Origin of the sequence: Ensifer sp. LC384 (genome assembly GCF_001695865.1) — a bacterium.
Classification (GTDB): domain Bacteria; phylum Pseudomonadota; class Alphaproteobacteria; order Rhizobiales; family Rhizobiaceae; genus Ensifer.
The window spans coordinates 1-225,865 of record NZ_MBST01000034.1 but is presented as its reverse complement, the minus strand read 5'-3'; the positions used below and the strand labels follow the sequence as shown (position 1 = coordinate 225,865).

General features: G+C 61.8%; 218 protein-coding genes, 2 tRNA genes and 4 pseudogenes (1 of these 224 cut by a window edge). 107 read left to right on the top strand and 117 right to left on the bottom strand.

Features of this window, described 5'->3' with window-relative positions; translation table 11 throughout:
- Both BC363_RS23090 and BC363_RS23085 read right to left on the bottom strand, forming a co-directional pair.
- On the bottom strand, positions 1-880 hold the 5' portion of the coding sequence (locus tag BC363_RS23090) for a phospholipase D family protein (RefSeq protein ID WP_065787150.1). 680 nt of this gene lie to the left of the window's left edge; only the first 880 of its 1,560 coding nucleotides appear in the window; its start codon is at positions 878-880; the stop codon falls past the left edge of the window.
- 22 nt (positions 881-902) lie between these two features.
- Positions 903-1,760: an endonuclease/exonuclease/phosphatase family protein gene (locus BC363_RS23085; RefSeq protein WP_065787151.1), complete on the bottom strand. Its 858-nt coding sequence runs from the start codon at positions 1,758-1,760 to the stop codon at positions 903-905.
- Positions 1,761-2,213: 453 nt separating this feature from the next.
- Here BC363_RS23085 and BC363_RS23080 point away from each other — a divergent pair, with 453 nt between their 5' ends.
- Positions 2,214-3,461 (top strand): cytochrome P450, encoded by a 1,248-nt coding sequence (locus BC363_RS23080; protein WP_065787152.1) that lies wholly within the window; start codon positions 2,214-2,216, stop codon positions 3,459-3,461.
- 95 nt (positions 3,462-3,556) lie between these two features.
- On the opposite strand, the gene BC363_RS23075 is transcribed toward BC363_RS23080, so the two are convergent.
- Entirely contained in the window at positions 3,557-4,375 is an 819-nt protein-coding gene (locus BC363_RS23075; protein WP_065787153.1) for an SDR family oxidoreductase, read from the bottom strand.
- A gap of 126 nt (positions 4,376-4,501) precedes the next feature.
- Between BC363_RS23075 and BC363_RS23070 the strand changes: the two genes are divergently transcribed.
- Positions 4,502-4,990 carry a MarR family winged helix-turn-helix transcriptional regulator gene (locus tag BC363_RS23070; protein WP_065787154.1) on the top strand — a complete coding sequence of 163 codons (489 nt, stop codon included), beginning with the start codon at positions 4,502-4,504 and terminating at the stop codon, positions 4,988-4,990.
- An 8-nt stretch (positions 4,991-4,998) separates the two neighbouring features.
- On the opposite strand, the gene BC363_RS23065 is transcribed toward BC363_RS23070, so the two are convergent.
- Entirely contained in the window at positions 4,999-5,343 is a 345-nt protein-coding gene (locus tag BC363_RS23065; protein ID WP_065787155.1) for a cupin domain-containing protein, read from the bottom strand.
- Positions 5,344-5,697: 354 nt separating this feature from the next.
- Between BC363_RS23065 and BC363_RS23060 the strand changes: the two genes are divergently transcribed.
- Positions 5,698-6,168, top strand: a complete 471-nt coding sequence (locus BC363_RS23060) for a hypothetical protein (protein ID WP_065787156.1) — start codon at positions 5,698-5,700, stop codon at positions 6,166-6,168.
- Between the two features lie 96 nt (positions 6,169-6,264).
- Positions 6,265-7,386: an AI-2E family transporter gene (locus BC363_RS23055; protein ID WP_065787157.1), complete on the top strand. Its 1,122-nt coding sequence runs from the start codon at positions 6,265-6,267 to the stop codon at positions 7,384-7,386.
- Between the two features lie 54 nt (positions 7,387-7,440).
- Here BC363_RS23055 and ppk2 read toward each other — a convergent pair whose 3' ends face one another.
- The 3 genes from ppk2 to BC363_RS23040 all read right to left on the bottom strand — a co-directional run bounded on the left by ppk2 (position 7,441) and on the right by BC363_RS23040 (position 12,043).
- Positions 7,441-8,250: a polyphosphate kinase 2 gene (gene ppk2 / locus BC363_RS23050; RefSeq protein WP_244519936.1), complete on the bottom strand. Its 810-nt coding sequence runs from the start codon at positions 8,248-8,250 to the stop codon at positions 7,441-7,443.
- 26 nt (positions 8,251-8,276) lie between these two features.
- The gene (locus BC363_RS23045) at positions 8,277-10,025 is read right to left on the bottom strand and encodes a SulP family inorganic anion transporter (RefSeq protein WP_065787159.1); all 1,749 of its coding nucleotides are present in this window, start codon (positions 10,023-10,025) and stop codon (positions 8,277-8,279) included.
- A gap of 260 nt (positions 10,026-10,285) precedes the next feature.
- Entirely contained in the window at positions 10,286-12,043 is a 1,758-nt protein-coding gene (locus BC363_RS23040) for a hypothetical protein (RefSeq protein ID WP_065787160.1), read from the bottom strand.
- A 177-nt stretch (positions 12,044-12,220) separates the two neighbouring features.
- On the opposite strand from BC363_RS23040, the gene BC363_RS23035 reads away from it, so the two are divergent.
- Genes BC363_RS23035 through BC363_RS23025 form a run of 3 tightly spaced genes read left to right on the top strand, consistent with a single transcriptional unit; the run spans position 12,221 to position 13,769 of the window.
- Entirely contained in the window at positions 12,221-12,442 is a 222-nt protein-coding gene (locus tag BC363_RS23035) for a hypothetical protein (RefSeq protein WP_065787333.1), read from the top strand.
- Positions 12,443-12,489: 47 nt separating this feature from the next.
- Entirely contained in the window at positions 12,490-12,882 is a 393-nt protein-coding gene (locus tag BC363_RS23030) for a hypothetical protein (RefSeq protein ID WP_065787161.1), read from the top strand.
- A 29-nt stretch (positions 12,883-12,911) separates the two neighbouring features.
- Positions 12,912-13,769 (top strand): universal stress protein, encoded by an 858-nt coding sequence (locus BC363_RS23025; RefSeq protein WP_244519934.1) that lies wholly within the window; start codon positions 12,912-12,914, stop codon positions 13,767-13,769.
- A gap of 211 nt (positions 13,770-13,980) precedes the next feature.
- Here BC363_RS23025 and BC363_RS23020 read toward each other — a convergent pair whose 3' ends face one another.
- Positions 13,981-15,264, bottom strand: coding sequence for an O-acetylhomoserine aminocarboxypropyltransferase (locus BC363_RS23020; protein ID WP_065787162.1), 1,284 nt, complete (start codon positions 15,262-15,264; stop codon positions 13,981-13,983).
- A 215-nt stretch (positions 15,265-15,479) separates the two neighbouring features.
- Positions 15,480-15,908 (bottom strand): CoA-binding protein, encoded by a 429-nt coding sequence (locus BC363_RS23015; protein WP_065787163.1) that lies wholly within the window; start codon positions 15,906-15,908, stop codon positions 15,480-15,482.
- A gap of 188 nt (positions 15,909-16,096) precedes the next feature.
- Here BC363_RS23015 and BC363_RS23010 point away from each other — a divergent pair, with 188 nt between their 5' ends.
- Entirely contained in the window at positions 16,097-16,933 is an 837-nt protein-coding gene (locus BC363_RS23010) for an EamA family transporter (protein ID WP_065787335.1), read from the top strand.
- 3 nt (positions 16,934-16,936) lie between these two features.
- On the opposite strand, the gene BC363_RS23005 is transcribed toward BC363_RS23010, so the two are convergent.
- Positions 16,937-17,758 (bottom strand): enoyl-CoA hydratase, encoded by an 822-nt coding sequence (locus BC363_RS23005; protein ID WP_065787164.1) that lies wholly within the window; start codon positions 17,756-17,758, stop codon positions 16,937-16,939.
- A gap of 171 nt (positions 17,759-17,929) precedes the next feature.
- Here BC363_RS23005 and BC363_RS23000 point away from each other — a divergent pair, with 171 nt between their 5' ends.
- From BC363_RS23000 to rpsI, 3 genes are all read left to right on the top strand, one after another.
- A complete protein-coding gene (locus BC363_RS23000) occupies positions 17,930-18,361 on the top strand; it encodes a PaaI family thioesterase (protein WP_065787165.1) in 432 nt (143 codons plus the stop codon).
- Between the two features lie 225 nt (positions 18,362-18,586).
- The gene (gene rplM / locus BC363_RS22995; protein WP_025426557.1) at positions 18,587-19,051 is read left to right on the top strand and encodes a 50S ribosomal protein L13; all 465 of its coding nucleotides are present in this window, start codon (positions 18,587-18,589) and stop codon (positions 19,049-19,051) included.
- The gene (gene rpsI / locus BC363_RS22990) at positions 19,051-19,518 is read left to right on the top strand and encodes a 30S ribosomal protein S9 (RefSeq protein WP_065787166.1); all 468 of its coding nucleotides are present in this window, start codon (positions 19,051-19,053) and stop codon (positions 19,516-19,518) included. The genes rplM and rpsI overlap by 1 nt, the downstream gene beginning before the upstream one ends.
- 55 nt (positions 19,519-19,573) lie before the next feature.
- Here rpsI and BC363_RS22985 read toward each other — a convergent pair whose 3' ends face one another.
- On the bottom strand, positions 19,574-20,047 hold the full coding sequence (locus BC363_RS22985) for an Lrp/AsnC family transcriptional regulator (protein ID WP_065787167.1): 474 nt from the start codon (positions 20,045-20,047) through the stop codon (positions 19,574-19,576).
- Positions 20,048-20,159: 112 nt separating this feature from the next.
- On the opposite strand from BC363_RS22985, the gene BC363_RS22980 reads away from it, so the two are divergent.
- The 3 genes from BC363_RS22980 (at position 20,160) to argC (ending at position 23,450) form a co-directional block, all read left to right on the top strand.
- Positions 20,160-20,951, top strand: coding sequence for a phenylalanine 4-monooxygenase (locus BC363_RS22980; RefSeq protein WP_065787168.1), 792 nt, complete (start codon positions 20,160-20,162; stop codon positions 20,949-20,951).
- A gap of 79 nt (positions 20,952-21,030) precedes the next feature.
- On the top strand, positions 21,031-21,993 hold the full coding sequence (speB, locus tag BC363_RS22975) for an agmatinase (protein ID WP_065787169.1): 963 nt from the start codon (positions 21,031-21,033) through the stop codon (positions 21,991-21,993).
- A 524-nt stretch (positions 21,994-22,517) separates the two neighbouring features.
- Positions 22,518-23,450: an N-acetyl-gamma-glutamyl-phosphate reductase gene (gene argC, locus BC363_RS22970; RefSeq protein WP_065787170.1), complete on the top strand. Its 933-nt coding sequence runs from the start codon at positions 22,518-22,520 to the stop codon at positions 23,448-23,450.
- A gap of 77 nt (positions 23,451-23,527) precedes the next feature.
- Here the strand turns inward: argC and BC363_RS22965 are convergent, their stop codons facing one another.
- Entirely contained in the window at positions 23,528-24,631 is a 1,104-nt protein-coding gene (locus BC363_RS22965) for a COX15/CtaA family protein (protein ID WP_065787171.1), read from the bottom strand.
- A 178-nt stretch (positions 24,632-24,809) separates the two neighbouring features.
- Here BC363_RS22965 and BC363_RS22960 point away from each other — a divergent pair, with 178 nt between their 5' ends.
- The 3 genes from BC363_RS22960 to BC363_RS22950 all read left to right on the top strand — a co-directional run bounded on the left by BC363_RS22960 (position 24,810) and on the right by BC363_RS22950 (position 27,169).
- The gene (locus tag BC363_RS22960; protein WP_065787336.1) at positions 24,810-25,022 is read left to right on the top strand and encodes a DUF2842 domain-containing protein; all 213 of its coding nucleotides are present in this window, start codon (positions 24,810-24,812) and stop codon (positions 25,020-25,022) included.
- A 17-nt stretch (positions 25,023-25,039) separates the two neighbouring features.
- Positions 25,040-25,783: a metallophosphoesterase family protein gene (locus BC363_RS22955; RefSeq protein ID WP_065787172.1), complete on the top strand. Its 744-nt coding sequence runs from the start codon at positions 25,040-25,042 to the stop codon at positions 25,781-25,783.
- A 246-nt stretch (positions 25,784-26,029) separates the two neighbouring features.
- Positions 26,030-27,169, top strand: a complete 1,140-nt coding sequence (locus BC363_RS22950) for a GNAT family N-acetyltransferase (protein WP_244519935.1) — start codon at positions 26,030-26,032, stop codon at positions 27,167-27,169.
- A gap of 53 nt (positions 27,170-27,222) precedes the next feature.
- Here the strand turns inward: BC363_RS22950 and BC363_RS22945 are convergent, their stop codons facing one another.
- On the bottom strand, positions 27,223-29,403 hold the full coding sequence (locus tag BC363_RS22945; protein ID WP_065787173.1) for an exopolysaccharide transport family protein: 2,181 nt from the start codon (positions 29,401-29,403) through the stop codon (positions 27,223-27,225).
- A 207-nt stretch (positions 29,404-29,610) separates the two neighbouring features.
- Between BC363_RS22945 and BC363_RS22940 the strand changes: the two genes are divergently transcribed.
- Genes BC363_RS22940 through BC363_RS22920 form a run of 5 tightly spaced genes read left to right on the top strand, consistent with a single transcriptional unit; the run spans position 29,611 to position 35,413 of the window.
- Complete coding sequence (locus BC363_RS22940) at positions 29,611-30,186, top strand: polysaccharide biosynthesis/export family protein (protein ID WP_065787174.1); 576 nt, start codon at positions 29,611-29,613, stop codon at positions 30,184-30,186.
- A 5-nt stretch (positions 30,187-30,191) separates the two neighbouring features.
- Positions 30,192-31,364, top strand: a complete 1,173-nt coding sequence (locus BC363_RS22935) for a glycosyltransferase family 4 protein (RefSeq protein ID WP_065787175.1) — start codon at positions 30,192-30,194, stop codon at positions 31,362-31,364.
- A gap of 58 nt (positions 31,365-31,422) precedes the next feature.
- Positions 31,423-32,985, top strand: coding sequence for an undecaprenyl-phosphate glucose phosphotransferase (locus tag BC363_RS22930; RefSeq protein ID WP_065787176.1), 1,563 nt, complete (start codon positions 31,423-31,425; stop codon positions 32,983-32,985).
- Complete coding sequence (locus BC363_RS22925; protein WP_065787177.1) at positions 32,982-34,226, top strand: O-antigen ligase family protein; 1,245 nt, start codon at positions 32,982-32,984, stop codon at positions 34,224-34,226. Before BC363_RS22930 ends, BC363_RS22925 begins: the two co-directional genes overlap by 4 nt.
- Entirely contained in the window at positions 34,223-35,413 is a 1,191-nt protein-coding gene (locus BC363_RS22920) for a glycosyltransferase (protein WP_139109989.1), read from the top strand. Before BC363_RS22925 ends, BC363_RS22920 begins: the two co-directional genes overlap by 4 nt.
- Before the next feature lie 579 nt (positions 35,414-35,992).
- Here BC363_RS22920 and BC363_RS22915 read toward each other — a convergent pair.
- Positions 35,993-36,069 (bottom strand) — tRNA-Pro (locus BC363_RS22915).
- 356 nt (positions 36,070-36,425) lie between these two features.
- Here BC363_RS22915 and BC363_RS22910 point away from each other — a divergent pair.
- Complete coding sequence (locus BC363_RS22910; protein WP_065787179.1) at positions 36,426-36,659, top strand: hypothetical protein; 234 nt, start codon at positions 36,426-36,428, stop codon at positions 36,657-36,659.
- Between the two features lie 406 nt (positions 36,660-37,065).
- Here BC363_RS22910 and BC363_RS22905 read toward each other — a convergent pair whose 3' ends face one another.
- The 6 genes from BC363_RS22905 to BC363_RS22880 form a co-directional block, all read right to left on the bottom strand.
- Positions 37,066-37,602, bottom strand: coding sequence for a MerR family transcriptional regulator (locus BC363_RS22905; protein WP_053247628.1), 537 nt, complete (start codon positions 37,600-37,602; stop codon positions 37,066-37,068).
- A 139-nt stretch (positions 37,603-37,741) separates the two neighbouring features.
- A complete protein-coding gene (locus BC363_RS22900; RefSeq protein ID WP_065787180.1) occupies positions 37,742-38,080 on the bottom strand; it encodes an integration host factor subunit alpha in 339 nt (112 codons plus the stop codon).
- Between the two features lie 92 nt (positions 38,081-38,172).
- Positions 38,173-39,144: a beta-ketoacyl-ACP synthase III gene (locus tag BC363_RS22895; protein WP_065787181.1), complete on the bottom strand. Its 972-nt coding sequence runs from the start codon at positions 39,142-39,144 to the stop codon at positions 38,173-38,175.
- Between the two features lie 4 nt (positions 39,145-39,148).
- Complete coding sequence (gene plsX / locus BC363_RS22890; RefSeq protein ID WP_065787182.1) at positions 39,149-40,207, bottom strand: phosphate acyltransferase PlsX; 1,059 nt, start codon at positions 40,205-40,207, stop codon at positions 39,149-39,151.
- A gap of 201 nt (positions 40,208-40,408) precedes the next feature.
- Positions 40,409-40,960: a DUF177 domain-containing protein gene (locus BC363_RS22885; RefSeq protein ID WP_065787338.1), complete on the bottom strand. Its 552-nt coding sequence runs from the start codon at positions 40,958-40,960 to the stop codon at positions 40,409-40,411.
- Positions 40,961-41,056: 96 nt separating this feature from the next.
- Entirely contained in the window at positions 41,057-41,596 is a 540-nt protein-coding gene (locus tag BC363_RS22880; RefSeq protein WP_065787183.1) for a ubiquinol-cytochrome C chaperone family protein, read from the bottom strand.
- 138 nt (positions 41,597-41,734) lie between these two features.
- On the opposite strand from BC363_RS22880, the gene BC363_RS22875 reads away from it, so the two are divergent.
- Positions 41,735-42,241 carry an outer membrane protein assembly factor BamE gene (locus BC363_RS22875; RefSeq protein WP_083223764.1) on the top strand — a complete coding sequence of 169 codons (507 nt, stop codon included), beginning with the start codon at positions 41,735-41,737 and terminating at the stop codon, positions 42,239-42,241.
- Between the two features lie 70 nt (positions 42,242-42,311).
- On the opposite strand, the gene BC363_RS22870 is transcribed toward BC363_RS22875, so the two are convergent.
- The 4 genes from BC363_RS22870 to ribH all read right to left on the bottom strand — a co-directional run bounded on the left by BC363_RS22870 (position 42,312) and on the right by ribH (position 46,823).
- Positions 42,312-44,447 (bottom strand): sodium-translocating pyrophosphatase, encoded by a 2,136-nt coding sequence (locus tag BC363_RS22870; RefSeq protein WP_065787184.1) that lies wholly within the window; start codon positions 44,445-44,447, stop codon positions 42,312-42,314.
- Between the two features lie 198 nt (positions 44,448-44,645).
- Positions 44,646-45,851, bottom strand: a complete 1,206-nt coding sequence (locus tag BC363_RS22865) for an MFS transporter (protein ID WP_065787340.1) — start codon at positions 45,849-45,851, stop codon at positions 44,646-44,648.
- Positions 45,852-45,882: 31 nt separating this feature from the next.
- Positions 45,883-46,365: a transcription antitermination factor NusB gene (gene nusB, locus BC363_RS22860; RefSeq protein WP_053246993.1), complete on the bottom strand. Its 483-nt coding sequence runs from the start codon at positions 46,363-46,365 to the stop codon at positions 45,883-45,885.
- Positions 46,362-46,823, bottom strand: a complete 462-nt coding sequence (ribH, locus tag BC363_RS22855) for a 6,7-dimethyl-8-ribityllumazine synthase (protein ID WP_053246992.1) — start codon at positions 46,821-46,823, stop codon at positions 46,362-46,364. The genes nusB and ribH overlap by 4 nt, the downstream gene beginning before the upstream one ends.
- A gap of 278 nt (positions 46,824-47,101) precedes the next feature.
- On the opposite strand from ribH, the gene BC363_RS22850 reads away from it, so the two are divergent.
- The 4 genes from BC363_RS22850 to BC363_RS22835 all read left to right on the top strand — a co-directional run bounded on the left by BC363_RS22850 (position 47,102) and on the right by BC363_RS22835 (position 49,740).
- Positions 47,102-47,815 carry an HAD family phosphatase gene (locus tag BC363_RS22850; RefSeq protein ID WP_244519933.1) on the top strand — a complete coding sequence of 238 codons (714 nt, stop codon included), beginning with the start codon at positions 47,102-47,104 and terminating at the stop codon, positions 47,813-47,815.
- A 172-nt stretch (positions 47,816-47,987) separates the two neighbouring features.
- The gene (locus BC363_RS22845; RefSeq protein WP_065787185.1) at positions 47,988-48,488 is read left to right on the top strand and encodes a cupin domain-containing protein; all 501 of its coding nucleotides are present in this window, start codon (positions 47,988-47,990) and stop codon (positions 48,486-48,488) included.
- 37 nt (positions 48,489-48,525) lie between these two features.
- Entirely contained in the window at positions 48,526-49,107 is a 582-nt protein-coding gene (locus tag BC363_RS22840; protein WP_065787186.1) for a GNAT family N-acetyltransferase, read from the top strand.
- A gap of 282 nt (positions 49,108-49,389) precedes the next feature.
- Positions 49,390-49,740 (top strand): hypothetical protein, encoded by a 351-nt coding sequence (locus tag BC363_RS22835; protein WP_065787187.1) that lies wholly within the window; start codon positions 49,390-49,392, stop codon positions 49,738-49,740.
- A gap of 187 nt (positions 49,741-49,927) precedes the next feature.
- Here BC363_RS22835 and BC363_RS22830 read toward each other — a convergent pair whose 3' ends face one another.
- The 7 genes from BC363_RS22830 to BC363_RS22800 form a co-directional block, all read right to left on the bottom strand.
- Entirely contained in the window at positions 49,928-50,548 is a 621-nt protein-coding gene (locus BC363_RS22830) for a riboflavin synthase (RefSeq protein WP_065787188.1), read from the bottom strand.
- The gene (gene ribD, locus BC363_RS22825) at positions 50,548-51,657 is read right to left on the bottom strand and encodes a bifunctional diaminohydroxyphosphoribosylaminopyrimidine deaminase/5-amino-6-(5-phosphoribosylamino)uracil reductase RibD (RefSeq protein ID WP_065787189.1); all 1,110 of its coding nucleotides are present in this window, start codon (positions 51,655-51,657) and stop codon (positions 50,548-50,550) included. The genes BC363_RS22830 and ribD overlap by 1 nt, the downstream gene beginning before the upstream one ends.
- Positions 51,658-51,675: 18 nt before the next feature.
- Positions 51,676-52,149: a transcriptional regulator NrdR gene (gene nrdR / locus BC363_RS22820; protein WP_003529310.1), complete on the bottom strand. Its 474-nt coding sequence runs from the start codon at positions 52,147-52,149 to the stop codon at positions 51,676-51,678.
- A 10-nt stretch (positions 52,150-52,159) separates the two neighbouring features.
- Complete coding sequence (gene glyA, locus BC363_RS22815) at positions 52,160-53,455, bottom strand: serine hydroxymethyltransferase (RefSeq protein ID WP_065787190.1); 1,296 nt, start codon at positions 53,453-53,455, stop codon at positions 52,160-52,162.
- A gap of 184 nt (positions 53,456-53,639) precedes the next feature.
- Positions 53,640-54,965 carry a murein L,D-transpeptidase gene (locus BC363_RS22810; RefSeq protein WP_065787191.1) on the bottom strand — a complete coding sequence of 442 codons (1,326 nt, stop codon included), beginning with the start codon at positions 54,963-54,965 and terminating at the stop codon, positions 53,640-53,642.
- Positions 54,966-55,356: 391 nt separating this feature from the next.
- Positions 55,357-55,869, bottom strand: a complete 513-nt coding sequence (locus BC363_RS22805; RefSeq protein ID WP_065787193.1) for a MarR family winged helix-turn-helix transcriptional regulator — start codon at positions 55,867-55,869, stop codon at positions 55,357-55,359.
- A gap of 130 nt (positions 55,870-55,999) precedes the next feature.
- Positions 56,000-56,437, bottom strand: coding sequence for a DUF6163 family protein (locus BC363_RS22800; protein WP_065787342.1), 438 nt, complete (start codon positions 56,435-56,437; stop codon positions 56,000-56,002).
- Between the two features lie 181 nt (positions 56,438-56,618).
- On the opposite strand from BC363_RS22800, the gene hemB reads away from it, so the two are divergent.
- The 4 genes from hemB to BC363_RS22780 all read left to right on the top strand — a co-directional run bounded on the left by hemB (position 56,619) and on the right by BC363_RS22780 (position 60,026).
- Complete coding sequence (hemB, locus tag BC363_RS22795) at positions 56,619-57,635, top strand: porphobilinogen synthase (RefSeq protein WP_065787194.1); 1,017 nt, start codon at positions 56,619-56,621, stop codon at positions 57,633-57,635.
- A gap of 102 nt (positions 57,636-57,737) precedes the next feature.
- Positions 57,738-58,202: an RDD family protein gene (locus BC363_RS22790; RefSeq protein ID WP_065787195.1), complete on the top strand. Its 465-nt coding sequence runs from the start codon at positions 57,738-57,740 to the stop codon at positions 58,200-58,202.
- A 135-nt stretch (positions 58,203-58,337) separates the two neighbouring features.
- The gene (locus BC363_RS22785; protein ID WP_065787196.1) at positions 58,338-59,126 is read left to right on the top strand and encodes an arginyltransferase; all 789 of its coding nucleotides are present in this window, start codon (positions 58,338-58,340) and stop codon (positions 59,124-59,126) included.
- Positions 59,127-59,129: 3 nt separating this feature from the next.
- On the top strand, positions 59,130-60,026 hold the full coding sequence (locus BC363_RS22780) for a DMT family transporter (protein ID WP_065787197.1): 897 nt from the start codon (positions 59,130-59,132) through the stop codon (positions 60,024-60,026).
- Positions 60,027-60,072: 46 nt separating this feature from the next.
- Here BC363_RS22780 and BC363_RS22775 read toward each other — a convergent pair whose 3' ends face one another.
- Together BC363_RS22775 and parC are read right to left on the bottom strand one after the other, a co-directional pair.
- The gene (locus BC363_RS22775) at positions 60,073-60,411 is read right to left on the bottom strand and encodes a helix-turn-helix domain-containing protein (RefSeq protein ID WP_065787198.1); all 339 of its coding nucleotides are present in this window, start codon (positions 60,409-60,411) and stop codon (positions 60,073-60,075) included.
- Positions 60,412-60,549: 138 nt separating this feature from the next.
- The gene (gene parC, locus BC363_RS22770) at positions 60,550-62,826 is read right to left on the bottom strand and encodes a DNA topoisomerase IV subunit A (protein ID WP_065787199.1); all 2,277 of its coding nucleotides are present in this window, start codon (positions 62,824-62,826) and stop codon (positions 60,550-60,552) included.
- A 452-nt stretch (positions 62,827-63,278) separates the two neighbouring features.
- Here parC and BC363_RS22765 point away from each other — a divergent pair, with 452 nt between their 5' ends.
- From BC363_RS22765 to groL, 3 genes are all read left to right on the top strand, one after another.
- Positions 63,279-64,472, top strand: a complete 1,194-nt coding sequence (locus tag BC363_RS22765) for a hypothetical protein (RefSeq protein WP_065787200.1) — start codon at positions 63,279-63,281, stop codon at positions 64,470-64,472.
- A 609-nt stretch (positions 64,473-65,081) separates the two neighbouring features.
- Positions 65,082-65,300 carry a hypothetical protein gene (locus BC363_RS22760; RefSeq protein ID WP_065787201.1) on the top strand — a complete coding sequence of 73 codons (219 nt, stop codon included), beginning with the start codon at positions 65,082-65,084 and terminating at the stop codon, positions 65,298-65,300.
- A 114-nt stretch (positions 65,301-65,414) separates the two neighbouring features.
- On the top strand, positions 65,415-67,043 hold the full coding sequence (gene groL / locus BC363_RS22755) for a chaperonin GroEL (RefSeq protein WP_065787202.1): 1,629 nt from the start codon (positions 65,415-65,417) through the stop codon (positions 67,041-67,043).
- A gap of 282 nt (positions 67,044-67,325) precedes the next feature.
- On the opposite strand, the gene BC363_RS22750 is transcribed toward groL, so the two are convergent.
- Positions 67,326-67,976: a TetR/AcrR family transcriptional regulator gene (locus BC363_RS22750; protein ID WP_065787203.1), complete on the bottom strand. Its 651-nt coding sequence runs from the start codon at positions 67,974-67,976 to the stop codon at positions 67,326-67,328.
- A gap of 66 nt (positions 67,977-68,042) precedes the next feature.
- Here BC363_RS22750 and BC363_RS22745 point away from each other — a divergent pair, with 66 nt between their 5' ends.
- Positions 68,043-69,248, top strand: coding sequence for a serine hydrolase domain-containing protein (locus BC363_RS22745; RefSeq protein ID WP_083223765.1), 1,206 nt, complete (start codon positions 68,043-68,045; stop codon positions 69,246-69,248).
- 75 nt (positions 69,249-69,323) lie between these two features.
- Here BC363_RS22745 and aspS read toward each other — a convergent pair whose 3' ends face one another.
- Entirely contained in the window at positions 69,324-71,111 is a 1,788-nt protein-coding gene (aspS, locus tag BC363_RS22740) for an aspartate--tRNA ligase (protein WP_065787204.1), read from the bottom strand.
- 314 nt (positions 71,112-71,425) lie between these two features.
- On the opposite strand from aspS, the gene BC363_RS22735 reads away from it, so the two are divergent.
- The 4 genes from BC363_RS22735 to BC363_RS22720 all read left to right on the top strand — a co-directional run bounded on the left by BC363_RS22735 (position 71,426) and on the right by BC363_RS22720 (position 76,612).
- Positions 71,426-72,664, top strand: a complete 1,239-nt coding sequence (locus BC363_RS22735; RefSeq protein ID WP_065787205.1) for an MFS transporter — start codon at positions 71,426-71,428, stop codon at positions 72,662-72,664.
- A gap of 101 nt (positions 72,665-72,765) precedes the next feature.
- Positions 72,766-74,166 carry a multicopper oxidase family protein gene (locus BC363_RS22730; RefSeq protein WP_065787206.1) on the top strand — a complete coding sequence of 467 codons (1,401 nt, stop codon included), beginning with the start codon at positions 72,766-72,768 and terminating at the stop codon, positions 74,164-74,166.
- 78 nt (positions 74,167-74,244) lie between these two features.
- Entirely contained in the window at positions 74,245-75,396 is a 1,152-nt protein-coding gene (rnd, locus tag BC363_RS22725; protein WP_065787207.1) for a ribonuclease D, read from the top strand.
- Between the two features lie 172 nt (positions 75,397-75,568).
- The gene (locus BC363_RS22720) at positions 75,569-76,612 is read left to right on the top strand and encodes an adenylate/guanylate cyclase domain-containing protein (RefSeq protein ID WP_065787208.1); all 1,044 of its coding nucleotides are present in this window, start codon (positions 75,569-75,571) and stop codon (positions 76,610-76,612) included.
- Positions 76,613-76,615: 3 nt separating this feature from the next.
- Here the strand turns inward: BC363_RS22720 and BC363_RS22715 are convergent, their stop codons facing one another.
- Complete coding sequence (locus BC363_RS22715) at positions 76,616-77,023, bottom strand: DUF2000 family protein (RefSeq protein WP_065787209.1); 408 nt, start codon at positions 77,021-77,023, stop codon at positions 76,616-76,618.
- On the opposite strand from BC363_RS22715, the gene BC363_RS22710 reads away from it, so the two are divergent.
- A complete protein-coding gene (locus BC363_RS22710) occupies positions 77,022-77,918 on the top strand; it encodes an AraC family transcriptional regulator (protein WP_083223766.1) in 897 nt (298 codons plus the stop codon). The two genes, BC363_RS22715 and BC363_RS22710, sit on opposite strands and share 2 nt — an antisense overlap.
- A 114-nt stretch (positions 77,919-78,032) precedes the next feature.
- A complete protein-coding gene (locus BC363_RS22705; protein ID WP_065787345.1) occupies positions 78,033-79,391 on the top strand; it encodes an esterase-like activity of phytase family protein in 1,359 nt (452 codons plus the stop codon).
- A gap of 57 nt (positions 79,392-79,448) precedes the next feature.
- Here BC363_RS22705 and ppx read toward each other — a convergent pair whose 3' ends face one another.
- From ppx to BC363_RS22685, 4 genes are all read right to left on the bottom strand, one after another.
- Positions 79,449-80,972 carry an exopolyphosphatase gene (gene ppx / locus BC363_RS22700; protein ID WP_065787210.1) on the bottom strand — a complete coding sequence of 508 codons (1,524 nt, stop codon included), beginning with the start codon at positions 80,970-80,972 and terminating at the stop codon, positions 79,449-79,451.
- A gap of 11 nt (positions 80,973-80,983) precedes the next feature.
- Complete coding sequence (locus tag BC363_RS22695) at positions 80,984-83,170, bottom strand: RNA degradosome polyphosphate kinase (protein WP_065787211.1); 2,187 nt, start codon at positions 83,168-83,170, stop codon at positions 80,984-80,986.
- A gap of 65 nt (positions 83,171-83,235) precedes the next feature.
- Complete coding sequence (gene hdaA, locus BC363_RS22690) at positions 83,236-83,925, bottom strand: DnaA regulatory inactivator HdaA (RefSeq protein WP_065787212.1); 690 nt, start codon at positions 83,923-83,925, stop codon at positions 83,236-83,238.
- A gap of 27 nt (positions 83,926-83,952) precedes the next feature.
- Positions 83,953-85,074, bottom strand: coding sequence for an AI-2E family transporter (locus tag BC363_RS22685; protein WP_065787213.1), 1,122 nt, complete (start codon positions 85,072-85,074; stop codon positions 83,953-83,955).
- Between the two features lie 260 nt (positions 85,075-85,334).
- Between BC363_RS22685 and purM the strand changes: the two genes are divergently transcribed.
- Positions 85,335-86,405, top strand: a complete 1,071-nt coding sequence (gene purM, locus BC363_RS22680; protein ID WP_065787214.1) for a phosphoribosylformylglycinamidine cyclo-ligase — start codon at positions 85,335-85,337, stop codon at positions 86,403-86,405.
- Entirely contained in the window at positions 86,405-87,076 is a 672-nt protein-coding gene (purN, locus tag BC363_RS22675; protein ID WP_065787346.1) for a phosphoribosylglycinamide formyltransferase, read from the top strand. Before purM ends, purN begins: the two co-directional genes overlap by 1 nt.
- An 11-nt stretch (positions 87,077-87,087) precedes the next feature.
- Here purN and BC363_RS22670 read toward each other — a convergent pair whose 3' ends face one another.
- The 5 genes from BC363_RS22670 to BC363_RS22650 all read right to left on the bottom strand — a co-directional run bounded on the left by BC363_RS22670 (position 87,088) and on the right by BC363_RS22650 (position 94,872).
- Positions 87,088-88,473 carry an AcvB/VirJ family lysyl-phosphatidylglycerol hydrolase gene (locus tag BC363_RS22670; protein WP_083223767.1) on the bottom strand — a complete coding sequence of 462 codons (1,386 nt, stop codon included), beginning with the start codon at positions 88,471-88,473 and terminating at the stop codon, positions 87,088-87,090.
- Positions 88,470-91,079 (bottom strand): bifunctional lysylphosphatidylglycerol flippase/synthetase MprF, encoded by a 2,610-nt coding sequence (gene mprF, locus BC363_RS22665; RefSeq protein ID WP_065787215.1) that lies wholly within the window; start codon positions 91,077-91,079, stop codon positions 88,470-88,472. The genes BC363_RS22670 and mprF overlap by 4 nt, the downstream gene beginning before the upstream one ends.
- A 103-nt stretch (positions 91,080-91,182) precedes the next feature.
- Entirely contained in the window at positions 91,183-91,779 is a 597-nt protein-coding gene (locus tag BC363_RS22660; protein WP_065787216.1) for an NUDIX domain-containing protein, read from the bottom strand.
- 48 nt (positions 91,780-91,827) lie between these two features.
- A complete protein-coding gene (locus tag BC363_RS22655) occupies positions 91,828-92,721 on the bottom strand; it encodes a cation diffusion facilitator family transporter (protein ID WP_065787217.1) in 894 nt (297 codons plus the stop codon).
- 15 nt (positions 92,722-92,736) lie between these two features.
- Positions 92,737-94,872, bottom strand: a complete 2,136-nt coding sequence (locus BC363_RS22650) for a molybdopterin oxidoreductase family protein (protein WP_065787218.1) — start codon at positions 94,870-94,872, stop codon at positions 92,737-92,739.
- Positions 94,873-94,941: 69 nt separating this feature from the next.
- Between BC363_RS22650 and BC363_RS22645 the strand changes: the two genes are divergently transcribed.
- The 4 genes from BC363_RS22645 to BC363_RS22630 all read left to right on the top strand — a co-directional run bounded on the left by BC363_RS22645 (position 94,942) and on the right by BC363_RS22630 (position 97,719).
- Entirely contained in the window at positions 94,942-95,814 is an 873-nt protein-coding gene (locus BC363_RS22645; RefSeq protein ID WP_065787219.1) for a 23S rRNA (adenine(2030)-N(6))-methyltransferase RlmJ, read from the top strand.
- Between the two features lie 47 nt (positions 95,815-95,861).
- Positions 95,862-96,308: a hypothetical protein gene (locus BC363_RS22640; RefSeq protein ID WP_065787220.1), complete on the top strand. Its 447-nt coding sequence runs from the start codon at positions 95,862-95,864 to the stop codon at positions 96,306-96,308.
- A gap of 2 nt (positions 96,309-96,310) precedes the next feature.
- On the top strand, positions 96,311-97,027 hold the full coding sequence (locus BC363_RS22635; protein WP_083223768.1) for a ribonuclease T(2): 717 nt from the start codon (positions 96,311-96,313) through the stop codon (positions 97,025-97,027).
- A gap of 101 nt (positions 97,028-97,128) precedes the next feature.
- Positions 97,129-97,719 (top strand): glutathione S-transferase, encoded by a 591-nt coding sequence (locus tag BC363_RS22630; protein WP_053246953.1) that lies wholly within the window; start codon positions 97,129-97,131, stop codon positions 97,717-97,719.
- Between the two features lie 49 nt (positions 97,720-97,768).
- On the opposite strand, the gene BC363_RS22625 is transcribed toward BC363_RS22630, so the two are convergent.
- Complete coding sequence (locus tag BC363_RS22625; protein WP_065787221.1) at positions 97,769-98,407, bottom strand: outer membrane protein; 639 nt, start codon at positions 98,405-98,407, stop codon at positions 97,769-97,771.
- 365 nt (positions 98,408-98,772) lie between these two features.
- Between BC363_RS22625 and BC363_RS22620 the strand changes: the two genes are divergently transcribed.
- The 5 genes from BC363_RS22620 to BC363_RS22600 all read left to right on the top strand — a co-directional run bounded on the left by BC363_RS22620 (position 98,773) and on the right by BC363_RS22600 (position 103,102).
- The gene (locus BC363_RS22620; protein ID WP_065787222.1) at positions 98,773-99,537 is read left to right on the top strand and encodes an SDR family oxidoreductase; all 765 of its coding nucleotides are present in this window, start codon (positions 98,773-98,775) and stop codon (positions 99,535-99,537) included.
- Positions 99,534-101,558 carry an excinuclease ABC subunit UvrC gene (gene uvrC, locus BC363_RS22615; RefSeq protein ID WP_065787223.1) on the top strand — a complete coding sequence of 675 codons (2,025 nt, stop codon included), beginning with the start codon at positions 99,534-99,536 and terminating at the stop codon, positions 101,556-101,558. Before BC363_RS22620 ends, uvrC begins: the two co-directional genes overlap by 4 nt.
- A gap of 230 nt (positions 101,559-101,788) precedes the next feature.
- Positions 101,789-102,376 (top strand): CDP-diacylglycerol--glycerol-3-phosphate 3-phosphatidyltransferase, encoded by a 588-nt coding sequence (gene pgsA / locus BC363_RS22610; protein ID WP_065787224.1) that lies wholly within the window; start codon positions 101,789-101,791, stop codon positions 102,374-102,376.
- On the top strand, positions 102,373-102,633 hold the full coding sequence (moaD, locus tag BC363_RS22605; RefSeq protein ID WP_065787225.1) for a molybdopterin converting factor subunit 1: 261 nt from the start codon (positions 102,373-102,375) through the stop codon (positions 102,631-102,633). Before pgsA ends, moaD begins: the two co-directional genes overlap by 4 nt.
- Positions 102,634-102,637: 4 nt before the next feature.
- Complete coding sequence (locus BC363_RS22600; RefSeq protein WP_065787226.1) at positions 102,638-103,102, top strand: molybdenum cofactor biosynthesis protein MoaE; 465 nt, start codon at positions 102,638-102,640, stop codon at positions 103,100-103,102.
- Between the two features lie 28 nt (positions 103,103-103,130).
- Here the strand turns inward: BC363_RS22600 and BC363_RS22595 are convergent, their stop codons facing one another.
- Positions 103,131-104,027: a branched-chain amino acid ABC transporter permease gene (locus BC363_RS22595; protein WP_065787227.1), complete on the bottom strand. Its 897-nt coding sequence runs from the start codon at positions 104,025-104,027 to the stop codon at positions 103,131-103,133.
- 67 nt (positions 104,028-104,094) lie between these two features.
- Here BC363_RS22595 and BC363_RS22590 point away from each other — a divergent pair, with 67 nt between their 5' ends.
- Together BC363_RS22590 and BC363_RS22585 are read left to right on the top strand one after the other, a co-directional pair.
- The gene (locus BC363_RS22590) at positions 104,095-104,655 is read left to right on the top strand and encodes a CGNR zinc finger domain-containing protein (protein WP_065787228.1); all 561 of its coding nucleotides are present in this window, start codon (positions 104,095-104,097) and stop codon (positions 104,653-104,655) included.
- Positions 104,652-105,161 (top strand): hypothetical protein, encoded by a 510-nt coding sequence (locus BC363_RS22585; protein ID WP_065787229.1) that lies wholly within the window; start codon positions 104,652-104,654, stop codon positions 105,159-105,161. Before BC363_RS22590 ends, BC363_RS22585 begins: the two co-directional genes overlap by 4 nt.
- Positions 105,162-105,235: 74 nt before the next feature.
- Here BC363_RS22585 and ndk read toward each other — a convergent pair whose 3' ends face one another.
- Together ndk and BC363_RS22575 are read right to left on the bottom strand one after the other, a co-directional pair.
- The gene (ndk, locus tag BC363_RS22580) at positions 105,236-105,658 is read right to left on the bottom strand and encodes a nucleoside-diphosphate kinase (RefSeq protein ID WP_065787230.1); all 423 of its coding nucleotides are present in this window, start codon (positions 105,656-105,658) and stop codon (positions 105,236-105,238) included.
- 103 nt (positions 105,659-105,761) lie between these two features.
- The gene (locus tag BC363_RS22575) at positions 105,762-106,451 is read right to left on the bottom strand and encodes a glutathione S-transferase family protein (RefSeq protein ID WP_065787231.1); all 690 of its coding nucleotides are present in this window, start codon (positions 106,449-106,451) and stop codon (positions 105,762-105,764) included.
- Between the two features lie 141 nt (positions 106,452-106,592).
- On the opposite strand from BC363_RS22575, the gene BC363_RS22570 reads away from it, so the two are divergent.
- Entirely contained in the window at positions 106,593-107,105 is a 513-nt protein-coding gene (locus BC363_RS22570; protein ID WP_065787232.1) for a DinB family protein, read from the top strand.
- On the opposite strand, the gene BC363_RS22565 is transcribed toward BC363_RS22570, so the two are convergent.
- Positions 107,046-109,712, bottom strand: a complete 2,667-nt coding sequence (locus BC363_RS22565; RefSeq protein ID WP_065787233.1) for an AMP-binding protein — start codon at positions 109,710-109,712, stop codon at positions 107,046-107,048. The two genes, BC363_RS22570 and BC363_RS22565, sit on opposite strands and share 60 nt — an antisense overlap.
- Positions 109,713-109,961: 249 nt before the next feature.
- Between BC363_RS22565 and BC363_RS22560 the strand changes: the two genes are divergently transcribed.
- Entirely contained in the window at positions 109,962-111,047 is a 1,086-nt protein-coding gene (locus BC363_RS22560) for a GGDEF domain-containing protein (RefSeq protein WP_065787234.1), read from the top strand.
- Between the two features lie 97 nt (positions 111,048-111,144).
- Here BC363_RS22560 and BC363_RS22555 read toward each other — a convergent pair whose 3' ends face one another.
- From BC363_RS22555 to BC363_RS22545, 3 genes are all read right to left on the bottom strand, one after another.
- On the bottom strand, positions 111,145-111,615 hold the full coding sequence (locus tag BC363_RS22555) for a MarR family transcriptional regulator (RefSeq protein ID WP_065787235.1): 471 nt from the start codon (positions 111,613-111,615) through the stop codon (positions 111,145-111,147).
- A gap of 88 nt (positions 111,616-111,703) precedes the next feature.
- Entirely contained in the window at positions 111,704-111,982 is a 279-nt protein-coding gene (locus BC363_RS22550) for a hypothetical protein (RefSeq protein ID WP_065787236.1), read from the bottom strand.
- A 69-nt stretch (positions 111,983-112,051) separates the two neighbouring features.
- Positions 112,052-112,339, bottom strand: coding sequence for a hypothetical protein (locus BC363_RS22545; RefSeq protein ID WP_065787237.1), 288 nt, complete (start codon positions 112,337-112,339; stop codon positions 112,052-112,054).
- Between the two features lie 325 nt (positions 112,340-112,664).
- Here BC363_RS22545 and BC363_RS22540 point away from each other — a divergent pair, with 325 nt between their 5' ends.
- Complete coding sequence (locus tag BC363_RS22540; protein WP_065787238.1) at positions 112,665-114,554, top strand: ABC-F family ATP-binding cassette domain-containing protein; 1,890 nt, start codon at positions 112,665-112,667, stop codon at positions 114,552-114,554.
- A gap of 42 nt (positions 114,555-114,596) precedes the next feature.
- Here BC363_RS22540 and BC363_RS22535 read toward each other — a convergent pair whose 3' ends face one another.
- Positions 114,597-115,439, bottom strand: a complete 843-nt coding sequence (locus BC363_RS22535) for a GNAT family N-acetyltransferase (protein ID WP_065787239.1) — start codon at positions 115,437-115,439, stop codon at positions 114,597-114,599.
- Between the two features lie 227 nt (positions 115,440-115,666).
- Between BC363_RS22535 and BC363_RS22530 the strand changes: the two genes are divergently transcribed.
- On the top strand, positions 115,667-116,593 hold the full coding sequence (locus BC363_RS22530) for a Gfo/Idh/MocA family oxidoreductase (RefSeq protein ID WP_065787240.1): 927 nt from the start codon (positions 115,667-115,669) through the stop codon (positions 116,591-116,593).
- 284 nt (positions 116,594-116,877) lie between these two features.
- On the opposite strand, the gene BC363_RS22525 is transcribed toward BC363_RS22530, so the two are convergent.
- Positions 116,878-117,327, bottom strand: a complete 450-nt coding sequence (locus tag BC363_RS22525) for a DNA polymerase III subunit chi (RefSeq protein ID WP_053246931.1) — start codon at positions 117,325-117,327, stop codon at positions 116,878-116,880.
- Positions 117,328-117,368: 41 nt separating this feature from the next.
- On the bottom strand, positions 117,369-118,859 hold the full coding sequence (locus BC363_RS22520) for a leucyl aminopeptidase (protein WP_065787241.1): 1,491 nt from the start codon (positions 118,857-118,859) through the stop codon (positions 117,369-117,371).
- Between the two features lie 325 nt (positions 118,860-119,184).
- Between BC363_RS22520 and lptF the strand changes: the two genes are divergently transcribed.
- The 6 genes from lptF to rsmA all read left to right on the top strand — a co-directional run bounded on the left by lptF (position 119,185) and on the right by rsmA (position 126,778).
- On the top strand, positions 119,185-120,354 hold the full coding sequence (gene lptF, locus BC363_RS22515) for an LPS export ABC transporter permease LptF (protein WP_065787242.1): 1,170 nt from the start codon (positions 119,185-119,187) through the stop codon (positions 120,352-120,354).
- Complete coding sequence (gene lptG, locus BC363_RS22510) at positions 120,351-121,433, top strand: LPS export ABC transporter permease LptG (protein WP_065787243.1); 1,083 nt, start codon at positions 120,351-120,353, stop codon at positions 121,431-121,433. Before lptF ends, lptG begins: the two co-directional genes overlap by 4 nt.
- The gene (locus tag BC363_RS22505; protein WP_065787244.1) at positions 121,433-123,781 is read left to right on the top strand and encodes an LPS-assembly protein LptD; all 2,349 of its coding nucleotides are present in this window, start codon (positions 121,433-121,435) and stop codon (positions 123,779-123,781) included. The genes lptG and BC363_RS22505 overlap by 1 nt, the downstream gene beginning before the upstream one ends.
- 184 nt (positions 123,782-123,965) lie before the next feature.
- Entirely contained in the window at positions 123,966-124,907 is a 942-nt protein-coding gene (locus BC363_RS22500) for a peptidylprolyl isomerase (protein WP_065787245.1), read from the top strand.
- A 15-nt stretch (positions 124,908-124,922) separates the two neighbouring features.
- Positions 124,923-125,951 (top strand): 4-hydroxythreonine-4-phosphate dehydrogenase PdxA, encoded by a 1,029-nt coding sequence (pdxA, locus tag BC363_RS22495; protein ID WP_065787246.1) that lies wholly within the window; start codon positions 124,923-124,925, stop codon positions 125,949-125,951.
- A complete protein-coding gene (gene rsmA / locus BC363_RS22490; protein ID WP_065787247.1) occupies positions 125,951-126,778 on the top strand; it encodes a 16S rRNA (adenine(1518)-N(6)/adenine(1519)-N(6))-dimethyltransferase RsmA in 828 nt (275 codons plus the stop codon). The genes pdxA and rsmA overlap by 1 nt, the downstream gene beginning before the upstream one ends.
- Positions 126,779-127,082: 304 nt before the next feature.
- On the opposite strand, the gene gmk is transcribed toward rsmA, so the two are convergent.
- The 7 genes from gmk to fabD all read right to left on the bottom strand — a co-directional run bounded on the left by gmk (position 127,083) and on the right by fabD (position 134,061).
- Complete coding sequence (gene gmk / locus BC363_RS22485) at positions 127,083-127,742, bottom strand: guanylate kinase (protein ID WP_065787248.1); 660 nt, start codon at positions 127,740-127,742, stop codon at positions 127,083-127,085.
- Positions 127,743-127,745: 3 nt separating this feature from the next.
- Positions 127,746-128,633, bottom strand: a complete 888-nt coding sequence (locus BC363_RS22480) for a YicC/YloC family endoribonuclease (RefSeq protein ID WP_065787249.1) — start codon at positions 128,631-128,633, stop codon at positions 127,746-127,748.
- 104 nt (positions 128,634-128,737) lie between these two features.
- Positions 128,738-129,925: an endolytic transglycosylase MltG gene (mltG, locus tag BC363_RS22475; protein WP_065787250.1), complete on the bottom strand. Its 1,188-nt coding sequence runs from the start codon at positions 129,923-129,925 to the stop codon at positions 128,738-128,740.
- A gap of 366 nt (positions 129,926-130,291) precedes the next feature.
- Positions 130,292-131,557 carry a beta-ketoacyl-ACP synthase II gene (gene fabF / locus BC363_RS22470; RefSeq protein ID WP_065787251.1) on the bottom strand — a complete coding sequence of 422 codons (1,266 nt, stop codon included), beginning with the start codon at positions 131,555-131,557 and terminating at the stop codon, positions 130,292-130,294.
- Positions 131,558-131,778: 221 nt separating this feature from the next.
- Positions 131,779-132,015: an acyl carrier protein gene (locus tag BC363_RS22465; RefSeq protein WP_003531676.1), complete on the bottom strand. Its 237-nt coding sequence runs from the start codon at positions 132,013-132,015 to the stop codon at positions 131,779-131,781.
- A gap of 336 nt (positions 132,016-132,351) precedes the next feature.
- Positions 132,352-133,089: a 3-oxoacyl-[acyl-carrier-protein] reductase gene (gene fabG, locus BC363_RS22460; RefSeq protein WP_065787252.1), complete on the bottom strand. Its 738-nt coding sequence runs from the start codon at positions 133,087-133,089 to the stop codon at positions 132,352-132,354.
- A 27-nt stretch (positions 133,090-133,116) separates the two neighbouring features.
- Positions 133,117-134,061, bottom strand: a complete 945-nt coding sequence (fabD, locus tag BC363_RS22455; protein ID WP_065787253.1) for an ACP S-malonyltransferase — start codon at positions 134,059-134,061, stop codon at positions 133,117-133,119.
- Positions 134,062-134,310: 249 nt separating this feature from the next.
- Here fabD and BC363_RS22450 point away from each other — a divergent pair, with 249 nt between their 5' ends.
- The 6 genes from BC363_RS22450 (at position 134,311) to rplI (ending at position 138,644) form a co-directional block, all read left to right on the top strand.
- On the top strand, positions 134,311-135,354 hold the full coding sequence (locus tag BC363_RS22450; protein ID WP_065787254.1) for an aldo/keto reductase: 1,044 nt from the start codon (positions 134,311-134,313) through the stop codon (positions 135,352-135,354).
- A gap of 14 nt (positions 135,355-135,368) precedes the next feature.
- Positions 135,369-135,881 (top strand): ClbS/DfsB family four-helix bundle protein, encoded by a 513-nt coding sequence (locus BC363_RS22445; protein ID WP_065787255.1) that lies wholly within the window; start codon positions 135,369-135,371, stop codon positions 135,879-135,881.
- Positions 135,882-136,165: 284 nt separating this feature from the next.
- Positions 136,166-136,612 carry a 30S ribosomal protein S6 gene (gene rpsF, locus BC363_RS22440; RefSeq protein WP_025426449.1) on the top strand — a complete coding sequence of 149 codons (447 nt, stop codon included), beginning with the start codon at positions 136,166-136,168 and terminating at the stop codon, positions 136,610-136,612.
- Between the two features lie 27 nt (positions 136,613-136,639).
- Positions 136,640-136,888, top strand: a complete 249-nt coding sequence (gene rpsR / locus BC363_RS22435) for a 30S ribosomal protein S18 (protein WP_025426448.1) — start codon at positions 136,640-136,642, stop codon at positions 136,886-136,888.
- A 193-nt stretch (positions 136,889-137,081) separates the two neighbouring features.
- Positions 137,082-138,035, top strand: coding sequence for a DUF2232 domain-containing protein (locus BC363_RS22430; RefSeq protein ID WP_065787256.1), 954 nt, complete (start codon positions 137,082-137,084; stop codon positions 138,033-138,035).
- Positions 138,036-138,068: 33 nt separating this feature from the next.
- Entirely contained in the window at positions 138,069-138,644 is a 576-nt protein-coding gene (gene rplI, locus BC363_RS22425; RefSeq protein WP_065787257.1) for a 50S ribosomal protein L9, read from the top strand.
- A gap of 73 nt (positions 138,645-138,717) precedes the next feature.
- On the opposite strand, the gene BC363_RS22420 is transcribed toward rplI, so the two are convergent.
- The 3 genes from BC363_RS22420 to BC363_RS22410 form a co-directional block, all read right to left on the bottom strand.
- Complete coding sequence (locus tag BC363_RS22420; RefSeq protein WP_065787349.1) at positions 138,718-139,782, bottom strand: HlyD family secretion protein; 1,065 nt, start codon at positions 139,780-139,782, stop codon at positions 138,718-138,720.
- 18 nt (positions 139,783-139,800) lie between these two features.
- Positions 139,801-141,369 (bottom strand): MFS transporter, encoded by a 1,569-nt coding sequence (locus BC363_RS22415; protein ID WP_141690406.1) that lies wholly within the window; start codon positions 141,367-141,369, stop codon positions 139,801-139,803.
- 128 nt (positions 141,370-141,497) lie between these two features.
- A complete protein-coding gene (locus tag BC363_RS22410; protein WP_065787258.1) occupies positions 141,498-141,941 on the bottom strand; it encodes a MarR family transcriptional regulator in 444 nt (147 codons plus the stop codon).
- A gap of 330 nt (positions 141,942-142,271) precedes the next feature.
- On the opposite strand from BC363_RS22410, the gene BC363_RS22405 reads away from it, so the two are divergent.
- Positions 142,272-143,774: a replicative DNA helicase gene (locus BC363_RS22405; protein WP_025426442.1), complete on the top strand. Its 1,503-nt coding sequence runs from the start codon at positions 142,272-142,274 to the stop codon at positions 143,772-143,774.
- Between the two features lie 18 nt (positions 143,775-143,792).
- Here the strand turns inward: BC363_RS22405 and BC363_RS22400 are convergent, their stop codons facing one another.
- From BC363_RS22400 to BC363_RS22390, 3 genes are all read right to left on the bottom strand, one after another.
- Positions 143,793-144,098: an AzlD domain-containing protein gene (locus BC363_RS22400; RefSeq protein ID WP_065787259.1), complete on the bottom strand. Its 306-nt coding sequence runs from the start codon at positions 144,096-144,098 to the stop codon at positions 143,793-143,795.
- Entirely contained in the window at positions 144,095-144,748 is a 654-nt protein-coding gene (locus BC363_RS22395; RefSeq protein ID WP_065787351.1) for an AzlC family ABC transporter permease, read from the bottom strand. The genes BC363_RS22400 and BC363_RS22395 overlap by 4 nt, the downstream gene beginning before the upstream one ends.
- A 123-nt stretch (positions 144,749-144,871) precedes the next feature.
- Positions 144,872-145,729: an AraC family transcriptional regulator gene (locus BC363_RS22390; protein WP_065787260.1), complete on the bottom strand. Its 858-nt coding sequence runs from the start codon at positions 145,727-145,729 to the stop codon at positions 144,872-144,874.
- A 154-nt stretch (positions 145,730-145,883) separates the two neighbouring features.
- On the opposite strand from BC363_RS22390, the gene alr reads away from it, so the two are divergent.
- From alr to BC363_RS22365, 5 genes are all read left to right on the top strand, one after another.
- On the top strand, positions 145,884-147,023 hold the full coding sequence (gene alr, locus BC363_RS22385; RefSeq protein WP_065787261.1) for an alanine racemase: 1,140 nt from the start codon (positions 145,884-145,886) through the stop codon (positions 147,021-147,023).
- Between the two features lie 157 nt (positions 147,024-147,180).
- Complete coding sequence (gene radA, locus BC363_RS22380) at positions 147,181-148,584, top strand: DNA repair protein RadA (RefSeq protein ID WP_065787262.1); 1,404 nt, start codon at positions 147,181-147,183, stop codon at positions 148,582-148,584.
- Positions 148,585-148,718: 134 nt separating this feature from the next.
- On the top strand, positions 148,719-149,342 hold the full coding sequence (locus BC363_RS22375) for a CvpA family protein (RefSeq protein ID WP_065787263.1): 624 nt from the start codon (positions 148,719-148,721) through the stop codon (positions 149,340-149,342).
- Between the two features lie 144 nt (positions 149,343-149,486).
- Positions 149,487-150,977 carry an amidophosphoribosyltransferase gene (gene purF, locus BC363_RS22370; RefSeq protein WP_065787264.1) on the top strand — a complete coding sequence of 497 codons (1,491 nt, stop codon included), beginning with the start codon at positions 149,487-149,489 and terminating at the stop codon, positions 150,975-150,977.
- Between the two features lie 12 nt (positions 150,978-150,989).
- Complete coding sequence (locus BC363_RS22365) at positions 150,990-151,730, top strand: SDR family NAD(P)-dependent oxidoreductase (protein ID WP_065787265.1); 741 nt, start codon at positions 150,990-150,992, stop codon at positions 151,728-151,730.
- Between the two features lie 179 nt (positions 151,731-151,909).
- Here the strand turns inward: BC363_RS22365 and pssA are convergent, their stop codons facing one another.
- The 4 genes from pssA to BC363_RS22345 form a co-directional block, all read right to left on the bottom strand.
- Positions 151,910-152,785, bottom strand: coding sequence for a CDP-diacylglycerol--serine O-phosphatidyltransferase (pssA, locus tag BC363_RS22360; RefSeq protein WP_065787266.1), 876 nt, complete (start codon positions 152,783-152,785; stop codon positions 151,910-151,912).
- A 9-nt stretch (positions 152,786-152,794) separates the two neighbouring features.
- The gene (locus BC363_RS22355; protein WP_065787267.1) at positions 152,795-153,493 is read right to left on the bottom strand and encodes a phosphatidylserine decarboxylase; all 699 of its coding nucleotides are present in this window, start codon (positions 153,491-153,493) and stop codon (positions 152,795-152,797) included.
- 113 nt (positions 153,494-153,606) lie between these two features.
- Positions 153,607-155,499, bottom strand: coding sequence for an ABC transporter ATP-binding protein/permease (locus BC363_RS22350; protein ID WP_065787352.1), 1,893 nt, complete (start codon positions 155,497-155,499; stop codon positions 153,607-153,609).
- Between the two features lie 215 nt (positions 155,500-155,714).
- A complete protein-coding gene (locus tag BC363_RS22345; protein ID WP_065787268.1) occupies positions 155,715-157,460 on the bottom strand; it encodes a LysM peptidoglycan-binding domain-containing protein in 1,746 nt (581 codons plus the stop codon).
- Between the two features lie 243 nt (positions 157,461-157,703).
- On the opposite strand from BC363_RS22345, the gene BC363_RS22340 reads away from it, so the two are divergent.
- Positions 157,704-158,324 carry a TIGR00730 family Rossman fold protein gene (locus BC363_RS22340; RefSeq protein WP_065787269.1) on the top strand — a complete coding sequence of 207 codons (621 nt, stop codon included), beginning with the start codon at positions 157,704-157,706 and terminating at the stop codon, positions 158,322-158,324.
- A 74-nt stretch (positions 158,325-158,398) separates the two neighbouring features.
- Here BC363_RS22340 and rarD read toward each other — a convergent pair whose 3' ends face one another.
- From rarD to cysS, 8 genes are all read right to left on the bottom strand, one after another.
- Positions 158,399-159,337: an EamA family transporter RarD gene (gene rarD, locus BC363_RS22335; protein WP_065787270.1), complete on the bottom strand. Its 939-nt coding sequence runs from the start codon at positions 159,335-159,337 to the stop codon at positions 158,399-158,401.
- Positions 159,338-159,769: 432 nt separating this feature from the next.
- Positions 159,770-161,386 carry a citramalate synthase gene (gene cimA, locus BC363_RS22330; RefSeq protein WP_065787271.1) on the bottom strand — a complete coding sequence of 539 codons (1,617 nt, stop codon included), beginning with the start codon at positions 161,384-161,386 and terminating at the stop codon, positions 159,770-159,772.
- Between the two features lie 26 nt (positions 161,387-161,412).
- The gene (gene pip, locus BC363_RS22325) at positions 161,413-162,375 is read right to left on the bottom strand and encodes a prolyl aminopeptidase (protein ID WP_065787272.1); all 963 of its coding nucleotides are present in this window, start codon (positions 162,373-162,375) and stop codon (positions 161,413-161,415) included.
- The gene (locus BC363_RS22320) at positions 162,375-162,875 is read right to left on the bottom strand and encodes a GFA family protein (protein WP_065787273.1); all 501 of its coding nucleotides are present in this window, start codon (positions 162,873-162,875) and stop codon (positions 162,375-162,377) included. The genes pip and BC363_RS22320 overlap by 1 nt, the downstream gene beginning before the upstream one ends.
- Positions 162,872-163,348, bottom strand: coding sequence for a GFA family protein (locus BC363_RS22315; RefSeq protein ID WP_065787274.1), 477 nt, complete (start codon positions 163,346-163,348; stop codon positions 162,872-162,874). The genes BC363_RS22320 and BC363_RS22315 overlap by 4 nt, the downstream gene beginning before the upstream one ends.
- Positions 163,345-163,836 (bottom strand): GFA family protein, encoded by a 492-nt coding sequence (locus BC363_RS22310; RefSeq protein WP_065787275.1) that lies wholly within the window; start codon positions 163,834-163,836, stop codon positions 163,345-163,347. Before BC363_RS22310 ends, BC363_RS22315 begins: the two co-directional genes overlap by 4 nt.
- Positions 163,837-163,848: 12 nt before the next feature.
- Positions 163,849-164,229 carry a VOC family protein gene (locus BC363_RS22305; protein WP_065787276.1) on the bottom strand — a complete coding sequence of 127 codons (381 nt, stop codon included), beginning with the start codon at positions 164,227-164,229 and terminating at the stop codon, positions 163,849-163,851.
- Positions 164,230-164,337: 108 nt separating this feature from the next.
- Positions 164,338-165,729, bottom strand: coding sequence for a cysteine--tRNA ligase (cysS, locus tag BC363_RS22300; RefSeq protein WP_065787277.1), 1,392 nt, complete (start codon positions 165,727-165,729; stop codon positions 164,338-164,340).
- Positions 165,730-166,143: 414 nt separating this feature from the next.
- Here cysS and BC363_RS35580 point away from each other — a divergent pair, with 414 nt between their 5' ends.
- Positions 166,144-166,296, top strand: a complete 153-nt coding sequence (locus BC363_RS35580; RefSeq protein ID WP_167590824.1) for a hypothetical protein — start codon at positions 166,144-166,146, stop codon at positions 166,294-166,296.
- A 13-nt stretch (positions 166,297-166,309) separates the two neighbouring features.
- Here the strand turns inward: BC363_RS35580 and BC363_RS22295 are convergent, their stop codons facing one another.
- Positions 166,310-167,089, bottom strand: a complete 780-nt coding sequence (locus BC363_RS22295; RefSeq protein ID WP_065787353.1) for an SOS response-associated peptidase — start codon at positions 167,087-167,089, stop codon at positions 166,310-166,312.
- 61 nt (positions 167,090-167,150) lie between these two features.
- On the opposite strand from BC363_RS22295, the gene BC363_RS22290 reads away from it, so the two are divergent.
- The 9 genes from BC363_RS22290 (at position 167,151) to BC363_RS22250 (ending at position 172,825) form a co-directional block, all read left to right on the top strand.
- Entirely contained in the window at positions 167,151-167,618 is a 468-nt protein-coding gene (locus tag BC363_RS22290) for an NUDIX domain-containing protein (RefSeq protein WP_065787278.1), read from the top strand.
- Positions 167,618-168,070, top strand: coding sequence for a TIGR02301 family protein (locus BC363_RS22285; protein ID WP_065787354.1), 453 nt, complete (start codon positions 167,618-167,620; stop codon positions 168,068-168,070). The genes BC363_RS22290 and BC363_RS22285 overlap by 1 nt, the downstream gene beginning before the upstream one ends.
- A 159-nt stretch (positions 168,071-168,229) precedes the next feature.
- A complete protein-coding gene (locus tag BC363_RS22280) occupies positions 168,230-168,499 on the top strand; it encodes a hypothetical protein (protein ID WP_115420638.1) in 270 nt (89 codons plus the stop codon).
- Between the two features lie 16 nt (positions 168,500-168,515).
- On the top strand, positions 168,516-169,286 hold the full coding sequence (locus tag BC363_RS22275) for a hypothetical protein (protein ID WP_065787279.1): 771 nt from the start codon (positions 168,516-168,518) through the stop codon (positions 169,284-169,286).
- 71 nt (positions 169,287-169,357) lie between these two features.
- Positions 169,358-170,203 (top strand): folate-binding protein YgfZ, encoded by an 846-nt coding sequence (locus BC363_RS22270; RefSeq protein WP_065787280.1) that lies wholly within the window; start codon positions 169,358-169,360, stop codon positions 170,201-170,203.
- Positions 170,200-170,808 carry an HD family hydrolase gene (locus BC363_RS22265; protein ID WP_065787281.1) on the top strand — a complete coding sequence of 203 codons (609 nt, stop codon included), beginning with the start codon at positions 170,200-170,202 and terminating at the stop codon, positions 170,806-170,808. Before BC363_RS22270 ends, BC363_RS22265 begins: the two co-directional genes overlap by 4 nt.
- Before the next feature lies 1 nt (position 170,809).
- Positions 170,810-171,349, top strand: a complete 540-nt coding sequence (locus BC363_RS22260) for a tyrosine phosphatase family protein (protein ID WP_065787282.1) — start codon at positions 170,810-170,812, stop codon at positions 171,347-171,349.
- Positions 171,336-172,331 carry an NAD regulator gene (locus BC363_RS22255; RefSeq protein ID WP_065787283.1) on the top strand — a complete coding sequence of 332 codons (996 nt, stop codon included), beginning with the start codon at positions 171,336-171,338 and terminating at the stop codon, positions 172,329-172,331. Before BC363_RS22260 ends, BC363_RS22255 begins: the two co-directional genes overlap by 14 nt.
- A gap of 245 nt (positions 172,332-172,576) precedes the next feature.
- Positions 172,577-172,825: a hypothetical protein gene (locus BC363_RS22250; protein WP_065787284.1), complete on the top strand. Its 249-nt coding sequence runs from the start codon at positions 172,577-172,579 to the stop codon at positions 172,823-172,825.
- 97 nt (positions 172,826-172,922) lie between these two features.
- Here BC363_RS22250 and nadC read toward each other — a convergent pair whose 3' ends face one another.
- The 4 genes from nadC to BC363_RS22230 all read right to left on the bottom strand — a co-directional run bounded on the left by nadC (position 172,923) and on the right by BC363_RS22230 (position 178,029).
- The gene (gene nadC, locus BC363_RS22245; protein WP_065787355.1) at positions 172,923-173,831 is read right to left on the bottom strand and encodes a carboxylating nicotinate-nucleotide diphosphorylase; all 909 of its coding nucleotides are present in this window, start codon (positions 173,829-173,831) and stop codon (positions 172,923-172,925) included.
- Between the two features lie 55 nt (positions 173,832-173,886).
- The gene (locus tag BC363_RS22240) at positions 173,887-175,485 is read right to left on the bottom strand and encodes an L-aspartate oxidase (protein WP_065787285.1); all 1,599 of its coding nucleotides are present in this window, start codon (positions 175,483-175,485) and stop codon (positions 173,887-173,889) included.
- Between the two features lie 55 nt (positions 175,486-175,540).
- Positions 175,541-176,620, bottom strand: coding sequence for a quinolinate synthase NadA (nadA, locus tag BC363_RS22235; RefSeq protein WP_065787286.1), 1,080 nt, complete (start codon positions 176,618-176,620; stop codon positions 175,541-175,543).
- A 170-nt stretch (positions 176,621-176,790) separates the two neighbouring features.
- Complete coding sequence (locus tag BC363_RS22230) at positions 176,791-178,029, bottom strand: MFS transporter (RefSeq protein ID WP_065787287.1); 1,239 nt, start codon at positions 178,027-178,029, stop codon at positions 176,791-176,793.
- Between the two features lie 195 nt (positions 178,030-178,224).
- Between BC363_RS22230 and BC363_RS34650 the strand changes: the two are divergent.
- Positions 178,225-178,374 (top strand): annotated as a pseudogene (locus BC363_RS34650) (phytanoyl-CoA dioxygenase); the annotation flags it as partial.
- Between the two features lie 29 nt (positions 178,375-178,403).
- Here BC363_RS34650 and BC363_RS22225 read toward each other — a convergent pair.
- The 5 genes from BC363_RS22225 to recO form a co-directional block, all read right to left on the bottom strand.
- Positions 178,404-179,255, bottom strand: coding sequence for an MOSC domain-containing protein (locus BC363_RS22225; RefSeq protein WP_065787288.1), 852 nt, complete (start codon positions 179,253-179,255; stop codon positions 178,404-178,406).
- A 99-nt stretch (positions 179,256-179,354) separates the two neighbouring features.
- Positions 179,355-180,011, bottom strand: a complete 657-nt coding sequence (locus BC363_RS22220) for an HD domain-containing protein (protein ID WP_065787289.1) — start codon at positions 180,009-180,011, stop codon at positions 179,355-179,357.
- Positions 180,012-180,020: 9 nt separating this feature from the next.
- Positions 180,021-182,840 carry a DUF2339 domain-containing protein gene (locus tag BC363_RS22215; protein WP_065787290.1) on the bottom strand — a complete coding sequence of 940 codons (2,820 nt, stop codon included), beginning with the start codon at positions 182,838-182,840 and terminating at the stop codon, positions 180,021-180,023.
- A gap of 204 nt (positions 182,841-183,044) precedes the next feature.
- Positions 183,045-183,554: a PaaI family thioesterase gene (locus tag BC363_RS22210; protein WP_065787291.1), complete on the bottom strand. Its 510-nt coding sequence runs from the start codon at positions 183,552-183,554 to the stop codon at positions 183,045-183,047.
- Between the two features lie 64 nt (positions 183,555-183,618).
- Positions 183,619-184,365, bottom strand: coding sequence for a DNA repair protein RecO (recO, locus tag BC363_RS22205; RefSeq protein WP_065787356.1), 747 nt, complete (start codon positions 184,363-184,365; stop codon positions 183,619-183,621).
- Positions 184,366-184,601: 236 nt separating this feature from the next.
- Between recO and BC363_RS22200 the strand changes: the two genes are divergently transcribed.
- Positions 184,602-185,339, top strand: coding sequence for a L,D-transpeptidase (locus BC363_RS22200; protein ID WP_065787292.1), 738 nt, complete (start codon positions 184,602-184,604; stop codon positions 185,337-185,339).
- 15 nt (positions 185,340-185,354) lie between these two features.
- Here the strand turns inward: BC363_RS22200 and BC363_RS22195 are convergent, their stop codons facing one another.
- Both BC363_RS22195 and BC363_RS22190 read right to left on the bottom strand, forming a co-directional pair.
- Positions 185,355-185,711 carry a glyoxalase/bleomycin resistance/dioxygenase family protein gene (locus tag BC363_RS22195; RefSeq protein ID WP_065787293.1) on the bottom strand — a complete coding sequence of 119 codons (357 nt, stop codon included), beginning with the start codon at positions 185,709-185,711 and terminating at the stop codon, positions 185,355-185,357.
- Positions 185,712-185,724: 13 nt separating this feature from the next.
- On the bottom strand, positions 185,725-186,207 hold the full coding sequence (locus tag BC363_RS22190) for an SRPBCC domain-containing protein (protein ID WP_065787294.1): 483 nt from the start codon (positions 186,205-186,207) through the stop codon (positions 185,725-185,727).
- Between the two features lie 49 nt (positions 186,208-186,256).
- Between BC363_RS22190 and BC363_RS22185 the strand changes: the two genes are divergently transcribed.
- The 3 genes from BC363_RS22185 (at position 186,257) to rkpK (ending at position 189,095) form a co-directional block, all read left to right on the top strand.
- Positions 186,257-186,589 carry a metalloregulator ArsR/SmtB family transcription factor gene (locus tag BC363_RS22185; protein WP_065787295.1) on the top strand — a complete coding sequence of 111 codons (333 nt, stop codon included), beginning with the start codon at positions 186,257-186,259 and terminating at the stop codon, positions 186,587-186,589.
- A gap of 69 nt (positions 186,590-186,658) precedes the next feature.
- Entirely contained in the window at positions 186,659-187,702 is a 1,044-nt protein-coding gene (locus BC363_RS22180) for an NAD-dependent epimerase (RefSeq protein ID WP_065787296.1), read from the top strand.
- Between the two features lie 79 nt (positions 187,703-187,781).
- Positions 187,782-189,095 carry a UDP-glucose 6-dehydrogenase gene (rkpK, locus tag BC363_RS22175; RefSeq protein WP_065787297.1) on the top strand — a complete coding sequence of 438 codons (1,314 nt, stop codon included), beginning with the start codon at positions 187,782-187,784 and terminating at the stop codon, positions 189,093-189,095.
- 91 nt (positions 189,096-189,186) lie between these two features.
- Here the strand turns inward: rkpK and BC363_RS22170 are convergent, their stop codons facing one another.
- The 4 genes from BC363_RS22170 to BC363_RS22155 all read right to left on the bottom strand — a co-directional run bounded on the left by BC363_RS22170 (position 189,187) and on the right by BC363_RS22155 (position 194,794).
- Complete coding sequence (locus BC363_RS22170) at positions 189,187-189,504, bottom strand: hypothetical protein (RefSeq protein ID WP_065787298.1); 318 nt, start codon at positions 189,502-189,504, stop codon at positions 189,187-189,189.
- A gap of 209 nt (positions 189,505-189,713) precedes the next feature.
- Positions 189,714-192,020, bottom strand: a complete 2,307-nt coding sequence (locus BC363_RS22165) for a Tex family protein (RefSeq protein WP_065787299.1) — start codon at positions 192,018-192,020, stop codon at positions 189,714-189,716.
- A 172-nt stretch (positions 192,021-192,192) separates the two neighbouring features.
- Positions 192,193-193,449 (bottom strand): cyclopropane-fatty-acyl-phospholipid synthase family protein, encoded by a 1,257-nt coding sequence (locus BC363_RS22160; protein WP_065787300.1) that lies wholly within the window; start codon positions 193,447-193,449, stop codon positions 192,193-192,195.
- Positions 193,450-193,747: 298 nt separating this feature from the next.
- Positions 193,748-194,794 carry a glutathione S-transferase family protein gene (locus BC363_RS22155; RefSeq protein WP_065787301.1) on the bottom strand — a complete coding sequence of 349 codons (1,047 nt, stop codon included), beginning with the start codon at positions 194,792-194,794 and terminating at the stop codon, positions 193,748-193,750.
- Between the two features lie 157 nt (positions 194,795-194,951).
- On the opposite strand from BC363_RS22155, the pseudogene BC363_RS34645 reads away from it, so the two are divergent.
- Positions 194,952-195,104, top strand: a pseudogene (locus BC363_RS34645) (glycerophosphodiester phosphodiesterase); the annotation flags it as partial.
- A 186-nt stretch (positions 195,105-195,290) separates the two neighbouring features.
- Here the strand turns inward: BC363_RS34645 and era are convergent.
- From era to rpoZ, 8 genes and pseudogenes are all read right to left on the bottom strand, one after another.
- A complete protein-coding gene (era, locus tag BC363_RS22150; RefSeq protein WP_065787358.1) occupies positions 195,291-196,220 on the bottom strand; it encodes a GTPase Era in 930 nt (309 codons plus the stop codon).
- Between the two features lie 8 nt (positions 196,221-196,228).
- A complete protein-coding gene (gene rnc, locus BC363_RS22145; protein ID WP_139110025.1) occupies positions 196,229-196,945 on the bottom strand; it encodes a ribonuclease III in 717 nt (238 codons plus the stop codon).
- A complete protein-coding gene (gene lepB / locus BC363_RS22140; RefSeq protein WP_065787357.1) occupies positions 196,945-197,688 on the bottom strand; it encodes a signal peptidase I in 744 nt (247 codons plus the stop codon). Before lepB ends, rnc begins: the two co-directional genes overlap by 1 nt.
- A gap of 165 nt (positions 197,689-197,853) precedes the next feature.
- On the bottom strand, positions 197,854-198,273 hold the full coding sequence (gene acpS / locus BC363_RS22135) for a holo-ACP synthase (protein ID WP_065787303.1): 420 nt from the start codon (positions 198,271-198,273) through the stop codon (positions 197,854-197,856).
- Positions 198,270-198,912, bottom strand: a pseudogene (locus BC363_RS22130) (DUF2062 domain-containing protein). Before BC363_RS22130 ends, acpS begins: the two are co-directional and overlap by 4 nt.
- Positions 198,913-199,018: 106 nt before the next feature.
- Positions 199,019-199,171, bottom strand: coding sequence for a DUF3563 family protein (locus BC363_RS22125; RefSeq protein WP_065787305.1), 153 nt, complete (start codon positions 199,169-199,171; stop codon positions 199,019-199,021).
- Between the two features lie 357 nt (positions 199,172-199,528).
- Positions 199,529-201,754 carry a bifunctional (p)ppGpp synthetase/guanosine-3',5'-bis(diphosphate) 3'-pyrophosphohydrolase gene (locus tag BC363_RS22120; protein WP_065787306.1) on the bottom strand — a complete coding sequence of 742 codons (2,226 nt, stop codon included), beginning with the start codon at positions 201,752-201,754 and terminating at the stop codon, positions 199,529-199,531.
- A 103-nt stretch (positions 201,755-201,857) separates the two neighbouring features.
- Positions 201,858-202,265 carry a DNA-directed RNA polymerase subunit omega gene (rpoZ, locus tag BC363_RS22115; RefSeq protein ID WP_065787307.1) on the bottom strand — a complete coding sequence of 136 codons (408 nt, stop codon included), beginning with the start codon at positions 202,263-202,265 and terminating at the stop codon, positions 201,858-201,860.
- Between the two features lie 470 nt (positions 202,266-202,735).
- Here rpoZ and BC363_RS22110 point away from each other — a divergent pair, with 470 nt between their 5' ends.
- Positions 202,736-203,317, top strand: coding sequence for an NYN domain-containing protein (locus BC363_RS22110; RefSeq protein WP_053246865.1), 582 nt, complete (start codon positions 202,736-202,738; stop codon positions 203,315-203,317).
- Positions 203,318-203,500: 183 nt separating this feature from the next.
- On the opposite strand, the gene smpB is transcribed toward BC363_RS22110, so the two are convergent.
- The gene (gene smpB, locus BC363_RS22105; protein WP_065787308.1) at positions 203,501-203,980 is read right to left on the bottom strand and encodes an SsrA-binding protein SmpB; all 480 of its coding nucleotides are present in this window, start codon (positions 203,978-203,980) and stop codon (positions 203,501-203,503) included.
- Positions 203,980-204,864: a 4-hydroxy-tetrahydrodipicolinate synthase gene (gene dapA / locus BC363_RS22100; RefSeq protein WP_065787309.1), complete on the bottom strand. Its 885-nt coding sequence runs from the start codon at positions 204,862-204,864 to the stop codon at positions 203,980-203,982. The genes smpB and dapA overlap by 1 nt, the downstream gene beginning before the upstream one ends.
- A gap of 295 nt (positions 204,865-205,159) precedes the next feature.
- Between dapA and BC363_RS22095 the strand changes: the two genes are divergently transcribed.
- The 3 genes from BC363_RS22095 (at position 205,160) to BC363_RS22090 (ending at position 209,070) form a co-directional block, all read left to right on the top strand.
- Positions 205,160-207,232, top strand: coding sequence for a lytic transglycosylase domain-containing protein (locus BC363_RS22095; protein WP_065787310.1), 2,073 nt, complete (start codon positions 205,160-205,162; stop codon positions 207,230-207,232).
- A 226-nt stretch (positions 207,233-207,458) separates the two neighbouring features.
- Positions 207,459-207,944 (top strand): BA14K family protein, encoded by a 486-nt coding sequence (locus BC363_RS33750; RefSeq protein ID WP_083222512.1) that lies wholly within the window; start codon positions 207,459-207,461, stop codon positions 207,942-207,944.
- Positions 207,945-208,176: 232 nt separating this feature from the next.
- Entirely contained in the window at positions 208,177-209,070 is an 894-nt protein-coding gene (locus BC363_RS22090; RefSeq protein ID WP_065787311.1) for an alpha/beta hydrolase, read from the top strand.
- 117 nt (positions 209,071-209,187) lie between these two features.
- Here the strand turns inward: BC363_RS22090 and BC363_RS22085 are convergent, their stop codons facing one another.
- The 3 genes from BC363_RS22085 to BC363_RS22075 form a co-directional block, all read right to left on the bottom strand.
- Positions 209,188-210,255 (bottom strand): porin, encoded by a 1,068-nt coding sequence (locus BC363_RS22085; protein WP_065787312.1) that lies wholly within the window; start codon positions 210,253-210,255, stop codon positions 209,188-209,190.
- 660 nt (positions 210,256-210,915) lie between these two features.
- Positions 210,916-211,005, bottom strand: a tRNA-Ser gene (locus BC363_RS22080).
- A gap of 203 nt (positions 211,006-211,208) precedes the next feature.
- Complete coding sequence (locus BC363_RS22075; RefSeq protein ID WP_065787313.1) at positions 211,209-213,428, bottom strand: caspase family protein; 2,220 nt, start codon at positions 213,426-213,428, stop codon at positions 211,209-211,211.
- A 320-nt stretch (positions 213,429-213,748) separates the two neighbouring features.
- Between BC363_RS22075 and BC363_RS22070 the strand changes: the two genes are divergently transcribed.
- From BC363_RS22070 to BC363_RS22060, 3 genes are all read left to right on the top strand, one after another.
- Positions 213,749-214,105, top strand: a complete 357-nt coding sequence (locus tag BC363_RS22070; protein WP_065787359.1) for a hypothetical protein — start codon at positions 213,749-213,751, stop codon at positions 214,103-214,105.
- 203 nt (positions 214,106-214,308) lie between these two features.
- Positions 214,309-214,683: a PilZ domain-containing protein gene (locus BC363_RS22065; protein WP_065787314.1), complete on the top strand. Its 375-nt coding sequence runs from the start codon at positions 214,309-214,311 to the stop codon at positions 214,681-214,683.
- A 238-nt stretch (positions 214,684-214,921) separates the two neighbouring features.
- On the top strand, positions 214,922-216,046 hold the full coding sequence (locus tag BC363_RS22060) for a pyridoxal phosphate-dependent aminotransferase (protein ID WP_065787315.1): 1,125 nt from the start codon (positions 214,922-214,924) through the stop codon (positions 216,044-216,046).
- Positions 216,047-216,113: 67 nt separating this feature from the next.
- Here BC363_RS22060 and BC363_RS22055 read toward each other — a convergent pair whose 3' ends face one another.
- Entirely contained in the window at positions 216,114-216,380 is a 267-nt protein-coding gene (locus BC363_RS22055) for a sel1 repeat family protein (protein ID WP_065787316.1), read from the bottom strand.
- Positions 216,381-216,974: 594 nt separating this feature from the next.
- On the opposite strand from BC363_RS22055, the gene BC363_RS22050 reads away from it, so the two are divergent.
- The 5 genes from BC363_RS22050 (at position 216,975) to BC363_RS22040 (ending at position 220,235) form a co-directional block, all read left to right on the top strand.
- A complete protein-coding gene (locus BC363_RS22050) occupies positions 216,975-217,316 on the top strand; it encodes a DUF2147 domain-containing protein (protein WP_065787317.1) in 342 nt (113 codons plus the stop codon).
- A gap of 448 nt (positions 217,317-217,764) precedes the next feature.
- Entirely contained in the window at positions 217,765-217,938 is a 174-nt protein-coding gene (locus BC363_RS35575) for a hypothetical protein (protein WP_025426369.1), read from the top strand.
- A 13-nt stretch (positions 217,939-217,951) separates the two neighbouring features.
- The gene (locus tag BC363_RS35570; protein ID WP_167590821.1) at positions 217,952-218,128 is read left to right on the top strand and encodes a hypothetical protein; all 177 of its coding nucleotides are present in this window, start codon (positions 217,952-217,954) and stop codon (positions 218,126-218,128) included.
- Between the two features lie 92 nt (positions 218,129-218,220).
- Positions 218,221-218,541, top strand: a complete 321-nt coding sequence (locus BC363_RS22045) for a YnfA family protein (protein WP_065787318.1) — start codon at positions 218,221-218,223, stop codon at positions 218,539-218,541.
- 191 nt (positions 218,542-218,732) lie between these two features.
- Positions 218,733-220,235 (top strand): AMP nucleosidase, encoded by a 1,503-nt coding sequence (locus BC363_RS22040; RefSeq protein ID WP_065787319.1) that lies wholly within the window; start codon positions 218,733-218,735, stop codon positions 220,233-220,235.
- A 21-nt stretch (positions 220,236-220,256) separates the two neighbouring features.
- Here BC363_RS22040 and BC363_RS22035 read toward each other — a convergent pair.
- The 3 genes and pseudogenes from BC363_RS22035 to BC363_RS22025 all read right to left on the bottom strand — a co-directional run.
- Positions 220,257-220,491 (bottom strand): annotated as a pseudogene (locus BC363_RS22035) (UPF0104 family protein); the annotation flags it as partial.
- 62 nt (positions 220,492-220,553) lie between these two features.
- Complete coding sequence (locus BC363_RS22030; protein ID WP_065787321.1) at positions 220,554-221,465, bottom strand: diacylglycerol kinase family protein; 912 nt, start codon at positions 221,463-221,465, stop codon at positions 220,554-220,556.
- A 183-nt stretch (positions 221,466-221,648) separates the two neighbouring features.
- Positions 221,649-222,116 carry an Lrp/AsnC family transcriptional regulator gene (locus BC363_RS22025; RefSeq protein WP_065787322.1) on the bottom strand — a complete coding sequence of 156 codons (468 nt, stop codon included), beginning with the start codon at positions 222,114-222,116 and terminating at the stop codon, positions 221,649-221,651.
- 151 nt (positions 222,117-222,267) lie between these two features.
- On the opposite strand from BC363_RS22025, the gene BC363_RS22020 reads away from it, so the two are divergent.
- Positions 222,268-223,179 carry a DMT family transporter gene (locus BC363_RS22020; RefSeq protein ID WP_065787323.1) on the top strand — a complete coding sequence of 304 codons (912 nt, stop codon included), beginning with the start codon at positions 222,268-222,270 and terminating at the stop codon, positions 223,177-223,179.
- Positions 223,180-223,239: 60 nt separating this feature from the next.
- Here the strand turns inward: BC363_RS22020 and BC363_RS22015 are convergent, their stop codons facing one another.
- The 3 genes from BC363_RS22015 to BC363_RS33745 all read right to left on the bottom strand — a co-directional run.
- On the bottom strand, positions 223,240-224,127 hold the full coding sequence (locus BC363_RS22015; RefSeq protein WP_065787324.1) for a proline/glycine betaine ABC transporter permease: 888 nt from the start codon (positions 224,125-224,127) through the stop codon (positions 223,240-223,242).
- 123 nt (positions 224,128-224,250) lie between these two features.
- Positions 224,251-225,249, bottom strand: coding sequence for an ABC transporter substrate-binding protein (locus tag BC363_RS22010; protein WP_065787325.1), 999 nt, complete (start codon positions 225,247-225,249; stop codon positions 224,251-224,253).
- Positions 225,250-225,706: 457 nt separating this feature from the next.
- Positions 225,707-225,865, bottom strand: a 159-nt coding sequence (locus tag BC363_RS33745) for a 4Fe-4S dicluster domain-containing protein (RefSeq protein ID WP_141690345.1), incomplete at its 5' end; no start/stop codon positions are given.

Sequence of the window (225,865 nt, the reverse complement as noted above, 5' to 3'; positions counted from 1 at the left end):
CGTTGATCCAGTACAGTTTTCTCGATCCGCTATAGAACGTTTCTTCGCCCATCGCGTCAGCCACTCGCTCCAGATAGAAACGGGCGGCAGGCGTGCGCGCATGGGCGTCGAGTGCCTCCCTCAGCGCCGGCAGATATTGCTTGCGGGGGGTGCGCAGCTTGGCGATCGGCAGCACGGACGTGCTGTTCCAATAACGATCGAACATTGCCGTCGCCTGATCGACCACCGGCCCGATCATCCAGACATCGAGGTCACGAAAGTTCGAAAGCTCCGCGGCGTCGAAATAGGCATCGCCGATATTGCGCCCACCGGCGATGGCCAGGCGCGCATCGGAAACCCACAGTTTATTGTGCATGCGGCGCGTGGCGCTGAAGGCGCGGATAGCCATCTCGAAACCGCGGCGGATACGATCGGTGCGGGCACGACTTGGATTGAAGAGCCTGACCTCAATGTTCGCATGGGCATCGAGCGCGATACACATCCGGTCGTGGATGCCGGCATTGATATCGTCGAGCAGCAGGCGCACGTGGACGCCGCGGTCCGCTGCCGACAGGATTTCGCGCGTGAGCAAGAGACCGGTCAGGTCATCTTTCCAGTAATAGTACTGCAGGTCGAGGCTGCGGCCGGCCCTGCGGGCCGCATGCGCCCTGACGACGAAAGCTTCGATGTTGTCAGAGATCAGCGATATGCCATTCTTTCCGGAGCGGGTGCGCAGCAGAGGACCTACGGCCCGATCGAGTTCGGTATCGGCGTCGGCGACAGGGAGTGCGGCTGACGGGTCTCCGTGGGGACGCCGACCGAAGCGACCATAGACATAGAAGATCGCTGCGCCGAACGCACCGCCGATGGCGACAACGGCAACAATGACAAAGGACAACATCACCTGCCCGCCAGAAAGTGTCTCAGGCCGATCCGGCCCGGCTCACTTCAATCCGTTCCTTGTTATGGCCTTCCCGCTTGCCAACCTTCAGATCGATCGATGCCTTGACCGGCAAATGATCGGAAGCGACGCGGGCCAAAGGGGAATCGTGCACGGCCACCGACGTGACCAGGCTGTGCGGATTGCCGAGAACGCGGTCGAGCGGCAACAGCGGAAAGCGGGAGGGAAAGCTCGCGACGGTCGCATGCGACGGATCGAAGATCGGGCTGAGGAAGGACAGGGACGATCGTTTGCCCATGCGCCATTCGTTGAGATCGCCGATTAGCAAAGTCGGCCTTCCGCCCGCGTCGGATGCCGCCTCGATGATCGCCTCGGCCTGCTGGGCGCGGGAATGGCGCAGCAGCCCCAGATGGGCCGCGATTACCCGCAACGGCCCCATCTTGAGGTCCAGATCGACAACAAGCGCGCCGCGCGGCTCGACGCCCGGCAGCCTCAGTTGCTGGACATCAGAAACGGCCCCCTCGCGCAGAAGGAGAACATTGCCGTGCCAGCCATGGCCCTTGGTGGAGAAGCCCGAGATCGGGACGGATACGAGATGCGCTTCACGCCGCAGGTGTTCCAGGTCAAGGAGCCCTGCCCGCTCGCCGAACCGCTGGTCGGCCTCCTGAAGGGCGACGATATCGGCGCCGAGCTCGCCGATCACCTGGGCTGTACGGCCTGGATCGAAGCGGCCATCGGTGCCGACGCATTTGTGGATGTTGTAGGAAGCGATGACGATATCGCCGCGGCTGACCGCCGCCTCCCGGCTGACGACTGTGGGTCGGCGCTTGCGGATTGCCGCCACGATGCCCGCCGATAGACTGCTCTGGTTTTTTGCCATGCCGCTCCCTGCTTGCTGCCGCATCATGCGCAAATAGGTCGCCGGACGCCACTGAAAAAGGTTTCGGACAGAAAGTTGTTCCGCTTGAAATGACGGGAGCGGCATTTCTTGAGGCTCGACACGGGCACTTTTGCGCTCGGGCTTCGTGTGGCCAGCGCCGCTCCAAGACGAGCCAACCGCCGCGAATTTCCAACTGTTTCAGGCTAGCACGCGATGGCGGGATCAAGGACGATGAAGTTCCGTGCACCCCACGGCTCGGTGCGCAAGGGGTCAGGACATTGACTCGCGGAGAGCCATGTTGTCAACGCGCTGACACGCAAGCAGAACGCCTGTTGCGACAACCGGATGGCCGGGCTGTTGATCGGCCAGCCCCGCACGACTTGCGCCCTTGCGGGCGGAAGCCCGACGCCCTTAGAAATAGCTGTCTTAACCGCTTTGCGAAGAGCCAGCACCATGCCGCCCAAGCCCGCCATCACCATCGACAGTGCCGAGCGGCGCGTTTCGATCGACGCGCACAACCCGGATTTCTATCGTTCGCCATCGTCGGCCTACGCAGAGATTCACGCTCACTGCCCGGCATTTTACTGGAGCGAGCGCGAGCAATGGTATTTTGCGGGCTATGATCAGGTGAATGCGTTGCTGCGCGACCGGCGTTTTGGCCGGCAGATCCTGCACGTGGCGACCCGCGAAGAACTCGGCATGCCGGCACCGAAGCCGCATCTGAAGGATTTTGACGCACTCGAGGAGCATTCGCTGCTGGAGCTCGAACCGCCGGCCCACACCAGGCTTCGCACCCTCGTCAACCGCGCCTTCGTCTCAAGGCAGATCGAACAGTTGCGGCCGGACATCGAACGTCTGTCGCACACAGTGATCGACGGTTTCGAGCGCAATGGTGAAGTCGAATTGCTGAAAACCTATGCCGAAACGATCCCAGTCACCATCATCGCCCGCATGCTCGGCATTCCCGTCGAAGCCGCGCCGGACCTTCTCGACTGGTCGCATCGCATGGTGCGAATGTACGTCTTCAATCCAAGCCACGAGACCGAACTCGACGCCAACCAGGCATCCGTCGACTTCGCCGACTACCTGAAGACGATCATCGCCGAGAAGCGCCTTAGGCCGGCTGACGATCTGCTGACGCACATGATCACGTCGGAGAAGGACGGAGAGCGATTGTCAGAGGCAGAGCTTGCCTCCACGGCCGCCCTGCTTCTCAACGCCGGCCACGAGGCGACCGTGCATCAGATCGGCAATGCGGTGCGAACGATCCTGCAGTCGGGCCACGCGCCTGGAGATCTGTTCGCAACCGAGGCGACGACCGAGCTTGCGATCGAGGAATGTCTGAGATTTGCGGCACCGCTGCATATCTTTCAGCGGTACGCGCTGTCGGATATAGAGCTCGAGGAAGGGATCACGCTTCGCAAGGGCGACAAGATCGGCTTGCTCCTTGGCGCTGCCAATGTCGATCCCCGAAAGTTCAGCGACCCTTACCGCTTCAAGCCCGCGCGCGACGAAGGCGCCAACGTCTCGTTCGGTGCTGGCCTGCACTTCTGCATCGGAGCGCCGCTCGCCCGGCTCGAACTCAAGCTGTCGCTGCCGATCCTGTTTCAGCGCCTGCCCGGCATGCGGCTGAAACAACAGCCGGAGGTCAAGGACAGTTTCCATTTCCATGGACTGGAGCGGCTAGACCTCGTTTGGTGACGGCGCGCTCTGCCCGGTTTGCGCAAAGCAAAACGGCTTCGACGCCACCGCCGAAGCCGCTTGATCCCAGTTGTGGAGGAGCGCGCGCCTGAGCCTCAGACGGCGGCCGCCGCCCGTTCGATACCGTAGCGAGCCGCCGGTCTGTCATGCGAAAGATTGGGCGCCAGCACGAGGCGCGCCGTGGTGAAGGCTTCCCAGTCGGCAGCGTCGGGCAGTGATGGGATGGTGACCAGTTCTCCCCCGTCGAAACCGGCAAGCGCGGCGTCGACGAGATCGGTGGCGTCCATCACCATCGACGGATCGAGCCGGTCGATCGAGCCGCCGGCCCGATCGAAGATTTCGGTGCGGGTCAGCCCGGGCAGCACCGCCTGGACCTTGACGCCCTTGCCCGCCGCTTCCGCGTTGATCGACTGGGTCAGGTTGAGCACGAACGCCTTGGTGGCGTTGTATGTGCCGTGGAACCGCTCGGGCACCAGCGCCACGACAGAGGCGATGTTGATGATCGATCCCTTACCGCGGGCTGCGAATGTCTGGGCGGCGGCGATCGCCAGCCGGTTCACCGCGACGACGTTAAGATCGATCATGGCTTCGAGGTAATCCAGGTCATCGGCGAGCAGCGGCCCCTTCGGGCCGATCCCGGCATTGTTGACGAGGAGTTCAATCGCCGCGTCTTCACGCAGGCGCTTCTCAACGCTCCTAACGTCATCCCGCAGCGTCAAGTCCGCCTTCAGCACATCGACGGCGACGTCATATTGCGCCGACAGCTTGGCAGCGAGGTCGGAAAGACGCTTTTCGTCGCGCGCCACTAGAACCAGGTCATGGCCGCGTTGCGCCAACCGGTCCGCATAGGTCGCGCCGATGCCCGAAGAAGCGCCCGTCACCAGCGCCTTACCCTTTTTCTCCACTGCACTCATTGTCGGTTTCCTTGTTCCGATTTCAATTTAGTGGTATATGCCACTAAATATACAGCAAACTGGACGCTGCGCAAGAGTGGCGCTACCAAAGTCGAAAACGGGTGCCGCAGCCCGACGGAGGAAACGATGGACGACACACCGAAGGGCATCTGGGACTTCTGCACCAACAGCGCGCTGAAACGCGCCTCGCGCCAATTGGGACAGCTCTATGAGGATGTGCTCGCGCCGAGCGGATTGCGCGGAACGCAGTACTCATTGCTGAGTCAGATCGCCCACAGCAAAAATGCGTCGCTGCGTACACTCGCGGATCTGCTGGTTATGGATCTATCGGCACTGGGCCACACGCTGAAACCGCTGATCCGCGACGGTTACGTCGAGCTCGTGCCCGACGCGTCTGACCGGCGGGTGAAGCGCGTTCAGCTGACGCCGTTCGGCGTCAAGAAACAGCAGGAGACGACGGATCTTTGGCGCAAGGCGCAGGCGCGCTTCGAAAATGCCCTCGGCAAACAGGAAGCCGAAGCGCTGCGGCGGGCGCTGAACGGGATCTCGGAAGCCGCGTTCGCCGAAGCGTTCACACGGGCGCCGGACGGCAGCGAGCCGGGCGCAACCGGATAACGGGTCGATCAGAGACGGATGACGTAATCCTTGCGGGTTGTTTCGATGACCTCCCACGTTCCCTTGAAGCCGGGCCTGATGACCATGCTGTCGCCGGCGCGCAGATGCACCGCTGCGCCGCCGTCTTCAGTGACGACCGAGTAGCCGGACAGAATATGGAAGTACTCCCATTCGTCATAGACGATCCGCCATTTGCCCGGCGTGGATTCCCAGACGCCGGCATAAAGCCCGCCATCGGCCTCCTCGACGTTCCAGGTGCGGAACCGGGGCGTGCCCGCGATCAGCCGATCGACCGCGGGTTCGCCGAGTTCGGGCTCGAACGCCGACAGGTCGAATTTCTGCATCTTCACCATAGGTCACAGCTCCGAAGGGGACGGGATTAAGTACCCATCATTTGGATGTCCTAACTACGTGTATTACTTTGGCAGGCCAAGTTGGCACCGACCCGTTTTCGGCGGCCTGGACCTTCTGATCGAGGATCGCTTTCCCAGATGAACACGGTCGCGACACGGCAGACAATGTGATAGCTTGATAAACCTCTTCGTCCGTCATCACATTCCGGTTCGGCTTGAATTGATGGAGCGTCGCTTCTGGCGGCTTCCGAAAGGCGATCTTCTCCATCTCTCAGTAAACTACGGTATTTTACTCTGGCTGCGCCGATACCGGTACTATCCTCGGGGCGGTCGTTTTCGCAAGGGAGTGGAGACATGAGCGAAATAAAACAGCCAGGCCCCAACACCCCGGTTCCAAGTGCTGCAGATTTGCGAAAAGCCCTGTTAGAAAAGCAATTGGCCTCGATGGATCGTGAAGACGCGATCAGGTCGCGGCAGCGGGAGGAGCGCGCCAAGTTCGCCGATGAATTCTTCAAGTCGCACGTCAGCGACGAAGAGCGGGCAATTATCCGCAAGGTCGTGATGAGAGCGGTTTCCGACGGGAAGATGGAGGCGCTTGTATACAGTTTCCCATCGGATTTCTGCACAGATAGCGGGCGCGCGATCAACAACAGCCAACCGGATTGGCCCGAGACGCTGCAAGGCAAGGCCAAGGAGCTTTACGACCGCTTCAAACTGGTGGCGCAGCCACAGGGCTACCGACTGAAAGCGATGGTTATCAGTTTTCCCGGCGGCGTACCGGGTGATATCGGCTTCATCCTGAACTGGGAGCAGCCGATCGCCTAGCGCAACGCACAGTGATGGCAGCTGCAGCGCGCAGTCCGACCATCAGCGCTGCGGTCGATTTCTGTTCGTGCATGAAAAGCCGCTGGGAGCGCGAGCATGGACGAGAACCGAACTCGCAATGACGAGGGCATCGATACTGCGAAAGGTACACTCCCAGCGATCGAGACGCGGATCACCGATTTTGTCAGGCTGGGCATCGTTGGGTTGTTTGCCTATTGGTCGCTCACGCTCGTAGCGCCGTTTGCCATTATAGCAATCTGGGCCGCCATTCTAACTGTCGCACTCTATCCCGCCTATGCGCGGCTCCGTCTCATGTTGGGCGGTCGCGGCCGGCTTGCAGCGCTCACTATTACCCTGTTCAATCTCGGCATAATCATCGGCCCGTTGGCCGCCATTATCTTCGGCTCGGCGGAAGCGGCACAGGCGCTTTTCACGAAGTTCAAAGACGGCGGCATCGCCGTCCCGCTTCCTGCCGAAAGCGTGCGCCACTGGCCGCTGGTTGGCGAACGTCTCTACGCAAACTGGGTGCTTGCCTCCAGCAACCTCGACGCCCTGATCAAACAACTCGAGCCGTCCCTTCTGCATGTCGGCAGTTCTGCGGTCGGCATCATTGCCAGCATAGGTGTCGGGCTGCTGGGCTTCGTGGCGTCGGTGATCGTAGCCGGTTTTCTGTTTAGGCCTGGGCCCCGCATCGCCAATGTTATCATGACGTTTGCAGACCGGATCGCCGGCCAAAGGGGTCTCGGCTTCATCAAGATGACAACCTCGACAATCCGAAACGTGGCGAGAGGCGTCATCGGCGTTGCTCTAATTCAAACATTTCTCTGCGCAATCGTGCTTCACATATTCGCCGTGCCGTTGCCCGGCCTGATCGCCTTTGCAGTCCTCATCCTCTGTATCGTTCAAATCGGTCCGGCGCCCGTATTGCTGCCGCTGGCGATTTGGGGTTGGTCTACGCTTGACGTGGGCACCGCGCTCGCGTTTACGCTTTTGCTCGTCCCCATCGGATTGATCGACAACATCATGAAGCCAATTCTGGTCGCCCGTGGTCTCTCGACACCGATGCTCGTTATCCTCATCGGCGTGCTTGGCGGCACACTGTCATATGGCCTCATAGGCCTGTTCCTGGGCCCGATCGTACTGAGTGTCTTCTACGATCTGCTACTCGTCTGGTTGCGAGCCGGAAGCGAGACGCAGCAACAAGGGCCCACGGCCTGATCCCGCGCGCTCCTTCAGAGGTGGCGCGGACGGGAAGTCCCACCCCCCAAGGGCTCACTGGCGCGTGTCAAATACGTCGGGGACGTAATTGCGTGGCGTCGTGTCGTCGACCCATCCGTCAGGTCTTTTCTGCCGTTTCCCCAGATCGGGTTTCTGGAATTTGACCTTCTCGTAGGGAATCGACTTCAGAATATGGGTGATGCAGTTGATCCGCGCGCTCTTCTTGTTGTCCGACGGAACCATCCACCAGGGCGCGTGCTGGCTATCCGTCATTCGGATCATGTCATCGTATGCCCGCGTGTAGTCCCACCACCGCTGATAGGATTCAACATCCATCGGGCTCAGTTTCCATTGACGCAACGGGTCTTCAATCCGGCGGCGAAAACGACGCTCCTGCTCGTCCTCGCTAACGGTCAGAAAATACTTGAGTAAGGTCACGCCACTTTCGACAATCGCGGCCTCGAAACGCGAGGCGAGCTCGAGGAACCGGCGCGCTTGCTTGTCGGTGCAAAACCCCATGACGCGCTCGACGCCCGGCCTGTTGTACCAGCTGCGATCCAGGATGAGGACTTCACCCGCAGCCGGCAGCAGTGTGATATAGCGCTGGATGTATATCTGGGTCTTCTCGCGATCTGTCGGGGCCGGCAATGCGACGACGCGAAAGACGCGGGGACTGAGGCGCTCGGTGAGACGCCTGATGACGCCACCCTTGCCGGCCGCATCGCGTCCCTCGAAGATGATCACCACCCGCGCGCCCGACTTTTTTACCCAGGCTTGCAGATGCGCGAGCTCGACCTGCAGCCGCTGCATTTCCTTTTCATAGCGCGCCGTATTCTGTTTCTTGCTTTCACCATTTTGGTTCATCGCCTTATCGGCCTTCTTATCCATTTTCATTCCTCCTGATGCTGGCCCCGCACGCCTGCCGCGGCGGTCGCCTCCTGTGGGAAATTCTTCGGATCAAATGCCTGGAAAGCGCGAAAAGCGTCGTCGAGATCAGCGAACACAAATGCCTCGCCGATCTGTTGCAGCACGCCGGCTCGTTCCAGCAATTCCTTGACTTCGGCGTGGAGTTCTGCAAGCGCCAGCGTCGTGCCGCGTTTGGCGAGATCATCGCGAACCCCGGCCAGCATCACGGCGGCAGTGCTATCGATCTGAACGATTGCGCTGGCGTCGAGGACAAGCCAACGGGTGTCCGCAGGCAGTTCCTCAAAAATTGTCCGGATGCGTGATTGCACGTAGTCGGCATTGAAAAAGAGAAGGCTGCCTTGGATAAGGCAGACCGCGAAGCCCGGCACGGGGCGCGCGTCGGGCGTGCGATGAAGCTTGTAGAATCCATCGCGCCCGGCAAGCCGGCCAAGCAGCGCATCGCGCGGAAACATCATCTTCAGCAGGAGGTAGATGAGGGTCGCGGCGATCGCGATGACAACCCCGTTCAGAACGCCGAGGCTGATTGCACCCCACATGGTGACAAGTGCGAATGCGAATTCCACACGACTTACGCGCCAGATTTGTCGAAGTTCTCCGACATCGATGAGACTGATGGCCGCTGCCGCCAGAATTGCGCCGAGGGTTGGCGTTGGCAATATGTTCAGGGCGCCGCCCAGATAAAGCAGGGTGATCACGAGTGCGGCGGCCGACACCAGGCCGGCCAGTTGTGACTTGCCGCCCGCCGACAAATTGATGGCGGTCCTGGAGTCGGACATGCTGACCGGGAATGCGCCGAACGCTCCCGCCGCTACGTTGGCAGCACCGATGCCCACAAGTTCCTTGTCTGCGTCCACGTGTTCGCCGGTTCGTGTTGCAAAGCTGCGCGCCGCCACGATGCCTGATCCGAAACTGACAAGGAAAATCGCCCCGGCACCGAGCAGCACCTTGTCCAAGGGAAAGGCCCAAATCGGAGGCAGTGAAAGGCTGGGGATGGAAGAGGGTATATCGCCGACCACCGCAACCCCCATCCCCTTAAGGTCGAGCACAGCCGACAATGCCACCGAAATGACAATTGCGATGACAGGACCTGGGACAGGAAGTCGTAGCGCCGTCGCAGTCTGCAAAAGCACGAACATCGAGCCTGCGAGTATCAGTGACGGCCAATGGATGTCACCGCTCTTTTGCAGAAGCTCGAAGAGCGGCGCGAAAAGCCCGTTCGCCTCGATGGAGAGGCCGGTAAAGCGGCCGATCTGACCGACAAGTATAGAAAGGGAAATCCCGGCGAAGAAGCCGACCAGAATGGGTCGGGAAAGAAATGTCGCCAGCACGCCGAGATGCAAGAGACGCGCGGCAATACAAAATCCGCCAACGGCCACGGCCAACACGGCCGCGATGGCGACACGGTCGTGCGAGGCAGCCGCCGGCATTGCCGCAATGATCGACGCAATCGCCGCCGCGAGCACCGTCATGCTGGCAGCATCCGGTCCGACGATCATTCGATGCGACGGACCAAAGACAGCATAAGCGGCCGGGGCCGCAATACTGGCATAGAGCCCAACCTCGGGAGGAAGACCGGCAATCGCCGGATAGGCAATGGCACTTGGCAGCCCGACCGCCGCTATCGCCAACCCTGCCGAGATATCGTTAGGAAGCCACGCGGCGCGAAAACCACCAAAACCGGAGAAGACCGGCAGGTGAAAGCGATCACTCATTGCGCACTCCCTAACCGGTCAAACGACTTCTGTTCGGTCTTTTGCGCACTCCCCTCCACGCGCCCGTGCACGTTCCTGGCCAAGGAGGTCTCTCCGGTCGATGAAGTCGGCAACACTTTGGGAAGCGTCGTGTCGAACCTTCGCCAAGACCGAGGAGTTTCGCCAACCGGTCAAATATATCGCTCAAACAATAAAAGGGCTTGTAGCATCGTGTAGTATCGGGTGCTCCTGGCCGCATCCTTATCGCAACTTTCGCAGACCTACTCTTCGGGTACTGCCAGCCCTGCCTGGCGTATGCCGTCTATAAATTTCGCCTGGTCGATCGGGCGGGAAACGCGCATCGCAACTTCACGACGGATGTTGCGTACGAGTTCGGGCGCATTGGTGCGAAGCCATTGCAACTCCTGCGCAGCCTCCTCGGCCTGCCCGGAGCGGCCGAGGATCGCGAGCAGTATCAGATGGTAGATCGGATTCGTCTGCATATCGGCCAGCCGGGCCCACCGTTCCGCCGTCCGATAATCGCCCGAGATGTAGGAACAGATCGCCAGGGCCGTTTCGAAGTAGCCAAGCGGTCCGGGGTTCCGCTCGACAGCGCCGCTCACCAGCTTGCAGCCTTCCGGCCAATGACCCGACAAGGCAAGTCGGAACCCATACTCACCCGCGAGTTCGGTATCGTTCGGGTTGATCGCCATGGCGCGGGCGCCAACCTTCAACGCCGTATCGATTTCCCCACGAAAGAAGAACCCGAGCATTTCCGCCTGGAGCGCCCGAACATTCTGCGGATCCAGTTCAACAGCACGCGCTGCGGTCTCGACGGCACGGTCCAGAGAGACCGGCGACGCTTCGTCGAAACGATAACGAAAGCGAAGCTCATCGATATAGGTCAGGGAAAGGAGCGCCCACGCGGTGGCGTAGTTCGGGAATCTCGCGACTGCTTTCTGCAGGCAAGTCTGTACCGAGGCGTGCGTTTGGGGATCGAGGTCAGCCCGATAGCCATAGTAGGCAAGCGTGCATGCGTATGCCTCCCAATCCTGGGGCGCTGATTGCGTTAGGTTTGTGGCATCGGTCCGAAAAATGATCCCGTAAGGTTGAGCCAACGCCGTCGCAACCGCTCTCGCCACTTCCGCCTCAACTGTGAGGAGGTTGCGAACATCAAGCACCTCGTCGTAGTTGCTCGCCCATATGATGGACTGATCCGATCTTTGGACCAGGCGGACGCTCAGTCTCAATTTGGTGCTGTCGACGCGGACAGTTCCTTGCAACGCATAGAGCGGCGGTTTGGAGCCAAACGCCTTTGCAGTTGGCAGGTCGGAGGCACGCCCCGCCACCACCGCTATCTCTTTGAATTTGACGATTTGGCTGATCACCTCTTCCGTCAGCCCACGGGCGATTGTGGACGAGAGCTGACCATTCGACAGGTCCTCAAAGGGCTCTACCAATATTCGCGGAATATCCGGCTGGGCTTCGTTCTGCTTTGTAGGCGCATTTCCGTGTCCCGCAGGCAACTCGGTCAGTTGGGGCAACATGGTTACGATGAAGACGACCAACGCCGATGCGGCGATGCCGAGCGCCAGCCAGCGCCAGCCAGGCCGCAGCGGTCGTTGCGCGTCATCAATCGCGTTATGGCCATTCGCCTCGGCCGGCATACGGCGCGTAAATGTAGGAACATATCCGCCTTTCGGCATCGCTATGATGATCGGATCCTCACGCCCAGCGACCAGGTAGTAGCGTTCGAGGGCGCGGCGCACCCGCCCGGCCTCAATGCGCACGGCCGGATCGGCTTGGGCGTCGAAGGACGTTTCTCTGCCGAAGACTTCCGTCGCGATCGTGTATGCCTTTATTCGCCCGGACCTGCCCGCGATCGCTTCCTCTATGACATAGCCTAGAAACTTGCGCGCACGTTCAGGCGTGTCGAACTCGGGACTGGACCGGATCCGGTCGAGTTGCGCGCGTATCTCGTGTTCGCTTGGGAGCGTTGTCGGTTCGTCAACGGCACTCGCTCTTATGGCAAGAGTCATGTCCTCCCCCTATGTCCCGATGGGCGCGCAAACGCCAGCGGTCACGTATGCTCCCGTAAATTACGTGCCCCATCGCAAGATAACACAATATAAGATTGCACGCATATATCGTGTCGCCGCTTCGGCCGGAGGACCGAGATGGACAAGAATTTCCGCGAAACAGAGGAGAGGCAGGGCATGGTGGCGGCAACACGCCGCTTTCCGATGCAGTCGCTGGAAATCAGAAGACGGGTACTTAGAGACGAGAATTTCAGAGGAATCTGTGCAGACCTCGCTGCCGCTGAAAGCGCCTTGGCTTCCGTGGACAGCTTCCCGGCCCACCTGCGTGACGAGCGTCGGGCCGAGTTTGAAGGCATGATCGAAAGCTTGGCGTTGGAGATCGCGCAAAGCTTGAAATAGCCGGAAGCTGTCAAACGGACCAGCCGAGATGAAGGTGAGGACCGCAAATGATCGGCAGGAACGGCATTTTCGCCGATGCGGGTCCATACTGGACGCTGCCGCTGCCCATCAACAAGCTTGAGCTTCACCCCGCTCTGCGTCAGGAAATCGAAGGGCGCAAGCATCGCCGTGCATTCGAGGCCTACCTGCTGATGATCTTCGACGAGACGTCGGCTCCGCCCTCGGGGATTTTGGAAATTGCTCTGAATCGGCGGGAAAAATGCGCCTGCGCCATATATGAAGCCAGACGCGTGAGCCGCCCGCTTTCACGCCGTTTCGAATGCAGCCACGAAACCATTGTGGATCAAGGCAAGAACCGCTCAGCATGTGGCGAACATTTTCTACCGGGCAATTGTCAACCAGGCACACGATACTTGATCGCCAGCCTTCGACACCGCTAGCCCTGGTGGCGCTGCCGCTGCGAGACCACATGAAAGGGCTGAATATGTCGCTTAAAACGATTCTCGTGTTCGTTGACTTTTCGCCATCAGGCGAAGCGCGCACGCGTTACGCGGTAAACTTGTGCCTTCGACACGGCGCTCATCTGATCGGCGTATATGTCGCACCGGCTGGATGGCGGGGGGACCGGGCGGGATGTTATGTCCGGGGGCAAGATGCCATCCGACAACTGATCAATCAGCATAAGGCCGAGGAGGCGATTGCGTCTGAGGCAGCGCTGGAGTGTTTCAAGGCGGTAACCAGGCGCGAGGACATAAACTTCGACTTCCGAATTATTCGAGAGAGCGACGCGAACGAGCACGCAAAGCTGCATTCGTTGCACGCCGATCTCATCATCGTAGGCTTCCCGGGACCCGGAGGCCTGCCTGGCAACTGGTCACCGGAAGATATGCTCCTGGCGACAGGAGTGCCGTTGCTCATCGTCCCCGATACATGGAATCCAGATTCGATCGCGGAGCGCATACTTCTTGGCTGGAACGCCAGTCGCGAGGCACGCCGGGCGATAACGGATTCGCTTCCACTGTTGGCCACGGCACAATCGGTTTCTGTCGTCGTGGTGGATTCCGAAAACAACCCGCGTCACGGTGAAGAGCCTGGCGCTGACGTCGCGCTGTATCTCAGCAGGCATGGCGCAAAGGTTACCGTGGAACACGCACGATCGGCAGGACATTCAACTGCCGAGGTGCTTCAGATGGCCGCGAAGCGAAATAACAGCGATTTGCTCGTCGTCGGCGCGTACAGCCATTCCCGTTCCAGACAGGCGATCTTTGGTGGGGTGACGCGCGCCCTGCTTGCAAATGTCACAATTCCCCTGCTCATTGCCCACTGAAATCGTCTTCGACCGGGCGATATCATCTTCGCTGTCTTGGAGAAGGGTCGCCATGCTTCGAATGCGGTCAATGTGGCCGCGGTGCAACCTGACGCAGGAGCCAGGCGCGACCTCGCCTGGCTCCTGTCATGACCGCAGGACATTTATGCAAGGTCGATCGCCTCCGGGCCAATCGTTCGCAGACGTCCGGCGGCGGCCTTTATGAAACGCATCAGATCTTTGCGAGCGACTGCTCGAGATCGGCGATGATGTCGGAAACGTCCTCGATGCCGACCGACAGACGCACGACGTCGGGGCCCGCTCCCGCAGCAACCTGTTGCTCCGGCGTCAACTGGCGATGGGTGGTCGAGGCAGGATGGATGACGAGCGAACGGGTGTCGCCGATATTGGCGAGGTGGGAGAACATCTCGAGCCCTTCGACGAAACGCTTTCCTGCCTCGTAACCGTCCTTGAGACCGAAGGTGAAGACGGCGCCGGCACCCTTCGGGGCATAGCGCTTTTGCAGCCCATTGTTCGGATCGTCCTCAAGTCCGGCATAGTTGACCCAGGACACCTTGTCGTGGCCCTTCAGCCACTTGGCGACGGCAAGCGCATTGTCGCAATGGCGCTGCATGCGCAGCGGCAGCGTCTCGACGCCGGTCAGTATCATGAAGGCGTTGAAGGGCGAAATCGCCGGTCCGAAATCGCGAAGACCCAGGACGCGAGCAGCAATCACAAAGGCGAAATTGCCGAACACCTGATGCAGCACGACACCGGCATATTCCGGACGCGGCTCAGACAGCATCGGATACTTGCCTGACTTCGACCAGTCGAAGGTACCGCCGTCGACAATAACGCCGCCCATCGAATTGCCGTGGCCGCCGATGAATTTGGTGAGCGAATGCACGACGATATCGGCACCGTGCTCCAGCGGACGCAGCAGGTAGGGTGTCGCCATCGTGTTGTCGACGATCAGCGGCAGACCATGCTTGCGTGCGACCTCGGCAATTGCGGCGATATCAACGAACGTGCCGCCCGGGTTGGCCAGGCTTTCGATGAAGATCGCCTTGGTGCGCGCGTCGATCTTGGCCTCAAAGCTCGAAGGATCGCCCGGATCCGCCCAGCGAACCTGCCAATCGAAGGACTTGAAGGCATGGCCGAACTGGTTGACCGAACCGCCGTAAAGCCGGTTGGCGGCGACGAAGTTGTCGCCCGGGCTCATGATCGTGTGGAAGACGAGAAGCTGGGCCGCATGCCCGGAAGCAACCGCAAGTGCAGCCGTGCCGCCTTCCAGTGCTGCGAGGCGCTCTTCCAGCACCGCCTGTGTCGGGTTCATGATGCGGGTGTAGATATTACCGAACTGCTGCAGGCCGAAGAGTGCTGCCGCATGGTCGGTATCGTTGAAGACGAAGCTGGTCGTCTGGTAGATCGGCGTCGCCCGGGCGCCCGTCGTCGGATCTGGTTGCGCTCCGGCGTGGATTGCGAGCGTGCTGAAACCAGGATTGTCTTTCGTCATTCATCCCTCCCATGACCAGAGCGCCGCACCTCCCGTGGAGGCGCCAAGGGCACCCTATCGCTTTGATTCCAGGCATCTTGCGCGTCGAAGGTCAGCTTCGATTTCGGCCTCATGCGCTGGAGCGGCGGCACTATTCCAGAGCCGCCACGCATGGTCAAAGAAAGATTTTTTCAAAACTGACGGTTGAGCGGAACATCGCTCGCCCTGATACTGTCTCAACCGATCAGGCGTGGATATTCCATCGCCGGACAGCGATCCATGACGACCTTGATGCCGGCTGCCTCCGCCTTGGCGGCGGCCGCGTCATGCCTTACCGAAAGCTGACCCCAGATCACTTTCGGCAAGGCCTCGAGTGTCAGGATCTCGTCGACGAGCGCCGGCAGCGCAGCGGCCGCGCGAAAGACGTCGACCATGTCGATCGGCTCCTTGATGTCGGCGAGCCGGCCCACGACAGGCTGATCGAGGATCGTCTTGCCGACATGACCCGGATTGATGGGGATGACGCGGTAGCCCTTGCGCAGAAGGAAGGCCATGACCCGATGGCTTGGCCGCTCTGCGTTCGGCGATGCGCCGACGAGGGCGATCGTCTTTGTCGAACGCAGGATGTCCGCAAGATAATAATCCGGGTAGGCGTCGTGGTTCATGGTCTGATCCGAACTCATCTGTTAAACACGCGTATAATTTGCGCGGCGGCCGCGTGTGTCAATCGAACGCCCGATCTCGGCAGCGACCCTGCATGGGGCATCATCCGGCCAGTTTCCGGTTGCATTTCCCGCACAGTGGCGCGACAACGCTGGCAACGGCCCGCCCCATCGTCCACCGAGGTTTCATCTTGCCCCTTGATGTCATTGCGCTCGTCCTTTTCGGGGCGCTGTTGCACGCGACCTGGAATGCCCTGGTCAAGGCGGGTTCGGAGAAATCGCTCGATGCGGCAATGATTGCGCTCGGCGCGGCCGCCGTTGCCATACCCTTCCTGCCGTTCCTGCCATTGCCGCAGCCGGAAGCCTGGCCGTTCATTCTGGTTTCGGCACTTTTCCAGTTCGCCTATTTCCAGTTGGTCGCGGCCTCCTACCGTGCCGGCGATATCGGCCTCGTCTATCCCCTGATGCGCGGCGTCGCTCCACTGATCGTCGCATCCACCAGCAGCGTCATCATCGGCGAACAGCTGACAACCGGTGCAATGGCGGGCGTGCTGACGATCAGCGTCGGTGTACTGACGCTCGCATTCGAATCGCGCAAAGGCGGCAAACACGCGATCATCCTTGCGCTGCTCAACGCCTGTGTGATCGCATGCTATACCTTTGTCGACGGCATCGGCGCCCGCGTTTCGGGCAATGCCATCTCCTACACCCTGTGGATGGCGCTGCTTCCGCCGGTGTTGCTGTTTACCTGGGCCTTTGCCCGGCGGGGCATCAAGCCGGTCGCCCGCCACGTCTACAAGCACTGGTGGCGCGGTCTCATCGGTGGCGCCGGCTCGATTGGCGCCTATGGCCTGGCACTATGGGCGATGACGAAGGCGCCGGTCGCGAGTGTTGCAGCGCTGCGCGAGACCTCGATCCTGTTCGCCGTCGTCATCTCCGTGGTGTTTCTGAAAGAGCGCGTCAGCGTCTGGCGCATTGCCGCCGCTTGCGTGATCGCGCTCGGCGCCCTTCTCCTGAAACTGGCCTGACCGCTATTCCTCTGTCCACTCCGGCATGCGCTTGTCGAGGAACGCGCCGATGCCGTTTTCGGCGTCGCCCGCCAGCATGTTTTCGACCATCACGCCGACCGCATAATCGTAAGCCTCGGGAAGGCTCATTTCCGCCTGGCGATAGAAGGCTTCCTTGCCGATCTTTAGCGCTTGCGGCGATTTCGAAGCGATGACGGCCGCATATTTGTCGACGACCTGGCGAAGATATTGCTGCGGTACGATGCGATTGACCAGGCCGAAATCCTTGGCGGTCGATGCATCGATGGTCTCGCCGGTCAAAAGCATTTCCATCGCCTGCTTGCGGTGTGCTGCGCGCGACAGCGCCACCATCGGCGTCGCGCAGAACAGGCCGATATTAACGCCCGGCGTGCAGAACGTAGAGCTGTCGGTGCAGATCGCCAGATCGCAGCTGGCGACAAGCTGGCAACCGGCCGCCGTCGCAAGACCGTCGATCTCGGCGATGACCGCCTGCGGCAGTCGCGTGATTTTCATCATCAGGTCCGCAGCAAGGCGGATCGTCGTTTCGAAGAACGCCCTGCCCCCATCGGCATCGGCCCGATGCGCCGTCATTTCCTTGAGGTCATGGCCCGCAGAAAACAGCTTGCCGGATGCCGCCAGCACCACAACCCTGATATCCCTCGAATGGGCAACGGCGTCGAGCGCAGTGTGCAATGCCTCCATCAGCTCGATCGACAGCACGTTGGCCGGCGGATTGTTGAGCGTCAGCCGGAGCACCGGCCCCGAAAGCTCGCGCACAAGCAATCCACTCGGCTCCTCCTTCCGAAATGAAACAACGTCCGCCATGCTTTTCTCCTGCTGTCTTGTCTATCCCAGTAAATGGGCATCCGTGGTACGCCGCCTCTTGCGACCTTTCAAGTCGGCGGTGGGCGCAGCGACTAAGACCTTTTTCCGCCTTGCGCAAAGCACATGTCGACTTCACTAAGTGCCAAAGCTCGCGCAAAGGAAAACCGGCCGATGAAAATCCAACCCATCATGACGGTCGAGGAACTGAACCGGTTTCTCGACACGGACTTCCCCCAGGTCCACACGGACGGCAAGGTGTTCCACGTCACAGCCACCGGCCCTGGATTTGCGACGATGCGGCTCGACCCAAACGAGCGTCATATCCGGCCGGGCGGCACCGTATCGGGCCCGACGCTTTTCGCGCTTGCAGATGTTTCGGCCTATATCGCACTGATCGCCCATATCGGCCCGGTGGCGCTCGCCGTCACCACCAATCTCAACATCAATTTCCTGCGCAAGCCGGAGCCGCAGCCGCTCGAATGCACCTGCCGCATCCTCAAGCTCGGCAAGCGATTGGCCGTTCTCGACGCCTCGGTTGCCATGGTCGGCAGCGACGATCTCGTGGCGCATGCGACGGCGACCTATTCGATTCCGCCGCGCTGAGTTGTGGTATCAAAATACCACGTAAGTAACATATTGTTTTTGCATTGTTTTATTTCACATCGATGAAATTCACGTTGTTGACGCCGGTTTAGCGCTTGCGTATAAGCACCCTCAGATCGCGGTCCCTCTCGGGCCGCTTTCTTCTTTTGGCTGAATTTCAGCCAAAACCAAGCAACAAGAAACGCCCAACGGTTCGCCGTTCGGGTCCAAAGAAAGAGTTTTGTTATGGCAACCTTCGTTCAGAAGCCTGCAGAGGTGGAGAAGAAGTGGATCATCATCGATGCCGAAGGCCTCGTTGTTGGTCGCCTCGCTTCCATCATCGCGAACCGCCTGCGCGGCAAGCACAAAGCCACCTTCACGCCGCATGTTGACGATGGCGACAACGTCATCGTGATCAACGCCGAGAAGGCTGTGCTCACGGGCAAGAAGTACACCGACAAGAAGTACTACTGGCACACCGGCTACCCCGGCGGCATCAAGGAGCGCACCGCGCGCCAGATCATCGAAGGCCGCTTCCCGGAGCGCGTCATCGAGAAGGCCGTCGAGCGCATGGTTCCCCGCGGCCCGCTCGGCCGTCGCCAGATGAAGAACCTGCGCGTTTACGCAGGCACGAACCATCCGCATGAAGCACAGCAGCCGGCCGTCCTCGACGTCGCCAAGCTGAACAGCAAGAACACAAGGAGCGCCTAATGGCCGACCTTTCCGCTCTCAAGGAAATCGCCACGACTGCGGAACCGGCAGCTCCGGTTCACGTCAAGAAGGTCGATGCACAGGGCCGCTCCTACGCGACCGGCAAGCGTAAGAACGCTGTCGCCCGCGTATGGGTCAAGCCCGGCTCGGGCAAGATCACCGTCAACGGCAAGCCGTACCTCGACTACTTCGCTCGTCCGGTTCTGCAGATGATCCTGCAGCAGCCGATCGTCGCAGCTGCCCGTGATGGCCAGTTCGACATCGACGCGACGGTCGCTGGTGGCGGTCTCTCCGGCCAGGCCGGTGCCGTTCGTCACGGCATTTCCAAGGCGCTCACCTACTTCGAACCGGGCCTGCGCTCGGTCCTGAAGAAGGGCGGCTTCCTGACCCGCGACAGCCGTGTCGTTGAACGTAAGAAGTACGGCAAGGCCAAGGCCCGTCGTTCGTTCCAGTTCTCCAAGCGTTAATCGCTGGCAGACACTGCATTTTGGAAGGCCGGGTTCGCCCGGCCTTTTTTTTGTGTCAGATCGGCAGCTCCGTCGTCGATTTCAACTCGCGCAGCACGAAGCTCGAAACCACCGTGCGCACATGCGGATTGCGCATGAGATAACGCGTCATGAAGGCATCATAGCTGTCGACGTCATTCGCCCGGATCTTCAGCATGTAGTCGAAGGTTCCCGACAGCGCATAGCACTCCATGATCTCCGGTCGGTCACGGACGACCGCCGAGAAGGCCGCGATCGCCTCGTCGTGATGATCCTCCAGCGTCACATGGGCGATGATGCACAGCTTCAGATCCAGCTTCGACGGATCGAGCAGCGCCACCCGCTTGCGGATCACGCCGTCGGCCTCCAACTCCTGCAGGCGGCGCCAGGCCGAGCTTTGCGACATGCCCGCCCTTTCCGCGAGCTCCGACAACGACTGACCGCTATCGGCCTGGATCAACCGCAGCAGCTTGCGCAATGGCTGGGAAGTTTCCTTCAAATCCGACGACATTCCGAAATTTCCTCCCGCAACAGAGCCTTCCACCGGCAACTGTGAAACAAATACTCGCTCCATTCGCGATACAATTGCAACAACTGGATGTTTTGACGAATGAGGAGACGTCATGCCCATGGAAAGCAGCTACACCGCGAAACTGCCCGAGCCGGATGGCAGCTATCACTACACGCCCGAGGAGGACGCGATCTGGGGTGAGCTTTACCAGCGGCAGATGAAACTGCTCGCGGACAAGGCCTGCGACGAGTATCTGGAGGGTGCGCGCAAACTCGGCCTTGGCCCTAACCGCGTGCCGCAGTTGCAGGACGTCAACCGCCGCCTGCAGGAAACCACCGGCTTCGGTGTCGAAGGCGTACCGGCACTGATCCCGCCGTCACGGTTCTACGAACTTCTGTCTGAGGGCAAGTTTCCGCTCGCAACCTTCATGCGCCGGCGTGAACATATCGACTATATCGAAGAGCCCGACATCTTCCACGAGGTTTTCGGCCACTGCCCGCTCCTGACCAACCAGAGCTACGCCAACTTCGTCCGCCGCTTCGGCGAAAAGGCCGTCGCGCTTGGCAAGGGCTATTCCTGGCATATGTTCCGGATCTTCTGGTTCACCGTCGAGTTCGGGCTGATCAATACGCCGCAAGGGCGGCGCTGCTACGGTGCCGGCATCGTGTCGTCGCCGAACGAGACCCGCACGGCGATGGAACCGTCGGCCAGCGAGTTTCGCCCCTTCGACCTGATGACGGTGCTGCGCACGCCCTATCGCATCGATATCGTCCAGCCGATCTACTACGTCATCGACAGCTTCGCGCAGCTCGAGGCCATCATCGAAGAAGACATCGGCGCGCGCATTACCGAGGCCAAGGCGCTCGGCGACTTCGCGCCGACCTTCGAAGCCAAGGCGTCCTGACAGCATTGGAATTCGCCGGCAGGGACTTGCCTTGCCGGCGACGATTGTCCAACGTTCCGCTATACACGGGAGACGGGATATGGCGAACAGGACGATCGATCACGCGCTGACGGCGCGCTCACTCACATCGGCGGCATCGGACCCGACGCATGCCGGTATCCTTTCCTTCATGCGGCGCAAATACTCCAAGCAGCTGAAGGACGTCGATGCCGTTGTCTGGGGCATCCCCTTTGATGCCGCAACGTCCAATCGCCCCGGCGCCCGCTTCGGACCGCAGGCGATCCGCCGCGCGTCGGCGATCTTCGACAACGATCCGCAATACCCGTTCGAGCGCGACCTCTTTGCCGAAATGGCAACGATCGACTACGGCGACTGCCTGCTCGACTACGGCAACCACTCGAAAACGCCGGCGACGATCGAGCGCGAAGCGGCAAAGATCCTGAAGAGCGGCGCCTATCTGCAGACGCTTGGCGGCGATCATTTCGTCACCTATCCGATCCTCAAGGCGCACGCCGCGATCCACGGCGCCCTCGCCCTCGTCCAGTTCGACGCGCATCAGGACACCTGGCCCGATGAACGCGGCCGCATCGACCATGGCTCCTTTGTCGGCCGTGCGGCGCGCGCTGGCCTGATCGACACCGACCGATCGATCCAGATCGGCATCCGCACCCATGCGCCGGAGGACTGCGGCATCCGCATTCTCTATGGCTACGATGTCGAGGAAATGAGCGTCACGGACATTGCAGACGCCATCATCCAGCAGGTCGGGGAGCGCAAGGCCTACCTGACCTTCGACATCGATTGCCTCGATCCGGCCTATGCACCCGGCACCGGCACTCCCGTTGCCGGCGGCCCCTCCAGCGCCAAGATACTTTCCGTCCTGCGCAAGCTTGGAGCCCTGACGGTCGTCGGCAGCGATGTCGTCGAAGTCGCGCCTGCCTATGACCACGCCGACGTCACCGCCATCGCCGGCGCGACTGTCGCCATGTACATGCTGGGGCTGCATGCCGAAAAGCTGGCGGAGCGTTCGACGCTCCGCTGATCACTTGCTCCGTCAATCGAGATTGAGCAGACTCGCGTCCTTGGCTGCAACCGCGAAAGCAGGAACAGCAGTGCGGCGATCGCAAGCGTCACGGCGACGAGAAAGGGCACGAACCGCCAGCACGTATCGAAATAGTGCAAGGCCTGAAGCAACGCCAGGAACGCCAGCGAGATAGGCAGCGGATGCCTGAGCACGCGCCCAGCCTTCTCGATCACGTTCTTCACCCTCTGCTCCCATATGACAGTTTTGTGGCAGAGCCTCTGATGCGGAATTGCCGGCAACAAGGCAACCTCTGGGTTGTAAATCGCAAGTCATGGTTTAGCGTGCCAAGCGCGCCGCGGTGTCGCCGAAACGTTGCTGGCGCGGGCTGCCCGGTTGCGGGCTGCGGCCGCTGCTTATATATGAACACGACCGCGCCACCGGGCGGGCACTGCACGCGCGAACGGGGCGTTGAGAAACTGAATCAAATCTGTGCCAGATTGATTCCGGAATGACTCGTAACCTTCTGGAAGAACGGGAAAATCATGAAACCGAAGATCTTCATCGATGGCGAACACGGCACCACCGGGCTGCAGATCCGCACCCGCATGGCCGGCCGAACCGATCTCGAACTCCTGTCGATACCGGAAGCCGAGCGACGCAACGCCGCGATGCGCGAAGACCTTCTGAACAATGCCGACATCGCAATCCTCTGCCTGCCGGACGACGCATCGCGCGAAGCTGTCTCCATGGTCGCCGGCAACAACCGGGTGCGCATCATCGACACCTCGACCGCGCACCGGATCGCTCCGGACTGGGCCTACGGTTTTGCGGAAATGGACAAGGCACAACCCGCCAAGATCCGCGATGCCCGCCATGTCGCCAATCCCGGCTGCTATCCGACGGGCGCGATCGGCGTCATCCGTCCACTGCGTCAGGCCGGCATCCTGCCCGATGGATACCCGGTCACGGTCAACGCCGTTTCCGGCTACACCGGTGGCGGCAAGCAGATGATCGCGCAGATGGAGGACGAGGCAAACCCGGATCACATCAGTGCGCCGCATTTCCTCTACGGGCTGACACTCAAGCACAAGCATGTGCCCGAAATGAAGATGCACGGCCTTCTCGACCGCGCGCCCGTGTTTGCGCCTTCGGTCGGCAAGTTCCCGCAGGGCATGATCGTCCAGGTACCGCTCTATCTCGACGATCTCGCCTCCGGCGCGACGGTCGAGAGCATTCATGCGGCGCTCGTCGAACATTATGCCGGCCAGTCGATCGTCGAAGTGGTCCCGCTTGCCGCCAGCGAAAAGCTCGGCCGCATCGATGCCACGGAACTCGCCGGTGAAGATACGATGAGACTGTTCGTGTTCGGCACGCCAGGCGGAACTCATGTGAACCTCGTCGCCCTGCTCGACAATCTTGGCAAGGGTGCCTCGGGCGCCGCCGTCCAGAACATGGATTTGATGCTGTCGGCCTGATCGATAGCAGCCACCCGAAAGAAAAGACCCTGGAGAGATGCTCGCCGGGGTCTTTCTTGTTTATCCTCTTGCCGAATTTAGCTGCGCAACTCGATTGCGGTCGGCTTTGGATACTCGCCGACGAAGCCGCGCCAATGCGCGATTGCGAAGCCGAGTACCACCAGCGCGCCACCCTGATGCAGGACGCCCCAGCCGACCGGCACCTGCAGCAAGAGCGTGGTGATACCAATGACCGCCTGAATGCTGACGAGCGCAAACAGCAACACCGAGCGGCGCGCATGCGTGGATTCCGGCGCCGCCCTGACCGAGGCGATCACGTGCATCAGCGCCAGCGCGAAGAGCACGTAGGCACCGATCCGGTGGATGAACTGCACGGTCTTCGGGTTCTCGAAGACATTGATCCACCAGGGGTGCTGCAGGAAAAGATCGGACGGGATCCATGCGCCATCCATCAGCGGCCAGGTATTGTAGCTGAAACCCGCATCGAGCCCGGCAACCAGCGCGCCGAGATAAATCTGGAACAGGCTCATGATGGCGATGATGGCCGCCATCCTGCGCGAGCGATCCGTCGGCGCCGCATCGTCGGAATGCAGACAAAGGCCGCGCTGGATCCACATGCAGGCTGCAAAGATCAGGCAAGCGATGACGAGGTGGGTCGCCAGCCTGTATTGACTGACATCGGTCCGCTCCGCCAGACCGGAGGAAACCATCCACCAGCCGATAAAGCCCTGGAATCCCCCGAGCGCCAGAATGCCGAGAAGCGGCCAGCGAAGCCGGCGTTCGACCCGACCCGTCAGCCAGAACAAGGCGAGCGGCACCGCGAAGATCACGCCGATGGTGCGGGCCAGCAGCCGGTGGGCCCATTCCCACCAGAAGATCGTCTTGAACTCACCGACCGTCATGCCCTTGTTGATCTGCTGGTATTGCGGGATGCGCTGATAGAGCTGAAACTCTTCTTCCCATTCCTCGGCCGTGAGAGGTGGGATGACGCCGTGGATCGGCTTCCACTCGGTGATCGACAGGCCGGATTCCGTCAGGCGCGTCGCACCACCGACAAGCACCAGCGCGAAAAGCGTGAAGAGAACGACGACGAGCCAGCCGCGGATCTGCCGGCGGTTGCGATCGGTCCTGTCGATCTCGCTTCGGAGCATCTGTTCTGTCGCCAATTCGACGCCTGCCATAGCTTTCCCTCTGGTATCGCGGGGTTGGCGGCAGGGGGATCGAGCGGTTCATCGCCGCGCCTGCCGGAAAGCCGTTGATTTGCACCAGAGCGGCATGCAAAACAAGGCCGAACCCTTTGCGGCATGCCGTCGCGGCCGGATCCAGGGTCAGGACCTGGCGCCATTTGAAAGAAATGAAATGCCCGTACGTCTCAGAAAGCTGATCGGCACGATCCTGATCATCATCCTTGTCATCGTTTATGCGCTTGCCGCCGTTACCTTCGCATCGTTGCTGCTGGGCGCCGCGCCCTGGTGGGTGCATCTGATGTACTTCTTCCTTACCGGCCTGCTCTGGGTGCTGCCGGCCATGCTGATCATCAAGTGGATGGAAAAGCCGGCGAAGGACCGCTGAACTCAAAGGGGACGCCGATGAAGGTTGCGATCATTTCCGATATCCATGGCAACGACCTTGCGCTAGAGGCGGTGCTTGCCGATATCGACGCGCTGGGGATCACCGACATTGTCAATCTCGGCGACCATGTCAGCGGTCCGCTCAATGCTGCGCGCACCGCCGATATCCTGATGGCGCGCAACATCCCGTCGATATCAGGCAATCATGACCGATACCTGCTGACGATCGATCCGGCCGACATGGGACTGTCCGACCGCGCGGCCCATGGGGAATTGCAACCCCGACATCTCGATTGGCTCGCGACACTACCGACCACCCTCGTCTATCGTGATGCGCTCTTTCTTTGCCACGGCACACCTGCAAGCGACGAAACCTACTGGCTCGAAGCGTTGACCGCCGACGGCGTGGTCCATCTGGCAGCGCGCAGCGCCATCGAGGCCTTCGCGACAGGCATCGAACAACCGGTCATTCTCTGCGGACACGCGCACATTCCCCGAGCGATCCGCCTGGCGGACGGCCGGCTCGTGGTCAATCCCGGCAGCGTCGGTTGCCCTGGCTATGACGACGACCGCCCGGTCGCGCACAAGGTGGAAGTCGGTTCGCCGGATGCGCGCTACGCCATCGTCGAATGTGCCGGCAAGGGCTGGAGCGTCACGTTCCGCACGATCCCCTACGACCATAAGGCGATGTCGAGGCTGGCTGCGGAGCGAAACCGCGTGCAGTGGGCAGAAGCTCTTGCAACAGGTTTTCTCAGCGCGTAGCTGTGCGAGCTTCACGCTTTGCTAACTGCATTCGCCGGTTGTTGCCCGGAGGCCGCCGTCGTATTTCACGAATTAAGCGGATTGTAGCGGAGTTGCCGTTCAATGGCAGCCGCAACCAGCATCCGGACGGCCTTGCCGATGATGAATACAGATCTGACCATCGGCCGATCGGGCCATCGAGACGCACAAGCTGCGTCCCGGTCCGATGCTGCCGCGAGCCGGTTCGAGATCTCCATCCATGACACGATGGCGCCGCTGGAGCAGGAATGGCGATCGCTGGAAGCGCTGCCTTTCAACTCGTTGCACAATGGCTACGACTGGTGCGCGGCATGGGCGCAGACCCATGGCAGCGAGTTGCTGATCGTTCGCGGCACCCTTGATGGCGAATTGCAGTTCATCCTGCCCCTCGAATTCGTGCCTGGCCGCCTGTTCAACACGGCCCGGTTTATCGGTGCGCCCCACAGCAATCTCAATACCGGACTGTTTGCAGCGGATGCGCGGCCCCTTCCCCATACCGATGTTTCTGACCTGCTGGCGCGCGAGCTCAATCACAGTCCGGGCCACAGGGTCGATCTCGTCACGCTCGAAAAGACCCCGCATCACTGGCACGGAACCGCAAGCCCGTTGACGGGTCTGCCCGGCATCAAGAACCAGAATGCCTCGTTTCAACTGCCCCTGTTCGCGAGCTTCGAACGCACGCTGGCGCAGGTCAATGCAAAGCGGCGGCGCAAGAAGATGCGTATCTCCGAGCGGAGGCTTGAGGCTCTCGGGGGCTACGACTACGCCACTGCGCAAAGCCCCGCGGAAGCGCAGGCATTGCTCGACGTCTTCTTGCGACAGAAGGCAATCCGTTTTGCAGCTCTTGGTCTTCCCGACGTTTTCCATGAGGCGCCGACGCGGGCGTTCTTTCACGCGCTCGCCGGTCGTTGCGGCGAGGCTGGAAATCCGTTGCTCGAACTCAATGCCATCCGTCTGAAAGGTGAACATGGCGGACGGGTCGTCGCTGTCGCCGGTCTTTCGCGAAAGGCCGACCATGTCATCTGCCAGTTCGGGTCTATCGACGAGGAGCTGGCAGGCGATGCCAGTCCCGGCGAGCTCTTGTTCTACAGGATGATCGAGAGGCTCTGTGGCGAAGGTGCGGCGCTGTTTGACTTCGGTGTCGGCGACCAGCCCTACAAGCGCTCGTGGTGCACGATCGAGACACCGCTGAGAGACATTGTCGTGCCGCTAACGGTGCGCGGCCGGTTCGCGGCTGCCTATCACCGGGCACTGGTGCGGGCGAAAGTGGTGATCAAGGCGAACAAGGCCGCCTACGCCTTCTTTCAGCGTGCACGCAGTCGCAAGAAAAACGCCGGTAGAAAGACCGGCGACAGAGACGTCGAATAAGTACCCTCGCGCAGGCAGCGCTTCGCGCGGCATGCTGACGGTATTGCCTCCGCTCATGCCGCGTGACGGTCGGGATAATCCGGGCCGGGTTCACCGCGGCCAGTCATCAGCACGATATCGCGGTAGCCGGCCTCACCGAAGCCGGTCAGGACCTCAACGATTCTTTCGTCGCTGACTGCCGGTGCCGACAGGATGATCTCCGTGCCGTCGCGACGGGCGATCTTGCCGACAGCTCCCTCGTCTGCCGGTCCGCATTCGACCAGCACCAGATCATAGGCATTGGTCAAGGCGTCAATGATCATCTGCAGCCGCTCGATGCCGCGCATCGCGAGCCTCGGATCGGCATCCCCCTGCGGAATGACATGCGCATCGGAAAAACGATCGGCGTGAATGGTTTCGGTGAATGCCACCTCGCCTGCCAGCAGGTTGGTAATACCGGGCAGTTGCGCCGAGCGCGCCATCAGGCGGGTCGGGCAGGCAGAGCCCGTCAGGTCGATCAGCACGACCTTGCGACCCTCCTCGGCGATCAGGCGCGCCAGCATGACCGTCGCGGTCGATCCCTCGTCGCCACCGGGTGAAACCGAGATTGCGATCCGCACACCACTTTGGCGCAGGTGATCGGCAACCGCCTCGATCGAGAAATCCGGTTCGGGCGCCTCGCCGCTCGGGTCGTCGCGAACATCGTCCGCTTCGGCTGCTGCCAGCGGCGGCAGGTCGATGGCGTCGTTCAATGCGGGCGATATCTCGAGCTTTTCGTCGGGAACATCCACAGCCGCAACGGCGGCGATTGCCGACCGCGAACGGACCGGCGGCCGCTCGGCACCAACTGACACCGGCCTCAACGCGCGACCGCTGAACAACTCCCCGAGCATGATGATGATGCAGGTCAGAAGGAAGGTCGCAAGTGCCGCGACGATGGTAATCGGCATCACTTTGGGGAAGCTGGCGCCCGTCGGGACGACCGCGCTGGAAATGACACGGGCATCGGCGGGGGTTGCATTCTCGACCGTGCGCGACGTCGCTTCGCGGTAGCGCGCCAGATAGGTCTCGAGCAGTTGCCGTTGGGCGGTCGCTTCACGCTCGAGCGCGCGCAGGCCCACCTCTTCTTCGCCCGCCTGGGCCGATTTGGCCTTGAGCGCATTGAGTTGCTGTGTCAGCTGCTGCTCGCGCAATTCGCCGACTTTTGCCTCGTTTTCGAGGCTGCTGAGGATCTTGCGGGTTTCGGAGCGGATCTGCGCCCTGATGCCTTCGAGCTGCGATTTCAGGGCCTTCAGCCGCGGGTGGCCGTCAAGCAGCGTGGTCGAAAGGTCTGCCACCTGCCCTTGCAGATTTGCCTCCGTCTCCTTGAGGCGCTGAATCATCGGCGAACCGACGACGTCGGCGATGGTGTCTGCCTCGCGGCCGCTGGCCAGCGCCGCGCGCACGCCCTCGGCGCGTGCCTCCGCATTGGCCCGCTCGCCACGCACGCGCGCCAGCTCGCTCGATATATCGGTGAGTTGCCGCGTTGCGAAGTTCGTGGTCTCGCCAGTCGGCAGCAAATCGGATGACGAACGGTAGGCCGCCACCTTGGCTTCGGCATCCCTCACCTTCTCGCGCAGATTGGCGATCTCCGGCTCCAGCCAACGGCTCGCCTCGGAATTGGTGTCGAGCTTCGCGCCGCTTTGCAGCGAAAGGAAAACCTTTGCCATTTCGTTCGGGATCGCCGCCGCCAGCTGCCGATCCTTCGAGGTAAAGGCGATCGCGATCACGCGCGACTTCTCGACCTGATAGACCTGCAGCTTCGAAGTGAACTCCTTCAGCACGCGCTCTTCGGGCGGCATCTCCAACGGGTTCTTCTTCAGGCCCAGCATGACCATCAGATCGGAAACCGCCGAAGGATCCGCCGAAGGATCGAACTCCTTCAGTTCATATAGCTTCATGTTGCGCGCGACCTGCTTGATCAGGTCGGCCGAGCGCAGCACCTGAACCTGGCTCAGGATGCCGGATTCGTCGAAAACCCGGTCGGACCCGGTCGGCGCATTCTGGTTGGAGCTGCTGAATTCAGGTTCCCGCGATTCGATGAGAACGCGCGTCTCGCTCTGATAATCCGGCGCGATCATCTTCGCGGCGCCGAAAGCAAGCGCTGCAACGGACGCAGTGGCGAGCAATACCTTGACGCGTCGATCCCACACGGCGCGGAACAGCCCGCCGAGATCGATATCCACATCCTGTTGTCCGCTGCCGTTTCCCGACATGCTTCTGGCTCCGAACCCTAAAATCTCGCTGGAGGGTAAATGAACATGGTAACGCAAGGGTTAATGTCAACTCAACCTCTGCGCGACTTCGCCCCTTCCTGCGCTGCAGGCACCCCGTTGAAAATTCTACCGCGAGTTTACCAGCTATTAACCCTAACGGATCGATAACGACGAAAGAGGTGGTCGTTTCCGGAGCCTAAGAGCAGCATGTCAACCGCAGGTATGAAGACGGGTCTCGCTATTACGGTGGCAGCACTGTCGATTTTGCTCGGCGGCTGCACAAGCTATCAGCCGGCACCCAAGGCCTTCAGTGAAGCAACGATCCAGCCCTACCGGCTGGATAGCGGTGACCGGCTGCGCATCAACGTGTTCGAGCAGGCCGGCCTGAGCGGCACCTATACGGTCGACCAGGCAGGCTACGTTGCCTTCCCGCTGATCGGCACCGTCGCCTCGCGCGGCCACACGCTGCCCGAACTCGAGGGCATGATCGCCGCAAAATTGAAACAGGGCTATCTGCGCGATCCGGACGTCACTATCGAAGTCGACCGCTATCGCTCGGTCTTCATCATGGGCGAAGTCGGCCAGGCAGGGCAATATGCCTATGTACCGGGAATGACAATTCAGAACGCGATCGCGGTTGCTGGCGGATTCTCGCCGCGCGCCAATCAGGCCAGCGCCGACGTCACGCGCAAAATCAACGGCCGGATCATCACCGGTCGCGTGCCGATCACCGACGCCGTACTGGCTGGAGATACGATTTACATTCGCGAACGGCTGTTCTGATCTCGATGCAGCCGCAGCGTCCCTTGCGCATCATTCATTGCTTCAGATCGCCGGTCGGCGGCATTTTCCGCCATGTGCGCGATCTGGCGGAAGCGCACGCGGCGGCTGGCCACCAGGTCGGCATTCTCTGCGACAGTACAACCGGCGGATCCTATGAGGATTCGCTCTTTGACGAAATCCGGCCCTATCTGGCATTGGGTCTCGTGCGCATGCCGATCCATCGCTCGATCGGCCCAAGGGATGTTGCCGCGCTGTGGCGCGGTTACAAGGAAATCAGAAGTTTGCGACCGGATGTGTTGCATGGGCACGGCGCCAAAGGTGGCGCCATCGCCCGCCTCATCGGTTCAGCCTTGCGGGTCAACAGGTATTGCGTAGCCCGCCTCTATTCCCCCCACGGTGGCAGTCTCCACTACAGCCCGAAGTCGGTTGTCGGGCGGGTCGTCTTTCCCTTGGAGCGGTTTCAGGAGCGCCTGACCGACGCGCTCGTCTTCGTCTGCGATTTCGAACGCCAGACCTATTTTTCCAAGGTCGGCGAGCCGCGCGAGCGTTACGAGCTGATCTACAACGGCATCGACGATCGCGAGTTCGAGGCCGTGGAGGCGCGGCCGGATGCGGTCGACTTCCTCTATATCGGCATGATGCGGGACCTGAAGGGTCCCGATCTGTTTGTGGACGCCTTTGCCCGCGCCGAACGGCTCGTCGGGCGGCCGCTTTCGGCGCTGATGGTCGGCGATGGCCCGCAGCAGCAGGAATACCGCGACTTCACGCTCGAGCAGGGCCTCGGACGACGGATCACCATGCGTCCGGCCATGAATGCTCGCGAGGCCTTTGCGCTGGCGCGAAACATCGTCATTCCGTCCCGAGCGGAATCCATGCCCTACATCGTTCTCGAAGCCCTGGCGGCGCAAAAGCCGGTGATCGCCAGTCGGGTCGGCGGCATACCCGAAATCCTCGGCAAGCATAACGCCGCCCTTGCCGACCCGGCAGACGCGCAGTCACTTGCCACGATCATGGCCTCGGCAATCGTCGAGAAGGACTGGGCCACCCGCGTCATGCCGGACCCGAAGACATTCAAGTCCCGATTTGCCGCCCCGGTCATGACGGCCGAGGTGCTGCGGCTCTATCGTGATTTGTGTCGAAACCACTCGGCTCCTGCGGGGCCGCAGGCTGCAACGTAAGCGTTTCTTAGTGGCTTTCTGCTATCCCGGCTGAGGACTTCAGTGCCGGAAGGAAGCCATGAACGAGTTTAAGCGGTCGGAAGCCTTCGACACCGAAGCGCTTCGCAAGAAGATTTCGGAGATCCGTACCCGTGCGCCGGACGAAAAGGCCGGCGGCGAAGCGTCGACGGGGCTCAACCCCCTCGCCCGACAAATTGCCGAACAATTCCGCGCCGACACCTATTCGCCCGCCATGATCATGGGCCTGATGCGCCTGTTCGAATTCTGTACCCTTTTCGCCATCGGCTATGCCATCAATGCGCTCTATGTGCAGCCGGGTTTCGATCAGCTGCCGCTTTACCTCGCGATCCTCATCGGCGGCTCTGCGCTCGCGGTTGCCGCCATGCAGATCGCCGACACCTACCAGGTCCCCGCCCTGCGCGCCTGGCTGCGCTTCACCCCACGGATCCTGACCTCCTGGGCGATCGCATTCGGCGGTATTGCCATCGCGCTGTTCTTTCTCAAGTCCGGTCACCAGTATTCGCGTGTCTGGTTCGGCGGCTGGTTCATTTCCGGGGCGGTGTTCCTCGTCGCGGAACGGGCCTTCATCGCCTATTCCATTCGCCATTGGGCCCGCAACGGCACGATGGAACGCCGCGCCGTCGTCGTCGGCGGCGGCCAGCCGGCCAAGGACCTGATCCGCACGCTCGAGCATCAGACCGACAACGACATTCGCATCTGCGGTATCTTCGACGATCGCGACGAACGTCGGTCTCCGAATGTCATTGCCGGCTATCCGAAACTCGGAACCGTCGACGAGCTTGTCGAATTCGCGCGCTTGGCGCGCATCGACATGTTGATCATCTCGCTGCCGCTGACCGCTGAAAAGCGCATCCTGCAGCTACTCAAGAAGCTGTGGGTGCTGCCGGTCGATATCCGTCTGGCCGCCCATGCAAACAACCTGCGCTTCCGGCCGCGCAGCTATTCCCATGTCGGCGAAGTGCCGATGCTCGATATCTTCGACAAACCCATCGCCGATTGGGATTCCGTAGCCAAGCGCGGCTTCGACATCTTCTTCAGCATCGTCGCCCTGGTGTTGTTGTGGCCGGTAATGCTGGGCACCGCCATCGCGGTCAAGGCCACATCGCCGGGCCCGATCATCTTCAAGCAGAAGCGCCACGGCTTCAACAACGAGACCATCGAAGTCTACAAGTTCCGCTCGATGTATACGCATATGAGCGACCCGAGCGCACGCAGCGCAGTGACGAAGGGCGACCCTCGCGTCACCCCGGTCGGGCGCTTCATCCGCAAATCCTCGATCGATGAACTGCCACAGATCTTCAACGTACTCAAAGGCGAGCTTTCACTTGTCGGCCCGCGCCCGCATGCCGTACTGGCACAGACGCATAACCGCACCTATTCCGACGTCGTCGAAGGCTATTTCGCCCGCCACCGCGTCAAGCCCGGCGTCACCGGTTGGGCGCAGATCAACGGCTGGCGCGGCGAGATCGACAATGACGAAAAGATCCGTCTGCGCACGGCCTTCGACCTTCACTACATTGAAAACTGGTCGCTGCTCTTCGACCTGAAGATCTTGTTCCTGACGCCGTTTCGACTGCTCAACACGGAAAATGCCTATTGAGCACCGTCGACACATCACAGCCGATCGTCTTTCGACCCCAGCTCGCCGCGCTTTCTCTCTTCGGTTCGTGGCTGGTCGCGCTTGCTGTGTTTCTGTCGGGTTTCGTCATTGCCGAACCGGCGCCCTATGAGCTGTTCATGGTGGCGCTCATCGGTCTCTGGGCACTCTTCGGCTTGAAGATCTCGCGCTACATCGCGCCGTTGCTTACTCTGCTGACCCTTTTCATCGTCGGCGGCATCCTATCGCTGATGACGATGGTCGATCTGACCAAAGGGCCGATGTACATGGCGGTCTCCGGCTTTCTGGCGCTGTCGGCGGTTTTTTACGCCGCCATCATCGAGGACCGTCACCAACGGCTGAGGCTGATCTTCAATGCCTGGGTCACCGCTGCCGTGCTGACCGCGCTTCTCGGCATTTTTGGCTATTTCGGCGCGATACCGGGCGCTGAAAACTTCACGCTCTATGACCGCGCCAAGGGCGCCTTCCAGGATCCGAACGTCTTCGGCCCGTTCCTGTCGGTCCCTGCGCTCTATCTGATCCACGGACTATTGACGCAACCGATCCACAAGGCGCCGCCGAAGATAGCGGCGCTTCTGGTGCTGGCGCTCGGCGTCTTCCTGTCGTTCTCGCGTGCGGCTTGGGCTCTCAACCTTTTCTGCGTCGTTGCCTTCGTCTTCGTGATGCTGCTCAAGGAACGCAACGGCCTCTTCCGTCTGCGCATCCTCGTCATGGCGTTGGTCGGCGGCGTGTTTGTCGTCGGCGCCCTCTTGGCCGCGCTGCAATCGGAGCAGGTCGCCACGCTTTTCTCCAGCCGCTCACAGTTCGTGCAGGACTATGACGGCGGCCATCTCGGCCGTTTCGACCGTCACCGCATTGGGTTCCTGATGTCGATGGAGAAACCGCTCGGTATCGGTCCGATGGTCTTCAGCACGATCTTTCCCGAAGACGAACATAATGTCTGGCTGAAGTCGCTGACGTCCTATGGCTGGCTCGGTTTCATCAGCTATGCAGCGCTCATCATCTGGACGCTGTCGCTCGGTTTCCGCTTCCTGCTGCTTGAGCGCCCCTGGCAGGTTTATCTGATGATCGCCTGGGTCGCGCTGATCGGTCATGTGGGCGTCGGCAACGTCATCGATACCGATCACTGGCGCCACTTCTACATGCTTCTCGGCATCATCTGGGGATGTGCCGCCCTCGAGTACCGCCATCGTCGAACCGCGCGGGCCGGATGGCGGCAATGAACATGGAATATCCCTTGCCGCAGCGCCCCGCGCCCACGCCACTGCGCTTGCTCGAAGTCCTCGAGCCGAGCGGCGGCGGATCGGGTCGGCATTTCATCGATCTCTGCCGCGGCATGCATCTGCGCGGACATCATGTCGAGGCGGTCTACTCTCCGGTACGCGCCGAGGAAAGTTTCGTTCGCGAACTGAAGGCCGTCGGTCTCCCCGCTGTCCATGCCGTCGATATGAAGCGTGCCCCGGGTCCCGCCGACATCGCAGCCTTCCTGGCGCTGCGTCGGATCATGAGCGATCATGGTCCGTTCGACATCGTTCACGGCCACAGCTCCAAGGCCGGGGCACTGACGCGCCTGCGCCTGCCCGGTCGCCATGCGCCGCGCATCTACACGCCGCACGCGTTCCGCACGCTGGACCCGACGCTCGGACGCGGCGGGCGGCTGATCTATGGCGCGATCGAATGGGGCCTCGCTTGGTTCTATACCGACCACCTCATCTGCGTGTCGGACGACGAGCGTTCCCACGCCCTGTCGTTGCACATGCCGGAAGAGCGGATGTCGGTCATTGTCAATGGCGTTGCCCCGCCCTCGCCCGATATGGCAACGACCATCCGTGCCAGCTTCGGTATTGCGCCGGACGCATTCGTCTTCGGGTTCATCGGCCGACTGACGGCCCAGAAGGCGCCTGAGCGGCTCGTCGCCGCCTTCAGGCACATCGCCGGATCGGTGAAGAACAGCCACCTCGTCATGGTCGGCGCCGGCGAATTGGAGGGCTCTCTACGCCAAGCCATGTCCGAAAGCGGCCTGCAGAACCGGATGCACCTGACATCCGCATTCACCGGCCCGCAAGCTGCCCCTGCCTTCGATGTGCTCGTCATGCCGAGCCGTTACGAGGCAATGTCCTACGTCATGCTGGAAGGAGCAGCAGCGGGCAAGCCAATCATCGCCAGCGATATCGGTGGCGCTCGAACCGTGATCGAAGATGGTCACAACGGTTTCATCGTGCCGAATACAGACGACATCTCCCAGCTCGCAAAGACAATGGCCGCGGCCGCAGCCCCCGCCACCTTGAGGAAACTCACGGCAGCAGCCAATAGCCGCAAGGACCGTTTCACGCTCGATGTGATGCTGGATCACACCGAAATGCTCTATTGGAAGCTGGCTGAGCGACGACGCATCGCGGCAATGGTCTAGACGGACGTCAACGGACAAGCACCGAGCCGGCTGCAGTTCGGCCAGATCGTCCCGTGAAGAGCCGAAATCCGCAACGCGGAGCAGTTCGTCCTCGGCACCTTCAACATCCATGATCGGGACATCGGCCGAGTATTGCGCCATGAAAACGGGAAACTCGTCGCTTTGCGCTTCCACTTTGGCCCCCGACAGATCGAGACGCCAGAAGCGCGACAAGCCCAAGACCCGTTCCACCCCAGAACTTTCGATCCCGGGCAAATCGATAGCCCTCGCTCTACCTAGCAACCGGTGCAGACCATCAGTCCGCCTTCAACTTTGTGCGCACGAACGACAGGCGCTTGGAGGAATGCATCCTCCGCTGTGCCAAGCCGATACCAAGGCCACGCCACGCTATGCGCCCGTCGATGATGGGGATGTTGCTGGGGTTCTCGAATCGCTTTCGAAGAAGCGGAAGGCAAAAAGGACGAGCAAATGACCTAGGCTCTTCGGGACTAGCTGCGCACTTTGAGTGTCTTTTTTCCGGTTCAACGCTTGGGGGTGCAACGACTTAGAAACCTAAATCATTGCGCTCAAAGGGAAAAATGGTCGGAGCGGCGGGATTCGAACCCACGACCCCTTGACCCCCAGTCAAGTGCGCTACCGGGCTGCGCTACGCTCCGGACCGAAGAAACCCCTATATAACCAACGCTTAGAGCGCAAGCAGGAATTTCGACCTCGGCACGAAAAAGAATTAAACGGCGTGGATAAGCACGAAGTGTAACGACGAATCCCACGAACCTCTTCGGGACGTTTCGAGTTCGCCGAACTGGAGCTCGCCCTCCACCTGAACACAGCCGTCGACGTCGGACAGCGGTCAGCGCCGAGCGTCCTTGCGCTTCCCTTCGCCGAGCGCGCCGCCTTAGGCGAGGAGCCCGTTGGGCGCACCGCAAAAGGCCAACGGGCGCCTACCGCAGAATTAAGGCGTTGACTTCTCGCCACCATCAGAACATTTGTAGAACAAATCGGAGCTCACATCATGTCAGAGAAGTTTATCATTATGCCTTTCAAGCGCGTTCGCGGTGGATTGGCGCCCGGCGAGATGCGCGCGGCCTCGACCGCGGCCGGCGCAGAGAAGGTTGCAGCGGCCATGGCACCCAGGCATATCGGCGTCGCCGCCTATGCGGTTCAGGTCGACGAGGAGAGCGGAGACATGAGCAGCCCTCGCCTGCTCGTTCAGTTTGGCGAGATTGCCGATCTAAACGCCGCTTGACATGTAAAGCGGCTTGTCATGGCCGCCGATCTTCTGCGGACACCAGGGACTGGCGCAGCTAACCCGCCGCTCCCTATGCCAGTAGCTCACCGTCGTTTTCAGGCGAAGGCTACTGCATAATTCCTTAAATTGGATCCGATTTAAGGATAAAATTATGCAGCAAGTTTAGAGCCTTACAGCGTCCTTTGCGCGTCATACTTGACGCGCGGCGCTGTAGCGGACAGCCATCCGGTAAAACGGCGGTCGGATAAGGATTGCGATTGAGACCATTTGCAGTTGCCGGCGCCCGACGTTGGCTGCGACCACGCCATGGCGAAACCAGCGGATCACCGCAACTCTATTTTTTGAAACCGGTAGCTCCGGCCTGCAGGCGTCGAACCTTCACCGTCGAAACAAAAGCCGCCGGTTACCGTACCTGATCGAGCAGGCGCTTGCATTCGAGCAGGTCGTAAAGCGCTTCCTGAAGCAGCGCCCGGTCTTCCTTGCCAACCGAGGACGACTTGCCAAGCGAGATTTCCGGAACGTCGTCGTTGCCGCCGCCGAAAGAGAAGAAGCGGCGGCTGGCGGGTGCCTTGGCACGGCCGACGATCTGGTCCTCTTCGGAGAGACCCGCCTTCGGCGGCGGTGGCTCCTCGTTGCTCGAAGCCGCCAATGCCTCGACAGTGGCCAGATCGCCGCTGGCGATCGCCGCCACGAACTTGTTGCCGTTGGCCTTCAGCAGCTTCTGCACGCCCTTGATGGTGTAGCCGTGGTCATAGAGCAGGTGGCGGATGCCTTTCAGCAGGTCGACATCCTCGGGGCGATAATAGCGCCGCCCCCCGCCGCGCTTCATCGGCTTGATCTGCTGGAAACGTGTTTCCCAGAAACGCAGAACATGCTGCGGCAGATCGAGATCGTCGGCGACCTCGCTGATGGTGCGAAAAGCGTCTGGGCTTTTTTCCATTTCGTTCCCATTCCATACACGCGACTCAGGACAAGCCTCCGCCGCAATGAACCGATGTCGCGCGATGATCGCACGAATCGGCTCCATTTCAACGGCTTATGGATGGGTTTTCAACCACATTGTGGTAGCCGGCCTCCGCTTACGATACGGGAGAGGCCGGCTTATGCTTGGCCCTGCGGCTCAGATGCGATTTCAGCACGCGCTGCTTCAGGACGTTGGACGCCTTGAAGGTCATGACCCGCCGCGGCGAAATCGGTACTTCCTCGCCGGTCTTCGGGTTGCGGCCGATGCGCTCGTTCTTATCGCGAACCTGAAAGGTCGCGAAGGAAGACAGCTTCACACTCTCGCCACGCACGATTGCGTTGCATATTTCGTCAATGACGGTTTCCACCAGCTCGGCAGACTCTGTGCGCGACAGACCCACCTTGCGAAAAACCGACTCAGCCAAGTCTGCTCGTGTTACTGTTTTTCCGCTCATCTTCCCCCACCGATGTCTGGCACGCCGATCAGCGACCGAAGACTATTGCCCTTGCCTTTTGTGGTCAAGCGCCTGCGTTGCCTCAGCATTTTTTACCAGCGTATCAGAACGGAGCCCCAAGTGAAGCCACCCCCCATGGCTTCGAGCAGAACGAGATCGCCCTTCTTGATCCGGCCATCGGCCGCTGCGGTGTTCAGAGCCAGCGGAATGGACGCGGCGGAGGTGTTGCCATGGAGATCGACTGTCACCACAACCTTGTCGAGCGGGATGCCGAGCTTCTTGGCCGAACCATCGATGATACGGCGGTTGGCCTGGTGCGGCACGAGCCAATCGATGTCCTCGGCGGTCGTTCCGGTCGCCTCGAAGGCGGCCTCGATCACATCGGTGATCATGCCGACAGCATGCTTGAAGACCTCGCGGCCTTCCATCTTCAGGTGGCCGACGGTACCCGTCGTCGATGGTCCGCCATCGACATAGAGCTTTTCGCGATGCGCGCCATCGGAACGGAGCTTGGCGGTCAGCACGCCGCGATCGGCGATCGTGCCCTCACCTTCCTGTGCCTCGAGGATGATCGCGCCGGCGCCATCGCCGAAGAGGACGCAGGTCGTGCGATCAGACCAATCGAGAATGCGCGAGAAGGTCTCAGCGCCGATCACCAGCACACGTCTTGCCAGGCCACCGCGAATATAGGCGTCCGCCGTCGTCACCGCATAGATGAAGCCGGAACAGACGGCCTGCAGATCGAAGGCAGCACCATGGTGCATGCCGAGCCGGTTCTGAATGTTGACGGCGGTTGCCGGAAACGTGTTGTCAGGGGTCGACGTCGCCAGGATGATCAGGTCGAGATCAGCGGCGGTCAGGCCGGCACTGTCGAGTGCTGCGCGTGCGGCAGCTTCGCCGAGCGAGGCCGTCGTCTCGCCTTCGCCGGCGATGTGGCGCTGGCGGATGCCGGTGCGCTGGACGATCCACTCGTCTGACGTATCGACCTTGGATTCCAGCTCCTGATTGGTGACAACGCGCTTCGGCAACGCTGCACCGAAGCCGCGGACGACGGAACGGATCATTTAATCAAACCTCATCATTCATGCCGGCGGGAAGCGCGCTCGGCGGCTCTGCGCCGTGGTACTTCGCCAGATCGATTTCGATCTTCGCCTTCAGGCCATTTTTCACCATGTCGTAGCCGACGTCGATCGCGGCCGCAAAGCCCTCGCCATCGGCGCCACCATGGCTCTTGATCACGACACCATTGAGGCCGAGAAAGACACCACCATTGACCTTGCGCGGGTCCATCTTTTCGCGCAGGCGATCGAAGGCACCCTTGGCCAGGATGTAGCCGATCTTGGCCATCAGCGTACGCGACATGGCCGCGCGGAGATATTCGGCAATCTGTCGCGCCGTTCCTTCGGCGGCCTTGAGCGCTATGTTGCCGGAGAAGCCCTCGGTGACCACCACGTCGACGGTGCCGCGCCCGATATCGTCACCTTCGACGAAGCCGTAATAGTCGAAGCCTTCGACATTGGCGTCCCGGATGAGACGCCCGGCTTCCTTGACTTCCTCCTGGCCCTTGATCTCTTCGACGCCGACATTGAGCAGTCCGACGGTCGGGCGTTCGATCTCGAACAGCGCTCGCGCCATGGCGCCGCCCATCAGCGCAAAATCCATAAGCTGCTGCGCATCGGCACCGATGGTGGCGCCGACGTCCAGCACGATGCTCTCGCCCTTCAGCGTCGGCCAGATCGCAGCGATCGCCGGGCGCTGGATGCCCTGCATCGTGCGCAGACAGAAAACCGACATGGCCATCAGCGCGCCGGTATTGCCGGCCGACACGACGACGTCGGCTTCGCCGGCGTTGATCGCATCGATCGCCCGCCACATGCTCGACTTGCCGCGGCCGCGCCTCAGCGCCTGGCTCGGCTTCTCATCCATGCCGACGGCGATTTCGCAATCGTGGAAGGTGCTGTTGGCCTTGAGCTTGGGATGTTTGGCCAAAATATCAGCGCACTGCGCTTCTATGCCGAACAGGACAAACCTTATGTCCGGATGACGTTCAAGCGCCCGTGCGGCGCCCGGGATGACGACTTCAGGACCATAGTCGCCGCCCATCACGTCAAGAGAAATTCTGACCACGCGTGTCTTATCCTTTTTTCCTGCCACACAACACGTGCTGCCGTGGCGCGCGCATTCGAACGCAACGACGATACATATTGTTTCTGACGCTTGAGCCAGGCACGCGGCAGATCGCTGCGGCGGCTCATTTGGCCGGAGTCGCGCCAAAATACTGCTTTTCGCCCGCGTGACAACCGAATTGTAGGGGAGGCTTTGGCAGCCTCAGTCCTTTTTCCAGTCCTTCAGCGCTGCAAACGGGTTCGGCTTCTCATCGTCCGCCGCCGTGCTTTCGATGCGCGCACCGAAAGTCACGCCCGGTTTACGCGGATAGGGCTCGATCGCCAGCGCCACATGCTCGCTGACGACGACACCGGCATCGATCGTGTCGCCGGTAAAGGTATCGGGGATATCGGGTCCGTCGGGGTTGAGAATCATCTCACCGCCATCGTTGCTGGCCTGGCGGGCGAGCCTCGATCCCTCCGGTACGAAGATAGCGTCGACGGGCTCTCGGATATCCGCCTCGACGGGCTCAAGGGTCACGACGCAGGACTGTACGATCCTGGCGGTAACGTCGCCCTTGATCTTGACACCATCCTTCTTCCAGCGCGCGATCTGCAGATCCGCTGAAAGCGAAACGACTTCGCGCACATCCCACAGTTCGGCGAGCGCTCGCCGTTCGCTCTCGTTTGCCGAGAGGTGCACGGTCACGGCATTGGCCGAGATATGCCCAACCTTCACCGGGTAGGAGAATGCCGGCCGGCTTTCGTCTTTCATGGTCAGATCCTTCCTCGCGCGGGCGCCGCTGTCGGCACGCTCTTCGCGGATAGTCCGCGCGCCGCTTGGCACACGCGCGGCATTGATGGCCGTCTATTACTCTCCGGCGGCGGGGATGCGCAACTGGCCCGTTTCGACAACGTCTTCCGGTTCAGCCGCGAGCCGTTCCTCAACGAAGAGGAGATAGGTCGCCAGGCCATCCATCGCCGGCTCCCCGCCATCGCCCTTCGGATAGAAGTTGCGCTTCAGCGCCGCAGCAAGTGCGGCCGCGTCCCGGCCTTCGAGCGCCGCCGCATAGGATTCAAGCCGGCCGTAGAACATGCCGGCGAGTTTCTTCATCTTCTTCGGCACGCCCGCGTCACCGACGCCGAGCTCGCGGATCGAATGGTCGACATCCTCGAAGAAGGCGTCGACAATCTCCTGGGCGATCTCCTGGCCGGCGCGCGCCGATCCGCGCGTGCGCCGGAAATAAAGGATCAGCACGGCCGACAGCATCTCGAAACGGCCCATCACCGTGTCGGGCACGTCGAGGTCGGTGTAGAGGTACGGCTGACGCGCCGCGGCGGTCAACAATGCATATTGCCGTTCGACAATCGCAATATTGCCGCTTTTTCTTTTGAACAGTCCAAAAATCATCACAAAGCCCAGCTTTGGCTTTCTCGAAATGCGCGCAAGCGCCCATGACGTTGTTGCATGATAGCTGAAGCTGGTTTACCGAAGCATGCACGAATTGCAATGGCGGATCTGCCATCGTTACTCCAAAGGGAGCTGTCGTTGACGAAGCGGTTTTTCAGAACAAATTTGAAGGTCCTTGGCCGCGCTGCGGCCGTAGCGACTGTTAGCACCATCGCTCTCTCCGCCTGCCAGTCCGCTAATGTCGGTGAAGTTCTCCACCAGGGTTATGTGGTTGATCAGGAAACGCTAAATCTCGTTCCGGTCGGCTCCAGCCGTGAACAGGTCATGCTTTCGCTCGGCACGCCGTCGACGACCGCGACCTTCGACAACGAGGTATTCTACTACATATCGCAGACCCGCAAACGGCCCGTGGCGTTCATGAAGCCGCAGCTCGTCGACCAGTCGATCCTTGCCGTCTATTTCGACAAGGAAGGCACGGTCAGCCAGCTCGCGCACTACACGCTCAAGGACGGCAAGGTCTTCGACATGCTGACCCGCACGACGCCGACCGGCGGCAAGGAAACGAGCTTCCTCGGCCAGCTTCTCACCGGCCCCGGCGCCGGCAAGGGTGCAGCGCAGAATCTGTTCAAGAACTTCGGCGACTAAACCGAGATTCACCACGACAAAAAGGCCCGCGGAACTTGCGTCCCGCGGGCCTTTTCGTTTCAGGCCAACGTCAAGCCAGGACGGCCAGGAGCAGCAACGCCACGATGTTGGTGATCTTGATCGCCGGGTTCACCGCCGGGCCGGCAGTATCCTTGTAGGGATCACCGACGGTGTCGCCGGTCACCGACGCCTTGTGGGCTTCCGAACCCTTGAGATGTCGGCTGCCGTTCCTGTCGACGAAACCGTCCTCGAAGCTCTTTTTGGCGTTGTCCCAGGCGCCGCCGCCCGAGGTCATCGAGATCGCCACGAACAGGCCGTTGACGATGACGCCGAGCAACGACGCGCCCAGTGCCGCGAAGGCGGATGCCTTGGAGCCGGACAGCAGCAGCACGCCGAAATAGACGACGATCGGCGCCAGAACCGGCAGTAGCGAAGGGACAATCATCTCACGGATCGCCGCCTTGGTGAGCAGGTCGACGGCGCGACCGTAATCAGGCTTCTCCGTGCCTGCCATGATGCCGGGCTTTTCGCGGAACTGGCGACGCACTTCCTCGACGATCGCCCCTGCCGCACGGCCGACGGCCGTCATCGCGATGCCGCCGAAGAGATACGGAATGAGGCCACCGAAGATCAGTCCGGCAACGACATAGGGGTTCGACAGATCGAAGGAGATCTGACCGACATCGGCGAAGTACGGATACTTGTCGCCATTGGCGGCGAAGTGTCTGAGGTCGTTGGCGTAGGCTGCAAACAGAACCAGTGCGCCGAGGCCGGCCGAGCCGATGGCATAGCCCTTGGTCACGGCCTTCGTGGTATTGCCGACGGCATCGAGCGCGTCGGTCGACTTGCGCACTTCCGGTGGCAGATGCGACATCTCCGCGATGCCGCCGGCATTATCCGTCACCGGACCGAAGGCATCGAGTGCCACAATCATGCCGGCAAGGCCGAGCATCGCGGTCACGGCTATACCGGTGCCGAACAGGCCGGCGAGCTGATAGGTCGCAATGATACCGCCGACGATGACGATGGCCGGCAACGCCGTCGACTCCAGCGAGACCGCAAGCCCCTGGATCACGTTCGTGCCGTGGCCGGTGACCGACGCCTGCGCGATGGAATTCACGGGGCGCTTGTTGGTGCCGGTGTAGTATTCGGTGATGACCACGATCAGCGCCGTGACCACCAGGCCGCAGATACCGCACAGGAACAGGTTCCAGCCGGTGATGTCCTGGCCCGCAACCGTGCCGATCGAGCCCCAGCCGATTGTCAGCGACGTGGCAGCGCCAAGTCCGAAGATCGACAGCGCACCCGTGACGATCAGGCCTCGGTAGAGCGCACCCATGATCGAGTTGTTGCTGCCGAGCTTGACGAAGAAGGTGCCGATGATCGAGGTGATGATGCAGGTCGCGCAAATCGCCAGGGGATAGGCCATGACGGTCGAGAGCACTGGCGTGCCGGCAAAGAAGATCGAGGCCAGCACCATGGTTGCGACCACGGAGACGGCGTAGGTCTCGAACAGGTCGGCCGCCATGCCGGCGCAGTCGCCGACATTGTCGCCGACGTTGTCGGCAATGGTCGCAGGATTGCGTGGATCATCTTCCGGGATCCCTGCCTCCACCTTGCCGACGAGGTCGCCACCAACGTCAGCACCCTTGGTGAAGATGCCGCCACCGAGGCGGGCAAAGATCGAGATCAGCGATGCGCCGAAGCCGAGCGCCACCAGCGCGTCGATCACTTCACGCGAACCGGGCTCGTGACCCAGCCCTGCCGTCAGGAACAAGTAGTAAACCGACACGCCGAGCAGGGCCAGGCCTGCGACGAGAAGGCCGGTGATCGCGCCGGATTTGAAGGCGATATCGAGACCGGATGCCAGGCTGACCGAAGCGGCCTGCGCAGTGCGCACGTTCGCGCGAACTGAAACGTGCATGCCGATGAACCCTGCTGCACCCGAAAGCACTGCACCAACGAGAAAGCCGAAAGCGGCCGCGGAAGAAAGAAGAACCCAGGCAGCGATGAAAACGACGACGCCGACGATGGCAATGGTTCTGTATTGACGCGTGAGATAGGCCTGCGCCCCTTCACGAATGTAGCCTGCGATTTCTTGCATGCGGGCGTTCCCCTGGTCGGCGGCCAGCACCGACTGTGTTGCCCAGATGGCATAAGCCACCGCGAGCAACCCGCATGCGATAACGCCCAACAAAATGGTCATTTCGCATTACCCTCCGTTTCAACCCGCGGACTCACTCCCGGCCGCGGGCCCCTCAAATCCGCGAATCACGCACCACCTCCTCAAGCAGCACCCCTCACGGCGCGGCCAGAGTGCGGTTGCAACGATAGATCGTCAAGCCCCGGAAAACTAGCTAACGGCGGGCCTTTACGGGTGGAGGGTTTTGGCAGTAGCGGCCGTTCAGCCCGCGGTGCGGGGGCGGCGACGCATCAGGGAAAAGAGCAGGACAAGGCAGACGCTTGTTACCGGCCAGACGACCGCGTTCAGCATGTCCCAGCCATAGACCGAGAGAACCTTGCCCGAGGCGAAGGACGACAGCGCGACAGTGGTAAACAGGATGATGTCGTGGAAGGCCTGAACCTTGTCGGCCTCCTGAGGGCGGTAGCTGCCGGCAACGATCGCAGTCGAACCGATGAAGCCGAAATTCCAACCCAAACCGAGAAGCACCAGGGCGCCCCAGAAATTCCAGAGTTCCAGGCCCATGTGTGCGACAGCGGCGCATGCCATGAGCAGCAACAGCCCGCAGGCGACGATGCGCTCCGCGCCGAAGCGCGTGATCAGCCATCCCGTAAAGAAGCTTGGCGCGAACATTGCAAGCACGTGCCACTGGATGCCGAGCGTCGCAAGCTCGGTGGAAAAGCCGCAGCCTACGACCATGGCGACCGGCGCACCGGTCATCATGAATGTCATCAGCGCGTAGCTCGATATGCCGCAGACCATGCCGGTGATGAAGCGTTGGCTGCGAACGATCTCACCGAGTGAACGGGTGGCCTGACCGTGATGCTCGCTGGCCACGGCCCCCTGCCCCGGCAGACGCAACGGCGCAAAGAAGAATGCGGCCAACAAGCAGATCGGCAGCAAGGCGATGAAGGCGCCGACAAAGGCAACCGGCGCGAACAGATCACCGGCGAAAATGACGATCTGTGGGCCGAGCACCGCGGAAACGATGCCCCCGCCCAGGATCCACGATATCGCCTTCGGCTTGTAGAAGGATGGCGAGGCGTCAGCGGCCGCGAAGCGCAGCTTTTGGGTAAAGCCGTTGGAGGAGCCGAGCACGGAAAGACCGAAGGCAAAGAGCCAGAAGCTTTCGCGAAAGAGCGCGACTGCGGCGATCGCGGCGCCGACCGCGGCAATCCCGGTACCGACCATGAAGGCAAAGCGGCGACCAATCAAACGCGAGAGCGTCGCCACGAGAATGACGCCGAGCGCCATGCCGACGTTGTAGGCGGTCAGCGGCGCGGTCGCCAGCGACTTGTCGTCTGCAAGCAGCTGATAGCCGGCAACACCGCCGACGGCAAAACAGATCGGGCCGACGACGCCAAGGATCGCCTGCGCCGCCGTCAGAAGGAAGACGTTGCGACGCGCTTCGCCAAGGGCAGAGCCCATGTCATCGACGGCAGCCGCAACCATGGCCGCGCTACTTCTTCGGTTCGCCGCGAACCTGCCGGGCAATCCGGTCAAGAACGGCATTGACCAGCTTCGGCTCGTCGTCTCCGAAGAAAGCCTTGGCGATTTCGACATATTCCGTGACGATCACCGGAACAGGCACGTCCTTGCGCTCCAGCATCTCGAAGGTACCGGCGCGCAGGATGGCGCGAACGGTGGAATCGAGCCGCGACAGCGCCCAGTCATCCTGAAGCGCCGAGCCGATCAGCGGGTCGAGCTTGCGTTGGTCGCGCACGACGCCTGCCACGATCGAGCGAAACCAGGAGGCATCGGCCTTCAGGTATGTGTCGCCGTCCAGTTCCTGGCCGAGGCGGTGTGCCTCGTATTCAGCGACGACTTCCAGCACGCCTGTGCCGCCGATATCCATCTGGTAAAGCGCCTGCACGGCAGCAAGGCGCGCCGCGCCGCGTTGGTTGACCTGCTTCAGCGGCTGATCCGAGGGGGTGTTCGTCACTGTTCCGTGCCCAATTTCTTCTTCAGTTCTATCATCGTTAGCGCAGCGCGCGCTGCAAAGCCGCCCTTGTCGCCTTCCGCCCGGCGCGCCCGCGCCCAAGCCTGATCGTCGTTTTCGACCGTCAATATGCCGTTGCCGATGGCAAGGCTTTCACTGACGGCGAGGTCCATGATCGCGCGCGAGGATTCGTTCGCGACGATATCGAAATGATAGGTCTCGCCGCGAATGACCATGCCGAGCGCGACGAAGCCGTCATAAGCGGTGCCGCCATCGTCCGCGCCATCGAGCGCCATGGCGATTGCCGGCGGGATTTCGAGGGCACCGGGAACCGTCACGATATCATAGGTCGCTCCGGCTGCATCCAGTGCATGTTTGGCGCCATCGAGCAATGCGTCGGCCATATCGTCATAGAAGCGTGCTTCCACAATCAGGATGTGGGCAGCCTTGGTCTTCGCCATGGATCACCTGTCTTGAGATTTCCGCGCCGGTGCGACCGGCTGAGGCGGCGGTCAAACCATGACCGGCGCCGAATGGCAAGCAAATTCCGCTTTTGGCGCCCTTTTGCCGCGTGAGGCACCCTTGGCGCCCTACCCGCTCCAGGCGGGGTGGAACGCTTGTGTCACGCTTGAGGGGGTAGCCAGGCGTTGCCGACAATGACAATAATCAGGCCGCATACAACGCCTGGTCGGAGAGAAAGCCGGCCCGGACAATGGAAATCAAGCGAAGGTTGTCCCTAATGCATGATGTCGATCCGTCGATGTCCATACGCCTGCCCCGCATGCCTCAGGCCGTCGTCTTCGACATGGACGGCCTGTTGTTCGATACCGAGGCGCTCTATCGCGACGCGATGCTTGCGACTGCAAAGGCGCTCGGGCAGACCATGCCGCTGTCGCTTTATCTCGCGACGATAGGTCTTTCAGGGGAAGCAACGCGACAATCTCTGAGCAAGCACTTCGGAGCGGACTTCGATCTCGACCGGTTCTGGGAACAGGCGGCAGCCGCCTTTCATATTCTGGCAACGACCGAACTGCGGTTGAAACCTGGCGTGGTCGAGCTCATCGGCTCACTGGAAGACCTCGACATTCCCTTTGCGATCGCGACATCGTCCCGGCATCATGATGTCGAGCGAAACCTCGGCCTCCATGGATTGCTCGACCGCTTCCCTGTCGTCGTCGCCCACGGCGACTATCAACTGGGCAAGCCGCATCCCGAGCCTTTCCTGACAGCTGCCCGGCGGCTCGATGTCGCTCCCGAGCTGTGCCTGGCGCTTGAGGACAGCCATAACGGCGTGTGTTCCGCATCATCGGCGGGCATGATGACGATCATGGTCCCGGATCTGCTCGTGGCAACCGAGGAGATCCGCGCTCTTTGCGTCAGCGTCGCCAGCCACCTCGGCGAGGTACGCGACGCCCTCCTACACCATTCGCGAGGCGCCCATGCCCCTGCCTGACGGCAGCATTGTCATGCGCCTCTCCCCATCAGTCGAATGCGACAGCGCCCGCGGGAGCGAATGGCCGCCGCCGGACACCTGACCGATTGTCGGTTGACCAAAAGTCAGTCGCGCGACACGGATGACCAGCAGAGGTCGCTCCGTGCGACGACGATAGCGCCGGGAGGAATACATGGCGGACACAAACAAACCCATCGTCAACCCAAGGGACCTTGCTCTCGACCATTGGTCCGAAGGCACGTTCTTTGAGTCACGCGACACCTCTTTCGGCAGACAGCTTGGCCTGAAAGATCTCGGCGTCGGATATGGCGAAGTGCCACCGGGAAAGTCCGGTTGCCCCTTCCACAATCACCATGTCGAAGAAGAGCTGTTCATCATCCTCGAGGGCCAAGGCACCTATCGGTTCGGGACGGAGCGTTACGCCGTTGGGCCGGGCGACATCCTCGGTGCCCCAGCGGGCGGGCCGGAGACGGCGCATCACCTGATCAACACCGGAACGGTGCCGCTCAAATATCTCTCGATCTCGACAATGGCCGCGACCGAGATCTGCGAATATCCGGATTCCGGCAAGTTCCTCGCAAAAACACGCACGGCCGCGGGCGAGCGACGCTTCCGGTTCGTCGGGCGGGCCGAGAGTGCCGTCGACTACTGGGACGGCGAGCCCGGTATCTGATCATCCCACCTTCCAAACCAATAGCAGCGGATAAAAGATGCACAGTGTTCCTATCATCGAGACCGAACGCCTGGTCCTGCGTCCCTATCGACGTGACGACTTCTCTGCCTATGCCGCCCTGTTTGCCGACAGCGAGGTCACGCGTTTCGTCGGCGGCGTTCCCTATACACGAGAGCAATCCTGGACGCGCTTCTTGCGCCAGGTCGGCATGTGGCACTATTTCGGCTTCGGCTTCTTCGCCATCCAGGATCGAGCAACCGGCACCTTTCTCGGGGAAGCCGGGTTTCACGACGTGCATCGCCTGATCACGCCGTCGCTCGAAGGAACGATGGAAACCGGCTGGGCGCTCTCTCCGAAGGCGCACGGCCAGGGGCTTGCGACCGAGGCGGTCAGCGCCGCGCTCGAATGGGCCGATCGGCAGTTTCCCAAGCTGCGGAAAACCTGCATCATCGATGTCGGCAACCGCGCCTCGGTCCGTGTCGCCGAAAAGCAGGGCTTCAAGGAATGCTGGCGCACGACCTATCACGGCACGCATGTGATCATGTTCGAGCGACAACGAACGATTGTTGGCGCAGGCAAGGTCCGTTTAGGGCAAATACCGGCGCATTCGGACACGTAAAACAATCCACAATTGTCTTTCTGACGAAAAGCGCCATCGAAACGTCTAGATTGCAGGCAAAATTGCCGAGCGTCGGACGGGGCGAGTTATCGCCTCAAGGCAACACGGCCGACAAGTCGAAGTAATCCAACACTTTTTCCTGCGGGTCGAGCAACCCGTAAATGTAGCCTGCTGGTGGCTGCGATATGCAGCCCCAGGAGGCCCTCCAGAAACCCGCATCGGGGATTGCGTTCGGGTATCAGGTACCGGTCACTGCGCCGCAGACAACCAAGGAGCATGATCATGAACCGCATATCCAAGCTATCAATCATTGCTGCCTTCTCTTCCCTGACATTTGTAGGAATACCCTCCGCCCAAGACGCAAAAATGAACTGGCCGGCCGAGATCGAGCAGACGGTTCGCGACTTCAAGGGCGAAAACGTCACCATCGTCAATGTCGATACGTTGAGTGAACAGAACCAGACGCGCATGTGGATCGACCACGGTACGGCAGAGCAGCGCGCGGCCCTGCAAGCTGCCGTAAACGCCAACTCTGAACTCGCCGCCAAGCTTAAGGGGCAGAATGTGGAAATGGACAATATAGCCGGCGCCGAACAGAGCGCCGACGGCAGCCTGACCATCTACATGCGTTGAAGCGTTGCATACTGCATAATTCCTTAAATCGGAATCGATTTAAGGACAAAATTATGCAGCAACTCAAAGTGTTACAGCGACCTTTGCGCGTCTAAATAGACGCGCGGCGCTGTAGCCAATCGATAGAAGGCGCACCAACTCCACCTCGGAGAGGGTGCGCCTTGTCGAGCCTGGGTGATGGAAAAGTTTACTCGGCCTTCGGCGTGGGAAATTCCGCAAGGCGCGCCGCATAGCGCGCCATCGTATCGACTTCGAAGTTGACGAAATCGCCAGCCTGGCGTTCGCCCCAGGTCGTGACCTCAAGGGAATGCCGGATCAAGAGCACATCGAACTCGGCGCCATCGACCTTGTTGACCGTGAGCGATGTGCCGTCGAGTGCAACGGAGCCCTTGGGTGCAACGAACTTTGCCAGGTGCAAGGGCGCGCGCAGACGGAACCGGACGGCGTCCCCTTCGGATTCGACCGAGAGAACCTCGGCCCTGTCGTCGATATGGCCGGAAACGAGATGGCCACCAAGCTCATCGCCGATCTTCAATGACCGCTCGAGATTGATGCGCGTGCCCTTTTTCCAGCCGGCGATGGTCGTCAGCCGCAAAGCCTCTTCCCACGCCTCGACCTCGAACCAGCGCTCGTTGCTGCCACCATCCGGCAAAGCCGTGACCGTCAGGCAAACGCCGGAATGGGCGATGGAAGCCCCCATATCGATGGTCTTCGGATCGTAGCTGGTGGCGACACGCAGCTTCACGCCTTCCTTCAGCGGCGTAACGGCATCAACGGTACCGATATCAGTGACAATGCCTGTGAACATCAGTTCTCTCTTTCGTATTCTTCGAAACGGTCGTCGCCGTATCGCGCGGAATTGACGAGCGTGAAGCCGGCGGGCACGGACTTCCGATCAAATGGGGACGCGATGCCGTTTTCGCCAATGCTTTGCGGGCCGGTATAGATCTGAATGCGATCGACGAGGCCAGCGTCCAGGAAAGCGCGCGCGGCAACCGCACCGCCTTCGACGAGCAGCGAGGAAATGCCGCGCGAGCCGAGCGCCGTCAGCAGATCGGCAACCGTTCCGGTTTCCAGCACCTCGACGCCGGCGGCCTCGAGCGCCGTACGGCGGGCAGCCCGGTCGCCGGCCGGCTCCAGTTCCGATTGCGCCAACGGCTCGCCTGACACGACAATCACCGGGACCTGCCGTGCCGACTGCGCGAGCTTTGATCCGGGCGAAAGGTCCAGCCGCCGATCGAGGACGATGCGGATGGGCGAGCGGTCCTCCAGTCCAGGCAGACGCACGGTCAATTCCGGGTCATCGGCAGTCGCCGTACCGATGCCCACCAGGATCGCATCGGTTTGCGCCCTGAGGATCTGGACTTGCGCCCTCGAAATCGGGCCGGTGATGCGGACTTGCCCAGCGCCCATACGTCCGATCATGCCGTCGGCGGAAACGGCAAGCTTCAGAGTCACATGCGGGCGCTTGCTGACCTGCCGCATGAGATAGGCTTCGAGCGCGCGATGCCCCTCCTCCTGCAGAACGCCAATATCGACCGTGATTCCGGCATCACGCAAACGCACGACGCCGCGGCCGGCGACGCGTTCGTCAGGGTCGAGGATCGAAATAACGACGCGGGCAACGCCGGAGGCGACCAGCGCATCGGCGCAGGGCGGCGTCTTGCCGTGGTGCGAACAGGGTTCGAGCGTGACATAGGCAGTCGCGCCCCGTGCCCGCTCGCCGGCTTCGGCGAGCGCCTGGGCTTCGGCATGCGGGCGACCGCTTCTGGCGGTCACGGCACGTCCGACGACAAGGCCATCCTGGACGATCAGGCAGGCGACGGAAGGATTGGTGGATGTCTGTCCGAGATGATGGCGAGCCAGCCGCAGCGCCGCCGCCATGAACCTCTCGTCCTCTCGGGTGGGGGTGGCCATGGCGATCCGGGCACTTTCCTATTCGCCGGGGTCGCGCGCAATCTTGGCGCTGATCTCGGCGATGACCTTCTCGAAATCTTCGGCGTGGGAGAAATCCCTATAGACCGATGCGTAACGCACGAACGCAACGTCGTCGAGGCTCTTCAGCGCTTCAAGCACCTGCAGGCCGATCTCTTCCGAAGGGATTTCGGTCTCACCGGAGCTTTCGAGCCGTCGAACGATGCCGGAAACCGCCCGCTCGATGCGGTCGCGATCGACCGGGCGCTTTCTCAGCGCGATCTCGAAAGACCGCAGCAGCTTGTCCCGGTCGAAAGGCACCTTCCGACCGGTCTTCTTGATAATCATCAGCTCACGCAGCTGCACCCGCTCAAAGGTCGTGAAGCGACCGCCGCAATCCGGGCAGATACGGCGACGACGAATGGCATTACCGTCCTCTGCCGGACGGCTGTCCTTCACCTGGCTGTCTTCGGAACCGCAATAGGGGCAGCGCATGATCAGCCGATCACATGTAGCCGTACATCGGGAAGCGGCCGGTGAGCTTCATCACCTTCTCGCGCACACCAGCTTCGACGGCAGCATTGCCTTCGTCGGAGTTGGCGACCTTGAGGCCGTCGAGCACTTCGACGATCAGCTCACCGATTTCCTTGAATTCGGCTTCCTTGAAGCCGCGGGTCGTGCCGGCCGGAGTGCCGAGACGGACACCCGAGGTGACGAACGGCTTTTCGGGATCGAACGGGATGCCGTTCTTGTTGCAGGTGACATAGGCGCGGCCGAGGGCTGCCTCGGCGCGCTTGCCGGTCGCATTCTTCTTGCGCAGATCGACCAGCATCAGGTGGTTGTCGGTGCCGCCGGACACGATGTCGAGACCGTTCGCCTTGAGCGTCTCGGCAAGCGTGCGGGCGTTCTTGACGACCTGGGCCGCATAGTCCTTGAAGGACGGCTGCAGCGCTTCACCGAAGGCAACGGCCTTGGCGGCGATGACATGCATCAACGGGCCGCCCTGGAGACCCGGGAAGACCGCCGAGTTGATCTTCTTGGCGATATCCTCGTCATTGGTCAGGATCATGCCCCCGCGCGGACCGCGCAACGACTTGTGCGTGGTGGTCGTGGCAACGTGGCAATGCGGGACCGGCGACGGATGCTGGTCGCCGGCAACGAGGCCGGCAATGTGAGCCATGTCGACCATCAAATAAGCGCCGATTTCGTCGGCGATCTCGCGGAAGCGCTTCCAGTCCCAGATGCGGGAATAGGCGGTACCACCGGCGATGATCAGCTTCGGCTTATGCTGGCGTGCTTTCTCGGCGACATCGTCCATGTCGAGCAGGTGATCGCTCTCGCGAACGCCGTAGGAAACCACGTTGAACCACTTGCCGGACATGTTGACCGGCGAGCCGTGCGTCAGGTGACCGCCCGAATTGAGGTCGAGGCCCATGAAGGTGTCGCCCGGCTGCAGGAGCGCGAGGAACACGGCCTGGTTCATCTGCGAGCCGGAGTTCGGCTGGACGTTGACGTACTTGACGCCGAAGAGCTTCTTGGCGCGTTCGATCGCCAATTCCTCGGCGATATCAACGAACTGGCAGCCGCCGTAATAGCGCTTGCCCGGATAGCCCTCGGCGTATTTGTTGGTCATGATCGAGCCCTGGGCCTCGAGCACGGCGCGCGAAACGATGTTCTCGGACGCGATCAGTTCGATCTCGTGGCGCTGGCGACCCAGCTCCTTTTCGATCGCACCGAAGATTTCCGGATCGCTGTCGGCGAGAGAGCGGGTGAAGAAGGCATCATTGTTCTGTGCAAGCATCGGCGCGAGGCTCCTCTCAAAGGTGGCAGTTCTTTAGCTTCCTCGCACGGCGAGAGCAATATCCGCTGTGCGGTTTGCGTCATTTCCCCCATCTGCCGCGCCTAAACATCGCAGCCGTGGATCAACGAAAAAGCCGCGCTGCCAAGGGAAGCGCGGCTTTTTCAAATTATTGTCCCGACTTTGCTTATTGCGGCAAAGCGTCGGACTCGACCGAGCCGGCGGATTGCTCGAGGCCATAGGGGGTCTGCAGTGCCAGTTCTGTCGCGCCATCGCGCTGATAGATGTCGTCGCGGAACTGGACGACGCCATCCATCGCCGACCAGGCGGTGATGTAGGTGAAGAAGACCGGAACCTCTTCTGCCAGCGTGATCGGCGTGTTGACGCCGGTCTTGATCGTGGCTTCCATCTGCTGGCGCGACCAGCCGGGTGTTTCCTTCAAGAGCCAGCTCGAAAGGTCGCGAACGTTCTGGACGCGGACGCAGCCGGACGATTCGAAACGCATCAGCTTGTTGAACAGGCCCTGCTGCGGCGTGTCGTGCATGTAGACCTGATGCTCGTTGTGGAAGTTGATCTTCGTCGACGACATCGCGTTGATCTTGCCCGGATCCTGACGGAACATCAGGTTCGGTGCCTTCTCGGCATTCCAGTCGACCGTCTCCGGCGACACTTCGCTGCCGCTGCCGTCGAACAGACGAATGGCGTTGCGCTTCAGGTAGGTCGGATCCTTGCGCATCAGCGGCATGATATCCTTCTGGATGATCGAGCGCGGCGCGGTCCAATAGGGGTTGAGGATGACCTCGTAGATCTTGGAGTTGAGGATCGGCGACTGGCGGTCGATCTTGCCGACGATGGCAGTGTGACGCAGCGCAACGCGGCCGTTCTCCACAGCTTCGATGTAGGCGGCCGGAATGTTGACCATCACGTAGCGCCGGCCGAGATCACCCGACATCGACTGCAGGCGCACGAGGTTGGTCTGCAACTGGCCGAGACGGGTGGTCGCCGGAACGTTGATGGCCTTCAGCGTGTATTCGCCGATGACGCCGTCCGCCGGCAGGCCATGGCGGGCCTGGAAGCGCTTGACCGCGCCGTCGACGTAGGAATCGAAGGACGACGAGATACCGGCAGACTGCGGCAGGTCGCCGGAAACCATCAGACGCTGGCGCAACTGCTGCACCGAGGGATCGGTGACGCCGAGCTCGAGCTTGACGCTGGTTGCCACCATCGGCCAACCGCCCGACGAAACGATGTTCTGATAGTCGAAGATCGCCTGCTGGACATGATTGATCGTCTCCGGGCCGAAGACCGGCGTATTGGAAACGACCGTGGTCGCCGTGCGCGACGCCTTGGCGTCGTATTGGTCGTCCCAGGAGCCGCGGCGTGGCGAATTGATGATCTCGTTCAGGGCGTCCTGCGCGCTTGCGGCTCCCGCCCAAGCGACGGCACCGAAGGTTGCGGCCGAGCGCAGAAATGCACGGCGCGAGAATGCATCAATTCCATTCTTTTTCGACATATTCCTACCATCCCAATGCATTGGCACGCCCTATGCGCAGGCACGCATGTTGCCGGAGCCCTAACACGATCGTGGTTAACAAAGGTCAACCAACGAGCCACCTGCCCTCACATGATTTCACGATACCGCGAGCGAGGACCCTCATCCGGCAGGCGAACGCGAAACGAATCCACGTCGATGAAAACACGTGGCCGGCACCTACCGCATGTCTTCGTCGCTGTCACAGCAATATGGCCAATTCGTGTCTCCGACCCCGGCCGAAGCGGTGTGGCACGCCTCTTGCTTTAGGCTGCTGCGGCCTTTCGGCAACATTGCCGCGGCCGAAAAAACGGCAAAGGCCGGACACGCAGGGATTGCGTCCGGCCCTTGAACTGGAGGTATGCTATTTCGATTACAGGCGGTACATGATGCTGTCGTTCCAGAAGCGATCGAGCCGCTGCAGCAGCTTGTTCATCTGGGTGAATTCGTCAGAACCGATGCCGCCGACCTTCTGGATCGAGCCGATGTGGCGCTCGTAGAGCTTGGCGACGGTTTCTGCGATTTCCTGGCCGTCTTCCGTCAGGCTGATGCGGACCGAACGACGGTCGACGCGCGAGCGCTGGTGGTTGATGAGGCCGAGATCGACGAGCTTCTTGACGTTGTAGGAGACGTTCGAGCCGAGGTAGTAGCCGCGGGAGCGAAGCTCGCCGGCGGTCAGTTCGGAGTTGCCGATGTTGAAGAGCAATAGAGCCTGGACGGCGTTGACGTCGTCGCGACCCTGGCGGTCGAACTCGTCCTTGATGACGTCGAGCAGGCGGCGGTGCAGACGCTCGACGAGGTGGAGGGATTCCATGTAGAGACCGCGGATGGTTTCTTCCTGAGGGTCTCGGGGCTGAGCCGCCTGCGGCTTCATCTTCGTGTTCATTTGACTGCCTCACTGTTTTGTTTGGCGGTGTCTGTTTGTCTTCCCGCCTTGAGTGAGACCCTATCGAATACGTCTAAAATTCTACTTAAACCGCAGCCTTAACATGAGCTTACCAATCGGCGAGTCTGTCTCAGGGTGAATCAACTCTTACCTGTCTCGCCCGCCGGAAGCGTTGATAGAGCAGCGCGGCCCTGAAAAGAACGAAGGTGACGGCGACGGCAATGTGCAGCGCAACCAGCAGCGGACGGGTGCCGAAACTGACGGGATAGAACTCGTACATCGCGATCTCGATCGCTGCCGCCAGCACCCAGACCACCGGCCCCCAGGACACCAGCAGCCACAGCCCGAGGGCAGCGACCGGGTAAACCACGGCAAGTGCCGTAGCCGCCGCCCGCCACTCCGGCGTCAGCAGATCGAAACGGCCGGCACCCCCATGGGAGAAGCCGATCAGCATCGCCCAATAATTCAGTGCGAACCAGAAGCACGAGGCAGACACCAGCCGCAGGAACAGACCGAAAAGGATCTCGGTCAGCGATGGTTTCGGCACATGGGCAGAATCATGAAGCATGAGCGGCAAGATAGGGCGGGTCGACGCCATCCGCCAGCACGAAGGACGCCCCCTCCCCCGCCGTGGCTCGTCAAAGGGAAGAAATGCCGCAGCCCGGTTGTGCGCGGCGCAGTTCCCAAGCGCGGCCCGCACATGATAAAGCGCATGCCTATTCACAGTTTCCAGGGAAAGGCGCGGCGCGATGAACGACAGGACGAATCTTGTGGACAGGATTACCGGCCACCGCCGCATGCGCCGCAACCGCAAGGCCGACTGGACGCGCCGGCTCGTGCAGGAGAACCGCCTGACGGTCGATGACCTGATCTGGCCGATCTTCATCGTCCCGGGCAGCAACATCGTGCAACCGATCGACGCCATGCCGGGCGTCAACCGCATGAGCATCGACAAGGCGGTTGAAGCGGTGAAGGAAGCTGCCGATCTCGGCATCCCGGCAATCGCCACCTTCCCCAACATAGATCTGTCGCTGCGCGACGAAACCGGCTCCAACAGCCTTGCCGCCGACAATCTCATCAATCAGGCGACACGCGCCTTCAAGAAAGCCGTGCCGAACATCGGCGTCATCACCGACGTGGCGCTCGACCCGTTCACCAGCCATGGTCATGACGGCATCCTGCGCAACGGTGAAATCGTCAACGACGAGACGGTGGAAATGATCTCGGGGGCCGCCGTCGGCCAGGCCGATGCCGGCGCCGACATCATCGCGCCTTCCGACATGATGGATGGCCGCATCGGGGCGATCCGTCAGGCGCTCGATGCCGCGGGCCACCAGAATGTCGGCATCATGGCCTATGCGACGAAATTCGCCTCCGGCTTCTACGGCCCCTATCGCGAGGCGATCGGCACCGGTGGTCTGCTGAAGGGCGACAAGAAGACCTATTATATCGACCCCGCCAACGGCACGGAGGCGATCCGCGACGCCGCTCTCGACGTCGAAGAAGGCGCCGACATGCTGATGGTCAAGCCGGGTCTACCCTATCTCGACATCTGCTGGCGCATGAAAGAGGCCTTTGGCCTGCCGGTTTTCGCCTATCAGGTGTCCGGCGAATACTCGCAGGTCAAGGCCGCGGCCGCCAACGGCTGGATCGACGGCGAGAAGGTGATGCTCGAAACGCTGCTCGCCTTCAAGCGCGCCGGCTGCGATGGCATTCTCAGCTACTTCGCCATCGAAGTCGCAAAGATCCTGGCCAAGGGGCGGTAACGCCCCCACATTTGCAGGCAGCACAGGGCCGAAGATGGAAATCCTTGTTTTGCACGCAATGGCATCCCATATCGAACTTGCAACCATGCGAGGCCCTACGAGATGACCATGCACAACGAAGAACTGCGGCTGCCGAGCAATGACTGGCGCGCCTATCAGGGTGTGCTGTCGCGACGGGTGTTCGCCTTCATTCTCGATTACGTCATCATCGCCCTGTTGTGGATTCCGGCCGCCGTTGTCGTGTTCTTCCTCGGCATCCTGACGCTCGGCCTCGGTTTCCTACTCTATCCCGTACTTTTCGCACTGGTGGCGATGATCTATTTCGGCGCGACCGTTGGCGGCCGCGAGCAGGCATCGCCCGGCATGCGGATGATGGGACTGGCGATTGCGCGCACGGACGGGCGGCCGATGGATTTCCTGACGGCGATCGTGCATCTGGTCATCTTCTGGATCGCCAACGCGCTGTTGACGCCGCTGATTCTGCTGCTTGGCCTGTTTACGGATCGCAGCCGTCTGCTGCACGATCTGCTGATCGGTACCGTAACGGTCCGTCGCGATACCTACTGATCACTGCCGAAGCCAATCGACAACGAACAATCCACTCGCAAGGGGCAACCGCCCCAAACGTGTGAGTTGACGTTTTCCATTCTTCCGCCATGCTATTGTCATGAACAACCGCGCGAAGAGTGACCGCCGCACTCGATGAACACACAGACAACACCGTCTCCGCAATTCTATCTCACTGCACCGGCAGCCTGCCCATATCTGCCGAACGAGATGGAGCGAAAGGTGTTTACCCACATGGTGGGCGAGCGCGCACCGGAACTTAACGACCTCCTGACCCAGGGCGGTTTCCGCCGCTCGCAGAACATCGCCTATCGGCCCGCCTGCGAAACCTGTCGCGCCTGCATTTCCGTTCGCATTCTCGCCAACGAATTCTCGCCGAGCCGGTCGATGCGCCGCGTGCTTGCGACCAACAGCGACGTGATCTCGTCGGAATACCCGGCCGAACCATCGAGCGAACAGTACAACCTCTTCCGCCGCTACCTTGACCGACGGCATCAAAAAGGCGGCATGTCCGACATGTCGGTTCTCGACTATGCGATGATGGTCGAGGACACGCATGTGCACACGAAGATCATCGAATACCGGCTGAGGGTCGAAGGCGACGGCATCAGCGAGAGGGCCCGCGGGCCGCTGATTGCGACGGCGCTGACCGACCGCATGGGCGATGGGCTTTCGATGGTCTATTCCTTCTTCGACCCGGCACATGAAGACCGCTCGCTCGGCACCTTCATGATTCTCGATCATATCCGGCGCGCCAAGGAGCGCGGCCTCCCGCACGTCTACCTCGGCTATTGGGTCAAGGGTTCGCGCAAGATGGGATACAAGACGAAATTTTTGCCGCAGGAGCACCTTATGCCGCGCGGCTGGGAGCGTTACGATGGCTCTGACGCTGACTCCGAAACACCCCCCACGAAAACGGATTGAAAATTGAGCCCTACCACTGATGCCGCGCTACACCGGCGCGGACTTGCCATCACCGGCCTTGGCGGCCTTGCTCTCTCCTTCGACATTCCGCTCATCCGCTCCGCCGGCGGAGAGGTCTGGTCGCTGCTCGCCGTGCGAAGCCTTTCGACCTTCTTCATCGGGCTTTTGGCATGGTTCGTGATCAATGGGCTGCTTGGCCGCAAGATCTCGCTCATTCCGGGCAAGGCCGGGCTCGTCGTCGGCCTGTTCTACGGCATCAATTCGTGCACGTTCCTGCTGGCCGTCTTCAACACGTCGACGGCAAACGTCGTCTTCATTCTTGCCTTCACATCGATGTTCGCCGCGCTGCTCTCCTGGATTTTCCTGAAGGAACGCCCCTCCAACGCAACGCTGGTGACAATGGCAGCCATGGTGATCGGCGTCGGGCTGATCGTGCAGGACGGGCTTGAGAGCGGACATCTCTTCGGTGACGCGATGGCGGCGAGTTCGGCCTTCCTGCTTGCCAGCGCCATCACCATCAGCCGGGCAAGCGGCCGCGACATGGCCTTGGTGCCGCTGGTGACCGCCATTTTCCCGGCGGCAGTCGCGCTTCTGCTCCTGCCGGCCGGCGGCTTCTCGATCGCGGCTCCGGAATATATCCTGTTCAACGGCCTGGTGATGATCCCGCTTGCGTTCTTCTGTCTGGCGACAGGGCCACGCTTCCTGTCAGCCCCGGAAGTGGGCATGTTCTATCTGCTCGAGACCATCCTGGCGCCGATCTGGGTCTGGCTCGTCTTCGCCGAAAGCCCGACGACGCAGACGCTTGCCGGCGGCGCAATCCTGATCTTTGCGCTGATCGGCCACTCTCTCTGGCAGGTGCGCAGCCGGGCCGCGCGCGCAGCGTTGCCCTGCCCCGAATAGATCGCGACCGCCTCGGGGTGGCAAAGATATCCGCCAAGCGCGATCGTCAGGTTGGCGTTCTATCGGCCTCCGAAGAACTCGGAACCTGGACGTGCATCGACCAGAGCTCGCGGTTCATGTCGATCCATGCGGCAGCGACATCAAGAGGCGCGGGATTGCCGCATACGGCCTCCCCATCGCGGGCAGGCAGCCGCGAAACCAGGCAGGCCTCCTCAAGGATGCGCAGATGCTGCTCGAGCGCATCAGGCGTGACAGCGACGGCGGCGGCCACCTCGACGACCCGGGTCTCACCGCCGAGCAATATTTCGAATATCCGCCGGCGAACCGGATTTGCGAGCGCGAGGAGAATGTCGTCAAGGGCTGCAGAATTCGGCATCGTCTTCATCCTGTTGGGATGATTATTGATCCACGACCGCACGTTGCTTTCAAGCGCCGAAAACGGGGCATTCGACTAATTTTCAGATCGCTTAGGCAGAATCCGGGTAACAAGCCTGCGCAACCGAGCCGCGCAGGGAGCGATGAATCAGCCGCTGAACTTGCCGCTGCGCGGGAAGCCCTTCGGCACGACGCGGCCGGCAGAGGCACGATCGGCCAGCCACTCGATCAGTTCGTCCTTGCTCTTGGTAAAGACGCGGCCAGCGCTGTCCTCCCAGACGAGACCGTCCGCAATCGCAAAGCAGCGGATGTCGGAGATACCGCCATCCTTGTAGCGCTGCAGTCGGACACCCTTGCCGCGCGCCATTTCCGGAATCTGCACCAGCGGGAAGACGAGCATCTTGCGGTTTTCCCCGACCACCGCGACGTGGTCGCCCTTGACCGGCACGACCAGCTTGGCTTCGTCGGGCATGGCGACGTTCATCACCTGCTTGCCCTTGCGGGTATTGGCAACGATATCGCCCTCGGCAACAACGAAGCCATTGCCCGCCGCCGACGAAACGATGAGCTTTCTCGCCGGATCGTGCACGAACGCCGTCAGCACGTCCTGGTCGTTTTCCATGTCGACGATAATGCGCAAGGGTTCGCCATGACCGCGGCCACCGGGCAGCTTGTCACCGCCGAGCGTGTAGACCTTACCGCCCGTCGTGAAGACGAGGATCTTGTCGGTCGTCTGGGCCGGAAACGCGACCTTCAGCGCATCCCCCTCCTTGAACTGCAGCGTCGAGGTATCGGAGATGTGGCCCTTCAGCGCACGGATCCAGCCCTTTTCGGAGATGACGACAGTGATCGGTTCCTTCTCGATCATCGCCTGCTGGATGGCTTCAATGTCGGCGTCAGGCGCGTCGGCAAAGGTGCTGCGACGCTTGCCGATCTCGGTCGCCTTGGCGAATTTCTTCTTCACCTCGCCGATTTCCCAGGCGACAGTCTGCCATTGCTTCTCCTCGGAGGCGAGCAGTGCCTCGATCTCGGCCTTTTCCTTCGACAGCGCATCGAACTCGGTGCGGATCTCGAATTCTTCCAGCTTGCGCAAAGAGCGCAGCCGCATGTTGAGGATCGACTCGGCCTGGAGGTCCGTGAGCGAAAACCGCTCCATCATCGTGACCTTCGGCTCATCCTCCTCGCGAATGATCCGGATGACCTCGTCGATATTGAGATAGGCGACGAGATATCCGCCGAGGATTTCGAGGCGGCGATCGATCGCAGCCAACCGATGGCGCGAGCGACGCTGCAGCACATCGCGGCGATGGGCGAGCCACTCCGTCAGCACTTCGTTGAGCGCCATGACGCGCGGCACGCGCCCCATCGACAATACGTTCATGTTGAGCGGGATGCGGCTTTCAAGCTCGGTGAGCTTGAAGAGCGATTCCATCAGGATCCCGGCATCGACCGAACGGCTCTTCGGCACCAGCACGATGCGGATATCTTCAGCCGATTCGTCCCTGATATCTTCCAGCAGTGGCAGTTTGCGCGCGACGAGCAGCTCGGCGATCTTCTCGATCAGCCGCGACTTCTGGACCTGATAGGGGATCTCGGTGATGACGATCTGATAGCCGCCGCGACCAAGCTCCTCCGAAACCCAGCGCGCCCTTACGCGAAAGCCGCCGCGACCGGTGCGATAAGACTCGGCCATGCTCGAACGGCTCTCGACGATGATGCCGCCGGTCGGGAAATCCGGCCCCTCGATACCGCCCTTTTGCGGGTTGGCGGGATCGTAGAGAAGATCCTCGACGGTTGCCTCGGGATGACGGATCAGATGCAGCGCCGCGTCGCACAGCTCATGCGCGTTGTGCGGCGGGATCGATGTCGCCATGCCGACGGCAATGCCGGTCGCGCCATTGGCAAGCAGGTTCGGGAAGGCGCCGGGAAGCACGGTAGGCTCCTGGTCTTCCTCGTTATAGGTGGGACGAAAGTCCACCGCGTCCTGATCGATACCTTCCAGCAGCAGCGAGGCGACGTCGGTCATCTTCGCTTCGGTGTAGCGCATGGCGGCGGCGTTATCGCCGTCGATATTGCCGAAGTTGCCCTGCCCGTCCACGAGCGGGTATCGGATGGCGAACTCCTGGGAGAGGCGCACCAATGCGTCGTAGATCGAGGCGTCGCCGTGCGGGTGGAACTTACCCATGACGTCGCCGACGATGCGGGCGCATTTCTTGAACGAGGTGTTGGGCCTGAGCCCCATCTCGCTCATGGCATGAACGATGCGCCGATGCACCGGCTTCAGGCCGTCGCGAACGTCCGGAAGCGCACGATGCATGATGGTCGACAAGGCATAGGCAAGGTAACGCTCTTCCAGCGCCGCCTTCAGGTCAACCGGCTGAATATGATCATCCCCGCCAGACGGGGGAGTAAGGCTTTGTCCCATGTGTTCTTGCTAGCGCAACAAACCCGGAACATCAAGGATTTCAGGGGATCGCGCTGTGGAGAACCGCTTGGGGGCAGCGACGCGCTATTGAACGGCGCAGACCGGGCGCTGCAATGTTCGTGCAACGCTTAAACGGTTATGCCATGAGTGAGCGATCGGCGTCGGTAACGTCCTGGAAAGCATCCGGGGGCGGAACCTGTGTGATTTCACCGAGCGAATATAATTTCGCCCTGTTTCGTATTAGGTTCGGCTGCTGTTGATTTGGATGATTTGCGAGGGGGCTATTGCGGGACGCGAACTGGCGGAAGGATGGGGCCGCAGGCATGGCATATTTCGCCTGCCGACACGGCTGTCCGCCTCAGTTGACGCAGCTTGCCGATATGAACCAGATTAGCGACGCCGCATCTTCGAAACAGCTAAACAATCAGATATTTTCACGAAGGAACTCCACAATGATGCATACGCGCAAGATCCGCCTGATGATGGCCAGCGCCGCACTCCTGACCCTCGCCGGCCCGGCCTTCGCGCTGGATGGCGCGGACCTGATGAAGAAGCTTGATGCGGCGACCAGCTCGAACGGCACCACGCTTACCTTCGACAAGGCCGAAGTCAGCGGCGACACGGTCACTGCCTCGGGCGTCCAGATCAAGCTCGCCGGCCAGCCCGGCGATGCGCTGAAGATCGGCGACATTACCTTCGAAGGCGTCGAGGAAACCGAAGGTGGCGGCTACTACGCCGAAACGGTTTCCTTCCCTGACATAAACGTCAAGCAGGACGAAGGCAGCTTCGCCGCCAAGGATATCCTCATTGCAGGCCTTTCGATTCCCGCCAATCCGGCCGGCGGCACGCTCGACGATATCCTGCTCTACGAAAGCGCCAGCACCGGCCCGATCACGCTCAGCGTCAAGGACAAGGAGGTCTTCTCGCTGGAAAGCAGCGAAGCCAACCTCGCCCGCCAGGAAAATGATGCCGGCTTTGACTTCGACGCAACGGCTGCCGGCCTCAAGGCAGATCTTTCCGGCGTCGAGGACCCCAAGTCCAAGGAAGCCATCGAAAAGCTCGGCTTGACCAAGCTCGATGGCGCCGTGACGATGAAGGGCAGCTGGGAGCTCGAAAGCGGCAATGTCGCGCTTGAGGAATATGCCTTCGACTTCAAGAACGTCGGCCGCCTGAACCTCGCCGTCGACATCTCCGGCTACACGCTCGCCTTCATGAAGTCGCTGCAGGAAGCCATGAAGACCGCCGAAGCCAACCCGAACAAGGAAGAGGCCAACCAGGCGATGGGCCTGGCGATGATGGGGCTGATGCAGCAGCTGACCTTCAACAGTGCCGAGATCCGCTTCGACGACGCCTCGATCACCAAGAAGGCGCTCGACTACGCCGGTTCGCAGCAGGGCGTTACCGGCGACCAGCTGGCGCAGTCGCTGAAGGGCCTGGTGCCGCTGATGATGGCCCAGCTCAACGTGCCGGAACTGCAGAACCAGGTATCGGCCGCGGTCAACACCTACCTCGACGGCCCGAAGAGCCTGACGATCAGCGCCGCACCGGAAAAGCCAGTTCCGTTCCCGATGATCATGGGCGCGGCAGTGGGCGCACCGAACACCATCCCGTCGGTGCTCGGCGTCAAGGTGACGGCAAACGATTGATCGTTAAAGCCCTGGCCTGACAATCAGCGCCGGCGACTTCGCAAGACCTTGTTGTCCTCGAAGTCGCCGGCGTTTTACAGCGCGGCGCGTCTATTTAGACGCGCAAAGGTCGCTGTAACACTTTGAGTTACTGCATAATTCCTTAAATCGATTCCGATTTAAGGAATTATGCAGTAGTATCGGCGCTCGGTGTCGACCTCGCCGGTTGAACGAATGATCAAACTGACACTCCCATGCTGAAGTACATGGCCGTGCAAGTGTCAGGTTCTTGTCGCTCGGTCCTTTTCGGTTGAAAGCCTGCCTTTCTATGGGCCGATTTGTTTCAGCTGCCTTGCGTCCCCAGTCTGCGCGGCCACTACTACTCACACGTCTCTCGCGAGCGACTGCATCTTTTTTCAGCATGACGAACAAGCATGAGACTTGAACCGGGTTTTGTCCGGCCATCCCGTACTGCGCGGTTCCCGGCGACCATCGCTGCGCTTTTCCGCGCGCGTGCGTTCCATGTTATGATCGCTCGGCTTGATGCCCGCGAACCGTCGCCTATCTAGATTTGTCTGGAGGAGAGATTCCATCCCACATTCCTGACCGATCACACGGAAGGAGAACGCCATGGGACTGAAACATGCGGATATCACCGCCATTCTTGGCCCGGTCGACGAAACGCTGATGGCCGAGCTGCTGGCCACCGGGGCGACGGCAGCCGAACTCGCGGAAGCGATCGCCTGGGTTAACAACGACGAAGCGCTGATCGGCGAAGGACGACATCTGCCGGCTGGGCGCGTCGCCGCATTGATCGACATCCTGACGCCCGACGAGGGCGAAGAATAGTTTTTTGGGCGCTGGAGCGTCCGAAGAGATAGATCTGATGACCATCGGTAACGTCAGGGCCATTTCGCGATGGCGGCCACGTGACTGCGAGTTTTGTGTTGAGGGAGGCCGACAATGACAGCCAAGGAAGTCAAGTTCAGTAGCGACGCCCGCGACCGCATGCTGCGCGGCGTGGATATCCTTGCCAATGCCGTGAAAGTGACGCTCGGCCCGAAGGGGCGGAACGTCGTCATCGAAAGATCCTTTGGCGCCCCGCGCATCACCAAAGATGGCGTTTCCGTTGCCAAGGAAATCGAACTCGACGACAAGTTCGAAAACATGGGCGCCCAGATGCTGCGCGTGGTGGCATCGCGCACCAGCGATGTCGCCGGCGACGGCACCACGACGGCAACCGTGCTCGCGCAGGCGATCGTCAAGGAAGGCGTCAAGGCGATCGCCTCCGGCATGAACCCCATGGACCTCAAGCGCGGCATAGACCTCGCGGTGGACGCCATCGTCGCAGAGCTCAAGGTCCGCGCCCGCAAGATCGCCAACAACGAGGAGATCGCGCAGGTCGGCACCATCTCCGCCAATGGCGACACGGAGATCGGACGATATCTCGCCAAGGCGATGGAAAGGGTCGGCAACGAAGGCGTGATCACGGTCGAGGAGGCCAAGACCGCCGAGATCGAGCTCGAAATCGTCGAGGGCATGCAATTCGATCGCGGCTATCTCTCGCCCTATTTCATCACCGACCAGGAGAAGATGCGGGTCGAGTTCGAAGATCCCTACATCCTCATCCACGAGAAGAAGCTCTCCAACCTGCAGGCAATGATCCCGATCCTCGAATCGGTCATCCAGGCGAGCCGCCCGCTGCTGATCATCGCCGAGGACGTCGAAGGCGAGGCACTGGCAACGCTTGTCGTCAACAAGCTGCGTGGCGGCCTCAAGATCGCTGCCGTCAAGGCGCCGGGTTTCGGCGACCGGCGCAAGGCGATCCTCGAGGACATCGCGGTCCTGACCGGCGGCACGGTGGTTTCCGAAGACGTCGGCATCAAGCTTGAGAATGTGACCTTGGAAACGCTGGGCCGCGCCAAACGCGTGATGATCGAAAAGGACAACACCACGATCGTCGATGGCGCGGGCACCAAAGCCGACATCAGCGGCCGCGTCAGCCAACTCAAGGCGCAGATCGAGGAAAGCACCTCCGACTACGACCGGGAGAAACTGCAGGAACGGCTTGCCAAGCTCTCCGGCGGTGTTGCCGTGATCCGTGTCGGCGGCTCGACCGAGGTCGAGGTGAAGGAAAAGAAGGACCGGGTCGATGACGCGCTGCATGCCACACGTGCGGCCGTCGAGGAAGGCATATTGCCTGGCGGCGGCGTCGCCCTGCTTCGAGTCGTCAACACGCTTGATGGTATCAAGACCGCCAATGCCGAACAGCGCGTCGGCGTCGACATCGTCAGGCGCGCAATCGAGGTGCCGGTGCGCCAGATCGCCGAGAACGCCGGCGCCGAGGGGTCGATCATCGTCGGCAAGCTACGTGAGAAAACCGACTTCGCCTATGGCTGGAATGCCCAGACGGGCGAATATGGCGATCTGTTCAAGATGGGCGTCATCGATCCGGCCAAGGTCGTGCGCGCCGCTCTGCAGGACGCCGCCTCCGTCGCCGGGCTCCTGGTGACGACAGAGGCGATGATCGCCGAAAAGCCGAAGAAGGATGGTGCCGCACAACTGCCAACCGGCTCCGGCATGGACTTCTAAACTCCTACTGCATAATTCCTAAATCGGATTCGATTTAAGGACGAAATTATGCAGCAACTCAAAGTGTTACAGCGACCTTTGCGCGTCTAAATAGACGCGCGGCGCTGCAAGGCGAGCCTACTGCATAATTCCTTAAATCGGAATCGATTTAAGGATAAATTATGCAGCAAGTTTAAAGTGTTACAGCGTCCTTAGCGCGTCATATTTGACGCGCGGCGCTGTAAAAGCGCAATAGGCTGCCATCTGGCGCGGAACAGACCCAGGAGCCCGGCGGCGTTCGGCTCAGACGACAGGATGCCGGTGGCGCGCGACCTCGTCGCTGGCAAACTCGGCAATCGACAGCAGATCCGCCTCGCCGGCTCCGTCCTGCGCCTGCACGGTCATTCCTTGCAGAATCGCGCCGATGAAGCGGGCAAGTCCAGCCGCGTCCGTATGCCCGCGCAACTCCCCTTCTTCGATCCCGCGACGAAGCCGCGTCTCCAGGGCGGAGAGCGTCTGGTTGCGAAGGGCCGTCACGTGGCGGGCGATCACGTCGTTTTCGACTGCGCAGGTCAAGACGGCGGTCGAGATCATGCAGCCTTTCGGCCGACCGGGCACCGAAAACTCGTGTGCGGAAACCCGAAGCAGCTTGGCAACGACATCGACAACATGCCCCTCCCCATTCAGGCTTCGGCCGGCCGCGGCCCCCTCCTCCTGTCGGTAGCGCTCGAGCGCCTCGCGATAGAGGTCCGCCTTCGACACGAAGGCCGCATAGAGGCTCTGCGGCGTGATACCCATGGCTGCGGTGAGGTCGGCGATCGACGCCCCTTCATAACCGAGCCGCCAGAAGGTTTGACCGGCGGCGGCAAGCGCAACATCCCGGTCGAAAGCGCGCGGACGACCGCGCCGACGAGTAGGAGATTCTAAGGAATTGCTATTTTCCACAATGATCACTCTAGAATTATGCTCGCACCTGACATATTCAGGAACGGCCATTGTGATTATAGGAGGTTTTCCACGATGAGTCTCCACCTCAAAAGCGCTGCCCTGCTGTCGGCGCTGCTCGCCTTTCCCGCGCTCGCAGATGATCCCGGCCAATCGGCGCTCAAAGCCCAGCTCGATCCGGTAATCGACCGCGCAATCGCCGAAAAGCGCATTGTCGGCACGGTCGTTCTCGTCGCCCGCGACGGTGAGCTTGTTTACGCCAGAGCCGCAGGCCTTGCCGACCGCGAGGCAAACCGCACTGCGCGCCAGGACGACATCTTCCGTTTTGCCTCGGTGACGAAGCCGTTGGTGACCGTGGCTGCGATGCGGCTCGTCGAACAGGGGCGCATCAAGCTCGACGATCCGGTCAGCAAATGGCTGCCGGATTTCCGCCCCAGCTTCGAAGGCAAGGAGGTGCCGATCCTGGTACGCCACCTTCTCAACCATACGGCAGGGCTGGAATACGGCTTCTTCCAGCCTCCTGATGGTTCCTACGCAAAGGCCGGCGTTTCAGACGGGCTCGATCTTTCCGGTATCACCCTAGACGAGAACTTGAAGCGCATCGCCAGTGTGCCGCTCGCATCACGGCCCGGTGAGGCCTGGCGCTATTCCGTGGCGATCGACGTACTCGGTGGCCTTATCGAGAAGGCAAGCGGCAAGACGCTGGACAAGGCCGTCGATGAACTGGTCGTGACGCCCTTGGCTTTGGCCGACACCGGCTTTTCCGTGAAGCCGACGGACAGGTTGACCGCCGCCTACTTCGACGGCTCGCCCGCCCCTGTGCGCATGCAAGGTGACGCTGCCGTGCCCATCGGCGAAGGCAAGCTGACCTTTTCGCCAGACCGCATCCTCGACGATAAAGCATTTCCATCGGGCGGCGCCGGCATGGCCGGCACGGCAAACGATCTGCTGACGTTCCTGGAAACGATCCGCAAAGGCGGCGGCCCGTTGCTCTCGCCCGAGACGGTGAAGACGATGATGCAGGATCAGACAGGCCCCAAGGCGGAGACGCAGGGTCCGGGTTGGGGCTTCGGCTACGGCTGGGCCGTACTCGTCGATCCCTCCACGGCCGGCACGCAGCAGTCGAAGGGCACGATCCAGTGGGGCGGTGCCTATGGCCACAACTGGTTCGTCGATCCGGTCAAGAACATCACCGTCGTGGCGCTGACCAACACGGCGTTCGAAGGCATGTGGGGACAGTTTACCAGAGATGTGCGCGACGCCGTCTACGCCAAGCCGTGAGTCCCCGGGCAGTACAAAATGAAAAGACCCGGCGGTGGTTACCGCCGGGTCTTTTGTTTCTCGGCCCCTTGGACCTTAGTCTTTCTTCTGCGGGATCGGGCGAAGCGCCAGCTCGCGCAGCTGGGCCGACGTCGCCTCGGATGGCGCACCCATCAGCAGATCGACGGCCTGCTGATTCATCGGGAAGATCGAGATCTCGCGAAGGTTCTTCGCGCCGACCAGCAGCATGACAATGCGGTCGATACCGAAAGCCATGCCGCCGTGCGGAGGTGCACCATACTGGAACGCGCGGTAGAGACCGCCGAACTGTTCTTCCACTTCCTGCTGCGACTTGCCGGTCAGCTCGAACGCCTTGACCATGACTTCCGGCAGCTGGTTACGGATCGAGCCGGACGCGATTTCGAAGCCGTTGCAGACCATGTCGTACTGGTAGGCCTTGATCGAAAGCGGATCTTCGCCGTTCAGCGCTTCAAGACCGCCCTGCGGCATCGAGAAGGGGTTATGGGCAAAGTCGATCTTCTTTTCGTCTTCAAGCCATTCGTAGAACGGGAAGTCGACGATCCAGCAGAACTCGTAGCGGTCGCGGTCGACGAGGTTCAGTTCCTCGCCTGCCCGCGTGCGGGCTTCGCCTGCGAACTTGTAGAATTTCGTGGGATCGCCGGCGACGAAGAAGCAGGCATCGCCATCATCGAGGCCGAGCTGGGTGCGGATCGCATCGGTGCGCTCCTCTCCGATGTTCTTGGCAAGTGGGCCGGCGCCTTCGAGCTTCTCGCCTTCCTTGCGCCAGAAGATGTAGCCGAGACCCGGCTGGCCCTGGCTCTGGGCCCAGGCGTTCATGCGGTCGCAGAACGCGCGCGAACCACCGGTCTTAGCCGGGATTGCCCAGACTTCCACCTTCGGGTTCGAAGCGATCATGTTGGCGAAGACCTTGAAGCCGGAGCCGTCAAAGTGCTCGGTGACCGCCTGCATCTCGATCGGGTTGCGCAGGTCCGGCTTGTCGGAGCCATATTTGCGGATCGCCGTATCGTAAGGAATGCGCGGGAACTTTTCCGTCACCGGCTTGCCATCGGCAAACTCGACGAAGATCTCGCGGATCACCGGTTCCATCGTCGACCAGACGTCTTCCTGCTCGACGAAGCTCATTTCGAGGTCGAGCTGGTAGAATTCGCCCGGCAGGCGGTCGGCACGCGGATCTTCATCGCGGAAGCAGGGCGCGATCTGGAAGTAGCGGTCGAAACCGGCCACCATCAACAGCTGCTTGTACTGCTGCGGTGCCTGCGGCAGGGCGTAGAAGCTACCGGGATGGATGCGCGACGGCACGAGGAAGTCGCGCGCACCTTCCGGCGACGAAGCCGTCAGGATCGGGGTCGTGTATTCGGTGAAGCCGACGTCGCCCATGTGGCGGCGCATCGACGAGATGATCTGCGTGCGCTTGACGATGTTCTTGTGCAGCGTGTCGCGGCGCAGGTCGAGGAAGCGGTACTTCAGGCGAACGTCTTCAGGGTAGTCCGGCTCGCCGAATACCGGCAGCGGCAGTTCCTTGGCAGCCGAGAGAACTTCGATCTCCTGGGCATAGAGCTCGATTTCGCCAGTCGGCATACCCTTGTTGACGGTGTCGTCCATGCGTGCCTTGACGAGGCCGTCGATACGGACAACCCATTCACCGCGGACAGTCTCGGCGGCCTTGAAGGCGGGGCTATCGGGATCGGCGACGACCTGGGTGATGCCGTAGTGATCGCGCAGGTCGATGAAGAGCAGGCCGCCATGGTCGCGGACGCGGTGGACCCAGCCGGAAAGGCGAACGGTGGAGCCGACATCCGACTTGCGGAGGGCGGCACAGGTGTGGCTGCGGTAGCGGTGCATCGTGTTATCCCGGAATTGCAAAGCGCCGCGCAGGCCGGAACGGCGCGCGGCAACATGATCAAAATCGGGCGGAAAAGCGCATGATGCGCCGGCTTTGTCAAGCCGAGACGTCCGTCGTCCCTTCGCCAGCGCCATCGATTAAGCGCCGAAAACCACGTATCAATACGCGCTGTTCGCGACATGATCTGCCAAACGACGCGAAAAGAACGGTTATCGTCACAATTCGCGACTGTGCGCCACCGGAATGCGCCGCTACACATAATGGGTCCGCCTTCATCCCGACTCGCGAGCACCATTCGGAAGCCGCCTGCCCCATGTCGCAAATTCGTCCGCTCATTCCGCTTCTCGTCACCGCAGGCATCCTCATCGGCGGCAATGGACTGCAGGGCACATTCATCTCGCTGCGGGCACTCGAAGAAGGTTTCTCGACGTCATTGATCGGCGTCATCGGCACCGGCTACAACATCGGCTTCGCGCTCGGCTGCGTCTACGTCACCCGCATCCTGCGCGCCATCGGTCATATCCGCACGTTCTCGGCGATGGCGGCCATCGCGTCGGCGGCGGCGATCGCCATGGTGCTCGTCATCAACCCGCTGATGTGGTTCCTGATGCGGCTTGTCGCCGGCATCTGCTTCGCCTGCCTTTTCGCCACCGTCGAGAGTTGGCTGAATGCCAGCGTCACCAATACGAATCGCGCGCGCACGCTTTCCGTCTACCGCCTTGTCGATCTCGGCTCGGTCACCGCGGCGCAATATGTCATTCCCGGCGTCGGCATCGGCGGCTTCGAACTCTTCGCGATCATCTCGATGGCACTGACATTGTCGCTTGTGCCGATTTCCTTTGCCGATCGGTCGAGCCCGGTGGCGCCGGAAGCGATCCGCTTCGACGTCAAGGCGCTCTGGAACATCTCACCGCTCGCGACTGTCGGCTGCATCGTGGTGGGCCTCACCAACGCCGCCTTCCGCTCGCTGGGGCCCATCTACGCGCAGGGGATCGGTCTCTCGGTGACGGCGATCGCCACCTTCATGAGCGCCGGCATCATCGGCGGCGTCGTGCTGCAATATCCGCTCGGTCATTATTCCGACCAGATCGACCGGCGGCTGATCATCCTGATTGCCACCTTCGGGTCGTTGCTCGCCGGACTTTTCCTCGCCTTTGGCGCCGGCAACGACGAGTGGCTCAATTTCGCCGGCATCTTCCTATTCGGCGCCTTCGCGATGCCGCTTTACTCGCTCTGCTCGGCCCATGCCAACGACCACGCGGCGGAAGGTCAGCACGCTCTGGTGTCAGCCGGCATGCTGTTCTTCTGGTCGCTGGGCGCCATCATCGGCCCGCTGTTTGCCTCGTTCCTGCTTGAAATCTTCGGCCCGCAGGCGCTGTTCATCTATACGGCCGCAATCCTCTTCCTCTTCATGCTCTACACGGTCAGACGCATGACAGCGCGCGGCGGCGTTCCCGCAGAAGCGCGCGCCATGCCATTCCGCAGCCTGCTGCGGACCTCGTCCTTCTTCAACAAGCTCGCGGGCGGCAACCACAGCCGCAAGGACGACTGAAGCGCCTGCGGCAAGATGTGGCTGTGCGAGAGAATTGCTGATTGCGGCGATCAGGTTTAGAACCGACCTGTCGTCCTATCCAGTTGCCGAGATTGCAAAAAATGCCGCTGATCAGCCGCCGCACTTTCCTCCAGGGCTCCGCCGCTTTGGGCGGCGCTTTCGCCTTTGGCGCCGGCATGGCGGCGCGCGCCGGCGCGGCACCGGACCCGCAGATCCTGACGGCACAACTGGCTGAGGCACGGATAACCGCCGACGGCGTGACACCCAAGGTCATGACCTACGGGCTGGGGGATACCGCCAGCAACGGCATGCCGCCTGTCTTGCGGATGCGCATGGGCGCACCCTATGCCGCGCGGCTGGTCAACAGGCTCGACGAGCCGACGACCGTGCACTGGCACGGGCTTCGGATTGCCAATGCGATGGACGGCGTGCCGGAGATGACGCAGCCCTATGTCTATCCCGGCGATCCCTTCGACTATGTCTTCACGCCGCCGGATGCCGGCACCTTCTGGTATCACCCCCACTGCAACACGCTGACGCAGATGGGAAGCGGGCTGACCGGCGTCATCGTCGTCGAAAACCCGGAAGATCCGGCATTCGACGCCGAGATCGTGCTGAACCTGCGCGACTGGCGGCTCGGCAAGGGCGGCGCCTTCATCGACCCGTTCAAGCCCAGGGATGCCGCGCGCGGCGGCACCTACGGCACGGTTCGTACCGCGAACTGGCAGCAGGAGCCGAGCTACGATGCGCCCGCCGGCGGCCTCGTGCGGGTCCGTATCGCGGCGACGGATGTCACACGGATCTATACGGTCGGCCTGGAAGGGGCAGACGCCATGGTCGTCGCGCTTGACGCAAACCCGGTCGACAAACCCTTCCCGCTCGACCGCTACGACGTCGGTCCGGGCCAGCGTATCGATCTCGTCGTGCGGATGCCGGACAGCGAAGGTGCCACGGTGAAGCTCGGCAACCTGCGTGGCTCGCATCCCTGGACGATCGCCAGTTTCCGCGCAACAGGCCCATCCTTGAAGCGCGATATCCGCGATGTTCCCCCCCTTCCCGCCAATCCTATCGCCGAGGCAGACCTTTCGGTTGCCACCCGCGTTCCGATCGAACTGACGGCCACGGCCGAACATAAGGCGACACCGTCGATCTGCGGCTCGCTCGGTTACACCTTCTGGGCGATCAACAAGGTGCCGTGGCCGGGCGACACGCCCGATCCGATCGCACCGATCGAGGAAATGAAGCTCGGCAGGAGCTATGTCCTGCAGATCGCCAACCGGACGCCGCACGCCCATCCGATCCACCTGCACGGCATGAGCTTCCGCATTCTCAACTCGAACAAGCGGACCTTCCTGCCGCCGCCGACGGACACCATCCTGCTTTTGCCCGACGAACAGGCGGAAATCGCGCTCGTTGCCGACAATCCTGGCGATTGGGTGTTCCATTGCCACATCATCGAGCACCAGAAGACCGGTATGACGGGTTATTTCAAGGTCGTTTGAGAATTTCCATTGTGACAGATGGCACGAAGGGCTACACGAAAAACATAGCCGCATTTTTGCCACAGTGATTTAACTCCGATGATTGAAACAACCGCAGATCTCGAGGCCGCCTGCCAGCAGTTGGCCCGCTCAAATTATATTACGATCGACACGGAATTCCTCCGCGAGACCACCTTCTGGCCGGAGCTTTGCCTGATCCAGATGGCGAACCCGGATATGGCGGTCATCGTCGATCCGATGGCCAAGGGCATCGACCTCACGCCGTTCTTCGCGCTGATGGCCAACCCTGATGTGATCAAGGTGTTTCACGCAGCGCGTCAGGATATCGAGATCATTTTCCATCTCGGCAATCTGATCCCGCACCCGATTTTCGACACCCAGGTCGCAGCCATGGTCTGCGGCTTCGGCGACAGCGTCTCCTATGACCAGCTCGTCAACCGCATCAAGGGTGAGCAGATCGACAAGTCCTCGCGCTTCACCGATTGGAGCCGCCGGCCGCTGACGGACAAACAGCTCGATTACGCGCTGGCCGATGTCACGCATCTGCGCGACATCTATCAGTACCTGAACACGCAGCTCGAGCGCGAAGGCCGTTCGCTGTGGCTTTCTGAGGAAATGGCCATCCTCGAAGCGCGCGACACCTACGACCTGCACCCTGATGATGCCTGGCAGCGCCTGAAGATGCGCGTCAAGAAGCCGATCGAGCTCGCGGTCCTCCAGAAGGTCGCCGCCTGGCGTGAGCGCGAGGCGCGCAATCGCAACGTCCCCCGCGGGCGCATCCTCAAGGACGACGCAATCTACGAAGTCGCTCAACAGCAGCCGAAGGACTCCGAGGCGATGGCGCGGCTGCGCACCATCCCGAAGGGCTGGGAACGCTCGAGCGCCGGGGCGGCGCTGATCGAGGCGGTCAACGAGGCGCTTGCCATCCCCAAGACCGAACTGCCAAAGCTGCCGCGGCAGAACCACACGCCCGAAGGTGCGGCCGCCGCCACCGAAATGCTGAAGGTGCTCTTGAAGCTGATTGCCGAGAAGCAGGGCGTGGCTGCCAAGATCATCGCCAACAGCGACGATCTCGACAAGATCGCCGCCGAGGGCGAAAAGGCCGACGTCGGCGCGCTCAAGGGCTGGCGGCGCGAGCTGTTCGGCGATACGGCACTGAAATTGATCAATGGTGAAGTGGCTCTTCGCTTCGTCGACAAGAAGATCGAAGCGATGGAAATCGGCGATTGAAAAACGGCGGGCGGAAACAATTTTCCGCCCGAATCCGGCTCTAGCCAAGGCCCTGCAGCGGGACTGATTCGCAATCGCGGCGAGCAGACATCAGCGCGCTGACGCGTGACGGTACCAGGCAGGTTCGCCGACGCGCTCTTTCTTCGCTGTCCGGTTTCGAGGCTCTTTTCGCATGCGCTGGCGTTTCTCCACGTTCGAAGGAATTTTGCTGCTGCTGATCGTCGGCAGCGCTGGCGCGCTCTATGCCTGGGTCACCTTCGGTGGCGGCGGCCTGATCGGAGCCACCTATGCGGTCTTCATCTGCATGCCGATCCTCGCCTTTGAGCGCCACATCATTTTCCGGCGGCTCTACCGCAAGATCCATTCCTTCTCGACGCCGATCTTCTTTCTTGCGTCCCTTGCCGTCTACTTCATCTTGATCGACGTCGGCTACGCCTTGGCCGGCCTGATCATGCAAATGACGGGGCACCTGCGCGAGGACTGGTTCGACTCCCTGGTGCCATCGAGCACCGTGCTTCTCTTCACCTTCGCGATCGCGGGACCGTTGGTTTTCATTCTTCGCGTGCGGGAGTTGTTGGGCCGGGACGTCTTCCTCAGCCTGTTGACCGGCCGATACCGCAAGCCGATCCAGGAAGAACGCGTGTTCCTCTTTCTCGATCTTGCCGGATCGACGTCCTACGCCGAGCGCAACGGTGATCTGAGAATGCAGGAGTATCTCGGCAAGCTCTTTGCCACGCTTGCCGACCCGGTGCTGCGATACCGTGGCTCTATCGACGACTATGTTGGTGACGCCGCAATCATCACCTGGCCGTTTGACCGCGCCGTCAACAATGCAGCGTGCGTTCACTGCGTCTTTGATATTCTCGACGCCATCGAGGCCGAGAGCCACCGGTGGCGCAAGGAGTTCGGCGAGGTTCCGCGCCTGCGGGCAGCGCTGCACGGCGGCACGATCGTTGCGGCCGAAATCGGCGTCGACAAGCACAAGATCACCTATTTCGGCGATACGGTGAACACAACGGCCCGGCTTGAAGGCTTCTGCAAGACGTTGAACCATCAGGTACTGATTTCCACCGACCTCGCCCGCAAGATGCGGCTACCGCACTATGTCCGGGTGGAAGATCTTGGCGAGCACGCCGTCAAAGGACGCGGACAGAAGCTCGGTGTGCTGGCGCTTCGGGCTGGGGGTACGCCAGCGCCGCAGCTGGCGTCCAGCTAACTTTCAACCGTGCAGCTTCGCCCCCTTGGTAATCTTGTCGACCAGCTTCTTGTCGGCATGAATGGCGATGCCGGCGACCTTCGCTTCGTCAGGCCGCGTTTCGGCGAAGACCGCGCGGTTGGCGCTGTCGTGGCCCGTCGAAAACATAGCATCGACATAGATCGAGGTTCGAATCTCTCTTTCGATCGCGCGGCGTTGAATATTGCCGAGCGTCGCACCATCTGCCGATAACACGATGATCGGCTGAACGCTCAGAGCGTTGTAGACGTTACCGGCACCATCGCGATAGGTTTCACCGATGATCGCCGGTTTCTGCCCGGCGATGCCGGTGGCCAGAAATGCGGTGACATTCAGTTTCTGCCAGGTGGCCAGATCCTCGCGCAACACGATCGCGAACTTGGTGTCGAACATGACGGGTATCTCCATTTCAGGACATCAGGGCGTGCCCGAAGAGGCCTTAGCCGAGGACGCGGCCATCGATCTTGAACGATTGTGCGGATCGCCCGGCGACGGGATCCGCATCGCCGCTCCGGTGGACGGCATCGAGCGCATCGAGGCGCGGCTGCACGGCAAGGTCTTCGAGCCGCATCGCCACGACACCTATGCGCTCGGCGTAACGCTCGGCGGCATCCAGACCTTCCAGTATCGCGGCGAGAGCCGCTACAGCACGCCCGGGAGCATCATCATCATTCACCCCGACGAGGTGCACGACGGCGGCGCGGGAACGGAGGCGACGCTTCGCTACCGGATGATGTACCTGCAGCCGGAGCGATTGATCGCAGCCCTTGGTGATAGCGGCGGAGCCTTGCCTTTCATCGCCGCACCTGTTGTCGGCGACGTGGCCCTGCGCCAGGCAATCGGCGAGGCCGTTATGGATCTCGACGGCGGCCTAGACGAACTGGCCCTCGACGACATTCTCACCCGCATCGCCGAGGGATTGTGCCGCCATGCTGGCACGACAGCTAAGCCTGCCGGCAGGTCGGCGAAACGGGCGGTGTTCAAAGCGACGGACTATCTCAGGGCCAACCTCGAGCGCCCGGTCGGCTCGCAGGAACTCGAAGCCGTCAGCGGCCTCGATCGTTTCACGCTCGCCCGCCAATTCCGAAAGGTTCTCGGCACCAGCCCGCACCGCTACCTCCTGATGCGGCGGCTGGAGCAGGCGCGCCGGATGATTGCCACCGGCCACAGCCTGGCGGGGGCGGCGATGGAAACCGGCTTTGCCGACCAGGCCCATTTCACCCGTCATTTCAAGCGTGCCTATGGTGTGACGCCCGGGCGATGGGCAAGCCTGGCGCTTGCGGGCTGACGGCGATGCCCTGTCATCAAAGCTTCACCGCCCTGTAAGCCAAGCATCACCCAACCGTCATCAAAGCCGCCTATCGGGTTCGCGTACTTTGGCATCCAACCCATGGTGACTTTCATGACCAAAACGCTTCTCGCCACTGCGGCGCTCACACTTTTGATGACGACGGCCGTCCTGGCTGAGGAAAAGGCTTTCCCGGCGACGCTTAAGGCACACGCGATCCTGCCGGCAAACACGATCCTGGCAGCCCCGTCCGACGCGCCGGAATATCTGAAAACGTCAGGCAAGTTCACCACCGCAGACCGCAAGCGCGCCGAGGCAATCGGCACCGTGCCCGGCAAGGATGGCGTGCGCCCGACCGGCCTTTCGCTGCCGTTCAACGGCCAGCCGATGCAGGGCTTCTCCGGCATCAAGGCCATGGAAGACGGCACCTTCTGGAGCCTTTCCGACAACGGCTTCGGCAGCAAATTGAACTCGACCGATGCGATGCTGATGCTCCACCATGTGAAGATGGACTGGGACGCCGGCAAGGTCGAAGCGCTGAAAACCCTGTTCCTCACCGATCCGGACCGCAAGGCCCCCTTCCCGATCGTCATGGAAGGCTCCGACAAGCGCTACCTGACCGGTGCCGACTTCGACGTCGAGTCCATCCAGCCAGTCGCCGACGGTTTCTGGGTCGGCGAGGAATTCGGTCCCTACATCCTGAAATTCGATGTCGACGGCAAGCTGACCGACGTCATCGCGACGACCGTCAACGGCAAGCCGGTGATGTCGCCCGACAATCCGACCCTGACGCTGCAGAGCGACCCGTCGAAGAAGACGCCCGCCTTCAACCTGAAACGCTCCGGCGGCTACGAAGGCATGGCGCTGTCGAAGGACGGCACCAAGCTCTACGGCCTGCTCGAAGGCCCGATCTGGACCGACAGCGAAACCGTCGAACAGGCCGACGGCCGTCCGGCCCTGCGCGTCATCGAACTGGATGTCGCCAGCAAAGCCTGGACGGGCCGCAGCTGGCTCTACCCGCTGGCCGAAGGCGGTGAGGCGATCGGCGATTTCAACATGCTCGACGACAAGACCGCACTGGTGATCGAGCGCGACAATGGCGCCGGCACGCTCGACAAGGCCTGCGCAGACCCGAAGGATCCGAAGCCGGATTGCTTTGCCGTCGGCTCGAAGGTGAAGCGTGTCTACAAGATTGCCTTCGATGACAGCAATGTCGGCAAGGCCGTGCGCAAGATCGGCTACATCGACCTGTTGAAGATCGCCGACCCGGACAACAAGAAGCGCCAGGGCGGCGGCGACGGCTATTACGACATGCCGTTCGTGACGATCGAAAACGTCGACCGCGTCGATGACACGCACATCATCGTCGGCAACGACGACAACCTGCCGTTCTCGGCCGGCCGTGCGCTTGATAAGGCTGACGACAACGAGTTCGTTCTGCTCGAAGTCGGCGAATTCCTGAAGGCGGAATAATCAAAAAAGGGCGCGCGGGTTTTCGTCCGCGCGCCCTTCGTCAAAGAAAGCATGCGTTCAGCTCTCGAAGCAGAACGCCAATCTCCTGCCCGTCAGCCTACCCAGCTGCTGCAGCCGCCCGTCGAGGCGCTCGCCGGCAAATTCCGAATAGGCCGCAGGCACGACGATCTCCAGGTCGACATCCGGCAGAGACGATTTGCGGAAGGTCAGATTTTTCGCAACACCCGGCATCGACGCCGAGAACAGATAGGCGACGCGCAGCAGGCCGCCGAGCAGCTTCGCCAGTTCCAGCAGCCGCGGCGTGGTAATGCCGGTCAGCGCGCCGGTCGCGCCATCGTCGCTCAGGCCTTCGAAGCGATAATAATTGGCAAGCGCGATATAGGCACGCCCGGCATGGGTGATGCCGGAAAAGGTCGAGTGGGCGATGATGTTCAGCGCCTGCAGACCGCGATAGTCCGGATGTGCGCGCCAGCTGATATCGGCAAGCAGGCAGGCGGCCTGGCGATAGCGGCTTTCCTCTTCGGTTTCGTCGATACCGAAGAACGGCACCATGCGGCCGGTCCAGTCTGCAAGTTCGCGCGCGTGCTCCGGCGAACGCGCGCGCAGGATGGCGATTTCGCCGGCAGCGGTCAGCAGCGGATCCTGCGCACGCTCGTTCTCGTTCAGCAGCGAGAAGAGGTAGCCTTCGCGCACGCCGAGCGCCGAGAACGAAATCCGCTCCGGCTTCATGATCGACAGTGCCTCCTGCATCGCAATGGCGCCGAAGGGAAGCAGGCTGCGGCGGCTCTTGGAGATCGTCGCGTAGGCTGACGGCTTGATGTTCTTCGGCTCGATGACCTCCGGCAGCAGCGTCATCGCCTCGTCATAGGAAATCTCGTAGCCCTGCATCATGTGCAGCGGATAGTTGCGGATTTCCATGTGCAGCTTGGCGATCGAGCGCCAGGTACCGCCGACGGCATAAAAGGTGCGGGCGGCACCCGTCTTCAGCACCGGCGAGCTCTTCATGAATTTGCGCACCCAGGTGCGGGCCTTCGGCAGCGAACCGCCGCTGTGCTCGAAGAGGCGGATACCCCCGAGCGGCAGCGTAATGCCCTTGCCGATCTTCTTGCCGCTGACCTCGACCAGTTCCAGCGAGCCGCCGCCAAGGTCGCCGACCACCCCATCGGGATCGTGGTAACCGCTGACGATACCCATGGCGGAGAAATAGGCTTCCTCTTCGCCGGTCAGGATGCGGACCTTGTGGCCGAGGATGGCCTCGGCCTTCTCGATGAAAGCCGGTCCGTTGCTCGCCTCGCGGGCGGCCGCAGTTGCCACAACATACATGGAGGTCGCACGCGCCTGCTGCGACAGCGCATGAAAGCGATGCAGCGCCCGGAGAGCGCGCTCGACGCTCTCCTCGTCCATGCGTCCGGTGGCATCGATGCCCTTGCCCAGACCGCACATGACCTTCTCGTTGAACAGCATGGCCGGAGCGCGGCTCAGGCCTTCGTAGACGACAAGGCGAATGGAGTTCGAACCGATATCCACAACGGAGACCGGGCGGATGCCGGGCAGACGCCCCTGCGCTTCAGATTCGACCATGCAATTCCAGTTTACTTGCGCCAGCTGCTCTTCCAGCCGGCAATCAGCTTCGGTGCACTGGACTTCAGGGCTTCACCCCGGCCCGAGAGGCTGGGGTTGGTCATGAAATAGTGCTGCGCGTTGAAAGGCTCGGCATCCTTGCCGACTTCCATCCGGCGAGACGTGCCGTCGGGAAGAATTTCGTAGCTCTGCTGGTTGTCGATGAGATTGCCCAGCATAATCTGCGAAAGTACCTGTTCGTGCACAGTCCGGTTGATAAGAGGCACAAGCGTCTCAACCCGCCGGTCCAGATTGCGCGGCATCATATCCGCCGAGCCGATATAGACAAGCGCATTTTCCGATGGAAGGCCGTGACCGTTGCCGAAGCAGAATATGCGGGAATGTTCGAGGAATCTGCCGACGATGGACTTGACGCGAATATTGTCGGAGAGGCCCGGCACCTGCGGCCTCAGGCAGCAGATACCGCGCACCACGAGATCGACTTCGACGCCTGCACGGCTTGCCTTGTAGAGGGCGTCGATGATTTCGGGATCGACGAGCGAGTTCATCTTCATCCAGATCGCCGCCGGCCGGCCGGCCTTGGCGTGCTCGATCTCCTCATCGATATGCCTAAGGATGCGGGGCCGCAGCGTGTGCGGCGAGACCGCCAGCTTCATGCCGGCTTCCGGCTCGCCGTAGCCGGTGATGAAATTGAAGATGTTCGCCATGTCGTGGGCGATGACCGGGTTGCAGGTGAAGAACGACAGGTCGGTGTAGATCTTCGCCGTGACCGGGTGGTAGTTGCCGGTGCCGAGGTGGCAATAGGTCCGCAACCGGCCCTCCTCGCGGCGCACCACCATCGACATCTTGGCGTGGGTCTTGAGTTCGATGAAGCCGAACACCACCTGCACGCCGGCACGTTCCAGGTCGCGCGCCCAGCGGATGTTGGCTTCCTCGTCGAAACGGGCCTTGAGCTCGACCAGCGCCGTCACGGACTTTCCGGCTTCAGCCGCATCGACGAGCGCCCGCACGATCGGGCTGTCGTTCGAGGTCCGGTAGAGCGTCTGCTTGATGGCGACCACTTCAGGATCGCGCGCCGCCTGCAGCAGGAACTGCACCACGACGTCGAAGGATTCGTAGGGATGGTGGACCACCATGTCCTTTTCGCGGATCGCGGCAAAACAGTCGCCGGCGTGTTCGCGCACGCGCTCGGGAAAGCGCGGATTGTAGGGCTCGAAGCGCAGATCGTCGCGCGGCGCCTTGGTGATTTCCGACAGCGTGTTCAGCGCCAGCAGCCCCGGCAGGACGGCGACGCGGTTTTCCGGAACGCTCAACTCCTGAACCACGAACTGACGCAGCGAAGCGGGCATTTCCGAATCGAGCTCGATGCGGATCACCGAACCGCGGCGGCGGCGCTTCAGTGCCGTTTCGAAGAAGCGCACGAGATCTTCGGCCTCTTCCTCGACTTCGATATCGCTGTCTCTGATGATGCGGAACGTGCCCGAGCCCTTGACCTCATAGCCCGGGAACAGCCGATCGATAAACTGGCTGACCATGTCTTCGAGCGTGATGTAACGGATGACATTCTTGACGTCGGGAAGACGGATGAAGCGGTCGAGCGCCACCGGAAGGCGCAAGAGCGCCGTCATCGGTTCGCGGCCCGTCTTGCTGACGAGCTGCAGGCCCATCGAGAAGCCGAGGTTCGGGATGAACGGGAACGGGTGCGCCGGATCGATCGACAGCGGCGTCAGCACCGGAAAGATCGACTGGTCAAATTCGTTGGCAAGCCAGCTCTTGTCCTGCGCCGACAAGGATGCCGGACGGACGATCAGGATATCTTCCTTGGCGAGATACTGCTGCAGCACCGCGAGCGACGCCTGCTGTTCCATCTGCAGGTTGTCGATTTCCTTGAGAATGTCTTCGAGCTGCTCGGCCGGCGTCTTGCCGTCCGGCGACCGCATGGCCAGCCCCTGACGCACCTGGCCCTCGAGGCCAGCGACGCGCACCATGAAGAATTCGTCGAGGTTGGCGGCCGAGATCGACAGGAAGCGGACACGCTCCAGCAGCGGATGCGCCGTGTTCAGCGTCTCCTCCAGCACGCGGCGATTGAACTGCAGCCACGAGAATTCGCGATTGATGAACCGCTCCGGGCTGGAGAGCAGATCGACGTCCTCCGCCGGCTGCTTGTTCTCGTTCACCGCAGACGTCGCATTATCCATTGCTGATCAGACCCCATTTCGCCGCAGGCAGGAACTATAACAGTTTGACGACGGAACTGTGACAGTCAATCGGAATGGCGTTGATTTCCAAGCTCTTCCAGGACTTCGGCGGCAAGCGGCCGGGTCAGCTTTACGCCACGCGCAAGCGCCAGCCGATCGATACGCTCGACGATCGTCTGGGCAGCCTCAAGCGAGCGCTCCATGCGCTGGACGATAAAGCCGACGAGCCGTTCATCGATGAAAAGCTGGCGATCGGCAAAGAGCTTGATCAGCACCTGCGTCAACAGTTCGTCATCGGGCTCGCCGATTTCGACGACGGTTGCCGCCTTGAGGCGCGAGCGCAGGTCCGGAAGCGCGACCGGCCAGGACATCGGCCACAGGCGCGAGGTCATCAAGAGACCGGTGCCGTGCTCACGAACGCTGTTGATGACATGAAACAGCGTGGTGTCGTCGAAGCCCTGGCGGTCGGCATCCTCGAACAGGACAGGACCTTCGGCGGCGATCAGTGCGGCGTCCGAGTCCGCTACCGGGTGGATCGTCCGCGCGCCCGCCCTCTCCTTCCAGATGCTGGCGAGATGCGACTTTCCGGAGCCGACCGGGCCGGCGATGATGACGACGGGCGACGGCCAGTCGGGCCAGTGATCGACGATCGCGATCGCCGCGCTCAACCGGTCGGAAACGAGCAGATCCTCACGACCCGTTGCCGGGTCGTGGTCGAATGCCAGAGGCAGTTGTTCGAAGGGACGTTTTGTCATGCTGTACTCGGGACAAGGATGGGACTATCAGCCGGGCTGATCGCCCTTTGCCTTCTTCGCCGCGACCTTTCCGTGTCCATGGTAGAGATCGCTATCAAGGTATCGCTGGATGCCGAAGCGAACAAGCACGCCGATGGCAGCAGCCGCCGGAACGGCAACCAGAAGCCCGACGAAACCGAAGAGCGCGCCGAAGGCAAGCAGGGCGAACATGAGCCAGACCGGGTGCAGGCCGACACTCTTGCCCACAAGCTTGGGCTGCAGGATGTTGCCTTCCAGAAACTGGCCACTGAAGAATATGGCGGCGACAAGCCCGATCCAGAGATAATCGGGCCAGAACTGCACAAGCGCGACGCCGACGGCCAGGACCAGACCGACCAACGATCCGACATAGGGGATGAAGCTGATCATCCCGGCAAAGAGGCCGATCAGCAGGCCGAAATTGAGGCCGACGAGCGACAGGCCGATGCCATAGTAAAGGCCGAGGATGAGGCAGAGCGAGCCCTGGCCGCGAACGAAGCCGGCGATCGTCGTGTTCATGTCGCGGGCGATCTGGCGGACGACGCCGACATAGTCGCGCGGCACCCAGCTGTCGACCCGGTCGACCATCCGGTCCCAGTCGAGCAGCAGGTAGAAGGCGACGACCGGCGTGATGACGAACAGCGACAGAATGTCGAGCAACGCCATGCCGGAGTTCCAGAGCTGCTGGAAAAGCGTGCCGAGGAAGCTGGCCCCCTGCTCCAGGAGCTTGGCCGAATTCTGCTTGATCGCCGTCATCTGGTCGGCAAGCCAATCCGGCAACAGCGTCGACTGGCTGTCGGTCAATAGCGCCTGCAGCTTGGCGATATAACCGGGCATCTTCTGAATGAAGTCGGCGGCCTGGGTGAAGATTACCGGAATGATGATCATCAGCGACAGGGCGAAGAGCACCACGAAGCCGATCAGGATGAGGACGGTCGCCATCAGCCGGCTGAGGCCGAGCCGCTCGAGACGGTCGGCGACCGGATCGAGGAAATAGGCAAGCGCCATGCCCGCAAGGAAAGGAAGCAGGATCGAGCTGAAAACCATCAGGAAGGCGATGAAGGCGGCAAGCACCAGCAGCCAGAAAATCACCTGGCGCTGAAGTCCCGAACCGCTGACTCTTATGTCCATGGTGTTCCCCGTAACACGCCAAGCATGCTTTTGCCGCATCATAATCTGTTTGAGGAGATAGGGGGCTCGCCGCGCGCCGGTCAAGTCCACGTGCTTCCCAGCCCGGTAAATTGAAGCCTCGAGCCGTTTCTTGCCCGTGGGATATGGGCAAAATGGTGAAAAAAGGCCGCGAAGGCAGGCTGTCGGCTTGCACTCCCTTGCCCGTCGTGCAATTCGCATCCGCAAAATACCTGTCGCACGACCAGCCTTGGAGAACCAGCATGAGCCAGTCGGGAAAGAACGGCCTCACCTACAGTGACGCAGGCGTGGATATCGATGCCGGCAATCTGATGGTGGAGAAAATCAAGCCGCATGTGCGCTCGACCCGGCGCCCGGGCGCCGACGGCGAGATCGGCGGCTTCGGCGGCCTGTTCGACCTGAAGGCCGCCGGCTTCACCGACCCGGTGCTCGTCGCCGCCAATGACGGCGTCGGCACCAAGCTCAAGATCGCCATCGACGCCAACAAGCACGACACGGTCGGCATCGACCTCGTTGCCATGTGCGTCAACGACCTGGTGGTCCAGGGTGCCGAACCGCTGTTCTTCCTCGACTATTTCGCCACCGGCAAGCTCGATCCCGATCAGGGTGCCGCGATCGTTGCCGGCATAGCCGCCGGCTGCCGCCAGTCCGGCTGCGCGCTGATCGGCGGTGAGACCGCGGAAATGCCGGGCATGTATTCCGGCGGCGACTATGACCTTGCCGGCTTTGCCGTCGGCGCGGCCGAACGCGGCCAGTTGCTTCCGGCGGGCGACATCGGCGAAGGCGACGTCATTCTCGGTCTCGCCTCGTCGGGCGTTCATTCCAACGGTTATTCCTTGGTGCGCAAGATCGTGGCGCTGTCGGGTCTTGCCTGGGATGCCCCGGCGCCCTTCGGCGAAGGCACGCTGGCTGACCTCCTGATGACGCCGACCCGCATCTATGTGAAACCGCTCCTGAAGGCGATCCGCGAAACCGGCTCGATCAAGGCACTGGCGCATATCACCGGCGGCGGCTTCCCCGAGAACATTCCGCGCGTGCTGCCGAAGCATCTTGCAGCCGAGATCGATCTCGATGCCATCAAGGCACCGAAGGTCTTCTCCTGGCTTGCTCAGACCGGTGGCGTCGCTGCCAACGAAATGCTGCGCACCTTCAACTGCGGCGTCGGCATGATCGCCGTCGTTCCGGCGGAAAAGGCGCAGGAGGTTGCAGCCGCGCTCGAGGCCGAGGGCGAAACCGTCTTCACGCTCGGCCGCATGGTCGCCCGTGCCGAGGGCGCCCATGGCACGATCTACAAGGGCAGCCTCGCCCTATGATGAACGACGTGACGGCAGGCAGGAAAAAAGTCGTCGTCTTCATCTCGGGCGGCGGCTCCAACATGCTCTCGCTGGCCAAGGCCGCGGCCGAGCCTGGTTTTCCGGCCGAGATCGTCGCAGTGATCGCCGACAAGGCCGATGCCGGGGGTCTTGCCAAGGCTGCGGCGCTCGGCATCCCGACCTATGCGTTCCTGCGCAAGGATTTCGACAGCAAAGACGCGCACGAAGCGGCGATCCTTGCCGAACTCGAGCGGCTGTCCCCCGACATCATCTGCCTTGCCGGCTACATGCGACTGCTGTCGGCGACCTTCATCCAGCGCCACGAAGGTCGGATCATCAACATTCATCCGTCGCTTCTGCCGCTCTTTCCCGGCCTCCACACCCATCAGCGCGCCATCGACGCCGGCATGAAGGTGGCGGGATGTACCGTGCACTTCGTCACCGAAGGCATGGATGATGGCCCGATCGTCGCGCAGGCTGTTGTTCCCATTGTCGACGGCGACACTGCCGAGACACTTGCCGCCCGCGTGCTGACGGTTGAGCACCGGACCTATCCGATGGCGCTGCGGCTGCTGGCGGAAGGCAAGGTCTGGATGGAAGGCGGACGCGCAGTCACGCGCGGCGAGACACAGACACAAGCGCAGCCAATGCTGATCTCACCGGCCGAATAGGCTGGTCACGCCTACTTTGACGCAGCGAGCCGACGATCGAGTGCGTCGAGCACGCGCCGGGTCAGCGCCGGATAGTTTTCGTCGAAATGGTGGCCGCCTTCGATCGCGACGACATCGACACCGGTGCCCTTCAGGTCAGGGCAGGCATCGTCTTCTTCCTCCGTGCCATAGATGCATTGCACCAGAGATGGGTCGATGCGCTTGATGTCGTCGAGCGGGTCGCCACCGTCGCCCTGCCCTGCCGCGCCGAGCCAGCCAAGTACCGAGATCTTGTAGTCGACCTGATGCGACAGCGCCATCAGCGTGACCTGCCGCACGCGAGCGCGCTCGCCGGGCGAGAGCAGATTGAAGGTGCGCGACAGGATATCGGCGCCAAAGGAATAGCCGATCAGCAGAACATTGCGCACGTTCCAGCGCTTGCGATAGTAGTCCATCACATTGGCGAGATCGTCGGCCGTCGCCTGCGGATCGCGCCCGGACCAGAAATAGCGCAGAGAATCGACGCCGACGACAGGAACCCCCTGTTGCTGCAAGACGTCGCCGACCTGCTTGTCGATATCACGCCAGCCGCCATCGCCCGAATAGATCACCGCCATGGTATCGCGTGTCGGCTTGGTGTCGAGCACGGTCAGGGGCAAGCCGAACGGATTGTCGGCCGCGGCCTCGCTGTCGATCAGATCAGTGAGATGGCCGGTCAGCGCCGTGTAGGCTTCGTCGTCGCTCTCCTCCTGCGTGATATCAGGGTGTTTTTCGACGAGCGCGGCCACATGGTTTCTGCCCTCGTCGGATGCCGTCGGCGTAAAGACGACGGAGATCGGATCCGGCAAAGCGCCATCCGTCAGGCCGTAGACCATGTGGTCGCCCTTCCGGGTTTTGTCCGCCGGCGTGCAGAGCTGCTTCGTCAGTGCAAGGCCTTCCTCCGGGTCGACCGCGAGCGTCTGGCCGATGGTTGCGGCGGGGGTCTGGGCCGCGATCGCTAGTGCCATGGCCCCGCCTGCCCCGACGCCGGCAACGATCGGCGGCAGATAGGCATCGCTCTTCAGCGATCGCTGGACCTGCTGGCTCAGCGCTTCGATATCCGACACCGTGTAGACGCAGTCGCCGTCGTCCTTGGCAAGAGCGGCCAGATAGGCCTTGAGATCGATGCCGATGACGACCGCCTTGTCGTCGACGAGCGTGCGGGCGACCGCGTCCTCCTTGTCGCTCCAGCCATCCGCACCGGACAAAAGAACGACAAGGGCGGATACCCTGTCGTTCGGAATGAGGATGTGCGGCGCCGGGATCATGCCCGTGTCGTAGGTTGCTGGCTTCTCCTGCGCCAAAGCCGGCGCAATCGCCGCCGTCGCCAGAAGGACGGCTCCCGCCAGGGGCTTCCAGATGTTCGCGATCCGCATCATTTCTTCATCACTCCCTTGAGGCCGCCGCCGATGAGGAAAGTCGCATCCATCAAGGCAAGGATCGGATTGATGCCGCCGCTCGCCACGAGGTAGCGCGGCTGCCAATGCGGGTGGAACTTCGACTTGAAGGCACGAAGACCCTTGAAGTTGTAGAAGCGCTCGCCATGCTCGAAGAAGGTTCGCCCTGCCCTGTCCCAGACCGGCGCGCTCTGGCGCGAGGACATGCCCGACAGCGGCGCCATGCCAAGATTGAAGGTACGGTATCCCTCGGCCTTCAGATATTCCATCACCTGGGCGAAGAGGAAATCCATCGCCCCCTTGGGGGCGTCCGGCGAAAAGCGCATGAGATCGACCGTGCCTTCCTCTTTGGTTGCCGTCACCAGGATATTGGCGAAGGCGACGATCCGCCCATCGTAGGTGAGGATCGCCACCGGCTGCTCGGCAAGATACTCGGGGTCGAAGGCGCCGAGGGAGAAGCCCTTTTCCTTGGCGTTGTGATGGGCAAGCCATGCATCGGAAATCGCGGTCAGCTCGCCCATGATCGCAGGAACATCGACTGGCGCCACCATCTTGAACGCCAGCCCGTCCCGTTGGGCGCGGCTGACCTGCTGGCGCAGATTGGCCCATTTGCCACCCTTCATCTCGAAACGCGTGAGATCGACATGGGCGAGTTCGCCGAGCCTGAAAGCCCGTAGCCCCGCATCGGCGTAGTAGGCCAGACCAAGCGGCGAAACCTGGTAGAACACCGCGCGGCAACCGCTGGCGCGCGCTTTTTCGATGAACTGCCAGATGAGTTCCGGCCAGGCGTCCACCGGCCCCACCGGATCGAACAGCGCGATCCACGAGCGGGCGCGCTGGCCATACATGATGAAGGCGCGACCATCGGCGGAGAACAGCAGGCTCTTGTCGCCCATGCGCACCAGATTGGCATCGGACATGTCCTGCGCCTCGACGATCGCCAATGCCCGCTCCATGGCGTCGTCGGTTGCCGGCTCGGCACCCGAAGCCGCCGGGCGCATCAGGCTCCAGATCGCAAGCGCGCTGGCGCCGATCGTCACACCCAGAAGCGCACGCAGGCCGCGGGGCGCCTCGGCGGAGAATTCGAACTGCCACCAGAGTTGGTGGCTGTATTCGACGTCGCGATAGACGAACAGCAGGACGACGAGACCGCCCAGGCAGATGACGCCGAGCGCCGTCAACCACGGGAGCGTCAGCGCCTGGCCGAAGAGGGAAGCCGGCCGCACGAACAGGCGGCGGCTGACGACGAGACCGACGAGGAAGAAGGCGAGCATGCCGGCCTCGACCAGCGCGATCGCCTTGATCAGCGAAAGCAGAAGTGCGCCAATGGCGATTGCGATCGACGCCCACCAGGCGCCGTCGAGCCGCTGCGCGAGGCCGCGAGAGACGATGACCAGCGCAAGCCCGAGCAGGCTTGCCAGAAAATGCGCGCCCTCGACGATCGGCAGCGGCAGCATGCCCTCGAGGAAAGCAAGGTTTTCATCCGGTGTCGGCGTGACGCTCGACAGCACCAGCATGATCGCCAACACGATGCCGAACGTCGCCAGCAGAAGCGGCGTAATGCGGCCGCCGATACGGCGCACGCTGGAAGCGACGGGATGGCCGGAAAGCTGCCGAAGCTCGATACCGACGACCACCGCGATTGCGATCAAGAGCGGCAGGACGTGATAGATGACGCGGTAGAGAACCAGCGCACCGAGGATGGTATCGACATCGGTGCTGTGGCCGAGTGTGGCGATGATGATCGTTTCAAAGACCCCGAGCCCGGCCGGCACATGGCTGAGCACGCCGATGCCAACGGCAAGCGAATAGATCGCCAGAAAGGCCGGCCAACCGATCGTTCCCGCCGGAAGCAGCACATAGAGCACCGTTGCCGAAGCCGCCAGATCCAGCGCCGTGACGAGGAACTGGCGCGAAGACGTGCGCGAATCCGGCAGGCGCAGCGTGAAGCGCCCGAGGCTGACCTCATGACCGTCGCGCGCCTTGACGAAGACAGCGAGCACGACGCCGAGAATGGCAACCGCGATCATGCGCAGCCAGAAAGGGTCAAGACCCGTCAAGGGCGCCACATATTCGCCGACGGCAAGCAAGCTCAGGCACGTGACCGTCAGCAGCCCAAGCCCGAAGGCGAGCGTCACGAAGGCGATGATCCGGGCGATGTTTTCCGGTTCGATGCCCAGGCGCGAATAGGACCTGTAGCGGATGGCGCCGCCGCTCAGGGCGCCAAAGCCTGCGGTATTGCCGACGGCATAGGCACAGGCCGCCGTCAACGCAACGTCGGCATAGGGCAGCTTGCGCCTGACATAATCGAGCGCGCCGACATCATAGAAAGTGAGCGCAAAGAAGCTCAAGGTGGTGAAGAGGACGGCCGCGGCGACAGAGGCCCAGCTGGTATCGGCAAGCGCCTGGACCACATCGTCATACTGCACTTCGGAGGTCAGGTGGAAAATCGCCAGGCCGAAAAGGGCGATCACCAGCAATGTCGCAAGCGCCTGAAGGTAGCGCCGGTTACGACGCAGGAAGAGGCCCCACCCTGCCTCGACCTGCTGATCGTCGTTGGCTGCACGTTCCGTGAGGGAGGACGTCATGGGTTGCCCATGTCACTGATGAAGACATCAGCGCTGTAGCCTACCGAAGAACGATCAAAAAGTGAAATATCCGTAATGTATTATTTGCTTACAAAACAAGATCTTACACCGTAAGCGAACTACGGTTCAGCTGAGCCCACTGCAGCAGCATGATGGTTTTGGCATCGCATATCTCGCCCGTCGCAATCATGCCGAAGGCTTCATCGAAGGGAATTTCGAGAACCTCGATATCCTCGCCCTCATGCGCCAGGCCGCCGCCATCACCGGCCTTTTCGGTGACATCAATAAGCCCAACGAAAAAGCTGGTGCGCTCGGTGAGCGCGCCAGGGCTCATATAGGCATCGAAGAGGTGGGTGGCTCCATCGACGTGATATCCCGTTTCCTCCAGCGCTTCGCGGCAGATGGCAACCTCCGGGGTATCGTCGTCGAGCAGACCCGCCGGCGCTTCGATCATATAGGCGGGATCGCCCTGTAGCAGCACGGGCACGCGCAGCTGGCGGACGAGCACGACGCTTTGCTGGCGAGGATCGAACAGCAGGATGGTCGCGGCGCTGCCATGGTCGTGCACTTCACGCTTCAGCGTCGCCGTGCCGCCGTCGGACATGTCCTGCTCAAGAGTGATTTCCTCCAGATGAATGAAACCATCCGAGAGCGTGCGTCGTTCGATGATCCTGACACGCGGATCGTGGTGTTTCGTCATGGCAGGGTCCTTGGTCCGGAGAGGAAAGAATGCGGTCGCGGTCGACCGTCAATGAATATGTTCCGAGAGCGCGCAGCTTTCGCGCTCCATCTGCAGCGTTGTGTGGTGCAGGTCGAACTCGTCGCGCAAGCGTTGTTCGATCGCACGGCGCACGGTCTCGCCGTCGGCAAGCTCGGCCAGCACGACGTGGGCCGTCAGCGATGGCTGGCTCTGGGTGATCGCCCAGAGATGCAGATCATGCACCGAGGCGACGTCGGGCACGGTGGTGATCGCCGCATGCACATCCGCCAGACGCATGCCTGGAGGTACGCCTTCCAGCAGAATGTTGACGCAGTCCTTCAGCAGCACCCAGGTGCGGGGAAAAACCATGAAGCCGAAACCGACGGCGAGGAGCGAATCGACCCATTGCCAGCCGGTGAACCAGATGATTGCCGCACCGGCGATCACCGCCACCGAGCCGAGCATGTCCGACCAGACCTCGAGATAGGCACCCTTGACGTTGAGGCTTTCGTCCTTGTGACTGGTCAGAAGCCGCATCGATATCAGGTTGACCACAAGGCCGACGACAGCGATCAGCAGCATGCCGCCGGACTGGATTTCCTGCGGCAGCGACAGGCGCTTCCACGCCTCGTAGAGGATGTAGAAGGCGACGGCGAGCAGCAGCAGGGCGTTGAAGGCAGCGGCAAGAATCTCGAAGCGGGCATAGCCATAGGTACGCAGCAGATCCGACGGCCGGCGACCGACATGGATGGCAACCAGCGCAATCGCCAATGCCGCCGCGTCGGTCAGCATATGCATCGCATCCGAGATCAGCGCCAGGCTGCCGGTCAGAATGCCGCCGACGACCTCGGCCAACATGAACCCACCCGTCAGGCCAAGCGCACCCCAGAGACGCGACACCGGCGTGTTGCTGACATCTGCATGCTGATGGTCGCCGCTCATGAAGGCATCCGTTGGCTAGGGAGCGGGTTTCACCCAGACCCTGTTGTCGTGGAAGGCCGCGCCGCCATAGGGCGCGACGGCATCGGCGCCAGTAAGCACATTGATGCCCTCCCCGTCGAGATGGGCACCGTTCGGCCACAGGCCTTCGGCGATCACGACGCCGCGTCGTGCGCCGCCACCGACCCTGACGTGCAGGCGCACCTCGCCGCGCTGATTGCCGAGCTTGACGATGTCACCGTCGCCGACGCCGAGCGACGCGGCATCGTCCGCATGCATCATCACTATCGGGCGGACTTCCTTCTGAATCGAGGACGGAGTTTCGGCAAAGGTCGAGTTGAGAAAGGAACGGGCCGGAGACGTCGCAAGGCGGAAGGGATGTTCCGCGTCGGCGACTTCGATCAGGTCGACATGGTCAGGGAACTCCGGCAGTGCCGCATGCGGCCCCTGCAGACCCATCGACTTCGGCGGGCGGTTTGGCGCAGGCGTGCCGGTCCAGTCCGCCTTGAAGCGGAATTTACCGTCGGGGTGGCCGAAGCCCTTGAGATAATGCGCGTCCTCGAATGCCGGCTGACAGTCGAGCCACTTCTCGCGCTTCATTTCGTCATAGCCGATGCCGTAGTTGGCGAGCAGCCGGTCTATATGTTGGCGCTCGGTCAACCCGAAGCCGGCATGATCGGCAACCCCGAGCCGCCTTGCCAGTTCCTCGATGACGAAGAGATTGGTGCGCACCGTCGATGGCGGCTCCACCACCTTCGGCCCGATCAGGATGTGCTGATGGCCGCCGCCCCGATAAAGATCGTCGTGCTCCAGGAACATGGTTGCCGGCAGCACGATATCGGCAAGCTGCGCCGTGTCGGTCATGAACTGTTCATGCACCGCGACAAACAGGTCGTCCCGCAGGAAGCCGCGTTTCACCAGCCGTTGTTCCGGCGCGACATTCACCGGATTGGTGTTCTGGATCAGCATCGCCGTCACCGGGCCGCCATGGCGCAGCGCCTCGGCATCGCCTGTCAAGACCCGGCCGATCTGCGACTGGTCGAGCATGCGCACATCAGGATCGTGGAACGCCGTGCCGACGAGTTCGCGCTTGTCGAGCTTGAAGATGTCGTTGTTCGAGTGAAACGCGCCGCCGCCTTCGTGCTTCCACGAGCCGAGCACCGTGGCGATGGAAGCGGCCGCATGGATCGCGACCGAGCCGTTGCGCTGGCGGGTAAAGCCATAACCGAGGCGGAAATAACTTTTCGGCGTCGTGCCGACGAGTTTCGCGAACGCCTCGATCTCCTCGACGGAAAGGCCGGTGATCGCCGACGCCCATTCCGGCGTGCGCGATTTCAGATGTGTCTCGAGCCCCGCCGGGTCATCGGCGAATTCGGCCATATAGGCGCGGTCGGCATAGCCGTCACGGAAGGCGACATGCATGACGGCGCAGGCAAGCGCCGCGTCCGTGCCCGGTTTCAGCACCAGGCCCATGTCGGCCTGCTTGACCGTGGGGTTGTCGTAAATGTCGATGACGACGATCTTGGCGCCGCGATCCTTGCGGGCCTTCACTGCGTGGGTCATGACGTTGACCTGCGTGGCGACCGCGTTGGTTCCCCAGATCACCACGCAGTCGGACTTCGCCATCTCGCGCGGGTCGGGGCCGCGCAGCGAGCCGGTCGCCATCGAAAAGCCGGTCCAGGCCATGTTGGTGCAGATCGAACCGAAGAAGCCGGAATAGCGCTTGGCGTGGCGCAGCCTGTCGATGGAATCGCGCTGCACCTGCCCCATGGTGCCGGCGTAGAAATAGGGCCAGACAGCCTCGGCACCGTACTTCTGCTCGGCCTTGGCGAACTGGTCGGCAATTTCGTCGAGCGCCGCCTCCCAGGAAATCTCCTGCCAGTTGCCGCTGCCCTTTGGCCCGACCCGACGCTGTGGCACCATCAGTCGGCCGGGATGATAGATGCGCTCGGAATAGCGCGCGACCTTGGCGCAGATGACGCCGGCGGTATATGTGTTGGCGGCAGCGCCGCGCACGCGGCCGATCCGGCCTTCAACGGTCAGATCCACTTCCAGTGCGCAGGCGGAGGGACAGTCGTGCGGACAGACGGAGTGGCCGATCGACTTTTCTGCTTTGATGGGGGTCGCAACGTTCATGGCTTTTCTATATGGCATCGACAATCGGGCTCAAAGAGCCAAACGCCCATCCATCGAAACAATTGATCACAGCCATCGGCGGCCCTCATGAACTATCGGCATATCTATCACGCGGGCAATTTCGCCGATGTTCTCAAGCACGCGGTGCTGGCGCGCCTCGTCACCTATCTCCAGCAGAAGGAGAAGGCGTTCCGGGTTCTCGACACCCACGCCGGCATCGGCCTCTACGATCTGTCGGGCGAAGAAGCCCAGAAGACCGGCGAATGGCGTGACGGCATCGGCCGGTTGCTCGAAGGCGACCTGCCGGCACCGGTTGCCGCCATCCTTGAGCCCTATCTTGCGACGGTTCGCGAGCTTAATCCCGGCCCCGAGTTGACGCGCTATCCCGGCTCGCCGAAGCTGGTTCGCATGCTTTTTCGCCCGCAGGACCGTCTGTCGGCGATGGAGCTGCACCCGGATGATTACGAGACCCTGCACCGGCTTTTCGATGGTGACTTCCAGAGCCGAATCACCGAGCTCGACGGCTGGCTGGCGCTTGGCGCCCACCTGCCGCCCAAGGAAAAGCGCGGCCTCATCCTGGTCGACCCGCCATTCGAGATAGAAGGCGAGTACGAACGGCTCGCCGACGGCCTCGCTAAGGGCTATCGCCGTTTTGCCGGCGGCACCTTCTGCCTCTGGTACCCGCTGAAGAAGAATGCGCCGATCAAGGCCTTCCACGAAGCCCTCAAGGCGCTCGAAATCCCGAAGATGCTTTGCGCCGAGCTTTCGGTGCGCAGCGATCGCGAGACCACGGGACTCTCGGGCTCAGGCCTCATCATCGTCAACCCGCCGTTCACGCTCAAGGGCGAACTCGAGGTGCTGCTGCCTTTCCTTAAAACCCGACTGGGGCAAGATCGTTTCGCTTCGGCACGCTGCTTCTGGCTGCGTGGTGAAGAAGCGACAACCCGGGGCCTTGACTGAAAGGCTCAGAAAGCAGCAATCTTGCGGGACGATCCAGGGAGACGCCCATGACTCGCAAGCTCGCCGCAACGCTTCTCGCTTCGCTTTCCCTTACCGCCATGGCAGCGCCTGCCGCCTCGGCTGCCGACTATCTCGGGACCTATCGCGACCAGCCGACATCCTATAGCGCGGGTGTCTGCGGCGATGCCTCGGTTCTCGGCTTCATCACCTCGCGGTTCGAATACAAGGCGGCGAACTATCTGCACGCCAATCTCTCGATCGCTGAGATCCGCAACATGGGTCAGAACCGGCTTGAACTGCGGGACTATACCCATCGGGTTGAGCGCGAGTATTGCCGCGCGACCGCCGTCATGACGGATGGCGATCAACGGCCGCTCTACTACCTCATCGAGCGCAACTGGGGCTTTGCCGGCATTGGCCGCAACATCGAGTTCTGCGTCGGTGGCCTCGACCCCTGGTATGTCTACGGCGCCTATTGCGCTTCGCTTCGCTGACAATGCCAGAGCATTACCCACAGCGCCGGCTGCTGCCGGCGCTTTTCTTCGCCCTGGCACTTGCCGGCTGCAGCGACGACGGCGCCGAGAAAAAGCCGCTGCCGCCAGCGTCGAACCGTGCAAAATCGGACGTCGTCCTATCCGCCGGCCAGGGCTTTGATTTCTACGTTCTCTCGCTCTCGTGGTCGCCGACCTGGTGCGACGACAACGATCCGTCCGGCAAGACCGGCCAGTGCAAGCTCGGCAGCAATCGCGGGCTGATCGTCCACGGCCTGTGGCCGCAGAATGACCGGGGCTATTCCGATTTCTGCCCGACGCGGCAATCGGATCGCGTGCCGGAGGCGCTCGGCCGCCAATATCTCGATCTCATTCCGTCCATGGGGCTGATCGGCCATCAGTGGCGCAAGCATGGAACCTGCTCGGGCCTGAGCCAACAGGATTATTTCGCCGTGACCCGGGCGGCGCGCGAGCGCGTCGCGTTGCCGGCGGAACTCAGCGCATCACGTCGAGAAAACTCACTGTCCGTCAGCGCGATCGAGGCCGGGTTCGTGGCCAGAAATCCCGGCATGACGACAAACGCCGTCGCTGTTACCTGCGAGGGCAAGCGGCTGGAGGAAATCAGGATCTGCTTCGACAAGGCGCTGAATTTCCGCCCTTGCCCCGAGGTGGATCGCCAAGCCTGCCGAAGGGACACCGTGACGCTGCCACCGGCATCCTAGACCGATGCATGGGCCGACCGCATGTGGCTCGATATTATGAAACTGCGCCCGCTCTTCCGACATTCGCTTTGGAAGTCATGCGCGAAAGAGAAAGATGCTCGATGAAAATACTTTACTCGCCATCGTCCCCCTACTCCAACAAGGTCCGCATGGCTGCGCACTATGCCGGGCTGTCGGCCGAAAGCGTCTTGACCGATACCAACGCCAACTCGCCGGAACTCATCGGCAGCAATCCGCTCGGCAAGATCCCGACGCTGGTTACCGGCGACGGCAAGGCGATCTACGACAGCCGCACCATCATGCATTTCATCGACCGGGAGACGAAGGGCAAGCTCTACCCGAAGAATGCCGGGAAGCGTTTGGATATCGAAATCTTCGAGGCGCTGTGCGACGGCATCTGCGACAGCCTGCTGGCGATCGTCTACGAGAAGCGGTTCCATCCGCCGGAAAAGGTGCATCAGCCCTGGATCGACAGGCAGTGGGAAAAGGTCGAACGGAGCCTCGATCATCTGAATGAGAATCTGCCCAAGACGGGAGCCAAGCTGCATGCGGGGCATTTCGCGCTTGCAGCGCTGCTTCGCTACATCGAGCTGCGCTTCAGCGGCGAATGGCAACGCGGCCGTGCCAAGCTGAAGAACTGGCCGGCAAAATTCGAAAAGCACTTCCCGGATTATTCGAAATTCAAAGCATGAAAAAAGGCCGGGTCTCCCCGGCCTTTTCCTTGATCAGGCAGGTTGCCGATCAGAACTTTACGCCCATACCGACGCGGACGCTGTGCTCATCGTAACCGGAAGACACGTTGGTGCCACCAACGTTGAAGTCCTTCGAGCCGTAGTCCGTGTAACGGTATTCGACGCGTGCCGTGATGTTGTCGGTGACGAAGGTTTCCGCACCGGCACCAGCCGTCCAGCCGATCATGGTGTTCTTGTCGGAACCAGCCGGGGTCGATGCCTTGGCCTGACCAACGGCGAGACCTGCCGTACCGTAGAGCAGGACCGGGTTCAGATCGACACCGACGCGAGCGCGCAGCGAGCCGTTGACGCCCTGCTTCATGCGCAGGTCACCACGGGTGGAATCCTGGCCGGAGTAGCCGACGTCGGCTTCACCGCCGTAAACGATCTGGCCGCTCTGCATGTTGTAGCCGCCGTAAAGACCGCCACCGAAACCAGCCGAAGTGGCGTCGCCGGTCGCATCAGCCTGGCCATGGTGCCAATCAGCGGTACCACCGACATAGGCGCCCGACCAGTTCTTGACTGCCGGTTCGGTGTACTCGGCTGCGGGAGCTGCCGGAACTTCGTCGATCGCGTCTGCAGCCTGGGCGGCCTGGAAGGCGATGAGGGATACGGCCGAAGCCATGAGGGTGGTGGTGAGCGTACGCATAAATATTCTCCTTTACGAACCGATGCCCCGAGGTTTGGGATCCCTCAATGAAACATCGGACAACTTTCAATTAACCCGCCCGGTTGATCTGAAATTGGCCAGCAAATGAGGATTCACAAGAGCCAAAATGTGAAATTTTGGTGGCACAATCACGTCCAAAATTTGATGTTGCTTTCACGCCACAGGGATTTTATTAACCATCTTTCAAGATTAACGAAAGATATACTATATAACTTCAAAATAATACAATTTACGCGAATTCCATTAATTTTTGCGAAATGAATCGTCAGGGAGAGTTTCAGGGCGGCGTTTCTTGCCTATATCTTCGTCCGCGTGCGCGAAGATTCGAAAAGCGGGATGAAACGTTGAAGAAAGCACTGAAGGCGGCACTCGTAACCGGTGGCGCCAAACGGATCGGCAAGGCTATAGTTGAGGACCTCGCGGCCCATGGCTTCGCGGTCGCAATCCATGCCAATGGCTCGCTTGATGAGGCGAAGTCTATGGCGGCCTCATTGACGGAAAGAGGAGTCGGCGCCGTTGCAGTGAAGGCCGATCTGACCGACACGCAGGAAACCGCGGCACTGATGGCTCAGGTCAATGAGGCGCTCGGTCCGATCGACCTGATCGTCAACAATGCCTCGCTGTTCAAGAAGGATAGCCTCGACGCTTTCGACGAAACCGTATGGGATCGCCATTTCGCGTTGCACGTGAAAGCCCCGTCCCTGCTCGCTCGCGATTTTGCCCGCCAATTGCCGCGCGGCGTCTCGGGCCTCGTCATCAATGTGATCGACCAGCGCGTCTGGTCTCCAAACCCGCGCTTTTATTCCTATATGTTATCCAAGTCCGCGCTGTGGACGGCAACACAAACGATGGCTCAGGCACTTGCGCCGGATATTCGCGTCAACGGCATCGGCCCAGGGCCAACATTGCCGAACGAGCGGCAGGATCCTCGCGATTTCCAGGCACAGGTCGATGCACTTATCCTCAGGCGCGGTCCGGCGCTCGCCGAATTCGGGCGGACGATCCGCTTCCTTTTCGGCACACCGTCGATTACCGGACAGATGATCGCGCTGGACGGCGGCCAGCACCTCGCCTGGGAGACGCCCGACATCAGGGAGATAGTGGAATGAACGGACGCGTGCCGACCGACGGCGGCATCCTCTATGACGGCAATGATGCCGAAGACGACGACGACCTGATCGAGGCGCCCGAAAGTGCGCCCGCAGGCCCGGCTATCGAATGGGCCGAGAATCACAATGAGGTCGAGGGGCTCAAAGGCGCCGAATTGATCCAGGCCTTCGTGAAACGGCTTCCGAACGGCCCCGGCGTCTATCGCATGTTCAACGACGCCGGCGACGTCCTTTATGTCGGCAAGGCGCGCAGCCTGAAGAAGCGCGTCGGCAACTACGCCCAGGGCCGCGGCCACTCCAACCGCATTTCGCGGATGATTCGCGAAACCGCGAACATGGAGTTCGTCACCACCCGCACCGAGATCGAGGCGCTTCTGCTCGAAGCCAACCTGATCAAGCGCCTTCGGCCGCGCTTCAACGTGCTTCTGCGTGACGACAAATCCTTTCCCTATATTCTGGTCACCGGCGACAGCCGTGCACCCGCCCTTTACAAACATCGCGGCGCGCGCAGCCGAAAGGGCGATTATTTCGGCCCCTTCGCCTCGGCCGGCGCCGTCGGGCGCACGATCAATTCGCTGCAGCGCGCATTCCTTTTAAGAACCTGCACCGACAGCGTCTTCGAGACGCGCACGCGTCCCTGTCTTCTGCATCAGATCAAGCGCTGTTCGGCGCCCTGCACGGGCGAAATCAGCAATGACGGCTATGCCGAGCTGGTGCGCGAAGCCAAGGACTTCCTCTCCGGCAAGAGCCAGGCGGTGAAGGCGACGATCGCGGCGGCAATGGGCGAGGCCTCGGAAAACCTCGACTTCGAACGCGCGGCACTTTATCGCGACCGCCTTGCCGCGCTCAGCCACGTGCAGAGCCACCAGGGCATTAATCCGGCCGGCGTCGAAGAGGCCGACGTCTTTGCGATCCACCACGAAGGCGGCATCTCCTGCATCCAGGTGTTCTTCTTCCGCACCGGACAGAACTGGGGCAACCGCGCCTATTTCCCGAAGGCAGACCCGTCACTGCCGACCGCCGAAGTGCTTTCGGCGTTTCTCGCGCAGTTCTACGACGACAGGCCCTGTCCACGGCAGATCCTGCTGTGCGAGGCGGTCGAGGAACAGGAACTGCTTGGCCAGGCGCTCAGCGAAAAGTCCGGTTACAAGGTGTCGATCCAGGTGCCGCAACGCGGCGAGAAGAAGGACCTTGTCGACCATGCGCTCGCCAACGCCCGCGAGGCGCACGGCCGCAAGCTGGCGGAAACCGCATCGCAGTCGCGACTGCTCGAAGGCTTTGCAGAAACGTTCAAGCTTGAGCGCGCACCACGCCGGATCGAGATCTACGACAACTCGCACATCATGGGCACCAATGCCGTCGGCGGCATGGTGGTCGCCGGCCCCGAAGGCTTCGTCAAAGGCCAGTACCGCAAGTTCAACATCAAATCGGCCGACATCACGCCCGGCGACGACTTCGGCATGATGCGCGAGGTGATGACCCGTCGCTTCTCGCGCCTGCTCAAGGAAGAAGGCAAGCCGGACCGGACAGTCGAGATCGCCGACGACGCCGCCTTCCCGGCTTGGCCTGACGTTATCCTGATCGACGGCGGCCAGGGACAGATGACCGCCGTGCGTGCGATCCTTAGAGAACTTGATGTCGAGGATTGCGTGACGGCGATCGGCGTTGCCAAGGGCGTCGACCGCGATGCCGGGCGCGAGCGTTTCTTTGCGCTCGGGCGCGACAGCTTCACGCTGCCGCCGCGGGACCCGGTGCTCTATTTCATCCAGCGCCTGCGCGACGAAGCGCACCGTTTTGCCATCGGTTCGCACCGCGCCCGACGCAAGAAGGAGATGGTCAAGAACCCACTGGACGAGATCGCCGGCGTCGGGCCGACGCGTAAACGCGCTCTGCTCACCCATTTCGGTACCGCCAAGGCCGTTTCCCGCGCCGGGATGAACGACCTGATGGCGGTCAACGGCATTTCCGAGGCCGTCGCACGGCTGGTCTACGAGCATTTCCATGAGGACGCGGCAAAATGACCCTTGCAGCGCCGCGCGTCGAAGATGACGCGCAAGGGACGCTGTAAAGGTTCAAACTTGCTGCATAATTTCGCCGTTAAATCGATGCCGATTTAAGGAATTACGCGATGGCAATTCACCCGACGTTCAGGTGAGATGCGCCAATTATGACAACCTTCGCACAATGATTTGTTGACCTGAGGGCCGCAAAGTCATTCTGTACCTCCGAGGAAGACAGAGAACCCGAATCCATGCCCAAGCCCGTCGCCTACAGCATCCCCAACCTGCTCACCTATTTCCGAATCCTGATCGTGCCGCTGATCGTGCTTTGCTTCTTCATCGAAGGCCGGCTGCACAGTTCGGATTTCGCACGCTGGACGGCGGTCATTCTCTTTGCCATCGCCTCGATCACCGACTTCTTTGACGGCTATCTCGCCCGCATCTGGAATCAGACCTCGAACATCGGCAAGATGCTCGACCCGATTGCCGACAAGCTCTTGGTCGCCTCGATCCTGCTGCTCGTCGCCGCTGACCAGACGATTGCCGGCTGGTCGATCTGGGCCGCGATCATCATCCTGTGCCGTGAAATCCTGGTATCGGGCCTGCGCGAGTATCTGGCGGCACTCAAGGTCAGCGTTCCCGTCACCCGTATCGCCAAGTGGAAGACGACGATCCAGATGGTGGCGATCGTCTTCCTGCTCGCCGGCCCCGCTGGCGACAAGATCCTGCCCTATACGACAGAGGCCGGTATCGTATTGCTATGGATCGCCGCGGCGATCACGCTCTACAGCGGCTATGACTATTTCCGCGCCGGCCTGAAGCACGTGGTCAACGAATGAGCACCGTCAATCTCGTCTATTTCTCCTGGGTGCGCGAACGCATCGGCAAGGGTGAGGAAACGCTGGAGGTTCCGGCGGCCGTCGTCACCATTGCCGACCTGCTTGCGCATCTGAAGACGCTGGGGGAGGAATACGAGACGGCGCTCGAGCACCAGAACGTCATCCGCGCGGCGATCAACCAGGAACATGTCGAGCATGGCGAACCGATCGCCGGTGCGCGCGAGATCGCCCTCTTCCCGCCGATGACCGGTGGCTGACACCATGGGCGCGCCCGTCACCGTGCGTGTGCAGCGCGAGGATTTCGACCTTTCGGCCGAGGTTTCCAAGCTTTCGTCCGACCGCCCCGACATTGGGGCGGTCGTGACGTTTTCGGGCCTCTGCCGCGACGAAGCGGGCATGCTTGCCGCTCTCGAACTAGAGCATTACCCCGGGATGGCCGAGGCCGAGATCGAACGCATCTGCAACTTGGCGGTCGAACGCTTCGGGCTGCAGGCAGCAACGGCGATCCATCGCTACGGCAGGATCATTCCCGGCGAGAACATCGTGCTCGTGGTCACCGCTTCGCCCCATCGCCAGGCAGCCTTCGATGGCGCCAGCTTCATCATGGACTTCCTCAAGACATCTGCGCCCTTCTGGAAGAAGGAACACTTGACCGATGGCACGGCTGGCAGCTGGGTCAGCGCCAAGGATGCCGACGACACGGCGCGTGATCGCTGGAAGCGCTGACACGCGGGATCGATGCTCCACGCGCGGATTACGGGATGACTTTTTCCTGTCGCGTGACCGCAAGCACGATGACGAGGAAGCCGAAGATCGCAAAATCCCGCCAGAGCATCGGGCCATAGGCCCCCCAGAGTGTTTCGAGAAGGCCGATGGCGGCTGCGCCGAGCGCGGCATAAAGCGGCGATGTCTGGCCGCCGATCGCGGCGATAAACAGCACTTTGACCCCGAACGTGAGCCCGGTGCCGAAATCCATGTTGCCATAGTAGGACGCAGCCAGGATACCGCAGCAGGCGGCGATCAGCGATGCGGCGCCATAGGCGACGATATAGACACGGGCCGCATCGATGCCGCAAAGGGCGGCCGCGCCACGATCCTCCGACACCGCCCGCCACGACCGTCCGGCGCCGCTATGCGTCAGAAACCAGTGACCGGCCGCCACCAGCGCCACCATCAACAGCGTGTTGAGCAACTGGATCACCGTCAGCGTCACCGGGAATTTGGGGTCGGGCCAGAAGACGATGTTGCCGTTCAGAAACGGCGGCAGCCACAGGCTCTTCGTTTCGGAGGCCAGCCGCGCCGTTTCCATCAGCACTAGCAGGGTCCCGAGCGACGCGACGACGACAGTGTTGGCTGACGAGAACGCGAGCGGGCGCATCACGTAACGCCCGGCGACAAGCCCTGCCCCAACACCAAGCGTCAGACCGGCGGCGGCGCCAAGGCCGAGCGCTGCCGGCAGCAGCAGCCACAGCCGGTTCCAGCCGAAATCCGCAAACAGCACGAACATCTGGCCGGAGAAGGCAAAGAGGGCGCCGTAGGTGAGATCGGCCCGGCGGGTCACGGCGAAGGCGATGGCATAGCCGAAGGCCAGCGCCGCATAGAGTGCGGCGATCGGGACGGCATTGGCGATCTGCTGCAGGAAATAGAGCATGGCGCATCCGGAGCGTGACAACATCAATATAACTGGTAAAATCATTTTTGCCAGTTAGGAATAGCTCATGACCTTCACCTGGACCGCACATCGATTTGCCGGCGGCGCGCTGGCGCTGGATGTCGCCAACTCCGTCATTCTGCGCTTTGATGCCGCAAGGCGTATTGATCGCTTCGCCGACGTTGCAGCACTCGACGCCTTTGCCGACGCCGCCAACCGGTTCGGCGCCGAAAGCACACGTTTTGGCACGCTTTCACCCGTTGCCGAGCAGAACCGGGCAGGACTTTTGAGGTTGCGCGAGGCGACGGATCGGCATTTTCGGGCACAGGCGGCTGCCGAGCATCGGGCGGACCTGATGGCCGATCTGCTGGAGGCAATCGCCGCAGTGCTGCGCAGCACCGGCAATGGCGGACGCGCCATCGCGCTCGACACGGCAACGGCGCATTCCGCACTCAGCCTCACCGCCAGTCCCGAACCCGATCGATTGAAGATCTGCCCGAATTGCGGCTGGCTGTTTCTGGACAAGAGCCGCAACCGCAGCCGGACCTGGTGCGACATGGCGGTCTGCGGCAACCGCAGCAAGGCCAAGCGCCACTATCATCGCAGCAAGGAGGAGGCCCAGTCATGACGAGGATGATTGCAACGCTTGCGGCGATGATGGCGGCGATGCTGATGGCGGGCTGCCAGCGGGAGACCGGCCCCGATCCGCTGAAGTTGACCGGCAAGATGTTCGTCTTCAACTATCGGCTCGCCTACGCGGCCTACATAATCACGCTCAGCAAGCTCGAACCGGTACCCGAGGGAAGCATCGTTATTGCGACCTTCGAGAACCCCGCCGGGGGCGAGCCGCTGACCTTGACGCGCAAGCTCTTTCCAAAGCTCGACAGAGTGGTGCTGGAAAGTCCTGATTTGACCTGCGTGAAAAAGGAAAGGCCCTATGCGGTGACGATCGAGGTGAAGGGACCTGCCGGCGAAACGCTGCAGACACTGGAGACCACCGTCACCTCCGATATCGACCAAGATATCCTGCCGGCCAAGCCACTTGTCGAAGGGCCCGCCTACCACAAGAACCCGGAGGTCTTCTGGGGCGATAAGGCTCCGGAGCGTTTTAAAACCGCGCGCTGCGCGACATGAAAAAACCGGAGCGTTGCCGCTCCGGCTCAATCGAATCATTTCAAGCCGTTACGGCCCAAAACGCAGAACTTGAATCAGCCGACGATTTCGGTGCCGGAGAACCAGTATGCGATTTCTTCGGCAGCCGTTTCCGGAGCATCCGAACCGTGGACCGAGTTTTCGCCGATCGAAAGCGCGTGAATCTTGCGGATCGTGCCTTCGTCAGCGTTTGCCGGATTGGTGGCGCCCATGATTTCGCGGTTCTTGGCGATGGCGTTTTCGCCTTCGAGAACCTGAACGATGGTCGGGCCGGAGGACATGGACTCGACGAGTTCGCCGAAGAACGGACGTTCCTTGTGAACAGCGTAGAAGCCTTCAGCTTCGCGGCGGCTCATCCAGACGCGCTTGGAAGCGACGACACGCAGGCCGGCGTCTTCGAGCATCTTGGTGATGGCGCCGGTCAGGTTACGGTTCGTTGCGTCCGGCTTGATCATCGAAAAGGTACGTTCAATCGCCATTGGCTCAATTCCCTTGTTTTCTTGAGAAGTGGCGGTTCATTAGCCGCCAATTCTGCGCAAAACAAGGGGGCTCGCTAACGATTCGCCGCGACCGTTGCGGGTTTCACGCCGCTGTCACAGAGCGGCCTATCCCACCGTGCAGGTCGAGGCAGCGCTCGAACCAGGCTGCGACAGGATCGGCGGGAGAAAGCAGGCGTTGCGGCGACACGATCCGCGCCCACTGCAGCGCGCCGAAGACGATGTAATCGGCAAAGAGTGGCCGTTCGCCGCCGAGATAGGGCTGAAACTTCAGCATATGGCGCAACGGCTCGAGCTTGTCGGAGAAGGTTGCAAGGGCGGCAGTGCCGGTTTCAGCGACCGCTTCGAGCGACGTGCCGAAACGCGCCTCCCGGCTTTCGCGAAAATACACCCGATCGACCGGATCGAGGCTGTCGTGAATATCCCGAATGATGATGCGGGCAATCGCCGGATGCAGCGTCGTCTGCGACCAGCCCTCGACGAAGCGGGCCATGGCCATTCCACCCGGTCCGCCAAACAGCGACGGTCGGTCCGGGTAGTTCTCGTCGAGATAGACGGCGATCTCGAAACTGTCCTGTACCAGCCGCTCGCCGTCGCGCAGAAGCGGCACGAGCTTGGTAGCACCCTCCTCCACCTTGGGGATCTCGGTAAAACCGATCGGCACGACGTCGAAGTCGAGCCCCTTGTGCGCAAGCGACAGCTTGGTCTTCCAGACATGCGGCGAGAAAGGTCGGGCCCTGTCGGCACCGCAAAGCGAATAGAGTTTCCTGCTCACGTGATCTCCCGGCGAGAATTAGGTCGTCTCACGCCATTCGACGCCAGACTGGTCGAAGGATCAAATCATTAAATTTCATAGGTGGCATTCGCCACAGGAATGCGGATCTGCGCTAACCTTGCGACCGCTTAGGAGAAACAGATGCTCGATCATTTTCGCATGTTCGCCGATTACAACAACTGGGCCAACCGCCGGCTCTATGCGGCAGCGGCAGAACTTACGGAAAGAGATCTGAGGCAGAGCAAGGGCGCCTTCTTCGGCTCGGTGCTTGCGACGCTCAATCATATCCTCGCCGCGGATCGCATCTGGATGAAGCGCTTTACCGGCGAAGGCGACGCGCCGACGGCACTGGATGCGACGCTCCACGACGATCTCGCCAGCCTCGCCATTGCACGCGAGCGGGAAGATGCGCGGATGATTGCCTGGATCGACGGCCTCGATAATGCGCGGCTTGCAGCCACGTTCACCTACACGCCCCTCAGTACGCCGGTCAGCATCACGCAAAAGCTCGGACCGACGCTGGCCCACGTCTTCAACCACCAGACCCACCATCGCGGCCAGTTGCATGCGACGCTGACGGCCCTTGGCCGCCCGTCAATTGTGCTGGATCTCGCGTTCTTTCTGTGGGCCGAGGGCGAGAAGTGGGCGAGCTAGCGCAGCCCACCGAGCGATCGGCCGTAGATGATCGAGCGACAGCCCGGCTTTCTGCCTTCCGTTCGCAGCCATTTTGAGCAAGTGGCGTTGCGCCAGCCAGGCGGCAAGGCCAAGTCCGATGCCGCCCACGATCGACACCGTGGAGAAGAGCACGGTTGGCAGATGCGCCTGCAGCGGCGCCATCAACAGTTCCGGGACAAAACGGTGCAGGATGTAGATATGGAAACCGGCGGCCGATAGCGGCAGCACGACTTGTGCCGCCCAGCGTGGAACGCTGACGCGCGGCGCGTAGACGAGAGCGACGAGCACGGCGATCAACAGCAGATACTTGATCTTCGTGCCGATCCAGACGCCCTCGTAAAGGCCGAAGAACAGGAACGCGCCGGTTCCGGCTGCCACCAGCAGCAATCGCTGCCCATGCGGTTCGGCGATCGCCGCGCACCACCCGATCACCGCGAGATAGAAGATCCACGGCAAGGTGAAGATCTGCCGATTGCCGATCGACCACAGCATCGGCAGCGCCAGCCGGGCGACCAGCGCCACGCCGAACAGCAGCATACCCGTTGCAAAGGGTTGTCGAGCCGCAAACCGCCGGAAGCGCGGGATCGCAAACAGCGACACGAAGACCAGCATCATCTGGCAATAGGCTTCGATGAACCAGTAGAGGTAGGGCACCATGCCGCGGGTCTCCGGATCGGCAAACCCGAAATTGCCGACGAGGAAGACGGAGGCCCAGGGGACCTCGCCCCAAACCGCAGCATAGGCGCCGACGATGAGATAATAGGGCACCAGGATCTGGGTAAGCGGTCGCAGAATAGCAAAGCCACCACCGGCCAGAAGCTGCCCCATCTGGAACCGGGCGAGGCTGAAACCGGCAAGGATGACCATGGCAGCCGACCCGCCCGGCAGCGGCCACAAGGTCTCATGGTGAAGAACGACGAGCAGTATCGCCAAGGCACGGATGATGAGATCCATTCCGATCCGTGTCGTCGTCGCGTCCCGTCTTTCCAGCGCCGCAAGCGTTGCGATCGGCATGGCCTCCCACAGTTCCGGCGCTTGCCCGAGCGCCTTTTCGAGACCGATCGAGAGCTGCACGAAACGCAACGAATCACCGCCGAGCGAGAGGAAACTATCCTCGGGCTTCACCCGTGCGGGATAGAACACCTGTCGGAAAAGATTTTCGATGCCTTCACGATCGCTGCCGCCGGCGGCGATCGCCTGCTTTGCGGCAAGATTCAGCGCGCTGTAATCGACTTTGCCTGACGGCAATCTCGGGATTTCCGGCAGGCGCGTGGCCCTGATATGGGCGAGTGTCAGGCCGCTCGCAGCAACAAGCAGGCGGCGGACATCCTCGGGTCGGCCCTCCCCCTGAAAAAAGGCATGCAGCCCGTCGTCATCGCCGACGATCGCAGCCACCAGACCGCGTTGCTCCAAAGCCTGCTCAAGGGCATCGTGGCCGATGCGCAGGCCAGCGATCTTGGACATGCGTTTCATGCGCCCGACGACGCGGAAAAGACCATCGGCTTCGCGGACCGCCAGGTCGCCCGTACGCAGTTCGTCAAGGTCCGCCCCCCGGGCCAGGTCCTGTCGCGACGAGGCGTAGCCCATCATCACATTGGGGCCGCGATAGACGAGTTCGCCGACGATACCGGCACCGGCAACCGCTCGCCCCTGCTCGTCCTCGATCGACAACGCGCCTCCGGGAATGGCGATGCCGATCCGGTCTTCGTTGCCCTCGAGCCGAGCCGGCGGCACATAGGCGATGCGGGCCGTCGCTTCGGTCTGGCCGTACATGACGAAGAAGGCGGCGCCCCGGGCGCGAAGATGCTCGTCATAGGCACGGACGCGCTCCGGCGCCAGGCGTCCGCCGGCAACCGTCATGAAACGTAAGTGCGGGAACGCGCGATTGCGAAACCCGACCTTTTCCAGGAGCTCATAGGAATAGGGCACACCGGAAAGATTGGTGCAGCCGCTACCGGCGAGACCGTCAAGGAACCCGGGGTCAAGGATGGAGCCGCTGGGGATATAGAGGCTGGCGCCGACGCTCAGATGGGCATTCAGCACCGAAAGTCCGTAGGAGTAATGGAGCGGCAGGATCAGGCAGGCGCAATCGTCGGCGCCGAGCTCCAGATACGCGGCAATCGAGCGGGCGTTCGCCGAAATGTTGGTGGTGGAAAGCCGCACCGCCTTGCCGCAACCAGTGCTGCCGGAGGTCGACAGCAACAGGCCAAGGTCCGGATGCAGCGGTTTATCGCTGCACGCCAGATGTTCCGTTCGCCAGCGGCCGTCCATCCGGCGATAGGCACAGTCCGGCTCGAACATGTCGGTCCAGGCCACGGTACCGGCGCCGCGCGGCGCCTGCATGGCAACCACATGTCCGGCCCTCAGTGCCGCAAGATAGGCAATGATCGCATGTTCGGAAAGCTCGGGCTCGAGCGTTACCAGCGCGCGGGTGCGCGGAAAAAGTGCCGCCTGGCGATCGACCCTTTCATGCAGTTCGCGATAGGTCACGAGACGCTGGCCGGGAAGAACCAGAGCGGGATGCTCGCCCCACGCCGCCAGATCCGCAATGAAGGAAGGGGGCATGGTCAAACCGTCGCACTGCATTCGAGCCTCCCTCCCAATTTAGCAAGGCGGCATATAATTCCTGACAAGCTCCGTCAACTATAAACATGAATTAAAACTGCAGCTTTCAACGCTCCTGCTCCGACCGGTTGCACCGCCTTCCCCTCCGGTGAAATTTCGGCAACCATACCGGGCACATCTTGTGTTGCGGCGGGTATCTTCAGACTCCCTTAAACGCCGCGCCGCCATAGTGTTTTCGGATCCCATACAGGCATCGAGGACGACCACGGAATGACCAGGCAAGTTCCCGCGAACACCGGCCGATCGCAGACGAAAAGCACGGCCATCATCTTGAAGGTGGCGCAATCCATGTCTCAGCTTGGCATCGCGGCACTGCCACGCAACTATGAGCTCGTCTATGAAGCCTTGTCCGGCCGGTTGCCGCAGCTCTCGCGCGACCTGGTGACGCTCGGCGCCGCGCCGCAACAGGACGCCCTCGACGAGCTTGGTCTCAAACATCACCTGGTGGCTCACGGGGCGCTTGCAGCCGACAGAGCAAGGGCGGCGGCACAGGACGCGCTCAGCGATCTCGCTCTGCAACTGAAGCACAGCCTGGCGCAAAAACATGCCTTCAGAAGCCAGCTTGACCGCTTCAAAGACCGTCTGGCCGCCGACCCGGTTGCGGCAATCTCGGAGTTCGCCGATGACGCAGCAAGGCTGCGGGACGCGGCCGGCCTGCTGATGAATGAGGAACAGGTATTTCAAACGGTCTTGCAGGCAAGCGCCGAGCGCTTCGCGGCGCTGGAAGGCGAGTTCGCCGAAAGTCGCAAACCGTTGACCAGAGACCCCGCCACCGGCCTGCCCAATCGCCTGGCTCTGACGGCACGTTTGAAAACACTGCTTGAAGCCGAGGGCAAGGCAGCGCCGGTCGCCCTGCTCGTTGTGTCGGTCGAGGGATTGCGCGGCATCGCCGAGCAGCACGGCGCCGCCACCGCGGAAAAGGCGCTCGGCAAGGTTTCGACGCTGTTTCGCAAGTCGATCAAGAAGAGCGACTTCGTCGCACGCGTCGGCGGCCAGGAATTCGCGTTCCTCTGCAGCGACGTCACTGAGGAGAACGTTGAAGCGATTGCGCAGCGCATTCGGCATTCGGTGGAAGCGTTGCGCGTCGCCCTACCCGGCCGTGCCTTCACAACAGAAACGTTTTCGCTCTCGGCCGGCATCGCGATAGCACAGCCGATGGCGACGCCCACCGATTTCATGCAGCAGGCCGAGCTGGCGCTTGCGGCCGCCAGAACGGGCCCACGGTCAGGCATACAGGCCTATTCGGCAGAGCTTGGCGGCAACCGGGCAAAGATCTATGCGCCGCACGCGGCTTAAAGCGCGTCGCAGTCGCTAGGATTTGCTTGCTGCGCTTTAAGCGTTGTCTTTGCACAGGTCGTTATCACGCGACATGCGTAATCGCGTGCGGGTTTCCCTACGCGGCCTCCGACTGTCGCTCATGGATGGCCATCCGGCTCGCGTCGATTTCGCAAGCCTTCTCGCTGAGCCGACCGAGCAGACGATAAAGATCCGTGCGCTCACCGTCATCAAGCGTCGAGAAAAGCTCCTCGATCATCTGGCGACGTGGCTGGAGAGCCGCTTCGAGGCCGGCCCGTCCAAGATCGGTAATCGAGATGATCTTCGCCCGCCGGTCCTCGGGGTCCGGCTCGCGGATGACCATGCCGTCCCGTTCCAGCCCGTCAATCGCCTCGGTCACGGTTCGCGGGGCAAAGCTGAGTGCCGAAGCGATGTCGGCGCAACGACAGGGCCCGAGTTCGCTGAGATAGAACAGGAACTTGCTGCGCGCGAGCGAGACGCCTTCTTCACTCATGGACGCGTTCACCAGGCGATGGACGCAGTGATAGAGCTCAAAGAGCCTTTCTGCGACTTGGATTTTTTCTGTCATGGCAAATCACCTCATTGGCAACGCCAAAACGAAATAACCCGGCCCCGCTTGGCGGGACCGGGTTATCTGGTCGTCCGTTTGGCGTGGGTTACTGACTGTCCTGGCTGGTCTTGCCGAAGGCCTTCGCGTGGCCATTGGCAATCGCGCCTGTCGCCGTGGCATCGACCGACTTGTTCTCGATGCCGGCGTAGTAATCACCGCCATCGACCGTGCTTGCCGATGCGCCGGCACCGGCCGAAGCGGCCGCGCGACCGGTAAAGAGCGGCGTCGGGCTGACGCCTTCATAGTAGCTGCCGCCGGCAAATGCGGCCGATGCGCCGGCCAACGTCGCCGCTGCAACGAGAAGCGTTGCGATGGACTTGTTCATAGGTCTCTTCCTTGATCGGGATGAAATGTCATGGGGCCGGTGGCCCCATGACCGGCGACGGAATGCGCCTTAGCGGGAGATGCCCTGGTAGTATTCGCCTTCGCCGCCCTGAGCAACCCGCGGCCGGGCGTCGTAATTGTAGACCGAGCCGGTGGAGGTGCGGTCAACATATCCGGCTTCCGAACCACGGATGTTCAGGGTGGAGCTACCGGCTGCCTTGGGAGCGCGTTCGGTAAAGAGCGGGGTCGGGCTGATGCCTTCGTAATAGCTGCCGCCGGCAAATGCCGCTGAGGCGCCGCCGAGAACGGCAGTTGCAACGAGAGCTGCGGCGAGTGCGGTGTGGATCGTGGATTTCATCGTCTTTGCTCCTGGGAGGCTCGTTCGCTTGAACGAGGGTTTCATCAAAACTACGTCTGGCCGGATCGGTCTTTGCTGGAACGCGGTGGCCTTGCCGATGGCGTTCAGTCGATCGAGGCGGTCGGAAGAGCCTTTCGCTGCCCTTCGTTTAAACAGATGGTCCCTCACGATGAGGATGTGTAGTATCGATTGTCGGAACGCGTTGTTCATGAATTGATAACAATGGCCCCTTGAAAACCACGAACCAGACCTCCACGCGCCTGGCCGAAACAGCAGTCGCCACGCACCTCTTGCCTTCCGCCTCAAGTCCGGGCAAAAGGCCGCAATGATCCAGATTTCCGGCCTTTCCGCCCGCATCGCGGGCCGTCTCCTCATCGAAAACGCATCCATGACGCTGCCGTCCGGCACGAAGGCCGGGCTTGTGGGACGAAACGGTGCCGGCAAATCGACGCTGTTCCGCATCATTACCGGTGAGTTCGCTTCGGAAGCCGGCACGATTTCGCTGCCCAAGAACGCGCGGATCGGCCAGGTTGCCCAGGAAGCGCCCGGCACCGAGGAGCCGCTGATCGAGATCGTGCTCAAGGCTGACAAGGAGCGCACGGCGCTGGTCGCCGAAGCGGAGACCGCGACCGATCCGCACCGCATTGCCGAGATTCAGACGCGGCTTGCCGATATCGGCGCCCACTCGGCGGAAGCGCGTGCCGCGAGCATTCTCGCCGGCCTCGGTTTCGATCACGAAGCTCAGCTGCGTCCGGCCTCCTCCTTCTCCGGCGGTTGGCGGATGCGGGTGGCGCTCGCAGGCGTGCTCTTTTCCGAGCCGGACCTGCTGCTGCTCGACGAGCCGACCAACTATCTCGACCTTGAAGGTACGCTCTGGCTCGAGGATTACATTCGCCGCTATCCGCACACCGTCATCATCATCAGCCACGACCGCGACCTTCTGAACACGGCAGTCAACGCCATCGTGCATCTGGACCAGAAGAAGCTCACCTTCTATCGCGGGCCCTACGACCAGTTCGAGCGGCAGAAGGCAGAAGCCGACGAGCTGCAGATGAAGGCGAAGGCAAAAAACGACGCCGCACGCAAGCATCTTCAGAGCTTTATCGACCGCTTCAAGGCCAAGGCCACCAAGGCCCGCCAGGCGCAGAGCCGCGTGAAGGCGCTGGAGCGCATGGGCACGATCGCCGCGGTGATCGAGGATCATGTCCAGGGCTTCTCCTTCCCCGATCCGGAGAAGGAAGCCGCGTCACCGATCATCGCCGTCACCGGCGGTACCGTTGGATATGAGCCCGGCAAACCGATTCTCAAGCGCCTGAATCTGCGGATCGACACCGACGATCGGATCGCGCTGCTCGGATCGAACGGCAACGGCAAGTCGACTTTCGCCAAGTTCATTTCCGGACGGCTGGCGCCTGAATCCGGCGAACTGAAAATCGCGCCGAACCTCAAGATCGGTTTCTTTGCGCAGCACCAGCTGGACGATCTGATCCCGACGCAAAGCGCCGTCGAGCACGTGCGTCGCCGCATGCCGGAAGCGCCGGAAGCGAAGGTGCGCGCCCGCGTGGCGCAGATGGGCCTGGCGACCGAAAAGATGGAAACGCCCGCCAAGGACCTCTCGGGCGGCGAGAAGGCGCGCCTGCTGATGGGGCTCGCCGCCTTTGACGCACCCAACCTCCTGATCCTCGACGAACCGACCAACCATTTGGATATCGACAGCCGCAATGCGTTGATCACCGCGCTCAACGACTATTCCGGCGCCGTGATCCTGATTTCGCACGACCGCCACCTGATCGAGGCGACTGCCGACCGGCTGTGGCTCGTGCGGGACGGAACGGTGACGAGCTACGACGGCGACCTGGAAGACTATCGAAGCCTGATCGTTGGCGGCCCGAAGGCGAAGGAAGACAAGCCGAAGGTTACCGGAGCGGACGATTCCCTGTCCAAGGCGGACCAGCGCAAGGCCAATGCGGACAAGCGCGCGTCGCTTGCCCCGTTGAGGAAAAAGATCAACGAAATCGAATCGCTGACAGGAAAACTGGAGAAAGTGATTCAGACGCTCGACACTGAACTCGCCGACCCCGCACTCTACGAAAAGTCGCCGGCGAAAGCCGCACATAAGGCCAAGGAACGCTCCGACGCGGTCGAAAAGCTTGCGCATGCCGAGGAACAATGGCTTGAGCTCTCGGCCGAATACGAAGACGCGATGGCCAGTTGATTCCACGCTTTCGAACTGGCCTTTCCGACAGGTGATCGCCGGTCAACCGAGTTCGAACGTGGTGATGCCGTAGATCCGGGCAAGCGGCAGATCGGGTGCGATGCCGCGATACATCCGCGCCGTTTCGAAAACCGGCTTCATGTTGTAGCGCTCGCACAGTGCCCGCGCCGAGACATTCGGCTCGGGAATGTCGAGATAGACTTCCTCCCCCTTCACCGTCGCGGCCAGCTTGCGAAACACCAGGTCGGCGGTCGTCTCGCTCTCGGAAAAGAGCGGGCCGATCCTGTAGCCCTGCCGGCAGGCGCGCAGCGTGCCATAGCCGGCAATCGCGCCGTCCCGAAGCAACACAATGCTTCGACGCGTCCGGCCCTGCCTCAGCCATTCGGTGAGAAAGGCATCGCGCCGGGCTGGCATGAAGCGGCGGTCGTAGTCGATCAGCATCGGCATGTGGACGGGCGCGACCTCCACCAGGTCCGTGCCCGGAGGCTCGACCACGTCGACGATGCCTCCATAGCGAATATTGGCGTGGGCGAGGACAAAGCCGGACCGGCGGTAGTTCTCCTGCTCGGCAACGACACCATCGAGACCGACGATGCGTTGTCCGGCCGCCGCCAGGGCCTGCTGCCACATCTGGCTGCCGATGCCCTGCCGGCGAAAATCCGGTGCCGTTATGTAGAAACCGAGAAAGGCATAGTTCTCATCATCGCGCACCAGCGAAATGGAGGCAGCCAGCTTGCCCTCGCGCTCCGTCACCCAGTATCCTTCCGGGTCCGCCGCCCAGAATGCCGCAGCATCGTCTAGCCCCGGGTTCCAGCCTTCGCGAGCCGCCCAATCGATGATGGCATCGAGCTCGTCGCGACTGGCATGACGGATTTGATGGCGCATAATCTCTCCTCGTTCTGCCGGCTTCCACGCGTGTCGCGTTTGCTGACCATGTGGATCGGCATCATGGATTGTAGAAGCTAGGGCGCAAGAGGCCGGAGAGAATGGGCCCGGTCCCGTTTGTTTGCCGTTCGGCAAACCGGGCTCGCATCTCTTCGGCAGCGCTTGCCCGCGCCGCGCAATCTGCTACAAGAACCGACAATAAATCATACTAATATGAGCGAAACACCATGCCTCCAATTCAAATCGCGCTTGTCGGCGTCGGCAAGATCGTTCGTGACCAACACCTGCCAGCCATTGCCAAGAACGGCGACTACCGGCTGATTGCCGCTGCGAGCCGCCACGGCACCGTCGATGGCATCGATAATTTCAAGTCGATCGAGGCGATGCTGGAGGCGGTTCCCGCAATCGAGGCCGTGTCGCTGTGCATGCCGCCGCAATACCGATACGAGGCGGCGCGCACCGCCCTTGATGCCGGCAAGCACGTCTTCCTCGAAAAACCGCCCGGCGCCACGTTGAGCGAAGTCGCGGATCTGGAAGCCCTGGCTGCTTCCAAGGGGCTGTCGCTGTTTGCAAGCTGGCATTCGCGCTATGCCCCGGCCGTAGAGGCGGCGAAATCGTTTCTCGCGGCAACGACAATCCGCGATGTGAAAATCATCTGGAAGGAAGATGTGCGCCACTGGCACCCGAACCAGGAATGGATCTGGGCGGCGGGTGGCCTCGGCATCTTCGATCCTGGCATCAACGCGCTGTCGATCGTGACGCACATCTTGCCGCGGCCGCTGTTCATTACCGCAGCCACGCTGGAATTCCCGGAAAACCGCGACGCCCCGATCGCTGCCACGATCGCCTTCACCGATGCGAACAAGCTGGCCGTTTCTGCAGAGTTCGACTGGCGCCAGACCGGCAAACAGAGCTGGGACATCGTCGCTGAGACCGATGCCGGAGAAATGGTGCTTTCGGAAGGTGGTGCAAAGCTCTCGCTCGACGGCAAGATCGTGCACGAGGAGCCGGAGCAGGAATATCCGATGCTCTACAAGCGTTTCGCCGAAATCATCAGGGCCAAGACCTCGGACGTCGATCTGGCGCCGCTGCGCCACGTCGCCGATGCGTTCATGCTTGGCCGACGCAAGTTCGTCGAAGCCTTTCACGACTGAGCATTTCCGTCTTAAACAGAGTCATGAAAACGCTCGATCTCTTTGATTTTACGCATTTCCTGACGGAAAACCGTTTCGCACTTTTCCTGGAAAGGCTCTATGGCATAATTCCTTAAATCGGATCCGATTTAAGGATAAAATTATGCCGGAAGTTTAAAGCGCTACAGCGTCCTTTGCGCGTCATGTTTGACGCGCAGCGCTGTAAGCTTCGAGGCAGGACCGAGAGAAAAAGCCCGCGATCTTGCTGCGGGCTTTTTCGTCATGAAGCAGTTCGGTTGCGTCGTTCAGGCTTTCTTTTCCCAGCGCCCGTCGCGGTTCTGTTGCCAATAGGTGAGGCTGTGGCCCTCGCCTTTCAGCCGTTTCCAGTGACCGCGGGCGGCTTCGAGCTGCTCCTGGTCGTAGCCGTCGAACATGAAGACAATCCGCTCGTAGGTCTCCACCGGTGGCGGATTGGCACCATCGATGACGAAGCGAACGGTTGCTGCGTTGTGGTTGCCGTCGTCGGCCACGAGCAGAACCGGTTGCTCGGCAGCCAGTTCACCGGCGTCGGTCCCATGCGGCAGGAAGCTTTCGTCCCGGTAAACCCAGAGATGCGTGTCGAGCGCATCGCGCCTCTCGGCATCGACCGTCTGCACCACCACCCTCCAGCCGCGCTCGACGCTCTTGTCGAGCAGCGGCGGAAGCGCATCCTCGAGCTTCGATTCCGTCAGGTGATAGAAAAGGATCTCGGTCATACCGATCTCTCCACGGCCTTCACCACGGCTCGCAATGCCGCTCAGGACTCGTAGCTCGCGTGGACCAGCTCATCGAGAAGGCGAACGCCGAAGCCCGAGCCCCAGGACTGATTGACTTCGTCGGTCGGCGAGCCCATGGCGGTGCCGGCGACATCGAGATGCGCCCAGGGCGTATCCCCAACGAAGCGCTTCAGAAACTGCGCCGCCGTAATCGCGCCGCCATGACGTCCGCCGGTGTTTTTCATGTCGGCAAACTTGCTGTCGATCATCTTGTCGTATTCCTTGCCGAGCGGCATGCGCCACAGACGCTCCTGCGTGGCTATGCCGGCGGCCAGCAACTGGCCGGCAAGACGGTCATCATTCGAAAACAGCCCGGCGTGATGGGTCGCAAGCGCGACCATGATGGCACCCGTCAGCGTCGCCAGATCGATAATGGCCTGCGGCTTGAAGCGGTCGTTGCAATACCAGAGCGCATCGCACAGAACGAGACGTCCCTCGGCATCGGTGTTGATGACCTCGATCGTCTGTCCGGACATCGAAGTAACGATGTCGCCTGGGCGCTGCGCGCTGCCATCCGGCATGTTTTCCACGAGCCCGATGATGCCGACAACATTGACCTTGGCGTGGCGGGCAGCGAGCACGTGCATCAATCCGGTGACCGCGGCGGCGCCGCCCATGTCGCCCTTCATCTCTTCCATGCCTGCCGCGGGCTTGATCGAGATGCCGCCGCTGTCGAACACGACGCCCTTGCCGACGAAAGCAACCGGGCGATCCTTGGGCTTGCCGCCCTTCCACTGCATCACGACCAGCCGTGGCGGACGCGTCGAGCCCTGGGCAACGCCGAGCAATGCACCCATTCCAAGCTTCCTCATTTCCTTTTCGGTGAGGATTTCCACCTCGACGCCGAGCTTTTCCAGCTCCTTCGCCTTGGCGGCGAACTCCAGCGGACCGAGGACGTTTGCGGGTTCGTTGACCAGGTCGCGGGCCAGGAAGACGCCCTCGCCGACCGCCTGCGCTGTCGCAAAAGCCTTCTTCGCAGCAATCACCGTGCCGGTAACAATGGTAACCTTCACTGGCTTGCCCGCCGGCTTGGCATCGTCGTCCGCTTTCTTCGTCTTGTAGCCGTCGAAGCTGTAGGCGTTCATTTCCATACCGAGTGCGAAGTCGGCGGCCGCCTTGCCGGTGACGTCGAGATCGGGAACGTCGATGAAGATCGTGGCCTTGTCGGCTCCACGCAACTTCGCCGCTGTGGCACCGCCTGCCTTCAGCCAATCATGGTCGGTCAAGGCATCAGCATCACCGAGGCCAAGAACAATGATCCGGTCAGCCGGCGAGCCATGCGGGGCAATGATATCGAGGGTGGAGAACGCCTTGCCGCTGAACTTCTTGACCTTCGTCGCCTTGGCCAGCACGCCTTCCGGATCGGCGACATCGGCGCCCGCTGCCTGGCCTGCGGCAGCTTTCAGGAGGACGGCGACACCACCCGCCGGGCGATGGGACTTGGCGAAGGTGAACTCAAATTTCATAGACATTACAAAACTCCGGGCATTTCTCGGTCTTACTCGACCCACCCTGTTACCGGGCGGTTACAGTGACAAACATTCGCTGCGTCTACCACCGTCAAAGCTGTGGTCCGCACCCTTCTCGGTTTTCAACGGCTTGGCAAGATGCCCGCAGATGTTTACATGCGGTTAACCGAGGTTCTTTGCCTTAGATTATCCCAGTTGCTTTACAATTCGAGCGACGCCGGACGTAAGACGGAAGCTCGGTTCCCGCCGATGGCGGCGGCAGAAACAGGCGTTTCGATGCAGCGGTGCGGCACAGAAACATGAGCAGGGATTTGGACCGGAAACGGACATGAAGCTGATCGAACGCTACATTTTCCGGCGTGCCATGACCATGTTCCTCGCGACACTTTTGCCGTTGCTCGGCATCGTGTGGACGACGCAGGCCCTTACCAACGTCAATCTGGTTACCGATAGCGGGCAATCCGTCTTTGCCTTCCTCAAGCTGGCAACGCTCATTCTGCCTTCGGTCGTACCGATCATTCTGCCTTTCGCCTTGGTGATCGGCGTGACCCAGACGCTGACGACGATGAATACCGATTCGGAGCTGACGGTGCTGAATGCCGCCGGAAGCTCGCGCACGACGATCATCCGGCCGATCATCTATCTCGCCGTCGGCCTTAGCGTCCTCTCCTTCGTGGTCGACAATTTCGTCGAGCCCTATTCGCGCGTCGCCGTGCGCAAGATGCTGGCAACGGCCAATGCAGACCTGCTTTCCTCGGTCGTCCAGGAGAACGCTTTCCGCAAGATCACCGACGGCCTCTATGTCCAGGTTGGCGGCCGGCGCGGCGGCGGCGTGCTTCAGGGGATCTTCGTTGCCGATTCGCGCAACCCGGCTTTCGAGCTCGTTTACTATGCGCGCGAAGGTGCGGTGGACGAGAAGAGCTCGGCGCTGGTGATGAAGGACGGCGAAGTCCAGCGCAAACTGCCGGACGGCGGCGTATCGATCATCAAGTTCGATTCCTATGCCTTCGATCTGACCGACATGACGAAGACGACGCGCGAAGCGACGATCCGCGCCAAGGATCGCGACCTTCCCAATCTTTTCAACCCGGACCCCAATGATCCGGTCTATCAGGGCAACCCACTTGCCTTCACCGCCGAACTGCACCGCCGCCTGACGGAATGGACGTTCCCGCTGCTGTTCGGCCTCATCGCGCTTGTCTTCTGCAGCGATGCACGCTCACACCGCGAGGCGCGCGTCCATCCGATGGTCAGTGCGCTCGGTTCTGCGCTGGTCATTCGGTGGATGACTTTCTATGCGGGCAACAGCGCCGAAGATTCAGTCTGGTTCGTTCCGCTGATGTATATCGTGCCCCTTGCGACCGGCGCACTGGCCATTCACCAGCTCGTCAGCAACCGGCGCCTCGACATTCCGATGACCTGGCAGGAGAAACTGTCCGAGCTGATGGTACGCCTTCGCCTCGTTCGTCCCGCATCTGACGGGAGCAACGCATCGTGATCTTCACTACGCTCGGCCGCTACTTCCTGACCCGCTACGCCGTCACAACCTTCTGGTTTCTGGTCGGAATTTTTTCGCTCGTCTTCATCATCGACTTCAGCGAGCAGGCGAGCCGCCTGTCCAGCCTTCCGCGTTATTCGATCACCGGCGCGTTGCTGATCAGCGCGTTCCGGATCCCGACCATCCTGCAGCAGACGGTGCCCTTCGTCGCGCTCTTCTCGGCGATGGCGGCCCTGATCTCGCTCAACCGGCGCTACGAGTTGGTGGTCACCCGGGCCGCGGGCATTTCGGTGTGGCAATTCCTGCGCCCGTTCGTCCTCGGCGCCTTCCTGTTCGGTGTACTCGCCGTACTCGCGCTCAACCCGCTCGCAGCCTGGGGTGCGAAGAAGGAAGAGGCCCTGCTTGCTGCCCTGGGTTCATCGCGCACCTCGGATGCCGGCTCGATCCCGTGGCTGCGACAGATCTATCAGGGCACCGATACGATCATCGGCGCGCGCTCGGTTCAGGACGGCGGCACCACGCTTCTGAACGTCACCGTCATCCACTTCGATCCACAGGGTTCGATCATTCTGAGACAGGATGCGGCCTCGGCGAAACTCGAAGATGGTTACTGGCTTCTTAACGACGTCACGGAAACGAGCAGTGGACAGCTGCCTCGCCGTCTGCAAACGGCACAACTGCGCACCAATCTGAAGCCTGAGTTTGTTCAGGAGAGGCTTGCAAAGGCTGATTCCATTCAGTTTTTTGACCTCCCGCGGAAGATCGAAGTGGCGCGCTCCTTTGGCTTTTCCACCAACGGCATGGAAACCCAATTCCACTCACTGTTGTCACTACCGCTGCTACTTGTCGCCATGACGCTGATCGCCGCGTGCGTGTCGCTGAAATTTAGCCGGTTCAACCAATCGCGCTCGGTAATTCTCGGTGGAATCCTATCGGGCTTCGTGCTTTATGTCGTCACCGTGCTTGTCAAAGCATTCGGGAGCAGCGGTATTGTGCCTCCTTTCGTTGCAGCCTGGTTGCCAGTTGTTGTAGCGATGGCGCTGGGCTCGACGATTCTTTTAAATCAGGAGGATGGCTAGTGGCGGTAGGCAACCGCAAACGTACAAAGCTGATCAACGCTGCCCTGTTCGCAGGCGTGGCGCTGCAGACACTTGCCATGGGAATGAGTGCGCCCGCGCTCGCACAGCAGACTTCGGAGCGCCTTGATTCGCTGCGCCCGAACATGCCGGAAGATGCTAAGCTGCTTCTGTCCGCCAATGAGCTTGTCTACAACAAGGACGCCGAGAAGGTGATCGTGCGCGGCAACGTGCAGATCGACTACGGCGGCTACAAGATGGTGGCCCGGCAGGTCGAGTACGACCAGAAGTCGGGCCGCATTCATGCCACCGGTGAAATCCAGTTGATCGAGCCGGGCGGCAATATCGTCTACGCCGAAAAGATGGACGTCACCGATGACTTCGGCAACGGCTTCGTCGATGCCATGCGCATCGAAACGACCGATCTGACACGGCTTGCCGCAACCAGCGGCGAGCGGCGGAACGGCGAAGAGTTCATCCTCAACGAGGCTGTCTACACCGCGTGCACGCCTTGCACGACGAAGCCCGAACACCGCTCGCTGTGGCACATCAAGGCCCAGCGCGTCATCCAGAATGGACGGACGCGGACGATACGGCTGGAAAACGCCCGCTTCGAGCTTTTCGGAAAGCCGATCGCCTATATTCCGGTGATGGAGCTGCCGGACCACACGGTCAAGCGCAAGAGCGGCTTCCTGTTCCCGAAGTTTCAGTACACGCAGAAGCTCGGCGCAGGCGTGGGCGTCCCCTATTATTGGGCGATCTCGCCCTATATGGACGCGACCGCCACCGTGACGGGTCTGAGCCGCCAGGGCTTTCTGCTCGAAGGCGAGTTCCGCCAGAGCTTCCATAACGGCCTTCACACCTTGAGTTTCGCCGGCATCAGCCAGCTGGACAAGGGCCGCTTTACGCCCGGTACGGTCGACGCGCTCGAAACGAACCGCGGCATGGTCGCCTCCAAGGGCAAATTCGACATCAACCCGCGCTGGACCTTCGGCTGGGACGTGCTCGTCCAATCCGACAACAATTTCGCCAAGACCTACGAACTGTCGACATTCGACGGGACGACCTACGTCAACCAGGCCTATCTCACCGGGCTTGGCAAGCGGAATTACTTCGACCTGCGCGCCTTCTATTTCGATATCCAGGACGCAGACGCCAACAGCATCGCTGAAAACCAGCAGCCTGCCGCACAGGTTCTGGACTATTCCTACGTGGCTCCGGGACCGGTATTGGGTGGCGAGCTTTCGGCGACGGTGAACCTAACCAACATCAAGCGCAACCGGCTTGATCTTGATACGAGTAACGGCACCGACAGGTTCCGGGGCCTCGAGGGCACGTCGCACCGCCTGACGGCCGAGCTCGAATGGAAGCGGACCTACATCGCTCCGGGCGGGATCGTCCTGACGCCGTTGCTCGCCGCGCGCGGGGATGCGCTCGGCCTGAACATGACGCCTCCGGGTGCCGGCTATACCGGGGACTACGACAACAGTGATGCCGCGACGCGGCGCATGCTGACGGCAGGTCTCGAGGCGCGTTATCCGATCCTGTTCGTCGGCGACGGCAGCAGCCACGTTCTCGAGCCGATCGCCCAGGTCTACGCCCGTCCCGACGAACAACTTGCTGGCGGCCTGCCCAACGAAGATGCGCAGAGCTTTGTCTTCGACGCGACGACCCTGTTCGATCGCGACAAATTCTCCGGCTTCGACCGCATCGAAGGCGGCACACGCGCCAACGTCGGTCTTCGCTATACCGGAACGTTTGACCGCGGCTACGGCTTGCGTGGCATCGTCGGCCAGTCCTACCAACTAGGCGGCTTGAACTCGTTCGCAACGGACGACCTGGTCAAGGCAGGTGCGAATTCCGGTCTGGAAACGACGCGCTCGGACTACGTCGCCATGTTCGGTGTCGATGCGCCATCTGGCCTGATGGCCAGCCTTTCCGGTCGTCTCGATGAAGAGGATCTGGCGCTGCGTCGCGCCGATGCCACCGTGGGTTATCTCGGCCTTACCTGGCAGGCGGCAATGACCTATACGCGCATCGAGGCGCAGCCGCTTTACGGCTCGCTCAGCGACCAGGACGAAATCCAGACCGCGGCAGCCTACAAGTTCCACGATTACTGGTCCGTCTTCGGCGCGATAACCTATGACATCAACAATGATGTCATCTCGCGCAACGGCTTCGGCATCACCTATGACGATCAGGACACGCTGTTCTCGCTCGTCTACAAGCAGGAACGCGATACCGACAGCACGATTGCGAACGACTGGTCGATCGGTGCGCGGATCAGCTTCCGCACCCTCGGCGACGTCAATGTCGGCGATACGAAGTTCGAAGAACTGGACTATTATTGATACATTTCGATCGGAGGGGCATTCGCCAGTTGTTTGCCCCTCTGCCCGCTATCGGGCCGGCCAAACGGTCTTGTCATCGTTTGGCCGCATGTATTATGCATTCCCTCCGACAAGATAAAACAACGGCGTGAGCCGGGATGCGGATCGAAGCACCGGGCTTTGGCCGCGCCAAGGACAGGAAAAGATGATGGGCGGGAAAATGTCGATCTTGAGGACGCTTTCGGCGCTGGCTTTGGCCGGCAGCCTGAGCATTGCGGTTTGCGCGAGTGCGCAAGCTGCAAGTCAGGTGAAGGTAACGGTCAACAATACCGTGATCACCTCCGGCGACATTGCCAAGCGTGCCGCTTTCCTCCGCCTGCAACGTCAGGGCGGTGGTGCAGAGGAAGCCAAGAAGCAGCTCGTCGACGAGGTGCTGAAGCGTGCCGAGATCGCGCGGATCGGCCAGTCGGTCAGCACGCAGGACGTGGACGCGGCCTATGCGCGGTTTGCAGCCGGCAACAAGCTTTCGCCGGAGCAGCTCGGCAAGATTCTCGATCAGGCCGGCGTTGGTTCGGACCACTTCAAGCAGTTCATCGCGGTGCAGATGAGCTGGCCGCGCGCCGTCAACTTCCGTTTCGGCAGCGCAAATCGCCTGCAAGGCGCCGATCTCGTCAAGCGGATGATGGAAGGCGGCGGCACCAAGCCCGTCACGACGGAATACTATCTCAAGCAGGTCATCTTCGTCATTCCGGAGAAGAAGCGCGGCGCCATTACCGGCAAGCGTCAAGCGGAAGCCAACGCAGCGCGTGGACAGTTCCCGGGATGCGATACCGCCAAGGTCTTCGCGGCAAACTACCGTGACGTTTCTATCCGTGATCTCGGCCGCATGCTGGCCCAGCAGTTGCCGGACGAATGGAAGCCGCTCGTCGAGAAGGCCGGCGACGGCAACACGACGGGAACGCGCGTAACCGAAAAGGGCGTCGAATTCCTGGCGATTTGCAAGAAGCGCCAGGTCAATGACGACACCGCAGCAGAAGTCGTCTTCCGCGCCGAGGACCTCGGCAAGAAGAAGGCTGGCGGCGAAGATCCGAACAGCGAAAAGTACCTCGAGGAGCTGCGCAAGAAGGCGCAGATCGTCAACAAGTAAGATCAGCGGGCAAAAATGCGTGACACAACCGGCGGGCCCCTCGCCCTGACCATGGGCGATCCAGCCGGGATCGGACTGGACCTTAGTCTGACCACCTGGCTTGGTCGCCGCGAACGCTCGACACCGCCGTTCATTTTCATCGGCGACCCTACAGTTCTTGCGGCGCGGGCAGCATTGCTCGGGCATACGGTTGCCATCCGCGAGACCGACTGCGCAGCTGCCGTCTCCACGTTTACCGACGCCTTGCCCATTCTGCCGGTGCGCTGCCCTTCTCCCGTCATCGCCGGCGAGCCGGATTCCGCCAATGCTCCGGCTGTAACGGGCTCGATCGACACAGGCGTAAAGCTGGTCATGGATGGCGAAGCTTCGGCTCTCGTCACCAACCCGATCGCCAAGGCCGTGCTCTACGAAGCCGGCTTCCGGTTCCCGGGCCATACGGAATACCTTGCGGATCTCGCGGAGAAGGCCACCGGCGAGACCCTGTTGCCGGTCATGATGCTGGCCGGCCCCAAGCTTCGCGCCGTGCCGGTGACCATCCACATCCCGCTGAAAGACGTGCCCGCGCAATTGACGGCGGATCTGATCTATCGGACCTGCACCATTACCGCGGCGGATCTTCGCACGCGCTTCGGCCTCGACAGGCCGAAGCTGGCAATCGCCGGGCTCAATCCCCATGCAGGCGAAGGTGGGGCACTGGGTGCCGAAGACGATGCCGTCATCCGCCCGGTGGTGGAAAGACTGCGGGCGGAAGGCATAGACGCAACCGGGCCACTGCCCGCTGACACGATGTTTCACGACCGCGCCCGCTCGACCTATGACGTGGCGATCTGCATGTACCACGATCAGGCACTGATCCCTGCCAAGGCACTTGGCTTCGACGACAGCGTCAATGTCACGCTCGGCCTTCCGTTCATCCGCACGTCGCCCGACCATGGTACCGCCTTCAGCCTTGCGGGTAAGGGCATCGCCCGGGACGAGAGCCTGTTTGCAGCTCTGAAGCTCGCAGCACAGCTTTCCAGGAATACCGCAGGAGTTATCGTCTGATGGCCGCTCTCGATGGGCTCCCGCCGCTACGGGATGTAATCCAGCGCCATGGCCTCGACGCCAAGAAGGCGCTTGGGCAGAACTTCCTGCTCGACCTCAACCTCACCCAGAAGATCGCCCGGACGGCAGGTCCGCTCGAGGATATGACCGTCATCGAAGTCGGCCCAGGCCCCGGCGGCCTGACGCGGGCGATCCTGGCGCTTGGTGCTAAGAAGGTCGTGGCGATCGAACGGGACGCGCGTTGCCTGCCGGCGCTTGCAGAAATCTCCGATCATTATCCGAACCGGCTCGACGTCATCGAAGGCGATGCCCTCAAGGTCGATTTCGACGAGATCGGCGGTGGCGGCCCCGTCAAGATCATCGCCAACCTACCCTATAATGTCGGCACGCAGCTTCTCGTCAATTGGCTCCTGCCAAAGACCTGGCCACCCTTCTGGCAGTCGCTGACACTGATGTTCCAGCGCGAGGTGGGCTTGAGGATCGTCGCGGACGCCGACGACGATCACTATGGACGCCTCGGTGTCCTCTGCGGCTGGCGAACGAACGCCCGCATGGCCTTCGACGTGCCGCCGCAGGCCTTCACGCCTCCGCCCAAGGTGACCTCCTCAGTGGTGCACCTGGAGCCGGTGGCCAATCCTATCCCGTGCGCGGTGTCGTCGCTGGAGAAAGTGACGCATGCGGCCTTCGGTCAGCGCCGCAAGATGCTCCGCCAGAGCTTGAAGCCGCTCGGTGGCGAAGCGCTGCTGGCAAAAGCCGATATCGACCCGCAGCGGCGCGCTGAAACACTTTCCGTTGAAGAATTCTGCCGGCTGGCAAACTGCCTCTAACGCATGTCGCGCAAAAGTGCGCAGCGGTTTTGCGCGACATGCGAAAACACAAGAGCTTACTGAATAATTCCTTAAATCGGAATCGATTTAAGGATAAATTATGCAGCAAGTTTAAAGCGTTACAGCGTCCTTAGCGCGTCATGTTTGACGCGCGGCCCTGTAAAGCGTCGTAAGCGAATCTGAAGGATCGCGACGCGCTTTAAGACATGTCGCCCGGAGGGGCGCTACGGCTTCGCGGGCGCGACAAGCGTACCGGCAACACCGCTTATCGGCGGTGGCCGGCATTGCCGGCCACGCCCTCTCGTCAGAACGGGTTTTCCGTCAGAAGTCCATTGACGAATTCGAACAGGCCCGGGCGGCGGTCTCGACGCAGGCGCTCGGCCTCGACGATCGCGCGCACCGCCGAGAAGGCACGATCGAGATCGTCGTTGAGAACGATATAGTCGTATTCGCGCCAATGTTCGATTTCAGCGCGCGAATTGGCCAGGCGGGTGGCGATGACTCCCTCGCTGTCTTCGGCCCGACGATGCAGCCGCGATTGCAGCTCGGCCATCGACGGCGGCAGGATGAAGATCGAGACGACGTCGCCCGCCATCTTCTCCTGAAGCTGCTGCGCGCCCTGCCAGTCGATATCAAAGAGCATGTCGCGGCCTGCGGCCATCGCAGCTTCGACGGCGTCGCGCGGGGTGCCATAGAAGTTGCCGTGAACCTCGGCCCACTCCAGCAGCGAGTCGGTCGCCCGCAGCGCTTCGAACTCGCGAATCGATTTGAAGTGATAGTGCCGTCCATCGATTTCGCTCGGACGGCGCTGACGCGTGGTCACGCTCACCGAGATGCTCATCTCGGGATCGGCTTCGAGCAGGTTGCGCGCGATCGTCGACTTTCCCGCACCCGAGGGTGAGGAGATGACGAGCATCAGCCCGCGGCGGGCGATCTTGACGGGCGAAGGGGTCGCCGATTTCATGCGTTACTCCAGATTCTGAACCTGTTCGCGGAACTGATCGATCACAACCTTCAACTCGATGCCGGCTGCGGATACCGCAGCGGCGTTCGACTTGGAACAGATCGTATTCGATTCGCGGTTAAATTCCTGTGCCAGGAAATCGAGCTTTCGGCCAACCGGCCCGCCCTTTGACAACAGATCGCGGGCAGCGACGACATGGGAACCGAGCCTGTCCAACTCTTCTCTCAGGTCTGCCTTGGTGGCAAGCAGTGCCACTTCGGCATGCAGCCGGTCTCGGTCGAGCGACGAGCCGTTACCCATCACCAGTGCCACCTGCTGCGCCAGCCTTTCAGCAATTGCCGCAGCGCTGCGCGAGGGATCGGCCTCGACCGTTCCCGTCAGCTTTTCGATGGTGTCGACCTGCGCCAACAGGATCTGACAGAGTGCCCCTCCCTCCTCCTCGCGCATCTCGCGCAGATCGGTCAGAGCGAGCTTGAGACCCGTCAGAATATCGTCGTCGAGCGCGGCGCGTTGCGCCTCGCTTTCCTCGGGCTCGCGGAAGTCGACAATGCCGCGGATCGCCAGCAGCGTATCGAACTTGAGCGGCGCGGGATCCACGAGGTCGCCGAGCTGCTCGCGCAGGTTCAAGACAGCCGTCAACGCAGCCTGGTTCACCACCGCTTCGACCGCGCTCTCCACCCCGCTGACGGACAGGCTGATCTGCAGATTTCCACGAGAGAAAAATTCCGCAGCGAGCCGGCGCACGTCCGGCTCGAACCGTTCAACGCCTTGCGGCAGGCGAAGCCTGACATCGAGGCCCTTGCCGTTGACGGAGCGCAGTTCCCAGGCCCAGCGATGGCGGCCGCTGCTGCCTTCTCTCCGGGCAAAGCCGGTCATTGATTGGAGCGGCATCCTCACCTCCGTTACGCTTTCTGGAAAAAGCAATAAGGCGACGGCGCGGCATCCCGCAAGGGATATCCGCGCCGTGATTCGTCCGTCCACAGTGCAGGCGGCTGTTACTGAGGCTGCGCCGTCGTTGCCGCGTCCTGGGCGGCCTTCGCCGCTTCGGCTGCCTTCTCGGCTTCCACCTTGCGCCAGCGGCGAACATTGGCGTTGTGTTCATCCAATGTCGCGGCAAAGACGTGGCCACCCGTGCCATCGGCAACGAAGTAGAGCTCTGGCGTGCGCGACGGATTGGCAACGGCTTCCAGTGCGGCGCGCCCCGGGTTGGCGATCGGCGTCGGCGGCAGGCCCTTGATGATGTAGGTATTGTAGGGCGTATCCTTGTCCAGGTCCGATTTCAGGATTGGCCGGTCCGCCGGCTTCCCGTCACCGCCGAAAATGCCGTAGATGATCGTCGGATCCGACTGCAGGCGCATGCCTTTATCGAGGCGGTTGATGAAGACAGAGGCAACACGCGGGCGCTCGTCGGCGCGCCCGGTTTCCTTCTCCACGATCGATGCAAGGGTCACGAACTCCTCGACGGTCGAGACGGGGAGGTTCGGATCGCGCTTTTCCCAGATCTGCTCGACCAGCGCCTTCTGTGCAGCCGCCATCTGCTGGACGATTTCGACGCGCTTGGTGCCGCGCGTAAATTTATAGGTGTCCGGCTTCAACGAACCTTCGGCAGGCGGTTCTTGCGGCAGGTCGCCGACGAGAACCTCGTCATCGGCAAGCCGATGGAACATCTGCTTGACCGTCAGACCTTCCGGCAGCGACACGGAATAGAGAATGGACTTGCCGGATTTCAACAGCTGCATGATCTCCTGCATCGAAGAGCCAGCCTTGATCTCGTACTCGCCGGCCTTCAGCGTGTCGTTGTCAAGGTAAGCCTCGGAGACGAACCTGAAGACGCGGCCATCGGTGATGATGTTGCCGCGCTCGAGGCCGCTGGCGATCTCGCTGATACCGGCGCCGCTTCTGACGATGAAGTTCTTGTTGGCTTCCAGCGGGCCCGGTTTTTCGTACTGGTGCATCGCATAATAGACCGCACCTGCCGCTGCGAGCGCGACGAAAACGATCACGGTCATGACGAAATTCAGGAAGATCACGACCTGGCTGCGCGCCTTGCGCGAACGCTTCGGCGGCTGCGGCGCCTTCTCCGGCCGCAAGGCTTCGCTGGCCGATTTCGGAATGATCGGCCCGTTGTTCCCGGTGTCACTGCGGCCGAATTGCGCCGCGCCGTTCTCGTTTGAGTCGCTCACGATTATCCCGAACCCGAAATTCGCATCCTCATTCTAGCTGCCGCGGTGCGAATTTCGGCCTGGACCGTGGCAGGTATAAATCAAAACGTTTGAGCCGCAGCCATCCCTTGGGGTTGGCAGTGGAATAAATGGTCTCGGCGCACCCGCCGGTCAACGGCGTTTCGCTCGAAGACAGCCAACATGCGCTCGGCAATAGCAATACAACAAACTGTCAGATGTGCCTTGCGCGAACATAGCCGTCAGGCAGCGCCAATCCCTGTGAAAGGCGGCACGTCCTCCTGCTACATGCTTGTAGCGAGCAATGCGGCAAAAAGCAGGATCAACGGGGCGGTGACGCGCATCGCCCCGTTGATAACCTCGGCAATATCAAACGCCGGTGTAGCGGCGCAGAACCAGCGAAGCGTTTGTGCCGCCGAAGCCGAAGGAATTCGACAGCGCGATGTTGATCTCGCGCTTGCGCGCAACATGCGGCACCAGATCGATCTTGGTCTCGACGGAGGGGTTGTCGAGGTTCAGCGTTGGCGGTGCGATGTTGTCGCGGATCGCCAGTACCGAGAAAATCGCTTCCACCGCGCCGGCAGCACCCAGCAGGTGACCGATCGCCGATTTGGTCGACGACATCGAGATCTTCGAGGCATGCTCGCCGACGAGCCGTTCGACGGCGCCGAGCTCGATCGTATCGGCCATCGTCGAGGTGCCGTGGGCGTTGATATAGTCGACATCAGCCGCCGTCAGGCCGGCGCGCTTCAGCGCCATCTGCATGCAGCGGTAGGCACCGTCGCCATTCTCGGACGGCGCTGTGATGTGGAAAGCATCGCCGGAAAGGCCGTAGCCGACGACTTCGGCATAGATCTTCGCGCCGCGCGCCTTGGCGTGCTCGAGCTCTTCCAGGATCACGATGCCGGCGCCCTCGCCCATGACGAAACCGTCGCGGTCGACATCATAGGGACGCGACGCCCTTTGCGGATCATCGTTGTGCTGCGTCGAGAGCGCCTTGCAGGCGGCAAAACCCGCCAGCGAGATACGGCAGATCGGCGATTCGGCGCCGCCGGCCACCATGACGTCGGCATCGCCGAGCGCGATCAGGCGGCTTGCATCGCCGATGGCGTGTGCGCCGGTCGAGCAGGCGGTGACGACCGAGTGATTGGGGCCGCGAAGCTTGTGGCGGATCGAAACCTGACCCGAGGCAAGGTTGATCAGACGGCCGGGGATGAAGAAGGGCGAAATGCGCCGAGGACCCTTGTCGCGCAGCGTGTAGCCGCCTTCGACAATGCCTTCGAGACCGCCGATGCCCGAGCCGATCAGGACGCCGGTTGCAATCTGGTCTTCGTCGTTTTCGGGCTTCCAGCCGGCGTCGGCCAGCGCCATGTCGGCAGCCGCCATCGCGTAGACGATGAAAGGATCAACCTTGCGCTGTTCCTTCGGCTCCATCCAGTCGTCGGCATTGAACGTGTTGTTCGAGCCGTCGCCGAACGGAAGGCGGCACGCGACCTTCGCGGGCAGATCTTCGACTTCGAATTCCGTGACCTTGCGCGCAGCATTGTCGCCTGCGATCAGGCGCGCCCAAGTTGCCTCGGTTCCGCAACCCAAGGGAGATACCATGCCGGTACCGGTGATAACGACACGTCTCATAGTCCGCGACCCACCCTGACTGTTCAATTTCAGAGCCGGATCGGACCACGCGTGACGAACCCGATCCGTGCATCCATTTTAAGTTCTTATTGCAACGATCAGAGGGAAATGCGGTCCCGCATTGCTGATCGAGAACCCCGCGCTCAGCGCGAGACAGCCCACTTCCCCTGGGCTGGTACGGGCCGCTGAACGCGGCCCGTCTACGGCTTGGCCGTAAAGGATCAGGCCTGAGCCTTTTCGATGAACTTGACGGCGTCGCCGACAGTCAGGATCGAATCCGCGGCATCATCCGGGATTTCGACGCCGAATTCTTCTTCGAATGCCATGACCAGTTCGACGGTGTCGAGCGAGTCCGCGCCGAGGTCATCGATAAAGCTTGCGCCTTCGCTGACCTTTTCGGCGTCGACGCCAAGATGATCAATAACAATTTTCTTTACGCGTTCTGCGATATCGCTCATGTCGGAGTTCCTCGACCTTCGTTTCTCTGGGCGCCTTTCTGGCACCGGTACTCTCAATAAGCCTGATAGACCAAGACGGTCCAACGGGCAATCCATCCAACCAGAACCGCGGCAAACCCAGGGCAGCCAAGGCTGCCGGACACCTGGCGGGGCCGGTCGACTGCTAACAGTCATGGCCCGATTAACACGGTTTAAGTCTGCCGCAAAGTGCGAAAATGCCTGACAATCGCTTGCTCAACATTGAATTTCAGGCATTTGGCAGGTGGTATGCCGGAGCATTGAAGGCCACGATCACGCCGGTTTCGCGTGCATGGCCTGCGGGCCCCGGACACCCCGTCAGATCATCGCCATGCCGCCGTTGACGTGAATGGTCTGGCCCGTCACGTAGCCCGCCTCGTTCGAAGCAAGATAGACGACGGCCGACGCAATCTCGGCACCGGTGCCCATGCGCTTCATCGGGATCGCTCCCATGATGCCTTCCTTCTGCTTGTCGTTCAGCTTGCCGGTCATGGCGCTCTCGATGAAGCCGGGCGCGACGCAGTTGACCGTGACGTTGCGGGTCGCGATTTCCTGGGCGAGCGATTTCGAAAGGCCGATCATGCCGGCCTTCGAGGCGCAATAGTTGGCCTGGCCGGGGTTGCCGGTGACGCCGACGATCGACGTGATGTTGACGATGCGGCCGAAGCGGCGGCGCATCATCGGATGGGTCAGCTCGCGGGTCAGGCGGAACACGGCGGTCAGGTTGACCTCCAGAACATTGTCCCAGTCCTCGTCGCTCATACGAACGAAAAGGCCGTCCTTGGTGATGCCGGCATTGTTGACGAGGATGTCGACGCCGCCCAGTTCAGCTTCTGCCTTTTCGCCGAGCGCCTTGACTTCGGCGCGGTCGGACAGGTTGGCCGGGAACAGCTGTACGCGCTCGCCGAGCTCGTTGGCAAGCGCCTCGAGCTTTTCGACGCGCGTGCCGTGAAGGCCGACGATTGCGCCCTGAGCGTGCAGCATGCGGGCGATTTCCTCGCCGATACCACCGGATGCACCGGTTACAAGAGCCTTACGGCCGGAAAGATCGAACATCGGATTGATTCCTTATAACTGGAGCACTCAGGCCAGAAGCGCCGAGAGCGCGGTGTCGATATCGGCAGGCGTGTTGACGGTAATGCCGGTGACGGATTTGTCGATCCGGCGGGCAAGCCCGGTCAGAACCTTGCCGGAGCCCACTTCATAAAGTGTCGCGACGTTGTTGGCGGCGAACCATTCCACCGTCTCGCGCCAGCGAACCTGGCCGGTGACCTGCTCGACGAGAAGACGCGCGATCTCGGTCGCGTCGCTGACCGGAGCGGCCAGGACGTTGGCGACGACAGGCACGGACGGATTGTGCTTTTCGACCTTGGCGAGCGCCTCGCGCATCGCCTCGGCCGCCGGCGCCATCAGGCTCGAATGGAAGGGAGCGGAAACCGGCAGCATCAGGGCGCGCTTGGCGCCTTTTTCCGACGCAAGTGCGGCGGCCTTTTCGACAGCCGCCTTCTCGCCGGAGATCACCAGCTGGCCGCCACCATTGTCATTGGCAATCTGGCAAGAGCCGAGCGCCGAGGCTTCGCGGCAGATGGCATCGACATCCGCCTGCTCAAGACCGATGATGGCCGCCATCGCGCCCTTGCCGACGGGCACGGCCTCCTGCATTGCGTTGCCACGGATGCGCAGCAGGCGCGCGGTGTCGGCAATCGAGAAGGTTCCGGCGGCACAGAGCGCCGAGTATTCGCCGAGCGAATGACCGGCAACGAACGAGACCTTGCTCTTGAGGTCGAGACCCTTGGCTTCAAGCACCCGGATCACCGCCATCGATACGGCCATCAGCGCCGGCTGGGCGTTGGCCGTCAGTGTCAGCGTTTCCTCGGGGCCGTTCCACATGGTTTCGGAGAGTTTCTCGCCGAGCGCCTCGTCGACTTCGGCAAACACTGCCGCTGCTTCCGGAAACGCGTCCGCCAGATCCTTGCCCATGCCGACAGCCTGGCTGCCCTGGCCCGGGAACGTGAATGCAATACTCATGGGATTGTCCCTTCCCTAGTTTTCCTCTCCATTCACATTCCTGAACGGCGAGTCAAGCGCGCAGGCCCGGCTTTGCGGGCTTCGCACGGCCTTTTGCCCTTGATCTTCGCCAATCAAGGCGTAAGTTTGCCGCGCATCGCCGCCCTGCCCGATCGACCGTCCCCTGGGCTTGCGGCCTTCACCCAATTCTGCCGCGGGCACCCCTTTCCTCCCGGGTCGAGGCTCGCTTTTCACAAGGACCATCACTGCATGCGTTACAACACGCTTGGCCGGACCGGCATCAAGGTTTCCGAAATCTGCCTCGGCACAATGACCTGGGGCTCCCAGAACTCCGAGACCGAGGCGCACGAACAACTCGACTATGCGTTCGACAAGGGCGTGAACTTCATCGACACCGCCGAACTCTACCCGACGACCCCGCTTTCCGCCGAAACCTACGGCAATACCGAGCGCATCATCGGCGAGTGGCTGTCGAAGCGGGTTCGTCGCGACGACGTCGTTGTCGCCACCAAGGTCGCCGGCTCCGGCCGTCCCTACATCCGCAACGGCGGCCCGATCACCCCGGAAGGCATCGGCGAGGCGGTCGACGCCAGCCTCAAGCGGCTGAAGACGGATTACATCGACCTCTACCAGATTCATTGGCCGAACCGCGGCCATTATCATTTCCGCAATGCCTGGTCCTATGAGCCCGCCAAGCAGGACAAGGCCCATGTCGCCGCCGACCTGAAGGCTATGCTCGAAAAACTCGGCGAAGTGGTGAAGGCGGGCAAGGTCCGCGCGATCGGCCTTTCGAACGACACCGCCTGGGGCACGATGAAGATGATCGACATGGCGGAACGGCACGACCTGCCGCGTGTCGCCTCGATCCAGAACGAATACAATCTTCTCTACCGAGCCTACGACCTCGACCTTGCCGAACTCTCGCATCACGAAGACGTCGGGCTGCTCGCCTATTCGCCGCTTGCCGCCGGCCTGTTGACCGGCAAGTATCTTGACGGCGCCAGGCCGGCGGGGTCGCGCCTTGCGATCAACGGCGATCTCGGCGGCCGCTTCACGCCACACCAGGAACCGGCCGTCGCCGGTTACGTGGCACTTGCCCGCGAACACCGGATCGACCCGTCACAGCTGGCGATCGCCTTCTGCCTCGCCCGCCCGTTCATGGCCTCCGTCATCATCGGCGCAACCTCGATGGAGCAGTTGAAGACGGATCTTGGCGCCGTGGGAATGACGCTGCCTCAGGACGTCATGAACGGCATTCGCCGCCTGCACCGGCTCTACCCCATGCCGATCTGAGCGCGATACAGCAAATGGCCGTGCCCCGGACGAAAGCGGAATTGCTCAGCGCCACCGAGACGGAGTTCGCCAAGCTCGAACGCGAACTCGATGGCATTCCGCCGGAGCGATTCGCCGAGGCATCGCTCGATGGACACGCCAAGGGCACGATGATGAGCGTCGGCGACCTCGTCGCCTACCTCACCGGCTGGGGCGAACTGGTGATCAAATGGATCGAACGGGACGAACAAGGTCTGCCGGTCGACTTTCCGGAGACGGGATACAAGTGGAACGAACTCGGCCGGCTCGCGCAGAAATTCTATAGCGACTGCCGAGCGCTGCCGCCTGCGGAACGCCTGTCGCGCCTCGCCGCCAGCAAGGCGGCATTGATCACCCTGATCGAGGCGCGTGACGACCAGACCCTCTACGGGCAGGCGTGGTACGGCAAATGGCCGCTTGGCCGGATGATCCAGTTCAACACCGCCTCTCCCTATGCCAATGCCCACGGACGCTTGCGCAAGTGGAAGAAGGGCAAAGGAGGCACCTAGAAGGCAAAGCGGGGCAAAAACACCGTGCAAGCCTTGCCTTCCGCTGAAAAATGCGTATAAGCGCGCTGTTCGAAATGCCCGGTCTTCTGGCTGGTGGCTGAACGGAGGGCCGGCTTCCTCGAGGGGAGCCGTTAGGATTGCAAGTCTTTCCGGCCTCCCGTGTCTCCGCTCTCGACCGTCTCGATACAACACTTTCTTGCCGGCTGCCTGTCAGCCACTAAGAACAGTCGTTGAGGCTTAGCCGCCGATGTCCGGGCTGATTAACGCAAGAAAGGTAAGCCACAATGGCTCTTTATGAACACGTATTCCTGGCCCGCCAGGACATCACGCCGCAGCAGGTCGACGGTCTCGTCGAGCAGTACAAGGGCGTGCTCGAAGCAAACGGCGGCAAGGTCGGTCGCGTCGAGAACTGGGGCCTCAAGTCCCTCACCTACCGCATCAAGAAGAACCGCAAGGCTCACTACGTTCTCATGGACATCGATGCTCCGGCAGCTGCTGTCCACGAAATCGAGCGCCAGATGCGCATCAACGAAGACGTCCTGCGCTACATGACGATCGCCGTCGAGAAGCACGAAGAAGGCCCGTCTGCGATGATGCAGAAGCGCGACCGCGACGACCGTCCGCGCCGCGATGGCGACCGTCCGGAGCGTGGCTTCGGCGACCGTGGTCCGCGTCCGGACCGTGGCGACCGCGAAGACCGCCCGCGTCGTCCGCGCGAAGACCGCGCGTAATCAAGAAGCTTTAGGAGATTAAAGACAATGGCTGAAGTTTCTTCCGCTCCGGTTCGTCGCCCGTTCCACCGTCGCCGCAAGACCTGCCCCTTCTCGGGCGCAAACGCTCCGCGGATCGACTACAAGGACATCCGTCTTCTGCAGCGCTACATTTCCGAGCGCGGCAAGATCGTTCCTTCCCGCATCACGGCCGTTTCCCAGAAGAAGCAGCGCGAACTCGCCCAGGCGATCAAGCGCGCCCGCTTCCTCGGCCTGCTGCCCTACGTCGTTTCGTAACAACGGCTGACCTTCCATTGGTCGCCTGACTCAACGGAAACCGACTCTGGGGCAAGGCGCGCTCTTTACGTGATCGCCTTGCCCTCTCCCTTCCGCGTTGGGCGCGGATCGGAACTGGCGTGGAAACACGCAGAAATCCCATGTTGGGGCTGGCCCTAGCCATCCCCTAACTGCACGAAGCAGGACAGCGAACGTGAAGAACTTGAACAAGACATCGCTGCTGACCGGCGTTCTCGCCGGCTTTACCGCTGCCCTCCTATCGATGGGCGCGAATACGCAGTCGTCGCTTGCGATCGTTCTCTATGCCGCTTCGGCGCTCCCCATTCTCATTGCCGGCCTCGGCTGGGGCAATGCGGCCGCAATTACCGCTATCGCCAGCGCAGGCATCACTGCTGCCGGTCTGGTCTCGCCCTATTTCGCGCTGCTGATCCTCGTCGTGACGCTGATCCCCGCCGGCTGGCTCAGCCATCTCGCCAATCTGGCACGCCCGGCCACCGAGCTCGGCGGCCCGGACGGGGCGCTTGCCTGGTACCCGCTTTCCGACATTCTCAGCCACCTCGCCGGTCTGGTGACCGCGGGCATGATCATCGTCGGCTTCATCGTCGGATATGATTCTGATGTGTCCGACCGCATGGTCGACATCGTCATCCAGGCGGTGAAGGCACAGGAGCCACTCTACAACCCGGACGCCGCAGCAATTGCCCAGATCAAGTCGATCTTCACGCTCGCACTTCCCCTCGTCCAGGGTGCCGTCTGGGTGGTGATGCTGTTTTCCGCCTATTATGTCGCCACCCGCATCGTGCAGATGTCGGGCCGGTCGCTGCGTCCGCGCGAGGACATTCCCTCGACGCTGCGCATGCACCGCAACGCGATCTTCATCTTTCTCGGCGGCCTGGTCCTGACCTTTGTGGGCGGCGCCCCGGCCACCATCGGCGCGCTGGTCTGTGGAACCTTCGGTGCAGGCTTCCTGCTCGCCGGCTTCGCATCTTTCCATTTCCGCACGCGCGGCAAGTCCTGGCGGCTTCCCGTTCTGTGGATCGCATACCTGTCGGTGCTCGTGTTCACGATCCCGGCAATCTTCTTCCTTCTCACGGGCCTGACAGATACGCGACGCACCATCGCGGTCACGCCGGTGGAAAAAAACTGACCAACGAAACCTGAACTCTGAAAGGAAACGAACATGCAAGTCATTCTTCTCGAACGCATCGCAAAGCTCGGCCAGATGGGCGAAACCGTAAAGGTTCGCGACGGCTTCGCACGCAACTACCTGCTGCCGCTCGGCAAGGCACTGCGCGCCAACGCTGCCAACAAGGCCCGTTTCGAAGCTGAGCGCTCGACGCTCGAAGCCCGTAACCTCGAGCGCAAGTCGGAAGCCCAGAAGGTTGCCGAGAAGCTCGACGGCAAGTCCTTCATCATCGTGCGTTCGGCTGGCGAAACCGGCCAGCTCTACGGTTCGGTTGCCGCTCGCGACATCATCGACGTCCTGGCTGCCGAAGGCTTCAACATTGGCCGCAACCAGGTCGACCTGAACCACCCGATCAAGTCGATCGGCCTGCACAACGTCACGCTGCACCTGCATTCGGAAGTCGAAATCGCAGTTGAAGTCAACGTTGCCCGTTCGGCTGAAGAAGCTGAGCGCCAGTCGAAGGGCGAGAGCCTGACCTCGGCCGACGCCATCTACGGCGTTGACGAAGACGCCCTGAAGCCGGAAGACTTCTTCAACCCGGAAGCCGAATTCGAAGGCGAAGAAGAATAAGCCTTACTGACCATTCTGAATGCGAAAGCCCGGATCACGCGATCCGGGCTTTTTCTTTGCCATCGCCTTGGCTTCAGCTGTGGGCAAGCTCTGCCACCGGCGCGGCATCCTTATCCACACGCACGACGACCGACAGACCGGGCGACAACAGATCTGCAAGCGGCTGGCCGGGATCGACGGCGATCCGGACGCCGACGCGCTGGGCGACCTTGGTGAAATTGCCGGTGGCGTTATCAGGGCGGATGATGCTGAACTCGGAGCCGGCGGCCGGCGAGAGGCGCTCGATGTGCCCGGTCAACATGCCCTTTTGCAGTGCGTCGACCGAAATGGTCACCGGCTGCCCGGCCTTCATGCCGTCGAGCTGCGTTTCCTTGAAGTTCGCCAGCACCCAAACTTCATGCGGCACGACGAAGAGCAATTGCGAGCCGGCAGTGACGTATTGGCCGAGGCGCGCCCCGATCTCGCCGAGCTTGCCATCGCGGGGAGCGACGATACGGGTGTTCTCCAGATCGATCCGCGCCAGTTCGACGGCAGCCTCGGCGCCGGCAACGGCTGCCTGCAGACCGGCGCGCGCGCCAAGCGTGGTGGCCAGTGCCTGGCGCGAAACCTCCAACCCCGCCTCGGCCTGGCTGACGGCGGCTTCTGCCTGCTCGAATGCTGCGCGCGACTGATCGGCTTCGCTGCGCGTCGCGATGCCCTTTTCCGCCAGCGGCCGGATCCTGTCCCAGGAAGCACTGGCCCTGTTGAACGCCGCCTTTGCACTGTCCAGCTGCGCTTCACTGGCAGCAATGCCCGCCTTGGCGGACAATTCCTGCTGACGCGAATTGGCGAGCGACGCCTTCTGGGCGGCAAGTGTCGCCTCCGCCTGGGCCAGCTTCTGGGCGTAGATGCGGTCGTCGATCCTGACGAGCAACTGCCCGGCCTTGACCTCCTCGTAGTCGTGCACCGGAACCTCGGCGACATACCCGGAGAGCTGCGGGCTCATGATCGTCAGGTAACCCCTGACATAGGCGTTTTCCGTCATCTCCACGGAACTGTGGAACGGCGGCAGTCGCCAGGCATAGAGAACCAGGGTCAGGCCCAAGAGGCCGGCGAGCAACACGATGATCGTGGTCGGTGAGCGCAAGAATTTCAGCATGGTCATCAACTCTGTTCGTCAAGAGGATAAGGCGGTTGCGGGAGGCGCCATGCGCGCCGCAATCCGCTTGTAAAGGATATGCGCCAGCAGGCCGGCGAGCGCGCAAAGGGCGATGACTGACGCCAGCAGAAAGGCATCATTGTAGGCGAGAATGTTCGCCTCGCGGGTCACCTGCTGCCCCAGCAGCGCGACGCCCTCGCCGTTCAGCAAGGCCCTGTCGCCGATCACCCCGCCATAGCTTGCCGCCAGTTGGCTGATGCGCTGGGCGATGAGCGGGTTGGACATCACGATCTGCTCGGACAGAACATTGGAGTGAAACTTCTCACGCAGGGTGACGAAGCTGCCGAAGGCCGCGGTGCCGATTAGGCCACCGATGCTCTGGGTAAAGAGAAAGATGACGATGAAGTTGAGAATGTAGCTCGGCCCCTTCATCAGCGCCGCCTTGAAGCCGCTGGCCATGGCAGGCGGCAGGAACAGGGCGGTTCCGGCGGCGATCATGGCCTGGCTGATATACATCTGCTCGGGTCGCGTCAGATTGGTCGCCTGGCTGTCGATATAGGCACCGCCCGCCAAGAGGCTGAGCGCCAGAACATGCACGAACTCGGCGTGATCCGGCTTCATCAGCGCGGCGCACAGGGTGCCGCCAGCGATCGATGCGCCAAGAATGATCCAATAAAGCGTCGCGACCTGCTCGAACTGAAGTCCAAGCAACTGATAGAAGTTTGCCGCGATCGCCGACTGCTCGGAAGCGACCAGGCGAAAGACCAGCAGCACGGCGGTAAAGTGCAGAATCTCCCTGGAGGCGAGCCAGCGAACGTCGATCAGCGGCAGTTCGCGATTGAGCTCGATCAGCACCACGCTGGTCAAGGCCACGATCGCGACGGCCAGAAGCACGCCCAGCCACGGCGCCTCGAACCACCAGTAGAGCCGGCCCATGGTCAGCACGATGGCGATGCAGCCAAAGCCGACAGCCACCAGCAGGTAGTTCAGGATATCGGTGCGCTGGATCACCTTGGCGTGCGGCACCGGCGTCAGCGGCAGCAGGTAGATGATCGGCAGCGCCATCAGCGCCAGAGCCATCTCGAGCGTATAGAGCCCATGCCATTGGCCGTACTCGATCAGCTTCGGCGAAATCAGCCGGGTGATCGGCGCCGAGATGGTCGTGCATGTCAGCGCCAGGGCAAGCCCGACCGTCAGCTTGCGCGCCGGCGGGAAGGCCTCCAGCATATAGAGAAAACCGAGCGTCGACATCGGAGCCGCCGCGATGCCGCTGATGAAGCGAACGACGATCGCCGACTGCAGATCGGAAACGAAGAGGTTCATCAACGAAACGATCACGAAGCCGACGATACCGATTTCGGCAAACCGGCGCAGTCCGTATTGCGCGCGGATTTTGACGAGCGCGATCGAGAGCGAGACATTCGGCGCCATATAGGCGGCCGAGAGCCAGGCTGCCTCCGTAGAGGTCGCAGAAAGCGAGCCCTGAAGCTGCGTGAGATTGGCCAGCGCCAGGTTCATGCCGAGCCCCTGGGTCAGGAACAGCAACGCCGAGCAGACCACGTAGGTCGCCGACCTGGCAGCGCTCATCGACTGCGGCGCGGGCGCCGTCGCCGCCTGGCGTTGTGCGGGCTCGTCTGCGGGCACCTCGGCCTCGTCTTCGACAAGGGCGGTCCTGTTGTCGTTTGCTGCAGCGCTTGCGGCGGCACTCATCGACATCATTCCTTCGCGAGCGATTGGACGTTGTCGGCGATGGTGCGAACGACCTTCAGGGCGGCCGCGACTTCCTCGGCGTCGACGCCCTGCAGCACTTCTGCCCGGATCTCATCGGCAAGCTTCAGGATCTCGTCGGCAATGGTTCGTCCAAGCTCGGTCATGTGGATCTGTTTGGCCCTGCGGTCCGACACCTCGACCCGACGCTCGATGAAACCCTGCTTTTCCATGCCATCCAGCAGCCGGACGATCGTCGGCGTTTCGATGTCGAGTTCGTCGGCCAGTTCGCGCTGGTTCAAGCCGTCCTTCTTGGTCAGGGCAAACAGCGCCCTCGCCCGCGCCAAGGTCAGGCCGCGCTCCTTTACGCGGGCATCGAAGACAGCCCGCAGCTTGCGATTGACCATCGACAGGGCGTCGAACAATTCGCGATTGACGATGGGCTGATACATAGTACCTTTTCCATATTAGTAGCATGCTAATTATTTTGTTCCTACCTAATCTATCCGGTGGAAATTTTCAAGACGCAGTTTTGAGCGGGGCGGCAAACGGCGCTAGAATTGCCGCAACCGCGGGTCGCAGCGATTCGCAGCGTCAATGTCGTTTTGCATGCGGACGTTATTTTTCGCGCTTTCGCGGCGTCAGCCTGTGGATCAGTCGAACAACGGGCAAAGGCAATGGGCCGTGCCACATGGCCAGCGACTGTGGCACTGCTGCACTTGACCCGCAAAGACGCAGACATCAAACCGGGTGCACACCAGAAAAGGCAGAGACGAACGACCATGAACGACGCAGCGCGAAAGCTCGCCCCTATCGGCAAGGACCAGTCGGACCAGCACTACCGCGAGGCGCCGAACAACCTTGAAGCCGAACAGGCGCTGCTTGGCGCTATCCTCGTCAACAACGACGCTTTCTATCGAGTCTCGGACTTCCTGAAGCCGGTCCACCTGTTTGAACCCCTGCATCGCCGCATCTACGAGGTTGCCGGCGACATCATCCGCATGGGCAAGACCGCCAACCCGGTGACGATCAAGACCTTTCTGAAAGCCGATGAAAAGGTCGGCGACCTGACGGTCGCACAATATCTCGCGCGCCTTGCCGCCGGCGCCGTCTCGATCATCAACGCGGAAGACTACGGCCGTGCAATCTACGACCTGGCGCTGCGCCGTTCGCTGATCACAATCGGCGAGGACATGGTCAACATCGCCTTTGACGCACCGCTCGACATGCCGCCGCAGGGCCAGATCGAGGATGCAGAACGGCGCCTGTTCGAACTCGCCGAAACCGGCCGCTACGACGGCGGCTTCCAGTCCTTCAACGACGCGGTGGCGCTTGCCATCGACATGGCTGGCGCCGCGTTCGAACGCGACGGCAGCCTGTCCGGCATTTCGACCGGCATCCTGTCGCTCGACGCCCGCATGGGCGGCCTGCAGCGCTCGGACTTGATCGTGCTTGCGGGACGCCCCGGCATGGGCAAGACCTCGCTTGCCACCAACATCGCCTACAACATCGCGGCCGCCTACGACCCGGAGGTTCAGGCGGACGGTTCGTTCAAGGCCAAGAATGGCGGCGTCGTCGGCTTCTACTCGCTCGAAATGTCGTCCGAGCAGCTCGCCACGCGTATCATTTCCGAGCAGACCGAAGTCTCCTCCTCGAAGATCCGCCGCGGCGACATCTCCGAAGCCGACTTCGAAAAGCTGGTCGCCTGCTCACAGATGATGCAGAAAGTGCCGCTGTTCATCGACCAGACCGGTGGCATCTCGATTGCCCAGCTTTCAGCCCGTGCGCGCCGCCTCAAGCGCCAGCGCGGCCTCGATTGCCTGGTCGTCGACTATATTCAGCTGATGACCGGCTCGGGCAAGTCGAGCGACAACCGCGTGCAGGAAATCACCCAGATTACCACCGGCCTGAAGGCGCTCGGCAAGGAACTGAACGTGCCGATCATCGCGCTGTCGCAGCTCTCCCGTCAGGTGGAAAGCCGCGAAGACAAGCGCCCTCAGCTTTCCGACCTTCGTGAATCGGGCTCGATCGAGCAGGACGCCGACGTCGTGCTCTTCGTGTTCCGTGAGGAATACTATGTGAAGAACCTCGAGCCCCGCGACGAGTTCGATCCGAAGTATGACGAGTGGAAGATGAAGATGGAGCAGGTAAAGGGCACGGCCGATGTGATCATCGCCAAGCAGCGTCACGGACCGACCGGCACCGTCAAGCTCGCCTTCCAGTCGGAATTCACCCGCTTTACCGATCTGGCCGACCCGTCGTTCACCCAATACGAAGAACACTGAGAAAGTCCGGGGGCGTCTTTACGCCCCCAGCAGCATTCTGAGGATTGCCACGGTCACAACGCCGGCGGCGACTGCGGCGAGCAACGGCAAACGCATGGCGACGAGGGCTGTTATCACCGCGGCGATCGTTTCCGCCGGCCCGGTGACCAAAGCCGTCGGCGCGATCACTGCCATCAACACGGCCGGCGGGATCGCCTCCAGGGCTCGCCGCTGCGTCTCTCCGATCGTCACGAACCGAATGAGCACCAGCCCACCCATGCGGGTGGCAATGGTCGCGATTGCCATCGCGGCGATGGCGAGAAGCGTGTTTGGATCGACCGTCATGCGTGCGCCTCCTGGCTGCGGCCGGCAAGAAGCGCAACGACAACCCCAGCGGCAGCGCCTGCAGCGATGTACCAGACACCCGGCAGAAGCTGATGCGTCAGCACGGCGGCCGCGGCACTTGCGGCCAGCACCGCTCCGGTCCCGCGGCCCTTCCAGAAGCCCATCACCAGAACGATGAAAACCGCCGGAAAGGCGAAGTCGAGCCCCGTCACCTTCGGATCACCAAGGAAGGCGCCCAGCAAGGCGCCGGCAAGGCTTGTCGTCACCCAGACGAGATAGAAGGGCACCGCGATGCCTGCGAACCAGGCCGGCGTCAGCTTGCCCTCTTTCGCGCGCATCTCCGCCATCGCCCATATCTCATCGGCAAGCAGCAGCATCGAGGCGTATTTCGCCGGTCCGGAGAACCCTTGAAGCTTGGCTCCGAGCGACGCACTCATCAGCACATGCCTGACATTGACGAGCAAGGCGGAGAAGGCGAGCGCCGCCCAGGAAGCCGGATGCGTCCAGATGTCCATGGCGACGAATTGCGAGCCGCCTGCGAAAACCAGCGCACTCATCAACGTCACCTCCGCGCCCGAAAGCCCCTTGCCGGCGGCAACGGCGCCGAAGACGAGCCCGATCGGCATGACCGCCACGATCAGAGGCGCCATCGCCATGGCCCCAGCTCGAAAATCCCGGATCAATTCCGTGTCGCTCAATGTTCCTGCCTCCCGGTCGATAACGAACGGCCCACATCTAAGCCCAGCTGGGCACGGCGTATTGAACGAAAGTGATCAACCGGCGCGGAAGGCGCCGGGCGTGACGCCGGTTCTGGCCTTGAAGTGCCGGCTGAAATGCGCCTGATCGGCAAAACCGCATTGATAGGCCGTATCGACGGCCGACCAGCCGTGCCGCAGCAGCGTCTTTGCCGCCCGCACGCGCTTGTCGGTCAGGAAGGCATGCGGCGTGATGTGAAATTGCCGCCGGAAGGCCCGGATCAGATGAGCCCGGCTGAGGCCCGCAACCCTCGCCAGTTCCTCCAGGCCGATGTCCTGCGCGTAGTTCTCTGTCAGATAATCGCGCGCCCGCTGCACCGCCGAGTGTTCCTTCGTTTCGACCGGCACGATGATCGTGCTGCCGTGCCGCTCGAACATGGTGGCCAGCACACCGAACATGCGTTCCTCGGCTTCGAGCGCGCCGGTCGCATGCTCCAGCGCCTTGTGCGCGTGATAGAAGGACTGGGCCAGATCCGGATCACGCAGCATGCGCCTGGAAAAGGACGGCGTCCCCTTGAACGGTCGCCCGGTGACATCCTCAAGGATGTTCACCAGCAGTTCGGTGCTGGGATAGACCATGCGATAGCGGTAGCCGCTGCCGCCGGGGTGACCATCGTGGATCTCGTCGGGATTGATGAGGTAGAAGTCGCCGGGGCCTGCTTGCGACCGTTTGCCCCTGATCTTGCTGATCTGCGAGCCGGCCTCGATCGCGCCGATGCTGAAAGTGTCGTGCGCGTGCGGCGCAAACTCGTGCGTGATGAAGGTGGCTGTCAGGCATTCCATGCCATCGAACCGGGGATCCCGCCAGAATCGGGTCCGCTCCGCGCCTTCCAGCGGCATGGCATCGATGGCCTGTTCCTGCGAAATCGTGTGCATGCGTCGATCCTAGCGTCAGCAACGACAAGCGTCTTGCACAAAAGTGCTCTTCGCCCGTCCGGTCCAACCGAATGCCGCGATGCGGCAGCTGGGCATTTGCGGGCAGGTGCAGTTGCCTGTATTGCTCTTTGATCGTCCACGCAGAGTGCCAGGCATGCTCAGTCCAGAATTCCTCTCCGCCTCCAACCGGCTCACGATCGACCTCAACGCATTGGCAGACAATTGGCGCTCGATGAATGCCCGCTCGGGCAAGGCCCGCGCCGCTGCGGTGCTGAAGGCCGATGCCTACGGCCTCGGCATCGACGAGGCAGCGCCAGCACTTTATGCCGCCGGCGCCCGCGACTTCTTCGTCGCCAATGCTGAGGAAGGTGCCGATCTGCGGCCGCTGGTGCCCGAAGGCCGGATCTACATTCTGGCCGGCATGTGGCCCGGCAATGAAGCGCTGTTCTTCGACAACGATCTGGTGCCGGTAATCAACTCGGAGGAGCAGCTCGCCGTTTTCATGGCGGCGCTGTCTGAGCGCGGCGACCATCCTTGCGTGCTGCATGTCGATACCGGCATGAACCGCCTGGGGCTTTCGGTCGAGGAAGCCGTCGCTCTTGCCAATGATCCGGCGCGCCCTGCGAGCTTTTCGCCCGTCCTGATCATGAGCCACCTCGCCTGCGCCGACGACCCGGGCAACCCGCTCAATGGTTATCAGCTCCGGCGCTTTCGCGAAGCCACCGCCGCATTCGAAGGCGTTGATGCCAGCCTGGCAAACTCCGGCGGCGTGTTCCTGGGCAACGACTACCATTTCAACCTGACGCGTCCCGGTATCGCCGTTTATGGCGGCGAAGCGGTCAATGACGTCGCCAATCCGATGAAGCCGGTGGTGACGGCCGAAGCCCGCATCATTCAGGTGCGCAACGTCGCGTCCGGCGGTCATGCAAGCTACGGAGCGTCGGCCCGCTTCAACCGCGACAGCCGCATTGCCACGGTCGCCGTCGGTTATGCCGACGGTTATCACCGGTCCGTCTCGGGCGGTGGCGTGACCCTGCGGCAGGCAACGCCTTCGGGCGCATTCGGCTTTCTGCATGGCCAGAAGGTGCCGCATGTCGGCCGGGTGACGATGGACCTCAGCCTCTTCGACGTCACCGACCTTCCGGAAAATGCCGTGCGCCCCGGCGACTATATCGAGCTTTTCGGTCGGCATATCGCCGTGGACGACGTGGCGCGTGCCGGCGGCACGATCGGCTATGAGATGCTGACGAGCCTCGGCCACCGCTACGAACGCCATTATGTCGGCGCCGTCTGAGGCGGCTATCAAGGCGATACTTTACAGTCCGTTGCCGAAAATCACCTTTTGTTCCGCGTTTCGCGGCATTATGTGAAGGCAAAAGTGATTCTCCGATCACCAGCCGTGTCGCCTGATGCGACCCGCTGAAGTCCCGGCACTGTGAAAGTCGTATCCGATGGCGAAAGCCCGCACACAATTCGTCTGCCAGAACTGCGGCACGATTCATACCCGCTGGGCCGGCAAGTGCGAGGGCTGCGGCGAGTGGAACACGATCATCGAGGACGACCCGACCGCCGGCATCGGCGGCGGTCCCTCCCGCGCGCCGAAGAAGGGGCGCCCGGTTGCCCTGACCACGCTTTCCGGTGAAATCGAGGACGCTCCGCGCATTCAGACCGGGATATCCGAGCTCGACCGCGCCACCGGAGGCGGTTTTGTTCGTGGCTCCGCCTTGCTCATCGGCGGCGACCCCGGCATCGGCAAATCGACGGTGCTGATGCAGGCGGCAGCGGCACTTGCCCGGCAGAAGCACCGCGTCATCTACGTCTCGGGCGAAGAGGCGGTGGCCCAGGTGCGACTGCGCGCCCAGCGGCTCGGTGCTGCCGACAGCGACGTGCTGCTCGCAGCCGAAACCAATGTCGAGGATATCCTGGCAACGCTTGCCGAGGGAAAGCGCCCCGACCTCGTCATCATCGACTCGATCCAGACGCTTTGGAGCGACATCGTCGATTCGGCGCCTGGCACGGTCACGCAGGTGCGGACGGGCGTGCAAGCGATGATCCGCTTCGCCAAGCAGACGGGAACCGCCGTCGTGCTCGTCGGCCACGTCACCAAGGAAGGCCAGATCGCCGGCCCCCGTGTCGTCGAGCACATGGTCGATGCCGTGCTCTACTTCGAAGGCGACCGCGGCCACCACTACCGCATCTTGCGAACGGTGAAGAACCGCTTCGGACCGACGGACGAGATCGGGGTTTTCGAGATGTCGGACAGGGGGCTGCGCGAGGTCGCCAACCCATCGGAGCTGTTCCTCGGCGAGCGCAACGAGAAATCGCCCGGTGCCGCGGTCTTTGCCGGCATGGAGGGAACGCGACCGATCCTGGTCGAGGTGCAGGCGCTGGTGGCGCCAACCTCGCTCGGTACGCCGCGCCGCGCCATCGTCGGCTGGGACAGTGCCCGCCTCTCCATGATCCTGGCGGTGCTTGAAGCCCATTGCGGCGTGCGCCTCGGACAGCACGACGTCTACCTCAACATCGCCGGCGGCTACCGGATTTCGGAGCCTGCCGCCGACTTGGCTGTGGCTTCCGCACTGGTTTCGTCGCTTGCCGGGCTTGCCCTTCCGGCTGATTGCGTCTATTTCGGCGAAGTCAGCTTGTCGGGCGCCATCCGGCCGGTTGCGCATACCGCTCAACGCCTCAAGGAAGCCGAGAAACTCGGTTTCTCACAGGCTGTTCTGCCATCCGCCTCGACCGAATTGCCGAAGAACGGCAATGGCCGGTGGAGCGAGTTGGAAAGCTTGCCGGATCTGGTGGCGCGCATCGCGGGATCGCGAAACGCCCTGAGGCCGGCAGAGGACGCAGATTGAAGATGCGGGTGCTGCAAGCGGCTCCATGAGACGCCTTGTGAGCAGGCTCATGACAATGCCCTGAACATCAGGCAGGGCCGATGACGGATAGGCTTGAGGAGACCCGGACGAACCGGGTTCGGAGTAAGGACAAAATGCCCATTACAATTCTCGACGGTATCGTTCTCGGCGTCGCACTGTTTTCAGCAATCCTGGCAATGGTCCGAGGCTTCTCACGCGAGGTTCTGTCGGTTGCCAGCTGGATCGGTGCGGCAGCAGCGGCCTACTTCCTCTATCCGCACCTCCTGCCCTATGCCAAGCAGTACACCAGCAGCGACACGGTCGCGCTGATCGGCTCGGCCGCAGTGGTCTTCCTGGTCGCGCTGATCATCATTTCCTTCATCACCATGCGCATCGCCGATTTCATCATCGACAGCCGCATCGGCGCGCTTGACCGCACGCTCGGCTTTCTCTTCGGTGCCGCACGCGGCATCCTGCTCGTGGTCGTCGCCATGCTGTTCTTCAACTGGCTGGTCGCTCCGCAGCAGCAGCCGGGCTGGGTGACGCAGGCGAAGTCCAAGCCGCTTCTCGACAATCTTGGCAACAAGCTGATCGCGCTTTTGCCCGAGGAAGCCGACGCCACCATCCTCGACCGCCTGCGCGGCAAGGATACGACCGGCGAAGGCGAAGGCGAGACCCCGGCCGGCACGCCGGGCCAGGCACCGTCGGGTTCGCCCGACCAGGCGCCGGTTGACGACGCCCCGGCCACCAGCGGCTGAGACATGGAAAAACTGCCGACAAAGCCCGCTGCGCGGGCTTTGTCCTTTTGGGAATAACGCTTGAGTCCGTTTTCAGCTAAGATCGCTTGAAGACGGCGAGCCTGATCACGATATGCGCACCGGCACGGAGCAAAGGCGACTGTGATGACCGATCTGAGATCCACGGAAATCCATGACGAACTCGATGGCGATACCCTGCACGAAGAGTGCGGCGTCTTCGGCATCCTGGGGCACCCGGATGCGGCGGCGCTGACGGCGCTCGGCCTGCATGCGCTCCAGCATCGCGGCCAGGAGGCCGCCGGTATCGTCACCTTCGACGGCAAGCAGTTCTGCACCGAAAAGCGCATGGGCCTCGTCGGCGACCACTACACCGACCCCGCGACGCTGGCGAAGCTCCCGGGCTTCATGTCGATCGGCCACACGCGCTACTCGACGACAGGCGAAGTGGCGCTGCGCAACGTCCAGCCGCTGTTTGCCGAGTTGCATGAAGGCGGCATCGCGATCGCCCATAACGGCAACTTCACCAACGGCCTGACGCTGCGCCGCCAGATCATCACCGATGGTGCCATCTGTCAGTCGACCTCCGATACCGAAGTCGTCCTTCACCTCATCGCGCGTTCCAAACATGCGTCGACCACCGACCGCTTCGCCGACGCGATCGCGCAGGTCGAAGGCGGCTACTCGATGCTGGCGCTGACCCGCACCAAGCTGATCGCCGCCCGCGACCCGCACGGCATCCGTCCGCTCGTCATGGGCGAACTCGACGGCAAGCCGATCTTCTGCTCGGAAACCTGCGCACTCGACATCATCGGCGCCAAGTTCGTGCGCGACGTCGAGAATGGCGAAATCATCATCTGCGAGATCCAGTCCGACGGCTCGATCTCGATCGATGCCCGCAAGCCGCTCGCCCCGCAGCCGGAGCGGCTCTGCCTGTTCGAATACGTCTATTTCGCCCGTCCGGATTCGGTCGTCGGCGGTCGCAGCATTTATGTCTCGCGCAAGAACATGGGCATCAATCTCGCCAAGGAGTCGCCCGTCGAGGCGGACGTGGTGGTTCCGGTGCCGGACGGCGGTACGCCGGCCGCGCTCGGCTATGCGCAGCAGAGCGGCATTCCCTTCGAATACGGCATCATCCGCAACCACTATGTCGGCCGCACCTTCATCGAGCCGACGCAGCAGATCCGCGCCTTCGGCGTCAAGCTCAAGCACTCCGCCAACCGTGCGATGATCGAAGGCAAGCGGGTCGTGCTCGTCGACGATTCGATCGTGCGCGGCACCACGTCGGTGAAGATCGTGCAGATGATGCGGGACGCGGGCGCGCGCGAAGTGCATGTGCGCGTCGCCAGCCCGATGATCTTCCACCCGGACTTCTACGGCATCGACACGCCGGACCGTGACAAGCTGCTGGCCAACCAGCATGCCGACCTCGCCTCCATGTGCCGCTTCATCGGCGCGGACTCGCTCGAGTTCCTGTCGATCGACGGCCTCTACGAGGCTGTGGGCGGCGTCAAGCGCGATCCCAAGGCGCCGCAGTTCACCGATCACTATTTCACCGGGGACTATCCGACACGCCTTCTCGACCAGGAAGGCGCCAGCAACGTCCGCAAACTCTCGGTTCTCGCCAGCAACGGATAATCAGACAATAAAATGACGATCAATTTGAAAGACCGGGTCGCCGTCGTCACCGGCGCATCGCGCGGTATCGGCTATTTCACGGCCCTCGAACTCGCCAAGGCTGGCGCCCACGTCGTCGCCTGCGCCCGCACTGTCGGCGGCCTGGAAGAATTGGATGACGCCATCAAGGCGGTCGGCGGCTCGGCAACGCTCGTTCCCTTCGATCTCGCCGACATGGCTGCGATCGACAAGCTTGGCGGCGCGATCAACGAACGCTGGGGCAAGCTCGACATCATGGTCGCCAATGCCGGCGTGCTCGGTACCATCTCGCCGATCGGCCATGTCGAGGCCAAGGTGTTCGAGAAGGTGATGAACATCAACGTCAATGCCACCTGGCGCCTGATCCGCACGCTCGAGCCGTTGCTGATCAAGTCCGATGCCGGACGCGCGCTCATTCTTTCCTCGGGCGCTGCGCACAAGTGCAAGCCGTTCTGGGGCCCCTACTCCGCCTCCAAGGCCGCGGTCGAGGCGCTCGCCCGCACCTGGGCCGGCGAGACGCAGCGGCTGCCGCTGCGCATCCTCAGCGTCGATCCGGGCGCAACCCGCACCGCCATGCGCGCCCAGGCCATGCCCGGCGAAGATCCGGAAACCGTGCCGCATCCGGCCGAAGTCGCAGCCCAGTTGCTGCCGCTGGTGGGTCCGGATCAGACCGAGACCGGCAAGCTTTACATCGTTCGCGAAAAGAAGATCGTCGATTATCGCCTGCCGGCGTGACGACGACCACAGAGCTTAAATCAAAAAGGCCACCGTGCTTCCACGGTGGCCTTTGTTATTGCGCTGAAGTTCAGGGTTAAAGCGCGTCGCGATCGTTGGATTCGCTTACCGCACTTTAAGCCCTTGTTTTTGCGCATGTCGTTATCGCAAAACCGCTGCGCACTTTTGCGCGAGATGCGTCAGTCCTTGTCGCCCGGCAAGCCGTCGCCGCCATCTGCCGGATGGGCCGGCCAGTCGCCGCCATATTTGCGCTGCCAGGAGCGGGCGCCGAACGGCAGCGTGATTAGGTAGCCAAGCGCCGTCACCGCCATCGTCTCCCAGGTATAGGTCATCAGCGTCGCGACATAGAAGACGACCACGAGAATGACCGGCAGGACGAGATCGCGGCGCACGCGGCTGTTTTCCGACTTGCCCGACCAGACCGGCAGACGGCTGACCAGCAGGAAGGCAATCAGCACGGTGTAACCGGATGCGATCAGCGCCATGGTGCGCTCGGGTGCCAAGCCCAGCAGGCCGAGATAGACAGGCAGCAACACCAGCATGGCGCCCGCCGGCGCAGGCACGCCGACGAAATACTCCGACTGCCACGCTGCCTTGGACTGGCGCTCGGCCATGACGTTGAAGCGCGCCAAGCGCAGACCGCAGGCGATCGCGTAGATCAACGCAGCAATCCAGCCGATCGAGCGGGCCTGATCCAGGATGAAGACGTAGAGAACGAGAGCCGGTGCGACACCGAAGTTGATGATATCGGCGAGCGAGTCCATCTGGCCGCCGAAGTTCGACGTCGCCTTCAAGAGGCGTGCGACGCGACCGTCGATAGCGTCGAGAAAGGCCGCAAGCAACACCATGGCAACGGCGAGCTCGATGCGGTTTTCGAAGGCGAGCCGGATGCCGGAGAGACCCGCGCAGATCGCCAGTACGGTGATCATGTTCGGGATCATCAGCCGCAGCGGTATTTCGCGCAGTCGAGGGCCGCGGCCGGTGTCGTTGGAACCATTCGCCTCGCCCGCGACTTTCGGCGGTTCGGCTGGGTTTTCCTGTTGAGGACCTTCCATAGGGGCTCCTTATGCGCGGCGGCTGATGACCGGGCCCTTGGCCGAGCCGAATTCGGCGAGCACGGTTTCCCCGGCAATCGCGGTCTGGCCGAGGCTGACGCGGGGCTCGACACCTTCCGGCAGGAAGACGTCGAGGCGCGAACCAAAGCGGATGAGGCCGAAACGCTCGCCCGCGTCGAGCGAGGCGTTTTCATACTTCCAGCAGATGATGCGACGGGCGACGAGACCGGCGATCTGCACGACGCCGATAGCGCCGTGCTTCGTCTGGATGACGAGGCCGTTGCGCTCGTTCTCATGGCTGGCCTTGTCGAGGTCGGCGTTGACGAACTTGCCGGCGCGGTAGGCGATGCGGCTGATGGTACCGGTCATCGGCGCACGGTTCACATGGCAGTTGAAGACGTTCATGAACACCGAGATGCGCAGCATCGGCTCGGAGCCGAGACCCAACTCTTCCGGCGGCGTCACCATGGCGATCGACGAAACGCGGCCGTCGGCCGGGCTGATCACCAGATCGTCGTCGATCGGCGTCATGCGCTCGGGATCGCGGAAGAAATAGGCGCACCAGGCGGTGAGCAGGAAGCCGATCCACATCAGCGGCTCCCACAGGAAGCCCAGCACCAGCGACACGACGAAGAAGATCGCGATGAAGCGATAGCCTTCCTTGTGCACCGGAACGAGCGTGTTGCGCACCGTATTGACCAAGCTCATGAACTCTACTCCAGATTTGATGTGGAACGTGACCTAGCGCGAAACGCCGCCCGCGGCAACGCTGGCCGCCCGACAGCGACAAAACGCGTCGCGATCAGCCAAAGACAGCACCGTCAAACGGCCGGCTCCCCGCGCGTGACGATGCCGAGGTCGTCGCTCTCGCGCACACGCTTCAATTGTTCTTCCGCCTGGGTCGCCTCACGCTGACGGCTCCACATGGAAGCATAAAGTCCGTCGCGCTCGATCAGTTCCCCATGCGTGCCGCGCTCGGCGATGACGCCGTCCTTGAGCACGATGATTTCATCGGCATTGATCACCGTCGAAAGCCGATGGGCTATGACCAGCGTCGTGCGGTTGCGGGAAACGACGTCGAGCGCCGACTGGATTTCCTGTTCCGTGCGAGTGTCGAGCGCCGAGGTTGCCTCGTCGAGGATGAGGATCGGCGGCGCCTTGAGGATCGTGCGGGCGATAGCGACGCGCTGCTTCTCGCCGCCCGAAAGCTTCAGCCCGCGCTCTCCGACCATCGCCTGGAAACCTTCGGGAAGCGACTGGATGAAGCTGGCGATCTGCGCTGCTTCAGCCGCCGCCACGACCTCCTCCTCGGTGGCCGAAACGCGTCCGTAGCGGATGTTGTAGGCGATGGTGTCGTTGAACAGCACCGTATCCTGCGGCACCATGCCGATGACCCCGCGCAGGCTCTTCTGCGTCACATCGCGCACGTCCTGCCCGTCGATGGTGATCGTGCCCTGCTGCACGTCGTAGAAACGATAGAGAAGCCGAGAGAGCGTCGATTTGCCGGCACCTGAGGGACCGACGACGGCAACCGTCTTGCCGGCCGGCACCTGGAAGCTGATGCCCTTGAGGATCGGCCGCGCCGAATCATAGGCGAAGTGCACGTCCTTGAAGGCAATGGCACCGTTGGCGATGGCAAGCTGTCGCGCACCCGGGCGATCAACCACTTCTGCTTCGACGTCGAGCAGATCGAACATGTGTTCGATGTCGGTCAGGCCCTGTCGGATTTCGCGATAGACGAAGCCAATGAAATTGAGCGGGATGGCAAGCTGGATCAGCATGGCATTGATGAAGACGAAGTCGCCAAGCGTCTGCTCGCCGCGCTGCACCGCGAGTGCCGACATGACCATCATGACGGCCGTGCCCGCCCCAAAGATCATCGCCTGGCCGAAGTTGAGCCAGCCGAGTGAGGTCCAGACTTGGGTCGCCGCCTTCTCATAGCGCTGCATGGATCTGTCGAAGCGCTTGGCTTCCATCTCTTCGTTGCCGAAATATTTGACGGTCTCGAAGTTCAAGAGCGAGTCGATCGCCTTGGTATTGGCGTCGGTGTCGCTGTCGTTCATGGAGCGGCGGATGGCGATGCGCCAGTCGCTCGCCTTGACGGTGAACCAGATATAGAGCCAGACGGTGATGGCCGTGACCAGCAGGTAGCTGAAACCGTAGCCCCACCAGAAGATCACGGCGGTCAGCAGGAATTCGATCAGCGTCGGAACACTGTTCAGAATGGTGAAGCGAACGATGGTCTCGATGCCCTTGGTGCCGCGCTCGATCACCCGAGACAGGCCGCCGGTGCGCCGCTCCAGGTGAAAACGTAACGACAGCTGGTGCATGTGCACGAAGGTCTTGTAGGCGAGCTGCCGGACCGCATGCTGCCCGACGCTGGCAAACAGCGCGTCGCGCAGTTGATTGAGCCCCGCCTGCAGCAGGCGCGCGAGGTTATAGGCAAGCACCAGCATGACCGCGCCGGTCAGGAACTGCGGCAGAAAACCCAACGCGTCGGGCTTGTTGTTGAGCGCGTCCGTCGCCCACTTGAAGAAATAAGGAACGAGGATCAGCACGACCTTGGCAATCACCAGGATGATCGTTGCCCAGACGACCCGTAGCTTCAGATCCGCCCGATCCGAAGGCCACATATAGGGCCACAGGTTGACGATGGTCCGAAACGGGTTGCTCGTATCCGCGGAGATCGTCTTCGTCTGGTTTGCAGGTGCCACGTCTTGATCCGCCTTCACTCTTTCGCAAGCCCAGACGGATCATGCCAATCCACCGGGTCGCGCAATTACGGCTCAACGCCTCGGACCTTGGACAAGGACATCGGGGCACATCGTCGCCATCCAATGAAAAGCGGCGTCTCGTTGAAGACGCCGCCTTATTTGACAGATAGGTCTCCGTCGACACCACCGCAATGCGATTGATGTCGATGAGCAGCCTATTGTTCGTGTTTCATGTGCTTCTTGTGAATTTCCCGCGACTCTTCGTCGGAAAGCGCCTGATCCGGAACGCCGAACACCTGGCCCGGACGGATCCGGTCGGGGTTTTCGATCTGGGCCTGGTTGGCGAGGTAGATCGTGGTGTAACGAACGCCCGCGCCATAGACACGCCGTGAAATTTGCCAGAGCGTATCGCCGCGACGGATGATGACCGAGCTCTTGCTTTCCTTCAGCGGCGCCTGCTCCACCGTTTCCGGCTGCGCCTGGGTTTTCGCCGAGGCCACGGAAGGCTGCGCGGCCGCGACATCATTGACGATCGAGCTGCCGGCACCCTTTACCTTCGATGCGCCGGAAGCCTCGGCGACCTCGCCCGATGCGGCGGGCTGCGCCTTGGCGGCAACCGCCGGCGTCACGCTGCCGCGTTCGGCGAGAATGGCCCCCACCGATGCCTCGACCTTGGTCAAGGCCGTGGCGACGCTCGAGGGATCGTGCGACGCCTCTTTCAGCACGGCCAGCGCATCAGCTGCAGCCTTCGACGTCCGGGCCGCTTCGTCAGCCAACGCCTGGTCGGAATTGTCCGTTAGCCTGAAGTCGGCCAGTGACTTCAGCGCAAACTCGCTTGCGGAGCGTGCTGCCGCGAGTTGCTCGCCCGTCGGCACCTTGCCGTTGGAGAAGAGCCCCTTCAGCAGCGCGAGCGCCTTGCCTGCTTCGGCACGCAGCCCGTCGAGGCCGGCCGTCGCGGCCGCAGAAACCGGGCCGGCAATGGCCGCGACCTGGCTACCTGCCGGACGGTCGAACGGAACCGATGCACGCATCACGACTTTGCTTGCGTCGTCGCTCAGCATGTCGGCGCGGATGATGTGGCTGCCGACCGAAAGGTCGATCTGGCCGTCGACGACGAAGTGGCCCTTGTCGTCGGCCTCGATTTCGCCGAGCAGCTTGTCGTCCGCATAGATGCGAACCAAGGCGCCGGGCTTTGCGCTACCGGCGACGAACATCTTCGCGCCCTCGATCTCGACGGCGGTCACCTGCAGCCCGGCAGCGGCACTTGGCTTTGCCGCCGTTGCATCGCTCGTCGTCTGCGCCGTTGCAGACGCCACGTCGGCGGAAGTTCCAGCAGCTGGCTGCGACGCTGATGCGTCGGCTGGCTGCGACGCGCCGGCCAGGGCGTCGGGCGTGGTGAGCAGCCGGCTGGCCGCGCCCGGCTTGGAGACCATGGCAAGCAGTTGTCCCGTCGGGTCCTTCGGCACGGAAACCGTCGCGACCTCATGCGAATTCTTGGCAACGCCATCTTCGCCGACGGCGCGCAGGGTCAGCTGATAGTCTCCGGCCGGAAGCGGCTTGTCGAAGACAGCGGCGAAATCGCCGGTCACGCCGACATCCGCCGTTCCGACGACGGTGGTGCCGTTGAGGATCTCGAGCTTGGAGCCCGGTGCGGCATGACCGGCAACGACGGTCGAACCATCGGGCTCGACGCGCAGGACGTCGAAGCCGGGAATGGACGGGTCTTCTGCCGGCGCTTTCGCATCGGTGGCGCTTGCCGCAGCCTCGTTGCTTGCGCCCGCACTGGGCTGAGGCCCGCCGTTCGACGATGCCGCATCAGTGGTTTGGGCAGGGCCGTTTGCCGCGCCATCGACTGAGGCTTCCTTGCCGCCACGCAAATTCGGTTGAACTACAAAAATCATCAACGCTGTTGCTGCCGCAAGGACAGTAAGGGCCACCCAGCCGGCCTTGTTCTTGATCATGCCACTCTCCACAGGAGCGGAGCGACGCTCCGCGCATGCCCTCTCATCGGCCTACGGCGCGGGGCTTGTACTATCATTATAGCGCAACTGCGAGCTACCCGCCCGATTTCTTCAATCGATCCCTGAAATTGCTAGCGTTTCCGGGAGTAGCAGACAAGCAGCCGCCCTTGCTGCAAGCGCCGTGAACCAAGCTTTCCCCTCATTTTTCTTGACCCTTGCTGCGCTGCAATGTTTTTTGGCCGGATGAACACTGAAGCCAGCACGATTCGATCCATCTGCGTCTACTGCGGCTCGCAGCCCGGACGTGACCCGATTTACATGGAAGCCGGCCGCGCACTCGGCCGCTCGATCGCCGACCACGGCCTGCGATTGGTCTATGGCGGCGGCACCCGCGGCATCATGGGAGCGGTCGCAAGCGGCGTGCTTTCCAATGGCGGCGAAGTCACCGGCATCATCCCCGAATTCCTGATGGACAAGGAAGCGACGCGCCATTCGCTCGGCCAGCTGAACGAACTGATCGTCACCGCCGACATGCATGAGCGCAAGCACACGATGTTCGAGCGCGCCGACGCCTTCGTCGCGCTGCCGGGTGGTATCGGCACTCTGGAAGAGATCGTCGAGATCATGACCTGGGCGCAGCTCGGGCGCCACCGCAAACCAATGGTCTTCGGCAACATGAACAATTTCTGGAAGCCGATGCTGGATCTGCTGCAGCACATGCGCGGCGAAGGCTTCGTCCACACCGCCCATCTCGTCCAGCCGCTCGTCGTCGACAAGGCCGAGGACATCGTGCCGGCAATCCTTGCAGCCGCCAAGGGTGCGGACGGCCGCGAAGGCGAAGCCGAGATCATCTCGCGCCTCTAGTCGCCGACTGCCTCCCAAGAATCGGAAAAGGCGCGCCGGACGGTCGCGCCTTTTTTCATTTTCTGCATGGTCGCTTATTCGGCCGGGCTGACCTGTTCCGCGCGTCGCGCGCGGCTCTGCGCCAGCATGGCGCCGGAATAAATGACCAGCGCCGCCCAGATCAGTGCGAAAGCGATCAGCTTTGCCGTACCGAAGGGCTCGTGGAAGACGAAGACGGCGATTAGGAAGATCATCGTCGGCGCGATGTACTGCATGATGCCGATGGTCGAGAGCCGCAGCAGCTTGGCGCCGTTGGCATAGATCATCAGCGGGATGGCAGTGACGATGCCGCAGGACATCAGCCACAGCACATCGGCCATGCCGGTGTCGCCGAAGTGCCCCTGGCCGGTGGCTTCGAGCCAGATGATGTAGCCGATCGCCGGGATGCTGAGCAGCAGCACTTCGAGGAAGAAGCCCTGGTTCGGTCCGATCGGCAGCGTCTTGCGGAAGAAGGCATAAAAGCCCCAGGAAAGGCAGAGCCCGATCGACACCCAGGGCAGACCACCGGCGTCGAAAGCGAGCACCGCAACGGCGGCAGCAGCCAGCGCGATCGCCACCATCTGTGCCGGGCTCGGCTTTTCCTTCAGCAACAGAGCGCCGAGGAAAATCGAAAACAGCGGATTGATATAGTAGCCGAGCGCCGTCTCGATCGCCCGGCCCGCGCCGATCGCCCAGACATAGATGCCCCAGTTGATGGTGATGAGCACGGCCGTAAGGGCCGCCATGCGCAACATGCGCGGCGAACGAAGCGCGACTTTGACGTCTTCCGTGCGCCCGAGCCAGACCAGCACGAGGCCCGCGAGCGGAACCGACCAGACGATCCGGTGCGCCACCACTTCCGGTGCCGGGATATGGGCGATCGCCTTCATGAAGAAAGGCAGGAACCCCCAAAGCAGATAGGCCGCGAGCGCAAAGGCGAAGCCCTTGGCGGAATCGGTGTTTTCTGCGGGTAGTTTCGCGTTCGGCTCGGCCATGACACTTTTCCTGATGTATTCGCCGGAGGCTATCGCGGCTATGACGCCCGCTCCGGCCCTAGAGGATTTCCGTTTTGGACGGAGCCGCAGAAACGCTCTATCTCTTTGTTTTTACGCATTTCCTGACGAAAAACCGCTCCGCACTTACCTGGAAATGCTCTAGTCGAAGGCGCAGCCTTGCCGGCCGACGACCCCTTCCATGGGGCGTCCTACTCCAATGGCCATCAGTGCACCAATTCATTTCCGTGAACGGATGGTGAATTTTGCTCATACCTTACAGCGCCGCGCGTCAAACATGACGCGCTAAGGACGCTGTAACACGTTAAATTTGCTGCATAATTTTTTCCTTAAATCGATTCCGATTTAAGGAATTATGCAGTAGGCAGGGGAAGCGGCGCCCAAGCGGGCGCCCCTGCTCTCTGAACCAGGCGTTTATTCGGCCGCAATCAGCCCGACATGGTCGCGGTTCTTCAACAGCTTGAAAATGATACTGTCCATCAGCGCCTGGAAGGAGGCATCGATAATGTTGTCGGAGACGCCCACCGTCCACCAACGCGCGCCCGTGCCATCGGTCGATTCGATCAGAACGCGCGTGATCGCCTCGGTCCCGCCGTTGAGAATACGGACCTTGTAGTCCGCAAGCTCAAGGTCTTCGATCTCGGACTGGTATTTTCCGAGATCCTTGCGCAGAGCCAGGTCGAGCGCGTTGACGGGGCCGTGGCCCTCGGCGACCGACATCATGGTCTCGCCATCGACGACGACCTTGACGACCGCCTCCGACACGGTCTTCAGATGGCCGTTGGCGTCGAAGCGGCGCTCGACCATCACGCGGAAGCTTTCGACGTGGAAGAAATCCGGCACCGTTCCGAGGATGCGGCTTGCCAGAAGCGCGAAACTCGCGTCGGCACCCTCATAGGCATAGCCGGTCGCTTCGCGTTCTTTGACGATCGCGATCAGCTTGTCGAGCTTGGGATCGTCCTTGCCAACGACGATGCCGCGACGCTTCAGGGCGTTGATGAAGTTGGCCTTGCCGCCCTGGTCCGACACCATGACCTTGCGCAGATTGCCGACGCTTTCCGGCGCGACATGCTCGTAGGTGCGCGGATCCTTCAGAAGCGCCGAGGCGTGAATGCCGGCCTTGGTGGCAAAGGCCGAGGCACCGACATAGGGCGCCTGCATGTCGGGCGAGCGGTTCAAAAGCTCGTCGAAGGCGTGGGACAGCTTCGTCAGTTCCTGCAGGCGATCGGCATCGATCGCCGTTTCGAACCGGCTGGAATAGATCTCCTTCAGTGCCAGGGTGGGGATCAGCGTCACCAGATTGGCGTTGCCGCACCGCTCGCCGATACCGTTCAGCGTCCCCTGTATCTGGCGGACCCCGGCCTCGACGGCGGCGAGCGTATTGGCGATGGCCTGCCCCGTATCGTTATGGGCGTGGATGCCGAGATTGGCGCCCGGCACGCCGGCAGCGATGACCGCCGACACGATCTCGCGGACCTCATGCGGCTGCGTGCCGCCATTGGTATCGCAAAGCACGATCCAGCGCGCGCCGGCTTCGAAGGCGGCCTTGGCGCAGGCAAGCGCATAGGCGGGGTTGGCCTTGTAGCCGTCGAAGAAATGCTCGCAGTCGACCATCGCCTCACGGCCGGCACCGACGACAGCCGCGACCGAAGCCCGGATATTCTCGAGGTTTTCCTCGTTGGAACAGCCGAGCGCCACCGCCACGTGATAATCCCAGCTCTTGGCCACGAGACAGATTGCATCGGTCTTTGCCTCGAGCAAGGCTGCAAGGCCCGGATCGTTCGAAGCGGAAACGCCGGCGCGCTTGGTCATGCCGAAGGCGACGAAGGACGCCTTCTTCGTGCGCTTGCGCTTGAAGAACTCGGTATCGGTCGGATTGGCGCCGGGGTAACCGCCTTCGACATAGTCCATGCCGAAATCGTCGAGCAGGGTGGTAATCGCGATCTTGTCCTCGACGGAAAAGTCGATGCCGGGCGTCTGCTGCCCGTCCCGTAGCGTCGTGTCGAAGAGATAGATGCGTTCCCTGGTCATGGCTCGTTTCCAATAATACTCAGTCGTTATTCGGTCTTGCCTGCGAATTTATCCGTGGCGCGGATCAGCTGGTCGAGGATACCGGGCTCGGAATAGGCGTGCCCTGCCCCCTCGATCAGGTGGAAGTCGGCCTCGGGCCAGGCCTTGTGCAATTGCCAGGCATATTTGGCCGGGCATGGCATGTCGTAGCGGCCCTGGACGATCACGCCGGGGATGCCATGCAGACGATGGGCATCCCGCAGCAATTGTCCGTCGTCCATCCAGCCGGCATTGACGAAGAAGTGGTTCTCGATGCGCGCAAAGGCATCGGCAAACTCGTCCTCCTCGAAGCGGCCGCTGGTCGACAGTTCCGGAAGCAGCGTAATCGTCTCGCCTTCCCAGATGCTCCAGCTTTTGGCGGCAGCAAGCCGCGTCGCCCTGTTGTCGCTGGTCAGGCGCCGGTGATAGGCATTCATCATCTCGTGGCGCTCGTTCTCGGGGATAGGCGCGATGAAACGCTCCCATTTGTCCGGAAACATCTCCGAGACGCCGAACTGATAGTACCAGTCAAGCTCCGCCTTGGTCAGCGTATAAATGCCGCGCAGCACCAACTCCGTGACCCGGTCCGGGTGTTTTTCCGCATAGGCGAGCGCCAGCGTCGATCCCCAGGACCCGCCGAACACCTGCCATTTTTCGGCCCGTGCCATCTCACGCAGGCGTTCGATATCGGCGACGAGGTGCCAGTTGGTGTTGGCTTCGATCTCCGCATGCGGCGCCGACTTGCCGCAGCCGCGCTGGTCGAACAGCGTCACGTCGTAAAGCACGGGGTCGAACAGCCGGCGATGGTTCGGCGAGATCGTGCCGCCGGGCCCGCCATGCAGGAACACCGCCGGCTTTGCCCCCGGCGTTCCCACCCGTTCCCAATAGACGGAGTGACCGTCGCCAACGTCGAGGTGGCCCGACGCATAGGGTTCGATTTCCGGGTAGAGCGTGCGCAGTGCAGCCGTCATTATAAGTCTCTCATGGGTGGCCAGTGCACCGTATCGTAGTCGGGATGCTGGCGGTTCGTTTCGAGCACAAGCAAGTGTCGGGTGGCCGACAGTTCGCTGCCGTCGTCGGTTTGCCTTTCGGGCAGTTTCGCCAGCCGCGCGAACCACACCATGCGCGATTCCACGCCCGACTGATAAACCGGCGGCAGATCGTCCGGGTCGTCGAGCGAACCGAGCACGATGTTGAGGAAGTCCTCGTCCGGCATGTCATAGAACAGCGGCGTTCCGCAATCGTGGCAGAAGGCGCGGCGCACCAGATGCGACGAGCGAAACCATGAGGGCTGCCCGCGGGTAATGTCGAAATTGTCGCGGGCGATATTGGCAAGCGGCATGAAATAGTTGCCGGCGGCCTTCTGGCACATGCGACAGTGACAGATATGCGCATCCGCCAGCACGCCTTCGGCGCGGTAGCGGACCGCTCCGCACTGGCATCCGCCGGTAAAGATGCGCGAAATCGTCATCTGAACACTCCCGGTTCGTGCCACTGCTCGGTCTCGTGATCGGGATGCTGGAAGGAGATGATGCTCTCCTGCCTGCTATAGAAATCCGGATCCGTCAGCACCGGCTGGTCGAAGATGGTCTCGACCCAGGGGAGCCGCGAGGCATAATTGACCTGTATCTGCGGCGCCAGATCGCTGCGATCGTCGAAGGTCCCGATGGCAATCTCCATGCCGCCGGGATGGCGGTAGATCATCGGCGTGCCGCATTTCGGGCAGAAACCGCGATCGATATTGACCGAAGACTGGAAATAGCTCGGTTCGTCGCGCGTCCACTCGATGCCATCCTTCGGCGCCGTCACCAGCGCAGAGAAGAAGGAGCCGAACTGCTTCTGGCACATGCGGCAATGGCAGATCGACGGACGGCCGAGCTGTCCGCGAATGCGGAAACGAACCGCGCCGCATTGGCATCCGCCTGTTCTAACCGTGTCGGTCATTTCATGTCCTCCGGGGGCCAGGTTTCGGTGTCATGGTCGGGGTGCTGATAGGATACAAGATCGGCAAGAAAGGACGCGGCGTCGGCATCGGCCATCGTCTCCTCGCCCGGAAGCGCAGGCACTTGGTCGACATAGGGCAACTTGCCCTCAATGCCCCACTGGATTGTCGGCACGATCCCCTGCGGTTCGTCGAAGGCGGCGATCGCCAGTGCCATGCCATCGGGCGCCTCATAGGTCAGCGGCGTGCCGCAATCGCCGCAAAAACCACGCCAGCCGAAGTTGGATGACTGGAAGCGTTTGCGCTCGCCGCGCGTCCAGGTGACATGCGCACCCCGCACCGACACCAGGGGCAGGTAGAAGTTTCCGCTCGCCTTCTGGCACATGCGGCAATGGCAGACGGACGCGTTACCAAGAACGCCCTCGACGCGGAAGCGCACGGCACCGCATTGGCAGCCGCCGGTATGATACGGCCTGTTGTCAAGGCTCATCGCGACGTCTCCTCAAGCCGGCGCATGGCAGACCGCCTCGATATTGTTGCCGTCGGGATCGAAGACGAAGGCGGCATAATAATCCGGATGGTAGTGCGGCCGCAGCCCCGGCTTGCCATTGTCGCGTCCGCCGGCAGACAGGGCCGCGTCGTAGAAGGCGTCGACTTCGCTGCGGCTGCGTGCGGTGAAAGCATAATGTCGCCCCGGACCTGCGACGGCCTCGTGCAGCCAGAAGACCGGACGTTCACGACCGTAGCCGCCGACCTTGACGCCGCCGGTATGCTCCGCCGGCACCATCATCAGGAGCGACGCTCCGAGCGGGGCGAATGCCTTGTCGTAGAACGACTTCGACTTGTCGAAGTCCGCAACCGAAATGCCCGTATGATCGATCATTGCACGAACTCCTCCTTCACGCGCCCCTCCTCATGCCGCCAAGCCGCGACCGCCGTCCCCTGCCCGGACGCCACTGGCCCTCAGGCCAATCGGGAACGGCAGGCAGCTTCACCGCTTCACTTCCCAGGTCGTCACGCGCTCGCCCGTGACCGGGTCCTTGCCGTCCTTGAGCTGGATGCCCTGGGCCAGCAGATCGTCGCGGATCCTGTCGCCGGCAGCGAAATCCTTGGCTTTGAGCAATTCGAGACGTGTCCGCACGCGGCCATCGACTTCGTGCACGACGGCCTCGTCGAGTTCAACGGCCTGCGGCACGATACCGAGCAACGACGCGCTTGCGGCAAAGCTGCCCCTCAGGCTCGGATCGCTCACGGCCTTCTGCGCCAGCACATGCAGCGCCTGGACGGCCGCCACCGTGTTCAGGTCGTCGGACAGCGCCGTGACGATCGCCGGATCGACCTCGCCCTTTGCCTCGCCCGGGACCGGCCATTTGGACAGCAGGTGCTCGGCCTCTTCCAGCCGCTTGATCGAGAAATCGATCGGCTCGCGGTAGTGAGTCATCAACATGGCAAGGCGCAGCACGTCGCCCGGCCATTTGCGGCCGCCGAACTTTTCGGTGTGCAGCAGTTCGTAGATGGTGACGAAGTTGCCTTCGGACTTCGACATCTTGCGGCCTTCGACCTGCAGGAAGCCGTTGTGCATCCAGACATTCGCCATCACGTCCGTGCCGTGGGCGCAACGCGACTGGGCAATCTCGTTCTCGTGGTGCGGGAAGATGAGGTCGAGCCCGCCGCCGTGGATATCGAAGACCTCGCCGAGATAGCGCCCGCTCATGGCAGAGCACTCGATGTGCCAGCCGGGACGACCCCTGCCCCATGGGCTTTCCCAGCCGGGCTCGTGATCGGCCGAGAGCTTCCACAGCACGAAATCGCCCGGGTGCTTCTTGTGCACCTCGACGGCGACGCGGGCGCCGGCCTGCTGCTCGTCGAGATTGCGCTTGGAAAGCTGCCCGTAGTCCGGCATCGACTTGGTATCGAACAGCACCTCGCCGCCGGCCTTGTAGGCATGGCCCTTGGCGATCAGCTTGTCGATGATGTCGATCATCTGCGGAATGTTGTCGGTCGCGCGAGGCTGCACGTCAGGATCGAGGCAGCCGAGCGACTTGGCGTCTTCGAGAAACTGCGTCTCGGTCTTCTCGGTCACATGCCGGATCGCCTCGTTGAGCGGCAGGCCGGGATAATCGCGCAAGGCGCGCGCGTTGATCTTGTCGTCGACGTCGGTGATGTTGCGAACATAGGTCACCTTCGGCGCGCCATAGACATGGCGCAGCAGTCGGAAAAGAATATCGAAGACGATGACCGGACGCGCATTGCCGATATGGGCATAGTCGTAGACGGTCGGGCCGCAGACATACGTGCGGACATTGTCGGGATCGATGGGCCGGAAATCGACCTTCTCCCGCGTCAGCGTGTTGTACAGCTTAAGTGTCGGCACTCCGCCCATTCCAAATCTCCAATACGCATGCGACCATCAGAAATACGGCGCCCCGGGAGGCCCGCGCGTTTGTCATCTTGGATTTCGGGAGACGAAAACGGCCAGGCCAGCGAAGCGCTAGCGAATAATCTTCCGGCAGATAATGCAGGTAACCGTTTTCATGGCCACACTTATCGCGCTTCGCATGGCGCCGGTCAAGTGGCCAGCGGCATGCGAAGCACAGCCGGCTATCCAAGCGTAGGCATGGTCATGGATTTGTCATGATTTGGCTTATCTGGGATCGCGACGCGGGAAAGAGATTCGCGGTGCAGCTTGGCCCTACACCGCAGTTCCTGTCTCCGGAGAAACTGAGGAGGAGCGTCGTTGTCGCCTATGCAAGCGACAACGAGGAGTTTCCGGTCCAGGGAAAGCATCAAGGAGTGCATGCAAGTGAAGGCCGCCAAGACCACCGACATCGCCAAGACATCCGCCGATCTGGTTCAGCAGTACCGCCCGCTCGGCCTCAAGGCCGTGCTGGCCGCTGCCCTGCAGGTCAAGGCAAAGCCCGCCGGCAAGCTGAAGAAGCAGCCGGCATAGACACATCCGCGGATCAGAACAGGGACATCTGCCCGTCGTCGGGCTTGTCCCCGTTCCTGTCGTCCTTCGCCTGTGCTTTCGGCGCCAGCTGTGGGACGATCGCCTCCTGGATATCGGGGCCTGCATTGGCAACCTTGTTGACCTTGTCGGATACGGGGATCGCTTCGAAGTAGTCCTGCGACGCCGGCGCCATCAGATCGGCGACGTCGCGCGGCTCCTGCGTCTTGCAGTCCAGCCAGCGGGCAAAATCTTCCGGCTGGATCACGACCGGCATGCGATCGTGTATGGGCGCGATCGCAGGATTGGCGCTGGTGGTGAGGACCGCGGCGGTGTCGACTTCTGAGCCGTCTGCGGAAGACCAGGTTTCCATCAGGCCGGCAAAAGCGACGATGCCGCCTTTGCGCGGGCGGATCCAATAGGCCTGCGAGGCCTCGCCACTGCCCTTTGCGGGGCGATGCCACTCATAGAAGCCCGACGCCGGCACCAGCACGCGACGATGGCGCATCGCAGCGCGAAACGACGCCTTTTCGATCGCCGTCTCGGCGCGGGCATTGATCAGCAGCGGAAAATCCCGCGGGTCCTTGACCCAGCCAGGCGTGAAACCCCAGCGAACGAGAAGGGCCTTGCGCTCCGGCAGGTTGCTCCCCGGCCCGCCACCATCTGCAGCGACGACGACGATGATCGGCTGCGTCGGCGCAATATTGAAGCGCGCCGGAAAGTCATCGCTCTCCAGCAGGCCGAACAGCTCTATCAATTCTTCCGGGGTCGCCGTCAGCGCAAAACGTCCGCACATGACATGGATGTGGCACTTCACGTAGGATGGGTCAACGATAGCGATCGAAATTGATTCCACCATGCCGAAACAGCCCGAACTCGCCTCTTCCGTCATTCTCGAACGCGATGGCCGCTACCTCCTGGTGCGACGCGCCAATCCGCCGTCGGCCGATATGTACGCTTTTCCTGGCGGACGCGCCGAGCCGGGAGAAACGCCGGAGCGGACGGCCTTGCGCGAATTGCAGGAAGAGACCGGCATTCGCGCCCGTAGCCCCGTGCTGTTCGAAACCTACGATCTGCCAGGCAAGGAATCGGAAGGACGGCATTTCTTCCTCTCCGTCTTCAGGGCGCAGGCGGACGCGACGGCCGTCGCCGTTGCCAGCGACGATGCGGCCGGCCTCGGCTGGTTCACGCCGGACGAGATCTTTGCGCTTCCCATTCCCGACAGCGTTCGCGAATGCGTGGAAAAACTGGCAGCTCAGGCTGCAGCAAACGCAAAGACGGGCGGACGCCTTGAAACAGCCGCCGATTCGGACTTGATGGGATGATGACATTCGGCCCGACCATCACCCGCCTGATCGTGACAACCCTGCTGCTCGCGACGGCAACCACCGCTGTGGCGCAGAAGACGGCGGCACCGCCGCAGGACAAGACGGAGGCGCAAGCGCCCGCCCCTGTCGTCGTCGAGGAAAAACCGACGCCCTACGACCAGAGACTGATTCGCCTCGCCGAGGTTCTCGGCTCCGTCCACTATTTGCGCAATCTCTGCGTCAAGGAGCCCGAGGATGTCTGGCGGCGCTCGATGCAGGAGCTGATCGACAAGGAAACGGCCAACGAGGAAAAACGGCGCGAGCGTATGACCGCCGCCTTCAACCGGGGGTATCGCACCTTTGCCTCCGTTTACACGACCTGCACGCAGCAGGCGATCGTCGCCGAGCAGCGATATCGTGCCGAAGGAGCAACACTTGCGTCAGAAATCGTCGCCCGCTTTGGAAATTAGCAATAAATTAACCTCTTTTCTCACGACCCCGTGTCGTTTCGGGAAAAGGCTGCTAAGTTCGTTAAGAGAGTGGTAAGAAGTGACAACCGGGTCACGGTCGTTCAGTTGAAGTTCAGCCGGACGACGTTAAAGTGAGCCACTTGCAGCAATGGAAGTCGCATGGAACGAATGATGGAACCAAGCCTGACCGACATCGATGACATGATCGTCCACGAGAAAATGCAGGCAGCGCTGGAACACCAGAACGAGGCCTGGGCGGACGGCATGGCTGATGGCATCGAGCCAGAAATCATCGCCGATGCGGCCATCGCTCTAGCCATGCGGGAAACCGTTCGGCTTCATGGTGAAGACGGTGCGGAAGCGATGCTCAATTCGCTTCGCGAGCGCATGCTCGCCGGTGAATTTTCGCCCCAACGCTCGCTTCAGTAATATCAGGACTGCCCTTATGAGCCGGAACCATGCAAACCGGACCTCTCCGGTTCGCCTTGTTACGCTGCTTCTGGCCGGTGTCGCGCTGAGCGTTCCGGTTATGACGTCGCCCGCATTTGCGCTCAGCGAATTGCAAGAGGCGCCCAATGCACTCGCGAGCGACCAGAACGCCACCCCTCCGTCAGCCGAGCCTGTGGATGACGAACCGGATCAGGAAGAAAAGATCCCGCTCGAAATCCCGATGCCGGACCCGCTGATCAACAAGTCGGCGACAGCAACGAAGGACGAACCGGCCGCCGAAGAGCCGAAGACGGTCGACCCCATCGAAGTGCTGAGCGACGTTTCCAAGATACCGGCGCCCGTGGCGCGCATGCGCGAGTTGATCGTCGAGGCGGCCGCCTCCGGCGACATCGAGCGGCTGCGGCCGCTTCTCGGCAAAGGCCCGACACAGACCCAGGTCACCGGTGTCAGCGCCGACGAGGATCCGATCGCAGTCCTGAAAAGCCTGTCGGGCGACCAGGACGGCGTCGAGATCCTGGCGATCCTGCTCGACGTGCTTTCGACCGGCTTCGTGCAGGTCGACAAGGGTACGCCGCAGGAAGCCTATGTCTGGCCCTATTTCGCCGAAAAGCCGCTGTCCTCGCTGACCGCCCCCGAAAAAGTGGACCTCTTCCGACTGGTGACGGCGGGCGATTTCGCCGACATGGAAGAATTCGGCAGCTACAACTTCTATCGCGTCGGCATCATGCCCGACGGGAAGTGGAAATTTTTCATCGCCGGCGACTGAGCGGCGGCGATACGCTTGCCGTTCATCCCTGAACATCCTACCTGTTCGGCAATGTGAACAGGATTCGAGCCATGCCAAGAGTTCGCCTCGACGACCGCGCGATCGTCTCCGTTTCCGGCAAGGATGCGGAAGATCTTCTCCAGGGGTTGATCACCACCGATCTCGATGCCCTCGCCCCTGACGAGGCTAGGCCCGGCGCGCTGCTGACGCCGCAGGGCAAGATCCTGTTCGATTTCATGATTTCCCGTGACGGCGAAGGCTTGCGGCTGGAAACCGCTGCCGACCAGGCCGAGGCCCTCCTGAAGCGGCTGACGATGTACAAGCTGCGCTCTGCCGTGGTCCTGTCGCTCGACACCTCGACCCCCACCATCATCGCCTTCGACGAACCGCAGGCCGACGGTTACCGCGATCACCGCTTCGCGAAGGCCGGTGCTACGGTGTTGCGTTCCTATGGAGGGACCGAAGCGGACACGACGTCGGCTGCCGACCTCGAGCAACTGCGCATTGCCTCCGGCATTGCCGTTTCCGGTCCCGACTACGCACTGCAGGACGCCTTCCCGCATGATGTGCTGATGGACAAGAATGATGCGCTGTCCTTCCGCAAGGGCTGCTATGTCGGCCAGGAAGTCGTCTCGCGCATGCAGCATCGCGGCACGCCGCGCCGCCGCGTGGTGATCGTCGCCGGTGCAGCGGCGCTCCCCCCAACCGGCACGGCGATAACGGCAGACGGCAAGCCGATCGGCACGCTCGGCACGGTGCGTAACACGTCGGCCTTGGCGATCGTGCGTATCGACAAGGCCGGCGAAGCGATGGCCAACGGCGTCGACCTTCTCGCAGGCGACGTGCCCGTGACGTTGACGCTACCGGAGTGGACCGGGCTTGCCTTCCCAACCACCGCCGACGAGGCAAGCGCGTGACCTCGGCGCGTGCCTGGCAACGCATGCTTTCCGGACGGCGGCTCGATCTGCTCGACCCGTCGCCGCTCGATGTCGAGATCAGCGACATCGCCCACGGTCTTGCCCGCGTCGCTCGGTGGAACGGCCAGACAGCCGGCGACCACGCCTTCTCCGTCGCCCAGCACAGCCTCATCGTCGAGGATATCTTTCGCCGGAGCTACAAGTGCAACGCCGACGACTGCCTGATGGCGCTGCTGCACGACGCACCGGAATATGTGATCGGCGACATGATCTCTCCCTTCAAGGCCGTGGTCGGCGGTGGCTACAAGCTGGTCGAGAAACGGTTGGAAAGCGCCATCCATTTGCGCTTCGGTCTGCCTGCCCATTGCTCGAAGGAACTGAAGGACCGGATCAAGAAGGCAGACCATATCGCCGCCTATTTCGAAGCGACAGCGCTTGCCGGCTTCGCGACAGAAGAAGCGCGAAAGTTTTTCGGGCAGCCGCGCGGCATCACCCGCGACAGCCTGCTGATCGACCCCTTGCCGGCAGTCGAGGCCCAGCGTCTGTTTACCGAGCGTTTTGCTAAGCTCGAGGCGGAACGCGCCGCTGCGAAGGTGGGTGCCTGAGATGCCGCGGATCGTCGTATCGCCCCTTGCCCGCATCGCCGAAATGGCCGTCCGTCACGGCTGCACGGAAATGCTGAGCCTTGTCGCCAAGGGCCAGGATTTCCATCGCCCGGCGGTCATCTCCAAGGCACGGCACCTGACACTGGGGATGAACGATATCAGCTTTGCCGGCACCGGCGGGCTCATCGCCCCGCAGGAAGAGCACGTCCAGCAGATCATCGATTTCGCCAAAGGCTGGGACCGCACGCGGCCGATGCTCGTTCATTGCTGGATGGGCGTTTCCCGGTCGCCGGCCGCCGCCCTGATCGCCGCGCTTGCGGTGGAACCCGAGCAAGACGACCGGCAACTGGTGGAGCGGTTGAGGCTGGCCTCGCCCTATGCGACGCCGAACACACGGCTTGTCGAAATCGGTGACGCCGTCTTATCCCGTGGCGGGCGGCTCGTCGCTGCCGTGCGCTCGATCGGCCGCGGCGCCGATACCGACGGCAATGTTCCCTTCATGCTGCCGCTTGTTGCCGAAGGAGCCCATGTTGGCGACTGAGATGCAGGCGGTCACCGTCGAAATCGGTCTCAACGCGGCCATCGTTGCCGTCGTCAACCGCAGCCCGCGCATTCTGGCGATCAACGAGGCTGATGGCGACGCACGGGACAGCCTGCCCTTCGGCCCCTTCGATCCCGCACGCCACCGCACCTTCGAGACCAGCCTGCGCGACCGCGTGGAAAAGCGCACGGCGCTCAAGCTCGGCTATATCGAGCAGCTCTACACCTTCGGCGACCGTGGACGGCAGCGGCTGCCGAGCGAAGAGGGCAAGCACATGGTCTCGGTCGGCTATCTCGCCTTGACGCGAACCGATACCGAAAACACCGAGCGGCTGGCCGAAGCCGGTGCACATTGGCGCGACTGGTACGGTTACCTGCCGTGGGAGGACTGGCGCCAGGGCCGGCCCGTCATCCTCGACCAGATGATTTTACCGGCGCTGTCGCGGTGGGAGCTTGGCACATCCGATGACGAACGCATGGCGCCAGGCGCCCAGCGACGCGCGCGCATCCGTCTTGCCTTCGGTCTCGGCGATTTCCCGTGGGACGAGGAGCGGGTGCTGGAGCGCTACGAACTGCTCTACGAGGCCGGTCTCGTGCACGAAGCGGTTATCGACGGCCGCAGCCGGGAGCAGGACAGCCCCGCCGCCGGGCAGGCGATGCGCCACGACCACCGCCGCATCGTCGCAACTGCGATCGCCCGGCTGCGCGGCAAGATCAAATATAGGCCGGTCATCTTCGAACTGATGCCGCCCGAATTCACCCTCACCGATCTGCAGGCGACGGTAGAGGCCATTTCCGGCCGCCACTTGCACAAGCAGAATTTCCGGCGTCTGGTCGAAGGCGCGGAACTGGTCGAGCCGACCGGCATGACGCTGGCGTCGACCGGCGGAAGGCCGGCCGCACTCTTCCGCTTCCGTCGCCAGATCCTCGACGAACGGCCGGCACCCGGTCTCAAGGTGGGCGGCCGCTCATCTTCTACATAAAACGCTTCAGCGGGAGCGATCAGAGCGCTATGCTGGCGATCGAATGGCTGGCGCGGTTTAAAGTGCGGGTTCACGCCTAACATTTCGACACATACGCGCTACATTGCTTCGATTGGATAGCGTGCCGGCTATGTTCCGGCCAGGGTGAAAAAGAGTCATAGAAAAGCTCTAACTCCTTGTTTTCACGCATTTCCCGGCGGAAGAACGCGCCGCACTTTTCCTGGAAATGCTCGAAGGAAGAACACATGCTGCTTGCGCTTGCGCTGCTCACCAGCCTGCTGACCGAACAGCCTCTCGTGCCGAACCCACAGGGGAACAAGGCGATTCCCGACTATTTCAAAAACAGCCCGACTGGCGGTGGCCAGCCCGGGGTGACGATCTGCAACCTCAATGGCGAGGATAGGCGAGGACAGTTCAAGATCTGTCGCTATGACTGCGGCACGGAGATCACCATCGACCAGCGCGTCGTCTGCCCCTTCATCCAGCAACGCTAGCGCCGGTTTCGGCTGCGCGGGCGGTCACTGGACAATGCCTTAAACCGGAATCGATTCATGGATTTGCCCGGGGCGCTTCAAGCTTTGCCGCGGGACTTTAGCGTTTGATCGCAACGTCCAACCCGATGTCGAGCGTCGGCGCAGCCATGGTGATCTTGGAGGTCGAGATATAGTCGACGCCGGTCTCGGCGATAGCGCGGACCGTGTCGATCTTGACGTTGCCGGAGGCTTCCAGGCGCGTGCGTCGGGGATCGGCGGCATAGGCATCGGCGCTAAGCTGCCAGTGGGCGGCATTGACCGCCACGGCTTCACGCAGGCGCTCCGGGCCCATGTTGTCGAGCAAGATGACGTCGGGCGAGGCGGTCAGCGCCTCGCGCATCTGGTCGAGGCCATCGACCTCGATTTCGATCTTGACCAGATGGCCGCAATAGGCACGGGCCGCATGCACGGCACCGGCAACGCCACCGGAGACGGCAACGTGATTGTCCTTGATCAGCACGGCATCGTCGAGGCCGTAGCGATGGTTTGAACCACCGCCGAGGCGCACGGCGTATTTCTCCAGCGCACGCAGGCCAGGAATCGTCTTGCGCGTGCAGCAGATCTTCGCGCGCGTATGGGCAATCTCGTCGGCAAATTTCGCCGTATAGGTGGCAATTCCCGAGAGATGCATGAGAAAATTCAGGCCGACACGCTCGGCCGAGAGAAGCCCGCGGGCGCGACCGGAGATCCGGGCAATCGCCGTTCCCGATGCGACGCTGTCGCCGTCCGAAACCAAGGCCTCGAAGACGATGGACGGATCGACGAGCCGGAACGCCGTGCGCGCGAGTTCGAGCCCGGCAATCACCCCGGGATCGCGCGCGTTCATGCCGGCTGTTGCCGTCAATTCCGGCCCGACCGTCGACAGGGTCGTAATGTCGCCGGCGCGGCCGAGATCTTCGAGCAAAGCGGCGCGCACCTGATCCTCGACCATCAGGGCGGGCAGTTCGGGGCGAAGGGCTGCAGTCATCTGGTCGTTGTTCCTGTTTGTATTCTCAACTGCGGCGGCCATGACGACGTCACCGTCAGGCCGTTTCGGTTTCCGTGACTTCAGCCGCCACGCGGTTCGCCTCGGAAAGCGTCAGGTAGGTGCGGCGACGCCATTCCGGCTGCTCCGACGGGCAATCGGCGCGGTAGTGGCCGCCGCGGCTCTCGGCGCGGCGAAGGGCGCCAACCGCGATCAGCTTGGCGGTGGTCAGGATGTTAGTAAAGCGCATGCGCGCATTGTCGCGCTCGAGCGCCGAGATCTCGCGGATCGCCCGCAGCAGACTTTCGCGCGTCCTGACGACGCCGACGCAATCGCTCATCAGCCCACGCAGGACCGTGAGCTGCGGGCTGTCTTCCACCGTAACCGGGTCGTCGTTTTCGCCGGCATTGTCGCCCCATTGGGTGAGCTGCGGCGTCGGCAGGGTACCCTTGATGTTTTCCGCGATGCGGGCCGCAAAGACCACCGCTTCAAGCAGCGAATTGGAAGCGAGGCGATTGGCGCCGTGCACGCCGGTCGACGTCACTTCGCCCGCTGCCCAAAGGCCGTCGATCGAGGTGCGGCCCTCGGCATCGGTGAGGACGCCGCCCATATGGTAATGCACCGCCGGCACGACCGGAATCGGTTGCGTTACCGGATTGATGCCGGCACCGATGCAGGAGGCGTAGACCGTCGGGAACATCTCCGGGAAATGCTTGCCGACCGCCTTGGTGCAATCAAGAAACGCGCCGCGCCCGGCCTGAACCTCGGCGAACACGCCGCGCGAAACGATGTCGCGCGGGGCAAGCTCGCCGTCCGGGTGAATGTCGAGCATGAAGCGGCGCCCGGCCGCATTGATCAGCAGGGCGCCATCGCCGCGCAATGCCTCGGTCGCAAGCGGCGCCGGGTCCTTGCCGATGTTGATGGCGGTCGGGTGGAACTGGACGAATTCCGGATCGGCGATGATCGCCCCTGCCCGTGCCGCCATGCCGAGACCCTGGCCGCAGGCTTCCCAAGGGTTGGTCGTCACCGCATAGAGGTGGCCGATGCCACCGGAGCACAGAACCACGGCCCGCGCCGGGAACGAAACGCGCTTCTTCGACTGGCCGGCATCCGGCCTGGCGATGACGCCGGAGATGAAGCGGCCTTCACGCACCAGCTCTTCGACCACATAGCCTTCGATCACGCGGATCGACGGGGTGTTGCGCACGGCCGTAATAAGCGCTTCCATGATCGCCTTGCCGGCCATGTCGCCCTTGACGCGCACGATGCGACGCTCGGAATGGGCGGCTTCGCGCGACAGGATCAACTTGCCTTCGAGGTCGCGGTCGAAGGGAACGCCATATTCCAGCAGGTCATGGATGCGCGCCGGGCCTTCAGCCACCATCATGCGCGTCATCTTCTCGTCGACGATGCCGGCGCCCGCCGTCAACGTGTCGGCGACATGCTTTTCGAAAGTGTCGCCGGGGCTCATCGCCGCGGCGATACCGCCCTGCGCCCAGGCGGACGAGGCGCCGTGGCCGATCGGGGCGGCGGCGAGAATGGTAACCGGCCGGGGGCTGAGCTTCAACGCGCAGAAGAGGCCTGCAAGGCCGCCGCCGACGATGACGATATCGTCAATCCCATTGAAGGATTGCGGGCGAAAATGATCTCTCAGCATGGTGCGGCTCTCCTCCAGCGCATGCTTGTATGCCGGGCCTTTCGGCCGGCAGGTGTTATTGCTTGAGGTTGACCATGCGTTCGACTGCAAGGCGGGCCCGATCGGCGATCGCCGGATCGACCAGAACCTCTTCCGTCATGCTGAGCAGGCTGTCGAGGATCTTCGGCAGCGTGATGCGCTTCATATGCGGACAGAGGTTGCAGGGCTTGACGAACTCGACGCCCTCGATCTCGGCCTGGATGTTCGACGCCATCGAGCATTCGGTGACGAGCAGCACCTTCGAGGGGCGATTGTCCTTGACGTAGTTGATCATGCCGGATGTCGAGCCGGCGAAATCGCAGACGGCGATCACATCCGGGTGGCACTCGGGATGGCCGATGATTTCGATGCCCGGATTGGCTTCCTTGTATGCCAGCAGTTCGGCGGCCGTGAAGCGCTCGTGCACCTCGCAGTGCCCCTTCCAGGTCAGGATCTTCTTGTTGGTCTGGCGCGCGACATTCATGGCCAGATATTCGTCCGGGATGCACAGCACCGTGTCCGATGCGAAGCTCTCAACGACCGCAAGCACGTTCGAAGAAGTGCAGCAGATGTCCGTCTCGGCCTTCACGTCGGCGGAGGTGTTGACATAGGTAACGACGGGAACACCGGGGTAGCGCTGCTTCAGCAACCGCACGTCCGCCCCGGTGATCGATTCCGACAGCGAGCAGCCGGCCTTGCCGTCCGGGATCAGCACCGTCTTTTCCGGGCTCAACAGCTTGGAGGTCTCGGCCATGAAGTGAACGCCGCACTGGATGATGATCTCGGCATCGACCTTGCTGGCGTCACGCGCAAGCTGCAGCGAGTCGCCGACGATGTCGGCGACGCAATGGAAGATATCCGGGGTCTGGTAGTTGTGCGCGAGGATGACGGCGTTGCGTTCTTTCTTCAGCCGGTTGACGGCGTGAACGTAAGGCGCATAGACCGGCCACTCGATCGCCGGAATGAAGTCCTTCACCTTCTCGTAGAGGTGCTCGGTCTCGCGCGCGACTGCCGGCGTAAAGGCAAGTTCGGGTCTTTCGATGATGCCGAAGCGCTGGGCTGCGCTTGCAAGAACCGGGTTCGCCACGGCTTGCGTGCGGGAATCAAGGCGCGTCATCGAGATCTCCTCTCCGCCCCTCTCTCGGGCGACTCATCAATTATGCTCAAATTGAGCATAATTGAACCAAAACAAAAGCGGCAAAGCCGCATGGGTTGATTTAGAAAGTTTTGTGACAGATTTCAAGAACGGAACGTCGCATTTCCCGACGTTCCGTTCTTGCATTGACTTCAGGCCGTGGCCGGCCGGGGAACGGCTTTCTCTTCGATCGGCCAATGAACGACGGCGGCAAACAGGCCGAGCGCCACACCCAGCCACCACACCGGATCATTGGAGCCGAAGTGGTCGTAGAGGTAGCCACCCATCCAGACGCCCAGGAACGAGCCCACCTGGTGCGAGAGAAAGACGATGCCGCCGAGCAGGCCAAGATGGCGCGTGCCGAACATGACGACAACGAGCGCGTTGGTCGGCGGCACGGTCGAAAGCCAGAGCAAGCCCATGACGATCGCAAAGATAATGACCGAGGTCGGCGATTGCGGCAGCAGCAGGAATGCGGTGACGGCGACCGACCGGGCAATGTAGATCAGTGCCAGGAAATAGGGCTTGGAATAATGCTGGCCGATGAAGCCGGCCGACAGCGAGCCGATGATGTTGAAGAACCCGATCAGCGCCAGCGCGATCACCGCATAGCGGGCGTCGATGCCGATGTCGCCGATATAGGCGGGAAAATGCGCGGTGATGAAGGCCACCTGATAGCCGCAGACGAAAAAGCCCGAGACCAGCAGGAGATAGCTCTTGTGACCGAGCGCCTCCTTCAGCGCCTCGCCGATCGACTGCTTGTACTGCGCTTCGGACTGGATGCCGGAGGACGAGTTTCCGCGCAACGGAATAGCAAAGAGCGGCACGAGCAACATCAGCACGCCGAGATAGACAAGGCTGTCGGACCAGCCATAGGCGGAGATCAGCCCTTGGCTCAGCGGCGCGAACAGGAACATGCCGGCCGAACCCGCCGCCGTACAGATGCCGAAGGCCATGGAGCGCTGATGCGGCGTGACGTTGCGGGCGAATGCGGACAGCAGAATGCCGAACGAGCCGGAGCCGACGGCCATGCCGATCAGGACACCTCCGCCGACGTGCAACCAGATTGGCGCATTGGCATGGGCCATGATGAACAGGCCCGAGGCGTAGAGAAGCCCCGACATGGTCAGTACGCGCCAGGTGCCGAACTTGTCTGCGATCGCGCCGAAGAAGGGCTGGCTCAGCCCCCAGCAGAGGTTCTGCAACGCCATTGCCAGACCGAAGGTCGTGCGGTCCCAGCCGGTCTCAGCCAGCATCGGCAACTGGAAGAAGCCCATCGCCGAGCGCGGACCGAAGGTGAGCATCGCAACGATCGAGCCTGCCGCAATGATCAACCAGGGCATTTCCCGGCGGGCGCTCGACGGTGCGGCTGCACCGGATACAACGGACATGGATCTTCTCCAATTGAGGTGCGGCGATCCTACGCGGCAGCTAAAACAGATAAAAGCCAATTAAATTGACGACGCGATCACCGGAATTGATAGGGCGGGAAGCCCCTCATCTGGCCCTGAGAAACCGTTGGCGAAACTGGCGTGGGGTCATACTTTTCTGGGCCTTGAACTGGCGGTTGAAATTGGCGATCGAGCGAAGAGCGCGTGCGGCTCTGGCGGGAGCTCGACCATCCGAAACGCGACGCTTTTCCCGGCGACCCGCGCGAATGGGAGAAGCACAACGCCACACCCGCCAACCTGTCAGACCTCGGGGCGAAGCTGCTCGGCGTCACGCCCTGGTTCTGAGACAGAGACTATAAGCGGCTTCCGCCTTCTCAGGCGGAGGCGCGCACCTTCATCGGCCAACGCTCCTGGCGCCGGCCAATAATCCGGGCCTCGTCGCCGAGCTTCAATGTGCCCTCGCCGCGCGGCACGACATTCCAACCGAACAGTACGCCCGCCACGCGACGGTCGGCCGACATGCGCTTTTCAGCTAGGCCCTGGATCGGATTGCCGCCGATGCGCTCGCCGGTAATCTGGTCCTGGGTGGTCATGATGCAGCGGGCGCAGGGCTTGACGAAATCGAAGCGGATGCCGCCGATCTCCAGGCTCTCCCAGAAATCCTCGTCCCAAGCCTCGTCGCAATCGAGCAGGATGTTAGTGCGGAAACGGTCCATTCCGACGGGCTCCTGCCCTTTCTCCACCAGCGTACGATTTAGATCGGCAAGGGAGCCTGTGGTGGTGATCAGCAGCGGAAAGCCATCGGCAAAACCGACGGGCGCTGCCGTTCCGGCCCATTCGGCACCGACGAAGCGCTCCGCCGACGCGTCCATATGGGCAAGCTTGACGGGCCGGCCGAACCAGCCCGACAGCGTCTCGTTTGCCACATCGTCGGCCACCGCCGCATCGACGTCGCTTGCCCAGACCCGAACGTCGAGCCGCTGGTCGGGATCGAAGCGCACCGAAAGCGCCTTGTCACCCATCGTCAGACGCACACCGCCATCGATGTGGCTTGCCTCGACCTGCGCCAGCACCTGCAGTTCGCGCTGGGTGATGAAGCGCCCATCAGGCTCAACGAGCATGAAACGACGGTCGCCCTCGAAGCCATCAAGGTTGACGGTGATCGTTTCAAGCGGGATCGCTCGGCCGCTCTTCAGCGGATGAATGTTCAGTCCGGTCACCTTCATCGAAACGCTCCCCGTTCAGAAATTGATTCAGGCCGTTGGCGATCTGATTCACCGGACGGCGGCAATGGATTGAAATGCTTATACCAACCTGCGCTGGTATTAGATTTCATCCAGCATCATGGCAAGCACATCGCGCAGCCGTTGCTGGCGTTCGAGCGCCAGCCTGCGACCGGCAGCCGTCTGAAATCCATCGGCCAGCTTGAACAGCTTGGTCTCGAAATGATCGATGGCAAAGGCCTTGTCGTCGAGTTCCCGATCCTCGGCCAGCGGGTCGAGCGGATCGTAGAGGCCGCTGCCCATGCGCCCGGCGATATAGAAGCAGCGGGCAGCCCCGACCATACCGATTGCATCCAGCCGGTCGGCATCCTGCAGAATCCTCGCCTCGATCGTCTCAGGCGCGATGTTGGCGGAAAAGCTGTGAGTGAGGATCGCATGGGCCACGGACGATATGTCTCCCGCCGACCAACCGAGATCCCGCAGGATGCCGGCCGCTTTCTCGGCCGCAAGCCTGGAGGCCTGTGTGCGATGCGGCGAGTTCTTTTCGACAGAAACACAATCATGCAGCAGCACGGCCGCGGCAAGCACGTCTTCGTCGCCGCCCTCTTCGGCATGGATCCGGGCGGCGTTCTTCCAGACGCGTATCAGGTGGGATGCATCGTGTGAACCGTCGTCCGCCGCAAAAGCGTGCGGCAGGAGAACGGCGGCGAGGTCGGCATGCGGCGCGAATGCCGCCGCCAGCGCAGTATTGCGTGTCATGGCGTCAACCTATTGCGGCTGTGTCGGCGCGGCAGACGGTTGCCGCGTCGTGCCGACGCCCGACAGGATCTTCTGGTAGAACAGCCCGATGCCGATCAAGACGCCGCCGAGCCCGATGAAGGAGAGCGCACGCAGGAAGCCTTCGAGATTGGACATGTCGATCAGGAAGACCTTCAGGACGGCGATGAAGACGAGCACGGCCGAGGCGATGCGAATGCTCTTGGCATTGAAGCGCGAGCCAAGCACCAGCAACAGGACGCCGAGCACCAGCCAGACGACCGAATAGGTGTAGGTCTCGCCCTGCAGGAAGCCTTTCCAGTCCACGACGTTCTCCCCCTGCCAGAGGCGGCGGACCGAAAGCGTTGCCCATGCGAAAGCGAGGATCGCGCCGCTGACGGCGAGCGCCATGACATAGGGCAGCGGGCGCTTGCCGCGCGCATACCAGGCGAGGCCGGCATAGCCGATGCCTGGCAGAAGATAGCCGATCAGAAGCAGGTCGAAGAACGGGATGGCCCCCAAGAGCTCGCCACTGAAATAGGGATTGAGCCCGAAGAGATGCGCTGAGAGAACCGAGAGCATCGACAACACGCCGAGCCCCATGCCGCCATAGCGGAAGACAGGGCTTGGCGACTTCATGTCGAGCGTCATGAACACACCCGAAGCGCCGATCGCCAGCAACGTATAGATCGACTGCTCGCCAAGTGTCGGCACGGCACTGTCGAGCACGCCGCCGTTCATGGCATGGCGAACGAGGATCGCCAGCGTCAACAGCACGAAGAGGCTCGCCAGGGCCTGCAGCAGGTTGCGCACGCGCACATCCGGCCAGGATCGGACGAGATAGGCGGCAGCGACAAGCAGCAGGGCGGGAATGCCATAGCCCGGCAACAGCGCGTTAAATACCGGCGTGGCGCCGAGGCTTTCCGCACCGACGATCGTCGGCTCCCAGCCGACGCGGCCGAGAACGACGATCGCCGCAGCACCCGTCATCCAGGGCAGGATCGGCCAAGCCCGAACGCGGGTCGCTGCGGCATAGGCGGCTCCAAGCAGCGCGATCGCCAGAGTGGTGACGAGACCATCGGTCCAGGCGTGCAAGGCAATGACGAAGAGCGCGAAGGAACCGCCGACGAGAAGGCTCGCGGCGATATCCAGACCTTGCGTTTCGCCATCACGGCGATAGAGCCAATCGGCCAGTGCCAGCAGACCACCACCGACGACGAGCGCGAAAAGGCCGTGCGGCAGATCGAAGGCGTAGTTGCCGGTCATCAGGAACGACATCGTGGTGAGAGCAACCGGGACGACGGCGGCAACGCCGGCCCAGAGGATTGCGAACTGCGAGTGTTCACGCAGGCGGCGGACGAGCACGAATGCACCGAACAGCACGAACAGCGTTGCCAGCAGCAAGGCCGTTAGTGTCGCGGTCCGGCTCGGCAGAACGATCTCCGGCGCAACGCCGGCGAGTGAGGAATCGAGATAGGCAAGCACGCCGCTCAGCGCCGTCAGGCTGGCGGTGCCGGCGATCGCGCCGAGGGCGGAAAGAAGTGCCGGGTAGACGGCATTGGTCCGCCATGCGCCGAGCGCGGCAAGGGCCGCGACCACGACGAAGAACTCCTTGACGGGGTAGTTCACGGCGCTGACGGCCGGGCTGATGAAGATCAGCGCAAGCACGGTCGCGGCGACGGCGGCGGAAACGCTGATCGCGGCATAGGCCGGCGTGAAGAGTTTCTCCCAGGGGCCGGCGACCGCAACCGGGCGTGTCGTCTCGGGCAACCGCTCGTCGGGCATCTCCGTGTCCGCCGCACCCGGCCAGACCAGCCCGACACCCAGGATCATCACCAGCAGCGCAAAGGCGACCGGCAGCGCGTCGAAGGGCGATACGGCGGTGACATAGGCAAGCCCCCAAAGACCGATGCCGACATTGGCGAGCGTCGGCACCACCATCCAACGCCGCAACCGCGACGCCAGCAGCGTCGCCAGCCAGACGACCGACAGGAAGCCGAAGAGAACCCAGGGGCGCGGCTCATCGCTCGATACCAGCAACGGCGTGATCAGCGAGGCGAGCAGGCCGAGACCAGCCAGCGCCTGCCCATGCAGGAGCGACAGGCCGACGGTTGCAAGCGAAATCATCGCCAACAGCACGAAGGCCGTCGCCGTGCCGATGAAGCCATAGATGTCATAGGCCGCGTAGGCGACGCCGAAGAGCGTGACGGCGCCGGCGGCAGTCAGAATGCCGGGGATCATCGCATTCTGGAATTCGTTGGCGATAACAGGCACCGCGCGGCGGCGAATGACCTCGCCGGCAACGGCCAAGAGCAGGCCGAAGAACGCCGCCAGCGTCAGCCGGACGGCGGGGCTCAGAAGGCCGGCGTCGATCGAGTACGTGACCATGAAGACGCCACCGAGCGCCAGCGCGACGCCACCGACCCAGACTGCCCAGCGAGCGCCGAGACGGCTTTCCAGACTTTCAGCCTGCCGCGGCTGTCTCGTGTCGGCGGTGGTCGCCTCGACGCTCGCCGCCACATCAGATGCGGTTTCGGCCCCAGCCGGTTCGGCATCGCCGAAGATCCTCGCCCCTTCGCGAGCACTCGCCGACAGCCCTTCGACGCCTTCGTCATCGTCGATCGCCGCATCGGCGGACCGTTCAGCAATGCCGGCAGCCCGCTCCGAAGCTACATCGCCTTCCGGCGGTGCGAGGCCGACCGTCGCGGTCAACCGCGCGATCTCCTTCTTGAGCGCGGCGACTTCGCTGTCCAACCGCGCTGCTGTCTTCCTGCCGCCGAAAAAGGCGGAGAGCGCCAGAGCAAAAGCGACTAAGGCAATAACTTCAATCATGTTTTCCCCTGGCGGCAATATTCGCAGGCCGACCGCGACCATACAGATTTTTGCGCGACCGCCCAATGCATAGACGGTTGAGAACCGCGATCTCTTCGCGGAAATGTATAAGTTTCATTCGCGCGATGTGCGGGCGTCGCGACGGGCGAGCATGGGCGGCCGACGATCGTTGTCGTGTCGAAGGAAGGGCGGTGCGACCGGTCGTTATCGGCGCAGATTGTCGATCGGGAAGATCGCACAGGTCTCCGTTCCATGCGCCAGAAGCTTGCCGCCAGCATCGCGCAACCAGGCCTCCGATGTGGCGATGGTTCGGCCACGGTGAACGATCTTGCCCTCGCAGAAGACTTCGCCCATGCCGGGCAGCAAGGGCCGCACCAGGTGCACCTTGAATTCGACGGTGGTATAGGCTTCGCCCGGCTTCAGCATAGTGAAGACCGCGCACCCGAGCGCCGAATCCATCACCGTCGCCGTCCAGCCGCCATGCACGGTTCCGAGCGGATTGCGATGCTCATCGGTCGGCAGCCCCTTGAAGACCACCCGGCCCTCCTCGACCTCGGTCAGGCCGAACTTGAGCGTCGCCGACATCGGCGGCGCCGGCAGGTCGCCCTTCAACAGGTCCTGCATGACCTTGAGCCCGCCATCGCGCGCGACGCGATCCAGCGGAAGCACACCGATGCTGGATACGGGCATGCCGGGGAAAAGCTCTTGAAACATAGAAAACTCCTTTGGGGTGTCGCAGCTCCCTTTACGCGCGCCATTGGACGCGCTGCGCTGCAGATCATGCAGCGGAAGAGGAAGGCCTCAATGCCTTCAGCGCCGCGTTGACGAAACCATCGCGCGCGGACGAAACCTTGAGGCCGCGCGGCTCATAGACATGGCGATTGAGAAAGAAGGCCGTCAGGCGGAAGGCTGCGGCAAGGCTGTCATAGTCGGCCGCACTTCGTGCCTCGACGGCGAGAAATTCCGGCAGCACGAGCATGCGGTCGGCATAGGGCATTCCCGCCGCGCGGCAGACGGCGCGGCCAGACTTCGGCGATACATAGGCCAGATCGTCGCGCGCGCCGGTCGCCGCGCATTCGGTGAGATCGAGCCCAAAGCCAAGATCGTTCAACACCGCGAGCTCGAAGCGCACGAACAGCTCACCAGCGTCGGCCGGATCCTCGAGGTGATCGACAATGACGGCCAGCGCCTCATAGAGATGGGGATGCGGATCGCGCTCCGGCAGCAGGCGCAGCAGCGCGCCAAGCGCCTGGATGCCATAGACTGATGTAGCCGTCTCCATCAGCCGCGCCGCCCGGAGTTCGAGCGGTTCGATGCGAAACTCGCCCATATGCTCATCAAGCCGTGCCCGCCAGGTCAATTCGACGGTATTTCCCGGCTGAAGGACAGGCTGCATGGCCCGCGAACGGCCGGACCGCACCATGCCGAGATGCCGCCCCCGGGACGCAGTCATGACTTCGGCGATGGCCGAGCTTTCGCCGTGCCGCCTGATCCCGAGAATGATGCCCTGATCGCTCCATTGCATGAAAAAGGCATACACCCGCGACGGAAAGCGGATCAAGCGATGATGCCCACACGGCATCGGGATGAAGCGCTTTCGTGCCGTCATGCGAACTGTCGCCTTTCGGCTACACTCGCCGATTGCCTCAATTTCGCCATGCTCGCGCCTCCCCGGGGCCATGTTCGGCGTTAGAACGGCGATACACGGCGGCAACGTCCGCTCCTTCCCGAAATGCAATCAGCAGGAACATTGACCCGATTATGTGTGTGTCCCGGAACAGCGCCGGTCGCTTGGCGCAGCTCTTCGCCCTTCTTCTCGCCACGTCCACGCTCGCAGGCTGCGTGACCAGCGGCGGACCGGCGAAGCCGAAGGGACCCGATCCCTACTATGTCGCGATGTACGGGCCGAAGCCGGAAGAAAAGTTTCCGCTCGACGCCATCGATATCAGCAAGGTCGACCAGCGCTATCTGCGCCAGCAGGTCGCCTACGCGACCCACGAGCCGCCGGGCACCATCGTGATCGACACGCAGAATCGTTTCCTCTACCTGGTCCAGGACGGGGGCATGGCGATGCGCTACGGCATCGGCGTCGGCAAGGCCGGCCTGGAGTTCGAAGGCGAAGCCCGGATCGGCCGCAAGGCCGAATGGCCGCGCTGGACACCGACCTCCAGCATGGTCGCGCGCGAACCGGAGCGCTACGGCCCGCTCGCCGGCGGCATGGAGCCGGGCGTGCGCAATCCGCTTGGGCCCCGCGCGCTCTATCTCTTCCAGGGCGATCGCGACACCTTGTTCCGCATCCACGGCACCACCGAGGCCTGGTCGATCGGCAAGGCGGTTTCGAGCGGCTGTATCCGGCTCTTCAACCCAGATATCATCGACCTTTACAGCCGCGTGCCGACGGATTCGCGCGTCGTCGTGCAGCAGGCGGAAGCGCCGATAAGCGCGACGCTCGCCCCGATGTCGGCGCCGGCAAACGCCGGCGAGCCGCTGGCCTACTGACCCGGCGCCGGACGCCTACCAGGCATCCGGCGTACGCACCATGTGCACGATGTTGGCCGGATTCATGATCCAGCCGCCGCGAAAACCTTCACCGAGATCTTCGACCGCGTCGCAGCGCACGACGCCTTTTTCGGCAAGCCCGCCGAGTGCCGCCTCATGGTCGTCGGTGAAGAGTTCGAGCCACACCTCCGCCTGGCTGTAATTCGGCGCCTCGTCGATCCACAGCCTGTTGGGGCCGAGGATGAAACCCTTGGCCGGCGCCTTCTTGTCGAAAGGCTCGAGCCCGACGGTGTCGCGGTAGAAGGCGACGACCGCCTCATACTGATGTGACGGAACCTTCATCGCGATATTGATACCGCCCGTGATGGTCATGGCATGAACTCCCTTAGAGTTGCGGTTCCGTCGCCGGCTGGCCGGACAATTCGCTGACATAATAGCCCTGGCGTAGATTGATTCCGTATTCGAGCCAGGCCTTCATGCAGGCCAGCATCTGCGACCAACCCTCGCAATTCATGTACGAGCTCTTCTGTCCCCGCGCGTTCTCGCGCCAGCCGGTCTCGGCGATCGTCACCATGGTTGCGCCATCGTCGAGAGACTTGAAGCGCATCTCGACCTTGGTGCGATAGGGCTCCTCCCCTTTCTCCACCATGGCATCCCAGCGAAGGACGATAAGCTCGGGGGGCTCCACCGCCTCGACCTCAATCGGCACATTGCCCCACCAGGTGACGGTTGTGCCGGCAACGAGCGGCCCGCTGACCCCACCAAGGGTGACGAAGTATTTGCTGATCTGGTCCGGATTGACGACCGCATCGAAAACCTCGGCGACAGGCCGGTCGATGCGTCCATTCACACGAAATTCGAAAGACATGATCTCTCCTCCCATTGTGCTGCCATAGCATATGTTATAAAAATATAACATGTCAACCGATTCGAAAGACGACTTGATTTTCAAGGCGCTTGCCAACAGCCTGCGCCGGCAGATCCTCGACGCCCTCAGGGATGAGCCGAAGACGACCGGCATGCTATGTGAACAGTTTTCCAGCCTAGATCGCTGCACCGTCATGCAGCACCTGAAGGTTCTCGAAGAGGCCGACCTGGTGCTCGTCCAGCGCGAAGGCCGCGAGCGCTGGAACCACCTCAACGCCATGCCGATCCAGGCTATCCACAATCGCTGGATCAGCCAGTATGCCGGTCACGCGATGTCGGTGCTTTCCGCCTTGCAGCAAGGGCTCGGCGGCCCCTCGGAGTGACGGTTTCGGCTTTCCATTGCCCTGCTTTCTTCGTATGAACGCGCGACAACGCAATCTGGGGATATCGTCTTGCGCTACCTCATTACCGGCACGGCCGGTTTCATCGGTTTTCATCTTGCAAAGCGATTGATCGACGAGGGGCATTTCGTCGTCGGCTTCGACGGCATGACGCCCTACTACGATGTGACGCTCAAGGAACAGCGACACGCCATCCTCGCCCGCTCGAACGGCTTCAAGGCGGTCGTCGGCATGCTGGAAGACCGGGATGCGCTGAACCACGCCGCAGATTTGGCCGAGCCGGAAGTCATTATCCACCTGGCAGCGCAGGCGGGCGTTCGCTACAGCCTGGAAAACCCCAAAGCCTATGTCGATTCCAACCTCATCGGCTCCTGGAACATGCTGGAGCTGGCACGCGAGATCGGCCCAAAGCACCTGATGCTGGCCTCGACCTCATCGATCTACGGCGCCAATGAAAAAGTCCCGTTCGCCGAGACGGACCGGGCCGACGAGCCGATGACGATCTACGCAGCGACGAAGAAATCGATGGAGCTGATGGCGCACAGCTATGCCCATCTCTACAAGGTGCCGACGACGGCGTTCCGTTTCTTCACGGTCTATGGCCCCTGGGGTCGGCCCGACATGGCGCTGTTCAAGTTCATCGACGCCATCCACAACGACCGGCCGATCGACATTTACGGCGAAGGCCGCATGAGCCGTGACTTCACCTATATCGACGATCTCGTCGAAGGCATCCTCAGGCTTTCCCATGTCGTTCCCTCGGAGGAAAACCGGGTACCGCCCGAAAAGGCCGAGGACACGCTGTCGCGGCAGGCGCCGTTCCGTGTCGTCAACATTGGCGGCGGCCAGCCGGTGGAGCTGATGACCTTCATCGAGACGATCGAAAAGGCCGTCGGCCGCCCGGCACTTCGCAACCTGCTGCCGATGCAGCAGGGCGACGTGCCTCGCACCTACGCTTCTCCGGAACTGCTCGAGGCGCTCACCGATTTCAAGCCGTCGATTTCGGTGGAAGACGGCGTTACGCGCTTTGCGGCATGGTACGACGAATATTACGGTCCCCCAGAAAGGGCTGGCTCACCAGCCTTGCAAGACTGAGGCGCAGGCTGCATCCGGCAACGACCGCCGCAGCCGCACTTCTCCATAAGCGAAGCTCTCGCAACAAAAGGAAGAGCAGATGAAAGTCACGATGATCGGCGCCGGTTATGTCGGCCTTGTTTCCGGTGTGTGTTTTGCCGATTTCGGCCATGACGTGGTCTGTCTCGACAAGGACGAAAGCAAGATCGACGCCCTGATGCAGGGGCGCATCCCGATCTTCGAACCCGGTCTCGACCATCTTGTCGCGAGCAATGTCCAATCCGGCCGCCTGACGTTCACGACGGATCTCGTTGCGGCGGTCGCCGACAGCGACGTAATCTTCATCGCCGTCGGCACGCCGTCGCGGCGCGGCGACGGCCATGCCGATCTCTCCTATGTCTACGCCGCCGCGCGCGAGATCGCCGTCAACCTGAAGGGGTTCACCGTCATCGTGACGAAGTCGACGGTCCCGGTCGGCACCGGCGACGAGGTCGAGCGCATTATCCGCGAAACCAACCCGGACGCCGATTTCGCCGTGGTCTCCAATCCGGAATTCCTGCGCGAAGGTGCCGCCATCGAGGACTTCAAGCGCCCCGACCGCATCGTCATCGGCCTTGCCGACGATGATGCACGCGCGCGCGACGTCATGACCGAGGTCTACCGTCCGCTCTATCTCAACCAGGCGCCGCTGGTCTTCACCTCGCGCCGCACCTCCGAGCTGATCAAATACGCCGGCAATGCCTTCCTGGCGATGAAGATCACCTTCATCAACGAGATGGCCGACCTCTGCGAGAAGGTCGATGCCAACGTCCAGGACGTCGCCCGCGGCATCGGCCTCGACGGCCGTATCGGCGCCAAATTCCTGCACGCCGGCCCGGGTTATGGCGGCTCCTGCTTCCCGAAGGACACGCTGGCGCTGGTCAAGACGGCCCAGGACTTCGACAGCCCCGTTCGTCTGGTCGAAACCACGGTCGCCATCAACGACAACCGCAAGCGCGCCATGGGTCGCAAGGTGATTGCCGCTGCCGGCGGCGATGTGCGCGGGCGCAAGGTTGCCGTTCTCGGCCTCACCTTCAAGCCGAACACCGACGACATGCGCGACAGCCCGGCCATAACAGTGGTCCAGACCCTGCAGGATGCCGGCGCCCATGTCATCGGCTACGATCCGGAAGGCATGGAAAACGCCAAGAAGCTGATCGACGGCATCGACTATGCCAACGACCCCTACGAGGCAGCCACAGAGGCTGACGTGCTCGTCATCGTCACCGAATGGAACGAGTTCCGCGCGCTCGACTTCCGCCGGTTGAAAGCCGTGATGAAAGGGCCGGTTCTGGTCGACCTTAGAAACATCTATCGCCCTGAGGAAGTGGCAAAGCATGGCTTTGCCTATGCCAGCGTCGGTCGGCCACATTGAGCGTTAGACGACGAATGATCACGCGCCGGGCACTCCGCCCGGTAACGGCTTTGGGTTAGCCACCTGCTCAAAGCTCGACACCGTCGATGCCTCAAGCCTTCGGTATCGGCAGCGGAGGCAATGCCTCCCAGCTTTTACCGGCGAGGATGACGCAGCTTCGCCCGGTCACATCAGTGACGATCAGGGTCCAGGTGCCGCTGTCGGCGACGTAGATCTCCATTATCGCATGCGGGTTGATCAGTCCGATCCCCGCCGGCTTTTCCTGATACTGGCGCGAGAGAAATTCGATCACTTCGGACCGCTCGGCACAGTTCGCCATCGCTTGCGAACTCGCCGGATTTGGATGTGCCGTCACTGCGGCCGCCAACATGACGGCTCGAGCGAGGCCACGGATCACATTGCGTCCCATGACGCACCTCCTTTCGCCGGGAAACCCGGCGGAAAAGGAGTTTCCGCTGACCTGTTCCGCCGTAGACCGGCATTGTTATGATCGGCACTTGCTCGCGACACGATACAAGTGCCGCCACGAGATCAGTATGGCGGAGCAATCCGTATATTACAATTACCTAATTTATAGATAGAAACCCGGAAGCCGATACGACTTCCGGGCGATGGAGATTACTTTCGCTTCATCGCTTCCATGAGCGCGGCGCCGAACGCGCCTTGCGACGGCTGCTGCGGCTTCTGTTGACGCACCGGCGCGCTGCGGTTGCCGTTGTTCGACGCGGGGGCCCTCGCCTCGCGGCCCGTGTCGGCACCGCCATCCTTGCGCATGGTCAGGCCGATGCGCTTGCGCGGAACGTCCACTTCGGTCACCCGCACCTGAACCACGTCGCCGGCCTTGACCACTTCGTGGGGGTCCTTCACGAACCGGTCGGCCAACTGCGAGACATGGACGAGGCCGTCCTGGTGGACGCCGACATCGACAAAGGCGCCGAAGGCGGCGACATTGGTCACCGTGCCTTCGAGCTGCATGCCGACCTTCAGATCCTTGATGTCATCGATCCCTTCGGCGAAGGTTGCTGTCTTGAAGCTCGGGCGTGGGTCGCGGCCCGGTTTTTCCAGTTCGGCCAGAATGTCCTTGACCGTCGGCAGACCAAAACGGTCGTCGACGAACACACGCGGGTCAAGCTGCTTCAACGCCGCACTGTCACCCATCAGCGTGCGAACGTCGCGCCCGCAGGCCGCAACGATCTTCTTGGCGACACCGTAGGCTTCCGGGTGGACCGAGGAAGCGTCGAGCGGCTCCTTGCCATCAGGAATGCGCAGGAAGCCGGCGCATTGTTCGAAGGTGCGGGCTCCGAGACGCGCCACGTTCAAGAGCTCCTTGCGGCTGGCGAACGGGCCAGCTGCATCGCGGTGCGCGACGATCGCTTCTGCCGACGACTTGCCAAGGCCGGAGACACGCGCGAGCAGTGGTGCGGATGCCGTGTTCACATCGACGCCCACGGCGTTCACTGCGTCCTCCACCACCGCATCCAGTGAGCGGCTGAGCTTCGACTGGTCGACGTCATGCTGATACTGGCCGACGCCGATCGACTTCGGCTCGATCTTGACGAGTTCGGCCAGCGGATCCTGCAGGCGCCGGGCGATGGAGACTGCGCCACGCAGCGAGACGTCGAGGCCGGGGAATTCAAGCGCTGCCGTCTCCGAGGCGGAATAGACCGAAGCGCCGGCTTCGGACACGATAACCTTGGTCGGCTTCGGCGCCGGCAATTGTGCGAGCATGTCGGCGACAAGCCTCTCCGTCTCGCGGCTACCAGTACCGTTGCCGATCGCAATCAGCTCGATCTTGTGCTTGCGGATCAGCGAAGCCAGTTCGGCTTGCGTGCCGCGGACGTCGTTCTTCGGCGGGAAGGGATAAACGGTCGTCGTTTCCAGGAGCTTGCCGGTGCCATCGACAATGGCGACCTTGACGCCGGTGCGAATGCCGGGGTCCAGCCCCATCGTGGCGCGCGAGCCGGCGGGAGCGGCCAGCAACAGATCTTTCAGATTACGGGCGAAAACGTGGATCGCTTCCTCTTCCGCCCGCTCGCGCAGCTCGCGCATCAGGTCGAGCGACAGCGACATGGACAGCTTCACCCGCCAGGTCCAGCCGGTGACTTCGGAAAGCCATTTGTCGCCCGGCAGCTGCCCACCGACATTGTAGGCGGCCGCAATCATGCGCTCCACCGGCTTGACCGGAGACGTATCGTCCTGATCGACGACGATATCGACGGCGAGCACCTCTTCGTTCCAGCCGCGCAGCATGGCAAGCGCCCGGTGACCCGGCGTCGTCGCCCAGCGTTCGGAATGATCGAAATAATCCGAGAACTTGGCACCGGCCTCCTGCTTGCCGTCGACGACCTTGGCTCGCAGGAACGCCGCCCCCTTCATATGGTTGCGCAGGCGTCCGAGCAGGTCGGCGTTTTCAGTCATGCCTTCGGCAATGATGTCGCGCGCGCCGTCAAGCGCCGCCTTCACATCGGGCACATCCGCCGTCAGAAACGCGCCGGCGCGGTCAGTCGGCGCGATCGTCCGGTCGGCGAGAATGGCTTCGGCAAGCGGTCCGAGGCCACGCTCCCTTGCAATCTCCGCCTTGGTGCGCCGCTTCGGTTTATAGGGCAGATAGATATCCTCAAGCTCGGCCTTGGTTTCGACCGCAACGATCTTGGCTTCGAGTTCGTCGGTCAGCTTGCCCTGTCCGCGGATGGATTCGATGATCGAGCCCCGCCTCGCCTCCAGCTCGCGCAGATAGGTCAGCCGCTCGGCCAGCGTGCGCAGCTGCGTATCGTCCAGCCCGCCGGTCACTTCCTTGCGGTAACGGGCGATGAACGGCACCGTCGCGCCCTCATCGAGCAGCTCCACTGCGGCGGTGACCTGGGAGGTCGTCGCCTTGATCTCGCTGGCAATGATGGCGGCGATGGGTTTTGCTGGGCTGGCCATGGTGGGATCCGTCTTTCCTGTTTTCAGTCGGCGACCATAAAGGCGCAGGTCTTCAAGGCCAAGTGAAGGCCCGGGCCGGAAAACCGGAACTCCACAGGAGACGTACTCCATGCCTCTGTTTTTTAAGTATGTCGGCGCGCAGAAGCCTCGACACACCTTGGGGCGGCAAGCGTTAGATATCGACCGGCTCGAGCGGCGGGCGGGTCTTCTCGAATTCCATCAGTTCCCGTTCCTTCGCCTCGATGTAACCGCGTGCGAAAGGCACGGTGTCGAGCGACGGCGACAGCTGCAGCTGGAAGATGAAATGCTTGTCGTGGAGGAAGGCCGTCTCGGACGCGGCAAGATAGAACTCCCACATGCGGAAGAAGCGTTCGTCGAACAGTTTTACCGCCTCTTCGCGCCGCGCCAGGAAACGCTCCCGCCACGCCCTCAGCGTCCAGGCGTAGTGCATCGGCAGGATCTCGATATCCTTGACCAGAAGCCGGGTCTTTTCAACGGAAGGCAGAACCTCCGAAAGCGCCGGGATGTAACCGCCGGGGAAGATGTACTTCTCGATCCAGGGATTGGTCGCCCACGGCTTGTAGACCTGCCCGATGGAGTGCAAGAGCATCACGCCCTCCGGCTTCAGCAGCTCCCTGATCTTGCGAAAGAACCGGCCATAATTGCCGATGCCGACATGTTCGAACATGCCGACCGATACGATGCGGTCGAACTGCCGGCCCTGCATCGTCCTGTAATCCTGAAGCTCGAAATGGACGCGATCGGACAGACCGCGCATAACCGCCCGCTCGCGCGAGATTTTCAGCTGCTCCTCACTGAGCGTGATGCCCGTCACCTCGACGCCGGAGGATTCGGCCAGATACATCGCCATGCCGCCCCAGCCGGAGCCGACCTCAAGCACTTTCTGCCCGGGTTCGAGCAACAGCTTGGCGGCGATATGGCGCTTCTTGGCGAGCTGCGCCTCGTCGAGCGAGATGCCTGTCGGCTCGAAGTAGGCGCAGGAATATTGCCAGTCCGGATCGAGGAAAAGATTGAAGAGCTTGCGATCGAGATCGTAGTGATGGGCCACATTGTGCCGGTTGCGGTTGACCGGCATCCGGCTCTTCACCTGCTGGCGCAACACGTGCTGAAGAGCAACCAGGGTGTTTGGAACGGTCGCGGCGTTCTCGAGCCCGTTTTCCTTTACGATCGAGAGCACGTCGAAAATATCGCCGTCTTCGACGACGACGCGCCCGTCCATATAGAGTTCACCGAAACGAAGACCCGGGTCGCGCGCTATCGCCTTTTCGGCCTCCGCATCGACGATGCGGATCGTTGCCGGTTTTCCCGAGCCATCGCCCAGAATGACCTGCTCACCCGCGGAGAAGAACACCGTCAGGTTGCCCTTGCGCACCAGACGGCGAAGCAAATTCAACAATGCCGCATTCATACCCAACCCCTGCCAGACCGACACATATGTCCTGGCGCACAGGCGCGGCGACGGCGCCGGTTCTATCGGGGCTTCCGGAGGGCGTCGTAGCCCGCATGACGCGAAACGCATGGGCGTGACGCAAAGCACGTCCGGAAGCGGCGAAAACCGGCTCGGGCGTGGCCAAACGGCATCCGGCAAACATGCTGCGCTGCTCACGCGCGCGTAACCGGAAATTCGTCAGGCCAGCCGCCATCTGGCTCCTATCCATCAGAACTTCCACTAACTTAGTAGGCTTCAATCGATTGGCAATGGGCTTTTATGCCCCCTCAAAGATTTGTTTGCTTAGTAAATCGGCCGAAGCGGTATCAGCGCCGACGACCCCTCGACCCGGCAGAGAACGCCGGTCATGTGGGCGGGAGAAATCGAGCAGGGGACCGGCGGGCACTATACGGGTCGGATTGACGTGGGCGATGCCGTAGTATCCACGCTTGATGTGATCGATGCGCACCGTTTCGGCGATTCCGGGCCATTGGTAGATTTCACGCAGATAATTGGAAAGCGCCGGATAGTCTTCGATCCGGCGAAGGTTGCACTTGAAGACGCCGTGGTAGGCCGCGTCGAAACGGATCAATGTGACGAACAGACGGATATCGGCCTCCGTCAGATATTCGCCCGCGACGTAGCGATTGGCCGTCAGGTGGCGCTCGAGCTCATCAAGCATCCCGAACAGGCTCGTGACGGCTTCGTCATAGGCGGCTTGCGTCTTGGCAAAACCGGCGCGATAGACGCCGTTGTTGACGCGCTCGTAAATCGGATCGTTCCAGCGATCGATCTTCGCACGCAGCGCTTGAGGGTAGAAATCGAGGCGATTGCCGGTCAGGTCGTCGAAAGCCGAATTCAGAATGCGGATGATGTCGGCGGATTCGTTGTTGACGATGCGCCCTTCCTTCATGTCCCAGAGGACGGGGACCGAGACCTTGCCGGTGTAGCCGGCGTCACTCGCCGTATAGAGCTCATGATGGAATCGGATCATGCCGACGCGTGGACCGGCATCGACAGGTTCGTCATAGACCCAGCCGTCCTCGCCCAAGAGCGGGCTGGAGACGGTAAGCCCGACCACGTCCTGAAGCCCCTTGAGATTGCGAAAGGCGATCGTGCGCGACGCCCAGGGGCAGAGATAGGAAACGAACAGGCGATAGCGCCCGGCTTCCGCGGGAAGACTTGACTGCCCCTGCGGGCCGGGGCCAGCATCGGCCGTGATCCAGCTGCGGAAACGGGTTGGCTCGCGATGAAAGGCGCCGCCCTTCATTTCGCTCGCAGCAACGTCGCCCTTGACCCATTTTCCATCGACGAGCTGCGGCATGAATTCTCTCCTGATCTTGCGGGAACGTCATTTCCCTCTCACGCGTGCGCGTGCAGGTCAATTCGGCGGCCGGTTGACAGATCGTTCGCAATACGCAGGCCACACGTCCAGCGCGACGCAACACGGTGACGCTACATTGTCGAGCAATCCCGGTCGCCTGCTCGGCCCCTATGGGCGCGGCGACTTCAGCACGGGTATCGATAGCGCGGAAGATCTTGAATTGGTGCCGGAGAGCTTCTCGGGCTACGTCTGGACCAACCGCGCGGAGACGATCGGACCGATGCTGGCAAAAAGGCAACCGGCGTCGTGACGGTGCATATCTGCTCGCGATTGTCTTGAAGGAAACAGTGCGGTCGAGGCACAGGCGCTTTGACCCGAGTGCGGAGACAAGTCGCGCCAGCAGGCTTTTGCGGAGCCACTGAAGGTCCGCGCCTTGTAAGAAGCCGCTCGCCAGCAGGCTGGCGAGCGGCGCTATTGCATATTGGGGACTTGCCGATCAGCGTGGGAATTCAAGACCCATTTCGCGGAAGCGCTCGGGGTCATCGCCCCAGTTTTCACGCACCTTGACGAACAGGAAGAGGTGCACCGGCTGCTCGAGAATCTCGGAGATTTCCTTGCGCGACGCGGTGGAGATCGCCTTGATCGCGTCGCCGTTCTTGCCGAGCGCGATCTTCTTCTGGCTTTCGCGCTCGACGTAGATCACCTGTTCGATGCGAACGGATCCGTCCTTGCGCTCTTCCCACTTCTCGGTTTCGACATGCGAGGCGTAGGGAAGCTCCTGATGCAGGCGCAAGAACAGCTTCTCGCGGGTGATTTCGGCCGCGAGCTGGCGCATCGGCAGGTCGGAAATCTGGTCCTCGGGGTAATACCAGGGACCTTCCGGGAGCGTCTCGGCAAGATAATCCATCAGGTCCTTGCAGCCCGATCCGGTCAGCGCGGAGATCATGAAGGTGCGCTCGAACTTGATCGTCTCGTTGGCCGCTGCCGCGAGCTTCAACAGATCCTCCGGCCGCACCTGGTCGATCTTGTTCAGAACCAGGATCTTCGGCTGGTGGACTTCCTTCAAACCCTGAAGGATCGTTTCCGCGTCACCTTTCAGGCCGCGCTCGCTGTCGATCAAAAGCATGATGACGTCGGCGTCCTTGGCTCCGCCCCAGGCCGTCGTCACCATAGCCCGGTCGAGCCGGCGCCGCGGCTTGAAGATGCCGGGCGTGTCCATGAACACGATCTGTGCGTTATCGTGGATGGCGATGCCGCGCACGATCGCCCGTGTCGTCTGAACCTTGTGGCTGACGATCGAAACCTTGGCGCCGACTAGGCGGTTGACCAAGGTCGACTTGCCGGCATTGGTGGCGCCGATCAGCGCCACGAAACCCGAGTGGGTCGGCGCGCTTTCGGCGGCCGTATCTTTTTCCATATCCGTCATGTTTTCCGTCAATTTCCGGCGGAGATTTTCCGCCACACGCCTTCGCGTTCCAACAATTTCGTCGCGGCCACCTGCTCGGCGCCGCGCTTGGATCGATCCGTCCCCGTCTCGGGCGCTACGCCCGCAACCTCCACGGTCACGGTGAAACGCGGATCGTGGTCGGGGCCGGAACGGTCATCCGTCCGGTACGTCGGCGCGATGCCAAACTTGGCATGCGCCCATTCCTGCAATTCGGTCTTGGCATCGCGACGGGCGCCGTCGGCGCGGGTCGCCCGCTCTTTCCAGTGTAGCAGCACGAATTTGCGCGCCGCCTCCAGCCCGCCGTCGAGATAGATGGCGGCGATGAGCGACTCTACCACATCGGCGCGCACATTCATCATCGCCTTGCCGGTGATTTTCTTCACGTCGGAACCGGTGCGGATAAACTGGTGCAGCGCCAGATCGTCGGCGACCAGGGCACAGCTCTCGGCGCTGACGAGCTGGTTCAGCCGCACAGAAAGCTCGCCTTCGTTGGCATCACGAAACGTCTGGAACAGAAGCTCGGAGACACAAAGCCCCAGCACCCGGTCTCCGAGGAATTCGAGCCGCTGATAGTTCGATCCCCTGGCATTGCGGGCGCTGGAATGGGTCAGCGCCCGATCGAGCCGCTCCTTCTCGCTGAACTGATAGCCAATCACGGCCTCGAGCTTGGCCCGATCCTCCGCGCTTAGCGACCGCGCCTTCATCATTCGACCGCCTTGAACAGGCGGTCGTAGCGCAGGTTCGCCGGCCACTTCCAGATTTCGCGGAACGAGGTGTCGTTGCCGAGCGAGAAGAAGATCAGGCTTGCGCGGCCGACAAGGTTCTCGGCGGGCACGAAGCCGACATCGAAGCGGCTGTCGGCCGAGTTGTCGCGGTTGTCGCCCATCATGAAGTAATGACCTTCGGGCACGATGAACTCGCGCGTGTTATCGCCGCGCGAGTCCGGGAACTGATCGAGCGTGTCATAGGAAACGCCGTTGTCCATGGTTTCGCGGTAGACCGGCACGTCGCCGCCGGTGTCGTACTGATCGTCGGCACGGAAGGCGCCGTCAGGCGCGCGATCGACCGGCTTGTCGTTGACGTAGAGAATGCTGTTGCGCACCTGGATGCGATCGCCGGGCAGGCCGACCAGACGCTTGATGTAGTCGATGTCCGGGTTCGGCGGGAAGCGGAAGACGACGATGTCGCCGCGCTCCGGCTCGCTGGCGAAGATGCGACCCGAGAACAGATCCGGCGAGAACGGCAGCGAATACTTGGAGTAGCCGTAGGCGAACTTGTTGACGAAGATGTAGTCGCCGACAAGCAGGGTCGGCATCATCGAGCCCGACGGAATGGTGAAAGGCTGAAAGAAGACGGTGCGAATGACCACGGCCAGGAGCAGCGCCTGGATGATGACCTTCACATTCTCCCAGAGACCGCTCTGCTTCGCTTCTGTCTTTTCTGCCACGCTGCTGTCTTCCTTTGTCATCGGCGCGCTCTACAAGCGTGCCGCTCAATCAACTGTCGTTCGCGCTTTCGGTTTCCAGCCTCAAAGGCGGATGCGCAATTTTGTATCCGGCAAGGGCACCCTGCCCCCGCAATCGGGCACGCCCGGATTTCTCAACGGAATGCTCTAAACCGTTCCCTCTGGCGGGGCAACGGGGAGCGCCTCGATAATCACGAAGGCCTGCGCCAGCGGGAAATCGTCGGTAATCGTCAGATGGATTGCCGCGCGATGCCCCTTGGGCACCATCGCCTGAAGCCGTTCGGCAGCACCACCGCTCAAATGCATCGTGGGCTTGCCACCGGGCATATTGATGACGCCCATGTCTTTCCAGAAGACGCCCTGCGCCATTCCGGTGCCGAGCGCCTTGGAGCAGGCCTCCTTGGCGGCAAAGCGTTTGGCGTAGGAGGCGGCGCGGTTCTTGCGGCCTTCGGACTTGGCGATCTCCACCTCGGTGAAGCAGCGATTGACGAAACGCTCGCCGAAACGCGAGAGCGAGTTTTCGATGCGCCTGATGTCGATGAGATCGCTGCCGATGCCGATGATCATGATGTGGACCTTGCACCGGACGACCGTGCGCGTCGGCGGCGGGACTGGAAAAGATGGGCCGTTTGATAGGCCAGCGGGTAGAAGATCAGGGCGCCGGCGGCGGCAAGCGGAGCCGATCCTATCAGCATCGGCTTGAACACGGGGCCCCAAAGGCCCGAGAATTCGAGGTGCTCGACCATATGCGCGACGTCCGCGCCGGTTGCGGCACCTGACGCCTGCGGCCCGATGATGACCGTTCCAAGCTCGTAGGACGCTGTCAGGATCATCGGGATCGTCACCGGATTGGCCAGCGCCGTGGTGATCGCTGCGGCAAGCAGATTGCCGGAGAACACTGAAGCGAGCGCGACTGCGATGATGATATGGAGCCCGAAGAAGGGCGTGAATGAGGAGGCGGCACCCGCAGCGACCCCGATCGCGATCGAGTGCGGTGACGACGACAGGCGCAGGATACGCAGCGCCATGTAGCGGGGGCCACGCCGAAAGCCCTTGCGCGGCCAAACAAGCGCGCGAAGCCTTTCGGAAATCGTGACCGGTTTTCTACGTCTGAATAACATTATGCCGTCATGACCGCATCTTGAAACCGCCAGTCGGCACAAGACGGCGTGTCCGCCTGTTTACCGGCCGCAAGATAGGCGTCATGCCCGTTGCTTGCAACCCGCTGGCGTGTGGTGCAGCGATCACGAATGAGCCATTCGCCTGGCGCATGGCTCACCATTCCCGCCATCATGCAGGAACAGGCAGCAGCTTAGTAGCCGTTGCGGAACAGGCCGCGATCGATCTGGCGCTGGCGGTATTCGAGATCGATGCGATCGACCGAACCGTTGAGATAGGCGAGCTCGCGCTCTTCCTGAGTGGCGACGCGCAGCGCGCGGGTGATCTTCTTCAACTGATTAAACATGGCAAACCTCTTCGTTTACCTCCCGATGCAGAAGATAGTTTAGAGGTCACTGTTCCACCAGAGCCAGGAAAAGACAGCAGCCATGCGCGACAAGCATGCCTTGCCACTTTTCAGACCTCGACCTGCCTGAATTCAAGGCAACTGCGCAAAACAAACGCGCAATGGCCATGCTCTCGCGGCCGGCGACAGGTGTCGCCGGGCTTAACAAACGGCGAGACAGGCGCAGGCGAGAAGAGAAAACGTCTGGCCATCATCCGCGCGCCGGGGCAGGAACCATTGCCCCCGCGACGGGTGAAGAGAACAATGGTGCCGATGATGACGGCTTGGCAGCCTATACGAAGGCCGAGCGGCGCCCCCTCACTCGAAGAGGCGCTTGACCGTGGAAATGCTGGGCAGTTCCTTCAGCTGCGTGATCAGATGGTTCAGTTGGCGTAGATCCCAAACCTCGAGATCGAAGTGCAACTCGCTGAAGTCGGCAGCCACCCGCCCCATGGAAAGCGAGCGAATGTTGACATCGCTCGTCGCAATTGACTGGGCAACCTCCGCCAGCGTGCCCGGCTCGTTCAAGGCACTGATGGCGATGCGCGCCATGAAACGACTGCTGTTGGCCTCGTCCAGATCCCAGCGCACGTCGATCCACCGTTCCGGCTCGTCGTCGAATTTCTGCAGGATCGGCGACTGGATGGGATAGATGGTGATCCCCTTGTCCTTCTCCATGATGCCGACGATACGATCGCCGGGAACGGCACCGGCGGCGCTGAAATGCACGCCGGCATTGCCCGAGAGCCCTCGGATCGGCAGCGCTTCCGGACCTTCCGCCTGTGCCGGCTCGCCTGCCTCCTTGGATCGGCCAGGCAACTTGAACACCATGCCGGCAGCACTTCGCATGTTGAACCAGCCATCATCGGCGTTGGGCTTGACGGTTACGCGCTCGTCCTGGTGGTCGGGGAACACCGCGCGCAGCACGTCGAGCGACGACAGTTCACCGCGGCCGACCGACGCGATCGCATCCTCGACTTCTTTCTGTCCAAGCCGATGCAGCGCGGGCTTCAGCGCCTCGCGCGAAAACGTCTTGCCGGCGCGCTCGAAGGTTCGCTCCAGAATGCGGTAACCAAGGCCAGCATATTGCTTGCGGATGGCCGCGCGCGTCGCGCGCCGGATGGCAGAGCGCGCCTTGCCGGTGACGACGATCTCTTCCCACGCCGGCGGCGGCACCTGGATGCCCGAGCGGATGATCTCCACTTCGTCGCCATTGTTGAGGCGCGTCACCAGCGGCATGATGCGGCCGTTGATCTTGGCGCCGACGCAGGTATCGCCGATGTTGGTGTGCACCGCATAGGCGAAGTCGATCGGCGTCGCGCCACGCGGAAGCGCGATCAGCTGCCCTTTTGGCGTGAAGCAGAACACCTGGTCCTGGAACAGTTCGAGCTTGGTGTGTTCGAGAAACTCTTCAGGATTGTCGCCTTCGGCCAGCGACTCGATCGTGCGCCGCAGCCAGGAATAGGCATTCGACGTCGGCGACAGCGCGGTTTCGGTCGAGACCCCCTCGCCGTCCTTGTAGAGCGAGTGGGCGGCGATACCGTATTCGGCGATGTCGTTCATCCGCCGCGTGCGGATCTGCAGCTCGATCCGCTGACGTGAAGGGCCGACGATGGTCGTGTGGATCGACTGGTAGTCGTTCTGCTTCGGGGTCGAGATGTAATCCTTGAAGCGACCAGGCACGACGCGCCAGCGCGTGTGCACAATGCCGAGTGCGCGATAGCACGACGGGATATCGTCGACGACGATGCGGAAGCCCCAGACGTCGGAAAGCTGCTCGAAGGACAATGACTTCGACTGCATCTTGCGGAAGACCGAATAGGGCTTCTTCTGCCGCCCCTTGACCTGGGCGCCTTTCAACCCTTCGGTCTGAAGCAGCTCGGTCAATTCATCTTCGATCTTCTTGATCAGACCTTCATTGCGCTCCGACAATTCTTCCAGACGTCGGGTGACGGTTTCGAATGCCTCGGGATTGATGTGGCGGAACGAGAGGTTTTCGAGCTCCTCGCGCATATCCTGCATGCCCATGCGCCCGGCGAGCGGCGCATAGATGTCCATCGTCTCTTCGGAGATGCGTGCCCGCTTTTCAGCCGTCATATGATCGAGCGTGCGCATGTTGTGCAGCCGATCGGCAAGCTTGACCAGGAGGACGCGCACGTCGTCGGAGATCGCCAGCAACAGCTTGCGCAGGTTTTCTGCCTGCTTGGCTTTCTTGGTAACGAGATCGAGCTTCTTGATCTTGGTCAGGCCCTCGACCAGGGCGCCGATATCCTCGCCGAAGAGATCGTCGATCTCTTGCCGGGTGGCCGTCGTATCCTCGATCGTGTCGTGCAGGAGCGCGACCGCGATCGTCGATTCGTCGAGATGCATTTCCGTGAGGATCGCTGCCACTTCCAGCGGGTGGGAAATATAGGGGTCGCCGCTTGCCCGCTTCTGCTGCCCATGTTTCTGCATGGCGTAGACGTAAGCCTTGTTCAACAGGGCTTCATTGACGTCGGGCTTGTATTTCTGAACGCGCTCAACGAGCTCGTATTGGCGCATCATCCGCTGGCGGCTCCGTGGGAAAAGACAATAAAAAAAGTGCGCCAATCATACGAGTGGCGCACTGCTTTGAAAACACGCGGGAACGTTTGTTCCGTTACGGATCTCAGTAGTCGTCGCTCTTTTCCGGGGGCACGAGGCCCTCGATGCCGGCCAGCAGCTCTTCTTCCGACATACGGTCGAACGTGATTGCTTCCGGCTGATCCTCGTCTTCCGCCGTCTCGGCAAAAGTCGTGTCGGCATCGGCCTGGACCAGCGAAGCCGGATCGGGTTCGGGCTCGTCCACTTCGACATGCTTCTGCAGCGAATGGATCAGGTCTTCCTTAAGGTCGCCGGGCGAGAGCGTCTCGTCGGCGATTTCGCGCAGCGCCACGACGGGGTTCTTGTCATTGTCTCGATCGATGGTGATCGCTGCGCCCTGCGAGATCAGGCGGGCGCGGTGGCTGGCGAGCAGCACGAGTTCGAAACGGTTGTCGACCTTGTCAATGCAATCTTCGACGGTGACGCGGGCCATTGCCTGTCCTTTTGGGCTCAAAGCGCGGCGATCATCGCCGCAGCACGGATTAACGACACGAGACCGGAACGGCCGCCGGATGACGGCCTCGTCGGCTCCGATTTCTGGAATTAGCCGCCCGGATACTATCAAAACAGCACAAGTTCAAGTTTTTCCTGCACGGAGCGTTCACATCACCCTGTGTTGGCCAATAAAATGCCATGCGGACGGGCTGGAATTCGCGCGCGCTCCCCCTAGTTGCACATTTTAATGCAAACCGGAAACGCCTGGTAGAAACTGCAGACTTCCTATGTGGACGAGCTGCAGCAACTGCTAAAACTAGCTATATTCGCAGGGAGCCGCTTGGAATAATGCAAGTGGTTAACTACATTATTTGCAATATCAGCAATTATTAATGTAATGGCCGTATTTTCGCGCATCCGCCGATGGGCGGTTTACCCGAACGCGTTGCGCACCAAAAAGGAATAACGATGTTTGACCCTCGCGAGAAAATCGCTCTTTTTATCGACGGCGCAAATCTATACGCCGCATCGAAGAGCCTCGGTTTCGACATCGACTACCGCAAACTGCTCAAGGCATTCCAGAAGCGCGGCTACCTGTTGCGCGCCTACTACTATACGGCTCTCATCGAAGATCAGGAATACTCGTCGATCCGTCCGCTGATCGACTGGCTGGACTACAACGGTTATAAGGTCGTGACCAAGCCGGCGAAGGAATTCACGGACTCGCTCGGCCGCCGCAAGATCAAGGGCAACATGGACATCGAACTCGCGATCGACGCCATGGAACAATCGGAAACCGTCGATCATCTGGTGATCTTCTCCGGCGATGGCGATTTCACCACGCTCGTCGAAGCGCTGCAGCGCAAGGGTCGAAAGGTTTCGGTGGTATCGACGATGTCGACCCAGCCGCCGATGATCGCCGATGACCTGCGCCGCCAGGCCGATCATTTCATCGACCTCGTCACGCTGCGCGCCGAAATCGGCCGTGACCCATCGGAACGCGTTCCCCGGCAGCATGTAGAGCCGGTGGCCGACCCCGTCGAGATCTGAGCGAACCAATCGCCGCCCATCAGCGGAAGAGATAGCAGAGGCTACGATGCGCTACAGCGCCGCGCGTCGAATATGGCGCGCTAAGGACGCGGTAACACCCTAAACTTGCTGCATAATTTCCTCCTTAAATCGATTCCGATTCAAGGAATTATGCAGTAGGCCGTGGAGGGAGTGCGGCTGCGCTCAGCCGCGATCCTTGAGCAGCCGGCTCTTCTGCCTGTTCCAATCGCGCTCCTTGGCGCTTTCGCGCTTGTCGTGCAGCTTCTTGCCCTTGCCGAGCGCCAGCTCGAGCTTGGCGCGGCCCTGATCGTTGAAATAGATCTTGAGCGGAATGAGCGACATGCCTTCACGGTTGACGGCACCCTGCAGCCGGTTGACCTCGCGCTTGGACAGCAACAGCTTGCGGCGACGACGGGTCTCGTGGTTGAAGCGGTTCGCCTGCAGGTATTCCGGCAGATAGGAATTAATCAGCCAGATCTCGCCACCCTCGTCAGTGGCGTAGGATTCGGCGATGTTTGCCTTGCCTTCGCGCAGCGACTTTACCTCCGTGCCGGTCAGAACCAGACCGGCCTCGTAGGTATCGACGATCTCATAATTGAAGCGGGCCTTTCGGTTCTCCGCGACAATCTTCTTGACCGTGCGCTGGCTTCCCTTGGGTGCCATCAGTTCATCAATCCTGCATGTCTGAGCGCTGCATCAATGGCGGCTTCCGTTGCCGGCTCGAGTGTCGAAAGCAGTGGCGAGCGCACCGCACGGCTCATGCGGCCGAGACGATTCAGCGCGTATTTGGCGCCGCACAGGCCAGGCTCAATGAAGATCGCCTTATGCAGCGGCATCAGCTTATCCTGATATTCCAACGCCTTGGCATAGTCGCCGGCAAGCGTGGCCTCCTGGAATTCGGCGCAGAGCCGCGGCGCGACGTTTGCCGTGACCGAAATGCAGCCGACGCCGCCATGGGCGTTGAAGCCGAGCGCCGTCGCGTCCTCGCCGGAAAGCTGAACGAAATCCTTGCCGCAGGCCATGCGCTGCTCGGACACGCGTTCGATCTTACCGGTGGCATCCTTGACACCGACGATCGTCGGGTGGGCCTTGGCGAGCGCGGCCATCGTTTCGACGCTCATGTCAACAACAGAGCGGCCGGGGATGTTGTAAATGACGATCGGCAGCTTCACGCTTTCGGCGATCGCCGAATAGTGGGCGAACAGGCCCTTCTGCGTCGGCTTGTTGTAGTATGGCGTGACGACGAGTACGGCATCCGCGCCCGCCTTTTCGGCGTGTTGCGCAAGCTCGATGGCCTCGGTCGTATTGTTGGAGCCGGCACCTGCAATCACCGGCACACGGCCGGCGGCTGCCTTGATGCAGAGCTCGACGACCTGCTTGTGCTCCGCATGCGAAAGGGTTGGCGATTCACCTGTCGTGCCGACGGGCACGAGACCGGAGCTGCCCTCTTTTATCTGCCATTCCACATGCGCGACGAAACCTTCCGCATCCACCGCGCCGGTGGCCGTGAACGGTGTTACGAGAGCGGGAATGGAACCCTTGAACATGCACAACTCCTGACGGCTCAAAAACGCAAATACACTCACGCTTTGGCCGTAATCGACGGTTAAAAAACTGCCGCACCATAATCATGTGAGGGGGCTGCGGCAAGCGCCGTGACACGGCATTTCATGCCGGTTTTCACGTAAAAGCTTGACGTGCAAGCCGCATAATCCTTGAGGCTCGCCATCCGGTGCGGAGATGGCGGCGGTGCGATTGCTATGATCGATAGGCCCCGGTAACCTTTCGTTAGGCAACCCGGCGGCAAATGAATGTGAGACACGGGGAAACACGGGGCTCTTGATGCGCGGATCAATCTTTCTGCCTGTCGCCGCCATGATCGGCGCAGCGCTGCTGGCCTCGTCGGCCAACTCCTCGGAAGCCCCGAACAAAGTGCCGGTACCGGGCAGCAAACCGGCAATCTCCGACAAGGCCGGCCGCGTTTCGGGTAAGGACATTACCGGCGCGATCCCGGCGACGGTATCGCCCATCCAAGGCGACTTGAAGGTCGGTCTGGATGCACTTTCCGACAAGAACCCCGGCAAAGCGATCACCGTTCGAAACGGCATGCGCGAAGGCACGCTCGACCGTCATATTCTGACCTGGGCAATCGCCGTCTCGGGACAACGTGGCATTCCCTCCTACGAAATCGCAGACGCCCAGCGCGAACTGCAGGGATGGCCGGGCCTCAAATCGCTCCGCGCCCATTCAGAGCGCGCGCTCTATCGCGAAGACCCGCCAGCTGCCGATATACTTGCCGCTTTCGGACAGACGCAGCCCGAGACCACTGAAGGGACGATCATCCTTGCCCGCGCGCTGGTGGCCCAGGGGCAGAGTGCGACGGCAGCAACGCGGCTGCGCGCACTCTGGTTCAAGCAAGGGCTCGACAAGGATGTGGAAACGCAGATCCTCTCGGAGTTTTCCGGCCTTTTGACTGTTGCAGACCATCGGCAGCGGATGACGATGCTGCTTTATCGCAATCGCATCGAGCAGGCCGAACGCTTCAGCGATCTCGGCAAGGCGCAGTCGCTCTACCGCGCCTGGGCGGCCGTCAGCCGCGGCACTGCCAATGCTCCTGCCCTGATATCGTCGGTGGATCCCTCTTGGCACAGTGACCCGGCCTACCTGTTCATCCGCGTCAAAAGCCTGCGCAAGCAGGACAAATATGCGGAGGCCGCCACGCTGCTGGCCACGATGCCGAAAGACCAGGACGCGCTGGTCAATCCCGGTGAGTGGTGGACCGAACAACGGATCGTCAGCCGTGGCCTACTGGACAAGGGGGATTTCCGCGGCGCTTACCGGGTTGCCGCCAACCACAGGGCGAGCGAGGCGACCGATATCGTCGACGCGGAGTTTCACGCCGGCTGGTACGCGCTGCGCGGCATGGAAGATCCGGCCGCGGCATCGCGGCATTTCCGGCGGATCCTTGATGTTTCGAACCGGCCGCTTTCGGCGTCGCGGGCCTGGTACTGGCTTGGGCGATCGGCGGAAGCGGGCGGGCCGGGCAACGCCAAGGATTATTTCACCAACGCGGCCCGCTTTCCCGGCACCTTCTACGGCCAGCTTGCGGCCGCACGGCTCGACGGCAAGGCACTCAATGTCACCTATCCGGCTCCGTCATCGGAGGATCGTGCCCGTTTTGAAAGCCGCGAGGCGGTTCGCGCGATCGCACGGCTCGACGCTGCCGGCCACGGCTGGCGCGCCGACAGCATCTATCGGGCGCTCGCGGAAGAACTGACGAGCCCCGGCGAGCTGGCGATCCTTTCGGCACGCGCCGAAAAAACCCGCAATCACCAGCTTTCCCTCCAGATCGGTAAGACCGCCTTTGGCCGTGGCATCGATGTTGCCGCACTCGCCTTCCCTGTCGGTGTCATCCCGCCGACGGCCAACATCGATGGCTCGGGCAAGGCGCTCGCCTATGCGATCGCGCGGCAGGAAAGCGCCTTCAACCCTGCGGCGGTGTCCACAGCCAACGCCCGGGGCCTGCTGCAACTCCTGCCCGGAACAGCCAAAGGCGTGGCGAGCCGCTACGGCCTTGCCTATTCCAAGGACCGCCTGACGAGCGATGCCGGATACAACGCCACGCTCGGCGCACACTATCTCGGTGAGCAGATCAACAGCTTCGGCGGCTCCTACATTCTCACCTTCATCGCCTACAACGCTGGTCCGCGTCGTGTCCCGGACTGGCTCAGCCGATATGGTGATCCCCGCGGCAAACCGATCGACGAAGTCGTCGACTGGATCGAACGCATCCCGTTCCAGGAAACGCGGAACTACGTCCAGCGTGTGATGGAAAACTATCAGGTCTATAAAGTCAGGCTCGGTCAAAGCACCGACATAGTCGCAGACCTTAGAATGGGACGACAATTGCCTTAAAGCAATTCCGGGGATTTTCCGTCAGGAAATGCGTAAAACAAAGAGATAACGCGTTTCCACGGGGCCGTGCCAACGGGAAAAGCCAGGTTCAGATTGATTGCTCGTCGTGATCGTTGACGGACGGCGATGATCAAATAATCGTGATAGCCGGAGGCGGCACAAAGTACGATCTCAAGCATTTCCTTTCTTGAAGGTTCCATCTTTCCCGAAGGAAATGGTGAAGGCAATGAAGACGTTAACAGTTATCGCCCTGTCGGTGGTGACGGCAATGAGCAGCGTTCCACCTGCACAGGCATTTCCGGTCGCCCCGAGGATCGCGTCTCAAGCCACCGATGTCCAACCGGCGCAATTCCCGTACGAGCGCGGTGAAGCGCGGAAGAGCGGTAGCGGGTGTAGTTTCCCCTATTGCGGCCGTGGCTATCGGTACGACCGGCACGATTACGACCGCGACCGACACGGCTATTATCGCGATGGTTACCGCCGGTACTATCGGGACCGCGATAATGATGTCGGCGCGTTCATCGGCGGACTTGCAGCCGGCGCAATCATTGGCGGCTTGTTGAGCCAGCCAAGATACTACAACGGTCCGAGAGTTGCCGGCGGCAGCCCACATACACGCTGGTGCTACGCGCGGTACCGGTCCTATCGAGCCTGGGACAACACGTACCAGCCCTACTATGGTTCGCGGCGGCAGTGCTATTCGCCCTACTGACAAACAGGATGAGGCGGCGGCCGCTCGCAACCACTCCGATGTTTCCGCTGCTCAGGTATCGGCGCGAAAACGTGGTTTCAATCCGTGATGCCTGTGACCGGCAATCTCGCGGCCCCAAAAGGTAGCGCGAGCGACAAGCGTCGTTTGCCGGACCGCCTGCTTGCCGTTTCCGTTTCAACGGCTACGATCCGACCGGGTGCTGACATACCGGGTGCTGACATGGAGGGCGAGCATGGGGCAAGGCGCGTTTCGGGAACATCGCTTCCACGGGGTTGGCGGATTGCAACTCTACGCGCGGGCATACGGACCTGAGCCTCGGTCAGGGGCGGCAACGCCGGTCATCTGCCTGCCAGGACTTACGCGCAACAGCCGAGATTTTCACGAGCTTGCCACCTTTCTCGCATCTTCGTCGGGAGGCGGACATCCCGTCATCTCATTGGACTACCGTGGCCGCGGGAATTCGGAACGCGACGACGATAAGAGCCGCTATACGGTTGCAATTGAAACGTCCGACGTCATCACCGCTTGCACGTATTTCGCTATTGAAAAGGCAATTTTTATCGGCACCTCACGTGGGGGGCTGATCCTGCATCTGCTCGCGCAGCAGATGCCTTCCTTGATCGCTGCGGTGATACTGAACGATATCGGCCCGGTGATCGAACGCGAAGGATTGCTGGCAATCCGAGACTACCTCAACAACAATGACAAGCCTCGGAGCTGGGAAGATGCGGCGGCCCACCTCAAGACCTTGCACGGTGCCGAGTTCCCGGCTCTTGACGAAGCAGACTGGCGCGAGATGGCAAACGCCATCTACCGCGATGAAAACGGATATCCGATCCCCGATTTCGACCAAGCGATAGCCAAGCAGTTGTTATCACTCGACGGCGAAACCGCCCTGCCCGATCTCTGGCAACCGTTCCAGGCGCTCTGCCAATACCCCCTGCTGTTGATCCGCGCGGAAAACTCGAGATTGCTGACAGAAAAGACAGTCGCCGAAATGCACCGCCGGCACTGCACGATGATGTCAGCCGTCGCAGCAGGTCAAGGACACGCGCCATTGCTGCATGTCGGCGGTCTCAGAAGCGACATCGCGATATTTCTACAGACTGCGGCGAACGACATTTAACCAGCGAGCGGTGGACTTCATCGCAACGAAGCCCGTTCGGTCTCAATCTCCTGCGCCAAAACGAAAAAGCCCGGCTCGAAAGCCGGGCTTCTCTAAACTGACCGAGGTCAGATCAGATTAGAAGTCGCGCTGCAGGCGGACGAAGCCCTTGACCTGGTCGTCCGAACCACCGCCGACAGTGTCCTTGTCTTCGTACTGAACCGAGACGCGCGAAGCCAGACCTTCGGTGATCGCGTAGTCGACGGTCACGCCAGCGCGCCACTTGTCGAGGCCGCTGTCGAAGCCGCCAGCGTCATCGTTCAGGTCGCCCCAGTACTGGGCGCCGGGGGTGATCTTCAGCTTGTCGGTTGCCTTGAAGGCGTACGAAGCTGCGACAGTCCACTCGGAGTCAGCCCAGTAAGCGTTCGGGTTCGAAGCCCAGATACCAGCGAGCTGGAACGTGCCCGGGCCGAGGTCTGCAGAGAGCAGAGCGCGGATTGCGCCTTCTTCGACTTCAGTGTCAAAGCCGCCGAGCAGGTCGAACGATACGCCGCCGACCGAAGCCGAAACGGTACCGGCAACGCCAACGCCGTTGTTCTTGGTGGTTGCGCCTTCGAGTTCGTCGACCGAGATACCAGCCTGGAACGAGCCACCGTCATAGAGGTATGCGATCGAGTTGAACTCGGTGACGTTGCCGAGCGAGTCGGTTTCGCCGTTCAGACCCTTATCCCACCAGCTGTAGAAGAAGCCGGCCTTGAAGCCGCCGAGCTGGATGTAGGCTTCATCAACGTCGATCAGGCTGTCGCCAGCGTCGGTGTCGTTGTCGGCGTTTGCTTCGAGAGCGAAGAAGCCGGTGAGCGTGCCGTACTCGGTGTCGCTCTTGGCGTCGAACGAGAGGTAAGCGCGCGAGAAGACATCCCAGTCAGACGTGGAGCGATCGCCTGGGCGGCCATCAGCGGAAGCGTCGCCGTTCCACTTGTTGTCGGCAGCGTCACGACCGAAGTCGCCCTGTACGCGGATGAAGCCGCCGATCTTGAGGCAGGTTTCCGTGCCCGGGATGTAGAAGTAGCCAGTGCCGAAAGCGTCGCAAACGCGAACGTATTCCATGGGCTCCGGCTCGGCTGCGACGATTGCGTCGGCTGCCTGTGCGCCGGATACTGCTGCGAGAGCTGCAGCGGAGCCGAGAAGAAGGCTCTTGATGTTCATTTCTGACCTCCAGTCAAAAGTTTCAAACGGGTCTGGGTATTTTGCTGAAGGACAGCGTTCCCTGCCCCATCCCCAACGTTCAAGAAGTCGGACGATCAACCGCCCTTGCTTCCGGATTTGAAAATACAAGACGCGGTCATCGGCGCAACGTCCAACTGGCGAGATCACGTGCTTTGCGTCGCCCTTCGCCGAACCCTGTTGCTGAAACGACACAAAATCGCCGCATGCGGCCTGAGAAAATTAATAAAGGATTAAGAAAAGCCTTTATTCCTGAGGGCTTAGCATAAGAGCCAAGGGTACGGCCTGTTTCAGAAAGAGGCAGAAAGCGGCCCAAAATGCGGGGAAAAGCCGATATGACCAGCCAATTTCCTGGAAGGAGCGAGGTGCGGCACCGCCACATTTCACGGAATCGACTTTGCCCACTGCCGCTCCCACCACCGGAATCATCAGAATCAATTCGCGAGATTCGCAGTTGATCGTTGGCAACGTCTGATTCTGGGTGGAGAAGATTGCTGACCGAAGCCAAGGAATTTCATCGGCATTGGCGCAGGCGCCGTGAATGCATTGGCTCACAGCTGGGCCGATGTCATCTGGATTGAGGAACGGCACATCGGCCGACTGACATTCGATGAGTGGGAAAAATCAACCATCAGAAGGTGATGGCGGAGAAGAAGGGATTCGAACCCTCGATACCCTTCCGGGTATACTCCCTTAGCAGGGGAGCGCCTTCGACCACTCGGCCACCTCTCCGTTAGCGCCTGACTAGTGTCAGACCGCAGGCAATGCAAGATTTTTTTGTCGGTTTCCGGCAAATCGGCGCATTTTCATGTGGGCGCCGGAGCAACCGAGCCTGTCATGCCGCTGAAGACCTGCAGGAAGCAGCAGTTCGACTTGGTGTAGAGCGGCGAGAACGCGAGGCAAACAGGACCGGATCTGGTTGTCGCCTGCCCGCTCTATGACTTTCGCGAGAGCCTATCGATCGCATCGAGCGTCGCGGCGCCAAAATCGCCATCGACCGGACCACTATAAAAGCCGCGATCCTTCAGCAGCACCTGCATCTCCTTGCGGAAGGCCGGTGTAAAATTGCTCGGCTGGGTCTTGAGCTCCTGAAGCTTGGCCGGGTCACCACCCTCGACGCTGGCTGCCGCCCAGCGCACAGCCTCCTTCGCATCCGCCTTGGTGCCGAGGCCATAGTCATAAAGACGGCTCAGATTTCCCATGGCGTAGGCGCTGCCGGCATTTGCCGCCATCTCGTACCAGGTGCGGGCCTGGGCATAGTCCTGGGCGACGCCGGTGCCGACATCGTAGAACCAGCCGAGCAATGCCATGGAATAGGAATCGCCGACATTGGCCGCCTTTTCGTACCAGGTCTTGGCTTCGGCATAGTTCTGCTCGGTGCCAAGCCCGTTCTGGTAGGCCCAGCCGAGAGACGACATGGCGTTGACGTCGCCTCCTTCGGCCGCCTTCTTGTACCAGGTCAGCGACTCCGCCAGGTCCTTGGGCAGGCCAAGTCCCTCTCGATAGAACCAGCCCACCGTCGCCATCGCGTTGGCATAACCCTGACCGGCGGCCAGCTGATACCACCTGGCGGCTTCATCATAGTCCTGGGCGATGCCGCCATAACCTTCGCGATAGAGCCAGCCGAGCGATGCCTGACCATAGGCATTGCCGGCCTTGGCCGCTTGCTCGAACATGCGCTTGCCCTGGTCGACATCGACGGCACCATCGGTGCCGTAGACGGAGAACCAGGCCAGATTCGTCAACGCGTACATATTGCCGCCGTCGGCTGCCTTTTGATAATTGTGGCGTGCCTCGACATAGTCGCGTCCGGCATCCTGTGCCCGGCCCAGCATATTGACGAGCATCATGTCGTCGGGGTTCTCGTTGACCGCCTGGGCGCAGGCCGTCAGCGCCCGGGCGGAATCAAGCTTCAGGAAGTTGACGCCGACGAAGCCGGGCATGGACTGCGGCTCGCCTGCCAGCAGATAGCAATCGCGCGAAGCCTGGGTGTCCTTGCCGGTCTGCGAGATGTTGAGGCCCTTCTGCGGTTCGAGCGCGGCAATCTGCTGCTCCGCCTCCGCCTTGTGCCTGCTGTCGGGATAACGCTCGAGGAACCGCGTGAGCGCGGCGGCGTCGGTCGACTGCTTCAGGGCGTCCCAGGCAATCTCGTCGGGCGTCGCGCTCGACGTCTGCTCAGCCTCGGCCAGAAGCTTCAGCTTCTTTTCCGCCAGCATCTTATAGACAGGATCGGATCCATGCTTGGCGAGGAAGGCAGCGATCAGATCCTTGTCGGCGAGATCGCGGATGTTCTGCCAATCGGCAGCAGCGGCCGATTGGCTGTTTGGCGAGAGCTGCTCACCGTTGTTGGTGATGTTGATGTTCACTTCCTTTATGTTCAGGAAGATCTGGGCGCCACCGAGCGATCCATAGACAAAGGGCTCCTGGCCGCGGTTTGTAACCGAAACCACCTCGTCGCGCACCTTGCCCAGGGCGATGCGCACGTCGACGCCCGGCTCAGTGAGGTACTTCGCAAGTGCTGTGGCAAAAGGGCTGTTCCTGCCCTCGCCATCGAGCGCAACGGTTCCGGCCTTGGACGCGAAGGCGACCAGCAGGTCGGCCGATTCGGGCTCAACACGCGCGAGCCCGCGGGAGACGGCGCGCGTCGAGATCGACCGCGTCATGCTCTGCTCAAACGGATTGTTGCGGCAGGCGTCGAGAATCACCAGCTTGAGCTTGGTTGCGCCCTCGAGCGACCGCTGAACCCGGTCAAGGCCGATCGCCTCGTCCTCGATATCCTTGTCCGTCTTTAATTGCACATCGGTCGGCAGAAGGAAGTTCTGGCCGTTCATTTCCATGCCGTGGCCGGAGTAATAGACAATCGCCACCTCGGCGCCGGTTGCCAGATCTTCAAAATCGCGCAGCGCCTTCACCATGTCCTGGCGCCCGACGTCATGAACCGTGGTGACGGAATCGAAGCCCGCATCCTCGAATGAGGCCTTCATCAGTTCGACGTCATTGGCGGGATTGTTGAGTTGAGAGGTCGCCTCGTACTTCTCGTTACCGATCAAAAGGGCGACACGCTTCGCGGCCAAGACATCGGCTGGCGCAAACGCCAGCACCGCCACGAAAAGAATGACGAACGGCCGCCAACGCGACGAATGCCCCGTAAACATGCTCTTCCCTCCGGCGCCACCCCTTACTTCCTGGCTCACCGGGAGCAGGAGACGGGAGGCGCTCAACCCCATTGACGGCACTTCGGGACGATGCCACCGCCCCAAAACCATGCCCTGATGAAACTATTACGTATGAGCAAGGGGCTTTCAATGTCTCCGGTCGCCATATTTTTTTGAGGCAGTTCGTCTTCAGCGCTCCCGCAAGGTCGAAGCAAGTCGGCGATCTTAACTCAGACGCCGCATCGCTCGGGCCGGGGTGATTCCGCCAGGACCCGATGCCTCCTGCGCCAATGAAAGGCTATGCGTTCTCGGAGCTTGCCATGTCGATGAAAATGCACGTCGCGGAAGCAAAGCCAGGGCAACTGGCAACGACGTATCAACATTACTTCATTGAGCGTCCCTGCCGGTTACTGATCATCGGCCAGCACCTCAAGGCAAAGACCAAATATCAGTGCCTGCTGCGTCACATCTCGATCGCCGGCGCCATGCTCGATTTCAATGGCGCACTCATGGTGCCGAAACACTTCTTTCTGGAGATCGACGGATTCAAGGAAGAGATCGGCTGTTCTCAAGTTCATCGCAGCGGCGCGGAGCTCGGCGTGCGCTTCAACATGCTGCTCGCTCCCGACTTCGTCAGCCGGCTCATCCGCATGCAATTTTCAAGCGGTGGCTTTTGACCGCGGCCGGGTTCCGCCTAGGGAAAATGACCGATGTTAGATTTTTATCGATCTCCTTCAGCGGATTGCAAACTTCTGCACCGAGACTGCACTCAACTTGCCTCGGCATTCACGCGAGGATTAAGCGTGGGCGAATGAATTGCCCACGGGCCGAGCTTGGCAAAGATCGCATTTCGCGATCCGGCGTTGACGGAGAATGACAGATGCAGCAGACGATGTATTCCTGCGTGCCCTCGCCGTTCTACGAACGTCGCTACGAGCGCTTTTCCATCGGCCATGCCGCCACCCTGACGACCGTACAGCCGGGGCTTGGCAGCGTATCGGTCAGAACCTGTCGGATGATCGACATCTCCCGCGGTGGCGCCAGCTTTGCCGTGCAGACCACCATCGGCCTGCCGCAGCATTATTATCTTCATATCATCGGCACTTCGCTTCGCATCGGTTGCGCCGAGGTCTATCGCAATGGCGATCGCATCGGGGTGCAGTTCATCAAGCCGATCGAGCAGACCCTACTGCGCGAGATCATCCGGCAGGAGTTCTTCACCGGCCAGGACGCCAAGGCGCCCAAGCGCCGCTAATGCCCATGCGGCCTGTGCAACAGGCCGTCAAAACCCAACAACTCGCGACGGCTTTTTCTCATCAAGGCGATTCCGCATTGCCAAAGCATGCGTTACAGCGCCGCGCGTCTGTTTAGACGCGCAAAGGTCGCTGTAACACTCTGAGTTGCTGCATAATTTTGCCCTTAAATCGATTCCGATTTAAGGAATTATGCAGTAAGTTCCGCGAACTTTGTTCGAACGGGGCCTTATATAAAGCATGTCCGCATTCTCTCGCTTCACGCCGCTCATCCAATCCCTGCCCTCCACGATCCCCTTCGTTGGACCCGAGGCCATCGAGCGCCAGCGTGGGCGCGCCATTGCTGCCCGCATCGGCGCTAACGAAAGCGGGTTTGGGCCTGCTGAAAGCGTCGTGCAAGCGATGCGAGAGGCGGCAACGGGAACGTGGAAATATGCGGACCCGGAAAACCATGATCTGAAGCAGGCGCTGGCGGCCCGGCTCGGCGTCTCTGCCGCCAACATTGCGATCGGCGAAGGCATCGACGGACTGCTGGGGCAGATCGTGCGGATGGTGATCGAGCCCGGCATGCCGGTCGTCACTTCGCTCGGCGCATATCCGACGTTCAACTATCACGTCGTCGGCCACGGCGGCCGGCTGGTGACGGTGCCCTATGTCGGAGACCGCGAAGATCTCGACGGGTTGCTAGCAGCAGTCAAGCAAGAGAATGCCCCGCTCGTCTATTTCGCCAATCCCGACAACCCGATGGGAAGCTGGTGGAACGCCGAACGCGTTGTCGAATTCGCCAAGGCCCTGCCCGAAACCACGCTCTTCATCCTCGACGAAGCCTATTGCGAAACCGCTCCGGCAGGGGCCTTGCCCGCGATCGCCGCGTTGATAGGCATGCCCAATGTCGTCAGGACGCGGACTTTTTCGAAAGCCTATGGCCTTGCCGGCTCGCGGGTCGGTTATGTCATCACCACGCCCGGGACCGCCCAGGCGTTCGACAAGATCCGCAATCATTTCGGTATGAATCGGATCGGCGTGGCCGCGGCTGTGGCAGCGCTTGCGGATCAGGATTATCTGACCTTGGTAACGGCAAAGATTGCGCATTCGCGCGTGCGCATCGCTGAGATCGCCAGAAGCAATGGCTTGTCGCCGCTCGAATCGGCGACCAATTTCGTCGCGATCGACTGTGGAAGGGACGCGGTCTATGCGCGCGCGATCGTCGATACGCTGATGAGCGACCACGGCATCTTCATCCGCATGCCCGGCGTCGCCCCGCTCAACCGCTGCATTCGCGTCAGCACCGGGCCAGAGGCGGAGATGGACCTGCTTGAAGCCGCCCTGCCGAAGGTTCTGGAGAAACTGGCAGGCGGCCAATAGGCCCTCATATCCGGCGCCTGCTCGCTGGCGGGCGCCGCCGGACGGGAGCTTACTCCCGCCTTGGCGTTCAGTGAACGGTCATCCATTCGCGGGCGGCGCGAAGCGCTGCTGCAAGGTCGGCCTTGCTCATCGTCATCGAAAGGTCGGCGCGCAGATCAACGGCGCGGTCGCAACCCTTGATCGCGGCAATGTTCAGCCATTTATGGGCGGCGACCAGGTCGACCGGACGACCGCGGCCCGTCGCATAGGCCAGACCCATTTCGCAAAAGACGTCCGCCTGGTTTTCACCACCCATCGCGGTATTCGAAGCAACCTGCATATCAAAGCGTGCCATTGTCTTGTCCCTGTTTTGCCTGGTTGGTTTTCCGAAGCGGCCCGCCCTTTAGAGGCGGACCATGCTCCAGATCAGCATTTGTTTTTTGGTCCCTGTTCGACCGTGCCTCTTTGTGGGCCTTTCCGAACCGCGCCATCTTTGCAGCGTCGTCTTCGGTCGTTTGGCGGGGTGAATTTCTCCGCTCGTCTTATGGGTCTTACTATGCAGCACGGCCTTCAATACGCGCTTAAAATGCATGATTAATTTGAGACAAACAAAGTTCAAACACTTGGTAAACTTGAGTTTTTGTTAAACATCGAAAGGCCGGAAATCTGGCGCATTCGCATAAAAATTTACGAAATATTCAACTGCCGACCTCAACCAAACGGTAACCACGAAAAGAGTGTCCGACCTGCCAGTCCTGGATTTCCTCGATTTTTCTCGGCCGAAAACCGGCAGATAAAAAGCACAAACAGGCGCACTCGAACCAGTTTACCTTTACGTGCGCGTAAGCTACCTTGCCGGCGGCGGTGAGGAGACTGCCTTTCAAACGAGGATATCTGAAGAGGTGCCGGCGAAGCGGACCGCGCCGGCGGCTTTTATCTGGAGGAATGAATGATTCGTACCCTGTTCATGACCGCGGCTCTCGCTTTTGGCGTCGCCGGAACGGCCGTTGCCGCCGAACCGATCGTCGGCAACTGGAAGACCGCAACCGGCGCGACGGCCGAGATTGCACCTTGCGGCGGCGCCTTCTGCGTGACGCTGAAGACCGGCAAACACGCCGGCAAGCGGATCGGCAATCTGTCCGGCACGGATGGCAGCTATTCCGGGGAAATCACCGATCCCGAAACCGACAAGACCTATAGCGGTTCGGGCGCGGTCAACGGCAACTCGCTGAAGATGAAGGGCTGCGTGCTCAAGATTCTCTGCAAATCACAAACCTGGTCGCGCCTCTAGGATCAATCGCGTACAAAAAGGGCGGCCCTCGGGTCGCCCATTTTTTGCGCCTGATAGGCGCGTTCTTCCTTATCGACTTCGACGGCCTTCTTGACTGCGGGCCGCCTCCGATGATCGCTGGCATGCGGTTATTCGGCACGAACTGCTCGCCTGCCGATGTCGAGGTGTCTACCTCATAGAGAGCACCCAGTTCCTCCAGCATGACGGTGACTTCCAGCCGTTCACCGCACGCCAGTAACAAAGCACGATCTGTGCAGTCACTATTCTCTCCTGATGCATTGGGATCATTGGGATCACGGGGCTAGGCACACCTCTGCCCGCGAGAACGGCAGCGACATCAATCACAAGATGAACGCCAGATGAACGGCCATATCAGCAAGAGTTCAGTTTGGTTATGCGAAAACACACTCAATCGATTTGAACCGCCTCCAGACCAACGGACAGAACCATGGACATTCTTGCTCGGCGCCTCACCATTATCAGCCTTCTGATGGTTGTTTTTGCGATGACCCTTGCTGCCGCAGTCAGCGCAGATACCGAACGTCGCCGCAGCAACACCTATCTCGGCTCGCTGACGGATTGCACCGCGCACACGGCGCAATACTGCCAAGCCAAGCTCTAACGGAGAGACTGATATGCTGGCCGCCCTTTCCACATCCGCCTTTCTCTCGCTGCGTGTCCTTGCACTTGCCAGCCTGCTGATGGCGCCGGTTGGGGCGCTTGCCTATAGCAAGGCCAATGGCCTGAGCATCGGCAAGCAGGGGGCCGGCCTCGTTCTCTTCGTGACGCTGCAGCGTCAATCGATGAGCTGACCGAAGGCGCCATCGGCGCCTTTAATTTTTCAGTCTCTCTTGCATCGCTGCGCGCCTTACTGTCCTTTCACGGTTGAAAGGACCCGCCACTGATGCCAGCCTATGCCGTCTATTCCCTTGCCGCCCTTGCCGAGATCGCCGGATGCTTCGCCTTCTGGGCGTGGCTGAAACTTGACAGGCCGATCTGGTGGCTGATCCCGGGCATGGCGTCGCTGGCACTGTTTGCCTGGCTGCTGACCTTGATTGACAGCGCGGCGGCCGGCCGCGCCTATGCAGCCTATGGCGGGGTCTATATCGCCGCCTCGCTCATCTGGCTGTGGCTTGCCGAAGGCGTGCGGCCTGACCGTTGGGATCTGACCGGAATGGCCGTCGCCCTCGTCGGCAGCGCCATCATCCTCGCTGGACCGCGCTAGGGGCAGCTACTGCATAATCCCTTAAATCGAAAACGATTTATGGCGAACATTATTCAGAAAATTCAAAGCATTACAGCGTCAGTTGCGCGACATACCTGACGCGCGGCGCTGCAAAGCTGTGCTGATCGACGTGGTTGTGCATGCCCGCATCTTGTCGTTTGCTTGTCAGAAGCCTCAGCCTATAATGCGACATGAACAAGCGAATCTCTTCACACTCCGTCCTTTCCGTCTCCACGCCCGAGCCGTTCGAGCCGCAGTTCTTCGAAGATCCGGCGGCCGCAGTCGATTGCCTGGAGGCGCTTTACGATCGCAATACCCGGTTCCTCACAGAGGCTTTCGAGGGGCTGGGCAAGAATGGCGTTCTGCTCACGCGCTACCGCGCCTGCTATCCGCAGGTCAGCATCGAGACCAGCAGCTTCGGCCATGTCGATTCCCGCCTGTCCTTCGGTTATGTCAGTGCGCCAGGCGTCTACACCACGACGATCACGCGGCCGAAACTGTTCCGGCATTATCTGAAGGAACAGCTGGGGCACCTGATGCGCAATCACGGCCTCGGCGTCACCGTCTCCGAATCCTCGACCCCGATCCCGCTGCATTTCGCCTTCGGGGAAGGCGCCCATGTCGAAGCATCGGCCGGCGATTCCATCGATATTCCGCTGCGCGACCTGTTCGATGCACCCGATCTGACGACGACCGACGACGAGATCGCCAACGGTTCCTATGAGCCGGGCCCGGGCGAGCCCTCGCCGCTGGCGCCGTTTACCGCCCAGCGCATCGACTATTCACTTGCCCGTCTCAGCCACTACACGGCCACGAGTGCGAACCATTTCCAGAACTTCGTGCTGTTCACCAACTACCAGTTCTACATGGACGAGTTCTGCGCCTGGGCGCGCCAGCAGATGGCGGAAGGCGGCAACGGCTACACGGCCTTCGTCGAGCCCGGCAACATCGTCACCCCGGCCGGCGCCGACAAGCCGGAAACCGACTATACGCTCACCCGCCTGCCGCAGATGCCGGCCTACCACCTGAAGAAGAAGGGCCACGGCGGCATCACCATGGTCAATATCGGCGTCGGCCCGTCCAACGCCAAGACGATCACCGACCATATCGCCGTGCTGCGCCCGCATGTCTGGCTGATGCTCGGGCACTGCGCCGGGCTCAGGAACAGCCAGCGGCTTGGCGACTATGTGCTCGCCCATGCCTATATGCGCGAGGATCATGTGCTGGACGACGACCTGCCTGTCTGGATCCCCCTGCCCGCGCTTGCCGAAGTGCAGGTGGCGTTGCAGGACGCCGTCGCCGAGGTCACCGGCTATCGCGACTACGATCTCAAGCAGATCATGCGCACCGGCACCGTCGCCACCATCGACAACCGCAACTGGGAACTGCGCGACCAGCGCGGGCCGGTCAAGCGCCTGTCGCAGGCGCGCGCCATCGCGCTCGACATGGAATCGGCAACGATTGCCGCCAACGGCTTCCGCTTCCGGGTGCCCTACGGCACGCTGCTTTGCGTTTCCGACAAGCCGCTTCACGGCGAGCTGAAGCTTCCAGGCATGGCCACTGCCTTCTATCGGACGCAGGTCAGCCAGCATCTGAAGATCGGCATTCTCGCCCTTCAGAAACTCGCGGCGATGCCTCCGGAGAAGCTGCATTCCCGCAAGCTCAGAAGCTTCTACGAGACGTCGTTCCAGTAGCCCCTCGGCCAGCAGCGAAGCTCAAGGCTTTCTCTGCAGAAGCATCGACAGCGTCGTGCCCGCGGCAACGGACACGATGATCAGCAGATGGGCGTTGACACCGGCCCCGGCCAACTGCTCCAGCGCCGCGCGGCCCGCCCCTGCTCCGACAGAAACGGCACCGGCGGCGATCGCCGCCGGTGCCGACGCCCGCAGGCGCATGCATCGGCAGCACCGAGGAGAACTCGCCACCGAGCGCCCCGCCGAAACAGGCAGCATGACATTCAGGAGGTTACCGTTACGCCTTCGGCTACCTCTGGGTCATGGACTGACCCGGGGTCACGAACTAGCCCGGTCAGCGCCGACGAGCAGCTTGAGCTCACCGGGATGGATCCGCAACGCGACGTCGCGGCCCATCGGTAGAAGTTCGCCGTCGATCACGCAGTTGATCTTCCGGTCGACCTTGGGGAAATGCAGATCCAGCGCATGGCCGCTCATCTCGGTAATAACCGGATTGTCACGGAACTTGCCGCGCAGCACGTCGAGCGCAAGCTTGGCAACGCCGGGCGGGCTCAAGGGGGGCGCCGTGTAGAAGCCGAGATGGCCGGCGGTCACATCGTCCGCATACATCAGCGTATCGCGCCCGAACGGATTGTTCGACACGGACACGGCCGAGACGTGCCGTCTTTCGTGGTGACCATCCACGTCGAATTCGATCTCGAAATCCGGCGGGTTGAGGATGACCCCGACGGCGGCCCGGGTGCTCGCTGTGATCTTGCCCAGCCGCGACCGGAAACTGAACGATTCGCGGTAGCGCACCATGCGAGCGTGCAGGCCCATCGAGAACTGGTGCACGAAGGCTCGGCCATCGGCACTGCCGATATCACCGTCGATGATCGTGCCCTGCGCCAGAACCTCCGGCGCCTTCCAGATGTCGAGCGGCAATTTCAGCGTGCGCGCAAAAAGGTTCATCGTCCCGGCAGGCACGACGCCAAGCGGCATGCCGGTTTTCCAGGCAACGCCGGCCGCTGCCGAAATCGTACCGTCGCCACCGCCAGCCACGATCGCATCGAGATCGTGGCGCCGGCAGGTCTTTTCCAGGGTCTCCTGCATCTCAGCGCCTGAGACAGTCGCGATCTCGATCCGATGACCGGCGTCGCGAAAGATCGCCTCAACCCTGGCGCAATAGGCCGTCATATCCGTCGTTCGGAAGGTCCCACCGTCCCGATTGAAGATAGCTTTGATTTTCATGAAAGGCTTACTGGCTCCATTGCCGTGGCAAAGTGCGTCCACTGCGATGAGATAATCGCAATCGGCGCCGTTTCCAGAGCCTTACAAAAACTTAACATTGATCCCATGCCGGACGAGCGCTCGGAATTACCGCCGCTGCGCGCCCTGTTTGCGGCGCGGCAGCGCCGCCAACATGCCTGGGCGTCACTCCGGCAGCTTGAGGGGACCACCCGTCTTGATCGAGCGGATGGCGAAGTTGGAGCGGATGTCAGTTACCCCGGGCATGGCCAGTAACGTCTCGGTCAGCAGCGTCTCATAGGCGGAGAGGTCTTCGACCACGACCTCGGCGAGAAAATCGGCGTTGCCGGAGATCAGGAAGCAGGAGACAACCTCGGGAATGGCAAGCAGGGCCTCCTGCTGACGCTGGGCATTCTCACGGCTGTGCTGGCCGACCTTGATTTCCACGAAGACGGTCAATCCAAGCCCGACCTCCTTGCGGTCGATATCGGCGCGATACCCGCGCAGGATCCCCGATTTCTCCAGATTGCGGATGCGCCGCAGGCATGGCGATGGCGACAGATTGACACGTTCGGCAATCTCCACGTTCGTTGCCCGCGCGTCCTCCTGTAGGATCCTGAGAATCGCGAGATCGAATTTATCCAGATTTGGCATAATTGATAATCCACTGAGGCCGTATTGGCACATGATTGCGTACCGTAGTCCATTTGAAGCACAAATCGCAAGGACATGCCTCGCCCGTTGGCAGTAATTTTCTTCCCAGGCCCAAACAATTACGGGCATTCAAATCGGGAAGGAAAATCAGATGGTTGCGCTCACACTCGGTCGCGGCAGCGCCGCACCGGTCGCCACCGGCTATGCCGGTGCCCTGGTCACCGTGCTGATCTGGGCCGGGTGGATTCTTGCTACACGACACACTGCCGGCACCGCGCTCGGCACGATCGACCTTGGCCTCATCCGCTACGGCATCCCGGCGCTGGTCCTCGCGCCGGTCTGGCTGAGGACCGGGCTTCTGCCGCGCAAGCTGCCGATCCTCTTACTTCTCCTGATGGTCGCGGGCTCCGGCGCGCTGTTCTTCCAGGTCGCAGCCTTTGCCATTCACGCCACGCCCGCCTCCTCCGTCGGCGTGCTGCTCGGCGGTACCATGCCGCTGGCAACGGCGCTGATCGGCATCACGATCTTCGGCGAGCGACCTGACCGCATGCGTGTTGCCGGTTTTGCCGCCATCGTTGCCGGCGTCGCCCTCCTGCTCGCCCGCAGCCTTGCCGGCACCGCGGGCATCGGCTGGACCGGTTACGCCCTTCTTCCGGCAGCGGCCACACTCTGGGCGATCTATACTCACGCCTTCCGGCGCTCCGGCCTCAGCCCGCTTGAAGGCAGTGCGCTGATCGCCATCTGGTCGTTCCTCATCCACCTGCTGCTTGCCGGCATCTACGGCAGCACGCTTGCCAGCGTGCCCCTCAAGGAGATCGCCCTGCAGATCACCAGCCAGGGCCTTCTCTCGGGCCTCATCGCCATGGTCGCCTATGGCGTGGCAGTCCGCAGCCTCGGCGGAACCCAGGCCGCCGCCTTCACCGCGCTCACCCCCGTGCTTGCAATGGTCGGCGGCGCGATGCTTCTCGGCGAGCGGATCGGCCCGTTCGAGATTGTCGCCGCCATCATCACCGCAGCTGGCGTGGCGCTCTCGACCGGCATCCTTTCACCGCGCAGGGCGTGAAGGGCAAGAACAAAAAGCGGCCCGGAAACGAAAGTTTCCGGGCCGTTTCGCTTGTCGATTTCAGCCGTGAATGATCTCGCGATGTTTCTGCAGCCGGTGACCATAGGCCTGGCTGACGCGGTCGAAGATGATCGCGATGCCGACGATCGCAAGACCGTTGAAGATGCCGAGCGTGAAGTACTGATTGGCGATCGCCTTCAGCACCGGCTGACCAAGCCCCTGAACCCCGATCATCGAGGCGATGACCACCATGGCCAGCGCCATCATGATCGTCTGGTTGATGCCTGCCATGATCGTCGGCAACGCCAAAGGCATCTGCACGTTCTTGAGCTTCTGCCAGCCCGACGAGCCGAAAGCATCGGCCGCCTCCAGCACATCCTTGTCGACCAGGCGGATGCCGAGGTTGGTCAGCCGGATCATCGGCGGTATCGCATAGATCACCACTGCGATCAGCCCCGGAACCTTGCCGATGCCGAGCAGCATCACCACCGGGATCAGATAGACGAAGCTCGGCATGGTCTGCATCACATCGAGGATCGGGTTGACGACATTCTGGAACCGGTCCGACCGTGACATGATGATGCCGATCGGTATGCCGATGGCGATCGACAGAACGGTACAGACGAAGATCATCGAGATCGTCTTCATCGTATCGTCCCACATGTCGAAGTAGCCGATGGCGAGCAACGTGCCGACACAGCCAGCGACGATCTTCCAGTTCCGGCTCGCAAACCAGGCGAGAACCGCAATCAGCAGGATGATGATCGGCCAGGGCGTGCGCGTCATGAAGCGCTCCGACTGGATCAGAAAGAATTGCAACGGTTCAAAAAATGCTTCGATGCCGTCGCCATAGGCGCGCGTAAAGCTACGGAAGCCTTCGTCGATCGCCTTCTTCAACGCCCGCAGGCGATCATCGTCCATATGCGGAAACTGGGTCAGCCATTCCATTCCATTCCCCTTCACTGCTCCCCGACGGCGACCCTGATTATTTGTTTTTTTTGACCACCGACCATCTCTCAAGAGGCGGCGCACGAGATCGGCGCGCCGCCCGTTCTTGTCACGCCATGGCGATCAAAGCGCGGCCTTGACCTTTTCGGCAACGTCCGGCGAGACCCAGGTGGTCCAGATATCCGGATTTTCCTGGAGGAAATGCTTTGCACCTTCCTCGCCGCTCGCCTGGTTGTCGGTCATCCAGGCCATCAGCTTGTTGACTGTGTCGTTGGTCCAGGCGCGCTTGTTCAAGTAATCCATGGCCGGACCGGCGCGATCGGCAAACGTCTTGGTCACCAGCGTCTGGACCTTGTCCTTCGGCCAGTCGTTCTTCTTCGGGTCCGGGCAATCGGCAACCGTGTTGCAGCGCTTCCATTCCGCAGCATCCGCCTCGACGCCATGGCCGAGCTTCACCATCTCATATTTGCCGAGCAGTGCCGTCGGCGCCCAGTAGTAGCCGACCCAGCCCTGCTTGCGCTCGTAAGCCTTGGCGATCGAGCCATCGAGGCCGGCCGCCGAGCCGGTATCGACCAGCGTGAAGCCGGCCGTCTCGCCGCCATAGGCCTTGTAAAGCTGGGTCGTGACGACCGTGCCGCCCCAACCCTGCGGACCGTTGAAGACGGCGCCCTTGCTGGCGTCCTCCGGATCCGGGAACAGTTCCTTGTGCTTCAGCACATCGTCGATCGTCTTGATGTCGGGGTTGGCGTCGACGACATACTTCGGCACCCACCAGCCCTGGACGGCGCCGTCGGAAAGCGCGACGGCGGCGCCGACCAGCTTGCCTTCTTCAAGGCCGCGATTGACGACGTCGGGCAGAAGATCCACCCAGCCCTCCGGCGCAATATCGGGCTGGCCCTTCTCGATCATCGAGGTGATCGTCGGCACCGTATCGCCGACGACGAGCTCGGCGTTGCAGCCATAGCCTTCCGCCAGAATGATCTTGTCGACACTCGCCAGAACCTCGGCGCTCTGCCAGTTCATGTTGGCGATCGTCACGTCGCCGCATTCGGCTGCCGAGGCCGTGCCGGCAAGGCCAAGAAGGCCGGCGGCCAGGCAAGTCGTTGCAAGAAGCTTGTTCATTTCAGTTCCCTCTGTTCTGGCGGTACGTCCCGTCGGACGACCGATCTCACCGCAGTGATCGGTCGCGTGTCAACAGGCTCGGGCCCTACTCAAGAACAACAGGGACCGAACGGCCTGCAGGTCCGCCGGAGCGCTTCACGAACCGGCGGCACCTTCAAAGCTATCGGGTCTTTCCGGCAAGGACTTTCCCATTTGCGTCAGCAATTGCCTTTCCCAATGTTCCGGCACTTGCCGGCGCGCGGGAGAGGCAGGCTCATCGCTGATGACGGTGCGCCGATAGAATTGCACGGCGCACGGATCCGGCCACGTGCTTGAAATGAAAGAGGCGCCGAGCAAGAGCTCGACGCCTCCGAATATTCCCTGTTGCGCAGATCACGCAAAGACCCTGACATGTTGGGATAGACCGGTCCCTCGTCGGCCTTATCCACGAAGGTCCGTGCGGGCTGCCCTCCGAACATTACATGTTGGGATAGACCGGGCCTTCACCGCCCTGTGGCGGCACCCAGTTGATGTTCTGGTTCGGGTCCTTGATGTCGCAGGTCTTGCAGTGCACGCAGTTCTGGGCGTTGATGACGAAGACCGGCTTGCCGTCCTTCTCCACCCACTCATAGACCCC

What these genes read in the sequence shown, in the direction of transcription:
- BC363_RS23085 (WP_065787151.1), bottom strand. Translation starts at nt 1,760, where the DNA reads ATGGCAAAAAACCAGAGCAGTCTATCGGCGGGCATCGTGGCGGCAATC.
- BC363_RS23080 (WP_065787152.1), top strand. Translation starts at nt 2,214, where the DNA reads ATGCCGCCCAAGCCCGCCATCACCATCGACAGTGCCGAGCGGCGCGTT.
- BC363_RS23075 (WP_065787153.1), bottom strand. Translation starts at nt 4,375, where the DNA reads ATGAGTGCAGTGGAGAAAAAGGGTAAGGCGCTGGTGACGGGCGCTTCT.
- BC363_RS23070 (WP_065787154.1), top strand. Translation starts at nt 4,502, where the DNA reads ATGGACGACACACCGAAGGGCATCTGGGACTTCTGCACCAACAGCGCG.
- BC363_RS23065 (WP_065787155.1), bottom strand. Translation starts at nt 5,343, where the DNA reads ATGGTGAAGATGCAGAAATTCGACCTGTCGGCGTTCGAGCCCGAACTC.
- BC363_RS23060 (WP_065787156.1), top strand. Translation starts at nt 5,698, where the DNA reads ATGAGCGAAATAAAACAGCCAGGCCCCAACACCCCGGTTCCAAGTGCT.
- BC363_RS23055 (WP_065787157.1), top strand. Translation starts at nt 6,265, where the DNA reads ATGGACGAGAACCGAACTCGCAATGACGAGGGCATCGATACTGCGAAA.
- ppk2 (WP_244519936.1), bottom strand. Translation starts at nt 8,250, where the DNA reads ATGAACCAAAATGGTGAAAGCAAGAAACAGAATACGGCGCGCTATGAA.
- BC363_RS23045 (WP_065787159.1), bottom strand. Translation starts at nt 10,025, where the DNA reads ATGAGTGATCGCTTTCACCTGCCGGTCTTCTCCGGTTTTGGTGGTTTT.
- BC363_RS23040 (WP_065787160.1), bottom strand. Translation starts at nt 12,043, where the DNA reads ATGACTCTTGCCATAAGAGCGAGTGCCGTTGACGAACCGACAACGCTC.
- BC363_RS23035 (WP_065787333.1), top strand. Translation starts at nt 12,221, where the DNA reads ATGGTGGCGGCAACACGCCGCTTTCCGATGCAGTCGCTGGAAATCAGA.
- BC363_RS23030 (WP_065787161.1), top strand. Translation starts at nt 12,490, where the DNA reads ATGATCGGCAGGAACGGCATTTTCGCCGATGCGGGTCCATACTGGACG.
- BC363_RS23025 (WP_244519934.1), top strand. Translation starts at nt 12,912, where the DNA reads ATGAAAGGGCTGAATATGTCGCTTAAAACGATTCTCGTGTTCGTTGAC.
- BC363_RS23020 (WP_065787162.1), bottom strand. Translation starts at nt 15,264, where the DNA reads ATGACGAAAGACAATCCTGGTTTCAGCACGCTCGCAATCCACGCCGGA.
- BC363_RS23015 (WP_065787163.1), bottom strand. Translation starts at nt 15,908, where the DNA reads ATGAACCACGACGCCTACCCGGATTATTATCTTGCGGACATCCTGCGT.
- BC363_RS23005 (WP_065787164.1), bottom strand. Translation starts at nt 17,758, where the DNA reads ATGGCGGACGTTGTTTCATTTCGGAAGGAGGAGCCGAGTGGATTGCTT.
- BC363_RS23000 (WP_065787165.1), top strand. Translation starts at nt 17,930, where the DNA reads ATGAAAATCCAACCCATCATGACGGTCGAGGAACTGAACCGGTTTCTC.
- rplM (WP_025426557.1), top strand. Translation starts at nt 18,587, where the DNA reads ATGGCAACCTTCGTTCAGAAGCCTGCAGAGGTGGAGAAGAAGTGGATC.
- rpsI (WP_065787166.1), top strand. Translation starts at nt 19,051, where the DNA reads ATGGCCGACCTTTCCGCTCTCAAGGAAATCGCCACGACTGCGGAACCG.
- BC363_RS22985 (WP_065787167.1), bottom strand. Translation starts at nt 20,047, where the DNA reads ATGTCGTCGGATTTGAAGGAAACTTCCCAGCCATTGCGCAAGCTGCTG.
- BC363_RS22980 (WP_065787168.1), top strand. Translation starts at nt 20,160, where the DNA reads ATGCCCATGGAAAGCAGCTACACCGCGAAACTGCCCGAGCCGGATGGC.
- speB (WP_065787169.1), top strand. Translation starts at nt 21,031, where the DNA reads ATGGCGAACAGGACGATCGATCACGCGCTGACGGCGCGCTCACTCACA.
- argC (WP_065787170.1), top strand. Translation starts at nt 22,518, where the DNA reads ATGAAACCGAAGATCTTCATCGATGGCGAACACGGCACCACCGGGCTG.
- BC363_RS22965 (WP_065787171.1), bottom strand. Translation starts at nt 24,631, where the DNA reads ATGGCAGGCGTCGAATTGGCGACAGAACAGATGCTCCGAAGCGAGATC.
- BC363_RS22960 (WP_065787336.1), top strand. Translation starts at nt 24,810, where the DNA reads ATGCCCGTACGTCTCAGAAAGCTGATCGGCACGATCCTGATCATCATC.
- BC363_RS22955 (WP_065787172.1), top strand. Translation starts at nt 25,040, where the DNA reads ATGAAGGTTGCGATCATTTCCGATATCCATGGCAACGACCTTGCGCTA.
- BC363_RS22950 (WP_244519935.1), top strand. Translation starts at nt 26,030, where the DNA reads ATGGCGCCGCTGGAGCAGGAATGGCGATCGCTGGAAGCGCTGCCTTTC.
- BC363_RS22945 (WP_065787173.1), bottom strand. Translation starts at nt 29,403, where the DNA reads ATGTCGGGAAACGGCAGCGGACAACAGGATGTGGATATCGATCTCGGC.
- BC363_RS22940 (WP_065787174.1), top strand. Translation starts at nt 29,611, where the DNA reads ATGTCAACCGCAGGTATGAAGACGGGTCTCGCTATTACGGTGGCAGCA.
- BC363_RS22935 (WP_065787175.1), top strand. Translation starts at nt 30,192, where the DNA reads ATGCAGCCGCAGCGTCCCTTGCGCATCATTCATTGCTTCAGATCGCCG.
- BC363_RS22930 (WP_065787176.1), top strand. Translation starts at nt 31,423, where the DNA reads ATGAACGAGTTTAAGCGGTCGGAAGCCTTCGACACCGAAGCGCTTCGC.
- BC363_RS22920 (WP_139109989.1), top strand. Translation starts at nt 34,223, where the DNA reads ATGAACATGGAATATCCCTTGCCGCAGCGCCCCGCGCCCACGCCACTG.
- BC363_RS22910 (WP_065787179.1), top strand. Translation starts at nt 36,426, where the DNA reads ATGTCAGAGAAGTTTATCATTATGCCTTTCAAGCGCGTTCGCGGTGGA.
- BC363_RS22905 (WP_053247628.1), bottom strand. Translation starts at nt 37,602, where the DNA reads ATGGAAAAAAGCCCAGACGCTTTTCGCACCATCAGCGAGGTCGCCGAC.
- BC363_RS22900 (WP_065787180.1), bottom strand. Translation starts at nt 38,080, where the DNA reads ATGAGCGGAAAAACAGTAACACGAGCAGACTTGGCTGAGTCGGTTTTT.
- BC363_RS22895 (WP_065787181.1), bottom strand. Translation starts at nt 39,144, where the DNA reads ATGATCCGTTCCGTCGTCCGCGGCTTCGGTGCAGCGTTGCCGAAGCGC.
- BC363_RS22885 (WP_065787338.1), bottom strand. Translation starts at nt 40,960, where the DNA reads ATGAAAGACGAAAGCCGGCCGGCATTCTCCTACCCGGTGAAGGTTGGG.
- BC363_RS22880 (WP_065787183.1), bottom strand. Translation starts at nt 41,596, where the DNA reads ATGATTTTTGGACTGTTCAAAAGAAAAAGCGGCAATATTGCGATTGTC.
- BC363_RS22870 (WP_065787184.1), bottom strand. Translation starts at nt 44,447, where the DNA reads ATGACCATTTTGTTGGGCGTTATCGCATGCGGGTTGCTCGCGGTGGCT.
- BC363_RS22865 (WP_065787340.1), bottom strand. Translation starts at nt 45,851, where the DNA reads ATGGGCTCTGCCCTTGGCGAAGCGCGTCGCAACGTCTTCCTTCTGACG.
- ribH (WP_053246992.1), bottom strand. Translation starts at nt 46,823, where the DNA reads ATGGCGAAGACCAAGGCTGCCCACATCCTGATTGTGGAAGCACGCTTC.
- BC363_RS22850 (WP_244519933.1), top strand. Translation starts at nt 47,102, where the DNA reads ATGCATGATGTCGATCCGTCGATGTCCATACGCCTGCCCCGCATGCCT.
- BC363_RS22845 (WP_065787185.1), top strand. Translation starts at nt 47,988, where the DNA reads ATGGCGGACACAAACAAACCCATCGTCAACCCAAGGGACCTTGCTCTC.
- BC363_RS22840 (WP_065787186.1), top strand. Translation starts at nt 48,526, where the DNA reads ATGCACAGTGTTCCTATCATCGAGACCGAACGCCTGGTCCTGCGTCCC.
- BC363_RS22835 (WP_065787187.1), top strand. Translation starts at nt 49,390, where the DNA reads ATGAACCGCATATCCAAGCTATCAATCATTGCTGCCTTCTCTTCCCTG.
- BC363_RS22830 (WP_065787188.1), bottom strand. Translation starts at nt 50,548, where the DNA reads ATGTTCACAGGCATTGTCACTGATATCGGTACCGTTGATGCCGTTACG.
- ribD (WP_065787189.1), bottom strand. Translation starts at nt 51,657, where the DNA reads ATGGCCACCCCCACCCGAGAGGACGAGAGGTTCATGGCGGCGGCGCTG.
- nrdR (WP_003529310.1), bottom strand. Translation starts at nt 52,149, where the DNA reads ATGCGCTGCCCCTATTGCGGTTCCGAAGACAGCCAGGTGAAGGACAGC.
- glyA (WP_065787190.1), bottom strand. Translation starts at nt 53,455, where the DNA reads ATGCTTGCACAGAACAATGATGCCTTCTTCACCCGCTCTCTCGCCGAC.
- BC363_RS22810 (WP_065787191.1), bottom strand. Translation starts at nt 54,965, where the DNA reads ATGTCGAAAAAGAATGGAATTGATGCATTCTCGCGCCGTGCATTTCTG.
- BC363_RS22805 (WP_065787193.1), bottom strand. Translation starts at nt 55,869, where the DNA reads ATGAACACGAAGATGAAGCCGCAGGCGGCTCAGCCCCGAGACCCTCAG.
- BC363_RS22800 (WP_065787342.1), bottom strand. Translation starts at nt 56,437, where the DNA reads ATGCTTCATGATTCTGCCCATGTGCCGAAACCATCGCTGACCGAGATC.
- hemB (WP_065787194.1), top strand. Translation starts at nt 56,619, where the DNA reads ATGAACGACAGGACGAATCTTGTGGACAGGATTACCGGCCACCGCCGC.
- BC363_RS22790 (WP_065787195.1), top strand. Translation starts at nt 57,738, where the DNA reads ATGACCATGCACAACGAAGAACTGCGGCTGCCGAGCAATGACTGGCGC.
- BC363_RS22785 (WP_065787196.1), top strand. Translation starts at nt 58,338, where the DNA reads ATGAACACACAGACAACACCGTCTCCGCAATTCTATCTCACTGCACCG.
- BC363_RS22775 (WP_065787198.1), bottom strand. Translation starts at nt 60,411, where the DNA reads ATGAAGACGATGCCGAATTCTGCAGCCCTTGACGACATTCTCCTCGCG.
- parC (WP_065787199.1), bottom strand. Translation starts at nt 62,826, where the DNA reads ATGGGACAAAGCCTTACTCCCCCGTCTGGCGGGGATGATCATATTCAG.
- BC363_RS22765 (WP_065787200.1), top strand. Translation starts at nt 63,279, where the DNA reads ATGATGCATACGCGCAAGATCCGCCTGATGATGGCCAGCGCCGCACTC.
- BC363_RS22760 (WP_065787201.1), top strand. Translation starts at nt 65,082, where the DNA reads ATGGGACTGAAACATGCGGATATCACCGCCATTCTTGGCCCGGTCGAC.
- groL (WP_065787202.1), top strand. Translation starts at nt 65,415, where the DNA reads ATGACAGCCAAGGAAGTCAAGTTCAGTAGCGACGCCCGCGACCGCATG.
- BC363_RS22745 (WP_083223765.1), top strand. Translation starts at nt 68,043, where the DNA reads ATGAGTCTCCACCTCAAAAGCGCTGCCCTGCTGTCGGCGCTGCTCGCC.
- aspS (WP_065787204.1), bottom strand. Translation starts at nt 71,111, where the DNA reads ATGCACCGCTACCGCAGCCACACCTGTGCCGCCCTCCGCAAGTCGGAT.
- BC363_RS22735 (WP_065787205.1), top strand. Translation starts at nt 71,426, where the DNA reads ATGTCGCAAATTCGTCCGCTCATTCCGCTTCTCGTCACCGCAGGCATC.
- BC363_RS22730 (WP_065787206.1), top strand. Translation starts at nt 72,766, where the DNA reads ATGCCGCTGATCAGCCGCCGCACTTTCCTCCAGGGCTCCGCCGCTTTG.
- rnd (WP_065787207.1), top strand. Translation starts at nt 74,245, where the DNA reads ATGATTGAAACAACCGCAGATCTCGAGGCCGCCTGCCAGCAGTTGGCC.
- BC363_RS22720 (WP_065787208.1), top strand. Translation starts at nt 75,569, where the DNA reads ATGCGCTGGCGTTTCTCCACGTTCGAAGGAATTTTGCTGCTGCTGATC.
- BC363_RS22710 (WP_083223766.1), top strand. Translation starts at nt 77,022, where the DNA reads ATGACGGGTATCTCCATTTCAGGACATCAGGGCGTGCCCGAAGAGGCC.
- BC363_RS22715 (WP_065787209.1), bottom strand. Translation starts at nt 77,023, where the DNA reads ATGTTCGACACCAAGTTCGCGATCGTGTTGCGCGAGGATCTGGCCACC.
- BC363_RS22705 (WP_065787345.1), top strand. Translation starts at nt 78,033, where the DNA reads ATGACCAAAACGCTTCTCGCCACTGCGGCGCTCACACTTTTGATGACG.
- ppx (WP_065787210.1), bottom strand. Translation starts at nt 80,972, where the DNA reads ATGGTCGAATCTGAAGCGCAGGGGCGTCTGCCCGGCATCCGCCCGGTC.
- BC363_RS22695 (WP_065787211.1), bottom strand. Translation starts at nt 83,170, where the DNA reads ATGGATAATGCGACGTCTGCGGTGAACGAGAACAAGCAGCCGGCGGAG.
- hdaA (WP_065787212.1), bottom strand. Translation starts at nt 83,925, where the DNA reads ATGACAAAACGTCCCTTCGAACAACTGCCTCTGGCATTCGACCACGAC.
- BC363_RS22685 (WP_065787213.1), bottom strand. Translation starts at nt 85,074, where the DNA reads ATGGACATAAGAGTCAGCGGTTCGGGACTTCAGCGCCAGGTGATTTTC.
- purM (WP_065787214.1), top strand. Translation starts at nt 85,335, where the DNA reads ATGAGCCAGTCGGGAAAGAACGGCCTCACCTACAGTGACGCAGGCGTG.
- purN (WP_065787346.1), top strand. Translation starts at nt 86,405, where the DNA reads ATGAACGACGTGACGGCAGGCAGGAAAAAAGTCGTCGTCTTCATCTCG.
- BC363_RS22670 (WP_083223767.1), bottom strand. Translation starts at nt 88,473, where the DNA reads ATGATGCGGATCGCGAACATCTGGAAGCCCCTGGCGGGAGCCGTCCTT.
- mprF (WP_065787215.1), bottom strand. Translation starts at nt 91,079, where the DNA reads ATGACGTCCTCCCTCACGGAACGTGCAGCCAACGACGATCAGCAGGTC.
- BC363_RS22660 (WP_065787216.1), bottom strand. Translation starts at nt 91,779, where the DNA reads ATGACGAAACACCACGATCCGCGTGTCAGGATCATCGAACGACGCACG.
- BC363_RS22655 (WP_065787217.1), bottom strand. Translation starts at nt 92,721, where the DNA reads ATGAGCGGCGACCATCAGCATGCAGATGTCAGCAACACGCCGGTGTCG.
- BC363_RS22650 (WP_065787218.1), bottom strand. Translation starts at nt 94,872, where the DNA reads ATGCCATATAGAAAAGCCATGAACGTTGCGACCCCCATCAAAGCAGAA.
- BC363_RS22645 (WP_065787219.1), top strand. Translation starts at nt 94,942, where the DNA reads ATGAACTATCGGCATATCTATCACGCGGGCAATTTCGCCGATGTTCTC.
- BC363_RS22640 (WP_065787220.1), top strand. Translation starts at nt 95,862, where the DNA reads ATGACTCGCAAGCTCGCCGCAACGCTTCTCGCTTCGCTTTCCCTTACC.
- BC363_RS22635 (WP_083223768.1), top strand. Translation starts at nt 96,311, where the DNA reads ATGCCAGAGCATTACCCACAGCGCCGGCTGCTGCCGGCGCTTTTCTTC.
- BC363_RS22630 (WP_053246953.1), top strand. Translation starts at nt 97,129, where the DNA reads ATGAAAATACTTTACTCGCCATCGTCCCCCTACTCCAACAAGGTCCGC.
- BC363_RS22625 (WP_065787221.1), bottom strand. Translation starts at nt 98,407, where the DNA reads ATGCGTACGCTCACCACCACCCTCATGGCTTCGGCCGTATCCCTCATC.
- uvrC (WP_065787223.1), top strand. Translation starts at nt 99,534, where the DNA reads ATGAACGGACGCGTGCCGACCGACGGCGGCATCCTCTATGACGGCAAT.
- pgsA (WP_065787224.1), top strand. Translation starts at nt 101,789, where the DNA reads ATGCCCAAGCCCGTCGCCTACAGCATCCCCAACCTGCTCACCTATTTC.
- moaD (WP_065787225.1), top strand. Translation starts at nt 102,373, where the DNA reads ATGAGCACCGTCAATCTCGTCTATTTCTCCTGGGTGCGCGAACGCATC.
- BC363_RS22600 (WP_065787226.1), top strand. Translation starts at nt 102,638, where the DNA reads ATGGGCGCGCCCGTCACCGTGCGTGTGCAGCGCGAGGATTTCGACCTT.
- BC363_RS22595 (WP_065787227.1), bottom strand. Translation starts at nt 104,027, where the DNA reads ATGCTCTATTTCCTGCAGCAGATCGCCAATGCCGTCCCGATCGCCGCA.
- BC363_RS22590 (WP_065787228.1), top strand. Translation starts at nt 104,095, where the DNA reads ATGACCTTCACCTGGACCGCACATCGATTTGCCGGCGGCGCGCTGGCG.
- BC363_RS22585 (WP_065787229.1), top strand. Translation starts at nt 104,652, where the DNA reads ATGACGAGGATGATTGCAACGCTTGCGGCGATGATGGCGGCGATGCTG.
- ndk (WP_065787230.1), bottom strand. Translation starts at nt 105,658, where the DNA reads ATGGCGATTGAACGTACCTTTTCGATGATCAAGCCGGACGCAACGAAC.
- BC363_RS22570 (WP_065787232.1), top strand. Translation starts at nt 106,593, where the DNA reads ATGCTCGATCATTTTCGCATGTTCGCCGATTACAACAACTGGGCCAAC.
- BC363_RS22565 (WP_065787233.1), bottom strand. Translation starts at nt 109,712, where the DNA reads ATGCAGTGCGACGGTTTGACCATGCCCCCTTCCTTCATTGCGGATCTG.
- BC363_RS22560 (WP_065787234.1), top strand. Translation starts at nt 109,962, where the DNA reads ATGACCAGGCAAGTTCCCGCGAACACCGGCCGATCGCAGACGAAAAGC.
- BC363_RS22555 (WP_065787235.1), bottom strand. Translation starts at nt 111,615, where the DNA reads ATGACAGAAAAAATCCAAGTCGCAGAAAGGCTCTTTGAGCTCTATCAC.
- BC363_RS22550 (WP_065787236.1), bottom strand. Translation starts at nt 111,982, where the DNA reads ATGAACAAGTCCATCGCAACGCTTCTCGTTGCAGCGGCGACGTTGGCC.
- BC363_RS22545 (WP_065787237.1), bottom strand. Translation starts at nt 112,339, where the DNA reads ATGAAATCCACGATCCACACCGCACTCGCCGCAGCTCTCGTTGCAACT.
- BC363_RS22540 (WP_065787238.1), top strand. Translation starts at nt 112,665, where the DNA reads ATGATCCAGATTTCCGGCCTTTCCGCCCGCATCGCGGGCCGTCTCCTC.
- BC363_RS22535 (WP_065787239.1), bottom strand. Translation starts at nt 115,439, where the DNA reads ATGCGCCATCAAATCCGTCATGCCAGTCGCGACGAGCTCGATGCCATC.
- BC363_RS22530 (WP_065787240.1), top strand. Translation starts at nt 115,667, where the DNA reads ATGCCTCCAATTCAAATCGCGCTTGTCGGCGTCGGCAAGATCGTTCGT.
- BC363_RS22525 (WP_053246931.1), bottom strand. Translation starts at nt 117,327, where the DNA reads ATGACCGAGATCCTTTTCTATCACCTGACGGAATCGAAGCTCGAGGAT.
- BC363_RS22520 (WP_065787241.1), bottom strand. Translation starts at nt 118,859, where the DNA reads ATGTCTATGAAATTTGAGTTCACCTTCGCCAAGTCCCATCGCCCGGCG.
- lptF (WP_065787242.1), top strand. Translation starts at nt 119,185, where the DNA reads ATGAAGCTGATCGAACGCTACATTTTCCGGCGTGCCATGACCATGTTC.
- BC363_RS22500 (WP_065787245.1), top strand. Translation starts at nt 123,966, where the DNA reads ATGATGGGCGGGAAAATGTCGATCTTGAGGACGCTTTCGGCGCTGGCT.
- pdxA (WP_065787246.1), top strand. Translation starts at nt 124,923, where the DNA reads ATGCGTGACACAACCGGCGGGCCCCTCGCCCTGACCATGGGCGATCCA.
- rsmA (WP_065787247.1), top strand. Translation starts at nt 125,951, where the DNA reads ATGGCCGCTCTCGATGGGCTCCCGCCGCTACGGGATGTAATCCAGCGC.
- gmk (WP_065787248.1), bottom strand. Translation starts at nt 127,742, where the DNA reads ATGAAATCGGCGACCCCTTCGCCCGTCAAGATCGCCCGCCGCGGGCTG.
- BC363_RS22480 (WP_065787249.1), bottom strand. Translation starts at nt 128,633, where the DNA reads ATGCCGCTCCAATCAATGACCGGCTTTGCCCGGAGAGAAGGCAGCAGC.
- fabF (WP_065787251.1), bottom strand. Translation starts at nt 131,557, where the DNA reads ATGAGACGTGTCGTTATCACCGGTACCGGCATGGTATCTCCCTTGGGT.
- BC363_RS22465 (WP_003531676.1), bottom strand. Translation starts at nt 132,015, where the DNA reads ATGAGCGATATCGCAGAACGCGTAAAGAAAATTGTTATTGATCATCTT.
- fabG (WP_065787252.1), bottom strand. Translation starts at nt 133,089, where the DNA reads ATGTTCGATCTTTCCGGCCGTAAGGCTCTTGTAACCGGTGCATCCGGT.
- fabD (WP_065787253.1), bottom strand. Translation starts at nt 134,061, where the DNA reads ATGAGTATTGCATTCACGTTCCCGGGCCAGGGCAGCCAGGCTGTCGGC.
- BC363_RS22450 (WP_065787254.1), top strand. Translation starts at nt 134,311, where the DNA reads ATGCGTTACAACACGCTTGGCCGGACCGGCATCAAGGTTTCCGAAATC.
- BC363_RS22445 (WP_065787255.1), top strand. Translation starts at nt 135,369, where the DNA reads ATGGCCGTGCCCCGGACGAAAGCGGAATTGCTCAGCGCCACCGAGACG.
- rpsF (WP_025426449.1), top strand. Translation starts at nt 136,166, where the DNA reads ATGGCTCTTTATGAACACGTATTCCTGGCCCGCCAGGACATCACGCCG.
- rpsR (WP_025426448.1), top strand. Translation starts at nt 136,640, where the DNA reads ATGGCTGAAGTTTCTTCCGCTCCGGTTCGTCGCCCGTTCCACCGTCGC.
- rplI (WP_065787257.1), top strand. Translation starts at nt 138,069, where the DNA reads ATGCAAGTCATTCTTCTCGAACGCATCGCAAAGCTCGGCCAGATGGGC.
- BC363_RS22420 (WP_065787349.1), bottom strand. Translation starts at nt 139,782, where the DNA reads ATGCTGAAATTCTTGCGCTCACCGACCACGATCATCGTGTTGCTCGCC.
- BC363_RS22415 (WP_141690406.1), bottom strand. Translation starts at nt 141,369, where the DNA reads ATGAGCGCTGCCAGGTCGGCGACCTACGTGGTCTGCTCGGCGTTGCTG.
- BC363_RS22410 (WP_065787258.1), bottom strand. Translation starts at nt 141,941, where the DNA reads ATGTATCAGCCCATCGTCAATCGCGAATTGTTCGACGCCCTGTCGATG.
- BC363_RS22405 (WP_025426442.1), top strand. Translation starts at nt 142,272, where the DNA reads ATGAACGACGCAGCGCGAAAGCTCGCCCCTATCGGCAAGGACCAGTCG.
- BC363_RS22400 (WP_065787259.1), bottom strand. Translation starts at nt 144,098, where the DNA reads ATGACGGTCGATCCAAACACGCTTCTCGCCATCGCCGCGATGGCAATC.
- BC363_RS22395 (WP_065787351.1), bottom strand. Translation starts at nt 144,748, where the DNA reads ATGGCGCCTCTGATCGTGGCGGTCATGCCGATCGGGCTCGTCTTCGGC.
- BC363_RS22390 (WP_065787260.1), bottom strand. Translation starts at nt 145,729, where the DNA reads ATGCACACGATTTCGCAGGAACAGGCCATCGATGCCATGCCGCTGGAA.
- alr (WP_065787261.1), top strand. Translation starts at nt 145,884, where the DNA reads ATGCTCAGTCCAGAATTCCTCTCCGCCTCCAACCGGCTCACGATCGAC.
- radA (WP_065787262.1), top strand. Translation starts at nt 147,181, where the DNA reads ATGGCGAAAGCCCGCACACAATTCGTCTGCCAGAACTGCGGCACGATT.
- BC363_RS22375 (WP_065787263.1), top strand. Translation starts at nt 148,719, where the DNA reads ATGCCCATTACAATTCTCGACGGTATCGTTCTCGGCGTCGCACTGTTT.
- purF (WP_065787264.1), top strand. Translation starts at nt 149,487, where the DNA reads ATGACCGATCTGAGATCCACGGAAATCCATGACGAACTCGATGGCGAT.
- BC363_RS22365 (WP_065787265.1), top strand. Translation starts at nt 150,990, where the DNA reads ATGACGATCAATTTGAAAGACCGGGTCGCCGTCGTCACCGGCGCATCG.
- pssA (WP_065787266.1), bottom strand. Translation starts at nt 152,785, where the DNA reads ATGGAAGGTCCTCAACAGGAAAACCCAGCCGAACCGCCGAAAGTCGCG.
- BC363_RS22355 (WP_065787267.1), bottom strand. Translation starts at nt 153,493, where the DNA reads ATGAGCTTGGTCAATACGGTGCGCAACACGCTCGTTCCGGTGCACAAG.
- BC363_RS22345 (WP_065787268.1), bottom strand. Translation starts at nt 157,460, where the DNA reads ATGATCAAGAACAAGGCCGGCTGGGTGGCCCTTACTGTCCTTGCGGCA.
- BC363_RS22340 (WP_065787269.1), top strand. Translation starts at nt 157,704, where the DNA reads ATGAACACTGAAGCCAGCACGATTCGATCCATCTGCGTCTACTGCGGC.
- rarD (WP_065787270.1), bottom strand. Translation starts at nt 159,337, where the DNA reads ATGGCCGAGCCGAACGCGAAACTACCCGCAGAAAACACCGATTCCGCC.
- cimA (WP_065787271.1), bottom strand. Translation starts at nt 161,386, where the DNA reads ATGACCAGGGAACGCATCTATCTCTTCGACACGACGCTACGGGACGGG.
- pip (WP_065787272.1), bottom strand. Translation starts at nt 162,375, where the DNA reads ATGACGGCTGCACTGCGCACGCTCTACCCGGAAATCGAACCCTATGCG.
- BC363_RS22320 (WP_065787273.1), bottom strand. Translation starts at nt 162,875, where the DNA reads ATGACGATTTCGCGCATCTTTACCGGCGGATGCCAGTGCGGAGCGGTC.
- BC363_RS22315 (WP_065787274.1), bottom strand. Translation starts at nt 163,348, where the DNA reads ATGACCGACACGGTTAGAACAGGCGGATGCCAATGCGGCGCGGTTCGT.
- BC363_RS22310 (WP_065787275.1), bottom strand. Translation starts at nt 163,836, where the DNA reads ATGAGCCTTGACAACAGGCCGTATCATACCGGCGGCTGCCAATGCGGT.
- BC363_RS22305 (WP_065787276.1), bottom strand. Translation starts at nt 164,229, where the DNA reads ATGATCGATCATACGGGCATTTCGGTTGCGGACTTCGACAAGTCGAAG.
- cysS (WP_065787277.1), bottom strand. Translation starts at nt 165,729, where the DNA reads ATGGGCGGAGTGCCGACACTTAAGCTGTACAACACGCTGACGCGGGAG.
- BC363_RS35580 (WP_167590824.1), top strand. Translation starts at nt 166,144, where the DNA reads ATGCAAGTGAAGGCCGCCAAGACCACCGACATCGCCAAGACATCCGCC.
- BC363_RS22295 (WP_065787353.1), bottom strand. Translation starts at nt 167,089, where the DNA reads ATGTGCGGACGTTTTGCGCTGACGGCGACCCCGGAAGAATTGATAGAG.
- BC363_RS22290 (WP_065787278.1), top strand. Translation starts at nt 167,151, where the DNA reads ATGCCGAAACAGCCCGAACTCGCCTCTTCCGTCATTCTCGAACGCGAT.
- BC363_RS22285 (WP_065787354.1), top strand. Translation starts at nt 167,618, where the DNA reads ATGACATTCGGCCCGACCATCACCCGCCTGATCGTGACAACCCTGCTG.
- BC363_RS22280 (WP_115420638.1), top strand. Translation starts at nt 168,230, where the DNA reads ATGGAACGAATGATGGAACCAAGCCTGACCGACATCGATGACATGATC.
- BC363_RS22275 (WP_065787279.1), top strand. Translation starts at nt 168,516, where the DNA reads ATGAGCCGGAACCATGCAAACCGGACCTCTCCGGTTCGCCTTGTTACG.
- BC363_RS22270 (WP_065787280.1), top strand. Translation starts at nt 169,358, where the DNA reads ATGCCAAGAGTTCGCCTCGACGACCGCGCGATCGTCTCCGTTTCCGGC.
- BC363_RS22260 (WP_065787282.1), top strand. Translation starts at nt 170,810, where the DNA reads ATGCCGCGGATCGTCGTATCGCCCCTTGCCCGCATCGCCGAAATGGCC.
- BC363_RS22255 (WP_065787283.1), top strand. Translation starts at nt 171,336, where the DNA reads ATGTTGGCGACTGAGATGCAGGCGGTCACCGTCGAAATCGGTCTCAAC.
- BC363_RS22250 (WP_065787284.1), top strand. Translation starts at nt 172,577, where the DNA reads ATGCTGCTTGCGCTTGCGCTGCTCACCAGCCTGCTGACCGAACAGCCT.
- nadC (WP_065787355.1), bottom strand. Translation starts at nt 173,831, where the DNA reads ATGACTGCAGCCCTTCGCCCCGAACTGCCCGCCCTGATGGTCGAGGAT.
- BC363_RS22240 (WP_065787285.1), bottom strand. Translation starts at nt 175,485, where the DNA reads ATGCTGAGAGATCATTTTCGCCCGCAATCCTTCAATGGGATTGACGAT.
- nadA (WP_065787286.1), bottom strand. Translation starts at nt 176,620, where the DNA reads ATGACGCGCCTTGATTCCCGCACGCAAGCCGTGGCGAACCCGGTTCTT.
- BC363_RS22230 (WP_065787287.1), bottom strand. Translation starts at nt 178,029, where the DNA reads ATGTCCGTTGTATCCGGTGCAGCCGCACCGTCGAGCGCCCGCCGGGAA.
- BC363_RS22225 (WP_065787288.1), bottom strand. Translation starts at nt 179,255, where the DNA reads ATGAAGGTGACCGGACTGAACATTCATCCGCTGAAGAGCGGCCGAGCG.
- BC363_RS22220 (WP_065787289.1), bottom strand. Translation starts at nt 180,011, where the DNA reads ATGACACGCAATACTGCGCTGGCGGCGGCATTCGCGCCGCATGCCGAC.
- BC363_RS22215 (WP_065787290.1), bottom strand. Translation starts at nt 182,840, where the DNA reads ATGATTGAAGTTATTGCCTTAGTCGCTTTTGCTCTGGCGCTCTCCGCC.
- BC363_RS22210 (WP_065787291.1), bottom strand. Translation starts at nt 183,554, where the DNA reads ATGTTTCAAGAGCTTTTCCCCGGCATGCCCGTATCCAGCATCGGTGTG.
- recO (WP_065787356.1), bottom strand. Translation starts at nt 184,365, where the DNA reads ATGCAATGGAGCGATCAGGGCATCATTCTCGGGATCAGGCGGCACGGC.
- BC363_RS22200 (WP_065787292.1), top strand. Translation starts at nt 184,602, where the DNA reads ATGTGTGTGTCCCGGAACAGCGCCGGTCGCTTGGCGCAGCTCTTCGCC.
- BC363_RS22195 (WP_065787293.1), bottom strand. Translation starts at nt 185,711, where the DNA reads ATGACCATCACGGGCGGTATCAATATCGCGATGAAGGTTCCGTCACAT.
- BC363_RS22190 (WP_065787294.1), bottom strand. Translation starts at nt 186,207, where the DNA reads ATGTCTTTCGAATTTCGTGTGAATGGACGCATCGACCGGCCTGTCGCC.
- BC363_RS22185 (WP_065787295.1), top strand. Translation starts at nt 186,257, where the DNA reads ATGTCAACCGATTCGAAAGACGACTTGATTTTCAAGGCGCTTGCCAAC.
- rkpK (WP_065787297.1), top strand. Translation starts at nt 187,782, where the DNA reads ATGAAAGTCACGATGATCGGCGCCGGTTATGTCGGCCTTGTTTCCGGT.
- BC363_RS22170 (WP_065787298.1), bottom strand. Translation starts at nt 189,504, where the DNA reads ATGGGACGCAATGTGATCCGTGGCCTCGCTCGAGCCGTCATGTTGGCG.
- BC363_RS22165 (WP_065787299.1), bottom strand. Translation starts at nt 192,020, where the DNA reads ATGGCCAGCCCAGCAAAACCCATCGCCGCCATCATTGCCAGCGAGATC.
- BC363_RS22160 (WP_065787300.1), bottom strand. Translation starts at nt 193,449, where the DNA reads ATGAATGCGGCATTGTTGAATTTGCTTCGCCGTCTGGTGCGCAAGGGC.
- BC363_RS22155 (WP_065787301.1), bottom strand. Translation starts at nt 194,794, where the DNA reads ATGCCGCAGCTCGTCGATGGAAAATGGGTCAAGGGCGACGTTGCTGCG.
- era (WP_065787358.1), bottom strand. Translation starts at nt 196,220, where the DNA reads ATGACGGATATGGAAAAAGATACGGCCGCCGAAAGCGCGCCGACCCAC.
- rnc (WP_139110025.1), bottom strand. Translation starts at nt 196,945, where the DNA reads ATGAAGGCGCGGTCGCTAAGCGCGGAGGATCGGGCCAAGCTCGAGGCC.
- acpS (WP_065787303.1), bottom strand. Translation starts at nt 198,273, where the DNA reads ATGATCATCGGCATCGGCAGCGATCTCATCGACATCAGGCGCATCGAA.
- BC363_RS22125 (WP_065787305.1), bottom strand. Translation starts at nt 199,171, where the DNA reads ATGTTTAATCAGTTGAAGAAGATCACCCGCGCGCTGCGCGTCGCCACT.
- BC363_RS22120 (WP_065787306.1), bottom strand. Translation starts at nt 201,754, where the DNA reads ATGATGCGCCAATACGAGCTCGTTGAGCGCGTTCAGAAATACAAGCCC.
- rpoZ (WP_065787307.1), bottom strand. Translation starts at nt 202,265, where the DNA reads ATGGCCCGCGTCACCGTCGAAGATTGCATTGACAAGGTCGACAACCGT.
- BC363_RS22110 (WP_053246865.1), top strand. Translation starts at nt 202,736, where the DNA reads ATGTTTGACCCTCGCGAGAAAATCGCTCTTTTTATCGACGGCGCAAAT.
- smpB (WP_065787308.1), bottom strand. Translation starts at nt 203,980, where the DNA reads ATGGCACCCAAGGGAAGCCAGCGCACGGTCAAGAAGATTGTCGCGGAG.
- dapA (WP_065787309.1), bottom strand. Translation starts at nt 204,864, where the DNA reads ATGTTCAAGGGTTCCATTCCCGCTCTCGTAACACCGTTCACGGCCACC.
- BC363_RS22095 (WP_065787310.1), top strand. Translation starts at nt 205,160, where the DNA reads ATGCGCGGATCAATCTTTCTGCCTGTCGCCGCCATGATCGGCGCAGCG.
- BC363_RS33750 (WP_083222512.1), top strand. Translation starts at nt 207,459, where the DNA reads ATGAAGACGTTAACAGTTATCGCCCTGTCGGTGGTGACGGCAATGAGC.
- BC363_RS22090 (WP_065787311.1), top strand. Translation starts at nt 208,177, where the DNA reads ATGGGGCAAGGCGCGTTTCGGGAACATCGCTTCCACGGGGTTGGCGGA.
- BC363_RS22085 (WP_065787312.1), bottom strand. Translation starts at nt 210,255, where the DNA reads ATGAACATCAAGAGCCTTCTTCTCGGCTCCGCTGCAGCTCTCGCAGCA.
- BC363_RS22075 (WP_065787313.1), bottom strand. Translation starts at nt 213,428, where the DNA reads ATGTTTACGGGGCATTCGTCGCGTTGGCGGCCGTTCGTCATTCTTTTC.
- BC363_RS22070 (WP_065787359.1), top strand. Translation starts at nt 213,749, where the DNA reads ATGTCGATGAAAATGCACGTCGCGGAAGCAAAGCCAGGGCAACTGGCA.
- BC363_RS22065 (WP_065787314.1), top strand. Translation starts at nt 214,309, where the DNA reads ATGCAGCAGACGATGTATTCCTGCGTGCCCTCGCCGTTCTACGAACGT.
- BC363_RS22060 (WP_065787315.1), top strand. Translation starts at nt 214,922, where the DNA reads ATGTCCGCATTCTCTCGCTTCACGCCGCTCATCCAATCCCTGCCCTCC.
- BC363_RS22055 (WP_065787316.1), bottom strand. Translation starts at nt 216,380, where the DNA reads ATGGCACGCTTTGATATGCAGGTTGCTTCGAATACCGCGATGGGTGGT.
- BC363_RS22050 (WP_065787317.1), top strand. Translation starts at nt 216,975, where the DNA reads ATGATTCGTACCCTGTTCATGACCGCGGCTCTCGCTTTTGGCGTCGCC.
- BC363_RS35575 (WP_025426369.1), top strand. Translation starts at nt 217,765, where the DNA reads ATGGACATTCTTGCTCGGCGCCTCACCATTATCAGCCTTCTGATGGTT.
- BC363_RS35570 (WP_167590821.1), top strand. Translation starts at nt 217,952, where the DNA reads ATGCTGGCCGCCCTTTCCACATCCGCCTTTCTCTCGCTGCGTGTCCTT.
- BC363_RS22045 (WP_065787318.1), top strand. Translation starts at nt 218,221, where the DNA reads ATGCCAGCCTATGCCGTCTATTCCCTTGCCGCCCTTGCCGAGATCGCC.
- BC363_RS22040 (WP_065787319.1), top strand. Translation starts at nt 218,733, where the DNA reads ATGAACAAGCGAATCTCTTCACACTCCGTCCTTTCCGTCTCCACGCCC.
- BC363_RS22030 (WP_065787321.1), bottom strand. Translation starts at nt 221,465, where the DNA reads ATGAAAATCAAAGCTATCTTCAATCGGGACGGTGGGACCTTCCGAACG.
- BC363_RS22025 (WP_065787322.1), bottom strand. Translation starts at nt 222,116, where the DNA reads ATGCCAAATCTGGATAAATTCGATCTCGCGATTCTCAGGATCCTACAG.
- BC363_RS22020 (WP_065787323.1), top strand. Translation starts at nt 222,268, where the DNA reads ATGGTTGCGCTCACACTCGGTCGCGGCAGCGCCGCACCGGTCGCCACC.
- BC363_RS22015 (WP_065787324.1), bottom strand. Translation starts at nt 224,127, where the DNA reads ATGGAATGGCTGACCCAGTTTCCGCATATGGACGATGATCGCCTGCGG.
- BC363_RS22010 (WP_065787325.1), bottom strand. Translation starts at nt 225,249, where the DNA reads ATGAACAAGCTTCTTGCAACGACTTGCCTGGCCGCCGGCCTTCTTGGC.